Annotated in this window: 138 protein-coding genes and 3 tRNA genes; 68 read left to right on the top strand and 73 right to left on the bottom strand. The window is 67.4% G+C overall.

Annotation, left to right across the window (positions count from 1 at the left end; all coding sequences use genetic code 11):
• The first annotated feature begins 343 nt into the window (after window positions 1–343).
• The 13 genes from VGK32_21325 (at window position 344) to VGK32_21385 (ending at window position 11,229) form a co-directional block, all read left to right on the top strand.
• Window positions 344–1,174, top strand: a complete 831-nt coding sequence (locus tag VGK32_21325) for a PhzF family phenazine biosynthesis protein (protein ID HEY3384309.1) — start codon at window positions 344–346, stop codon at window positions 1,172–1,174.
• A 138-nt stretch (window positions 1,175–1,312) separates the two neighbouring features.
• On the top strand, window positions 1,313–2,338 hold the full coding sequence (citC, locus tag VGK32_21330; GenBank protein HEY3384310.1) for a [citrate (pro-3S)-lyase] ligase: 1,026 nt from the start codon (window positions 1,313–1,315) through the stop codon (window positions 2,336–2,338).
• A 75-nt stretch (window positions 2,339–2,413) separates the two neighbouring features.
• Window positions 2,414–2,677 (top strand): citrate lyase acyl carrier protein, encoded by a 264-nt coding sequence (gene citD, locus VGK32_21335; protein HEY3384311.1) that lies wholly within the window; start codon window positions 2,414–2,416, stop codon window positions 2,675–2,677.
• 1 nt (window position 2,678) lies between these two features.
• The gene (locus VGK32_21340; protein ID HEY3384312.1) at window positions 2,679–3,149 is read left to right on the top strand and encodes a PPC domain-containing DNA-binding protein; all 471 of its coding nucleotides are present in this window, start codon (window positions 2,679–2,681) and stop codon (window positions 3,147–3,149) included.
• Between the two features lies 1 nt (window position 3,150).
• Window positions 3,151–4,074, top strand: coding sequence for an aldolase/citrate lyase family protein (locus VGK32_21345; GenBank protein HEY3384313.1), 924 nt, complete (start codon window positions 3,151–3,153; stop codon window positions 4,072–4,074).
• Entirely contained in the window at window positions 4,061–5,599 is a 1,539-nt protein-coding gene (gene citF, locus VGK32_21350; GenBank protein HEY3384314.1) for a citrate lyase subunit alpha, read from the top strand. The genes VGK32_21345 and citF overlap by 14 nt, the downstream gene beginning before the upstream one ends.
• A 41-nt stretch (window positions 5,600–5,640) precedes the next feature.
• Window positions 5,641–6,141, top strand: coding sequence for a citrate lyase holo-[acyl-carrier protein] synthase (locus VGK32_21355; GenBank protein HEY3384315.1), 501 nt, complete (start codon window positions 5,641–5,643; stop codon window positions 6,139–6,141).
• Window positions 6,138–7,001 carry a triphosphoribosyl-dephospho-CoA synthase gene (locus VGK32_21360; GenBank protein HEY3384316.1) on the top strand — a complete coding sequence of 288 codons (864 nt, stop codon included), beginning with the start codon at window positions 6,138–6,140 and terminating at the stop codon, window positions 6,999–7,001. The genes VGK32_21355 and VGK32_21360 overlap by 4 nt, the downstream gene beginning before the upstream one ends.
• A gap of 150 nt (window positions 7,002–7,151) precedes the next feature.
• Complete coding sequence (locus VGK32_21365) at window positions 7,152–8,771, top strand: N-acetylmuramoyl-L-alanine amidase (protein ID HEY3384317.1); 1,620 nt, start codon at window positions 7,152–7,154, stop codon at window positions 8,769–8,771.
• A complete protein-coding gene (locus VGK32_21370) occupies window positions 8,768–9,451 on the top strand; it encodes a GerMN domain-containing protein (protein HEY3384318.1) in 684 nt (227 codons plus the stop codon). The genes VGK32_21365 and VGK32_21370 overlap by 4 nt, the downstream gene beginning before the upstream one ends.
• Before the next feature lie 10 nt (window positions 9,452–9,461).
• On the top strand, window positions 9,462–10,190 hold the full coding sequence (gene rph, locus VGK32_21375; GenBank protein ID HEY3384319.1) for a ribonuclease PH: 729 nt from the start codon (window positions 9,462–9,464) through the stop codon (window positions 10,188–10,190).
• A complete protein-coding gene (gene rdgB / locus VGK32_21380) occupies window positions 10,187–10,789 on the top strand; it encodes an RdgB/HAM1 family non-canonical purine NTP pyrophosphatase (protein HEY3384320.1) in 603 nt (200 codons plus the stop codon). Before rph ends, rdgB begins: the two co-directional genes overlap by 4 nt.
• Window positions 10,790–10,821: 32 nt before the next feature.
• Window positions 10,822–11,229: a S4 domain-containing protein gene (locus tag VGK32_21385; GenBank protein HEY3384321.1), complete on the top strand. Its 408-nt coding sequence runs from the start codon at window positions 10,822–10,824 to the stop codon at window positions 11,227–11,229.
• 179 nt (window positions 11,230–11,408) lie between these two features.
• Here the strand turns inward: VGK32_21385 and VGK32_21390 are convergent, their stop codons facing one another.
• Together VGK32_21390 and VGK32_21395 are read right to left on the bottom strand one after the other, a co-directional pair.
• Complete coding sequence (locus VGK32_21390) at window positions 11,409–11,615, bottom strand: cold shock domain-containing protein (GenBank protein HEY3384322.1); 207 nt, start codon at window positions 11,613–11,615, stop codon at window positions 11,409–11,411.
• A 165-nt stretch (window positions 11,616–11,780) separates the two neighbouring features.
• Window positions 11,781–13,088, bottom strand: coding sequence for a metallophosphoesterase (locus VGK32_21395; GenBank protein HEY3384323.1), 1,308 nt, complete (start codon window positions 13,086–13,088; stop codon window positions 11,781–11,783).
• 260 nt (window positions 13,089–13,348) lie between these two features.
• Here VGK32_21395 and VGK32_21400 point away from each other — a divergent pair.
• Window positions 13,349–13,425: transfer RNA gene (locus VGK32_21400), tRNA-Pro, on the top strand.
• 95 nt (window positions 13,426–13,520) lie between these two features.
• On the opposite strand, the gene VGK32_21405 is transcribed toward VGK32_21400, so the two are convergent.
• Window positions 13,521–13,943, bottom strand: coding sequence for a DUF3788 family protein (locus tag VGK32_21405; protein HEY3384324.1), 423 nt, complete (start codon window positions 13,941–13,943; stop codon window positions 13,521–13,523).
• Window positions 13,925–14,128, bottom strand: coding sequence for a hypothetical protein (locus tag VGK32_21410; GenBank protein ID HEY3384325.1), 204 nt, complete (start codon window positions 14,126–14,128; stop codon window positions 13,925–13,927). The genes VGK32_21405 and VGK32_21410 overlap by 19 nt, the downstream gene beginning before the upstream one ends.
• A 237-nt stretch (window positions 14,129–14,365) precedes the next feature.
• On the opposite strand from VGK32_21410, the gene VGK32_21415 reads away from it, so the two are divergent.
• The 3 genes from VGK32_21415 (at window position 14,366) to VGK32_21425 (ending at window position 17,770) form a co-directional block, all read left to right on the top strand.
• On the top strand, window positions 14,366–14,839 hold the full coding sequence (locus tag VGK32_21415; protein ID HEY3384326.1) for an SRPBCC family protein: 474 nt from the start codon (window positions 14,366–14,368) through the stop codon (window positions 14,837–14,839).
• Window positions 14,820–15,173, top strand: a complete 354-nt coding sequence (locus tag VGK32_21420; protein HEY3384327.1) for a metalloregulator ArsR/SmtB family transcription factor — start codon at window positions 14,820–14,822, stop codon at window positions 15,171–15,173. Before VGK32_21415 ends, VGK32_21420 begins: the two co-directional genes overlap by 20 nt.
• Before the next feature lie 317 nt (window positions 15,174–15,490).
• Window positions 15,491–17,770 (top strand): 6-phosphofructokinase, encoded by a 2,280-nt coding sequence (locus VGK32_21425; protein HEY3384328.1) that lies wholly within the window; start codon window positions 15,491–15,493, stop codon window positions 17,768–17,770.
• 12 nt (window positions 17,771–17,782) lie between these two features.
• Here VGK32_21425 and VGK32_21430 read toward each other — a convergent pair whose 3' ends face one another.
• Both VGK32_21430 and VGK32_21435 read right to left on the bottom strand, forming a co-directional pair.
• Window positions 17,783–18,631 carry a sugar phosphate isomerase/epimerase gene (locus VGK32_21430; GenBank protein ID HEY3384329.1) on the bottom strand — a complete coding sequence of 283 codons (849 nt, stop codon included), beginning with the start codon at window positions 18,629–18,631 and terminating at the stop codon, window positions 17,783–17,785.
• A gap of 154 nt (window positions 18,632–18,785) precedes the next feature.
• A complete protein-coding gene (locus VGK32_21435; GenBank protein HEY3384330.1) occupies window positions 18,786–22,331 on the bottom strand; it encodes an ATP-binding protein in 3,546 nt (1,181 codons plus the stop codon).
• A 175-nt stretch (window positions 22,332–22,506) separates the two neighbouring features.
• Here VGK32_21435 and VGK32_21440 point away from each other — a divergent pair, with 175 nt between their 5' ends.
• Together VGK32_21440 and aroH are read left to right on the top strand one after the other, a co-directional pair.
• Window positions 22,507–23,028 (top strand): nuclear transport factor 2 family protein, encoded by a 522-nt coding sequence (locus VGK32_21440; protein ID HEY3384331.1) that lies wholly within the window; start codon window positions 22,507–22,509, stop codon window positions 23,026–23,028.
• Window positions 23,029–23,094: 66 nt separating this feature from the next.
• On the top strand, window positions 23,095–23,475 hold the full coding sequence (gene aroH, locus VGK32_21445) for a chorismate mutase (protein ID HEY3384332.1): 381 nt from the start codon (window positions 23,095–23,097) through the stop codon (window positions 23,473–23,475).
• Here the strand turns inward: aroH and VGK32_21450 are convergent.
• Window positions 23,472–25,772 (bottom strand): Tex family protein, encoded by a 2,301-nt coding sequence (locus tag VGK32_21450; protein ID HEY3384333.1) that lies wholly within the window; start codon window positions 25,770–25,772, stop codon window positions 23,472–23,474. The two genes, aroH and VGK32_21450, sit on opposite strands and share 4 nt — an antisense overlap.
• A gap of 62 nt (window positions 25,773–25,834) precedes the next feature.
• Here VGK32_21450 and VGK32_21455 point away from each other — a divergent pair, with 62 nt between their 5' ends.
• The 3 genes from VGK32_21455 to ptsP are packed head-to-tail and all read left to right on the top strand — an operon-like array spanning window position 25,835 to window position 29,713.
• The gene (locus VGK32_21455) at window positions 25,835–26,899 is read left to right on the top strand and encodes a fructose-specific PTS transporter subunit EIIC (protein ID HEY3384334.1); all 1,065 of its coding nucleotides are present in this window, start codon (window positions 25,835–25,837) and stop codon (window positions 26,897–26,899) included.
• Window positions 26,896–27,189 (top strand): fructose PTS transporter subunit IIB, encoded by a 294-nt coding sequence (locus tag VGK32_21460; GenBank protein HEY3384335.1) that lies wholly within the window; start codon window positions 26,896–26,898, stop codon window positions 27,187–27,189. The genes VGK32_21455 and VGK32_21460 overlap by 4 nt, the downstream gene beginning before the upstream one ends.
• A 10-nt stretch (window positions 27,190–27,199) precedes the next feature.
• Window positions 27,200–29,713, top strand: a complete 2,514-nt coding sequence (gene ptsP / locus VGK32_21465) for a phosphoenolpyruvate--protein phosphotransferase (protein ID HEY3384336.1) — start codon at window positions 27,200–27,202, stop codon at window positions 29,711–29,713.
• Here ptsP and VGK32_21470 read toward each other — a convergent pair.
• The 3 genes from VGK32_21470 to VGK32_21480 all read right to left on the bottom strand — a co-directional run bounded on the left by VGK32_21470 (window position 29,703) and on the right by VGK32_21480 (window position 33,093).
• Window positions 29,703–31,073: a hypothetical protein gene (locus VGK32_21470; GenBank protein HEY3384337.1), complete on the bottom strand. Its 1,371-nt coding sequence runs from the start codon at window positions 31,071–31,073 to the stop codon at window positions 29,703–29,705. The genes ptsP and VGK32_21470 overlap by 11 nt on opposite strands.
• A 36-nt stretch (window positions 31,074–31,109) precedes the next feature.
• Window positions 31,110–32,057, bottom strand: coding sequence for an agmatinase (speB, locus tag VGK32_21475; GenBank protein ID HEY3384338.1), 948 nt, complete (start codon window positions 32,055–32,057; stop codon window positions 31,110–31,112).
• Between the two features lie 112 nt (window positions 32,058–32,169).
• Window positions 32,170–33,093, bottom strand: coding sequence for a DUF1338 domain-containing protein (locus VGK32_21480; protein HEY3384339.1), 924 nt, complete (start codon window positions 33,091–33,093; stop codon window positions 32,170–32,172).
• Between the two features lie 184 nt (window positions 33,094–33,277).
• Between VGK32_21480 and VGK32_21485 the strand changes: the two genes are divergently transcribed.
• On the top strand, window positions 33,278–33,529 hold the full coding sequence (locus VGK32_21485) for a hypothetical protein (GenBank protein ID HEY3384340.1): 252 nt from the start codon (window positions 33,278–33,280) through the stop codon (window positions 33,527–33,529).
• A gap of 10 nt (window positions 33,530–33,539) precedes the next feature.
• Here the strand turns inward: VGK32_21485 and VGK32_21490 are convergent, their stop codons facing one another.
• The 6 genes from VGK32_21490 to VGK32_21515 all read right to left on the bottom strand — a co-directional run bounded on the left by VGK32_21490 (window position 33,540) and on the right by VGK32_21515 (window position 38,974).
• Window positions 33,540–33,929, bottom strand: coding sequence for a PilZ domain-containing protein (locus VGK32_21490; GenBank protein HEY3384341.1), 390 nt, complete (start codon window positions 33,927–33,929; stop codon window positions 33,540–33,542).
• 342 nt (window positions 33,930–34,271) lie between these two features.
• The gene (locus VGK32_21495) at window positions 34,272–34,682 is read right to left on the bottom strand and encodes a hypothetical protein (protein HEY3384342.1); all 411 of its coding nucleotides are present in this window, start codon (window positions 34,680–34,682) and stop codon (window positions 34,272–34,274) included.
• 28 nt (window positions 34,683–34,710) lie between these two features.
• Window positions 34,711–35,184, bottom strand: coding sequence for a hypothetical protein (locus VGK32_21500; protein HEY3384343.1), 474 nt, complete (start codon window positions 35,182–35,184; stop codon window positions 34,711–34,713).
• 121 nt (window positions 35,185–35,305) lie between these two features.
• The gene (locus VGK32_21505) at window positions 35,306–35,791 is read right to left on the bottom strand and encodes a ferritin (protein HEY3384344.1); all 486 of its coding nucleotides are present in this window, start codon (window positions 35,789–35,791) and stop codon (window positions 35,306–35,308) included.
• A 222-nt stretch (window positions 35,792–36,013) separates the two neighbouring features.
• Window positions 36,014–37,954: an ATP-binding protein gene (locus tag VGK32_21510; GenBank protein HEY3384345.1), complete on the bottom strand. Its 1,941-nt coding sequence runs from the start codon at window positions 37,952–37,954 to the stop codon at window positions 36,014–36,016.
• Window positions 37,955–38,155: 201 nt separating this feature from the next.
• On the bottom strand, window positions 38,156–38,974 hold the full coding sequence (locus tag VGK32_21515) for an RNA methyltransferase (protein HEY3384346.1): 819 nt from the start codon (window positions 38,972–38,974) through the stop codon (window positions 38,156–38,158).
• 220 nt (window positions 38,975–39,194) lie between these two features.
• Between VGK32_21515 and VGK32_21520 the strand changes: the two genes are divergently transcribed.
• From VGK32_21520 to VGK32_21540, 5 genes are all read left to right on the top strand, one after another.
• Window positions 39,195–39,386 (top strand): hypothetical protein, encoded by a 192-nt coding sequence (locus tag VGK32_21520; GenBank protein HEY3384347.1) that lies wholly within the window; start codon window positions 39,195–39,197, stop codon window positions 39,384–39,386.
• A gap of 2 nt (window positions 39,387–39,388) precedes the next feature.
• The gene (locus VGK32_21525; GenBank protein HEY3384348.1) at window positions 39,389–41,314 is read left to right on the top strand and encodes a response regulator; all 1,926 of its coding nucleotides are present in this window, start codon (window positions 39,389–39,391) and stop codon (window positions 41,312–41,314) included.
• A 5-nt stretch (window positions 41,315–41,319) separates the two neighbouring features.
• The gene (locus tag VGK32_21530) at window positions 41,320–41,994 is read left to right on the top strand and encodes a response regulator transcription factor (GenBank protein ID HEY3384349.1); all 675 of its coding nucleotides are present in this window, start codon (window positions 41,320–41,322) and stop codon (window positions 41,992–41,994) included.
• On the top strand, window positions 41,975–43,414 hold the full coding sequence (locus VGK32_21535; GenBank protein HEY3384350.1) for a HAMP domain-containing sensor histidine kinase: 1,440 nt from the start codon (window positions 41,975–41,977) through the stop codon (window positions 43,412–43,414). Before VGK32_21530 ends, VGK32_21535 begins: the two co-directional genes overlap by 20 nt.
• Window positions 43,415–43,505: 91 nt before the next feature.
• Window positions 43,506–45,044: a DegQ family serine endoprotease gene (locus VGK32_21540; protein HEY3384351.1), complete on the top strand. Its 1,539-nt coding sequence runs from the start codon at window positions 43,506–43,508 to the stop codon at window positions 45,042–45,044.
• Between the two features lie 48 nt (window positions 45,045–45,092).
• On the opposite strand, the gene VGK32_21545 is transcribed toward VGK32_21540, so the two are convergent.
• From VGK32_21545 to VGK32_21565, 5 genes are all read right to left on the bottom strand, one after another.
• Window positions 45,093–46,364, bottom strand: coding sequence for an MFS transporter (locus VGK32_21545; GenBank protein HEY3384352.1), 1,272 nt, complete (start codon window positions 46,362–46,364; stop codon window positions 45,093–45,095).
• A gap of 118 nt (window positions 46,365–46,482) precedes the next feature.
• The gene (locus VGK32_21550) at window positions 46,483–48,369 is read right to left on the bottom strand and encodes a M14 family metallopeptidase (GenBank protein HEY3384353.1); all 1,887 of its coding nucleotides are present in this window, start codon (window positions 48,367–48,369) and stop codon (window positions 46,483–46,485) included.
• Window positions 48,366–50,432 carry a M14 family metallopeptidase gene (locus VGK32_21555; protein ID HEY3384354.1) on the bottom strand — a complete coding sequence of 689 codons (2,067 nt, stop codon included), beginning with the start codon at window positions 50,430–50,432 and terminating at the stop codon, window positions 48,366–48,368. The genes VGK32_21550 and VGK32_21555 overlap by 4 nt, the downstream gene beginning before the upstream one ends.
• Before the next feature lie 75 nt (window positions 50,433–50,507).
• Window positions 50,508–52,313: a TRAM domain-containing protein gene (locus VGK32_21560; protein ID HEY3384355.1), complete on the bottom strand. Its 1,806-nt coding sequence runs from the start codon at window positions 52,311–52,313 to the stop codon at window positions 50,508–50,510.
• Complete coding sequence (locus VGK32_21565; GenBank protein HEY3384356.1) at window positions 52,310–53,785, bottom strand: RNB domain-containing ribonuclease; 1,476 nt, start codon at window positions 53,783–53,785, stop codon at window positions 52,310–52,312. The genes VGK32_21560 and VGK32_21565 overlap by 4 nt, the downstream gene beginning before the upstream one ends.
• A gap of 94 nt (window positions 53,786–53,879) precedes the next feature.
• On the opposite strand from VGK32_21565, the gene VGK32_21570 reads away from it, so the two are divergent.
• The 5 genes from VGK32_21570 to VGK32_21590 all read left to right on the top strand — a co-directional run bounded on the left by VGK32_21570 (window position 53,880) and on the right by VGK32_21590 (window position 61,643).
• Window positions 53,880–56,618: a molybdopterin-dependent oxidoreductase gene (locus VGK32_21570; GenBank protein HEY3384357.1), complete on the top strand. Its 2,739-nt coding sequence runs from the start codon at window positions 53,880–53,882 to the stop codon at window positions 56,616–56,618.
• An 82-nt stretch (window positions 56,619–56,700) separates the two neighbouring features.
• Entirely contained in the window at window positions 56,701–57,534 is an 834-nt protein-coding gene (locus tag VGK32_21575) for a DmsC/YnfH family molybdoenzyme membrane anchor subunit (protein HEY3384358.1), read from the top strand.
• A gap of 288 nt (window positions 57,535–57,822) precedes the next feature.
• Window positions 57,823–58,635, top strand: a complete 813-nt coding sequence (locus VGK32_21580) for a hypothetical protein (protein HEY3384359.1) — start codon at window positions 57,823–57,825, stop codon at window positions 58,633–58,635.
• Window positions 58,636–59,011: 376 nt separating this feature from the next.
• A complete protein-coding gene (locus tag VGK32_21585) occupies window positions 59,012–60,316 on the top strand; it encodes an NRAMP family divalent metal transporter (protein ID HEY3384360.1) in 1,305 nt (434 codons plus the stop codon).
• A 10-nt stretch (window positions 60,317–60,326) separates the two neighbouring features.
• Window positions 60,327–61,643: a CBS domain-containing protein gene (locus VGK32_21590; protein ID HEY3384361.1), complete on the top strand. Its 1,317-nt coding sequence runs from the start codon at window positions 60,327–60,329 to the stop codon at window positions 61,641–61,643.
• Window positions 61,644–61,836: 193 nt separating this feature from the next.
• Here the strand turns inward: VGK32_21590 and VGK32_21595 are convergent, their stop codons facing one another.
• On the bottom strand, window positions 61,837–64,506 hold the full coding sequence (locus VGK32_21595; protein HEY3384362.1) for a cation-translocating P-type ATPase: 2,670 nt from the start codon (window positions 64,504–64,506) through the stop codon (window positions 61,837–61,839).
• Window positions 64,507–64,945: 439 nt separating this feature from the next.
• Here VGK32_21595 and VGK32_21600 point away from each other — a divergent pair, with 439 nt between their 5' ends.
• Window positions 64,946–65,161, top strand: a complete 216-nt coding sequence (locus VGK32_21600; protein HEY3384363.1) for a hypothetical protein — start codon at window positions 64,946–64,948, stop codon at window positions 65,159–65,161.
• 169 nt (window positions 65,162–65,330) lie between these two features.
• A tRNA-Arg gene (locus tag VGK32_21605) sits at window positions 65,331–65,407 on the top strand.
• A gap of 472 nt (window positions 65,408–65,879) precedes the next feature.
• Here VGK32_21605 and VGK32_21610 read toward each other — a convergent pair.
• The 7 genes from VGK32_21610 to VGK32_21640 all read right to left on the bottom strand — a co-directional run bounded on the left by VGK32_21610 (window position 65,880) and on the right by VGK32_21640 (window position 69,461).
• Window positions 65,880–66,245 carry a hypothetical protein gene (locus VGK32_21610; protein HEY3384364.1) on the bottom strand — a complete coding sequence of 122 codons (366 nt, stop codon included), beginning with the start codon at window positions 66,243–66,245 and terminating at the stop codon, window positions 65,880–65,882.
• A 251-nt stretch (window positions 66,246–66,496) separates the two neighbouring features.
• Entirely contained in the window at window positions 66,497–66,721 is a 225-nt protein-coding gene (locus VGK32_21615; protein ID HEY3384365.1) for a type II toxin-antitoxin system HicB family antitoxin, read from the bottom strand.
• A 151-nt stretch (window positions 66,722–66,872) separates the two neighbouring features.
• The gene (locus VGK32_21620) at window positions 66,873–67,106 is read right to left on the bottom strand and encodes a DUF433 domain-containing protein (protein ID HEY3384366.1); all 234 of its coding nucleotides are present in this window, start codon (window positions 67,104–67,106) and stop codon (window positions 66,873–66,875) included.
• A complete protein-coding gene (nadS, locus tag VGK32_21625; GenBank protein ID HEY3384367.1) occupies window positions 67,103–67,405 on the bottom strand; it encodes a NadS family protein in 303 nt (100 codons plus the stop codon). Before nadS ends, VGK32_21620 begins: the two co-directional genes overlap by 4 nt.
• The gene (locus tag VGK32_21630) at window positions 67,402–67,737 is read right to left on the bottom strand and encodes a hypothetical protein (protein ID HEY3384368.1); all 336 of its coding nucleotides are present in this window, start codon (window positions 67,735–67,737) and stop codon (window positions 67,402–67,404) included. The genes nadS and VGK32_21630 overlap by 4 nt, the downstream gene beginning before the upstream one ends.
• Before the next feature lie 161 nt (window positions 67,738–67,898).
• The gene (locus VGK32_21635) at window positions 67,899–68,144 is read right to left on the bottom strand and encodes a hypothetical protein (protein HEY3384369.1); all 246 of its coding nucleotides are present in this window, start codon (window positions 68,142–68,144) and stop codon (window positions 67,899–67,901) included.
• Window positions 68,145–68,210: 66 nt separating this feature from the next.
• Window positions 68,211–69,461 carry an alpha/beta hydrolase-fold protein gene (locus VGK32_21640; protein HEY3384370.1) on the bottom strand — a complete coding sequence of 417 codons (1,251 nt, stop codon included), beginning with the start codon at window positions 69,459–69,461 and terminating at the stop codon, window positions 68,211–68,213.
• 147 nt (window positions 69,462–69,608) lie between these two features.
• On the opposite strand from VGK32_21640, the gene VGK32_21645 reads away from it, so the two are divergent.
• Complete coding sequence (locus VGK32_21645; protein ID HEY3384371.1) at window positions 69,609–71,705, top strand: molybdopterin cofactor-binding domain-containing protein; 2,097 nt, start codon at window positions 69,609–69,611, stop codon at window positions 71,703–71,705.
• Here the strand turns inward: VGK32_21645 and VGK32_21650 are convergent.
• Window positions 71,683–72,039 carry a LysR substrate-binding domain-containing protein gene (locus VGK32_21650; GenBank protein HEY3384372.1) on the bottom strand — a complete coding sequence of 119 codons (357 nt, stop codon included), beginning with the start codon at window positions 72,037–72,039 and terminating at the stop codon, window positions 71,683–71,685. The two genes, VGK32_21645 and VGK32_21650, sit on opposite strands and share 23 nt — an antisense overlap.
• Between VGK32_21650 and VGK32_21655 the strand changes: the two genes are divergently transcribed.
• Entirely contained in the window at window positions 71,920–72,894 is a 975-nt protein-coding gene (locus tag VGK32_21655) for a TonB-dependent receptor (GenBank protein ID HEY3384373.1), read from the top strand. The two genes, VGK32_21650 and VGK32_21655, sit on opposite strands and share 120 nt — an antisense overlap.
• 202 nt (window positions 72,895–73,096) lie before the next feature.
• On the opposite strand, the gene VGK32_21660 is transcribed toward VGK32_21655, so the two are convergent.
• The 3 genes from VGK32_21660 to VGK32_21670 form a co-directional block, all read right to left on the bottom strand.
• Window positions 73,097–75,460 carry a TonB-dependent receptor gene (locus VGK32_21660; protein HEY3384374.1) on the bottom strand — a complete coding sequence of 788 codons (2,364 nt, stop codon included), beginning with the start codon at window positions 75,458–75,460 and terminating at the stop codon, window positions 73,097–73,099.
• 148 nt (window positions 75,461–75,608) lie between these two features.
• Window positions 75,609–76,163: a response regulator gene (locus VGK32_21665; protein HEY3384375.1), complete on the bottom strand. Its 555-nt coding sequence runs from the start codon at window positions 76,161–76,163 to the stop codon at window positions 75,609–75,611.
• Window positions 76,147–77,559, bottom strand: coding sequence for an ATP-binding protein (locus VGK32_21670; GenBank protein ID HEY3384376.1), 1,413 nt, complete (start codon window positions 77,557–77,559; stop codon window positions 76,147–76,149). Before VGK32_21670 ends, VGK32_21665 begins: the two co-directional genes overlap by 17 nt.
• A gap of 82 nt (window positions 77,560–77,641) precedes the next feature.
• On the opposite strand from VGK32_21670, the gene VGK32_21675 reads away from it, so the two are divergent.
• Both VGK32_21675 and VGK32_21680 read left to right on the top strand, forming a co-directional pair.
• Window positions 77,642–78,106, top strand: a complete 465-nt coding sequence (locus VGK32_21675) for a MarR family transcriptional regulator (protein HEY3384377.1) — start codon at window positions 77,642–77,644, stop codon at window positions 78,104–78,106.
• 97 nt (window positions 78,107–78,203) lie between these two features.
• Window positions 78,204–78,743 carry a YceI family protein gene (locus tag VGK32_21680; protein HEY3384378.1) on the top strand — a complete coding sequence of 180 codons (540 nt, stop codon included), beginning with the start codon at window positions 78,204–78,206 and terminating at the stop codon, window positions 78,741–78,743.
• 75 nt (window positions 78,744–78,818) lie between these two features.
• Here VGK32_21680 and VGK32_21685 read toward each other — a convergent pair whose 3' ends face one another.
• Entirely contained in the window at window positions 78,819–80,114 is a 1,296-nt protein-coding gene (locus VGK32_21685; GenBank protein HEY3384379.1) for an amidohydrolase family protein, read from the bottom strand.
• A gap of 185 nt (window positions 80,115–80,299) precedes the next feature.
• Here VGK32_21685 and VGK32_21690 point away from each other — a divergent pair, with 185 nt between their 5' ends.
• Window positions 80,300–83,023, top strand: coding sequence for a hypothetical protein (locus VGK32_21690; GenBank protein HEY3384380.1), 2,724 nt, complete (start codon window positions 80,300–80,302; stop codon window positions 83,021–83,023).
• A gap of 25 nt (window positions 83,024–83,048) precedes the next feature.
• On the opposite strand, the gene VGK32_21695 is transcribed toward VGK32_21690, so the two are convergent.
• On the bottom strand, window positions 83,049–85,229 hold the full coding sequence (locus tag VGK32_21695) for a M28 family peptidase (protein HEY3384381.1): 2,181 nt from the start codon (window positions 85,227–85,229) through the stop codon (window positions 83,049–83,051).
• Between the two features lie 170 nt (window positions 85,230–85,399).
• Here VGK32_21695 and VGK32_21700 point away from each other — a divergent pair, with 170 nt between their 5' ends.
• Genes VGK32_21700 through VGK32_21725 form a run of 6 tightly spaced genes read left to right on the top strand, consistent with a single transcriptional unit; the run spans window position 85,400 to window position 92,642 of the window.
• The gene (locus tag VGK32_21700; GenBank protein ID HEY3384382.1) at window positions 85,400–85,945 is read left to right on the top strand and encodes a hypothetical protein; all 546 of its coding nucleotides are present in this window, start codon (window positions 85,400–85,402) and stop codon (window positions 85,943–85,945) included.
• The gene (locus tag VGK32_21705) at window positions 85,939–87,939 is read left to right on the top strand and encodes a proton-conducting transporter membrane subunit (GenBank protein HEY3384383.1); all 2,001 of its coding nucleotides are present in this window, start codon (window positions 85,939–85,941) and stop codon (window positions 87,937–87,939) included. Before VGK32_21700 ends, VGK32_21705 begins: the two co-directional genes overlap by 7 nt.
• The gene (locus VGK32_21710) at window positions 87,936–88,877 is read left to right on the top strand and encodes an NADH-quinone oxidoreductase subunit H (GenBank protein ID HEY3384384.1); all 942 of its coding nucleotides are present in this window, start codon (window positions 87,936–87,938) and stop codon (window positions 88,875–88,877) included. Before VGK32_21705 ends, VGK32_21710 begins: the two co-directional genes overlap by 4 nt.
• Complete coding sequence (locus VGK32_21715; GenBank protein ID HEY3384385.1) at window positions 88,874–89,584, top strand: hypothetical protein; 711 nt, start codon at window positions 88,874–88,876, stop codon at window positions 89,582–89,584. Before VGK32_21710 ends, VGK32_21715 begins: the two co-directional genes overlap by 4 nt.
• A gap of 2 nt (window positions 89,585–89,586) precedes the next feature.
• Complete coding sequence (locus VGK32_21720; GenBank protein HEY3384386.1) at window positions 89,587–91,065, top strand: proton-conducting transporter membrane subunit; 1,479 nt, start codon at window positions 89,587–89,589, stop codon at window positions 91,063–91,065.
• A complete protein-coding gene (locus VGK32_21725) occupies window positions 91,062–92,642 on the top strand; it encodes an NADH-quinone oxidoreductase subunit C (protein ID HEY3384387.1) in 1,581 nt (526 codons plus the stop codon). The genes VGK32_21720 and VGK32_21725 overlap by 4 nt, the downstream gene beginning before the upstream one ends.
• A gap of 128 nt (window positions 92,643–92,770) precedes the next feature.
• Here VGK32_21725 and VGK32_21730 read toward each other — a convergent pair whose 3' ends face one another.
• Window positions 92,771–95,041, bottom strand: coding sequence for a prolyl oligopeptidase family serine peptidase (locus VGK32_21730; protein ID HEY3384388.1), 2,271 nt, complete (start codon window positions 95,039–95,041; stop codon window positions 92,771–92,773).
• Between the two features lie 217 nt (window positions 95,042–95,258).
• On the opposite strand from VGK32_21730, the gene bshB1 reads away from it, so the two are divergent.
• From bshB1 to VGK32_21755, 5 genes are all read left to right on the top strand, one after another.
• A complete protein-coding gene (bshB1, locus tag VGK32_21735) occupies window positions 95,259–95,984 on the top strand; it encodes a bacillithiol biosynthesis deacetylase BshB1 (protein ID HEY3384389.1) in 726 nt (241 codons plus the stop codon).
• On the top strand, window positions 95,981–97,126 hold the full coding sequence (gene bshA, locus VGK32_21740) for an N-acetyl-alpha-D-glucosaminyl L-malate synthase BshA (protein ID HEY3384390.1): 1,146 nt from the start codon (window positions 95,981–95,983) through the stop codon (window positions 97,124–97,126). Before bshB1 ends, bshA begins: the two co-directional genes overlap by 4 nt.
• 197 nt (window positions 97,127–97,323) lie before the next feature.
• The gene (gene cbiM / locus VGK32_21745; GenBank protein HEY3384391.1) at window positions 97,324–98,415 is read left to right on the top strand and encodes a cobalt transporter CbiM; all 1,092 of its coding nucleotides are present in this window, start codon (window positions 97,324–97,326) and stop codon (window positions 98,413–98,415) included.
• Entirely contained in the window at window positions 98,412–99,248 is an 837-nt protein-coding gene (cbiQ, locus tag VGK32_21750) for a cobalt ECF transporter T component CbiQ (protein HEY3384392.1), read from the top strand. The genes cbiM and cbiQ overlap by 4 nt, the downstream gene beginning before the upstream one ends.
• The gene (locus VGK32_21755) at window positions 99,245–100,036 is read left to right on the top strand and encodes an ABC transporter ATP-binding protein (protein ID HEY3384393.1); all 792 of its coding nucleotides are present in this window, start codon (window positions 99,245–99,247) and stop codon (window positions 100,034–100,036) included. Before cbiQ ends, VGK32_21755 begins: the two co-directional genes overlap by 4 nt.
• 115 nt (window positions 100,037–100,151) lie before the next feature.
• On the opposite strand, the gene VGK32_21760 is transcribed toward VGK32_21755, so the two are convergent.
• Genes VGK32_21760 through VGK32_21770 form a run of 3 tightly spaced genes read right to left on the bottom strand, consistent with a single transcriptional unit; the run spans window position 100,152 to window position 103,127 of the window.
• A complete protein-coding gene (locus tag VGK32_21760; GenBank protein HEY3384394.1) occupies window positions 100,152–100,877 on the bottom strand; it encodes a phosphate ABC transporter ATP-binding protein in 726 nt (241 codons plus the stop codon).
• Window positions 100,877–101,545, bottom strand: coding sequence for an ABC transporter permease (locus tag VGK32_21765; GenBank protein ID HEY3384395.1), 669 nt, complete (start codon window positions 101,543–101,545; stop codon window positions 100,877–100,879). The genes VGK32_21760 and VGK32_21765 overlap by 1 nt, the downstream gene beginning before the upstream one ends.
• 1 nt (window position 101,546) lies before the next feature.
• Window positions 101,547–103,127 carry a substrate-binding domain-containing protein gene (locus VGK32_21770; protein ID HEY3384396.1) on the bottom strand — a complete coding sequence of 527 codons (1,581 nt, stop codon included), beginning with the start codon at window positions 103,125–103,127 and terminating at the stop codon, window positions 101,547–101,549.
• 375 nt (window positions 103,128–103,502) lie between these two features.
• Here VGK32_21770 and VGK32_21775 point away from each other — a divergent pair, with 375 nt between their 5' ends.
• From VGK32_21775 to VGK32_21795, 5 genes are all read left to right on the top strand, one after another.
• Complete coding sequence (locus VGK32_21775; GenBank protein HEY3384397.1) at window positions 103,503–104,822, top strand: amidohydrolase family protein; 1,320 nt, start codon at window positions 103,503–103,505, stop codon at window positions 104,820–104,822.
• Window positions 104,822–105,568 carry a response regulator gene (locus tag VGK32_21780; GenBank protein ID HEY3384398.1) on the top strand — a complete coding sequence of 249 codons (747 nt, stop codon included), beginning with the start codon at window positions 104,822–104,824 and terminating at the stop codon, window positions 105,566–105,568. The genes VGK32_21775 and VGK32_21780 overlap by 1 nt, the downstream gene beginning before the upstream one ends.
• Window positions 105,569–105,676: 108 nt before the next feature.
• Window positions 105,677–106,819, top strand: coding sequence for a dipeptide epimerase (locus VGK32_21785; protein HEY3384399.1), 1,143 nt, complete (start codon window positions 105,677–105,679; stop codon window positions 106,817–106,819).
• A gap of 138 nt (window positions 106,820–106,957) precedes the next feature.
• Window positions 106,958–107,032, top strand: a tRNA-His gene (locus tag VGK32_21790).
• A 478-nt stretch (window positions 107,033–107,510) separates the two neighbouring features.
• Complete coding sequence (locus tag VGK32_21795; GenBank protein HEY3384400.1) at window positions 107,511–108,386, top strand: hypothetical protein; 876 nt, start codon at window positions 107,511–107,513, stop codon at window positions 108,384–108,386.
• Window positions 108,387–108,510: 124 nt separating this feature from the next.
• Here the strand turns inward: VGK32_21795 and VGK32_21800 are convergent, their stop codons facing one another.
• Both VGK32_21800 and VGK32_21805 read right to left on the bottom strand, forming a co-directional pair.
• Window positions 108,511–109,149 (bottom strand): hypothetical protein, encoded by a 639-nt coding sequence (locus VGK32_21800; protein HEY3384401.1) that lies wholly within the window; start codon window positions 109,147–109,149, stop codon window positions 108,511–108,513.
• 31 nt (window positions 109,150–109,180) lie between these two features.
• Entirely contained in the window at window positions 109,181–109,498 is a 318-nt protein-coding gene (locus VGK32_21805) for a hypothetical protein (GenBank protein HEY3384402.1), read from the bottom strand.
• A 247-nt stretch (window positions 109,499–109,745) separates the two neighbouring features.
• On the opposite strand from VGK32_21805, the gene VGK32_21810 reads away from it, so the two are divergent.
• Entirely contained in the window at window positions 109,746–110,387 is a 642-nt protein-coding gene (locus tag VGK32_21810) for a ParB N-terminal domain-containing protein (protein HEY3384403.1), read from the top strand.
• Window positions 110,388–110,727: 340 nt separating this feature from the next.
• On the opposite strand, the gene VGK32_21815 is transcribed toward VGK32_21810, so the two are convergent.
• The 14 genes from VGK32_21815 to VGK32_21880 all read right to left on the bottom strand — a co-directional run bounded on the left by VGK32_21815 (window position 110,728) and on the right by VGK32_21880 (window position 128,285).
• Window positions 110,728–111,177: a c-type cytochrome gene (locus VGK32_21815; protein HEY3384404.1), complete on the bottom strand. Its 450-nt coding sequence runs from the start codon at window positions 111,175–111,177 to the stop codon at window positions 110,728–110,730.
• A 95-nt stretch (window positions 111,178–111,272) separates the two neighbouring features.
• On the bottom strand, window positions 111,273–112,259 hold the full coding sequence (locus VGK32_21820; GenBank protein ID HEY3384405.1) for a DUF5777 family beta-barrel protein: 987 nt from the start codon (window positions 112,257–112,259) through the stop codon (window positions 111,273–111,275).
• A gap of 34 nt (window positions 112,260–112,293) precedes the next feature.
• Window positions 112,294–112,707, bottom strand: coding sequence for a cupredoxin domain-containing protein (locus tag VGK32_21825; protein ID HEY3384406.1), 414 nt, complete (start codon window positions 112,705–112,707; stop codon window positions 112,294–112,296).
• 156 nt (window positions 112,708–112,863) lie between these two features.
• Window positions 112,864–114,228 (bottom strand): sigma-54 dependent transcriptional regulator, encoded by a 1,365-nt coding sequence (locus VGK32_21830; GenBank protein ID HEY3384407.1) that lies wholly within the window; start codon window positions 114,226–114,228, stop codon window positions 112,864–112,866.
• 4 nt (window positions 114,229–114,232) lie between these two features.
• Window positions 114,233–116,050: an ATP-binding protein gene (locus VGK32_21835; protein ID HEY3384408.1), complete on the bottom strand. Its 1,818-nt coding sequence runs from the start codon at window positions 116,048–116,050 to the stop codon at window positions 114,233–114,235.
• Window positions 116,051–116,069: 19 nt separating this feature from the next.
• Window positions 116,070–116,750: a carboxypeptidase regulatory-like domain-containing protein gene (locus tag VGK32_21840; protein HEY3384409.1), complete on the bottom strand. Its 681-nt coding sequence runs from the start codon at window positions 116,748–116,750 to the stop codon at window positions 116,070–116,072.
• Complete coding sequence (locus VGK32_21845) at window positions 116,750–118,078, bottom strand: hypothetical protein (GenBank protein HEY3384410.1); 1,329 nt, start codon at window positions 118,076–118,078, stop codon at window positions 116,750–116,752. The genes VGK32_21840 and VGK32_21845 overlap by 1 nt, the downstream gene beginning before the upstream one ends.
• Window positions 118,075–118,644: a c-type cytochrome gene (locus VGK32_21850; GenBank protein HEY3384411.1), complete on the bottom strand. Its 570-nt coding sequence runs from the start codon at window positions 118,642–118,644 to the stop codon at window positions 118,075–118,077. The genes VGK32_21845 and VGK32_21850 overlap by 4 nt, the downstream gene beginning before the upstream one ends.
• A gap of 209 nt (window positions 118,645–118,853) precedes the next feature.
• Window positions 118,854–120,272: an alginate export family protein gene (locus tag VGK32_21855; GenBank protein HEY3384412.1), complete on the bottom strand. Its 1,419-nt coding sequence runs from the start codon at window positions 120,270–120,272 to the stop codon at window positions 118,854–118,856.
• A 24-nt stretch (window positions 120,273–120,296) separates the two neighbouring features.
• Entirely contained in the window at window positions 120,297–121,100 is an 804-nt protein-coding gene (locus tag VGK32_21860) for an AcvB/VirJ family lysyl-phosphatidylglycerol hydrolase (GenBank protein HEY3384413.1), read from the bottom strand.
• A 28-nt stretch (window positions 121,101–121,128) separates the two neighbouring features.
• Entirely contained in the window at window positions 121,129–121,968 is an 840-nt protein-coding gene (locus VGK32_21865) for an AcvB/VirJ family lysyl-phosphatidylglycerol hydrolase (GenBank protein HEY3384414.1), read from the bottom strand.
• Window positions 121,969–121,971: 3 nt separating this feature from the next.
• The gene (locus tag VGK32_21870) at window positions 121,972–123,111 is read right to left on the bottom strand and encodes a peptidylprolyl isomerase (GenBank protein HEY3384415.1); all 1,140 of its coding nucleotides are present in this window, start codon (window positions 123,109–123,111) and stop codon (window positions 121,972–121,974) included.
• Window positions 123,112–123,198: 87 nt separating this feature from the next.
• Window positions 123,199–126,600, bottom strand: a complete 3,402-nt coding sequence (locus tag VGK32_21875; GenBank protein HEY3384416.1) for a glycosyltransferase — start codon at window positions 126,598–126,600, stop codon at window positions 123,199–123,201.
• A gap of 44 nt (window positions 126,601–126,644) precedes the next feature.
• Window positions 126,645–128,285 (bottom strand): carboxylesterase/lipase family protein, encoded by a 1,641-nt coding sequence (locus tag VGK32_21880; GenBank protein ID HEY3384417.1) that lies wholly within the window; start codon window positions 128,283–128,285, stop codon window positions 126,645–126,647.
• Between the two features lie 83 nt (window positions 128,286–128,368).
• On the opposite strand from VGK32_21880, the gene VGK32_21885 reads away from it, so the two are divergent.
• Window positions 128,369–130,237: a hypothetical protein gene (locus tag VGK32_21885; GenBank protein ID HEY3384418.1), complete on the top strand. Its 1,869-nt coding sequence runs from the start codon at window positions 128,369–128,371 to the stop codon at window positions 130,235–130,237.
• Here the strand turns inward: VGK32_21885 and VGK32_21890 are convergent.
• From VGK32_21890 to VGK32_21920, 7 genes are all read right to left on the bottom strand, one after another.
• Entirely contained in the window at window positions 130,200–132,260 is a 2,061-nt protein-coding gene (locus tag VGK32_21890) for a protein kinase (protein HEY3384419.1), read from the bottom strand. The two genes, VGK32_21885 and VGK32_21890, sit on opposite strands and share 38 nt — an antisense overlap.
• Window positions 132,257–133,078 (bottom strand): Stp1/IreP family PP2C-type Ser/Thr phosphatase, encoded by an 822-nt coding sequence (locus VGK32_21895; protein ID HEY3384420.1) that lies wholly within the window; start codon window positions 133,076–133,078, stop codon window positions 132,257–132,259. Before VGK32_21895 ends, VGK32_21890 begins: the two co-directional genes overlap by 4 nt.
• 22 nt (window positions 133,079–133,100) lie before the next feature.
• Complete coding sequence (locus tag VGK32_21900) at window positions 133,101–134,759, bottom strand: trypsin-like peptidase domain-containing protein (protein ID HEY3384421.1); 1,659 nt, start codon at window positions 134,757–134,759, stop codon at window positions 133,101–133,103.
• Between the two features lie 94 nt (window positions 134,760–134,853).
• Window positions 134,854–136,092, bottom strand: coding sequence for a hypothetical protein (locus VGK32_21905; protein HEY3384422.1), 1,239 nt, complete (start codon window positions 136,090–136,092; stop codon window positions 134,854–134,856).
• Window positions 136,093–136,491: 399 nt separating this feature from the next.
• Window positions 136,492–137,388 (bottom strand): homocysteine S-methyltransferase family protein, encoded by an 897-nt coding sequence (locus tag VGK32_21910; protein ID HEY3384423.1) that lies wholly within the window; start codon window positions 137,386–137,388, stop codon window positions 136,492–136,494.
• Between the two features lies 1 nt (window position 137,389).
• On the bottom strand, window positions 137,390–138,583 hold the full coding sequence (locus VGK32_21915; GenBank protein ID HEY3384424.1) for a uroporphyrinogen decarboxylase family protein: 1,194 nt from the start codon (window positions 138,581–138,583) through the stop codon (window positions 137,390–137,392).
• The gene (locus VGK32_21920) at window positions 138,580–140,484 is read right to left on the bottom strand and encodes an ASKHA domain-containing protein (GenBank protein ID HEY3384425.1); all 1,905 of its coding nucleotides are present in this window, start codon (window positions 140,482–140,484) and stop codon (window positions 138,580–138,582) included. The genes VGK32_21915 and VGK32_21920 overlap by 4 nt, the downstream gene beginning before the upstream one ends.
• Before the next feature lie 67 nt (window positions 140,485–140,551).
• On the opposite strand from VGK32_21920, the gene VGK32_21925 reads away from it, so the two are divergent.
• The 3 genes from VGK32_21925 to hypB are packed head-to-tail and all read left to right on the top strand — an operon-like array spanning window position 140,552 to window position 142,661.
• Window positions 140,552–141,577, top strand: a complete 1,026-nt coding sequence (locus tag VGK32_21925; GenBank protein ID HEY3384426.1) for an aldo/keto reductase — start codon at window positions 140,552–140,554, stop codon at window positions 141,575–141,577.
• A gap of 50 nt (window positions 141,578–141,627) precedes the next feature.
• Window positions 141,628–141,969 (top strand): hydrogenase maturation nickel metallochaperone HypA, encoded by a 342-nt coding sequence (hypA, locus tag VGK32_21930; protein ID HEY3384427.1) that lies wholly within the window; start codon window positions 141,628–141,630, stop codon window positions 141,967–141,969.
• A 5-nt stretch (window positions 141,970–141,974) separates the two neighbouring features.
• A complete protein-coding gene (hypB, locus tag VGK32_21935; protein ID HEY3384428.1) occupies window positions 141,975–142,661 on the top strand; it encodes a hydrogenase nickel incorporation protein HypB in 687 nt (228 codons plus the stop codon).
• Between the two features lie 308 nt (window positions 142,662–142,969).
• On the opposite strand, the gene VGK32_21940 is transcribed toward hypB, so the two are convergent.
• The 4 genes from VGK32_21940 to VGK32_21955 all read right to left on the bottom strand — a co-directional run bounded on the left by VGK32_21940 (window position 142,970) and on the right by VGK32_21955 (window position 149,088).
• On the bottom strand, window positions 142,970–144,688 hold the full coding sequence (locus tag VGK32_21940; protein HEY3384429.1) for a hypothetical protein: 1,719 nt from the start codon (window positions 144,686–144,688) through the stop codon (window positions 142,970–142,972).
• Window positions 144,689–144,736: 48 nt separating this feature from the next.
• Window positions 144,737–145,792 (bottom strand): tRNA epoxyqueuosine(34) reductase QueG, encoded by a 1,056-nt coding sequence (queG, locus tag VGK32_21945; protein ID HEY3384430.1) that lies wholly within the window; start codon window positions 145,790–145,792, stop codon window positions 144,737–144,739.
• A 23-nt stretch (window positions 145,793–145,815) separates the two neighbouring features.
• Window positions 145,816–148,518: an aconitate hydratase AcnA gene (gene acnA, locus VGK32_21950; GenBank protein ID HEY3384431.1), complete on the bottom strand. Its 2,703-nt coding sequence runs from the start codon at window positions 148,516–148,518 to the stop codon at window positions 145,816–145,818.
• A 75-nt stretch (window positions 148,519–148,593) separates the two neighbouring features.
• Window positions 148,594–149,088 carry a hypothetical protein gene (locus VGK32_21955; GenBank protein HEY3384432.1) on the bottom strand — a complete coding sequence of 165 codons (495 nt, stop codon included), beginning with the start codon at window positions 149,086–149,088 and terminating at the stop codon, window positions 148,594–148,596.
• A gap of 198 nt (window positions 149,089–149,286) precedes the next feature.
• Here VGK32_21955 and VGK32_21960 point away from each other — a divergent pair, with 198 nt between their 5' ends.
• Together VGK32_21960 and VGK32_21965 are read left to right on the top strand one after the other, a co-directional pair.
• On the top strand, window positions 149,287–149,904 hold the full coding sequence (locus tag VGK32_21960; GenBank protein HEY3384433.1) for a YetF domain-containing protein: 618 nt from the start codon (window positions 149,287–149,289) through the stop codon (window positions 149,902–149,904).
• A gap of 13 nt (window positions 149,905–149,917) precedes the next feature.
• Window positions 149,918–151,099: a P1 family peptidase gene (locus VGK32_21965; protein HEY3384434.1), complete on the top strand. Its 1,182-nt coding sequence runs from the start codon at window positions 149,918–149,920 to the stop codon at window positions 151,097–151,099.
• On the opposite strand, the gene VGK32_21970 is transcribed toward VGK32_21965, so the two are convergent.
• The 3 genes from VGK32_21970 to VGK32_21980 are packed head-to-tail and all read right to left on the bottom strand — an operon-like array spanning window position 151,089 to window position 154,501.
• Window positions 151,089–152,498 (bottom strand): DUF2079 domain-containing protein, encoded by a 1,410-nt coding sequence (locus VGK32_21970; protein HEY3384435.1) that lies wholly within the window; start codon window positions 152,496–152,498, stop codon window positions 151,089–151,091. The two genes, VGK32_21965 and VGK32_21970, sit on opposite strands and share 11 nt — an antisense overlap.
• Window positions 152,499–152,539: 41 nt before the next feature.
• Window positions 152,540–153,655, bottom strand: coding sequence for a N(4)-(beta-N-acetylglucosaminyl)-L-asparaginase (locus VGK32_21975; protein HEY3384436.1), 1,116 nt, complete (start codon window positions 153,653–153,655; stop codon window positions 152,540–152,542).
• Between the two features lie 21 nt (window positions 153,656–153,676).
• A complete protein-coding gene (locus tag VGK32_21980) occupies window positions 153,677–154,501 on the bottom strand; it encodes a creatininase family protein (GenBank protein ID HEY3384437.1) in 825 nt (274 codons plus the stop codon).
• Between the two features lie 125 nt (window positions 154,502–154,626).
• On the opposite strand from VGK32_21980, the gene glgP reads away from it, so the two are divergent.
• From glgP to VGK32_21995, 3 genes are all read left to right on the top strand, one after another.
• A complete protein-coding gene (gene glgP, locus VGK32_21985; protein ID HEY3384438.1) occupies window positions 154,627–156,771 on the top strand; it encodes an alpha-glucan family phosphorylase in 2,145 nt (714 codons plus the stop codon).
• 13 nt (window positions 156,772–156,784) lie between these two features.
• Window positions 156,785–157,243, top strand: a complete 459-nt coding sequence (locus tag VGK32_21990; GenBank protein ID HEY3384439.1) for a hypothetical protein — start codon at window positions 156,785–156,787, stop codon at window positions 157,241–157,243.
• Between the two features lie 71 nt (window positions 157,244–157,314).
• Window positions 157,315–157,764, top strand: coding sequence for a hypothetical protein (locus tag VGK32_21995; GenBank protein ID HEY3384440.1), 450 nt, complete (start codon window positions 157,315–157,317; stop codon window positions 157,762–157,764).
• A gap of 411 nt (window positions 157,765–158,175) precedes the next feature.
• On the opposite strand, the gene VGK32_22000 is transcribed toward VGK32_21995, so the two are convergent.
• The 4 genes from VGK32_22000 to VGK32_22015 all read right to left on the bottom strand — a co-directional run bounded on the left by VGK32_22000 (window position 158,176) and on the right by VGK32_22015 (window position 164,275).
• Window positions 158,176–160,302 carry a VWA domain-containing protein gene (locus VGK32_22000; protein HEY3384441.1) on the bottom strand — a complete coding sequence of 709 codons (2,127 nt, stop codon included), beginning with the start codon at window positions 160,300–160,302 and terminating at the stop codon, window positions 158,176–158,178.
• A gap of 75 nt (window positions 160,303–160,377) precedes the next feature.
• A complete protein-coding gene (locus tag VGK32_22005) occupies window positions 160,378–161,814 on the bottom strand; it encodes an RtcB family protein (protein ID HEY3384442.1) in 1,437 nt (478 codons plus the stop codon).
• Window positions 161,815–161,880: 66 nt separating this feature from the next.
• Complete coding sequence (locus VGK32_22010) at window positions 161,881–162,300, bottom strand: archease (protein HEY3384443.1); 420 nt, start codon at window positions 162,298–162,300, stop codon at window positions 161,881–161,883.
• Between the two features lie 67 nt (window positions 162,301–162,367).
• The gene (locus tag VGK32_22015) at window positions 162,368–164,275 is read right to left on the bottom strand and encodes a M14 family metallopeptidase (protein HEY3384444.1); all 1,908 of its coding nucleotides are present in this window, start codon (window positions 164,273–164,275) and stop codon (window positions 162,368–162,370) included.
• 168 nt (window positions 164,276–164,443) lie between these two features.
• On the opposite strand from VGK32_22015, the gene VGK32_22020 reads away from it, so the two are divergent.
• Window positions 164,444–165,979 carry a Do family serine endopeptidase gene (locus VGK32_22020; GenBank protein ID HEY3384445.1) on the top strand — a complete coding sequence of 512 codons (1,536 nt, stop codon included), beginning with the start codon at window positions 164,444–164,446 and terminating at the stop codon, window positions 165,977–165,979.
• Window positions 165,980–166,087: 108 nt separating this feature from the next.
• Window positions 166,088–166,352: hypothetical protein (locus tag VGK32_22025; protein ID HEY3384446.1), on the top strand; the 265-nt coding region annotated here is incomplete at its 3' end.

The raw sequence follows: 166,352 nt of genomic DNA on the forward strand, positions 1-166,352 counted from the left end.
CTTCCGAACCGGAGCCCAGTGCGACGGACCGGGCCGCGGCGGCCGATCCCCGGATCTCGCGCCGCGCCGCGCTGTCCGGGCGAAGCCTCCCGGCGGCGGCCTTCCGTCCGATGACAGGCCGCGGGGGGAGAGGACGGGTCCGCGCCCCCATACCCCCACGGCCAGATCACCACGCCGCCACCGTCCGGCTCGATGCCCTGACGCAGGTGGGCGGTCTACGCCGCGCTTGGCGAGACCCGTGGCTCGGCCCCGCTCACCGCGCCCTGAGCCGCGTCGATGGGCGCCCCGCCGCGCCGGCCGTGCGGTTCACGGCGGGCCGCCGGTGGCCTGCTATGATCTCGCCATGCCCACGCGCTTGTATCAAGTCGACGCGTTCACCGATCGGCCGTTCGCCGGCAATCCCGCAGCCGTGTGCCTGCTCGACCGGCCTGCCGACGCCGTCTGGATGCAGAGCGTCGCGCGCGAGATGAACCTGTCGGAGACCGCCTTCGTCGTCCCGGGCATCGATGCCGCCCCGCCGAACTGCCCGCTCTTCGGCCTCCGATGGTTCACGGCTGCCGGCGTCGAAGTCGACATCTGCGGCCATGCGACGCTCGCCACCGCACACGTGCTGTGGGAATCCGGGCTGCTGGCTCATGGCGAACGCGCGTGTTTCGACACGCGGAGCGGGCGGTTGACGGCGGCGCGCGATGCGGCCTGGATCACGCTCGACTTCCCCGCGATGCCGGTCGTGCCCGGTCCTATTCCGGGCACCATCCTGACTGCGCTGCGCGTCGATCCGCTCTTCACCGGCACGTGCGGTCCGCGCTGCCTGGTGGAAGTCGCGAACGAGTCCATCGTCCGCGGCCTCGCGCCTGATTTCACCCTGATGCGCAGCGCGCCGGGCCGCGCCGTCATCGTCACCAGCCGCGCCGACGCCGGCCGCGCGTACGACATCGTCTCGCGGTACTTCGCGCCGTGGGTGGGTGTGGACGAGGATCCGGTGACCGGCGTCGCGCACTGCGCGCTCGGTCCCTTCTGGGCCGCGCGCCTGGGCAGGCAGACGGTCACGGCGTATCAAGCATCGGCTCGCGGCGGCCATCTCCGCCTCGCGCTGACCGATGGGCTGCCCCCGCGGGTGCAGATCAGCGGCCAGGCGGTCACCGTGCTGGTCGGCACACTGCGCGGCGCCTGACATTCAACCCGGGGATCGCAGAGACCGCCGAGCACGACGCCACTGAGGCACGGAGGCCCGCCCCCAATTTGCTATACTTCTCACTGCGCCGCCGGTTACGACCCCGCACGCCGTCGCCAGGATCACCAGCGAGCCAGCATGGTTGCCGTTGCCGTTCCGCTCCTCACCGCTGGAGAACGCGCCGAGTCTCGACGTCTCGTCGAGTCGCATGACCTGACGTTCGAAGACGGCTGCGACGAGGTCGTGGGCGTCTACGACGCCGGGCGCCTGGTGGCCACGGGTGCGCGAGGCGGCTACGTGCTGAAGATGTTCGCGATCGAAGCGTCATACCAGGGCGGCGACGTCCTCGGGGAACTGGCGACCTCGCTCATCGCCGGCGGCCGCCGCGCGGGCCACGACACGCTGTTCGTGTTCACGCGGCCTGAGCACGCGGCCAGCTTCGCGTCGTGTCACTTTCGCCTGCTGGCCACGAGCGGCGCGGTCACGCTGCTCGAGTACGGACCGGGCCTCGAGGAATACTTGCGGACCCGTCGTCACCTTCGACGCGAGGGGCGGAACGGCGCGGTCGTGGTCAACGGCAACCCGTTCACTCGCGGGCACCTGCACCTGGTCGAAACCGCAGCGCGCCTGGTCAGCACGCTCTACCTCTTCGTCGTCCGCGAGGATCGGTCGGTCTTCCCGTTCGACGTCCGCCTCGGCCTCGCACAGGACGCGACGCGCCACCTGTCGAACGTCGTGGTGCTGGACACGTCGCGGTACGCCGTCAGCGCCGGCACCTTCCCGTCGTATTTCCTTCGGAAGAACGACGACAAGGCGCGGCTGCAGATGCGGCTCGACGTCCGGCTGTTCGGCGAGCGCCTCGCGCCGGCGTTCGGCATCACCGAACGGTTCGTTGGCCACGAGCCCTACTGCGAGACGACCGCGGAGTACAACCGTGCGATGGCCGAGGTACTCCCACAGTGCGGGATCGGGCTGACCGAGATCCCTCGGCTCGAAGCAGACGGCCGACCGATCAGCGCGACCACGGTGCGCGCGGCCCTGGCGGCCGGCAACCTCGCGGCTGTGACGGGGCTCGTGCCGCCCGCGACGATGGTGTTTCTCGAATCGGAGGCTGGCCGGGGAATCGCGAGTCGGCTCCAGTCGGAGTCGATGGCGGCCCCGTGATCCCCGGCTCCCGTGTTCTCGATCCTCAGTGCTCGATTTCGAATTCTGACTCCTGGCTCCTGACTCTTTCTTGATATGAACATCACCACCAAAGCCAGCGCGGGGACGATGCAGTCCAGCGATCTGATGGTCCACGTCGAACCGGCGGACGGACTCGAGATCGAGATCGAGTCCACCGTCAAGAAACAGTTCGAACACCTGATTCGTGCGCGGATCGAGGCGACGCTCCAGCGAAACTCGGTGACACGGGCCCGGGTGAAGGTGACCGATCGCGGCGCGCTCGATTACGCCATCGAGGCACGGGTGGAGGCGGCCCTGCGCCGGGCCGCGGAGGTATAGTGTGGACAAGCTTTCGTATCGCGAGGTCCGACAGGGCCGACGCTTCATGATCCGGGTGCTGCCCGGAACACGACTGGTCGACGAACTCCTGCAGTTCGCTCGCCTGGTCGAACTCCGACATGCGGCCATCGTCTCGGCCGTCGGATCGGTGCGCGACGTCGAGTTCAGCGACATCCAGGCAGGCGCCCGCCTGCCAATCACCGAACCGCGCATGCCCGTGCACCGCGTGGAAGGCCCGCTCGATCTGCTCGGCCTCGAGGGCAACCTCGTGCCGAACGAAACGGGCAGGGTGGATGCCCACCTGCACATCTTCGCGGCCAAGTCCTCGGGCGAGGCCATCGGCGGTCACCTGCGCGACGCGGAGGTCTTCGCCACCTGCGAGGTCATCCTGAGCGAGTACATCGTCGAGGGCGTCGAGCGCCAGCACTCGACTCGCGGCGGCGTGGACACGCTCTTCTTCGAGGACAAGTAGCATGGACAGGCGACAACGGCTCCGACGCTCGCTGCTCTACGTCCCCGGCAACATGCCGGGCATGCTGCAGAACATCCCGGTCTTCAACTCCGACGGCGTGCTGATCGATCTCGAGGACGCGGTACCGCTCAGCGAGAAGGACGCGGCGCGGCTGCTCGCCCGCCACTTCCTCCAGACGTTCCCCGACCGGAGCAAGGAGATCTTCGTCCGCATCAACGGCCTCGACACGAAGTACGCGCTGGACGACCTGCGCGCGGTGCTGCCGGCCAAGCCCGATGGGATCCGCCTGCCGAAGGCCGACGATCCGGAAGTGGTCGAGCGCCTCGACACGCTGTTGACCGAGTACGAGGAGAAACTCGGCCTCGAAATCGGCTACTTCTCGATCATGCCGTCGATCGAGAGCGCGGTTGGCGTCCTCAACTGCGTGAAGACGGCACATGCCTCGAAGCGCATGGTCGCCCTGGCGTTCGGTGCCGAGGACTACACCGCATCGCTCGAAATCCAGCGAACGCGAGGCGGCGAGGAACTGCTCGGCGCGCGCATGCAGATCGTGTGGGCCGCGAAAGCCGCCGGCCTCCAGGCGATCGACAGCGTCTTCGCCGACGCCAACGACGTGGACGGCCTGCGCGCGGACACCGAGCTGGTGAAGCGCCTCGGCTTCACGGGGAAGTCACTCGTGAACCCGCGGCAGATCGACGTCGTCCACGAGGTGTTCCGGCCGAAGCCCGACGAGGTCGAGCACGCCCTCGACGTGATGGAAGCCATCAAGAAGGCCCGCGAAATGGGAACCGGCGTCATTTCGCTGCGCGGCAAGATGGTGGACGCCCCGGTGGTCAAGCGCGCGGCGCGCACCATCCGGACGGCGGTGGCCTTCGGCATGATCGACTACGAGTTGTCCGACGAGGTGATTTATGGCCAGGAATAGCCTGGGACGGGACATTCCCGACACCTGGCACGGCAAGCGGTACGACCCCTACAAGGACCCGTTCTCCCGGATGCCGACGATGGACCGCGCGACCAGGCCGCTGGTCCGCCGGAATCCGGGCGAGAGCAAGGTTCTCCCGTCGCTCCGGGACGCCATCGAGAAGTCCGGCCTCCGCGATGGGATGACGATCGCCACGCACCATCACCTGCGCAACGGCGACGTGCTGCTCAACCTCGTCGTGAAGGAACTCGACGCGATGGGGTTCAAGGACATCTGCATCGCCTCGAGTTCGGTGCACCCGGTGCACGCGGAGATGATCCCGTCGATCCGGAAGGGCGTGGTGACGCGCTGCGAGACCGGCGTCAACGGCCTCATCGGCGAGCTGGCCACCAGGGGCGAGATCGATTTCCCCATCGTGGTCCGGTCGCACGGCGGGCGTGCGCGCATGCTCGTCACCGACGAGGTACCGGTGGACGTCGCGTTCATCGCCGCGCCATGCTGCGATGAGACCGGCAACCTGAACGGCGTGAGCGGGCCGTCGGCGTGCGGGAGCCTCGGCTACGCCTTCACGGACGCACGCTACGCGCGCAAGGTCGTGGCCGTCACCGACAACCTGGTGCCCTACCCGGCGTCTCCGGTCAGCATCTCGCAGAGCGACGTGGACTACGTCGTCGTGCTCGATTCGCTCGGCGATTCGAAGAAGATCGTCTCCACCACGACGCGCGTCACGCGCGACCCGGCCGGCTTGCTGATCGCACACTACGCGGCCGAGGTGGTCGAGGCGTCCGGCCTGCTGAAGGACGGCTTCTCGTTCCAGACCGGCGCTGGCGGCACGTCGCTGGCGGTGGCGGACGCGATCAAGCGGAAGATGCTGGCCCAGAAGATTCGCGGCAGCTTCGGGTGCGGCGGCATCACCGGGTACTTCGTGGACATGCTGGAGGAGGGCTACTTCCGGACCCTCTTCGACGTCCAGTGCTTCGACCTGCGGGCGGTGGAGTCGATCGGCAAGAACCTCATGCACCGGGAGATCAGCGCCGACCTCTACGCCAACCCGTTCAACCGCGGGTCGGTGGTCAACATGCTCGACTGCGTGATCCTCGGCGCGACCGAAGTGGACGTGAACTTCAACGTGAACGTCAACACGGAGTCGAACGGTCTGCTGCTCCACAACACCGGCGGGCACTCGGACACGGCCGCCGGGGCCAAGCTCGCCGTCGTCGTCGCGCCGTCGATCCGCGGGCGCCTGCCAATCGTCCGCGACGAGGTCACGACGATCACGACCCCGGGCGAGACGATCGACGTGGTGGTGACCGAGCGCGGCATCGCCGTGTCGGACAAGCACGTCCACCTGAAGAAGGAACTGCTCCGTCGGCGCCTGCCGCTCAAGGACATCCGCCAGCTGCAGGCCGAGATCAACACGCTGACCGGCAAGCCGCGACCGCTCGAGTTCGAGGACAAGATCGTCGCCCTCATCGAGTATCGCGACGGCTCCATCATCGACGTCGTCAGGCAGGTGAAGGCATAGCGGGCATGTCGGCTCCGTGTCGGACGACAGGCGCACGGACCATGGCACTCGACCTCCCGGCGCTTCGGCGACAGTTGCTCGACGCGCGGGAGGTGCGCGACGCGCGGATCCGTCGCCACTTCGGCACGGGGTCGACGCTCGTCTTCCTCGGCACCAACATCCCCGGCCCGGACAAACATCTGGTCGAACTCGACCGCCTGATGACGGTCTGGCTCGACGGCGTCGTGGCGGAGTTCGCCGACGCCATCGTGGTCGACCGGGGTGACGATGCACTCGGCCCCTGGGAACTCATCGGAACCCGCATGGAGCCAGAGGTTGCCAAGCGCCGCGCGGTCGCGCTCGAAGAGGCCCTGCGGGCCGGACGCCTCCTCGATCTCGACGTCTACGCGCCAGACGGCAGCCAGGTGGATCGGCGACGAATCGGACTCCCGCCCAGGTGTTGTCTCGTGTGCGACGAACCGGCCGGCGAGTGCATCAGGGCCGGCAGGCATACGACCGCCGAACTCCACGCCGCCGTCTGCACCCTGCTCGTGACCCCATGACGCGTTTCTCCGATCGCCTGGCGCTCGCACTCGTCGACGGCGCTCGCGCCGAGCTCGAACTCACGCCCAAACCAGGCCTCGTCGATCGCCTCGACAACGGCTCGCACCCCGACCTGTCGTTCGAGGCCATGGGCCGGTCCATCGCGTTGCTCCCGCTCTACTTCGACGCACTCCTCGACATCGCTCGCCGTGCGCCCGCACTGGACCTGGCCGCCTGCGTCCAGGCGGGCGTGGATGCCGAAGCGCGAATGGCCGCCACGATCGGCAGCAACGCGCATCGCGGCTACATCTTTCTGGGCGGGCTCGTCCTGCTCGGTGCCACAGAGTTCGAGCGTCGCGGACAGTTGGCCACCGTCGCTGCACTGCGCGCGGCCATTCGCGGCGTCGCATCGCGCGTGCTTGGCTCTCCGGTCCCTCGACCCAGCGCTGGTCCCACGTCCAACGGCGCTGCGGTTCGGCAGCGACACGCACTTGGCGGCATCCACCGGGAGGCGCTCGAGGGACTACCGTCGGTGTTCGATGTTGGCCTGCCCGTCTGCGCGGATCGACTGAAAACGGCGCACCCCTCGCCACGGGCCGCGGCAACCGGCGCTGCGACCCAAGCGCGGCACTACCTCATGGCCGTGCTCATGCAGTCGGTCGAGGACACGACGGCGGTCCATCGCTGCGGTCCGGCCGGCCTGGCCCGACTGCGGACGGATGGCGCCAGGCTGCAGCACATCATCGAACAGCAGGCCGACTATCAGCCGTATCTGCGAGCCCTCAACGACGAGTACCGGGCCATGAGGCTCACGATGGGCGGCGTCGCCGACTGCCTGGCGATCTGCCTGGCGCTCCACGAGGTCGAGTTGGCGCGCTGAGCACGGGCGGGACGCCCGTGCCACTCGGTCTCGCCGAGCGGGACAGGCGTCTGCCGAGTGGGACAGGCGTCTCGCCGAGTGGGACAGCCGTCTGCCGAGTGGGACAGGCGTCTCGCCTGTCCGGGCGAGGCGCGCTATGATGAGTACGCTTTGGCCTCACCCCAATCCCGTCTGCTCATCGCGTGCGTCGTCGTGCTCCTGGCCGTTGCGTCAATCGCAGCCCGCCAGGCGACGCCTATCCGCGCGGCGCTTCCCTTGACGGTGATCTCCCAGGAGGGACGTCGGCCGCTGGCCGCTGTGCTGGTCGGCGACCAGGTGATGGTGGCGCTCGACGACCTGGCGGCCTTGTTTCAACTGGCGATTCGTGACGACACGCTTGGTGGCGCGGTCACCGTCGGCTACAAGGGCAAGGCGGTCATCCTCACGCCCGGGCAGGCGCTGGCGTCGGCCGGCGGCCGGCTCGTGTCGCTGCCCGCCCCGGTCACCCGGGACGGACGCCGCTGGCTCGTGCCAGTCGAGTTCATCAGCCGCGCACTCGGCCCGATCTTCGACGCGCGGCTCGACGTCCGCAAGAACTCGCGGTTGGTGCTCGTCGGCGACGTGCGTGTGCCGCGGATCAGCGTGCGCGAGGACGTCCTCGGGCCGCAGACGCGCGTGACTTTCGAGATGACGCCTCGCACGCCTCACACGATCACCCAGGAGGCGGGTCATCTGCTGGTGCGGTTCGATTCCGACGCGCTCGACGTGTCACTCCCGGCCACGGGGCCGCAAGGACTCGTGCAGGCCGTTCGCATCGCGGACCCGAACACGACCATCGCGATCGACGTCGGCCCGCGCTTCGGCGCCTACCGTGCGTCGCTGACGCCACAGGAAGGCAACGCCAGCCAACTCATCGTCGACATCATGCCGGCCGGATCGGAGCCGGTTTCGCAGCCTCCCGGGCGCCCGCCCGCGCCCGCGCCGACAGTGCCGTCCTCCGGGCCGGATCAGCAGGCTGCTCCCGCGGCGTCCCCCGTGTCGGGCGGCCTCCGGACGGTCGTGCTCGACCCTGGCCATGGAGGGGATGAGACCGGCGCCAAGGGTGCGGGCGGCGTCCTCGAAAAGGACGTCGCGCTCGGCGTGGCGCGCCGCCTGAAAGCGGCGCTCGAAGGGCGCCTGGGCGTGCGCGTCCTGCTGACGCGCGACGGCGACCAGGCTGTGCCGCTCGACGACCGCGCGGCGCTCGCCAACAACAACAAGGCCGACCTCTTCCTCAGCATCCACGCGAACGCGTCGGTGCGAAAGGAAGTCAGCGGCGCGCAGATCTACTACCTGGCAGCGGACCAATCCGGCGAGGACGCACGGACATCGGCGGCCACGCATCAAGCCTTGCCGACGCTCGGCGGCGGCACTCGCGAGATCGAGATGATCCTCTGGGAGATGGCGCAACTGCGGCACCTGACCGAGTCGGCCTTGCTCGCAGGCGCGGTCGAGGAGCAGTGCCGTGGCCGCGTCCGTCTCAACGTGCGGCCGGTGCAGCAGGCGCCCTTCCGCGTGCTCGCCGGCGCCAACATGCCGGCGGTGCTCGTCGAGGTCGGTTTCGTCACCAACCCGGACGAAGAGCAACAACTCGGATCGGACGCGTATCAGAACACCCTCGCGCAGGCGCTGTTCGACGGCGTCGTCCGCTTCCGCGATCGGGCCGATCGGGCTCAGGCGCCGCCAGTGCCGCCGCTGCCGATCCCGGCACCAGCGTCGGTCGTCAAGGACCCGAGTCGGGATCACCGATGACCAGGCGACGCCTCGTGGTCTGGATCGTCGTCGTCATCTGCGGCCTCGCGGCCATCGGCGCCGCCTTCATCCTCCTGCCGCGCTGGTATGCCGAATCGAACGAGCCGGCCGTCCGGTCGGAACCGTCCGCCCCGCCGGCAGCCAGACGAATCAAGGCCCGGTTGCTGTACATCGCACCCGACGGCCTCCGGCTCCTCGCGATCGAACGCGACGTCCTCTTCGGCGAGGGCACGCTCGAGCAGGCGCGTCGCATTGTCGAGGCGCAGCTCGAGGCCGCTCCTTCCCCGCTGGCGTCTCCGGTCCCGGCGGGCACGAAGCTGCGCGCTCTATATCTCGGCCCGAGCGGCGAGGCGTACGTGGACTTGAGCCGCGACGTGTCGAGCGCCCACTCGGGCGGCGCCCTCGACGAGATCCTCACGGTCTACGCGCTCGTCGACGCGCTCACCATGAATCTCCCCGCGGTCACCGCCGTGCAGATCCTGGTGGACGGCCGCGAGGTGGACACGCTCGCCGGCCACGTGGATCTGCGCCGGCCGCTGCTCAAGAACACGACCTGGATCGAGGAACTCCAGACGGCCCCCGCCCCGCCTGCGGGCGCGTTGCCTCCGGCGGGCACCCTCGACACGCCACCACCGGCCGGGCCGCCCGGGGGACCAGCCACGAAATCACCGATCGAATGAGACCGTTGCCATGACCCGATCAGACAGTCGTCCCGTCAACGTGCTGCGCACCACCCGCCTGACGCCGCACTATGTGAAGCATCCCGAGGGATCGGTCCTCATCGAGGCCGGAGACACCCGCGTGATCTGTACGGCCAGTGTCGAGGACCGCGTGCCGCCGTTCCGCCGCAACAGCGGCAAGGGCTGGGTGACGGCCGAATACGGGATGTTGCCCCGCGCCACGACGACGAGGAACCAGCGCGAGGCGTCGGCCGGAAAGGTGGGCGGCCGGACGCAGGAGATCCAGCGATTGATCGGCCGGTCCTTGCGCGCCGTCACGCGGCTCGAGGAGCTTGGTGAGCGCACGATATGGATCGACTGCGACGTCATCCAGGCCGATGGCGGGACGCGCACCGCGTCCATCACCGGCGGCTTCGTGGCGCTCGCGCTCGCGCTGCAGAAACTGCGCGACCAGGGCACCATCGCCACCATGCCCGTCCGGGACTACGTCGCCGCCACCAGCGTCGGCATCGTCGACGGCGAGCCGCTGCTCGACCTCGCGTACGAGGAGGACTCGCGCGCCGAGGTGGACATGAACATCGTCCAGACCGGCGACGGACGATTCATCGAGGTGCAGGGCACCGCCGAGGCCGCGCCCTTCGGCCGCGACGCCCTCGTGGCCATGCTCGATCTCGCCGCGGAGGGGATCCGGCAATTGAACGCGCTGCAGCGCGACATCATCGGTGTCCTCCCGCGATGAGCAGCGTGCTGCTCCTCGCGACGACGAACGCGGGCAAGTTGCGCGAGATTCGTGACGTGCTCGCCGGACTCGACGTCGACGTGCGTGCGCTCGGCGACTACCCGGCCGTCGCCGAACCCGAGGAGACGGGCCGCACGTTCGCCGAGAACGCGCGGCAGAAGGCGCTCTACTACGCGGCCGCCACGGGCGCGCGGGTGGTTGCCGAGGATTCGGGCCTGGAGATCGACGCGCTCGATGGCGCGCCCGGGATCTACTCGGCGCGTTTTGGCGGCGCGGAGGCGCCGACGTATCCCGAGAAGTTCGCGATGATCGACCGGATGCTGCGCGGGCGCGGGCAGCCTGAGAGCCCGGCGCGGTTCGTCTGCTCGCTCGCACTGGCCGAGGCCGGCCGCATCCTGTTCGAGGCGCGCGGCACCGTGGAAGGGCGGATCACCGAACCGCCGCGCGGCAGTGGGGGGTTCGGGTACGACCCGATCTTCTTCTACCCGCCGCTCGGCTGCACGCTCGCTGAACTCGCGCAGGAGCAGAAGTCCGCCGTGAGCCACCGCGGCTCCGCGTTCCGGCAGTTGCGCGAGTTCCTCCTGGCTCACGGGTCCTGACTCCTGGCTCCTGATTACTGGCTCCTGAGGATATGTCCCCCGAACCACCGACCGCCAGCGATGTTCGCCTGGACGTGTGGCTGGATGTTGCCTGCCTCTTCAAGACGCGGGCGGAGGCGCAGAAGGCGTGTACCGGCGGGAAGGTCGATGTGAACGGCGTGGCCGGCAAGCCGCATCGGCTGCTCCACGTGGGCGATGAGATCCGGATCAATCGCCCGCTCGGCCGAAAGCAAGTGGTCGTCGTGCGGACGCTGGCGGATCGACACGTGCCGAAGGCCGAGGCCCGCGAACTCTACGAGGATCGCACGCCGCCGCCGACGCCGGAAGAACTGGAGCAGCGCGAACTCGAGCGCGTGTTCCGACGCACGTTCGGCACGCGTCCGGCGCACGCGCCGGACAAGCGCGAACGGCGGGCGTTGCGAAAGCTGAAGGGCCATTGAGCCCGCAGCGGCATGGACGCCCGGCGCAGAGGTTCGCCGGACACGCGTTCGGCTTGAATCTGGAACTGCTCGTCTCTCGCGGCAGCGTGTCTGTCGAGGAGGTGTGCGGAGGATGCGAGGTGGGAGGGTGGAGGGACCAGGGGCGACTGCCAGCCACCCGGTCCTCTCGTCTAGTGCACTTACGCGGGCTTGACGTTCTCGCCGCGCGGCCCCTTCGGACCCTGCCCCTTGTCGAACGTCACCGACTGCCCTTCGTGCATCGAGTCGAAGGGAATGCCGGAGCACGCCGACTGGTGGAAGAAGTACTCGTTGCCGTCGCTGCCCAGGATGAACCCAAAGCCCTTGTCGCGCACGAGTCTCTTGATCGTGCCTGCCATCGAAGCCATCTCGCGTCTCCTTCGTGTGGCGAATCCCACACCGTGTAGAGATCAGCATACACGGATATGGGAATTCGTGCAGTGAAGATCGTGACGGCGGGCGTTTCTCGCGCAAGGCGCCGGCGGGGGGGCCGGGCGCGTGGCGGCCGCGTGTCCCCGTGAAGAAGTCGGGTGTCAGCGCGAAAAACCCAATGATTTCGGCCCGCGATGAGCGCCAGCGGGCGCGCGGCCGGTGGCCCAGCTCATCACGGGAACGTTCACGAGGGGCGGGCGCGCCAGCGCCGGCGGATCGACCGCCTGCGGGGCGCCGTCGCCGTAGAACGCCGTGAAGCGCCCGTCCCGAATCTCCAGCGCCGACGCACGGCCCTTGGAATCCTGCGTGAGCATCCCGGTGTCAATCGCGAAGACGTGGCTGGCGAAGCGGGGTGTGATCGTCGCGTTGGGCGTGATGGTGTGGCCCACCACCACGTAGCGCGCCGCGAGCCTCGCGAGCATCGCATTCAGGCCGGCGGTCAGCTTCTCCTCGGGATCCTGGGCCAGGCCGCGGTACCACAGCGGACCGTTCGACGAGGCCGCCAGCCACTGCCGGTACCCGAGCAACGCTTCCATGTCCCGAACGACGGCCGGATCGGCGGGCCGGGCCTGGGCCTGCTTCCGCTTCAGTTCGTCGCCGACGTGCTTGACCGCCTCGACCAGCGTCATGTGGCGCCAGACCACCTTCTTGCGTGCGAGCGCCTTCCAGATTCGGTCGAAGTCCTGCAGTTCCACGCCGACACGCGCATCGAGTTCCGCCACGCTTCGGAATTCGAGCGCGGGATTCAGGCCGCCGTGCACGAACAACCCGCCGCCGATCTGGACGATGGCGTGATGGCCGCGGATCCATCGCCCATACTTGCCGTCGGGGCCGAACGCGTCCCGATACTCGAAGAAGCCCAGGGGGTGTTCGTCCATCCACTTCTTGCGGGTTGTCCCGTCGGCGTCCGGCGCAACGGCGTGGCCGTGAGCGGCATGCGCGGCAAGGAACCTGGTGTAATCGCGGTAGGCTTTCTCGCGCACCTTGTGGGACTGCGCCGTCGCGAACGTGCGGAAGATCTCCGGGGTGACGTATCGCAGGTCGCCCATCACCATCATGGCTTCGTGGTTGCCGAGCAACGGGACGAGCCTCCCGCCGGCCTTTGCGGCCTGCCGCTCGAGGTCCATCACGAGGTCGAGGCATTCGCGCGAGCGCGGGCCACGGTCCAGGAGGTCACCGGTCTGGACCAGTGTGGCCGGGCCGCCCACCCAGTGGCGGTTGCCATCGACCAGGGCCGTGCGTTGCAGGAGCGTCACCAGTTCGGCGAACGCCCCGTGCACGTCGGCGATGGCCACGACGCGCGCCGGCGCCGGGGCCTGCGCGGCGACAGTGACGGCGACCGCGGCGACAAGCGCGACGGCCACGGCAACGACCAGCGCGGCACGCGAGATCCTCGAGGTCGAATGCATCTGTCCTCCATCAGTCTGGGAGGCTGCCCCTCACGCCCCCGGGTGAGACCGTCTGCCGGCACGCGCGATCTCGCAGGCTGGCGCTGCTCACGAGCGGCGCGGCCACGACGCGGCGCGGTCACGACGCGGCGCGGTCACGACGCGGAGAAGTCTACCGCGAAGTATCGACCCGCGCAGGGAGATGGAGTCCGCGCGGCTCTGCACTTCGCAGTTCTCGTCCGGGATATCGGTCGAGTATGATGAGAGCATGGTGTTCGTGTCGGGGCGTAGCGCAGCCTGGTAGCGCGCCTGCCTTGGGCGCAGGAGGTCCCGGGTCCGAATCCCGGCGCCCCGACCAATAACCACCGCACACCTGGCTGATGAGGTCGATCAGAGCGCCCGGCGGCCTCTGCGGGCGTGCGATTGTCGCCGGGCACAACGTCGACGGCGCCCTTACTTCAAGCCGCTCTTGTACGTCACGAGCACGGAGACGGGCTCGAGTGCCTTCCTGGTTCTCACCTCAACGGCGAGTGGCTTCAACTTGCCAATCGGCTGGTGCGCCCGGTACCGGTCTTTCAGGTCCGACGGAATCGGCAGTGCCTCGATGTCTTTGTCGCTCTTTGCGGTGAAGTAGAAGGCCGTCTTGAAGAACCTGTCCCAGACCGAGACCCAGCACACGGTCTTCTTCTTGTGGGACACCTTGCAGAGCCACGCCTTGCCGTCGCTGTAGTACCGCCATTGGAGGGCGCCGTCCCCGAACTCCGCCGCGATGCCGGCGGCAAACGCGTCCCAGGCGGGCTTGGCCTTGCCGAGGCACTTCGCCAGCACGTCATCGTCCGGGTACTGGTTCTTGTCGTTCAGCAGCGGTCGTTCCATGTCGTCTCAGCCTCCAATGCCGCGATGCCAACGAGGACTACGGGCTGCTGGTCCGGAGACCCGGCACCGCGCGACAGCCGCCCGCCCAGAGCCTCAACGTAGCCCCACAGCGTCGAGATGAGCAAGTCGCTGCGGCGTTCGAGCCGGGACAGGGCGTCCTGGCCCACGCCGAGCACCTGCGCCATCCGATTCGTGGAATTCCGCGTCCCACGCCGTCGCGCTTGCCGGACACAGTATGGTTCCTGCTGCACATGGTGTCATGCCCATAATCGCCTGGACGCGGCCAGGATACGGCCTGAGGCGCCTGACGTGCGCAACGGCCCCGGTTGCCGTCTGGACGCCGAAATGGCCACCTGGTCACAGGCAACCATGAGGTTGCATATTCATGATCGGCCTGCTAATATGCAACCTGGAGGTTGCACATGGACGGCGATGTCGTCGGTACGGATCGGATCGAGAAGCGCATCGTGCTGCGCGCCCCGCGTTCCCGCGTCTGGCGCGCCCTGTCGAATGCCGCGGAGTTCGGCTCGTGGTTCGGCGTCGACTTCGGCGGCCTGTCCTTCGCTCCCGGTGCGTCGGTGCGGGGACGGATCACCTATCCCGGCTACGAGCACCTGACGCTGGAGGTCTGGATCGAGGAGATGGAGCCCGAACGGGTGTTCTCCTTTCGCTGGCATCCCCACGCCGTCGATCCGGGCGTGGACTACTCCAAGGAGCCGACGACCCTCGTGACGTTCGAGTTGCAGGAGGTGGCGCACGGGACCCAGCTCACCGTCGTCGAGTCTGGATTCGATGCGATCCCGATTCACCGCCGTGCCCAGACCCTGCGCATGAACGAGAATGGCTGGACCGAGCAGGTCAGGAACATCGACGCGTATGTCACGCACCGGGAATAGCAGCGGCCGAGGGCGCGCGGATACCGACGCTTCCGCGGACGTGTTCGCCGCGCTCGGCGATCGGACGCGCCTCCGCGTGGTGACGCGGTTGTGCCGGGACGGGCCGATGTCGCTCGTCCGGCTCACCGCCGGCTCGGAGGTGACGCGCCAGGCCGTCAGGAAACACCTGCAGGTCCTGGCCCGTGCCGGCCTCGTGCGCGGGTCCCGCCACGGCCGCGAGAGCGTCTGGGAACTCGATCCGCGGAGGCTCGAGATCGCGCGACGCTACCTGGACCTCGTGTCCAGGCGCTGGGACAGCACGCTCGACCGCCTGAGGGCCGCGGTGGAGCATTGAGGCGGAGGATGCGCGGCGCTCGGTGCCAAGAGGCAAACCAGCAACCTGTGTTGCCTCGTCGTTGACAGTTCACGTGTCGACGCTCGATTCCATTTCCAACCGTCGGGCCGGAAAGATCGCCAGGACGACCGGGTCGAAGGGTAGAATCTCCCCATCCATGAAGATGGCCACTTCGCGTGCCTCGGACTGATTGGCGCACCGTGGCTGACGGCCGATGGCCCGACGTGCCTGGCGGGGGTCATCCAGGGCGCGGCAGGGTCGGATCGCATGGGGCGACTGTGGCGGGAGTCCGGAACCACCCAACGAGGAGCGCAGGCGTGGACATCAGACGTGTCGGTGTCTTGACGAGCGGCGGAGACGCCTCGGGCATGAATGCGGCCGTGCGGGCCGTTGTCCGGACCGCGCTGGATCGAGGCGTCGAGATCTACGGGATCTACGAGGGCTTCTCGGGCCTGATCGAGGGCGGCGATCGCATCCGTCCAATGGGATGGAACTCCGTCGGGGGCATCATTCACCGCGGCGGGACGATCATCGGCACCGCCCGGTCGGATCCGTTTGCGACGCGCGAAGGACAGTTGGCCGCGGCGCAGAATCTGCTGGCGGCGGGCATCGACAACCTCATCGTGATCGGCGGCGACGGCAGCCTGACCGGCGCCGATGAGTTCAGGCGCGAGTGGACCAGCCTGCAGGAGGAACTGATCGCCAAGGGCCGCGTCGACCCCGAAGTGGTGAGGCGTCACCCGCGCCTCACCGTGATCGGAATGGTCGGCTCGATCGACAACGACGCCTTCGGCACGGACATGACCATCGGTGCCGACACGGCACTCCATCGAATCACCGAGGCCATCGACGCGATCAGCAGCACCGCGTCCAGCCACCGGCGGACGTTCGTCGTCGAGGTGATGGGGCGGCACTGTGGGTACCTGGCGCTGATGGGCGGCATCGCCACCGGGGCGGACTGGGTGTTCATCCCCGAGCAGCCGCCCGAGTCGGACGACTGGGAGGCGGAGATGGTCGCCGCGCTCAAGGCTGGCCGCGAGGCCGGTCGGCGCGACGCGATGGTCATCGTCGCCGAAGGCGCCACCGACCGGAAGGGACAGCCGATCACCAGCGAGCGACTGCGACACGTGCTCGAAGTTGAACTCGCCGAATCGGTCCGTGTGACCGTCCTCGGACACGTGCAGCGCGGCGGCGCCCCGAGCGCGTTCGATCGCAATCTCGGCACCATCATGGGCCACGCCGCGGTGGAGACGTTGGTCGCGGGCGAGGCCGACGAGGCATCGCAGGTCATCGGCACGCGCGGCAACCGGGTGGTCCGGACTCCAATCACCGAGTGCGTCTCGAAATCGCGGGAGATCAACAGGCTGCTCGAGGCGCGAGAGTATGCGCGCGCGCTCGAATTGCGCGGACACAGCTTCAACATGTCGGTCCGCACGCTCCAGACGCTGCTGCGAGCGCTCCCCCACCCTCCGAAACCTGGACAGCGCCGGCTCCGGCTCGCCATCCTGAATGTCGGCGCCCCGGCTCCCGGCATGAACACCGCGGTGCGGGCCGCGGTTCGCATCGCGATCGACCAGGGCCACATCGTGTTCGGGGTTCGGCGCGGCTTCCAGGGCCTCATCGACGACGACATGCAGGAGATGGCGTGGATGAGCGTGAACGGATGGGCGCCCCAGGGCGGATCCGAACTGGGCACCAATCGCGTCGTCCCCAACGGCCGCGATTTCTACGCCATCGCCAGGACGATCGAGAAGCGCGAGATCGAAGGGCTGATGATCGTGGGCGGGTGGGAGGGCTACCAGGGCGCGTACCGCCTCTTCGAGGAGCGCCCGAATTTCCCGGCATTCGAGCTGCCGGTCATCTGCCTGCCGGCGACGATCGACAACAACCTGCCCGGCACCGAACTGAGCATCGGCGCCGACACGGCGCTCAACAGCATCGTGACGGTCGTGGACAAGATCAAGCAGTCGGCCGTCGCCGAGCGGCGGTGCTACATCGTGGAGGTGATGGGCCGGCGGTGCGGCTACCTCGCCCTGATGAGCGGGCTGGCCACCGGGGCGGAGCGCGTCTACCTGCACGAGGAGGGCGTCACGCTGAAGTCGATGAAGGAAGACCTGGACATACTGGTTCAGGGCTTCCGCGAAGGCAAGCGGCTCGGCCTCATCATCCGCAACGAGGACGCCAACCCGACCTACGACACGATCTTCATGTCCGCCCTGTTCGAGGAGGAGAGCGGCGGCGCGTTCGCCGTCCGCGAGAGCATCCTCGGCCACCTGCAGCAGGGTGGCGACCCCTCACCGTTCGACCGGATCCAGGCGACCAAGCTCGCGCGCCGTTCCGTCGGTTTCCTGATCGAACAGGCCGAGGAGGAACATCCGTCCAGCGCGTTCATCGGCACGGTCGGGGGGAAGGTCCAGTTCCATCCGCTCGAGGATTTGCCACGGATGATGGACGAACCGAACCGACGTCCGAAGACCCAGTGGTGGCTGGGTCTTCGGGCGATCAACGACGCGCTGGCCCGGTCGGGGCCGGCCACGCCAGCGGCCGGGCCCGAGGGCCTGGACGACGGTCTCAGCGACTCCGAGGCCGAGGAGTAGCGGTGCCCGCGATCACAGCGCCGCCAGCACGCCGCGCACGTATCCGACCGACTCGGCCACACCCGGGAACGGGTCTTTCGCGTCCTTCTCGTGCTCGAAGTGGATGGTCTTCGAGTACCCGAGCCGGACGAGGGTCTTCAGCAGCTTCGGGATGTCGATGACGCCGCTCCCGATCTCGACGGTCGTGCCCTTCGCGTCGGCGGAACTCACGTCCTTGATGTGCACGTCGAGCAGGCGATCGAAGTAGCGCTCGATCTCGACCGACGGATCGAGGCCGAGTCGCTGCGTGTGGCCCACGTCGATGCAGAGCCCCATGCGCCGATCCCGCTTCTCGACCGCGCGATAGGCGTCCTGCGGGCTCGGGAACCGCTGGTCGTTGGGACCGTGGTTGTGAATCGCCATGGCGATCCCGGTGTCCTTCACCTGCTGCTCGGCCAGGCCCATCAACGGCGCATCCGGCACGCCGACCATCATCGTGATGCCCGCCTGCTTGGCGTACGCGAACGCCTTGCGAACCTCCTCCTCGGTCTTCATGTAGACGACGCCGCACGAGGACAGTTCGACGCCGGCGGCCTTCATCTTCTCGCGCACAACCGCCATCTCCTGGGCGGTGACGGCCATCGGCAGGTGCATGTCCTTCAAGGTGATCTTCCGCACGCGCAGCCGCGCAGTCATGGCGATCGCCTGATCCAGCGGGAACGAGCGGAAGGTGTAGGAAGCGATGCCGAGATCGAACGGCACGCGGGACGCCGCGCTGCTCGCGGTGGCAGCGAGCGCACGTTCGCCGCCGGCCGGCACAGCGCCGAGAGCCGCCGTGACGGCAGCGAGCCTGACAAAGTCGCGTCGGGAATGTTCGTTCATGGTGTCTCCACTCCAACCGGTTGGTGGTGGCGGCTCGCATCCTCGGATCCTCGCCGAGGCCGCCGCCTCCTCGTGTCCGATGTAGGCTAGCACAACCGCTGCCGCGGCACGGGCCCCGACCCCCGAGGCTCCGACCCCGAGGAACGGTCGTTCGTCAGCGGTCGAGCGTCTCGCGCACCTTGCGCGCGAGCGACTCGGGCGTGAACGGTTTCTGGATGAACGCCACCTCGCCGTCGCGCAGACCCTCCCCGAGGACCTCGCGGCCGGCATAGCCGGACATGAACACCACGCGCAAGGCGGGCCACCGGGCGCGCATCCGCTTGGCCACGTCCGGCCCACTGCGGCCGGGCATCACGATGTCGGTCAGGACGAGCGAGACCTGCCCGCCCGACGCGTCGGCGCACGCCTCGGCCTCTTCGGCGCTTGCGGCTTCGAGCACGCGATAGCCGTACCGCCGCAGGCTCGCCACCGTCAGCGACCGCACCGCCGGATCGTCCTCCACGACGAGCACGGTTTCGGTCCCGCGGTGCGCCGCCGTTGGCGTCGGCTTCTCTCCCCCGGCCGCGACCACGTCGCCCGACTCACCGCGCGGCAAATAGACCTCGAATGTCGTGCCGTGCCCGGGTTCACTCCTCACCACGATCGACCCGCCGGCCCCGGACACGATGCCGTACACCACCGAAAGGCCGAGCCCCGTCCCCTTGGCCGGCTCCTTCGTGCTGAAGAAGGGTTCGAAGACACGGTTCACCGTGTCCGCGTCCATCCCGATGCCCGAGTCCGAGACGCTGAGAAGAACGTGCGGCCCAGGACGGGCGCCGTGATGCTGGCGGCAGAACTCCTCGTCGGCCGTCGTGTTCTCCAATGCGATCACCAGGCGGCCGCCGTCGGGCATGGCGTCGCGCGCGTTCACGGCCAGGTTGACGAGGACCTGCTCGAGCTGGCCGCGGTCGGCGTGCACCGGCCAAAGGTCCGGAGTGGGTTCGAAGACGAGCGACACGTCCTCTCCGATGAGGCGGCCGAGCATCCGAAAGATGTCGTGCACGACGGCGTTGAGGTCCAGCGACTCCGGGTGCGTGACCTGGTGACGCCCGAACGCCAGCAACTGACGCGTCAGTCCCGCCGCACGCGTGGCGGCCCTGGCGATCTCGTCAACCGGCATCGTGCGAGGATCGGTGGCGGCGAGGTCGGCCCGCAGCAGATCGGCGTAACCGCTGATGACCGTCAGCAGGTTGTTGAAGTCGTGGGCGACGCCGCCGGCCAGCCGCCCCACGGCCTCCAGTTTCTGCGCCTGGTGGAATTGGGCCTCGGCTCGCCGACGGTCCTCGGCCTCGCGCCGAAGCTGCAGGTTCGCCTCCTGCAGCGCGCGCGTCCGCTCGTCCACCAGCCGTTCGAGCCGAAGATAGCGCGTCACGAGCAGCCCCATGCCGCCGCCAGCGAGCAGCAGCGCCGGTATGCCGAACAGCAGGAATCCCGAAGCCAGGTACCACGGCCGGAGCACATCGAACTTGAACAGCGCGGGCGTGGCGTCGACATTGCCGTTCCGGTCCATCGCCCGTGCCTCGAACCGGTGCCAGCCGGCCGCGAGTCCGCCGACGTTGGCCGACGTCAGCTCGGAGAAACTGGACCACGGTCCGGCGTCGACGCGCCACGCGTAGAGCAGGCGGCCAGACGGGGAGAACGCCCACCGGTCGGCACCGTGGAACACCAGGTGCGCGCTCCCGAGCGGCGACACCTCGCGCAGGTTCACGGCGGGATCGATCCACGTCTCCGGCGCGTCCGTGTCCGCCTCGGGGTGGTAGCGGGCGATGCCCGCAGTCGTGGTGACCCAGAGCCGGCCGGTACGATCCTCGAACACGCTGACGAGGGCGCCGTCCGGCAGGCCGTCGGCCGCGGCCATCGTGAGCCACGAACCATACCGATAGCGGTGAAGCCCGGTGCCGGACGCCACCCACACGGTGCGATCCCGGCCGACGCGGATCGTGCGCACGCTCTGGAGGCCCGTGCGCACGGTCCGCCATCGCGAGCCGTCGAATTCGATCACCGAGTCGCGATCGCCAAACCACAGGCGGCCCGGAGCGACCTCGGCACCACAGAACGGGCCGTCGCCGGGATATCCCCGGGTGGCGTCGAGGTGTTCGAGCACGCCGTTCCGGACGCGCCCGACACCCGTGCCGTCTGGCACGACGAACAGGTCGCCGCTCGCGGTTTCCACGATCTCGCGAGGCGCCCTGTCGTGCCAGTGTGAACCGCCGTCGATTCGCGATCCCGATCGCGGGGTGCCGTACGGCTCCATCCAGGACGGGTCGCCGTTCGGATTGGCGACCAGCCACGGACGGCCGGTCGGCGCCGCGCCGACCACCACCACCGCACTCGCGCCGGGAGGCGGCGGGGCGAGGCCGAAACGTCCGCTCGACGGATCGAACGTACGAAGGCCGGGGGATTGCCCGATGGCGATGCGGCCATCGGGAAGCTCCGCGAGAGCGCTGTGAAGGTACAGCCGTGCGTCGGTGCCTGCGGGCAACGGGTCGGATCGCCACGTGACTCCATCGGCGCTGTGCAGAAGCGTGTCCTGCTGGAGCACGAAGAGCGACCCGTCGCGAGCCTGCAGGATCGCGCCCGTCGCGCGCGAGGGGTCGGGGATGCCGACCGGCTCCCGCCACGCCGCCGGCATGTGACGCACGAGGCCCAGGGCGGTCGCGATCCACATGCCACCCGCCTCGTCCGGCGTCACCGCCGACCACTGGCCGGACAACATGCCTGTTCGAGGAAGGGTCCGCGACCGCTGCCCCGCGTGCACGGTCAGCTCGAAGGTTGCGCCGCGAATGGTCGCCAGCCACCATCGGCCGTCGATCCCCGGCCAGGCGGCCAGCGACGCGCCGTCGGCCGCCGTGCTCTCGGCGAGCATTGTGAAGGTCGAGTCCTTCATGCGGACCACACGCTGCGGGAACCCGGCGGCGGGCAGCCTGCCGCCGAGCGTCAGGATCAGCGCCCCATCGGAGGCCTCGGTAACCGAGACGCCGCGCGCGGTGCCGATGGCCGGCGGGAAGGGCCAGGTTCCTCCGACGGCGCCTGTCGGCGACAGGCGCACGATGCCGCGCGCCGCCGCGACCCACGCGCCGCCCGATCTCGCGGCCTCACACGCGAGGAATGGCCCGAGGCTCAGCCCCGTCGCCGTCGCGAGGTCACGCGTCCGCGCGGTGGCCGCATCGAACTCGACCAGCCGCTCGGGCGTCACGATCAGCACGCGGTCGGTGGCCCACGGCAGGAAGTCCCGGCGCATCTGCGCGAACGGCTGAACGTCGGAGATGGGCCACGACGTCCATCGGCCGCCATCCAAACTCTGGAGGCCGCGAAAGCCCAGGTTCTCGCCGCCCGCCTGCAACAGGGCCCACAGGCGGCCGCCCGGCGCCTCGCGCACGGTCAGGTTGGGACCGGGACTGGGCAACCGCGTGAAACGGAAGCCGTCATAGACGGACATCGTGGCCACATCGCCGTGCGTGATGTAGACACGCCCGGACGGTCCGCGGCTGACGTCGGCAACCCATGACTCCTGCAGGCCATCGAGGGAGGAGAAGACACGCCAGTGGGGCGGTCCCTGCGCGAGAACGTCGGCGGCGGCGCAACAGAACACCGCGCCAACGACCAGGGTGCGGACGGCAGCGGCAAACAGCCGACGATGGATCGTCAGAATTTCCGCCATCTCCAGGAACCCGTATTGTAGCCGGAAACCAACCTGGCACCGCGTGCTGACCGACGCCGCAGACCGCAGACCCACCGCAGACCCGTCGCTTGACCAACCCGAACGAACGCGCATACGCTGCGACTCGACTGTGTCGGGAACGACCAGGCACCGTGACGAACAGGAGGACCGTGTGGTGAAGAAGTCGAGCGCCGGCGCGCGCTGGCCGATTGTCGCCTTGATCGCGGTGGTGGCAGCAGCGGCCGTGTACTTCTTCTGGCCGGGCGAGGAGCGCCGCGTGCGGGCGCAACTCGGGTCGCTGGCCGATTCGCTCGGCATCCCGGCGCACGAGGCCGATCTCGCCCGGCTGGCCCGCGCGTCGCGCGCCCGCCACTACTTCAGCGAGGATGTCGCGGTGGACTTCGAGGGCGGGTTCCCACCGTCGGTCCGCGGCCGGGAATCCATCGCCGGGCTCGTGGCACGGCCCTGGGCCGAGCCGTCTGGCGTCAGGATCGAGCTGGAGGACGTGCGGATTTCTCTGGACGAGTCACGAACCACGGCCGACGCTCGATTCAAGGCACGAGTCGTGTCGCTCGATCCCGCGAAAGACCCACCGACGATCGACGGGCGCACGGTGTCGCTCACGCTGCGGCGCGTCGAGGGCACGTGGCTCGTGTCGAGCGCTCGGATCATGCAGAGCGACGACGCGTTGCGATAGGCTCGTCCGCAGGCGCACCCCACAACGGGATATGATGATGTCGTGCTGGTCCTGTGAGGTGATGCCGTGTCCGTTCGTGCAATTCGGGGTGCCATCGACGTCGAAGCCAATACCGCGGCGGCCATCGCCACCGCCACGCGGCGACTGCTCGTCACGATGTGCGAGGTCAATGGCATCGATCAGGCGGATATCATCTCGGCGTTCTTCACGGTGACCGTGGATCTCAATGCGGCGTTCCCCGCGGCGGCCGCGCGTGCGCTCGGCTGGGTGGATGTGCCGCTGCTCGACGCCCAGGAAATAGAGGTTCCGGGCGCGATGCCGCGGGTGATCCGCGTGCTGCTGCACGTGGTCACCGGGCGGCCCAGGATGGAAATCCAGCACGTGTACCTGGACCGGGCGATCGCGCTCCGTCCGGATCTCCGGCCATCGACCACGGACAGAACCTAGGATTTCCTCCTGAAGGCGTCGGCGAGCGCGTTGCCGAACGCGCCGCCGCTCGATGGCCGCGGGCGGGAGGGAGGCGGGGCGGAAACCGGCGGCCCGCTCTGCCGCCGCGGCGCCGCGGGTCCGGTCCTCTGGTCCCGAGGTTCGCCGGTCTGCGGGTTCTGGCGCATCGAGAGCGCGATGCGCTTGCGCGCCACGTCCACCTCGACGACGGTCACCGTCACCTTCTGCTGCACCTTGACGACCTCGGCCGGGTCCTTCACGAACCGGTCCGCCAGCTGACTCACGTGTACCAGGCCGTCCTGGTGCACGCCGATGTCCACGAACGCACCGAACGCGGTCACGTTGGTGACGATGCCAGGGAGTTTCATGCCGGGTTCCAGGTCCTCGAGCTTCTCGACGCCTTCCTTGAAGCTGAATGCCTCGAACTCGCGCCGCGGGTCGCGTCCGGGCTTCGCCAGTTCCGCGAGAATATCCCGTAGCGTCGGCAGGCCGACGGTGTCCGTCGTGTACTTGTCCGGCACGATCCGCCCGCGTAGCGTCGCATCGCGGATCAGATCACCCACCTTGCAGCCCAGGTCGTGCGCCATGCGGTCCACGACGGCGTAGCTCTCGGGATGCACGGCGCTCGCGTCGAGCGGATGAGCCCCCTCGCGAATCCGCAGGAACCCGGCGCACTGTTCGAACGCCTTCGGCCCGAGCCTCGGCACGCGCAGCAGATCCTGTCTCGACCGGTACGGACCGTTCTCATCGCGATACGCGACGATCTTGGCCGCGAGCGACGGCCCGAGGCCGGACACGTACGAGAGAATCTGCTTGCTCGCGGTGTTGAGTTCCACGCCCACGCCGTTCACGCACGATACGACCACGTCGTCCAGGCTGCGCTTGAGCGCGGGCTGATCGACATCGTGCTGGTACTGGCCGACGCCAATCGACTTCGGATCGATCTTCACCAGCTCGGACAGCGGGTCCATCAGCCTCCGGCCGATGCTCACCGCACCGCGCACGGTGACGTCGTGCGCCGGGAACTCCTCGCGGGCCACCTCGCTGGCCGAGTAGATCGACGCGCCGCTCTCGTTCACCTGCGCGACGACGAGGCCGCTCGGAAGCGGGAGGCTCCGGACGAACTGCTCCGTCTCGCGGCCGGCCGTCCCGTTGCCGATGGCGATCGCCTCGATCCCGAAGCGCGTGACGAGGGCCATGACCGTCTCGCCGGCCTGGTGCACCTGCGCCGGTGAGGCTGCGGTCGGGTAGATGACGTCGTTGTGCAGGAGCTTCGCCTGCCGATCGAGGCAGACGATCTTGCACCCGGTGCGGAAGCCAGGGTCGATCGCGAGCACATTCCTCTGACCGAGCGGCGGCGCGAGCATGAGCTGACGCAGGTTGTCGGCGAAGACGCGGATCGCCTCCTCGTCGGCCTTCTTCTTCGACTCGAACCGAATCTCGCCCTCGATGGCCGACCCGAGCAGGCGCTTGTAGCTGTCGTGCGCGGCCAGGCGCACCTGCTCTCCGCCGGACGTGTTCGGCGCCACGACGAACAGCCGTTCGAGGACAGCGATGGCGTCTTCATCCGCGGGCGCCATCCGCACGCGCAGCACGCCCTCCGCCTCGCCGCGGCGGATGGCCAGCAGGCGATGGCTGGGAATCGAGGCGATGGGCTCGGTCCAGTCGAAGTAGTCCTTGAACTTCGCGCCCTCGGCTTCCTTGCCCGGAACCACGGCCGATCGCACGCCCGCACGGTCCCAGAACAGCTGCCGTAGCGTCGCCCGTGCCGTCGCATCGTCGCTGAAACGTTCTGCCAGGATGTCGCGCGCCCCGGCGAGCGCGGCCTCGATGTCGGCCACGCCCTTCTCGGCGTTCACGAACGCCGCCGCCTGAACGTCCGGTCTGACGCCCGCCTGGTCGCCGACGATGAGATCCGCCAACGGCTCGAGACCGGCCTCGCGAGCGATGGTCGCGCGCGTGCGCCGCTTGGGTCGATAGGGCGCGTAGACATCCTCGAGGGCGGTCATGGTCGCGGCCGCCGCCACGGCCTGCGACAGCTCGTCGGTGAGGAGTTCGCGCTCCTCGAGCGATTTGAGAATCGCCGCGCGCCGATCGTCCAGTTCCGCCAGCTGCGCCAGCCGGTCGCGAATGTGCGTGATGGCCACTTCATCGAGGCTGTCAGTGGCTTCCTTGCGGTACCGGGCGATGAACGGAACGGTCGCGCCCTCGGCGAGCAGGGCGACGGTGGCCGCCACCTGTCGCGGCGTGGCTTTCAGTTCCTGCGCAATCTTCCCGACGTATGATTCGGTCACCATTCAATAGTACCCCACTTTTTTTGTTGAATTCCGGCACCGCACGACGCAAGCTCTTGAGCCTGATGAGAGCCATCCTCCGGCAGCACAAGCAGTACTTGTTGACAGGCGTGTCCTACGTCATCCCGATGATCGCGTGCGGCGGCATCCTGATCGCCACCGCGATCGCGCTGCTGACCATGCTGCATCCGATGTCGATGACGCCGTCGGGCGGCCCGGACTTTTCGGCGTCGCCGGCCCTCAAGGTCGTGCTCGACATCGGAGATGCGGCCTTCAAGATGGCGCTGCCGGTCCTTGCTGGGTTCATCGCCTACGGAATGGCCGGCAGGCCCGGCCTCGTCCCCGGTCTGATTGGCGGCTATCTCGCGGGAACGACCAACGCCGGGTTCCTCGGCGCGCTGCTCGCCGGTCTGCTCGCCGGTCACGTCGTGAACCTGCTGAAGAAGATGCCGGTGCACAGGTTCGTGCGCCCGATCATGCCGATTCTCATCATCCCGATCGTGTCCGGCCTGGCCGTCGGCATCGTCATGATCCAGGTGGTCGGCGGGCCGATTGCGCAGTTCATGGCGTTCCTGGGCGCCTGGCTGCAGTCGATGGGTGAGGGGAACGCGATCGTGCTGGCGACGATCCTCGGCGGCATGATCGCGTTCGACATGGGCGGCCCGGTGAACAAGGCCGCGTTCTTCTTCGGTGCGGCGATGATCAAGGAAGGCAACTACTCGGTCATGGGGGCGTGCGCCGCGGCAATCTGCACCCCGCCGCTCGGGCTCGCGCTCGCGACGCTGATCGGACGGCGACGGTGGACCGAGGAGCAGCGGGAGTCCGGGCTGGCGGCGCTCGGCATGGGCATGGTAGGTATCACCGAGGGGGCGATCCCGTTCGCGGCAGGCGATCCGGTGCGCGTGATTCCGTCGATCATGCTCGGTTCGATGGTCGCCGCCGTCGTCGCGATGCTCGGAGGCGTCGGCGATCACGCGCCGCACGGCGGGCCCATCGTCCTGCCGGTCGTGGACCATCGTCTCACGTACGTGCTGGCCATCGTGCTCGGCACCCTGGTGACCGCGGTGACAATCAACCTCGTCAAGCGGCTGACCGAGGATCCGCCTGCCGTCGAAGGAGCTGGTCGATGAAACTCGTTGCCGTGACCGCCTGCCCGACAGGCGTCGCGCACACCTACATGGCCGCGGAACAGCTGGAGAAGACCGCGAAGAAGCTGGGCCATACGATCAAGGTCGAGACACAGGGAGCCATGGGTCTCGAGAACGAGTTGAGCCAGGCCGATGTGGACGCCGCGGACGCGGCCATCATCGCGGCCGACATCGCGCTGGAGCGCCCCGAGCGGTTCGACCGGATTCGCCGGGTCGACGTGCCGGTCCAGCTCGCGATCAGGGATCCAGAAGGCGTGTTCGCCAGGCTCTGAAGGACGAAACGTGTCGTTCGACTATCGCTTCACGTGCCCGCTGCCGTGCGGCATGCACGCCCGCCCCGCAACCGCCTTCGAGGAGGTCGCGCGCCGATTCGTGTCGGACATCTCGCTGGTCAACCAGCGAACCGGCCAGGCGGCGAACGCGAAGAGCGTGCTCGGCATCGTGAGCCTCGACATCCGTCAGGGTGATGCCTGTCGCGTCTTCACGATTGGCGCGGACGAGCGCTGGGCGATCGAGGCGGTCAAGGCGTTCGTGGACACGGAGCTGGGGCATGTGGACGATGCCCTGCCCGCGCCACCATCGGCGCCGGGCTCGGTCGTGTTGCCCCGCATGCTCCAGCAGGCGAATGTACGCGTCCTGCCAGGCATCCCGGTCGCGCCTGGCATCGGCCGGGGCCGGGCCGTGTCGGTGACGGGCTTCACGCTGCCCGATTCGGTGCCCAGGACGGACGTGGCGGACCCGGAAGCCGAGATGCAGCGTCTCGGCGAGGCGCTGCGCGAGCTGGCGCGGGGCTATGACACGCGGTTGGAGAACCAGCGGCGTGGCGTGGAAGCCGACGTGCTCCGCGCGCACAGGGCCGTCGCGCGCGATCCCGAGTTCCAGCAGCACCTGTTCCAGGAAGTGCGCGACCACCGGCTGACCGCCGCCGGCGCCATCACCGCGACAGAAAGCCACTTCTCCGAGATGCTGGTGGCCACCGGCAGCGCGCTCCTCCGCGAGCGGGCACTCGACATCCGCGACGTGTGCCACCAACTGCTCCGCGTCGTGTACGGCGACGTGGTGCAGGAGCATCGGGTCGAGTTGTCCGTCCCCAGCGTGTGCCTGGCCGACGCCCTCACGCCGGGCGAGTTCCTCGCGCTCGACCGCGGCTGGCTGAAGGGCCTCGTGCTGGCCCACGGCGGCACAACCTCGCACACCGTCATTCTGGCGCGGACCTTCGGCGTCCCGACCCTGGTCGGTGTCAGGGGCCTCGACGCGTCACTGGACGGGCGGGAAGTCGTGGTCGACGCCGACCTGGGCGTTCTCGTCACAACGATCACTGAAGACGGCAGGCTCTACTACGACATGGAGCATCGGCGTCTCGACGCTCGCCGGGCGCGGGTCCGGCGCTTCGCCGATGCGCCGGCCGCCACGACGGATGGCCGACGGATCGAAATCGGGGCCAACGTCGGGTCGGCTGATGAAGTGTCTGACGCCGTGGCCGCTGGTGCGGACGGAATCGGGCTGTTCCGTACCGAGATGCTGTTCCTCGATCGTACGCAACCGCCGACCGAAGACGAACAGTTCGAAGAGTACCGGCGCGCCCTCGCCGACGCCGACGGCCGCCCGGTCATCGTGCGCACGTTCGATGTCGGCGGTGACAAGCCGCTCCCCTACCTGTCGCTGCCGCGCGAGGACAATCCGTTCCTCGGCTACCGCGCCGTCCGTATCTACCCCGAGTTCTCGGCGCTGTTCCGCACGCAGGTTCGTGCGCTGGTGCGGGCGTCCGCGTTCGGCCGTCTGCGAGTGATGGTTCCGATGGTGGCGCGGCTGGAAGAAGCCGTGTGGGTCAAGGACGTGGTGGCGGAGGAGCAGGCACGGATGGCCGCCGACGGTCTTGCGATCGACCGCAGCATGGAGCTGGGCGCCATGATCGAGGTGCCCTCGGCGGCGTTCCTCGTCGGGCCTCTGAGCCGGCACCTCGACTTCTTCAGCATCGGCACGAACGACCTGCTCCAGTACTTCGTCGCCGCGGACCGCGCCAACGGCAAGCTGGCCGACCTGTCGAATCCGCTCGCGCCGGCCTTCCTCCGGCTGCTGGACCTGGTCGTGCGCGAGGCCCGGGCACGAGGACGCTGGATCGGGTTGTGCGGCGAGATGGGAGGCCAGGCGAACTGCCTCCCCGTGCTCGTGGGACTCGGCCTCGACGAAATCAGCATGGCGACGCCGCTGATTGCGGCCACGAAGGCGACGCTGGCAGAGCTGTCACAGGCGGGCTGCCGCGCGCTGCTCGAACAGGCGGCGGCGTGTGGGACGCCGCACGAGGTGGAGCCACTGCTCGACGCCCCCGGGCACCGGCGCGATGTCCCGCTGATCGATCCCGCGCTCGTCGTGGTGCGCGGGACCTGCCGGACGAAGGAAGAAGCCGTCAAGACCGGCGTCGATCTGCTCTTCGCCTCGGGCCGGACCGACCGGCCCCGCGAGGTCGAGGAGGCGGTGTGGCAGCGTGAGGCCACCTACTCCACCGGCTTCGGCCACGGCTTCGCCATTCCCCACTGCAGGACCGACGCGGTGACCGCGAACTCGCTGGCGGTGGTCACGCTCGATGAGGGCGTCGAATGGGGATCGCTCGACGGCAAGCCCGTCCGGGTGATGATCCTGCTCGCCATCCGCCAGTCGGCCACGGCGACCGCCCACATGCGCGTCCTGGCCACGCTCGCCCGCCGCGCGATGCACGAGGAGTTCCGCGACGGTCTCTCGTCAGCGCCCGACGCCGAGTCACTCTGCCGATTCCTGTCCGAGAGCCTCAACGAATAGACCGGGCGCAGCCGCTGCGGCCGGTCGCGAGGCCGAGTTCGAGATCGGGAAGCGGCCCGGACCCGAACACGTACTCGTCGAACTCGGCGTCCAGCAGGCCGCCGTAGGTCGTCGAGAAGACGCTGCGCAACTCGTTCGCCGTCAGGCCCTGGCGGGGGCTCGTCACGACGCGACGCACCGCTTCTTCGAGATAGCGGCCCGACGCGTGGAGCCGCCGATCCACCAGCAGCCAGAACAGCGCACCCTTGCTGTAGACGAAGCGGCTGGCGGCGGGATCGAGTGACGCGTCGATCAGGCTGCGCGCACCTCCGCGTTCGAGCACACGCATCTCGGCGTTCAGATCGGCCAGGCAGGCCGCTTCATCGTCCACGCTCCATGCGTCGGCCTCGCGCGCGACCTTGATCCCGTAGTACTCCGTCAGGCCCTCGCGGAACCACCCCGCGTCGGGCGCCGTGAGCGTCGCATCGTTCCACCAGTGGAAGACCTCGTGCGCCAGGACCTCCGGCGCCCGTGACTGGACGATCGTATGCGGTCCTGCCGCCCCGCCGTGCATGAAGTCGTCGGGCACCAGGATCGCGACGAACGGCCCATCCCGCTTGATCGGTGCGGCCACCAACTCGAGCTCCCGCCGCAGGATGTGCTCGATCGGAAATGCGGTGCCCGTGAGCAGCCCGGGGGTGACGACGTGAATCACGGCGGTGCCGGACGACAGATCGCGCGTGTCGAACGGGCCGAGCGCGAGATACTCCGCGCCGCCGGTACCGTCGGCTGGGACCAGGATGCGGTCGTCATCCTCGCGCCACGGCGTCACGGCGACCCACCCGACCGGCAACACGAACCGGACACCGATCACGGCGCCGGGAATGCCGATGATCGGCAGAAGACTCGCTGACCGGACGACGGCGAGATCGCCGGTGATTCGGCTCCTCGCATCGGCCGGCTGATTGAGGTCGCTCCCCGGCGGGAAGAACGTGGGATCGATGGAGTACTGCACGATGACCGACGCGCCGCGGTCGGGCAGCGGCACCCGCCGCACGAGCATGCCGTGGTAGGTGTCCGATGCCGCGTCGATGGTGCGCCCGGCAGCCGTCACGCTGAACGATCGCACCTGCGGTCTCGTCACGCGGGCGTCGGCAAAGGCCAGGAGCAGTTCCCGTCTGCCGCCGAGCGCCAGGGGGTCGAACTCCAGCTGGACGCTTGCCAGTCCCCCGGCCGGCTCCGCGATGGTCACCGTGCAGGGCACCACCGGCGGCGGCGCCGACGGCATCACGTTCGCGTTTCGACGCGCAGCGAAGATGGCCACCACCACCGCGACGACGACGAGGGCCACCAACAGGAGCGGGCGTCGCAACTCGATCACGGTGTCCTCCAGAGCGACAGCAGCCGGAGCCGTCTCTCAGTCCCGCTTGCCGCGCGCGATCACACACAGCAACTCGAAGAGGAGGTTGGCGGCCAGCAGCGACGTGATCTGCCCGGGACCATCGAATGGCGGCGCGACTTCGACAACGTCGCAGCCGGCGATCGAGAGGCCCGCCAGGCCCCGGACCAGGTGCTGCGCCTGGAAGCTGCTGAGCCCGCCGACTTCCGGCGTGCCCGTGCCCGGCGCGAACGCCGGATCCACGACGTCGATGTCAAATGTCACGTACGCCGGCCTGGTGCCGAGGATCGCCCGGACCCGCGCGGTGGTCGAATCCTCGCCCTGCCCCATCACCTCGTCGATCGTCAACACGGTGATGCCGTTGGCGTCCTGGAACGCGAAGTCCTCCGGGCCATACATCGGCCCGCGGATGCCTACCTGGATGAAGCGGCGGGGATCGACGAGCCCCTCGGTCACCGCGTAGTAGAACGGCGACCCGTGAAACAGCTTCGACCCGAAGTCCTCATCCCAGGTGTCGATGTGGGAATCGAACTGGACGAGGCCCAACGGCCCGTGTCGCTCGGCGAGCGCGCGAAGAACGGGCAGCGAGATGCTGTGGTCTCCCCCTGCCACCAGCGGAACCGCGCCGTCGGCCGCTATCGACGCGATGCGCGCGTGGATCGCCTGATGGGCGTGGTCGAGATTCACCGGTGAGGCGTCCACATCGCCCACATCGGCGACGCGGAGCCGATCGAACGGCGCCACCTGCTGGAAGTAACTGAACGGCCGGATCAGCGATGACTGCGCGCGGATTTCGCGGGGGCCCAACCGCGCGCCCGGGCGGTAGGACGTGCCGCTGTCGAACGGCGCGCCAACAATGGCGACGTCGAGATCGGCGGAGTCCGCCTGATGGGGCAGGCGCATGAACGTGGGCGGTTGCGAGAATCGGGGTGAACGGAACGCATCCCTGGGCTGTGGGTTCGGCACGAGCGCCTCCTGAGGCGCCCATTGTGCACCAAGTCGCGGCCAATCGCCTTCCCGCTTCGCCGCCTCGCCGCCTGGCCGCCTTCCTGTCTGGCCGTTCTCCCGTCCAGCTGCCTCAACCCCGGCGTCGAACCTGGGCGGTATCCGTGCTCTCGAAGATTCGATCGGCGCTTGCCGCTTCGAACCCCTCGCGTCTGTGTTCCCGTCGAATCTGGTCGGCAGGGAGATGCGCGAAGTCGTCGAGCAGGCGTCGATCGGCGAACTCGACGTACGAGCCGGGGATCTCGTGCGGCGCAAGGCCACCGCGGCCGTCGGCGAAGGCGGCCTGCACCATCGCGGCCACCGTCGAACTCTGCAGCAGCTTTCCGTCGGCGCTCACTTTGACTCTTCCGCCCGAGTCGTTCAGCGTGAACCCGTGCGATTCGAGGAAGCGGTCGAACCGATCGATGGTGTTCCAACCCGCCGGCAGATTGTGAATCGAGATGGTGAAGTGGTTGAGGTAGTACCGGTTGTAGATGACCCACGCCGCGAACTCACTCTCCTGCCGGAGGCGCGAATAGTCGGCCCAGGTCGGCGTCTGCCAGAGCGGCGCGTGAAGAAAGCCCACCACCGCTTCGGCGGAATCGAGGTCGAGGACCTCGACCGGATCGCGTGTCACGGCGCCGACGTACGAGCGGATGATGCGCTGGGCGTCGGCCGAGAGCTCGCCCACGCGAAGTTCGCTGATGAAGATGCGCGGGAGATCGTCCTGAGGCGGCGCGTACCAGTGCGCCGACACCTTCTTCGCCGGGAAGTCGTAGCGGTCGCGGCGCTCGTACCCGTAGTGCAGGAACACCTTCTCGAGCGAGGCGAGGCCCAGCGGGGCCAGCCCCATCGTCCGGAACGCGATGTGATCGTTCTCGATATCGGCCGCAGTGGCAATCATCCCCTCGGCAAGCATCGCCGAGAGGATGGCGCCGACATCGGGCACGTGCAGACGGTAACGTGCCATCAGGCCGTCGAGCACGGCCCGCAGCGTCTCCAGTCGGTCGATCGGCATTGGTGGACTCCCTCGTCGAGGGTAACCGACGACCGGCGCTGGACGCCAATCGAGTCCGGCGGCGTGCGCGACAATCGGGGGCCCAAGCGGAAACACTGGAAGACTGGGAAGCGGGACGCCACATCGTCATGGATTGCCAGACGGAACGACTCAAGATCAGCGCGGCCGTGCCGATTACCCCGACGTGCCAGCTTCTATCTTCACACGCGGCCCGGAACGTCTGTGCTGCGAGTACGGGGACGACTGCGCCGGCTTCGCCCTCGTACTCAGAACCGACAGCGGCGGATCCATCACCCAGCGGTTTCCCGACGCCACCAGTCTCGCCAGACGCCGACTGGCGCTCGAGCAGATGCTGATGGCGGCCGGGTGGGTTCTGGAACAGGTCTCGCAGTCGGGCCGGCCGGCACCGGCCCACCGAGTCGCATCCAGACGCTGAGGCCAGCGGGCTACCGCGCCTGGCGAGCGAGGCGACCCTCGTGCCGCGGGGCACTTGCCTTCGTCAGCACCGCCGCTGAGGAAGGCGAGAGATGATACTCGTCAATCGTGGCAGCCACCACCCGCCGGTGCCCGGACCCTGCATCGCCAACGCGCACGATCCGTCCCGAGCACAGCGCGGTGCTCCCTTCAGTCGGGCCAAAGCTCGTCAGCGCCACCGAGAAGTCAATCCGCGTCGCCACGCCCGGTCGCGGGCCGTCAGCCACGAACCGTACGCCGCTGTGACTCATCTCGATCGTCGTGCCGTCGTACCAGACATCGTCGCCGGCACAGCAGTAGCGCACTGAAAGCGACAGCGGGTACCGTGCGGCCCGTCGGCAGTCTTCTCGCCAGTCAGCCATGATGCCCTCCGTTGGCTCAGCTGGCTGACGCGCCAAGCTGAGCACACGTCGCCCTGGGTGGGGGTGCTCCGCTGAATCTTGCCAGCCACTATCGTGCCAAGTGCCGTGGGTGCAGAGTGGTCGGTTCGCGAGGACCGACGCTGGCGGGCGCGCCGATGGGTGCAGTGGAACCGGACACAACCGCTGCACGACCGCGCATCAGCCGGCCGTTCCTCGCGTTCGGCCAAGTCCTTCGATGCGCAACACGGCTACGTATTCGTGCCCTCAGGACTTGGTGCTGAACGAGCGACACCGGCCGCGTGCGCCGGGTGCGGATTGTGGCCGCAGTTGCGAGTCGAAGTGCTAACCCTTGGCCTTCATCGAGCGGCGGTACAACAGGGAGTAGTGGCGGAGGCGCCCCGACATGTGCGAGCCGACGCCGGCGATCGCGACGACGGCGAACAGGAGCGGCACGCGGGTATTCCATGCGAATGGAACGGCGCACAGGACGGCCAGCTTCATGACGACCGACAGGCCACCGAGCTGGAAGGCCCAGTCGAGCGAACCGTAGAGTTCGATGGCCAGCAGCGCGGCGCCGGTCGCGATCGCCAGCCACAGCCAGGGCACCAGCAGATCGGCCGAGACCCCGAAGACGTGCCCCCCAAGCAGGGTGCCGGTCGCGGCCAGATGGATCGTCCGGCACAGCACGTTGAAGAGGCGCGCATGTGGCAACCGGCGGGGCGGGTCGGGCAGCAGGATTTCGCGAAGGCTCATCGGTTCAAGTGTCGCGTCTGATCGGGCGTTAGATCCGCACCCAGGGCCTCGCCTGCGGCATGAACGGCCAGGGCGTTGCGGCGAGAATGGCGAGCAGGGCGAGACCATACCAGATGAACACCCGTCTGCCCGGTGACGGGGTTCGCCCCAGCGTGCGTCCGAGGTGGGCGAACACGACGGCGAGGATCATCGCCGCCGGATGCTCCACGGCCCAGAAGCGCATGGGGCTGCTGCTCATGGCGGCTCCGATGTCGGCGATCGCGGCACGGGTGATCGGACTGGCGGCGAGATAGAGTGCCAGCCCGAGCAGCAGTTGGATGTCGATCGCCAGCACGAAGAGCAATCCCGGCCGTGCGTCGCCAGCTGTCCACGGCGACCGGCCAGCCGCGCGTCGGGCGGCCACGACGGCCCACACGCCGGACAGAACGACGACCCAGCGCAGGATGGAGTGCAAGGTCAGAATGGGCACGTACATGATGTCGAACCGGGCTCGGGCGGGCACAAAGGCCCGCCCCCACTGAATTCTACTGGCTGCTGGCCGGTCGTGGCTGCCCGCTGAGGATCGTTGCGGACTGCCAGCCGGTTGTTACTGTCCGCTGGTGGCCAGGTACCGTCTGCTGGCGCTATCCGTTGTGGACGAGGTACGCCTCGATCATGATCAACGACCGCTCGCCAGCGGCCTTCACGATCTTCAGCAGGTTGTCCATCGTCGCCACTTCTTCGACCTGCTCGGTGACGAACCAGCGCAGGAAGTCCTGGGCCGCGTAGTCCTTCTGTCCGACGGCGGTGGTCATCATCGCGTTGATGCGCCGCGTGACTTCGAGCTCCCACTCGAGCGAGGTCTGGATGACCGCCTCGACCGACTTGAAGGTCGCCTGCGGCGCACTGATCGCAGGAATTTCGACGGCGCCACCCACGCCGTTGAGATACTTCACGAACTTGATCGCGTGCTCGCGCTCTTCCTCGGCCTGCTTGAAGAACATGGCCGCCAGCTTCTTCATCGGCAGGCCGTCGAGGAAGGCCGCCATGTTCAGATACTGGTTCGATGCGAACAACTCGAGACCGATCTCCTCGTTGAACGCGGCGTTCAGGTCCTTGCTGATCAGCATGGTGCTCTCCGTTGCGGTTATCGTTGGGACGGTCTCTGTATGATAACTCAACCGCGAGCGGGAGGCAGCTGAACGCCTGGCCGCCTGGCCATGATCGACAGCGTCCGGCACTGGCCATCCCACGTACCGTTCTTCGGGTAGAGGATACAAGACGCGCCTGGCTTCAATCGGGATTCCCGTGATCTGGATCGCAGATGACGCGCCGGCGGAGAGACCGCCGGTTCAGTGCGGACCGGGTGGGACGATCACTGCAGGCGGCCGTGGTTCGTCTACCGGCGCCCGCGCCGTCTCGGCGCGAAGCCCGGTATCGACCCTCGCGGCGGACGTGCGGCGCCGGGCGAGCGTTTCTATCGCGGCGTACAGCTCGTAGGCGCGGACCGGCTTGGAGATGTAGGCGTCCATCCCGGCCTCGATGCAGCGTTCCCTGTCGCCGGAGATGGCATGGGCGGTGATGGCGACAATCGGCGTGCGCCGGCCGGTGCCCTGCTCGAGCACGCGAATGGCCGCCGTGGCGTCGTACCCGTTGATGCCCGGCATCTGCACATCCATCAGCACGAGGTCGAATCGCTCACGATCGACGGCCGCGATCGCCTGCTCTCCGTCACCCACCACGATCACCTTGTGGCCACGCTTCTCCAGGAGACGTTCGGTGAGGCGCTGGTTGACCGCGTTGTCCTCCGCCAGCAGGATCCGCAGCGGCATCGAGTTGGGCGGGGCTGGCGCGTCGGGCGCGTGCTCGTCCGGCCCCGTCTCGCCGGCCGCCTGCGCGGTTGCGGCGCTTGGGCCGAAGCCCGCAGTGAAGGAGAAACGGCTGCCCTTGCCCGGTTCGCTCTCCACCTCGAGCTGGCCACCCATCATGGTGACGAGCCGCGACGAAATCGACAGGCCGAGGCCCGTCCCTCCAAATCGCACGTTCGTCGATGGGTCGGCCTGGGAGAACGGATCGAAGACGGCCACCTGCTTGTCGACGGGGATCCCGATGCCGGTGTCCAGCACCGAGAACCGCACCTGCGCACCCTTGTCGCCAGCCGAGACCAGCGTGACCTCGAGCTGCACCCTCCCCTGCGGCGTGAACTTCACGGCGTTGCCCAGCAGGTTGACGAGCACTTGCCGGAGCCGTGCCGGATCACCGACCAGCCGCTCTGGAACCTCCGGAGCCACCGTGCACTCGAACCGCAGACCGCTCCTGGCCGCCCGGGGCTCGAACACGCGCAGGATCGGCTGGAGTGCGTCCCGCAGGCCGAAATCCACTGGCTGGAGTTCGAGCTTGCCCGCCTCGATCCTCGACAGATCGAGCACGTCGTCCAGCAGGCGAAGCAACGACTCGGCGCAGGACTTGACGGTCACCAGATACTCGCGCTGCTCGGGGGTGACCCGCGTGTCGAGCGTCAACTCCGTCATGCCGACGATCCCGTTCATCGGCGTGCGGATCTCGTGGCTCATATTCGCGAGGAACTCGCTCTTCGAGCGGTTCGCCGCCTCCGCCGCTTCACGGGCCCGGCGCAACTCGTCTTCCACGCGTCGCCGCGCGGTCACGTCGCGTGCGATGCCCTGCACACCCACCGGCCGGCCGTCGCGATGGATCAGCCGCTCGGTCACTTCGACGATGGCTCGCGTCCCGCGGCGCGCACGCAACTCCAGTTCGCCCTTCACCGGCACGCCACCGTGGACGACGTGGAGCAGCATCCGCCCCGCCGACTCGAGTGACGCCGGTGCGACCAGGTCGACCATCGACAAACCGCCGTGCTCTGAGATGGAGCGGCCGATCAGATCTTCCCCGGCCTTGTTGAGCGAGGTCAGCCGCCCGTCCAGGTCCAGCGTATAGACCATGTCGCTGGCGTTGGCGAACAGTTCGTGGAACTGGTCGGCGAGGGCTTTCTCGGACTCGAGCTGGTGACGGATCGTCGCGGTCTGCCTGCGCAAGCGTCGAAGGAGGACGAGGGCCACGACGAAGGCCGCGACGGCCGCCAGTCTGGTGGCCATCAGCGCCCACGTGAGGCGACCGAGGGTGTCGGCGGCGGACTCGCCGGCCACCGGTCGTTCGGCCGCGGCGTCGGTCGGTCCCGCCGCGGGCGCGCCCGATCGGCGAACGGCGGCCTCGGACGAGCGGACCCCGAGCGTCGAACCAGCGACGAGGGTGCTCGCCGCCAGGAGCGAACACACGACGAATCTGGTCGCGCGCCCGTGTGAAACACCCCTCCAAAACATCGGGAACTGGCTCGTTTCTACCTTCTCCGTTTCACGTTCGTCGTTCAGGCCGGCGCTTCGTTCGGCGGCCCCACGATGACAGTCCACCACCCTACTACTACTTCTCGGTTGACCGCCCTCGGCCCCGCACCGTTCGAGGAGAATAAATCACGCGGGTCACCCGAGCGCGGTCAGGCGGTGGAGCGCAATCCCGGTGGCCGTCGCCGCGTTGAGCGAATCGATGCCCGGGGCCATCGGTATCCGCACGGCCGCGCCTGCCGCCGACAGGGCCTCGATGCTGAGACCTTCCGCTTCCGAGCCCACCAGCACGGCCACCTTCGCGTCAGGGTGCAGCGTGTCCGCGAAGTGTCCGATGTCGATCGCATCCGGGCTCGGCGTCAGCGCCACGACCGTGAAACCCCGGTCGCGGATCTCGCGAAGGGCTCCGGGCCAGTCATCGGCTTGTGCGTGCGGCACCCAGAGCGCCGTCCCCATCGACACCCGGATCGACTTCCGGTAGAGCGGATCGCAACAGTGCGGACCGAGGACGACGGCGTCGATGCCGAATCCGGCCGCGTTCCGGAAGATCCCGCCCATATTGTCCATGTTGGCGATCTGCTCGAGCACCACCAGCCGGCGAGTGTCGGGATGATTCGCGAGCCAGGTGTGGGCGGAGACGGCAGCGGGGCGTTCGCCAATGGCCAGGCAGCCACGATGGACGTTGAATCCGGCCAGGCGTTCGATCGTGCCCGGCGTCGCCACGTAGACCGGCAGGTCCGGACTCGCGGCCTCGGCGATATGGCCCAGGGCGGTCAGCGCGGCGTCGGTCAGCAGGATCGAACGCGCCCGGCACATCGACCGGGCGATCAGCGTGCTGACGACGAGGCGTCCTTCGGCAACGAAGATCCCCGCCCGGCGCAGGAGATCCGGGTGAGTCGTCAGGCGGTAATCCGCCAGCCGCGGGTCGTCGAGACCGTCGACACGTTCGACCGACATGCGTCCCCCTGTATCATTTTAGCTTTGCGGACATCCAAGCTCCGCATTATGCTAGCCGCGATCTGGCCTGACGCGGGCGCAGGACAACCCGGCTCGTGACATGTCCGGGCCATCTGGCTGCATACCGCCTGCGTCCGTCGTTCTCGGCCGAGTCGCGCCCCGGGATCCGTCTGTGCGTCTGGGCGCTTGCCGCCCAGCCACCGCACGGTGTGACCACACGGTGCGTGCGTTCTTCGACACGAATTCGCTGTTCGAACACGCCGTCTTGAGGGCACCGCGGATCGCGGCCATCATCCAGGACTGGCACGGCTTCGTCCGGTTCGACACCGACGTGGGCGTCCTCCGGCGCGATCCGAACATCGGGAGTCTCACGCAGGTCACGAACCGCCCTGGCCGATACGCGAGGGAGTGAACGTGGAGAAACGGACGTCGCTGCGTCTGTTGATGCTCGAGGACGATCCACTCGATGCCGAGCTCGAGATCACTGCGCTCGAAGAGGCCGGCTTCGACTGCCAGTGGACGCGGGTGGAGACGCGGGCCGCGTTCCTCGCCGAGCTCGATGCGCCGCAGTACGATGTCATTCTCGCCGATTTCAACCTGCCGAGTTTCGATGGGCTGACGGCCCTGCGCCTGTTCCTCGATCGGCGGCTCGACTTTCCCTTCATCCTGGTGTCTGGCAACCTCGGCGAGGAAACGGCGATCGAGAGCCTGAAGGCCGGAGCGACCGACTATGTCCTGAAGAGCCGGTTGTCGCGTCTGGGCCTGGCCGTGCAGCGTGCGCTACGGGAGAAGGCCGGAGAGCGCCAGCAGCGCGAGGCGGAGGAGGACCGCCGTCGGCTGAGCAGCGCGGTGAACCAGGTGGCCGAGGCGGTGGTCATCACCGACCTCGACGGACGCATCCTGTACCTGAATCCGGCCTTCGAGAAGATGACCGGGTACACGCGCGCCGAGGCGGTCGGCACGGTGGCGCCAGTGCTGGAGAGACAGGACCAGACTGCGGCGGCCGGTGCCGACGGCGTGCGGTCGGCGGTGTCGATGGGCCGAACCTGGCACGGCCGGCTGGTGAACCTGCGCAAGGACGGCATGTCCTACACGGCCGATACCACCGTCGGACCGGTTCGCGACGAGCACGGCACCATCGTCAACTACGTGGCGGTGCAGCGCGACGTCACGAACGAACTGCGCATGGAAGCGCAGTACCGTCAGGCGCAAAAGATGGAAGCCATGGGGCGTCTGGCCGGAGGCGTGGCTCACGATTTCAACAACCTGCTCACCGCCATCGTCGGGTATACACAATTGCTGCTCGACCGCATCCCGCCCGACTCCGACCTCAGGCGCGACCTGGTCCAGATCGACGGTGCCTGCGAGCGGGCCACGACCCTCGTGCGCAGCCTGCTGACCTTCAGCCGCCGCGACCCGTCACGGCCGGAGGTGCTCGACCTCAATGCCGTGGTGAACAATGTCGCCGGCCTCCTCCGGCGCGTGATTGGCGAGGACGTGGAGTTGATTTCGCAGATCGGATCTGACGTCGCGGCCGTTCGCGCCGATCCTGGGCAGATAGAACAGTTGTTGATGAATCTGTCGGTGAACGCGCGCGACGCGATGCCGGGCGGCGGGCGGCTTGTCATCCAGACGGAGGCGGTCACGCTCGACGCCGATCAGGTGCCGAAAGGCATGGACCTCGTCCCGGGATGCTATGCACGGCTGAGCGTGAGCGACACCGGCGTCGGCATGGAGGAGCAGGTGTTGGGCCACCTGTTCGAGCCGTTCTTCACGACCAAGCCGGCGGGGGAAGGCACGGGTCTCGGCCTGTCGATCGTCTACGGCATCGTCAAACGACACAACGGGTACATTACCGTCGAGAGCCGGCCGCGGAAGGGCACCACGTTTCGCATCTACCTGCCCGTGGTGGCCGGACACGACGCGCCGACGGCGACGCCGATCACGCCCGCGTTGGGAGGGGCGTCGAGGGGCGGCCAGGAGATGATCCTCCTCGTTGAAGACGAAGCACCCGTCCGCATGCTGGTGCAGCGGGCGCTCGAGGGCGCCGGCTACCGCGTCCTGCCCGCGGCCGACGCGTCTGCCGCGATCGACGCGTTCAGGGCGCACGCCCAGGAAATCGTGCTTCTCGTCACCGACGTGGTGATGCCGGACACGAACGGGCCTGCGCTGTTCGAGGCGCTCACCAAGGACTGCCCGTCGTTGAAGGTCTTGTTCCTGTCGGGGTACGCGGGCGAAATCGTGCGGGGCCGCGGCGTCATGCAGGACGCGCCGTTCCTGCAGAAGCCGTTCAAGCTCGCCGACCTGTCGCGCCGTGTGCGTGAGATACTGGACAAGTAGACCCGATGCGCATCCTCGTCGTTGAAGACGACCCGACGATTGCGTCGTTCCTCGTCAATGGGCTGCAGGAGGCCGGCTTCGCGGTCGACGCGGCAGGCGATGGCGCGCGGGGGCTCCACCTCGCGCTGACCGAGCCGTACGACGCTGCCGTGCTCGACCTGATGCTGCCGGAGCGCGACGGCCTCAGCGTGCTCGAGGAGATCCGGAAGCATCGAATCGCCACGCCGGTCCTGATCCTCAGCGCCAGGAGATCGGTGGACGACCGCGTGAAAGGCCTCCAGGCCGGCGGGGACGACTACCTCACCAAACCGTTTGCCTTCTCCGAACTCCTCGCGCGCATCCAGGCGCTGATCCGCCGGTCGCAGGGCACGGTGGAACCGACTCGACTCGTGGCGGGCGAACTCACGCTCGATCTGATCACCCGCAGGGTCGAACGCGGCGGGCGGTCGATCGACCTGCGGCCGCGCGAATTCGCCCTGCTCGAATATCTCATGCGCAACGCCGGCCGCGTGATCTCGAAGACGATGATCATGGAGCACGTCTGGGACTACAGCTTCGACCCGCGCACCAACGTGGTGGACGTGCTGGTGTTCCGGCTCCGCGAGAAGGTCGACCGCGGGTTCGACGTGAAGATGATCCACACCGTCCGCGGGGTCGGATATGTCATCCAGGTGGGGTGAGAGCCCGGCTTACACCCTGGGCGTGCGCCTCGCCGCCTGGTATGCGGCCCTCTTCGTCGGCAGTTCACTGATCATCACCGGCCTCACGTACTTCCTGTTGTCGTCGTCGCTCCAGGAGCGCGATCGCCAGATCATCCGCTCGACCCTGGTCAGCTATGCCAGTCAGTATCAGCAGGGTGGACTGCGGGCGCTCGACCGCGCGATCCGCGCCGATCAGACGGCGGGCCGGCGCGAGCGGCTGTTCGTCCGCGTCATCGCCGGTGGCGAAGAGGCCATCTTCTCCAACCTGCCCGGTGACTGGAGCGAGTTCGATCTGTCGCAACTGCAGCGGCCGCGCGGACAGGACGGCGAGTGGTGGGTCCGCGTCCCGAGCCGCGGCGGATCGGCGGCACTCGAGGTCGCGACGGGGGTGCTGCCCGACGGCACGCTGGTCCAGGTCGGCAAGAGCACCGAGACGCGCAACGAATTGCTGTCGCGCTTTCGCACGGTGCTCCTGATCGTGCTGGCCGGCATTGTCATCGTCGGCGCGGCGGGCGGCGCCCTGCTCACGCGGTCCACGATGCAGCCGCTCCGGCAGTTGGCCGGCGTCGTCCAGACCATTCTCGGGACCGGCCGGTTCGAGGCCCGGGTGCCCGTGCGCGGCGGCCGCGACCCGCTGGATCAGTTGAGTGCGCTGTTCAACGCGATGCTCGACCGGATCGAAGCGCTCATCGCGGGAATGCGCGGTTCGCTCGACAACGTGGCGCACGATCTGCGGACGCCGATGACGCGGCTGCGGGCGGTCGCCGAACGAGCGCTCGAGATGGGACCTGAATCGACGGAGCGATACCGGGAGGCACTGGCCGATTGTCTGGAGGAATCGGAACGGGTGTCGGAGATGCTGAACGCGCTCATGGACATCTCGGAAGCCGAGACCGGCGTGATGAGACTCGCCCTCGAGCCACTCGACGTGGACGCGCTGTTGACCGACGCGGTGGAGCTGTACGCGGACGTGGCCGAGGACAAGGGGGTGACACTGCACGCCGAGCCTTGCGACGGGTTATCCATCCTCGCGGATCGGAACCGCATGCGCCAGGTCGTCGGGAACCTGGTGGACAACGCGGTGAAGTACACGCCCGTCGGCGGACGCATCGACCTCCTGGCGCGCGTCGAGGGTGATCTGGTGGCGGTCGACGTTCGCGACACGGGCGAGGGCATCGCAGAGCACGACCTGCCCTATATCTGGGACCGTCTCTACCGCGCCGACCGCAGCCGTTCGGCACGTGGCCTCGGCCTCGGCCTGAGCCTCGTCCGCGCCATCGTCCACGCCCACAAGGGCCGCGTCGAGGTCCACTCGACGCTCGGCCAGGGCTCGACGTTCACCGTCAACCTGCCTGCGAGCACCACGCACCAAACACCGTCCAGCGCACGAGGCACATAGCACTCAGCACTTCCTCCCTTTCACAGATGTAATCTCCCGGTAACGACCGTGTAATGCGGTTTGTCGTCCTACTGATCAGAGGACGAACACCATGAAGACTGACCGCTATCACCTGAGAGTCTCGCCGCGCCTCCGGCTCGGCATCCTGGCGACGTTGATTCTGGCCGTTGGCGTGCTGGCTGGCTGGACGGCATCTGGCTCGGCCGTTGACGCAGCCTCTGCTCGGGCCGTCGCCACGGTCGCCACCGACACGCAAGCGCCAAACCCTGCTATCGGGCCAAGGGCCGCGATCACCGGCCCACAGGCCTCGTACGCCGACCTGGTGAGCCAGGTCGGACCCGCCGTCGTGACGATCCGGTCGGAGCGGCTCGTCCGGGCGACGAGTTCGCCGTTCGGCGGCGACGAATCACTGCTCGAACAGCTTCTCGGACGCCAGGGGCGGAGGACGCCCCGGCAACGGCCGCATGAAGAAGGTGCCCTCGGATCCGGCGTCATCGTCGCTCCGGACGGGTATATCCTGACCAACCATCACGTCGTGGACGGTGCCAGCCAGATTCGCGTCGAACTCACCGACCGCCGGTCGTTCAGCGCGAAGGTCGTTGGCTCCGATCCGCCGAGCGACCTGGCACTGCTGAAGATCGATGCCGCCGGCCTTCGCACCCTGCCGCTCGGCGACTCCGACCGCGTGCGCGTCGGCGACGTCGTGCTCGCCATCGGCAACCCGCTCGGCCTGGGCCAGACAGTGACGATGGGCATCATCAGCGCGAAGGGCCGCGCGACCGGACTGAGCGACGGGAGCTTCGAGGACTTCCTCCAAACGGACGCGCCGATCAACCAGGGCAACTCCGGAGGCGCCCTCGTGGACACCCGCGGCGAGTTGGTCGGCATCAACTCGCAGATCCTGTCGCCCTCGGGCGGCAGCATCGGGATCGGGTTCGCGATTCCGGCACGGATGGCGCAGAACGTGATGCAGCAGTTGATCAAGAACGGCACCGTGCATCGCGCGAAGCTGGGCGTGACCGTGCAGGCCGTCAACTCGGAACTCGCGAAGAGCTTGGGACTCCAGGATGTGCAGGGCGCGCTCGTGAGCACCGTCGAGCCGGGCAGCCCGGCTCAAAAGGCCGGGATCGCGCGCGGTGACGTCATCCTGACCTTCAATGGCGAGACGGTCAGCGACAGCAACGCGCTCCGTAATCGCGTGGCGGGCAGCCAGCCTGGGACCGATGCGACACTACAGGTCGTGCGCAACGGCCGGCAGGAGACGATCCACGCACGACTGGCCGAGCTGGAGCGGGAGCGCGCCAGGTCGAACGACGACCGTGACGACGGGCCGAACCGTGGACGCTATGGCCTCTCGGTCGCACCGCTGACACCCGACATCGCGGACGAACTGGGCGTCAAGGCGAAGCAGGGTCTCGTCGTGCAGGATGTGGCCCCGGCCAGTCCCGGCTCGAACGCAGGCATCCGATCGGGCGACGTGATTGTCGAAGTGAACCACAAGCCGGTGGGCAACGTGAGCCAGTTCCAGGAAGCAATGAGCACCTCATCGAACCGCCCGGCGCTGGTGCTCGTCAACCGGCAGGGCAGCGAGGTGTTCCTGGCGCTGTCGGCGAAATCGTCGTCGTCATAATCGTCGTCGTAGGGGCGGCCCGCCAGACCGCCCCTACACCCTTGTCCCCTACACCCCTGTCCTTCGCGCCGCATCCCAGGCGGCGAACACCCACACCAGGCCCGAGACTCCGATGGCGACGGGCATGATCAACACGGCCTTCGACAGGCCGGCGCTCTCTGAGATCCGGCCCAGAATGTAGGGCGAGACCGCATCGCCGAAGAGGTGGATCACGAAGATGCTCACGGCCATCGCCATGGCCCGCATCCCCACTGGGACCACGCTCACGAGCACGACGTTGATGGGGCCGGTGCTGAGGAACAGCAGGAACTCGCCGGCCAGCAGCGCAGAGATATAGACGACGGGCTCGGCCGCCGACAGCCCGATCCAGGCGAGCGGGATGGCGAGCAGCATCGACCAGCCGGACACGTAGAGATACGGTTGCCGGATGCGCGAGCGGAGCGCATCGCACAGGTATCCGCCGGTGAACGTCCCGCCGATCCCGGCGATCACCGCGATGCCCCCGATGAGCAGATCGGCGTTGCCGAGCGTCAGGCCACGCTCGCGGTTGAAGTAGGTCGGCGCCCAGATGGTCATGCCGCCAAGGGCAAATGTGTAGGCCGTGTAGCCGATGACCGTCAGCACGTAGCCGCGGTTCCTCGCCAGCACCGCCAGGGTGCGCCCGAGCGGCTCGTCGTGTACCAACTCGCCGGGGTCGTCGTTGATGCCGCGGGGCGGGTCCGGTGCCGTCAGCGTCAGCGCGGCCAGAAGCAGGCCCGGCAGGCCGACCGCGCAGAAGGCCGCGCGCCAGCCAAAGTGCGCTTCGAGAAACCCGCCCAGCAGATAGCCAACCGCCGAACCAACCGGGATGGCCAGGTAGAAGATGGCGAAGATGCGCCCCCGCCTGCTCTTCGGGTAGTAGTCCGAGAGAAGGGCGGGCGAGATGGAGGCATACGAGGCCTCGCCCACGCCGACCGTGGCGCGGGCCGCGAACATTTGCGCGAAACTCCTCGCGAAGCCCGCCCCGGCAGTCGCCAGGCTCCAGATGGCCACGCCGGCAGCCATCAACCGGGTCCGTGACAGCCGGTCGCCGAGTTGGCCGAAGATGGGTGAGGTCAGCAGATACGAGAAGAGAAACGCGCCGGCGAGCAGGCCCAATTGGTCATCCGTCAGCCCGAGTTCCGTCTTCACACGAGGGAGCACCGCGGCGAGGATCGTCCGGTCGATGTAGTTCACGAAGTTGAGGAGCGTCATCAGGCCGAGGCCGTACGCGGCGGCCCTTCGTGGGAGACCCGACGCCCCGGTCACCGGTTCTGCAGCCGCCGACGTGGGTTCCGCCATCTGGTCTCCCCTGCTCGTCGAACCGCTCTGACACATCAGGCTCACGAGGTTACACCCGGGAGGGTGTGGTAAGAAGGCAGCGGGGTCGGGACCAAGATCTCCGACCCCGATTTCCCGGCTACCCGATCGTCATCGTCTTGGTCACCTTCCCGGCCTTCAGCGACTGATAGGTCACGGTCAGTGCGCCCTTGCCGCTGACCAGGAACTGATACTCGACCTTGCCGTCACCCGGCACCTGGAGGAACTGCACGTCGGGGCGGTACTCCTTGTAGGCGACGGTTTCGATCGGCGCCCCTGTGACACGGCCGCCCGCAATCACCTTGGTGGTGCCGCCCGATACCTTCAGCGTATCCTGCGGATGGATCTTCCGCTGCACCGCGGTGTAGGTCATCGAGGGAATCGATCCGGCGTTCACGACGCGCACGCGGATCTTGTAGAGGTCCGCGCTCACTTTCTCGGGTGCCAGCACATCGAGGCTGACGTTCGGCGTCTGACCGGCTGCGAACAGCACCGCGGACGCGTTGCGGTACGCGAGGTCGGCCAGCATGAACGGGTGCGGCAGGCGCGAGCTCATCTTCACCCAACCCCCGATCTCGATGTCGCCGAACTGCGGATGCTTGAACGGCTTCCACGGCTTGTACAGGTCCCCCTGCGTCACGTGATCGTTGAACGCCAGGCGTTCCCGTTCCTGCGCGATGTTACCGCCCATCATGTCCATTTCGTCGGGCGGCGGCGGAACCGGCGCTCCCGGCTTCGGCGGCTGCCGATACGTCTCGGTCTCGCTCATGAACAGCTCGCCCACGAAGCTGTACGAGCCGACGATGTTGTCCGTGAAGTCGGTGAAATCGCCGTAGGTGGGATAGAGATCCTTCCACGCCACGAGATACCGGTAGCCCGGCACGATCTTCTCGGCGTTCTTGCCGAGGATGTCGTACACCGCGATGTCGGCCGGGTTCAGCGGCTCCTCGGCCTTCGTGCTCGGCCCTCGAAGATACATCCCGGCGGCGTTGTGGAACGCGTAGACGACGAGGATGTTGGGCCGGTCGCTGAGATACTTGGCGATGGCCCGCATCGGCGCCGCCTCGAAGGGATAGTCACCCGAGCCGGCTTGCACGTACGGCGGCGCCCAGTTCACGCCCCAGTTCCGGTTGCCGTCCAGGTACCCCTCGCCGTCCTCGTTCACCTTCCCGTCGCCATCGTTGTCGATGCCTTCTTCACCGAGAATCGTCCACTCGCCCTTCTCACCCGGCTTGACGCGGACCATGAGGCGCGGATCCTCCGGGTCGGTCTTCCACATGCCGAACGGGTCTTTCCGCCGCATCGTGCAGATGTTCCCGTCACCGTCGAGATCGTCCGGACCATCCTCGTCCACGAGCCCGTCATGGTCGTCGTCTTTCGGGACGCGTATGCTGCGGTTCGAGCTCGGATCGTTGGCGTCGTTCAAGAAATGGAAGCGCCCGTCCACGTTCACCGAGGGAACGACATAGAACGCGTTGTGGTCGACCAGCTTGGTGAGCTGGTCGTTCGTTCCGTAGCCGGTGAGCAACCGGTTGAGGACCGCCAGGCAGACCTCGCCCGCCTGGATTTCATTGCCGTGGATGTTGCCGTCCACGTAGACGCCGGGCTTGTCGAGCGCGGCGCCGGTCTTCGGATTGTTCACGGTCATCGACCAGATGTCGCGGCCTTCCTCGCTCTTGCCGATGCTCTCGACGGTGGTGAACTGCGGGTACGCGTCGTGTAGCGCCTTGAGCGCCTCGCCGATCTGCTCGTAGGTGTAGTAGTGGTCGAAGCGCAGTGGGACGGTGATCTTCTCCGTTGTGATCCCGAGCTGGACCGGCGGCTTCTGGACGGCCGCGCCCTGTGCCTTGCCCGCCGGCGCAGCCTGACTCGAGCCCGCAGCCGGTTTCTGAGTCGCCGGCCTGGCGCCCTGGCCGATCATCGGCGCGGTCGAGAACGCGATGAGCGCCACCAGCGTGGTCGTGCCAATCGAATGCAGGCCTCTCATCGCACACCTCCCGTCGGAACGCCGAGGTTGATTCTCGACGTGTCACCCCACGCGCTGGACGAGTCCAACGTCACATCGAGGCCCGTCACCGTGGCGGGCACCTGGATGAGCCACTCGAGCTTCACGCTCCGGCCCCCATCGATTTCGGCGATTGGGGTGCGCGTGCGCCCGGAGAGGAACGTGACGTCCTTCGGCGACAGCGTCACCACCGCGGGCGGCGTGTGCAGGTTCTTCCTGCCCATCGCCGTCGGGAACGGCAGATACCCGCTGTTCTCGATCCACAACTTGACCGCATATACGCCCGCGCCTTTCGCCTGGACGTCGGACTTGAGGATCTTCAACCTCGGGAGCTTCTTCGCCAGTTCCAGGACCCACGGCACCTGCCCATCGAGCAAGGTCTTCACCATCGGTGCGGGCGGCGTCGTGTCGGTGAACGGCGCCATGCCGCCGATTTCGACCTCCCCGAGTTGCGGGTGCTTGAACGCCGTCCACTTGATGAAGCCCTTGCCCTGGAGTTCCTTGTCGCTGAACGCCAGGACGGCTTTCTGCGTTGGGTCGGCGCCCGTTGCATCCTTCGGCTTCGGCATCTGTTTGAGCATCCCCGCCATCTGCTTCGGCGTCATCTTGCCGGCCTTCACCCCCTCGAGCAGCATGGTCGCCTTGATGTTGTCCGGCGCGCCAACCTCTTTCAGGAACGCCGCGATCTTCGCCTCGCCGAGCGCGACGAAGGCGTCCGGTGCCATCGCCTCGAGTGTGTCGGCCGTGATACCCGTCTTCTCCTTCTCGTCCGCCTTCACCTCGGGCACCGTCCAGAGGTCCATGCTGAACGTCGGCACGCCAAGGTGGTAGTACGACCACAGCTCGAACGACCCATCCTTGGGTTGCGGTGGCTCGAGCCGCTTGGCATCGAGCTTGTTGGTCTTCAGGAACTCCTTGTATTTCTCCGACAGTTCCTTGTAGACCTTGAGGTCGTCCTCGAGCGGGTTGACGACCGCACCGAGGCCGAGGAAGCTCCCAATCATGCTCTCGGTGATCTCGAAACCTGGGGGGGCGAGCGGCCGCACCATCTCGATGATCTCCTTCATCGAGTACGTACGGTTCGGGTCGGCGCCGAAGCGCGCGGCGATCCGCTCGGGCACTTTGATCGAGTTGGCGTCGAAGCTGCCCTGCCGCCCGCCAGCCGGCGGCTGCAGACACATGTTGGTGGCGCCGAAGGCGAACGTCATGGCGATCTCTCGGTGATCGGTGACGAACTTCATCAGGCCGAACGTCTCCGGCTCGCTGCCCGGCCAGCGGCCGCCGGTCGTCGTCCACGAATGGAAGAGGTGCGGGAAGGTGATGCCGATGTTCGTGCCGCCCGGCCCATCTTCGTTGAACACGCCGTCGCCGTCGTTGTCGATCCCCTCCGAGTAGAGCTTGTAGATGCCCTTCTCACCCTTGGCGGTGTCAGCCTTCCGCATCAGGCGCGGCTCGCCATCCACGGGCATCCACTCACCCGCCGGGTCCTTCACGCGCATCTCTGTGATGAGGCCGTTGCCGTCCAGGTCGTCCGGACCGTCCTCGTCGGTCTGGTCGTCCATGTCGTCATTGATCTTCGAGGCGTTCCGTTCGTCCGCGACGAGCGGCTTGCGGAAGTAGTGCGCCGCGGCGTCGGGGCTGCCGTTCGGCACGATGAACCAGGTGAGTGTCTTCGTGGCCCCGGGGTCCTGCAACAGCCGTTCAGCAAGCGAGAGGGCAGCTTCCGTGGAAATCGGGTAGATGCCTTCGAGATTGGCCACTACGAGGACGGCGGGCAGTTTGCGCACCTTCGCGCCGGTCTCGGGGCCGATCTCCAGCAGGTTGACGTCCGTGCCGCCGGGGCTGACGGCGAGCCTGTGGAGCGCCGTGCTGCCCGGGTTCGCCTTCGCGATGGCGGTGAGCGCCGCATTCACCTCGAGCGGCGCATGATAGCGATCGAACGTGACGCCAATGCCCGTCTTCTGGGCGTGCGTCGCCGTGCCTGCCATGACAAGGGCCGTCGCAAGGGCCAGCGCCAGCAGGCAGCGTTGCGAAGTAGTGGACATGGAACCTCGCTTTAGAATGCCGGGATGGAGCAGTGGGAGCACGGATCTGTCGGGGCTGAAACAGATCTGCATATACTACGTGCGAACTCGGGCGTTCGTTCCCGCAATCCGCGACAGCACCGCCACCGACTCGATGTGGGCGGTGTGGGGAAACATGTCGACCGGTTGGACGCGGTCGATCGTGTAGCTCCGGGGCGGGATCGCCGCAAGGTCCCGGGCGAGCGCCTCCGGATTGCAGGACACGTAAACGATCCGGCCCGGGCGGATGTCGTGAACGATCCAGTCGATCACCTGGCGCGGGCAGCCCTGCCGCGGCGGGTCGAGGACGACCGCATCCCACGGTGCACGTGCGTCCACCGACCGAGTGGCGCGGGCGTCCACCGACCGAGTGGCGCGGGCGTCCCCCGACCGAGTGGCGCGGGCGTCCCCCGACCGAGTGGCACGGGCGTCCCCCGACCGAGTGGCACGTGCGTCCCTCGTCCGAGTGGCACGGGCGTCCCCCGACCGAGTGGCACGGGCGTCCCCCGACCGAGTGGCACGGGCGTCCCCCGACCGAGTGGCACGGGCGTCCCCCGACCGAGTGGCACGGGCGTCTCGCCCGTGGAGTGTGCGCATCGCCTCTTCCACGCGCGCGGCGACGAGCCGGAGGCGTCCGACCGGAATGCGGTTCAACCGGGCCGCCGCCGCCGCGCTCTCGATCGCCTCGCGGTTTTCCTCGGCTGCGGTCACCGTTCGACCGTCGAGCGCGAGCGGCAGCGCAAACAGCCCCACGCCGGCGTAGAGATCGAGGATCCGCTCGTAGCGCGGATCGGACAGCGCCCCGAGGACCTCGCGCACGAGAAGCTCGGCCGCGCGGACGTTCGTCTGGAAGAACGACGTCGGTGAGACGAGATACGACACGTCCCCCACGCGTTCGCGCAACTGCGACAGACCGAACAACCGTCGCGTGTCGCGCCCGAACAGGAATGGCCCCGGCCGATCGTTCACGTTCAGGTGGAAGCCGAACCTCCCGGTCTCGGCCGTCTGGACGTCGGCGGTGACTCGACGGAGCACCTTCACGTTCTCGGTGACGACGAGTGTGGCCAGCATCTCGTCGGAATGCTCCGCCACGCGGACCACGACGTGGCGGGCGACGCCGTCCCCACCGCTTGGCGCGCTGCCCGACACGTGCGCACGTTCCAGTGCGTCGCGCAGTCGGAACGCGAGACGATTGCCGGGTTCGGCGTGAACCGGGCATTCCTCGATGGGGAGAACCGCCCGGGACCCTCGGCGGTAGTGCCCCATGACGATCGCCTGCAAGGGCCCGCCTGGCCCGAACACGAAGTGCACCTTGTCGCGATACGCCCACGGGGCACCCGGGGAACCCGGAGCAACACTGGGCTCTCCGGACCGAGTGCCTCGGGCGTCCTCGGAGGGAGTGGTTCGAGGGTCGTCGGAAGGAGTGGTTCGAGGGTCCTCGGACCGAGTGGCACGGGCGTCCTCGGACCGAGTGGCACGGGCGTCCCGCCCGTGCGGGGCGCCATTCGGTGTCGCCAGCGTCAACTCGACCCGCGGCGCCCGCCGTCCCATGGCCTCGTCCAGCAATTCCTGGAGCAACCGCTGCTTCAGCCGCAGTTGTTCAGGGTAGGCGATGTGCTGCCAGGCGCAGCCACCGCATGATCCGAAGTGACGGCAGGCGGGCGTGACGCGGTGGAGCGATGGCGAGACGATGCGTACGAGCTCGGCAGCGGGCCGGTCCAGCCTGTCGCGACCGAGGCGCACCTCGACGCGTTCCCCCGGGATGGTGAAGGGAACGGACACGGATCGTCCATCGACGTCCGCGACCCCGTCCCCCTCGAGATCGACGCGAAGGATCTCGACGATCCTCGTGTCGCCGCTCATACCCGCGCGAAGTCGATGAACCCGCGTGGCGCATCCGTGTGAATCAGCTTCACGCGGATGCGATCCCCCACATCGACGCCCTCGAACCCGCGCTCGACGCGGCCCTCGACCGGCGGATGGAAGATGCGCACCCACGTGCCCTTCGGGGACGCACCGGTGACGACGCCATCGAACACCTCGCCGATGCGCGACTCGAGCAGCAGGGCGGCGGCCGCCTTTCGAACGCGCCGCTCGACCTTGTGCGCTTCGTCTTCCATCTCGGTGCAGTGCGTCGCGAGCTGGGTCAGTTCGTCGTCCGGATAGGGTACGGCCGCCCCTGACATGGCGGCCTTCAGCAGCCGCTGCGTGAGCACGTCGGGATAGCGCCGGTTGGGGGCGGTCGAATGCGTGTAGTCCTTCACGGCCAGGCCGAAGTGGCCGGGCCCCTCCTCGCCGGCGTGCTCGACGACGTACTCGCCGGCGCCAAGCAGCTTGATCACCGACAGCGAGAGGTCGGGGAAGCGGAGCGGATCGGCCGCACGGCGCGCCGCGAGGAACGCCGCCAGGGCGCCCGAGTCGGGGTCGGGAGGCAGGTGCGTGCCGTACTGTGCGGCCAGCGCCTCGATCCGATCCCAGCGTTCGGGCGATCGCACGACGCGGCGTATCGACGGATACTTCTTCCGCTCCAGGAACTGCGCCGTCGCGCCGTTCGCCGCAATCATGAAGTCCTCGATCAGGTTGCGCGCGCGGTTGTCGTGGTCCACGGCCAACTCCCGGACCGTGTCGCCGTCGAAGACGGCCCGCGTCTCGAGTGTCTGGAACTCGAGCGCACCCCGCTCCAGCCTCGACTTCCGCAGAAGCTGGGCGACCAGATCCTGCGTCTTCAACTGGTCAACCAGGCCGGGAACGGCCGCCAGCGGAGGGGGCGGAGAGGCCTGCCCCTCGAGCCACGCGGCCACGCTGTCGTAGGCCAGCTTCGCGTGGTTCCGAACGACGGCTGCGTATACATCCGACGTCTCGATGGTCCCGTCGGCTGCGACGGCCATGTCCACGACGATGGCGCGCCGATCCTGGTCGAAGCCGAGCGAGGTCAGGTCAGTGGACAGCCGCTCGGGCAGCATCGGGAAGATCGTCGCCGGCGTGTAGACCGTGGTCGTGTTCTGCCGCGCGTGTCCGTCAATCGCACTGCCCGCCGCGACCAGGGCATCCACATCCGCAATCGCCACCAGGATGCGGGTCGGTCCTGGCTCTGCCGGGTTCGCCACGGACAACTGGTCGAGATCGAGCGAGTCGTCGTTATCGATGGAGCACCAGAGCAGTCCGCGCAGATCGCGGACACCGTCAGCCTGCCGGGCCGCGGGACGCGCGCCCGCCAGTTCGGCGAGTGCAGCCGGCGAGAAGTCGGGCTGCAGGTGATAGTCGAGCATCGCCTGCCGGGCAATCTGCCGCAGCAGATCACGGTGGGCTCGAGCGCGAATGGTGGGATCGTGCATGGGGTCACTTTACACGAGGAAGGAGGAAGGTTGAAGGAGGAAGGATGAAGGATGAAGGAGGAAGGAGGAAGGATGAAAGGTAAACTGTCACCCGATGGTCGAAGTCCACCGCACCGTTTGCCCGCGGAACTGCTACTGCACCTGCGGCATGCTCGTCACCGTCGACGACGGTCGAATGACGCGCATCGAGGGGGATCCGCTGAATCCGGCCACCGGCGGACACGTCTGCCTCAAAGGTCTCAGCTACGCGCGGCGTCTGACGACAGCACAGCGGTTGCTGCATCCGCTCCGGCGGACGAGCGGCGGCGACTTCGAACGCGTCACGTGGACCGAGGCACTCGACGACATCGCCGCTCGACTCGGCCGGTTGCGCGATCGACGCGGACCGGAGTCGGTGCTCTACTACGACGGCTCTGGAAGCCACGGTGCGCTCAGCCGTTTATCGATGGCGTTCTGGCATCAGTTCGGAGGGTGCACGCTCGCCTACGGAGACCTCTGCTGGCCGGCGGGGCTCGAAGCCACACGGCTCACCTACGGCGCGAACCTCCACAACCACCCAAGGTCCACAATCGAGAGCCGCTTCATCCTGCTCTGGGGACACAACCCGGCCGAGACCAACGTCCACCAGATGCGACTCATTCACGAGGCCCAGGAACGGGGTGCGACAATCGCGCTCGTCGACCCGCGGAGCACCGATACCTCGGACGCCGTGGACATCCACCTCCAACCACGACCGGGCACCGATGCTGCGCTCGCGCTTGGCGTCGCCAGGGTCATCGTGGATGCCGGGCTGCACGACCAGCGGTTTCTCGACGCGCATGCGGCAGGGGTGGACCGCTACCTCGCGCGCCTGGCGGAGTATCCGCTCGACCGCGTGGCCAGCATCACGGGCGTGCCAGCCGCTGCCATCGAGGAGCTTGCGCTCGCCCTTGCCCAAACAAAGCCTGCGCTGCTCATCGCGGGTTTCGGCCTTCAGCGGCATCACCGGGCGGGCCAGACGATGCGTGCGGTTGCGCTGCTGCCGGCGCTCACCGGAAACATCGGCGTACCGGGCGGAGGATGGCAGTACGCGAATCTCAACAGCCACTGCCTGGTCGATCCGCCCTTGCCACCCGAGCCCGAGGCAATCCGGCGCGCGTTTCCCATGTCGCGGCTCGGTCCCGGCCTGATGGCACTCGAAGCACCTCGTGTGGCGGCGGCCTGGATTGAGAAGGCGAACCCGGCCAGTCAGAACCCGCGCGCAAACCTCGTGAGGGACGCGCTCGCGAGCCTCGATCTCCTGGTTGTCGTCGATCAGTTCATGACCGACACTGCCCGTTTGGCGCACTACGTCCTGCCTGCCAAGACGATGTTCGAGGAAGAGGATCTCGTGACGGCGTACTGGCATCCGTACCTCCAACTTCGTACGAAGATCTTCGACCCGCCGGGTGATGTGAAGACGGAAACCGAGATCTGGCGGCTGTTGTGCGAACGGTTTGGCCTCGACACCAGCTACTTCCCGCGGGACGCCAGGGAGATCCGACGCCTGCTGGAGGGGATGCTGCCGGACACTCAGGACCGGCCGGGCACGTTGGACGCCGCTCGCAGTCCGATCGACGAACTCCAGCACGGCCCATGGGACCCGACGGGCCGAGGCGACGTCGCGTTTGCGGACCTGAGCTTCGCCACCCCGTCCGGCAAGATCGAGTTCGCCTCGGAAGAGGCCGAGCGCCGGTGGGGCGTCGCGCCGGTGCCCGACTACGAGCCGCTGGACGAGGGGCACGAAGCCGCGAGCCTCACCCGATTTCCGCTTCAGTTGCTGTCGTGCAAGACACGCGACCGGATCCACTCGCAATTCGGCAACCTGGACTGGCTGCGCGAGGTCGAGCGACCACACCGGCTCGACATGCATCCGGACGATGCGCGGGGGCGTGGTCTGAATGACGGCGACCGCGCGGTGGTGTGGAACAGCCGCGGGCGCGTCGAACTCGTCGTGCGGCTCGATGAGGGCTTGCGGCCAGGCGTGGTGCACGTGCTCGAGGGCCGCTGCCACGACGGTGACCCGGACATCAACGTCCTGACCGATGCCGGCGTCACCGACATGAACCACGGGGCCACGTTCTACGAGTGCCTGGTCCAAGTCAGTCGGGGTGACGGGCATTCAGTCCCTTCGAACGCACCTGGCACCTCGCACTCAGTGTCTATCAGCGCACCTGGCACCTCGCACTCAGCACTTTCCAGCGCACCTGGCACTCAGCACGTAGCACCCAGCACTTTTCTCCTCGATCTCCACCGCTGCCTCGGCTGCGGCGCATGCGTGCTCGCGTGCCGGCTGGAGAATGGCTGGCCCTCGTCCGCACCCTGGCGGCGCGTGCTGCCGCTCAACCTGCGCCGCCGTCCCGGAGGTCCGACATACTTCTTCTCCGTCGCCTGCCATCACTGCGATCGGCCGGCGTGCGTGACTGCGTGTCCGTCGGGTGCCTACGAGAAGCGTGCGGATGGCGTGGTCGTGCACCACGACAAGAAGTGTCTTGGCTGCCGCTACTGTGAGATGGCCTGTCCGTTCGGTGCGCCGCGTTACGATGCGGAACGAGGCGTGATGGCGAAGTGCGATCTGTGCCATCACCGTCTGGATGCCGGCGTGAAGCCTGCGTGTGTCGTTGCCTGTCCGACCGAGGCGCTGCGACTCGTGCAGCCGGGCCAGCCAGGGGAATCGATGGCGCCGGCAGGGGCGCCGGTGCCCGGTTTCGCCGATCCAGCCGGATGCAGGCCGAATCTCAGGTTCCTGATGCCGCGGGGCCGGCGCGCGTCGCTGCTGAAGGCGCTACGGTCTCGACTGTCGACTCTCGACTGACTTTGGACCCTGGGCCCTCGACTGACTTTCGACCCTTGACTCTCGACTTTCGACTGCTAAGATGCCGTCGAGAGCAGTCATCATGAACGACACTCGGTCGGCGCGCAGGACGGCGGCAACTCCTTTCCACGAGTGGCCGCTCGTGGTGTTCACGACGCTCGCCATCGTCGGCGCGGGACTGCTGGCCACGCCGCTTCTGGCTGCACTGGCTGCAGGTACGCCCGCACCGGCGTTTGCGGCGCTACCGTGGGGTGCACTGCTTCTCGGCGCCGGCCTCGTGGTGTCGCTGGCGCATCTCGGAAGGCCGCTTCGCGCACCGCTCGCAGCGCGACGTCTCGGCCGCAGCCGCCTCAGTGCGGAAATCGTCCTGGCCAGCCTCACGCTCATCGTCGGCATCGTCGCGGCGAGCCTGCCGTACGTCTCGCCGTTGCTCGACCTCTCGGCCGCCGTGCTGGCGCTGGCGTTCCTCGCCTCGCTCGGCCTGGTTTACAACCTGCCCGGCCAGCAGACGTGGCGGGGCGCAGTGGTGTGGATGCCGCTCAGCGCCGGAATCGGATTCGGCGCTGTGACGCTGTGCGGCATGTGGGACGGTGCGATCGTCACCGTCGGTGGCATTGCGGCGATCGTGCTGGCGGCTGACACGGTCCTCTTCATCCTGAGGCGGTTCGCGCTCGTGTGGTCTTCCACTCCCATCGTGCCAGTGGATGCCGCACTGTTCGCCAACCGACAGTGGTTGCTCGCCGCGCGGTTCACCCTGGTGGACATCCTGCCGGGCCTGCTGCTGTTCGCCGACCTGCCCAGAGGCGCTGCCGGCCTGCTGGCCGTCGGCATCCTCCTCGACCGCCTGATGTTCTACGGCTTTGCCTCGCAGCAGACGACCGAGAGGGAGATTGCACAGGCGGAGGCGATGATCTGAGACGGCATTCACCTCACCAAACCAAGCACGTCACCGCGCCGGGCGTCGTCCTGCCTGCGATGAACCGCGACCAGTAGCCACAGTGGACCTGTCGCCGCGTTGCACGCTTTCCACCCGACCTGCACACTAATCGCTCGGCGCTCGACTCTGTCGGGCGCAGCGTGCGCGACAATTCCCTTCGGCAGCCGGCGACCGCCGCCTTGCCGCGGCACACCGAGGTTGCCGGCGCGACGGCGGAGGCGAGGAATCAGCCTTGCCCGACCGCGGCCGCCAGCGGCGAGGGTCACCATGTGCTGCACCGATCCCCTCATCTCCTGCCTCAAGGCGTTCGGCTACTCGATCGTCCGGATGCCCACGAGCGATCTCGAGCCGCTGCAGTTGATGCTGCGGTCCGGCCGCGCGCTCGAGCGTCTCGGCGGCCTCGATGCCGTCCTCCTGACGGGCCGGCACGCCCGCGTTCCGCGGATCACCCGAAACCGTCCAGCTGCCGCCGTCACGGGTCGTCGGACGGGACAGCTCGACGCCGGCGTCGGCCTGACATTGCTCGGCTCTGTCCTCGCGGCGATGGGCGGTTCCACCGTGGGTGTCGAGGCGGCGTACCGGTCGGCGCGGTCGGTGACGTTCGAATTCCAGGACGTCTCCGAGGATGCCATCGCGGTCGTGGACCTCGACCAGTACCTGGCCGACGCCCGCGTCAACCCGCGCGCGCACCACGTCGCCACGCTGCTCGACCGCGACGATCTCTATGTCACCACCGCCGTCGTGAAGAGCCCGGCGATCACCGTCAGGGCGCAGGATGACACCGGGATCGACCTGTCGGTGACGGTACCGGCTCTTCAGCAACTCATCGGGGGCCGCGTGACCATCAGTCCGGCGGACGCCCGGACATCCGCACTCACGTATGCGGGAGTCGTCCCGCTCGCGTTCGGCTTCCGGGCGGTCCGCCTCTTCTACGACCACGGCCGCTACGGCGCCTTCAAGCCGCTCGCGGCTGGCGAGGCGGCGCTTGGACGTGGCGACGCGGCGCCGGAGTGGTTGGTGGACGAGCGCCCGTTTGTGACCCTCGAAAATCGTCGCGACGAGGCACAAAAGCAGTTGTGATCCGGTCGCGCGTTCGCTAGACTGCAAAAGATCTGGCTGTCCAGACGCTCGTGCAGCGGGCGGCCGGTGGGGATGGTACCCGTGAAAGGTGACATGGAACCCCCAAGTTGCGGTGATTCACTAGTTGACTCGGCCCGGGTCCAGCGCGCCGTTGCGCCGGGCCACCGCTCGGAATCTGCCCTGAGACGTCGACCCTAGGTCCCCGCCCCAGGCACATTCCGACGCCGGGCCCCAAACCTGGCAGAAGGGAATGTGCCGATGATCGTCTCGATCTTCCAGCACAAGACCGTCCTCATTCGACTCGCGACCGATCCGCCGTCTAGACGCTCGCGTCTGACCCGAGGAGTCCGCTCATGAACCTTCGGAGGCGACGGCCGTGTTCTGGATCAGCAAAGCGTTTCACTACCTGAATCGATTCCGGCGAAGACTGCTCGTCTTCTTTGCCGTGCTCGGCCCGGGTATCGTCGTCATGGTGGCCGACAACGACGCCGGCGGCATCTCCACGTATGCCGTCACGGGGTCGAAGTTCGGCTTCTCGCTCCTGTTCATGTTCATCCTCCTGGTGCCGATGGCGTACTTCGTCCAGGAGATGACGGTGCGCCTGGGCGCTGTGACAAAGCGTGGCCACGCCGAGGCGATCTTCGAGGGCTTCGGCCCGTTCTGGGGCTGGTTCTCGCTCGCGGACCTCTTTGTCATCAACTGGCTGACGCTCGTCACCGAGTACATCGGCATGACCGCGGCGATGAGCCTGTTCGGCGTGCCGGCCTGGCTGACGGTCATCGTCGTCACGGGCATCCTGTTCGCGGTCGTGCTCTCGGGCGAGTATTGGACGTTCGAGAAGATCACGCTCTTCTTCTGTCTGTTCAACCTGGTGTACATCCCGGCGGCGATCTGGACGATGGAAACGCCCACCGCGCCAGCCTGGAGCAAGGTGCTCGAGGGATTCTACCGGCCGAATCTCACGTTCTCGACGGAGTTGCTGTTCATCCTGATGGCGAACATCGGGACCACGATTGCGCCGTGGCAGATCTTCTTCCAGCAGAGCGCCGTCGTGGACAAGGGGATCGAAGTCAAGGACATCGGGTTCGGGAAGTGGGACACGCTGGTCGGCGCGATTCTCACGTGCGCCGTCGCGGTCTTCATCATCATCGCGACCGGAGCGGCCTTCTACTACCACCACCCGGCGATCGTCATCGAGGACGCGCGGCAGACGGCCGAGGCGCTGGCGCCGCTCCTGCCGGCGGGCGAAGGCAGATGGGCCCGGACGCTGTTTGCGATCGGCCTGTTCGACGCCGGATTCCTCGGCGCACTGTGCATTTCGCTCTCGACGTCGTGGGCCGTCGGCGAGGTGTTCGGCTGGGCGCACTCGCTGAACAACAGCGTGCGCGACGCGCCCTGGTTCTACATGCTCTACCTGCTGATCCTGCTGACGTCCGGAGCCGTCGTGCTCATCCCGAAGGCACCGCTCGTCACGATCACGATGTTCGTCCAGGTGGTGGCGGTCACGCTGCTGCCGTCCGCCCTCGTGTTCCTGCTGCTGCTGTTGAACGACAAGGATCACATGGGGGAGCAGGTCAACACCCGTTGGCAGAATTTCGCCAACGGCACCATCGTCGTCATCGTCGTCCTGATGTCCACCGTGTTGGGCATCACGACGTTGTTCCCGACGCTGTTCGGATAGGGGGGGACACATGGTCACTCTGCCGAAGAACATCCAGCGAACACCCGAACCGAACCCCGGCAACGGGCACGGCAGCGTGCCTCCGCACGGCGGTGGCAGCGTCCATTTCCTCAATTTCTCCGAATTGCTGAAGCGGTCCGTGGTCGCCGGCTCCATCCGCGACCGGATCGGCAAGCTCACCGACCTCGTCTTCGCGCAGGCGGAGCCGTTCCCGGAAGCGGCGGGCGTCTTCATCGACCACGGTTGGGGCAAGCCGAGCGAGTTCGTACCCTGGGACAAGGTCATCAAGATCGAGGACGATGCGATCTTCGTGCAGTCCGCCGGAGGGCCGTATCCACCGTTCGTGGACCAGCCGGGCTGGATCCTGGTGGACAAGCACCTGATGGGCCGGACGATCCTCGACATCGACGGACGGCGGATCGAGGTGGTGAACGACGTGCGGTTCCTCGAATCGCACGGCCGCCTGCTGCTGGTGGACGTGGACCTCTCGTTCAACGGATTCCTGCGGCGCTGGGGCCTGGGCCGGGTGCGTGTGACGGGCGACAAGCTCGTGTCGTGGAAGTACGTCCAGCCGCTGTCGCTCGAGGACGCGATTCCAACCGACCGCCTCAAGCTCTCGGTGACACGCGGCCAACTGCAGGACCTCCCCGGCGAGGACCTCGCGGACGCGCTCGAGGAACTGTCGGGCAAGGAGCAGCAGGCGCTGTTCTCGGCCCTCGATCCCGAGAAGGCCGCCGAGACGCTGACCGAGGCCGAACCGCGCGCCCAGCGGCAGATCATCGAGGACCTGACGAGCGACCAGGGACGCGCCATCTTCGACAAGATGACCGTGCTGCAACTCGCCAACCTGTTCGCATCGCTGCCGCAGGAGAAGACGCGCGAGGTCAGCGCGTGGCTGGGCCCGGTCCGCGCGAAGGCGGTGCACAACCTGCTGTCGGAACGGGAGGCGACGGCCAAGGACATGGTGTCGACCGGCTACGTCGCCAAGCCGAGCAGCGCGAAGGTGGCGGATGTCCTGCGCGACATCCGGGCGGCGAAGCACGAGCCGCGCAGCTTGTCGTATCTCTATGTCGTCGCCGACGAGGCCCCGGTGCTGCAGGGGATCGTGGACCTGCGCGACCTGGTCCTCGCGGCCGACGATGTGCCGCTGTCGGAGATCATGATCTCACCCGTGGTCGCCGCCCAGGAAACCGATCAGCGCGACGACCTCGAGAAGATGTTCGAGAAGTACGGCTTCAGCATGATTCCGGTCGTTGACGAGCAGGACCGCCTGTTCGGCGTGATCCGCTACAACGACATCATGAAGGGACCGGAGCTCAATACGTAGACGTCGAAGCGAGGGAGTCAGAAACCAGAAGGCAGAAATGAGATCGAAGAAGTGAGAACGCGGAGGACCAGATGCCCCGGGTGAAGCTCTCGAGAACCGCGCGGATACTGATGTACATCTTGCAGGCGTACGTCGTCGCGCTGTTCGTGTTGATTCTCGTGCGGTTCCTGAAGGTCCTGTGACGCGCCCCTCATCATTTCGAAGATGATGCCCGGCGGCGATGGATCACCTTCAGGAGTTCGAACCAGATGATGCTCGCGGTACCGACGGCCAGACAGAGCAGGACGTCCTGCAGCGTGAGGTACGAGAACCGGAAGACCGCGCGGATTGCCGGGACGTAGAGGGCCACGACGAGAAATACGGCCGCACCACCAACCACCCACCAGAGCGCACGGTTCGGCGATCCAATCCTCGAGACAATCGTCTCCGACCACGATCGGTTCGCCAGGATCAAGCCGATGTTCGCCGCGATCAGTGTCGTGAATGACAGCGCCCGCGCCTCTTCCTCTCCCAGGCCTCTCGACTCCGCCACGGCGAACATGCCCGCGACGAGGACGAGCACCACCAGGCCCTGCAGCAGGCTGACGCCCAGCGTCCGGAGCCCGAACAGGCGCTCGCGCGGGTCGCGCGGCGGGCGGCGCATCACGTTGGCCTCCTCACCCTCTGCCTCGAACACCACCGAGCACGCCGGATCGATAATCAGCTCGAGGAAGACGATGTGCACGGGCAGCAGCGCGAGGGGCCAGCGGAACAGCACCGGAAGGAGCGACATCCCGGCGATCGGAATGTGGATCGCCAGAATGTAGGCCATTGCCTTCTTCAGGTTGTCGAAGATGCGGCGGCCCAGGCGCACGGCCTGCACGATCGACGTGAAGTCGTCGTCCAGCAGGACGAGTGACGCCGCCTCGCGCGCGACGTCCGTGCCGCGCCCGCCCATCGCGATGCCAATGTGGGCGGCCTTGAGCGCGGGGGCGTCGTTCACGCCGTCGCCGGTCATCGCGACGACGTCACCGTTGGCCTTGAGTGCCTGGACGAGGCGCAGTTTCTGCTCCGGCACCACGCGCGCGAAGATGTTCGTCGTCTTCACGCACGCCCGGAGCGCCTCGTCGCTCATGCCGTCGAGTTCCGCGCCGGTGACCACCGCATGCGTGGCCAGCCCCACCTGCCGGCCGATGTTCACCGCCGTCCCGGGGTAGTCGCCGGTGATCATCACCACCCGGATGCCGGCGGTTCCGCACTCCCGGACGGCGTCGACCGCAGTCGGCCGGACCGGGTCTTCGAGGCCCACCAGGCCCAACAGCTCGAACGTGAAGTCGTGCTGTTCTCCGGGCAGCGCCTCGGGCCGGATCGTCGCGCGCGCCACGCCAAGCACTCGAAGGCCATCGGCCGCCATTGCCACGACTTCCCCGGACAGCGTGGCCAGCTCGGCCTCGCTCAGGTGGCACAGGTCGGCGATCGCCTCAGGCGCTCCCTTGGAGGCAATCACGTAGTCCTCGGTCTCACGTGACTTCCACACGTGCGACATCGCCAGCAGGTGCTCCGACAACGGATACTCGCGAACGAGCGTCCAGTCGTCGTGCAGATGCTCTGTCTGCGCCAGGTAGCGCAATCCGAGCTGCTTGAACGCCTTCTCCATCGGATCGAACGGATCGCGATGGCTGGCAAGGATGGCGAACTCGACCACCTCGTGGAATGCTTCGGGCAGGCCCGCGCCGTCCGCCAGGATGTCGAGTGTGTGCCAGGGAGGCTCGCCAGGGACAGAGTGGGCACGGGCGTCCCGCCCGGTCGGCAGGACAGACGAGCCGCCTGTCTCACTCAGCAGTTCCTGAGTGGCACGGGCGTCCCGCCCGTGGGAAGGGCCCGCGCACCCCAGTCGCCGCACCGCCATCTGGTTCAGCGTCAGCGTCCCCGTCTTGTCCACGCACAGCACGGTGGCCGCCCCGAGCGTCTCGATGACCGGCACCCGGCGCGTCAACACCTGCCGCTGCGACAACCTCCAGGCTCCCAGCGCCAGGAAGATCGTCAGGACAACGGGGAATTCTTCGGGCAGCGTGGCCATGGCCAGCGTGAGGCCGACCAGCAACCCCTGCAGCCAGTTCCCGCGCGTCAGGCCGTAGACGACCACGACGATGACGCAGAGCGACGCACCAAGGATCGCGAGGCGCCGCACGAGCTGTCCGGTCTCCCGCTCGACCGCCGTGGCTTCGGTCTCCACCGTCTGCAGCGCCCGGCCGATCTTCCCGAGTTCGGTCCGAGGCCCGGTGTGGCGAACCTGTGCGATGCCCTGTCCTTGCACCACGAGCGAGCCGGAGAAGACGAACGGCAGATCGTCCCCGCCAGGGCGTGCGGGCTCCTGCACGGTGGCCGTCGCTCGCTTCCTCACCGGGATCGATTCCCCGGTCAGCAGTGATTCGTCGATCGACAAGCCGGTCGACTCGAGCAGGATCGCATCGGCCGGGACGCGGTCGCCCTCCGCGAGCATCAGCACGTCCCCACGAACCACGTCGCGACCGGGGATGCGGGTGCGCTCCCCATTGCGGATCACCAGCGCGCGCGGGCTCGACAGGTCGCGGAGGGCTTCGAGCGCCCGCTCGGTCTTGCGCTGCTGATACAGGGTGATGGCCATCACCACCAACACGAACGCCAGCAGAAGCAGGCCTTCGGTCAGATCACCGAGAACCAGGTAGAGGGAGCCGCTGGCCACCAGCAGCAGGAACATCGGTTCGCGAACGACCTCGAGGGCAATCGTGAGGATGCTGCGCGGCTTCGAGGCGGGAAGCTCGTTGTAGCCGTCGGTCGCGAAGCGCGCCGCGACATCAGCGTCCGACAGGCCGACGACGGTGTTGATGTCGAAAGGTGTCACAGGGTTGCGTTCAACGTCTCGCTCAGTCGTCTCCGCCACACGTAGCTCGACGGGGTCGGGCGGGCGGCCCGATTGGGCCAGGGAGCAGAATCCCGCGATTCTATGGGGCCATGAGGCGACAGTCAACACGTTGGCGACCTGGGACGCATCTGCCAGCCGATCAGGTGGGTCTGACCGACGCGCGGCGGGAATTGGCACCCTGTGTTCGCGGAGCGACTTGGGATCGATGAGCTGGTCGATGTCGCAAGATCTTCGCCTGACGGTCGTCGGGTTGGGAGTCTCGGCGCCGGAGTGGACCGACACCTGGGGGACGGTCGGGGATGGTCACGGTGGCATTTCGCCATTGTCGGTTCGCCGATTGTGCCCCCCTGGACAATGGCGGATCGGGGACCTACATTAGGGGTGGATTGGTGTCGGACCCCGGAAAGGAGCGTCGGATATGGCTCCTGTGCTAGCGGTCGAGGAACACATCGTGAGGCGGGCTCGCGCCGAGTACCTCGAGATGCCCGGGCTGCGGTTGACGTGCGCACAGGCCCAGCGATTGTGGGGGCTGGATCGTCACACATGCGACGAACTCCTCACAACGCTGACGCAGACCCACTTTCTGGCGCGGACCAAGGACGGAGCGTTTGTCCTATCGGCGTCCCGGATCTAAATCCCAGGCGATTGTCGGTCGTTCCCTCCCTGACGTGTCCCGCAGAGTGATTGCGTGGCTGGCGTGCGTCCGAGGTGTAGCCTTCGGGCGACTCCGTGTACAATTCCCGATGGGTTGGTGGGGTTGCCGTCTTCCCGGCGGCTCTCACGCGCTACTTCACTGTCCGTTCGCGCCCGTAGCTCAGGTGGATAGAGCACCGGCCTTCTAAGCCGGGGGTCGCAGGTTCGAGTCCTGCCGGGCGCGCCAACCTTCGCCGCGCTTGTAACTCTGTGCGCGGCTTCGGCTGGGCAAGCCAGCAACTTCTCTTCCTGCTCTTCTCAAGACGACCTTTCGCACTGGGCCCGACCTTCTTCCGGCGCTCGAGGATCGGCGCCAGCCTCCCTCGCGGGTCGAACGGGACCCGCCGGTTCTCGGAGTCCTTCGCGTTGGCTCCGGGAATGGCGATCTGGAACCGCTCCCAGTCGACGTGCCGGTTCTGAATGCGGAGCATCTCGCCTTGCCGGCAACACGTCTCCAGGGCGCCGATGATGCGGTCGTGCATCGAGGCGCCCGCCCACTTGTGTTCTTCCGAATCGACGGTCAGCGCCGCGTCGAGCAGCGCCTTCTCTTCGTCCGGCCCGATGCGCCGATCGCGCTTGGTTTCCTCCTTGGCCCGGATGCAATACCGAACCGGTGGAAGGGCGACGGCGCGCCCTTCGCGGTACGCCGCCTTGAACCGCTAAATCGGCTTCACTTTCTCGAGCGCCTTCGCCGGTTCGTTGCCGATGACGGCCTTCACCGCTTTCAGACGGCCTCTGATGGTGACCGGATCCTGCAAGCCCTCGGCCTCGACGTAGGTCGTGACGTAGCGGTCACCCTCGTCATCATCCTGGAGGGCAACCCCGTCCTGTCGGCCGGGCTCGGTCGCCACCGTGCCGCGCGGCGCAAGCATCCCGACGAGGTATCGCGCCGACACGCGCTCCCTTGCGTCGGCCAGCACCTCGTTCTCGCCGCCGGCGGGGCCGAGGAGGTCGTTGATGATGAGGTCTTGGAGTTCGGCGCGCAGTCGAACCGGTGCAGGCGGTGTCGAGACAGGCTCAGCCATGACGGCCGGACTGTAGCACTGACGGATCGCTACCGACCCGCTGTCCCCTGTCTCCGCGCGTCACGACTGTTCAGTGACGCCGATGACTTGCTTGACGATCTTCGGGTGCAGAATCTCGCCGGCATAAAAGGGGCAGGACGATCGGCGTGACGCCCCGCAAGTAGATGCGGTGGCTGCCGCGGGACCGGATCAGGACGAAACCTGCCGCCAGGAGGGGCGTCTCGGCCTCCTCGGCAGTGAGGCGCGGCAGCCTAGGCAACGCGGACCTCGATCGTGGTGGTCAGGATCTCCTGGCTCACCAAAACGCGCTTCTCCTCCTCGGAGAGCGTCTCCCAGTACAACTCGATCGCCTCGCGCATCCGATCGACGGCCTGGTCCACGCTACCTGCCTGAGTCTGACACCCTGGCAGTTCCGGGCAGTAGGCGTAGTACCCGTGTGCGTCCTTCTCGATGACGATACTGGCTCTTCCTGACATCGCTGGCGCTCCTTCTTGGTCCCGCCCGAATCGACGCGACGCCCGTTGGTCGCTGGCGACGATCGCATGATCCACCAGATCGCCCCCCGGTTGCCAGTCCGTGCTCACGTCGTCGTCAACAGCAGCCGGACCGACCGATGCCGCACTCGACTCAATCGTTGAACAGCCTCGCCGTGTCGGCCCCGGTCGCCAGGACGCGGCTCTGGCTTCCATTGATGTGGTAGTCGCGGCCTCGAACGCGGACCGGTGATGGAAACTGCCGCAGGAACTCGTCGAGGCTCTCGCCCGCTTCCAGGTAATCGAAGAGCGACTTGATCGGAACCCGCGTACCGGCGAACACCGGCGTACGTCCGAGAATACTCGAGTCACTCTGGACGAGGCTCACGCTGCACTCCGGCCGTGAAGCGCTTCGGCGACGGCCCTTGGGTTCTTGACCGCCACCCTCAGCAGGGCCAGCGCTGGCCCTTCGGGGGTCCGCCGCCCCTGTTCCCAATTGCGCAGCGTGGCCACGCTCACGCCAATCATCAGCGCGAACTCCGACTGCGACACGCCGAGCTTCGCCCGCACGGCGCGCACGTCCGCCGGCTGGAACACCTTGGTCCGTGACGGCTTCACGGTGCCGCGCCGGATGCGGCCGGCCTGGCGGACACTCGTGAGCAACTCCTGAAACGCCCTATCCTTCACTTGAACTCCTCCCGAACGAGGCGCCCGAGGATCTTCACCTGGGCCGCCGTGAGGTCTCCTTGTTCGGTCTTGCTGTAGACGAACAGCATGTAGAACACCGACTCGCCAGGAGCCCAGTAGTAGACGACTCGAAGGCCACCGCGCTTTCCGGTGTCCAGCGCCGCCCACCGAAGCTTGCGGAGCCCGCTCGACCCGCGAATGAGCGCGCCCTGCTCCGGCCGCAACATCAGGGCGACTTGAAGCCGCCGGTACGCTTCGTCGTCGATTAGCCGCTTCAAGGCGCGCGTGAACACCGGCGTCTCGACGAACCGCATGCTGGTACTATACGCCAATGGCGTATCTCCTTCAACGTCCAGCGGCCGGTTGCCGCCCGGATCCCTGCGACGTTCTTTCGGCTTGCCAGAGGCTCGCAGGTGCCTCATTTCGACTGACAAATGACTGACAATCCGCGGCGGCTCGAGGCGTTTTCGGGTTGCCTCCCTTCTCCCAACTTCTAAGCCGGGGGTCGCTGGTTCGAGTCCAGGCGCGCCGGATCCACGTCCGGCCGCGCGAGCAGCAGGTCCGCGCCCCGCCGCACGTCGAGGATGGTCTGGACGCGGTCGTCGAGCTGCTTCTCGCTGAGCGGCGCGCGGGTGTCGTAGTCGAATCTCGCGGCCAGCTCTCGAGAGGACGACTGGGCGCCCAGCAAGGACACAGCAACGAACGGGAGGGCCGAGGCGGCCAGGATCGGGCGCTTCATGGAAGGACCTCCACGTCTCCGCGGTCGTGTAGCAGGTGCTGGTCGGCGTGGTGACTCGAGCCAGTTTCAGAACCGTCTCTGCCGCTCTTCGGACGACCGCGTTCGCCCGGGAGAGGTTCCCGCCGATGCGGGGCCGAACAGGCTGACGAGCAGACCCCCCAGGTGGTGGGTCCACGTCACGGCGCTGTGGCCCTCGGGCACCTCGGTGTAGTCCACGACATGGCCGGCAGCGGCCAGCGCCTGCCGCAGGCTGCGGGCGGTCGGGACGTTCGCGTAGTCGTACCGGCCCGCGAGGATGGCCACTCGCAGGCGACGGTTCCGCCGCTCGGCGATCGCATCGATGTCGGCGCGGTCGATCCTGCGGCCGGGAACCAACAGGCCCAGGCGGTTGAATACGTCGGTGGACGCGAGAGCGGCGCCGAGCGCGTCCTTCGCGCCGAAAGAAATCCCGATCACCGCCCGCCTGCCCGCGCTCCTGGTCAAGGCGAATCGGGACGCCAGCCACGCCGGCAGTTCATCGGTGAGGAACGTGCGCAGCGGCGCGCCGGTGAAATGGTCTCCGCCGCGTGAGGTCGGGCCGACGAACACGGCCACGATCGGCTCGATCGCCCGGCGGGCAATCAGCCAGTCGAGCACGCGCGACACCTGGCCCGAGCGCAGGTCGAGAAACACCGCCACCGGGTAGTCCCCTTCGTCCCGATAGCCCGCTGGCGTGTAGACGATGAGGCGGCAGGCTCCGCCGAGATTCTGACTCTCGACGCTGGCTTCGGTGATCAGGCCCGCGGGCGAGGCCGAAGGGTCCGCGAGCTCCGGCGGTGGCACGTAGCCGGGCATCACGAACTCGGAGGCCCGAAGGCCCCCGAGTTCCGGCCCGGCGGACTGGCGCGGGTTGTATGGGTCGACCCGGAAATCGGTCAGGCCGTAGGCGATGAGGTACTCGATGCGCGCGCGGGGCGCCACGGTCGCCTGGAGCGAGTACCAATCCGTACGCCCCACCCGCGTCATCCTGCCAGCCGTGAAGTCGAAGGTGCCGTCGGTGTGCTCGCCCCATCCGGTGACGTCCGACACGATGCGCGGCACGCGGCCCCCTGCGCGCCTGGCCAGGAACGTGACCGTCGCGTCGCCGCCGGCCGTCGGTTCGCCGATGATCGGAGTCGTCGCGTGTCCCGCCTCGATCGCGGCAACCGCCGCCTCGAGCGCAGCAACCTTGGAGGCCGGCTTGCCGCGCGACTGCGCCGCTAGCGGGCGCCACACGCACACACCAAGCGCGAGAATACCTGCCCCGGCAAGAGTGAAGAGGAAATGGCGATGCGACATGTGCGACCTCGAGGATTAGACACCGCAACCCTCGGACCGGCTGAGGCTCAGTTTCGCCCACGACGGCGTGACCCCACATACAAGCGCGGCCGGTAAGGCCGGCACTTCCGAGCTATACTGCCCGGCAAATGCGGGAGGAGGCCTCGGATGGAAGAACTGGATCGCCGTGGGTTCCTGAAGGCGGCCGGCTGCGGTGTGTTCATTCTCTTTTCGGTCGACGACCTCGCCGCGGCGGCACAGGAAGCAGGAGGCCAGCGCTCGTACCCGGACGATTTCAACGCCTATCTGAGAATCGGAGAAGATGGCCGTGTCGCGTGCTACTCGGGGAAGGTCGAGATGGGACAGGCCAACACGACGGCCCTGGCCCAGATGCTCGCCGACGAACTGGAGGTCCCGTTCGATCGCGTGGACATGGTCATGGGTGACACACGGCTGTGCCCGTGGGATGGAGGCACGAACGGCTCGCGCAGCATCAAGTACTTCGGACCTGCCCTGAGGGCCGCCGGCGCAGAGGCTCGTGAAGTCCTCATCCAGCTCGCGGCGGAACAACTTCAGCGACCGCCGGCGCAATTGACGGCCAAGGATGGGTTCGTCGTCGACCGCAACGGCGCGGGCATCCGCCTGGCCTACGGCGCGCTGACCGGAGGCAAGCGTATCGAGAGGCATCTCGCGCAGAAGCCGGCATTGAAGAGCCCCGCGAAATGCGTGGTGATCGGCAAGTCGCTGCGGCAGCGAGACGGTGTGGACAAGGTGACCGGAAAGGCGAAGTTCGCGGGGGACGTCCGCCTGCCGGGCATGCTCTACGGCAAGATCCTCCGGCCGCCGGCGCACGGAGCCCAGCTGAAGAGCGTCGATGTCGAGGGCGCCGGAACGTTCCCTGGCGCGCGAGTGTTCCGGGACGGCAACTTCATCGCGGTCGTCCATCCCACGCCTGACGGCGCGGCATCGGCCCTCCAGCGGATCAAGGCGGACTTCAGCCTCCCTGACAGCAAGGTGGACGACGGCAACATCCTCGAGCATCTGATGGCGCAGCCGGGCGAGGGCCGCGCCGTCGAGGGGAAAGGAGACCTCGCGAAGGGACGCGAGATGGCGGCTGTCACGTTCGATGGGACATACTTCACCCCCTACATCGCGCACGCGGCGATCGAAACGCATTCGGCGCTGGCGCACGTCGCGAGCGACGAGACGACCGTGTGGGTCTCGACACAGCGGCCCTTCGGCGTTCAGCAGGAAGTGGCGAAAGCAATCGGGATCCCGGGAGACAAGGTGCGGGTGATCACCCCGCTCGTCGGCGGCGGGTTCGGCGGAAAGAGCGCAGGCCCGCAGGCGGTCGAAGCCGCACGATTGTCGAAGCTGGCCGGAGCGCCCGTGCAGGTGGTCTGGAGCCGGGACGAGGAGTTCTTCTACGATACGTTTCGACCTGCGGCGTTCGTCAGGATCAGCTCCGGACTCGACTCCACCAACCGGATCACGTTCTGGGATTTCCAGGTCTTCTTCGCCGGCGACCGCAGCTCGCAGATGATCTACGACGTTCCTCACCTGAGGACAACCTCCACCGGCAGTTTCGGCGGCGGGGGGCCGCATCCCTTCGGCACCGGGGCGTGGCGTGGCCCGGGCAGCAACACGAACAGCTTCGCCCGCGAGTCCCATATCGACATCATGGCGGCCAGTGTGGGCATGGACCCGGTGGCGTTCCGGCTGAAGAACCTCGCCAACCCGCGAATGGCGCGCGTGCTCAAGGCCGCCGCCGACGCATTCAAGTGGACGCCGGCCAGGTCCCCGAGCAAACGCGGGTACGGCGTGGCGCTCCTGGACTACCTGAACACGTATGTCGCGGCCATGGCGGAAGTCGCCGTGGACAAGGTGACCGGGCAGATTCGCGTCAAGCGCGTCACGGTGGCACAGGATCTCGGGCAGGTGGTGAACCCCGAGGGAGCCCGGGTACAGATGGAGGGCAGCATCGTCATGGGGCTGTCGTCGGTCCTGACCGAGGAGATTCACTTTGGCGGCGGCAACATCAAGGAGCGAAACTTCGACCGCTACGACATCACCCGATTCTCGTGGGTGCCCGACATCGAGACGGTGCTCGTCGACAACCCCAATCTGGCGCCGCAAGGCTGCGGAGAGCCGACCATGACCTGCGTGGCGCCGATGATCGCCAACGCGCTATTCGACGCAACCGGCGTGAGGCTCTTCCGGCTTCCGCTGACGCCCGACAGGGTCAAGGCCGGGATGGCCCACTGATCGCGTCGCCGAATTCCGCCACGTCCAGTCGCAGCAGGAAGTCGGTGACGATGCGGTTCTTCTCTCGCACGGCGCTCGTGCGCTTCTGATAGACACAGAACCAGTCCTCGAGCAGGCGAAGCCTCGGAAACAGCGCCACGAGGTCGCCACGCGCGACCTTCCCGAGCACGGTGTACTTCGGCAGCACCGCGGCCCCGTATCCCTCCAGGGCGGCGTGGACCATCCCCCGAACCTGGTTCACCTCGATGATTCGCCCGGGCACCGGCCGCCGCCGCCCCGGAATCGACCGGAGCGCATTGGCCCACCAGACCCCGGCTTTGTCGAGCGACAGCACCGGCACCCGCTCGAGATCGATCGGGCGGCGGGCCATATCAAGCAGGACCTGCACGAGGACCACAACGTCGGGGAACCGATCAAGAACTTCAACGGCCGCATCGTGTCGGTGGGAGTCGAGGACAGCCTGGCGCTGTCGCCCGCGCTGTCGCTGGTGGGCGGCGTCAGCGGAGATTGGCAGGCCACCACGAAAGCCCAGGACTATCAGAAGGGACAGGCTTTCGACCTGCTGGTGTCGTGCCGGACCAGCGGCACGTCATGCGGCGACGCCAATGGCCTCAACCCGCAGGTGGGGGTGTTCTACTCGGTCCCCACGGGCCAGGTCCGGATGACCCTGGCGCGCAAGACGCGCATGCCGTCGTTGAAGGATCGCTATTCGTACAAGTTCGGGACGGCCGTGCCCAACCCCGACCTGAAGGCCGAACACAACATCACCGTCGAGGGCGGATACCAGGGCACGCTCGGGCCGAAGACCTCGTTCCAGGCAACGGTGTTCTACAGCCGGATCGACGACCTCATCCAGCGCTTTTACCTGCGGCCGAATCTCGCGCAGCTCCGCAACATCGGGCGGGCCTACCACGCGGGATTCGAGCTGGATGCGCGCACAGAGATCGTTCGACGGCTGGATGTCGGCGCGAACTACACGTTCCTGAAGAGAGAGAATCTCAGCGACCCTCTCACGCCGCTCGTGGACACGCCGCGCCACAAGGGGCGGGTGTCGGTCACCGGCACCATCGCGTCGTTCCTGCACGCATCCGGCAACCTCGAATTCGAGGCGGACCGCCGGACGCAGAACGAGGCGGGTGCTTATCTGGACGTCCCGTCCTTCGTGACGGCGAGCGTGAAAGGCGTCTAGACGATTGGCGGGCGGCTGGACGCCGAACTGGCGCTCCTCAACGCCTTCGACAAGTACTACTGGGTGTCGGACGGGTACCCCGAGTCCGGCCGAACCATTGGAGTGACCGTTCGTTGCCGATTCTAATCAGGCGATCCGCCTTCCGCTCGGGCGGTCGTGTTGCTGCCTGCCTTGAAAGCGGGAGCGTCGAAGCAGGGACGCTTCAGAATCTGTACGCGACGTTGACGTAGTAGTTCCGGCCGGGTTCGCGCACCCGCGTCCCCAGACGGAACGGATCGCGCTGATACGACATGTGGTCCACGTACAGCGCGTCGAGCACGTTGTCCACTGCGAACGTCACGCGCACGTTGCGCTTCTGGCCGCCCACCTTGAGATTGAGTACGCCGTACGCCGGCATCGGCTCTTCCTGGAGGTCGGTGTCCACGTGGACGTGCTTCCCCGAGAACACCGCCTGGATCTCACCGAAGTAGGCCGACCGGTCGTACCGGATCGACGCGGTTCCGAGGAACGGGTGGATCTCCGCCACGTTCGGGCTCGTGATTCCGAGCGCAGGATTCGGATCCTTCGTGGCCCGGGTGTAGGACGCGTTGAACGACGTGAACAGGCTGTCGGTGACCGGACAGGTCGCGGTCAGCTCGCCGGTCCACATCCTCGCGTCGACGTTCGCATAGGAGCGGGCGGCGCTGTTCATGATTCCCGGCACGGCGTTGATCTTCTTCTGCGAGTGAACGGTGATGTAGTCGGTGAGGCGGTCGTGGTACACGGACGCGGAGACGACCGCTCGTCGGTGGGTGTAGCTCAGGCCGCCGGTCACGCCCGTGTTGCCGGTCGTGCGGAGGTTCGGACTTCCCACCCAGTCGCTCCCCGTCCGCTTGAGCGAGTAGTAGCGTTCCTGCGGGTCGGGCACCCGTTCGGTGTGGCCAACGCCCGCCGTCAGCTCGAACAGGTTGCCGACGCGGTGCGTCACGCGGGCCTTGGCCGATACGCCAGCGTCGGTCGTGGACGTGCTCCGCGTGCCGTTGTAGGCGTAGTAGAGGCCGGTGTTCGCCTTGCTCGCGTCCGCGGCGCTGCGGGACCAATCCACACGCCCTCCAACCTCCACCTTCGTCCCGGCGCCGAGCGTCCGCCGGTGTTCGACAAAAGCGCCCAGGTGATCGATGCTGACGTCGGGCACCGAGTACTGGGGCGCGTACTTCATGCCGGCCATGAGTGTTGAGATGTCCCAGTTCCGCCGGTAGGCTTCGACACCTGTGGAGATCGACCCCAATACCGCCTCGACGCTCCCCCCCGCGGTGTTCGTGTTCGCCTGCGAGGCCATGCTGTACTCTCGCGCCATCCCGATCGACGTGGTGCGAAACTGGTCGGTCATCCAGTGATTGACGCGGGTGTAGTAGGCTCGAGCGGCGACGGTATGGAACCAGCCGGAATGGCGCGCCCACTCGTAGCTCACGCTCGCGCGATCCGCGGTGTCCCAGATTCCGTCCATCTGCAGGTAGGCGTATTTTACGTCGGTCGCCTTCTGCCGCGTGTACGCCACCTGGACCGAATGCCCCGCCCCGGGCGACACGAACCCGCGCACCCACCCGGTATTCGCGGTGAACGCCTTCCCGGCCACCTGGTCGGGACGGTAGTTGGCGTACTGCGTGTAGAGGGTCCCGGACCCGTCCTCGTAGGCATCAGACGTTCTGAACGAGAATCCGCCGAGAACAGACATCGCGGCGGTGCCGGCCGACGCCGTCACCGACGGGTTGATGTACCCGCTCGACCCGAAGGCCAGGTTCGGGCTCGCGTGGAGCCCCTGTGCCGGCGCCCGCGTCACCACGTTGACCACGCCGCCGAGACTCCCTTCGTGACGGACATCGTACGGTCCCTTCCCCACGTCCAGGTGGTCGACCTCGGCGAAGTCGGCGTGGAACGCCGCGGGGTCCATGCCATTGGGACAAGCTCCGTACACCCGGTCGCCATCGATCAGCACGGTGAGATTGCGGCTCTGGAAGCCGTGGACGATGATGTCATTGGCGATTGCACCCTTGCGAATCTTGTAGACGCCGTTCAGCTCGGCCAGCGCCTCGCCGACGTCCCGCGCGGTGCTCTCCCGAATCTCGGACACGGCGATCGTCTCCTTCACGAGCGAGCCGATGACATTGACGGATTCGGAGACCGTGGCGAGCGCCAGCTTGAAATTCTGGGCGCGGCTCTCTCCCGCTCCGAGCGTGAGCCGAGCGCTGCCTTGCAGGAAGCCGTCCAGGGTGGCTGTGAGGTCGTATTCTCCGGGCGCCAGGTTGGATCCGCTGAATCGCCCGTGGTCAGCCGTCACGATTGTCAGCACCTGCCTGGTTGCCGTGTTGGTGATCGTCACGGTCACACCCGGCAGCCGCGCATCGTCGGGGCCAACGACGATGCCGTCGACTTCAGCCGTGTCCGGTCGGACCTCGGCCCGCGATGGCACAGACGCTGCCGAACGCGCCTGTCGCGCGGAGTCCGAGACGATCTGGGCGTGCAGATCACCAGCAAGTCCAGCCGAGAGTCCGACAGCGCAGAGCACCATCAGGAGTGGTCGAGACATGAGAGCCTCCAGAGCCGCATTCACAGGCTTTGCCCGGCAGTGTAATGGGGAAGATCGCTCGTGTGAATGAGGCAAGATGTCGCGGTACCAAGGTCGTGGTACCTAAGTACTCGACCGGCTCTGGGCTCTGGGCTCCAGGCGGTGGGCGTCAGCGCGGTGAGGGGAATCGATCGAGCTTGCGCTGAAGGGAGCGACGGTGGATGCCCAGCAGCCGTGCCGCTCTGGAGATGTTGCCGCCACAATCGGCGAGCACGCGGTTGATGTGTTCCCACTCGACGCGCGCCAGCGACGGCACCTGGCCTGGCTGACCCGTGGCCGCGAGCGGGCTCGTCTGGCGCGAGAGTGCCGCGATGATCTGATCGACATCCGCGGGCTTGGTCAGGTACTCGGCGGCACCCAGTCTCACGGCCTCGACCGCGGTTGCGATCGACCCGTACCCGGTCAGCACCACCGCCACGGTTGCCGCGTCGATCGCCTTGATGTCGCGGATGACGTCGAGGCCCGACTTGCCGCCGGGCATGCGAAGGTCGACGAGCACGAACTCAGGGCTGTCGTCGCGAGCCGCCTGCAGCGCGGTCTCGTGGTCGCAGGCCTCGCGCACCTCGAAGCCCCGATCGCGCAGGGCGCGTGCAAGGCGTTCTCGCAGGCGGTCGTCGTCTTCGACGATGAGCACGGACCGAGGAGCGTCAGTTGGAGCCGGCATGTTCTTTCACCCGCACGGGGAGTTCGAGGCGGGCCGTCGTGCCCCGCCCCGGGGCCGAGTCGAGGTCGAAACGTCCCCCCAATTGTTCCGCCAGGCTCCTGGCGAGCGTGAGACCCAGGCCGAGTCCATGTCCCGGAGCCTTGGTCGTGAAGAACGGCTCCTCCGCGCGCGCCAGGATCTCGGCGCTCATGCCAATGCCCTCGTCGCGAACGACGATGTCGAGTGCGCGGCCGGCGTCGGCGCGGAGGGCGATCGGCTGGCCCGCGGCAGACGCCCGCAGGGCGTTGTCGATCAAACTGGAGACGACGCGTACGAGCGCACGCCGCGGCAGGAAGAGACGCGCATCGTCGCCCGACACGTGCGTGGTGACGCGCGAGGCGTGCTCCGGCGCCACGCCGCCGAGCACGTCTCGCACGAACTCACCGAGCGTGAACGTGGTCGGCATCTCCCCGGCGGCGCTGCCGATGCCATTCAGAATCTCGCGACAGCGGTTCACCTCGCCGCGAATCAGCCGGATGTCGTCGGCCACCCGGCCGCCCGCCGACGAAGGCAGGGAGGTGAGATTCCGCTCCAGTTCGCCAGCCACCACCGCCACGGTCATGAGGGGTGTCGCCAGTTCGTGCGCCGCTCCTGCCGCCAGCGTGGTCAGGGCGGAGAGGCGCTCCGCCTTGGCGGCTGCCTCCCGCATCCGCTGTATTTCGCGGTCCTGCCTGGCGAGACCCGTCGTGAGCCGCGTGACGAAGAATGCGGTGAGCGCCGCGGCGAGCGTGAGAGCCACCCACATGACCTGGAGGTGGCGCGTGAACTCATGTCCGTGTCCGAACGCCATCCCGCCGGCGCCGGCCGACATGTCCGTCGGCGACAAGGCGAAGAGCGTCGCGTAGCACGACACGCCAAATGCGGTGAGGCACCACGTCCAGCGCGATCCGAGGGTCACGGCGGCGGCCGTGATGTGCACCAGGTAGAACACGCTGAACGGGTTCGCGGCTCCGCCCGTTGCCGAGAGCAGCGCCGTCAACTGCAGCATGTCGAACGCCAGGATCGCCGCCGACCACGCCTCCGACAGAGGCCGATGGCGCATCCAGTACGCGAGGCCGGCGTTGGTGACGCCCATCGCTCCGACCAGCGCGAGCAGCAATCCGATCGGGAAGTCGACGCCCGCGGAGCCCCAGATGGCGCCGATGAGGATGACCTGGCCAACGACCCAGCCCCACCGCAGACGGACCAGCCACCACGCCCGAACGTTGCCACGGGGCGTGCCGGCGCCGGCCTGCGTGTCCGAGAAGACGACTGGATCTGCGCTCGTGGTGGCGGCTCCTCGCGCCGTATTATGCCTCAACCCTCCATCGAGCGACGGCTGGCACACGCGCCCGGTCCGGGCGACGGGGTGGCGCATCGAGGGTCATCGGCGACTCGACTTCCGGAGACGTCGGAACTTTCTTCTTGACAATGCGTGTTGTAACACCTACTATGGCGATGTGGCCAGAGACCTTCGCACCGAACTCAAGCAGACCAAGCCGTTCCGCAGCCTTCAGCACGAGGCGTTGCTGAGCATTCAGAGGACCGCGGCCGTCGTCGAGCACGAGTTCGAAGCCGACATCAAGCCCTACGGCATCACCGCCACGCAGTACAACGTGCTGCGGATCCTGCGCGGCGCGGGCGTCGATGGGCTCTGCCGAAACGAGATTCGCGACCGCATGCTGCGGCGCGTCCCCGACGTCACCCGGCTGCTCGACCGACTCGAGGAGATGGCGCTCGTCACCCGCGCCCGAACCGGCGACGACCGCCGCTTCGTGACGACGCGGATCACGCAGTCCGGCCTGGCGATCCTGGCGACACTCGATCCCCTCGTGGACGAGGTGAACGCGCGTCAGGTCGCACGGCTGGACAAGGCTCAGCTGCGCACGTTGATCGATTTGCTGGCGGAAGTTCGAGACAGATAGGAAGGCGTGGAAGAACTCGGACGGGCGAGTGCCGCCCGGATCCCGGCGAACCCGCCTCGACAGGTGTTATCACACAGAGCAGGACAGGAGCACAATCATGGCAGCGACAACAGCGGTTCGGACGTTTGCAATCGACAAGGCCCACTCGGAGGCGGTGTTCCAGGTCCGGCACCTGGTCACCCGCGTTCGCGGACGCTTCAGTGACTTCGCAGGCACGATCCAGTTCAACGAGGCGAGCCCCGAGAACTCGACGGCCGACGTGACGATCCAGGCGGCGACCATCGACACCAATCAGGCCGATCGCGACACGCATCTCCGGTCCGCCGATTTCTTCTCGGTCGAGCAGTACCCGACGCTCACCTTCAAGAGCACGAAGGTGACGAAGACCGGCAGCGAAACGCTCGACGTGACGGGCGACCTGACGATCCGCGGCGTGACGAAACCGGTCACCTTGAAGACGACGTTCCTCGGGCTGGCGAAAGACCCGTGGGGCAACCTGCGGGCCGGGTTCGAGGCGGAGGTGACGATCAACCGGAAGGATTTCGGCCTGATGTGGAACGCCACGCTCGAAACGGGCGGGTTCCTGGTGGGCGACGAGGTGAAGATCAGCCTCTCGGTTCAGGCCGTGGCGCAGTAACGATTCGAGGACAGTGGTCGGGACGTCCTTTCAGACCGTCCCGACCTTTGCTGCCGGCGAGGCAGCCGCACAGCCTCAGCGGTTGACGATCACGACACCGTCCTTCATCACGAAGGACACCTTCTCGAGCAACGAGATGTCCTTCAGCGGGTCGCCGTCCACCGCGACGATGTCGGCGTGGTGACCGGGCGCGACGACGCCCACCTTGTCGCTCCAGCCCAGCAAGTCCGCCGCGCTCACCGTGGCGCTCTGGATGGCCTGCATCGGCGTCAGGCCATACTTCACCATGTGGGCGAACTGCCTCGCGTTCAAGCCGTGCGGAAAGACGCCCGCATCGGTGCCGTACGCGATCTTCACGCCCGCCTTGGCCGCCGCCTGGAAGCTCTCGCGCTGCAGCCGCCCCACCTTCTTCTCTTTCTCGATCGTCGATGGCGGATAGCCGAGGCGCGCGTATTCCGCGAGGATGTAGTCGTCGTTGTAGATGTCCGCCACGAGGTACGTGCCCCGGTCCTTCATCATCCTGATGGCCTCGGCGTCGAGCAGGCTGCCGTGCTCGATTGACGTCACGCCCGCCTGGATCGCACGCTTGATCCCTTCGGTGCCGTGCGCGTGCGCCGCCACCTTCCTGCCCCACATCGCCGCTTCATCGACCGCCGCCTTCATTTCCTCGAGCGAGTACTGGGGCGCGCCGACCGATTCCTCCTCCGACAGCACACCGGCCGTCGCCATGATCTTGATGACGTCGGCGCCGTACTTGATCTCGGTGCGAACCAGCTTTCGGATCGCGTCCACGCCGTCGGCGATACCCGACGTCTGCTCGAACCGCAGATACGGCGAAAAGCCGCTCACGTCGCCGTGGCCGCCCGTCGCCCCGACGGCCATCGCCGCCACCTGGAGCCGCGGCCCGACAACCTTGCCGCTGTTGATCGCGTTGCGCAGGGCGACGTCCACGTATTCCGGCGACCCGAGCACGCGCACGCTGGTGAAGCCCGCTTCCAACGTTCGCCGTGCGTAGATGTGGGCCGACACGGCGTCGTCGATCGGCGATCGGCGGAACAGGTCGGCGTAGTAGTTCTCAGGTTGACCGGTGATGTGGGTGTGGGCGTCGATCAGGCCGGGCAGGACGGTCTTCCCCCGGAGGTCGATGACCTTGGCGCCGGCAGGCACCTTGAGGTTCGCGCCGACCTCCTTGATTTCGGTCCCTTCAATCAGAATGTCCTGGCCCGCTTTCACTGTTCCCGACGCGACGTCGACGAGACTGCCGGCACGAATCAGGACGGGAACCGGCTTGTCCTCGGCGCGTGCGACACCGATGAGGGCGAAAGCGATCAGAATGACGCAGGCTGCACGAACACGAACGGTGGATGCCATGGTTGCTCCCAGGTGAGACATGAGAATCGAATTGTAGCCCCAATAGCCGGGTGTATGCTGAATGTCACCCTTCGACTCAGTTGTGTTGACCAAGGTCTCGCGCAGGGAACGCCCGTTTCATAGGGTGCGCAGGGCGCGAAGCATGTTCAACACAAGTGAGCTCAGGGTTGAGGGAGAATTCCGACATGTCAGACGTCACACGACAGCGGCGCCGGCCCGCGCTCGCACTGCTGGTGGCCCTCGCGGCGCTGTTCGCGCCCACGTGGCTCGCGGCGCGCGCGCCACGAGCGCCGGCTGCTCCACCTGTCGATCCGGCCCTCTATGCCGGTCTGCGGTGGCGGATGCTCGGCCCATTCCGAGGCGGACGCGTGAATGCCGTGACCGGAGTGCCCGGCCGGCCCGACACGTTCTACTTCGGTTCGGTGGGTGGCGGCGTGTGGAAGACAACCAACGCGGGACGGACCTGGCTCCCCGTCTTCGACTCCCAGCCGATTGCCTCGATTGGCGCCATCGCCGTGGCGCCGTCGAATGTCTCCGTCGTCTACGTCGGCACCGGAGAGGCCGACATGCGGTCGCAGATCTCGCACGGCAACGGCGTGTACAAGTCCACCGATGCCGGAAGGACCTGGAATCACCTCGGTCTCGACGATACGCGACAGATAGGCCGCATCCTCGTCGATCCACGAAGTCCGGACATCGTCTTCGTGGCCGCGCTCGGCCATGCGTACGGGCCGAATGCGGCTCGCGGCGTCTATCGGTCGCGCGACGGGGGCAGCACGTGGCAGCAGGTGCTGTTCAAGGGCGAGAACGTTGGCGCGATCGACCTCGCGATGGATCCACGCGACTCGAAGGTGATCTACGCCACGCTGTGGAACACGAGGCGGCCGCCGTGGAGCATCTACCCGCCCTCGTACGGGCCCGGCGGTGGCGTCTTCAAGTCCACGGATGGCGGCACCACGTGGAAGCCGCTCACGATCGGTCTGCCGACCGAGGGCCTCGGCCGCATCGGCTTGGCGGTCTCGCCGGTGAACCCGAAGCGTGTCTACGCCATCGTCGACGCCAGACAGGGCGGACTCTATCGGTCCGACGACGCGGGCGTGAGTTGGACGCTGGTCTCCGGTGACCAACGGATCTGGGGGCGCGGCTGGTATTTCGGCAAGGTCAGCGCCGACCCGAAGGATCCGGAGGTTGTCTACGTCTCGAACACCTCGCTCTACCGGTCGTCTGACGGCGGCCGCGCCTGGACGGCCATCAAGGGTGCGCCGGGCGGTGATGACTATCACCAACTCTGGATCGCGCCCGACGATTCGAATCGGATGGTGCTCGGGAGCGACCAGGGTGCCATCGTGACGGTGGACGGCGCCAGGACGTGGAGTTCCTGGTACAACCAGCCGACCGCGCAGGTCTACCACGTCGCCGGCGACTACCGGTATCCGTATTGGGTGACCGGCTCGCAGCAGGACAGCGGCCCGGTCAGCGTGGCGACGCAGTCGATGTTCGCGGAGCTCGGCACCCGTACCTGGCTGCCGGCATGCGCCGGGGGCGAATCCGGCTACACCGCGCCCGACCCGCTTCATCCCGACCTGCTCTTCGGAGGCACCGTCGCGCGCTGCGACGTCCGCACCGGGGAGACGACCAACGTGTCGCCGGAGCGGATGATGAAGGAGCCCCCGCGGCACACGTGGACGTTGCCGCTCGTGTTCTCGAAGGCCGACCCGCGGACCCTCTACTTCTCGAATCAGTTCCTGTTCAAGACGACCGACGGGGGCAACAGCTGGACGCAGATCAGTGGCGACCTGACGCGCGAGGACCCCGGCGTCCCCCCCAACCTCGATGCAGCCACGGCGGCCGACGCGCCACCGGCGAAGCGCCGCGGTGTCATCTACACCATCGCGCCGTCACCGTTGACGACAGCGACGATCTGGGCCGGCACGGACGATGGCCTCGTGCACGTGACGTGGGACGAGGGAAAGACCTGGCAGGAGGTCACCCCGCCTGCGCTGACACCGTGGAGCAAGGTGGTGATGATGGAAGCGTCGTACGCCGACATCAACACGGCGTACGCCGCCGTGGACCGCCATCGGCTCGAGGACTACGAGCCGTACCTCTACCGCACGCGCGACGGAGGCAGGAGTTGGCAGCGGATCACCGCTGGGCTGCCGGCGGGTGTCTACGTGCAGACGGTGAAGGAGGACCCCCGGCGGCCGGGCCTGCTGTTTGCCGGAACGGAACTCGGCGTGTTCGTCTCGTTCGACGCGGGCGACCGCTGGCAGTCACTGCAGTTGAACCTGCCGGCAGTGTCTGTGCGCGATCTCGAGGTGCATGGCGACGACCTGATCGTTGCCACACACGGTCGGGGATTCTGGATGATCGACGCCGTCACGGCGTTGCGGCAAGCGACCGACGAAGTGGCGCGCGGCGAGGCGTTTCTGTTCCGTCCGGCGGACGCGGTGCTGACGCCGCCGCCCAACGAGAACGGCACGCCGCAACCGCGCGATGAACCGCTCGCCGAGAACCGGCCGTACGGCGCGCTCATCGACTTCTACATCAGCCGCGCCTCCGGACCGGTGACGCTCGAGGTGCTCAACCCGGCTGGCGTCGTTCTGCGTCGGTACTCGAGCGACACGAGCGTCCAGCCGGTCGATCCCAATTCGCTGAGCATCCCGGCATTCTGGCGGCCTGCGCCCGAAGCGTTCCCGGCGACGCCGGGACAGCATCGCTGGGTGTGGGACCTGCGCACCGAGGCGAAACCAGCGCCGCGATCCGCCGGCGCCGCAGCATCGACGGGAGGAGAGGAAGGCCCCTCCCGCCGCGGGCCGCTCGTCGTTCCGGGAACCTACACCGTGAAACTGACCGTCGGTGGCCGCAACTGGACGCAGCCCCTGCACGTCGTGCGAGACCCGAGGTGAGAAATGGGGTCGGGACCAGTGTCTCCTACCACGTGATCCAACCGACGTTTCTCAACACATCGAAGTAGCCGACGACCGCGGTGAGCGGAAGATCGCGGCCCGTCTCGCCGACGACCGCGTTCCGGATTTGGACGATCGACCGCCTGCCGTTCACATAGTTGAGAATCATCGCGCCCTGCTGCGGCGTGAGGCCGAGCGACTTCAGCGCATCCGGGTGTTCTTTCAGATGCGTCGTGTACTTCGGCCAGGTCTGCAGCGAGAACTCGCGGCCCTTCACGGCTGGATCGAGTCGCGGAACGATGGCGGCGGCCTTTGCCTCGGCGGGCCTGAGCGTTTGCCCGGCCGGAGCCGGACGCGAGGCTGCTCCGGTCGCCGGAACGACCTGCGCCCGTCGTATCCGTGCAACGCCGACGATCTGCTGCTTCAGGCCCGCGCGGTACAGCTCCCACTGCTGCACCTTGCTGTCGACCACGGCGGTCGCCGCCGCGGAACGCGTCGAGATCTCGTCGATGGACCGCAGGGCCCCGATCTCTCGGTCAACGGCGAAGTCCGCCACGAGCAACGCACGCGCCGTCGTGGCGTCGAGGCCGGCGCCGTCGGCCTGCTCGACGAGCGCCAGCGCGCGCGGCAGGTCGCGCTCGGCGACGCGAGCGTACCCGAAGTCCGACACCGCATCCGCCAGGGCCGGCAACACGTCATCCGTCGCATTCGCTCCCGCCCAGGCGGCCGCCGCTCCAATGAACGCGATGCGTTTCATCTGCGTCGGATCGGACTTGTCCGGGGTGTCGACGTCGGCGTGATACCACTGGTCTGGCCACGTGAAGAACTCGACGCCCGGCACCCCGACCGACGGATTGTTGAAGCAGATGTGGTCGCTGCCCCCCGTCGCGCGGTGAATGTAGAACCGGAACGCGTCGGTGGACCCGTTCTTCTCGACCATCGGCCGCGGGAAATTCTGCCCGCCCGCCCGGCCGCGCGGGGCGTCGGGCAGGTAGACGATGTCGTTGGTGCGCCAGACGTAGTTCATCAGCGACTTCGCGAGGCCGTCGATGTAACACGGCAGGTGGTCCGGGCACTCGCTCATCGTCATCACACCGTTGTTCTTGCGGAGCGCCTCCCCGACCATGTCCATGTTCAGGTTCGCCGAGAGCGTGTCGGAGAATCCGGGGTGCCGCTTGATGAAGTCGAAGGTGCCGGAGATCTCCTGCGGCCAGAGGAAGTAGATCGTGCGGCGAGGCCGCGGCAGGTCGCCCGACGCAATCAGCTTGTGCAGCGCGCGGAGGATCTCGAGTTGCACCGCGCACCCGCTCATGTCGTCGTTCGCGCCGCGCTTGACGAGGCCCTCGAACAGATGCGCCGTGAAGATCACGCCCTTGCCGTCGGGCTCGCTGCCCGGAATCCAGCTGTAGACCGCTTCGAACTTGTCCTGGATCGACTCGACGTGCGTCTTCATCCGCACCACGATCGTCTGGCCGCGCTGCAGGTCCTCGAGCAACTCGGACCACTGCCGCCACGACACCGTCATACCCACCTTCAGCGTCCCGTTCTTGTAGGAGCCGCCGGAGTAGAGGACCTGCGCTGGATCGAGGTAGCGATCCTGGGCGCTGAATGCGATGACGCCCTGGATCCCCGCACCGTCCAGCACCTTCGCCAGGGCCTCGCGCGCGTGGCCCCACATCAGCACAACCTTGCCACGGTACTTGTCGCCAGCCGCCGCCAGCGCCGCCTTCACTTGGTCCTCGCTCGATGAGGGCGGCAGATAGGCGAGTTCGGCGGTGATGTCGGCGGTGGACGACCCGGCGGCGACCAGCGCGGAATCGGCGCCAAGACGGGCGATCAGACGTTTCTCGGGTGCGGTCACCCACAGCTCGCCCTCGACCGGATAGTCCACCTTCCGATCGCTCGGCGCCCGGTCGATGCGCGTGGTGTCGATGCCGTAGCCCCGGACGATGTCGTAGATCGCCTGGGACTCGAACAACGTGCCGCTGAACTCGGAGAGGTCGCGCGCCCAGGGCGCACCGGCCAGGCGCACCTCATTGTTGAACGCCATCTGGCCCGACACTTCGTTCGCCAACAGATCGAGCACCTCCTGCCGAAGCGGAGTCTTCGGCAACGGCGGCGGGGTCGGGGTCGGTGACTGCGCGACCGCGGCACAGGTGAACAACGCAATCAGGCTGACGGCGGAGACGACTCGGCGGGTTGGCACGGTGTACCCCTCCCGGGGCAAAACTCGCCGGGAGGATAGCACAGGAGTGTCCGACGCAGACCTGAGTGGCGTGATATAGTTGTCGTCTTGCGCGTGGGCACCGCCCCACGAATCTCAATCCCAGCTCGCGACACACACGAGCGCCGCCCCCGCGGCTTGCCAGCAGCGCCATGTCCTTCGTCCGACTGTTCTCGACGCTCGTTGCCGGTCCCCGCGTGACTGAAGCGGTGAGCGATCTCCTCGCGCCACCGTCTGCCGCCAGTGACGAGTTCGCGATTGCCGGCGAGGAACTGCGGACCATCCTGCGCGATCTGTACGGTGGCCGCTCGCTCCACATCCGTGCCGTCGACGCCGGGTCGACCAATGCCGAGGAACTCGAACTCACCGCGCTCGGAAACGCCTACTACGACATCGAGCGGTTCGGACTGTCGTTCGTCGCGTCGCCGCGGCACGCCGATATCCTCGTGGTGACAGGCCCGGTGGTCCGCAACCTGGAGCGCGCACTTCGCCTGACGTACGACGCGGCCCCACACCCCTGCATCGTCGTCGCGCTCGGGGACGGCGCGTGCACGGGCGGGATCTGGGCCGGGTCGTACGCGGTCGTCGGCCCCGTGGATCGCGTGATACCCGTTCACATCAGGATCCCGGGCGATCCGCCGTCGCCCCCCGAGATCATTCGAGGTCTCGCCGCCGGCCTGCGGAGCGTCCGATGTTGATCGAGTGGGGCGTTCGCATCGGGCTCCTCGGCGCCCTGGCGGCCTCGCTGGCTGCTGCGGCGATTGGCCTGGCGGCCCGCGGACCTCGCGCACGCCGTGCGGCGCACGCGTTGATGGCTGCAGGCTCGGTGGCAGGTGGCGCAGCGTCGATCCTCTTTCTGATCTGGAACCTGCATCCCCTCGCGATCGGCCAATCCCCACTGCTGTTCGGCGCGCCGCTGGTCGTCGATCGCCTCTCGGCGTTCTTCCTGCTGTTGCTGCACCTCGTGTCGGCGATGACGGCGTGGTTCGCGTCGACGTACGGCGAGGATGAAGCGGCCAAGTACCCGCCGCGCGCCGTCGTCCCGTTGACAGCCGTGTTCGGCCTCGGCATGCAGGGCGTCCTGCTGTCGAGCGGCGTAGCCAGCTTCCTGCTGTTCTGGGAAGCGATGTCGCTCTCGTCGTTCTTCCTCGTCATGGCCGACGGCGAAGAAGAGTCGCGCCATGCTGCGCTCCTCTACCTGGCTGTCGCGCAGTTCGGGGCGGGCGCCTTGATCGTCGGCGCCGGACTCCTGTCTGGCGGCGACCTCGCCGCCACCTTCGGCTCCCTGCCGTCGAACGTCTCGACGATGACGGCTGGCACCAGCCTGCTCGCGCTGGCACTGGTGATGTTCGCGTTCACGTCGAAGGCGGGGCTGGCGCCCTTCCATGCCTGGCTGCCCGAGGCGCACCCCCGTGCGCCGAGCCACATTTCGGCGCTGATGTCGGGCGTGATGCTGAAGGTCGCCATCTACGGGCTGCTGCGGTTCACGTCCGTCTGCTGGCCCGAACTGCCGTCGGGCTGGGGCATCGGCCTGCTGGTCCTGGGCCTCGGCGGGGCGGGAGTCGCCGTCATCTATGCCAACCTCGCACGGGAGATCAAACGGGTCCTCGCGTGGAGCAGCGTCGAGAACATCGGCCTCATCTTCACGATGTTCGGTTTCCAACTCGTGCTGCGGCGCACCGGCCACATCGGCCTGGCCGACGCGGTGCAGGCCGCAATGTTCCTGCACATCGCCGCCCACGCGCTGTTCAAGTCGGGGCTGTTCCTCGGCGCGGGCGCGATCATCCATGCGACCCACACCGCGAAGATCGAGGCACTCGGGGGACTCGCCAACCGGATGCCGTGGTTGTCCGCCGCGATGCTCGCGCTGTCGCTTGCTGCCGCCGCGCTGCCGCCGTTCGGTGCGTTCGTGGCCGAGTGGCTGCTGCTGCAGTCGGCGGTCGTGTCGCTGTCGGTGAAGAACACCCTCGTCGCGGTCCTCGGCCTGACGGTCCTGGTTGGCGTCGCGTTCGTCGCTGGCCTCGCCGTGTTCGCGATGGTCCGTCTCTTCGCGTTCATCTTCCTGGCGGAACCCCGGTCGGCCGCCGCACGGGCGGCGCACGAACCGGCGGTTGCGCTACGGGGCCCGGTCATCGCCCTGTCGGTCGCCGTGCTCGCGCTCGGCGTGCTGGCGCCCCTTGCGCGGCCGCTCCTGCCAGTCGTCGTCGCGGTCGTTGGCCCCGCCGTCCCTCCGGCCCCGATCGCAGCCGTGCCGATCGACCTCTCGCTGCCCGTGGCGCTGGGCGCGGCGCTCGCGGTGGGGTTGTGCGGCGCATGGCTGATTCGGCGCGCCCTCGGGGGACCGTCCCGGGTCAGGCGCTACCACACGTGGGATTGCGGACAGCCGATCGACGCGAGCATGGAATACACGGCCACTGGGTTCTCCGCACCGGTCCGCTTCTTCCTCCGCGACATCGTCAGGGCTGAGAAACATCTCGTCTTCACGCCCGTCGCGGCGGCGAATCCCTGGATCCGCGACGGCCAGATGGAGTTCCGCAAGGCCGCTGGCGTCCTCGAGCGGCTCTACTTTCCGATCGCACGGCTCATCGAGGGCGTTGGCGCCTGGCTGAAGCAGTTGCAGAACGGCGTCATCCAGTTCTACATCGCGCTGATTCTGGCCACGCTGCTGCTGACGTTGTGGGTGGCGCTATGACGATCGCGCTGACGCTCGTCCAGATCGTGGTGGTCGTGCTGTTCGCGCCGCTCGCCGCCGGGGTCGTTCGCAAGGTGAAGGCGCTCCTCCAGGGCCGGCGCGGTGCGCCCGTCCTCCTTCCCTACTGGACCATCCTGACGCTGATGCGGAAGGAAGTCGTGCTCTCGTCGAGCACCTCCTGGGTCTTCCGCGGTGCGCCGTTCGTTGTGCTGGCGACGTCGCTCGTGTCGGCGGCCGTACTCCCGCTCGTCACACGAGGCGGCGCGGCGGCGCCGCTGTCCCACTTCGTCGTGGTCGGCAGCCTCTGGATGCTCGGGGCCGTGTTCCTCGTCTTCGGAGGTCTCGACTCGGCCGGCGCGTTCGGCGGCATGGGCGCGAGCCGGGAGATGACGATCTCCGCCTTCCTCGAGCCGGCGGTGCTCACCAGCCTCGCGGCGTTCGCCGTGGCCTCCGGGTCGGTCACGGTGGACGGCATGCTGGTGGCGGGTGGGCGCGGCCTGGTGTCGCACCCGTGGCTGCTGCCGGCCGTCGGCGCGCTGGGCCTCGTCGCGCTCGGCGAGAACGCCCGCTACCCGGTCGACAACCCGGCGACGCACCTCGAGCTGACGATGGTGCACGAGGCGATGGTGCTGGAGTATTCGGGCCCGTACCTGGCGATGATGGAGTTGGCGAGCATGTTGAAGCTGACCATCTTCGCGCTGCTCCTCGCCAACATCCTCGTTCCTGCCGGCCTGATGACCGTCTCGAGCTCGGCGGTCGGGTTGGCGATCGCTCCGTTCGCGGCGGCGGCCAAACTGGCGGCCGGCATGATCGTGCTCGCCTTCCTGGAGTCGAGCATGGCGAAACTCCGGTTCTACGGGCTGCCCGAGTACTTCTTCGGCTGCCTGTTCCTCGGGCTGACCAGCCTCGGACTCGGTCTGTTCGCGGGGTTGCTGTGAACATCGATCTGTTTGCGTTCGCTCCGGCGCCGCCCGACCTCTTGTCGGTCGAGGGCGTGCTCGCGGGCGGCATGCTGCTCGCCGCATTCTTCTCGATGGGCCGCAAGCGGCTGCCGACGTTCCTGCGCCACTACACCCTGTCGTCTGCCTGCCTGGCCGGCGTCATCGCCTCGCACGCGGTGCGGACGGCGCATCCGGCGGAGTGGGCCGGCGCCGCTGCCACGTTGATCGTGAAGGTGGTGATCATCCCGCTGGCGATTCTGGCCACGGCGCGCCGATGCGGCGAATCGATGCGGCTTCGGCCGATTACGCGTCCGGTCGTGTCGTACGCGCTGTCGGTGGCCGCCGTCGTCGTCGCGTACGTGATGTCGCGCCGGCTGCCGATCGACGTCGGCGGGGGGCCGGGAGGCGGCATCGTCGTGCCGCTGTGGGGTCTCCTCTTCGTCGCGCTCGCCCTGATTCTCATCGGTTTCCTGATGCTGATCGTGCGGCGCGATCTCTATTCGCAGATCGTCGGCTTTCTCACCGTGGAGAACGGCATTGCCGCATTCACGGTGGTCGCCCTCGGCGGCGTGCCGTTCCTGATGGAGATGGGGATCTTCGCCGTCATCGGCAGCGGCGTGCTGCTGATGGCCGTGCTCAGCCAGCAGGTGCACAGCCTCTACCAGTCGCACGACACCGCGACTCTCCGAAATCTGATCGACTGATCATGCTGCTCTTCGGTGTATTGCTCGTTCCGCTCGTTGCCGCCGTCCAGGCCCTCCTCGCACGGGACGGCCGCTCTGCGTCGCGTGGCGCGGTCATCGCCGCGGTCGTCGCGACGCTTGGCGCCGGAGCGCTGGCCGGTCTCGTATTCCTCAGCGGCGAGCTGTGGTTCGGCGGGTATGGGATGCTCGATCGTTTCAGCGCGCTGATGGTGGTGCTGATCCAGATCGTCTGGCTCGGCGCCGCGCTCAGCAGCGTTCGGTACATCGGAATCGAGGAGGCATCGGGCATCCTCTCGGTGCGCAAGGTACGCCTCTACTACGCGCTGCTTCCGGTCTTCGTGCTCGCGATGCTCGTGACGGTCACGACCGACCACCTGGGAGTGCTGTGGCTCGGCCTCGAAGCGACGACGCTCGCGACGACGCCGCTCGTGGCGCTCTACCGGAAGGATGGCGCGATCGAGGCCGCGTGGAAGTACCTGCTGCTCTGCTCGCTCGGGATCAGCGTGAGCCTGCTCGGTCTGGTCCTGCTCGCGTACGCCGGCGTCGGGGCGGGACTGCCCGTCGATCAGGCCTTCTCACTCGGCGCGCTTCGAGGCCGGGCGGCGGCGCTGGACCCCCAGGTGGTGCGCTGGGCCTTCGTCTTCCTCTTCGTCGGCATCGGCACGAAGGTCGGCTTCGTGCCGATGCATCCGTGGCTCCCCGATGCCCACAGCCGCACGCCGTCGCCGATCTCCGCGTCGCTCTCCGGGGTCCTGTTGAACGTCGCGCTGTACGCCTTGCTGCGGGCCAAGGCCGTCACCGACCTCGCGCTCGGACAGGGCGAGTGGACGTCGCGGTTCTTCTGGGCGTTCGGTCTGCTGTCGGTGCTCTTCGCCGCCTTCGTCCTGCTGCACCAGCAGAACTACAAGCGGATGCTGGCGTACCACAGCGTCGAGCACATGGGCCTGATCTCCTTCGGGCTGGGCATGGGCCCGCTCGGGTCGGCCGGCGCGGTGATGCACATGATCGGGCACACGCTCGCGAAGAGCGCGCTCTTCTTCTCGGCGGGTGAAATCCTGCTGCGCACGCACACGACGAAGATCGCCAACATCCGCGGGCTGTGGCGCCAGGCGCCCCGCACCTCGCTGGCCTTTCTGCTCGGGTTCCTCGGGCTGATCGGCGCACCGACGTCAATCATCTTCGCGAGCGAACTCACGTTCCTCGTGGCCGCCGCACGGCGCAGCCCCGCCTCGGCGGTCGCGATCATCGTCGCGCTGGCGATTGTCGCGGTCGGCGTCCTGCACCACATCTTCTCCATGCTGTTCGGCGGCGACGCGCACGCGCGGCCGGAGGAGGCACCGCCACCTGAGCGGTTCACGGTGACGCACGCCGTCCTCGCCGTGGAACTGGCGCTGCTGTTCGGCGGCGGGGTGTTCTTCCTCACGAGACCCGGCTTCGAACTGGCAGCCAGCATCGCCCGTGTCTTCACGGTGAAGCCATGAACGCCCAGCAGGCCCTGTTGAACACTCCCGGCGTGATCGTCCGCGACGACCTCTATGCGTCGAGCGAGGGACGGGTCGTCGCCTACGTCCACCACTCCGTGTTCCAAACCGTCGTCGAGGCGCTTCACCAACAGTCGGGCCTGCCGCTCGATCTGCTGTTCGCGACGGACAACCGCGCGGCGAATGGCACGTTTGGACTCCATGCCGTGCTCGCGGTCGATGCCAGCCATGAGTGGATTGAGGTCGTCACCACTCTGCCGGAAACCGATCCTGTCTACGATTCGCTGACACCGACCGTCATGGCGGCCCACTGGTACGAGCGCTACGCGCAGGACATGTTCGGCATCGTCGCGCAGGGACATCCGGATCCACGCCGGCTCGTTCACCACGAGAACATCCCGGCGGGGACGCATCCGCTGCGCAAGGACTTCGGTTGGGACACGCCGTTGCCTCACGCCGACGAGCCCTACCCGTTGGGGCGGGTGGCTGGCGAGGGCATCTTCCAGATTCCCGTGGGACCGATCCACGCCGGCATCATCGAGCCCGGGCACTTCAGGTTCAATGTCGCGGGCGAACGGATCATCACGCTCGAGGGCAAGCTGTTCTTCACCCACAAGGGTGTCGAGAAGCTGCTCGAAGGGAAGACACCCCCTGAGGCCATGCCGTTCGTCGAGCGCGTGTCTGGCGATTCGGCGGCCTCGCATGCGCTCGCCTTCTGCCAGGCCATCGAATCGGTCGCCGGCTGCGCGGTGGCCGAACGCGCCCGCCTGATCCGCCTCGCACTCGTCGAAGTCGAACGGTTCACGATGCACTTGCACGACGTGTCCAACATCTGCGGCATGGGCACCGGGTACACCGTGATGGCGGCCAACGGGTTCCGGATCAAGGAGCGCCTCCAGCGGCTGTCGGCGCGCCTGCTCGGCAACCGGTTCTTCCGTGGCCTCATCGTGCCAGGTGGTGTCGCACGAGACTTCTCGGACGCCGAGATGGACGACGTCCGCGAGACGCTTGGGGCGGCCTGGAGCGACGCGTCATCACTGATCCGGCTCGGTCTCGACTCCGACACGCTCCGCGACCGCCTCGAGACCACGGGGGTGCTGACCCGGGACGCAGCCTGGGCCTACGGCGCCAAGGGGCTTGCGGCTCGCGCCTCCGGCCTCGATCGCGATGCGCGCCGCGATCATCCGCACGCCGGATACGACCTGTGTTCGCCGACCGTAAGGACGCGCACCGAGGGCGACGTGTTCGCGCGTGTGATGGTGCGCGTCAGCGAGATGGAGGACTCGGTCGAACTCGTTCGCGCGGCGCTGGGGCGTTGCCGCGGCGGCGCACTCGGACCGCGCATCGAAGCCTGCGTCGCGTCCCACGGCGAGGCGCTCGGCTGGGCGGAAGGCTGGCGCGGTCAGATCCTCGACTGGATCCGGCTGCGCGACGGCGTCATCGACCGGGCCGTGATCCGCGACCCGTCGTTCTGCAACTGGCCGCTGTTCGGCGAGATGGGGCCAGGCAACATCGTCCCCGACTTCCCGCTCTGCAACAAGTCGCTCAACCTGAGCTACTCGGGCACCGACCTGTAGGGCCGCGACACCCACCACCAAGCCACCGAGGACACCCAGGCTTCAGTCTCTGCGCGTTTGTGGCTCCGTGGCCGTCCGTCGCGGCCGCGGTTGGATCTCGTGGTGTTCTTGGAGTCCTCGGGCACCTCCTACTTTGCGGCCGGGAACTCGCTCCATCTGGGCGGCGTGACACCGAGCAGGTGCGTTACGAAGAAATCGTTTCGCTTGTGATCGCCGTACGGGCCGCCCGACGTGTGGCCGGCGCCCGGGATCACGAGCAGGTCGAAATCCTTGTTGTGCTTGATGAGCTGGTTGACCACCTGCATCGTGGATGAGGGGTCCACGTTCGTGTCCATCTCGCCGACCACGAGCATCAACGCGCCCTGCAGGCGAGACGCGTGGTCGACATTGGATGACGCCGCGTACTCGGGACCGACCGGCCAGCCCATCCACTGCTCGTTCCACCAGATTTTGTCCATCCGGTTGTCGTGGCACCCGGCGGCCGAGAACGCCGCCTTGTAGAACTCGGGATGGAACAGCAGTCCCCCGAGCGCGCTCTGCCCTCCCGCCGACGTGCCGTAGATCCCCACGCGCGAGATGTCATAGGACGGGTACTTCGCGGCGACCGCCTTGTGCCAGAGGATGCGGTCCTCGAACCCGGCGTCCTTCAGGTTCTTCCAGGCGACATCGTGGAACGCCTTCGATCGATTGGACGTTCCCATCCCGTCGATCTGCACCACGATGAAACCCAGTTCGGCCAGGGCCTGCATCGCGCTGAAGGCGGCAAACGACTTCGGCACGAACGAACTGTGAGGACCGGCGTAGATATTCTCGATGACCGGGTACTTGCGGGCCGGGTCGAATGTCGTTGGACGGTAGATGACGCCCCAGATGTCCGTCTTGCCGTCGCGGCCCGTGGCCGTGAAGACCTCCGGGGGCTTCCAGCCTGCCTTCTCGAGACCGGTGATGTCCCCGCGGTCGAGCACCGCGACGAGCGAGGCATCGGCCGCGCGCCTCAACTCCGACGCCGGCGGCAGGTCCACGCGCGAGAACGTGTCCGCGAAGTACTTCATGTCCGACGAGAAGGCCACGACGTGGTTCGCCTCCGATCCGGTGAGGCGCACGAGTCCCGTCCCGTCGAAGTTGATCCGGTAGTAGTTGACGAAATAGGGATCCTGGCCCGGATACATGCCGCTCGCACTGAACCAGATCTGCCGCTTCTCCTCCTCCACCTTCGACACACCGCGCACCACCCATGGCCCCTTCGTGATCTGGTGTTTCACGCGGCCGGTCGCGCCATCGTACAGGTAGAGATGGTTCCAGCCGTCGCGCTCGGACATCCAGACCACTTCGCGACCATCGGCCACGTCGAAGCGGTACTTCTTGCTCGAGTAGGTGAAGAACGTCTGGCACTCCTCGCTCACGACCGCCCGCGCCCTGCCGCTCGTGGCGTTGACCTCGATGACGCGGTAGACCTGATGCCCGCGCTGGTTGTACTCGAACGTGACGGCCGACCCGTCCTTCCGCCACTCGGCGCGGGTCAGGTCGTATGGATTCGGGAAGAGGGAGCGATCCACATCGATCTGCTTGTTGGCGGCGATGTCGAAGAGCACCGGATGGTCGAGGTCGAGCACGTCACCCGGCTTCGCATAGAATCGCGACGACGATTTCGGCTGCGACTGATCCTCCGGCGACGACTCGACGTAGTGCACCATCCGCCGGAACCCGGGCGTGACACGATACGCGGCCAGGCGCGTCGAGTCGGGCGACCAGACGATTGAATCGAGCGTGTAGCAGTTGCCCTCGGCCCCGTCGCTGCTGAGCAGTTTGACGTCGGCCCGCGCGCCGACCGGCCGAATCGCAACGTTGAAGTTGCGCACGATGGCCTCCCACTTCTTGTCGGGAGAGACCTTCGGCTTGTCGTCCGCCTGAGGCGCGCCGCATGGCGGCAGCGGCTGCCGTCGTTCGAACTGGCCGACGGCGTCGGCCCCCTTGCAGGAGTAGTCCTCCAGGCTGCACTTCCACGCAGTGCCCTCCACGCGCGCCTCGAGGCTCTTCTCGTCGTCCGCGAAGGTGAAGGTCGAGAACGGCAGGGTCACCGCGGAGTACTTGCGGGTGGCGGCCGCCGACAACGACGCGGCCAGTTTCTCGTGGTCGAAGGCGGGCCGTCTCTGCTGCGTGTCGGCGTCCACCAGCACGAACTGGTGGCCGCCCTTCACCGTTCGGCGGTACCAGAACCGGTTCGTCTTGCCAACCCAGGTCGCTGGCTCGGGAACGTCGAGCGCCTGGCTCTGGTATTTCTCGCGCAGCTCGCCTGCGCGACGATACTCAGCCAGCGTGCCCTGCGCGGCCGCGAACGCGGCCCATCCAACGACGAAACAGAGAACGACGACCGCTCCAACCACGTGCCGGCCACGCATGGTCAACCTCCTCGACGACTGGTTGTTCGAGCTGAACTCGAAGGGGGGCGCAGCAGCATTCTGCCACAAGCGGGAGGAAAGCCCGAGGGGCACCGCGTCCGATGAGGGACACCGCGTCCGATGAGGGGCACGGGCGTCCCGCCCGTGCCCCTGCTCCGCCCCGCAGAAGTTGCGACATCCGATCTGCGCCCGTGTGCGATACTGGTCGAGCCGCAGGATGACGACCATCGCACTCGATCTGCTCGTGTTCGGGCCGCACGCCGACGACCTCGAGATCGGCCTCGGCGGAACCATCGCGCGCCACACGGCTGCGGGCTGGCACGTGGGACTGTGTGATCTGACCCGCGGCGAGATGGGCAGCAACGGTACGCCGGAAGAACGTCTGGCCGAAGCCGAAGCGGCTCGCGCGGTCCTCGGCGCCGACTGGCGAGTCAACCTCGGGTGGCCCGACCGCGGGATCACAGGCACAGCGGACCAGGTGGGCGACATCGTCGCCCTCGTTCGGCGGTGGCGTCCGCGAGCGATTGCCATCCCGTTCTGGCAGGACCGTCATCCGGATCACGGCGCCGCGAGCCGCGTGCTGACCGAGGCGATCTTCAACGCGCGCCTGCGCCGCTACCCGGCCGAGGGCGATCCCTGGGCACCCGACTGGGTCTGTTACTACTTCATCAACGACAGCGGCCCGATCTCGTTTGCGATCGACGTCTCGGCTCAGTACGGGTCGAAGCGCACGGCGCTCGCGTGCTACCGCAGCCAGTTCCGGCCCGACGCGGACGGGGCCGTCGCCACGCGGCTGAACACGCCCACGTTCTCGCAGTTGATCGAGAGCCGCGACGCCCAGTTCGGGGCGCTGGCGGGCGTCGCCTTCGCTGAGGGCCTGGTCGTGAAAGAACCGGTCCTGCGCCCGCACCTGTTCAAGAACTGGGCACTGGAGCGACCGTGAAGATTGCGATGATCTGTTACGCGTCAGTGGGCGGCAGCGGCATCGTCGCCACCGAACTGGCGAAGTGCCTCGCGAAGCGCGGCCACGAGATCCACGTGGTGAGCCGCGAGCAGCCGTTCCGTCTCGGCGACGACCAGCCGGGTGTCATCTTCCACCGCGTCGTGACGCCGTCCTATCCGCTGTTCCGCGAGCCGCAGTACGTGCTCTCGCTCTCGACGAAGATCGTGGAACTGTCGCGCGCCGTCGACCTCGACATCATCCACGCACACTACGCGATTCCGCACGCGGCCGCCGCGTTTCTCGCGCGCCAGGTGCTCGCGGGAACGGGCGACGGACACGCGCCGCGCGTCGTCACCACGCTCCACGGCACCGATATCACGCTCGTCGGCAGCGATCCCTCGTATGCGGAGACGATCGGTTTCTGCATCGACCGATCGGATGGCGTCACCGCCGTGTCGGAGAGTCTGAAGGCCGACACGTATCGCGGCCTGCCGGTGAAGACCGACATCCGCGTCATCCCGAACTTCCTCGACTGCTCGATCCACCGCAGGGTCGATGATCCGGACGTTCGCAAACGAATCGGCGCTCCCGACCACGCCATCATCATGCACGTGTCGAACTTCAGGCCGGTCAAGCGCATCGCTGCCGTAGTCGAGGTCTTCGCGCGGATCCGCCGGTCGGTACCGGCCACGCTCGTGCTCGTCGGCGACGGTCCCGACCTGCCGCACGGCCTCGCGCTCGCACGGGAACTCGGCGTCGCGCAGGATGTGCGGGCAGTTGGAGAGCAGGGCGACGTGCGCGGCTATCTGTCTGCCGCGGATCTGTTCCTGCTGCCGTCCGCCACCGAGAGTTTCGGCCTCGCCGCGCTCGAGGCGATGGCGTGCGACGTGCCGGTCATCGCGTCACGCGTGGGCGGTCTGCCGGAGGTCATCGAGGACGGCGTGAGCGGCTACCTGCGGGATCCGGATGACCTCGACGGGATGGCGTCCTGTGCCGTCGTATTGCTGACAGATCGGAAGGTGCACGACCGAATCGGCCTGGCCGGCCGGAAGGTCGTCCGCGATCGGTACTGCTCGGACCGAATCGTTCCTCACTATGAGGCCTTCTACAGGGAGATCCTGGCTGCGCCGCCGCGCGCGTGACTATTTTGCGAGAGGGGCAAGCCAGATGGCGGAAGGCGGCGTCTAAGGGAATAAGAGCCAAGAAACGCTTCAACCCTCCTCCACAGTTTGGGCCGCCGATGGGAACCGGCGGCCTTTTTTTTGGCCGGCAGATTCGCCGTGTGTTCGCCATTCTCGACACGTAGCACCTCTCTTCACTTCGTGCTACGCTACGATGCGTGCATATTCCGGATGGCTATCTCAGCCCGGCCACGTGCGCCGCGCTCTACGCCGGCGCCGCACCGTTCTGGTACGTAGCGCTCCGCCGCATCAGGTCCGCGCTCCACACACGCCTCGTACCGCTCCTCTCGCTCTTCGCCGCGTTCTCGTTCGTCGTGATGATGTTCAACATCCCGCTGCCCGGGGGATCGACCGGCCACGCGGTCGGTGTGGCGCTTGCCGCCATCGTGCTCGGCCCGTCCGGCTCGATCCTCGCGGTGTCGATCGCGCTGGCCATCCAGGCCTTCTTCTTTGGCGACGGCGGCATCACGGCGCTCGGCGCGAACTCCCTGAACATGGGCGTCGTTGGATCGCTCGTGGCGTTCGGCGTCTACCGGCTGATCGCCGGCCGTTCGGCGCTGACCTCGCGGCGCAGGTTCGTCGCCGCGGGACTGGCCGGGTACGCGGCAGTGAATGCAGCCGCCTTTTTCACGGCGGTTGAGTTCGGCATTCAGCCGATGCTCTACCAGGACGCCAGTGGCGCTCCCCTCTACTGCCCGTACCCGCTCAGCATCGCCGTTCCTGCGATGATGATCGGCCACATGACGGTGGCAGGTCTCGCGGAAATGGTGCTCACGGCCGGCGTCGTGGCCTACCTGCAACGCTCCGACGTCGGGCTGCTGCGACGAACGGCCGGCCCCGCTGGCGATGACGACTCCGCGCCGTTGCCGGAACGCGCCACGCTACGGCCGTTGTGGATTGCGCTGGGCGTGCTCCTCGTGCTGACGCCGCTTGGCGTACTGGCGGCCGGTTCCGCCTGGGGTGAATGGGCGCCGTCCGCTTTTGGAGATCCTGCGTCGCGACAGGCCATCGCCGCCGCCTCACTCGATCGGCAGCCGCCCGCACGAGCCCCGCGCGGGCTCGACCGGCTGTCGACGGTCTGGACGGCACCGTTCCCCGACTACGCGCCGCGCTTCCTTCGCAGCGCGACGATTGGCTACCTGCTCTCGGCCATGTTTGGCGTCGGCCTCGTCATCCTGGCGGTCACGGCTGTCGCGTGGATGGCCGGCGGGCGAAAGCCTCCCGACGCGGTCGAGACGGCAGGAACATGAGCCGCCTGACGAAGCGTCGCCCCCGCGGGTATCTCGAGCGGACGCTCGATGTCCTGCACGGCGCGATCGATCGCACGCTGGCCGCCGAACTCACCGTGTCCCGACGCGGCCTGCTGCAGCGCCTCGATCCTCGCGTCAAGGTCGTCGGCCTCCTCTCGCTCATCGCCGCAGTCGCCCTCGCCCGGAATGCGCCGACGATGGCCGCCATGCTCGGGCTGGCGACCATCCTCGCGGCGCTGTCGCGGCTGACCCCGGCGCTGCTGCTCTCGACGGTCTGGATCGGCACCTTCGTTTTCACGGCGGCGCTCGCCGGGCCCGCCATCTTCCTGACGCCGGGGCGCGTCACCCTGCGCCTGCCGCTCCTCGGGTGGCCCGTCACCGCACAGGGACTGACGACCGCGCTCTACCTGATCCTCCGAGTCGAGGCCGCCGCCACGTTCGGCTTCCTGCTGGTGTTCACGACACCGTGGGCGCACGTCCTGAAGGCTCTCCGCGCGCTGCGCGTGCCTGTCGTGGTCGTCGTCGTGCTCGGGATGACGTATCGCTACGTGCTGCTGCTGCTCGAATCGGCGAGCGAGATGTTCGAGGCGCGTCGCAGTCGAACGGTGGGATCGCTGGCCGGCACAGACCGCCGCCGTCTGGCTGCGGCCAGCGTGGGCGTCCTGCTGTCGAAGGCGCTGCACCTGAGCGGCGAAGTCTTCCTGGCGATGCAGGCGCGCGGGTTTCGTGGTGAGGTCTACCTGCTGGACGAGTTTCGGATGACGGCCCTCGACTGGACGGCCCTCGGGTCGTTGGTTGTCACCGCAGCCGTTGCGATCTGGGTGGGACGATGAACGTGTTCGACGTGGCGGATGTGACGTACCGCTATCAGCGGCAGGTCGCGCTCGACGCGCTCTCGATGTCGGTGGTCGAAGGCACCCGCGTCGGCCTCGTCGGGTCGAACGGATCCGGGAAGTCCACGCTGCTTCGGCTGTTGGACGGCCTCTATTTCCCGGAGACGGGGGAGGTCCGCTTCTGTGGTGAGCCGCTCACAGAGGCGCGCTTCGGCGATGACGACCTCGCGTTTGCGTTCCGCAGGCGCGTCGGCCTGGTCTTTCAGAACCCGGACGCACAGCTGTTCAATCCAACGGTGTTCGACGAGGTCGCGTTCGGTCCGCTGCAACTGCGCTGGCCGCCGGGCGAGGTGCGGACCCGCGTGGCCGAGGCGATGGAGCGGATGCGGATCGCCGACCTCAAGAACCGCACTCCACAGCGTCTGTCGGGAGGCGAGAAGAAGCGGGTCGCCATCGCCAGCGTGCTGGCGATGGACCCTGACGTCCTGCTGCTGGACGAGCCGACGGCGGCGCTCGACCCCCGGAGCCAGAGCCAGATCATCGACCTGCTCGTCGGTTGGGCAGGCACGGGGAAGACCGTCATCACGGCGACGCACGACCTCGGCATTCTCGAGGACATTGCGGATCGCTGCTGCGTGCTCGACAGGGGCCGACTGGTGGCGGACCGCTCGCCGGCCGCCCTGCTCGCGGACGAAGACCTGCTCGGCCGGACGAACCTGATTCATGCCCATCGACACCATCACGGCGCCGCGCACGAGCATTCGCACCCGCACGTGCACAGGCGGTAAGGTGCCAAGCGCAAAGTGCTATGTGCTGAGGGCCCCCTTCTCACTTGTCGCTGCTCGTTGTACGCCCCTGGCTCCTGCCCCTGACCTCTGATCCCTGACCCCTAATCCTCAATCCCTAATAGATCATGTCCCCCGTCAGGAACGCCTTCGTGCGCGGATCGGCGGGATGGTCGATCAAGTCGGCTGTGGGCCCGGATTCCACGATCTGGCCGTCGAGCAGAAGTGCGGCGCGGGTCGTCAGCCGGCGCGCCTGGAAGATCTGGTGCGTGGCCAGGACGATCGTCACGCCCCTTGCCTGCTGTTCGCGGACGAGGTCCTCTACGAGACGGACGTTCCGCGGGTCGAGATTCGCTGTGGGCTCGTCGAGGAGGAGGATCTCGGGGCTGAAGGCCAGCGCCCGGCCAAGCGCGACGCGCTGGACCTCCCCGCCAGAGAGGGTGCGCGCCGGTTCGTCGGCGAGCGGCGTGAGACCGAGCGCGTCGAGCAACTGCGCCACGCGCGCTTGGTGATCGTCCCGTCCACGCAGGCGGATGCCGTAGGCGATGTTCGCGCGAACCGAACGGTCGAGCACGATGGGACGCTGGAACACCGTGGTCACGCGCCGGCGCAGCTCGAGCGGCGCTGACGGCGCCACGGCCTCGCCATGGAAGCGCAGCGCGCCGTCTGTCGGGCATTCCAGGAACTGGAGCAGACGCAGCAACGTGCTCTTCCCCGCTCCGCTCGGGCCGATGATCGCCAGCGTCTCCCCGCGGCGGATCTCGAACTCGCCAATGTCGAGTACCACGCGGTCACCATAGCGGTGGCGGATCGAATCGAGGCGATAGACGATGTTGGGGGACATCACGAGTCGCGGAACCGGCCCTGGAGCCGGAGAAGGAGGATATTGGCCGCGAAGGCCACGGCAATCAGGGTGATGCCGAGCGCCATCGCCATCGCGAAGTCGCCCTGCCGTGTGTAGAGCACGATGGCGGTCGTCAGCACGCGCGTCTGTCCGTCGATGTTTCCGCCGACGAGCATCACCGCCCCGACCTCGGAGATGATCCCGCCGAACGCCGCCACGATCGCCGCCGTCACGCCCACGCGAGCCTCGCGCACGACCGTCCACGCGGTCTGGCTGCGCGACGCGCCGAGGGCCGTGACCTGCACGCGCACGGCCCGGTCCACCCCGGCGACGGCGCTCATCGTGAGTCCGGCCACCAGCGGAAACGCGATGACCGTCTGCGCCACGATCATGGCCGCCGGCGTGAACAGCCATCCAAGCGCACCGAACGGTCCGCTGCGGGACAGCGCGATGTAGACGAACAGGCCGACGACGACGGGCGGCAAGCCCATACCCGTGTAGAGCGCCAGCGTCACGACCCGCTGCCCGCGGAACCGGACGAGGCCGAGCAGCGCACCAATCGGGACGCCGGTGAGCGTCGCAACGAGCAGCGCCGCGCCGGTCACGCGGAGCGTGAGCGCTATGATCTGCAGCAGTTCGGGACGCTGGAATTCGGTGAGCACGCTCATGCTACCGTCCCGGCGGGACGACTTCGATCGTCCTCACCCAGTGCGAGTAGCGTCCGGCGAACTGGTCGGGACCGACGACGAGTTGCAGCAACCCCTCACGTCCACCCATGAGCCGGCCGTCCCGCTCATAGGCGAGCAGCACGACTTCCCGACCGACGGGTGCCTTGTAGCCGTCCCCCTTCGCCGACCGTGACGGCTTCGACAGCCAGCCGACCAGCGCCTCGACGTCGACGCGACTCAGTTGCGCGTCCGTGTACCCGTTGAGCCCGCCGTGCGCCTCGCGACCGGTCCTGAGGATGGTGACCATCCGTTCGACGGGCCACGTCCGACCCGCCAGAGAAGGCGCCGGCCTCTTGCCGGCGGGCGCCGACCCTTCGCCTTCCACGCCATGGCATTCGTTGCAGCCCTTCACGTTGTAGAGCGCGGCACCGCGCGGCACCGACGCAAACAGTTCCGCCCACCAGATCGTCGCCGTCCATCCATCGCTGCTCGTCACGACGATGCGGTCGTTGGCGTGCCTGGTGTCCGCCACGCCGGAGTCGGCGGCCAGGAGGAGGTCCTTCAGCGCCACACCCGTCCAGGTGCGCGGCGCAATCGGGCCGATCTTCACACCGGTCACGTCGTAGTTCGCGAGCGTCGCCTTCGGCATCGTGCGCAGTTCGGCTAGCGGAAACGTACGGGACCTCGCACCCACCTTGACCGTCACGTCTCGGGTGGTCTTCGTCTCGTCCGAGTCCGGGTAGAAGAGCGGCTGGCCGAAGCGCTTCACTCCGAACTCACCGATCGCGCGCTGCGTCTCGGCGGACAACAGCCAATCGACGAACTGTGTCGCAAGGGCGAACTGCACGCCAGGGTGCGTGTCCGGGCTGACGGCCATCACGCCGTACGGGTTGCGGAGGCTGGCGTCGCGATTCTCGGCCAGTGTCCTGCCGCCCACGAGCACGCGCAGGCCCTGCAGTTTGTCGCGCATCGACAGCCAGGTGCCGCGATCGGTGAGCGTGTACGCCTTCTGCTCGCGCGCGACCATCAGCGTCTCGCCCATGCCTTGTCCCAGCGACCGGTACCACGGGCCCGACGGTGAAATCTTCGCGCCGGCCCAGACGCCGAGTTCAGCCGTGTGCGTGCCCGACTTGTCGCCGCGGCTGACAAATGGCGCCTGCGCACGAGCGATTGCCGTCAACGCCTCGCGCGCCTGCGCCAGCGTCCCGATCTTCGCCGGATCGTCGACGGGTCCGACGATGACGAAGTCGTTGTACATCACGTCGTGGCGGTCCCTGGCGTGACGCTCGGCCACGAACTGCTCCTCGGCCTTCCGGCCGTGTACGAGCACGACGTCGGCATCGCCTCTGCGGCCAATCTCGAGCGCCTGGCCTGTGCCGACAGCGATGACGTCCACGCGGCAGCCGCAGATCTTCTCGAACGTGGGGAGAATCGCCTGCAGCAAGCCCGAGTCGGCGGTGCTGGTTGTCGTCGCGAGGCGCAGCACATCTGGAGCCGGTGCGGCGTGGCCGGCGACTGCGCCACCGACGAGCGCCGCGACGAGCGATGTGAGGACGAGGCACGAGAGCCGGATGCGAGTCATGAGCGTTGGCCAGAATCAGGATGCTGAGTGCGCGCCGAGCCGGACCGGCGGGCCGAGAGTGCAACAGGGCTTTGTACCGAGCGGCGGGCAGTTCTGTCAAAGTGGATACGTCAGAACGATCGATTCTCAGCGGTTTTTGTCGATTCTCTCTTCCCCTTCCTCCTTCATCCTTCCTCCTTCATCCTTCCTCCTTCCTCCTTCCTCCTTCCTCCTTCATCCTTCATCCTTCATCCTTTCTTCTTCCCTCTTCCTCCTTCCTCCTTCATCCTTCCTCCTTCATCCTTCATCCTTTCTTCTTCCCCCCTTCCTCCTTCATCCTCCGCTGGTTTTGGAGTAGGATCCCGGCTGTTCCACACTGCCAACATGGAGTGTCCCATGCGCCTTCGCTCGGTTCTCGTTGCAGCGTCGCTCGTTGGCGTCAGCGGTCTGGCACTTGGTGTTGTCGAGGGGCAGGCGCCGGCCAGCGTCTTGCTGAGGCCAGCGCGCGTTTTCGATGGGAGCGGCGGGCCCGCGCACGACGGATGGGTCGTGTTGGTGACTGGCAGGAAGATCGCTGTTGCAGGGCCCGCGGCCAACGTCCAGATGCCGGCCGGCTCGACGGTCATCGATCTGCCCGGCGCCACGCTGCTGCCGGGCCTCATCGATGCGCACTCGCACATCTTCCTGCACCCCTACAGCGAAACGCTCTGGAACGACCAGGTGCTCAAGGAACCGATCGCGTACCGGACGATCGCGGCGGCTATCCATTGCGAGCGAACGCTGAAAGCCGGGTTCACGACCTTGCGCGATCTCGGCACCGAGGGCGCGGGGTACGCGGACATCTCGGTCCAACGCGCGATAGACGAGGGCCGCATCCCGGGGCCCCGCCTCTTCGTCGCGACGCTCGCCATCGTGGCCACGTCCAGCTACGGGCCGGGGCCGCGCGGCTTTGCGCCCGACCTGATCCTGCCGAAGGGCGCGCAGGAAGCGAGCGGCACCGCGGAGATTCTGCGGGCGGTTCGCGATCAGGTCGGGCACGGCGCCAACTGGGTGAAGGTCTACGCGGACTACGGTCGCGGTCCCAATGGCACGCCAGCGCCCACGTTCTCGCTCGACGAGTTGAAGGTGCTGGTGGACGAGGCACACAGCGCCGGCCGCCCGGTTGCCGCGCACGCGACGACCGCCGAAGGGATGCGGCGGGCGGTCCTGGCCGGCGTGCAGACGATCGAGCACGGCTACGGCGGCACCGAGGAGGTGTTCCGGCTGATGCAGGAGCGAGGCGTCGCCTGGTTCCCCACGCTCGCCACGGAAGAGGCCTACTCTCAGTATTTCCAGGGCTACAAGCCGGGCGTGACGCCGCCGACGGCCGACATGGAGCGTGTCAGCCAGGCCTTCCGCATCGCGTTGAAGCTGGGCGTCATCATCGGCCTGGGCAGCGATGTCGGTGTGTTCGCCCACGGCGAGAACTACCGCGAACTGGAGTGGATGGTCCGGGACGGCATGACGCCGGCACAGGCGCTTCGCGCGGCCACGGCCGTGAACGCCAAGGTCCTCGGAAAGGGCGAGGAGTTCGGCCGGATCGCGCCGGGCCTGCTCGCCGACCTCGTCGCCGTGGCAGGCGATCCCACGCGAGACATCTCGGCCACGCGAAATGTGCGCATGGTGATGAAGGACGGGGCAGTGGTGCATAATGTCGGGCAGCCTGGAGCGCGATGATGACTTCCCAAGAAGAAACCGTTGTGCTGTGGTCGCTTCGCGGGCACGGCCGCGACGTGCGCTGCCTCCGCCAGCGGACACGCGTCGGACTCGAACTGCGCGTGCTCTGGGGCGATGAACTGTTCCTGACGGAGACCTTCAAGGATTCCGAGCGCCTCATGACCCGCGCGGACGAGTTCCGATCGACGCTGGAAGCGCGGGGGTGGCGGCGGATGGTGGGAGAGGAATCGGCCCCGCCATCACCCGGCGCCTGGTTGTCCGATGGCCCGCTCGGCGTCGAGCCTGAAGAAGACGCGGAACTTCCCCCAGTCTCCGACCACTACTATTCCTCGCCGGACGCGGGCCGGCGGCCGACTGTGCTCATCGTGGACGACGAGACGACCGTGCGGTCGTTCCTGCGGAGCTATCTGGAAGAGGCGGACTACGCCGTCTGCGAGGCGGGCGACGTGGACAGCGCGTTGAGCGCGCTCGACGACACGCCGGTGGACGCGGTCGTCCTCGATGTGCGGATGCCGGATCCCATGGGGTGGGGCCGCACGGGCCTGGAGGTCCTGGCGTTCATCCGCCTGCACGCCGCGTTTGCCGCGTTGCCCGTGCTCGTGCTGACGGGACACGCTCTCGAGATCGAGGAGCAGGACTTGATCCGGCGTCACCGCGCGCACCTCTTCCTCAAACCCGACGGCTATCGAACGCTGCTGCTCAGGCTGGATCAGCTGACGGGCCGGCGCGAAATCAATCGGCACTGACCGCGGGCCGGGGCTTCGCGGCTGGCGGCTCCGGGCTGCAGATCCCTGGCTCCTGGCTCCTGGCTCCTGACTCCTGACTCTTGACTCTTGATTTCATTGGAGACGACGATGACCGATCGACGGGACTTCTTCAAGACTTCCGCACTCGTGGCGGCGTCGGTGATGGCACCTGGCGGTGCCCGCTGGGCGGAGGCCCAGGCCGCGGCACCAGCGGGCGGGCGGGCGTCCGGCAGGATGACGCTCACGTACAAGCCCTTCACCGCGCAGCTTCGTCACGTCTTCACGATTGCCTTGTCCTCGCGCAGCACCACGCCGGGCATGCTCACCGAGATTGCCTACAACGGTGTCGTCGGGTACGGCGAATCGTCCATGCCACCGTATCTCGGGGAAACACAGGAGAGCTGCGCGGCATTCCTGGCAAAGGTCAATCTCTCGAAGTACCCGAATCCCTTCGAACTCGAGACGATCCTCGCAGACATCGACGCGATTGCGCCCGGCAATTCGGCCGCCAAGGCGGCGGTCGACATCGCCCTGCACGATCTCGTCGGTCGGCTGATGAACCAGCCCTGGTACAACATCTGGGGATTCAATCAGGCGCAGACTCCGTTTACGAGCTTCACCATCGGCATCGACACGCCCGACGTCGTGCGCAAGAAGGTGCAGGAGGCCGCCGAGTTCAAGGTGCTCAAGGTGAAGCTCGGGCGGGACAACGACCACGAGATGATCGAGACCATCCGATCGGTCACGAACAAACCGTTGACCGCGGATGCGAACCAAGGCTGGAAGGACCGCCAGAAGGCGCTCGACGAGGTCGCCTGGTTGAAGGAGCGGAATACCCTGTTTGTCGAGCAGCCCTTCCCCAAGGAGGCTCCGCTCGAGGACTTCGCGTGGCTGACCGAGCGAAGTCCGCTGCCGATCATCGCCGATGAGTCGTGCCAGCGGCTCGCGGATGTCAAGAAGCTGCATGGAGCCGTCTCGGGCATCAACATCAAGCTGATGAAGTCGACCGGCATGCGGGAAGCGCACAAGATGATCGTCCTGGCGCGCGCCCTCAAGATGAAGGTGATGTTGGGGTGCATGACGGAAACCTCGTGCGCCATCTCCGCGGCGTCGCATCTCTCGCCGATGGTCGATTGGGCCGACCTCGACGGCGCGCTGCTCATCAGCAACGATCCGTTCAAGGGCACGACGGTCGTGGATGGGAAGGTCACCCTGGGCCCGGTTCCTGGCGTTGGGGTGACCAAGCTGTAGACCCTGGTGGCCGCGGGCACGGAGGCCCGCGACCATTGGATCTTGCACGGTGGTGGCGGGCTTTCCGCCCGCCGACCACGTCTCGTGCGTTGCCGGCCAGGCGAGCCGGTGCTAAAATCAGAGGTTCCAGTCGTTACGGTGGGTATAGCTCAGTGGCAGAGCGCCGGACTGTGGCTCCGGAAGTCGCGGGTTCGAACCCCGTTACCCACCCCAACTTCCTCGCAACAAAATGAAGCGTTTGGCAAGTTTGCCAAAGTTATGGACTTTGGTCATGGACTTGACGCGCTTCAGTTTTCTAGGAAAACCGCCCGTTGCGTTCTCGGTCGCTGGCCGTCACAGGCACGCTCCCGACGCCCGCCTTGGCCTACTTCGGCGTCGAGTTCGATGCCGAGAGGTGTCTGCTTTCCGCGCCAGACTCTTGTTCGATGACGCGGAAAGACGATACGACGTGGTTCACCGACCATCCCAAGTGGCTGGCCCACTGGACAGGCGCAATCTTGCGATGAATGTTGATTGCGAAACGTCCGGCCAACTATGGGAGAGTAGAATACGGCCGATGGCAGGTACGAACAGCATACGTACGGTCGCTTCGGCTTGGTCTCGATTCACAATCAACGGGCTCGCGGTCGCTCCGAATGTTGTCGGGGCGTGTCACCGCCTGACGGTTCGGAACACGGCCGTGGAGATTCGGTTGCCGAACCTTCCACCGGATAAGCCTCGTCAAGTCGAGGTGTGGGAAAACGAACGAATCGTCTGTACGGCATGGCAACGTGGGACGCCTCTCTATATTCAGGTCTGTGCCGTCGATGTGGTCGTCCATGCGGCGCAGAGCGTTCAGATTCCGCCGCTGGCGCTCCAGTCCGTCAATACGACTCTGTTTGACCAGAAGGCGCGTCACCGATTAGACAACATCGTCGCTGGTGCGCAGCAGGTGGCGACGGATGCAGTTGACTGGTGGTTGCGGACGCTTCGCTGGAAGACTCTCAACGGGAGCATTGGCCAGAGAGAAGTTGCGGGGGCGGACAGCGGATGGGGAACGTACCTCATGGATGCTCACACCGAGGCACGGTTCTACACGCCCGCTTGCGTAATCAACTTACCCGCTGACAATCCGGTGACCAAGCGCCAGTGGAACCGGGCCGGACGGTCACTGGCGAAAGCAGAAGTCGCACCCGTATGGTTCGACTTCATGTTCGACGGCGAACATAGGATCAAGTCCGGAGACCTGCACGGTGGCATTCTCTGCCTGGCGATAGCCTCGGAAACGGTCATCAGGGCCCTGATGACAAGGCATCTAAGACTCCCGACTAACCAGCACTTCCGGTCGATGACGGATTTTCTGAACATCCGGCAGATTTTGGACAAATGGCATCATCTCGGGTATTGGGACGCACAGTGGCAAGCGGCTATAGACCTGCCCACACTGAAGAGCCTGTTTGAACTCCGGAACGCGGTAGCGCATCGCGGGACGACGCGCTTGGACGCTGCCGCGTGCCGCGACATCGCGAAAGTAGTCCGGACGTTTGTTGCTAAAGCCGCGCCAGCAGCGGACAAACTGTCCGGCTGAGTTCCGGCCATTGGAAACGGTGGTCAGAGACTACCGCCAGTCGAACTGATTCAGAAGCGCATCACGTTCGGCCGCGATTTCCGCCAGTCGTGCCTTCGCCCCGAGCCGCGCCAGAGCCTTGATGTCAACCTCGGTCATCGTCATCTCCCTGTTCGCCAGCGACCCGAACGTCCACGATGTCACCGGGCAGTTGCTGGTGGTTGTCCTTGCCGCATTTCGGACAGTCGAACCGGTAGAAGTTCATCTGCGCGAACCCCGGTGTGTGGGCGCAATCCACCTCAAGCGGTTCGCGGCAATGCCCGCACGCGAACGGAACGACGACAGCCCGGCCCGTCTTCGACGGCGGCTCGGCCACCGGCCCGTCGAGAACCGACGCGACGTGAAGCAAGAGCGTGTCGGACGTGCCCGCTGGCGCTTCGGGTCGTACCGCGTACCAGTGGTCACCCTCAAGTTGCACCCGCAACCGCCACTGCTTGGGCGGCGCGGGCAGGTCGGACAGCTTGAGCCGGATGCGCTCGATAACCTGCTTGTCGTCAATCTGAACGGTCCTCAATCCTGAGATGGCGCCATCCGCCAGTTCGCGAGCATCGATGTAGGTGTCCTCGTCCTTGTTCCGTGTGCGGAGGTTCTTCGTCAGGTCAAGGCTGATGTCGAACGGGTCACCGGGACGAGCCATGAAGTCCTCAGCGAACAGCGTGGTCGCGTCGGTGAAGTCGTAGGACGCATAGACGATGGTCGAAGTCTTCTTGAGGTTTCGCCACATGGTACCCTCTCGCTGTCAGCGGTCTGCTGCCCTAACCCGCTGCCTCGTGGTCCGGTGGAGCACCGTGCATCCGTTCCACGATGCGCAACGTCAGGCACCGATAGGCTTGCTGCGACCGGTACTCGGGTTCGACCACGAACCAGTGCGGCTCTACGAGTTCAACGAGCAACCGCCACGACGTGGGGTCTTCTTCCATGTTCGCCATCACGTCGTTCAGCCGTTCCAAGACCTGCTTGTCGTCAATCTCGACGCTCGACAACCGCTGAATCGCGCCATCGGCCAGACGTTTGGCATCGATGTAGCTGCCGCCCGATTTGCTGCGGGTTCGAAGATTCCTGCTCAGGTCCAAGGCGATGTCCAAAGTCGCGTTGGTGCGGACGCGGACATCTTCCGCAGAGAGTTTGCGGCTGAAATCGTGGCCATAGGTGACGCGTGGCAGGTGGACTGCCGTCTTTCTCAGGGTCTCCTACATGGTGCCGTTCCCTCCTGCTCGGCCCGGCGTTCGGTTCTGCGTCACCGTTACCGCCGAACGCATCGGGCAGAGCTTACCCGAAAACTGGTACACTGCGCGACCGATGCAGGTCACCTCAATCCGAGTGGGCAAACGCTTCCGTGACGTTGGCGACGTGTCGAGTCTCGCGGAATCGATTTTCCGGTGCGGTTTGCTGCACCCGATTATCTGCGATGCGAATTTGCGGTTGGTGGCCGGCGCGAGAAGATTGGCGGCGGTCAAGGCGCTCGGCTGGACTGAGGTTCCAGTCCGTGTGGTGAACGGTTTGACGGATGCCGCCGCCGCCATCCGCGCAGAACGCGCCATCGCCCGTGCCCTTGAACCGCTTGAAGCCGCTGAAGCCAAGGCGCGCCAGAAGCACGGTGGACGGCCGAAGAACGGCAGCACGAAAAGGTCTGGAAGATTGCCAGACCATTCCATCGGCACCACTCGTGACCGAGTTGGGAGAGCGGTCGGAGTCTCGGGCAAGACCTTGGCGATGGCAACAGCGGTTGTCGAAGCGGCCGAACGCGAGCCGTTGAAATACGCCGGTCTGCTGCGTCAGATGGATTCCACGGGCAACATGTCAGGCTCATTCCTGAGATTGCGCAAACGCCAAGCGGCCGAGCGTCTTGCCGCGCAGCCACCTCCGCCACCCACCGGCCCGTTCGATGTCATCGTCGTTGACCCCGGATGGCCGTACCCCATCCGTGACGGCGACGTGACCCAACGGGGCAACACGCATTAGCCACCATGCTGCCGTGCTCGTGAACCACACCGGTACTGTGCTGTCAGCCGACGCGTTCTCGGAATTGAAACGAACTTGAAACCTTGCACCACAAACGACCTCGGGCCGCCCCAGGTCACCCCAGCAAGCGGCCCGACATCACCAGTGGATCCGAGACCACCACTCACCGCTTCGACGTCTTCCCGCGGCTGTGGCTCCGGAAGTCGCGGGTTCGAACCCCGTTACCCACCCCAATTTCCTCGCAACTCTCGGCGCTCGCATTCGCACCTGGCACTGCGCACCTTGCACCTGCCCCCGGCACTTGGCACGTGGCACTCAGCACCCGGCACTTTTCACTCTGTTAGTTGTTCCCCGCCCCAGCCGCGATCCACTGCCGGATCAGGGCAACCTGGGCGTCGCTCAGGTACGGCGGACCATTTCGCGGCATCCGTAGACCGACGATGCCGGCCGCACCCTCGAGCTTCTGAACCAGGTAGCTGTTGTTCGGGTCTCCAGGTATCACCCGGATCGCCCCGGGCTTGCCGCTGCTGGCGACGTTCACGAGGCCCGCATACGCAACGCTCGACTTCAGGTTCAGGCCACCGGCCGGCGTCCGCCCGTCGTCGGTGTGGCAGCCCACGCACGCCGGTGTGAAGACCTGACTCGAGACTTGGCTGAACGTCGCGGTCGGCGTCGATGGGGACGGGTTGGTCGGCGTCGTGGGAGACGACGTCCCGCCGCCGGAATTGCTGCTGCACCCGATCGCCACGAGCGCCACGCACACGCCGACACCCGCTGTCACTGCACGCATCACCATCTGAATCCGCATTGCTGCCTCCGCTGTTGATCCGATTCAAGGGTGAGCCGCCTTGGGTTCGCCAGGGCGGCCTGAAGTCAACCACCGTGTCAGTAGAACTTGCGCGAGATATTGAACCCGAGGTACCAGTTGGTGCGGCCGCTGGCCGCTCCGCGTGCGATGTTCGCCGGCGTCGAGGCGAACCCGTTGGACACGTTCAACTGGAAAACGTGGCCACCCACCTGCTTCTCCAGGCCGAACGACGCCAGTGTCTTGCCGGGCGCGTAGACGAAGACGCCCTGGGCCGGCGTCGCGACGCCGCCTTTGAAGCCCGACAGACGCGGCGATACCTCGGCGAGGACGAATGTGCCGCGACGCAACCGCACCCGGGCACCGATGCCGAGGAACAGAGTCTGGTCGGTGTCGCCCAGGCCCGGCGACCCGGGATTGGTGTTGCCGACCCACGTCGGCTGAACGTAGACGGCCGCCACGTTCCGAATCGTGGTGCCGAGGACAACGCCAATCGACGGCGACTTCTCGTTCTTGAAGTTGTTGGTGCCCTCGACAGCGCCGATGACCGACAGCGATAGCGGCAGGGTGTCGCCGGCCTGCAGCACGCTGTAGGAACCGAAGAAGTCGATCGTCTTGTCACTCGTGCGATAGATTCCGATCTGCGCCCCGCGGGCCGGTGCAAACCTGAACTCGAGGCCGATCTGCGCCCCCGCGTCGAGTCCGAACAGATCCCCCGCGGAGCCGCCGAAATCGCCCTGGTTGAGGGACCGAGTGAAGCGGTGCGTCACGCGAAACGCGCTCTTGAACCGCGGCAGCCTGAGCGTCGTCGCCAGGTTCACGGTCGTGAAATCTGGCTCGAGGGGCGACGGCGACATGTCGTCGTCGCCGGTGACCCGAGAACCTGTCGATGTCGACGGCGACTGCGAGGACGTGGCCGGCGGTTCGAGGGCCGACACTGCGGTCGTGGCTGGCGACGCTGGCAACGGAGGGTCGGCCTGCACGCTCGACGCGCCCAGGAACAGGCCGAGCACGGCGAACATCGCGACCGGCCATCCACGGAATCGAGTGAGTCGTTTCTGTCGCACGGAGTACTCCTCGTGAATCTGGATTGGACCGCGCCTACCGCGAGCCGGCCCCGGCGGCCGACGCCGGGTTGACGACCAGCAGGGCGGTCATTTGCTTGTGGCCGCGCCCGCAGTACTCCGAGCACGTGATGGGGAAGGTGCCGGCCAGGTCGGCCACGAACTCGATCGTCACGGGCTTGCCTCCCTTTGGCACCTCGACATCCTGTTTCAGCTTCTTGATGGCGAGACCGTGGGTGCCGTCCGCGGAGTGCACGACGAGGCGCACGACATCGCCCTGATTGACTTCGATCCGGTCTGGCGTGAACTTGAACCGCTCCGCGACGACGGTGATCTCCTTGACGGAACGACCGGCTTGAACGGCCGAGAGATTGACGGCCGCGCCGTCGGCGAGCGACCACGTCATGAGCAAGATGCCCGTCAGTCCGGCCACGATCTCGAGGTATCGCATGGAGCTTCTCCCGGTAACAGGTGCCACACGGCATGGAATCGCAAGCGCGATGCCAGGAGGCAATCGGTCTTATGTTGAGGAAAACAGGCCGCGGCGAGCGTGCTACAGGTGGGGTTTACGCGAGCGGTCGCGTCAATTTACGGTCCGCGTAAATCGTCAGTCGATGCGGTACTTTGCGAGGTAGTAGCTCAGGGCGCGCTGGCTGATCCCCATCAACTCCGCGGCGTCCTTCTTGATGCCGAGGGCGGCATCGAGCGCACGCCGGACGCTCTCGCGCTCGGCCCATTCGACGTTGGAGCGGAGTTCGAGCGACGGCAAGGGCGACGAATGCGTCCGCGGCGCCCCGATTGCGGAGATCGCGTGCGCGGTGATCACGGGCCCGGTGGAGAGGACGACGGCCCGTTCGATCGTGTTCTCCAGCTCGCGGACATTGCCCGGCCAGTCGTAGTCCTGCAGCGTCTTCATCACGCCGTCCTCGATCCGGTCCACGCGCTTGCCGGTCAGCTTCTGGTGCTTGCGCACGAAGTGCTCGACGAGCAGCGGGATGTCCTCGCGGCGCTCGCGCAGCGGGGGAATCTCGAGCGGAATCACGTGGAGGCGGTAGTACAGGTCTTCCAGGAACTTGCCGTCGCTCACCATCTGCCGAAGATCGCGGTTCGTCGCCGCGATGACGCGCACGTCGACGTGCTGCGTCCGCTCGGCCCCCAGGGGCTCGAACTCCCGCTCCTGCAGGACGCGCAGCAGCTTCGACTGCAGCGCAGGGCTCATCGTCCCGATCTCGTCGAGGAAGATCGAACCGCCGTCAGCCAAAGCGAACTTGCCCCGCTTGTTGTTCGTGGCGCCCGTGAACGCCCCGCGCACGTGGCCGAACAGCTCCGACTCGAGCAGCGACTCCGGGATCGCCGCGCAGTTCACCTTGATGAGCGGCTTGTCGCGCTGGGCGCTCCGGAAGTGGATGGCCCGCGCCACCATCTCCTTGCCCGTGCCGGTCTCGCCGGTGATCAGGACGGTGCTCTTCGTCTCGGCCACCAGTTCGAGCGTCCGCAACACCTCCTGCACGGCCCGGCTGCGACCCACGATGCCATAGTTGTTGAACTCCTCGTCGCGTTCGCTCATCAGGTAGCGGTTTTGGACGCGAAGTTGCTGGAGTTCCAGCGCTCGGCCGACCGTGACGAGCAGTTCATCGATCTCGAAGGGTTTCTGCAGGTAGTCGAGCGCGCCGAGTTTCATCGCCTCGATGGCGCTCTCGATCGTCGCGTGAGCGGTCATCAACAGGATCTGCGGACGGTCGGCCTCCTGGGTGGACGATACCAGCGACCGAATGACCTCGAGGCCGGTCATCCCGGGCATGACGTTGTCGATGACGAGGAGGTCGAAGGAGCGCTCGGACAGGAGGCGCTGCGCGCGGCGAGGGTCGGAGATCTCGGTCACCTCGTGCCCTTCGTCGCGCAAGGCGCGGGCGAGCGCCTTGAGGATCTTCTCTTCGTCGTCGACGAGCAGGATCGAACCACGTGTGGGCATAGTGTCAGATCTGGGTGGGCGCCGGCGGCGCGCACGGAAGCTCGATGCGAACAACGGTGCCGGCCTGGGGCTGGCTCGAGATGTCGATCGTGCCCCCCAGGCCCTCGATCACGTGCCTGGCGATGGCCAGGCCAAGGCCAGTGCCGTCCCGCCGCGTGCTGAAGTACGGTTCGAACACGCGCGACAGCACATCCGGCGCGATTCCCACGCCCGAGTCGCGCACCTCGATGGCCGCCCGGCCGTCGGGCACGCCATCCACGTGAATCTCGACGCCGGCCGCACGCTCGCGTCTTCCGCTCTCATCGGGCGAGGCGGCCGCCTCGCGGGCGAGCACCGCCTGCCGGGCGTTGGTCACGAGGTTCACGAGCACGCCGCGCACCCGCTCGGCATCGGTGACGACGGGGAGATGCCCCTCGGCGGGCACGACGGCGACGGTCGGATGGTCCGTCCCCGCCGTCGCGGCCGCGGCCGACTGGACGCACAGTGCGTGGAGGTCGGCCTCGGCGCAGACGAACCGGATGGGCCGCGCGAAGTCGAGGACCTCCGTCACCAGGCGGTTCAGGCGGTCCACTTCCTCACCGATGTCGGACGCGGCCTGCCTGACTTCCTCTTCGTTGCCCGTCTGCCGCCGCAGCGTGCGGACGGCGGCCTTGATGATCATGAGCGGGTTGCGGATCTCATGGGCGATGACGGTGGACAGGCGGCCGAGCGAGGACAACCGCTCCTTCTGCGCCGCGTCGCGCTGGAACGCCGCGATTGAGTCGGTCAGCCTGTTGAACGTGGTCGCGAGCAGGCGTGCGTCCTCGTCGCCCCAGTTGCCGGGCGGCAGATCGATCTTTCGCGTCAGGTCGCCCGTGGCGGCAATCTCACGCATCCCGCTCGTGATCGTCGCCAGCGGTCGGGTGATTGTCCGGGCCACGAGGTAGCTCAGCAAGACGGCGGCGAGCACGGCAAGCACCGCCGTGGCCGCCAGCGCACGATGGATGTCGGCGAGGAAGCGGAGGCGGCGCGTGCGGGATTGCAGTACCAGCATTCGGGGCGACAGCGCCTCGTTCTCGAGGCGCACCCGCTCGGGCGGGTTGGCCTCTGCCCGCATGCGCCGGACCTCGAGAGGCCGTACGAGGCCCGCGTATTCGTCGCCACCGATCGTGACGCGAGATCCGACCGGCGTCCGCAGGAGACCGGACAACGCGAGAAAGGCGGCGGGGGCGAACGTGCCGGCCACCACTCGCCCACCGATGGCGAAGGCGACCTCGGTTTCCGTCGCCCGCTTGAACTGCTCGGCGCGGCGCCGATCGAAGAGAAACCCGAGGCTGACTGTGCCGATGACCTGCGGTTTCACCATCATCGGCACGGTCGCCACTTCGACGACCCCACCCTCATCGGGCCAGTAGGTCACCGTCTCGTGTCCTGCCGCCGCTCGAACCACCGCGGCGTGCTGCGGATCGACGAGCGCCGGCTTCGCGCGCGAGGCGGCCAGTACGCGGCCGGCCGCGTCGGTGACGATGAAGATGTCGGCGTTGACGAGGCGGCGATAATCCTCCGCGAGCGGCTGCACCGTGACCGCGTCGCCGGTGTCGACCGCCGCCTTCAGCTTCGGATCGTCCGCAATCAGTCGAGCCGCCAGGAGAAAACTGTCCGACAGCGTCGCCCGCCACTCCGACACGAGACCGGCCGCATCTTCCAGTTCGCGCTGGAGCCCGGCCTCCGCATCGCGGGTCACGCGATCACTGACGACATAGACGCCGACACCAATCGAGATCACCGCGAGCAGCGCCGTCGCGAGGAAGATCCGATTGGTGAGCGAGGATAGGAATCTCATCGTTCCAGCGCGCCGGGGCTCATCGCAACGTGAAGTCGAGGTCGGCGGTCCCTCCCGCGAGAATTGTCACCTGCTCGGTCCGCTCGGCGATTCCCTCGTACCATGCCGTCACCCGATAGGTCCCGGGCGGAATGCGGTCGATCCGGTACCGGCCATCCTGGTCGGTGACTGCGAAGAAGCGGTGACCGAAGACCAGGATGAACGCATTCATGTGTGAGTGAATCTCGCAGAACACACGGACGAACCCGGCCCGGTCGAACGTGACGGATTTCGACTGGCCGGCCGCATAGCGCCCCAGGTCGAAGCGCCGCGCCTTCGAGAGCGAGAAGACGTTGTGGTACGTGCGATCGTCGTTGGGAAACTCCACCGTGCTGCCGGTCGTGATCGCCAGCAGATGCGGGACGAACGTCTCGCTCGTCTGGTGCATGCGCACGCGCGTCGGCGTCGGGGCCTCGTCGCCGGCCGGCGCCTCCTCGAAGAAGACCACCGCCTGCCGCCTCGTGTCACCGGTCAGCCCGCGCTGGCGTCCGTCGGTGCCGGATCCGGGTGCGGGCATGGACCGGACCGCGGATAACGGGCGCGCGACGGTCACCCGGCCTCGCAGGATTCCCGACGGCACGGACGATGAGCCGGTCGGACCGGCAGCCCTGCCGGCCGGCATCGCCACACCGAGCGCGAGGACGACCCAGAGGTATCGCATCAGAACGTGAGCACCAGTTGCGCCGCAGCCAGGCCGAGCTTCGCCGCCTGCGTCGTATCCCGCCGGTTGTACTGATACACGGCCTTGGCCGTGAGGTTCCGCGTCAGCGCGTATCCCAGGCCCGCCTCGACGCGCCCGACGTTGGCGTCCCATCCGAGCGGCCCGCTGGCCGTCGAGACGTCGCCGAACGCGATGTAGCCCAACCGCACCGCAGCGTAGAGACCCGGCAGGATCTTGTACCGCGCCTCGACGTCGGCCGACGTTGCGACGAGCGGGTCGTCCAGGAACGGCGCCTTGAACGCCGGGAAGCGGCGACGAACCACGAGCACCTCGGCCCTCACGATCCAGTAGCCGAACGAGTACTCCGCGTCCAGGCCGAACGCGGATTCCCGCGGATCGCGGTTGGACGCAGCCGTCGCGACGACGGCACTCAGCCGACGGTCCACGAAGCTTCCGTACGCTCCAGAGGCGCCAACCACCAGGCCGACGATCGGACGCGCTTCGAATCGTCCGGTCAACTCCCAGCCGCCGTGTGCGTCGGAACTGCCTGGGTTGGCGAGGCTGCCGCGCATCACGGTGACCGTCGTGCGGGTGCGAGCGGTGTCGGCGGTCACCTCGACACCCGGACTCCAGCCGGTCGTATTCACCAAGGGCATGCCGGACACGCCGCGCCCCCCGCCGATCGGGTAGTGGGGCGCCCACCCTCGCCCCCGGTTCGCGACGAGATCGGCCGTGGAACTGGGCAAGGCATCGGCTCGCACTCCCGTCGTGTACTGATACCCAAGCGGATAGCCGATGAGCGGGTTGGACGTGCCGTAGCGGCGCTGAAGAAACGCCCCGAATGCCGGCTGCACGAGCCCTGCCGAAACTCCCACCCGGCCCGACGCGAATGGCTCGACGTGCAGGGTGGCGACAACCGGATAAGCGGTCCAGCCGGCCTCGACCACGTCGCCCTCAGCGCGAAACTCGCCGTGGAGCGAAATGCGCGACGAGACGACGAACGTCCCGGCGGCGCCGAGCCGAATGAGGCGCATCATGTCGTGGTCGTAGTCGCCGTAGTTGAAGAACGCCACCTCGTCGTAGGGCCCGAACGCGACCGCCACGTCGCCGCCGACCGTGAGCCGCCCGCCGAGGAACGTCACGGGAGTCGCGGGCAGCACCTGTGCGTTCGACACGGCGGAGGCGGCCAGGCACCACACCGTAGCGAGCGGGACCACGAGAGACAGGCCCCCACGCCCCAGCGATCGCGCCAGCGGTGCCAGCCCGCGCCGGCGCGCGTCGAGCGGGAATTGGTGACGTATGGTGATAGGACCAGTATAGCTGGTCATTCGGATTTCCCGGGATCTCGTCGCGAGTCGCCACCACCGGCCGACGCACCCCCGGTCCGATCACTCCCCATCACCTGCTCGAGTTCGTCTGGCGTCAGCCGCGGCAGCCGGCGAATGAACGACACCATCTTCCACGTGTCGGACGCGCTCAGTTCGCGCTCCCATGCGGGCATGCCGGTATAGCGGATGCCGTTCTGGATCACGAAGAACAACTCGCCGTCGGTCAACTCCTGCGTCTGGGCCTTTCGCATGTCCGGCACCTTCGGATACAGGTTCTGCCCGACCTCGCTTCGGCCGCTCCCGCCCTCGTCGTGGCAGACCGCGCAGTGCTCCTGGAACGCGCGTCCGCCTTCGGTCCACGCCGAGGGATCGCGAGCGACGGGGCTCATCGCACGACTGGCGTTCGACGGCATCGACAGTCGACGGACGTGGCGCGCCATGAAGGCCTCGATGGCGGGAGGGTCGGTTCGCGCGGACAGACCGTTCCGCGTTAAGAGATACCCAACGCCAGCCATCAGGATCGCGAGAATGGCCAGCGTGATGCCGACGTCTCTGAGAAATCGCATGAACCCTCCGTCTCGACGGGGTTCAATTCGCGTTCCACCCAGGCGCCAGCCGTCCAGCAGGGTTTCCGAATGAATCGGAGGCAGGGCCGGGAAGGTCCAGCCGTGAACGTCACGATTGGCGAAGCGGTTTACGTTTTACGTAAGAGGAGGATCGGTCCCGGCCGGGCCCTTCCTCCTTCCTCCTTCATCCTTCCTCCTTCATCCTTTTCTCAGAACGTGTAGCTCCACATCACGTACGGCGTCCAGATGCGCTGAACGTCAACGGACTGCGTGATGAAGCCCCCGCCGAACAGGACCGCGAGCCCCGCGCCAACCGTCAGATCCTTCGTGACAGCGTAGGCACCGAACAGGTCCGGCTCCCAGCCCAGGTCGCGGCTGGTCGCCTTCCGGTTGAGGACGATCCTCGAACCCGACGAGCCGTACCACCCGTCGTTCACCGTCGCCAACAGCATCCGGTTCAGGGCAGCGTTCACCTTCAGTTTCGGTGCCGGCGAGATCTCGAACTTGACGGCGACGTGGTGCAGGTTGCGCCAGCCAACGTTGTCGCCCAACCCCCACTTGCCATGGGTGCTCGCGTAGAGCTGGTCGAAGGTCGTCTTGATCCCATCCTTCGGATCGTGGTCGCCCGATGCGAAGTTGTACTCGAACCCGATTCGCGGCTTCAGCTTCGGAACCCAGCCGGCGACGGCCCACGTCACGCCCTCGTGCGATGCCCACGCGGAGGTGTCGTCCGCCGCGGAATGGCCCCGCTGGATGACGTTCTCAGCCTCCCAGGTCACGGTCTTCGTGGCCGGTCCGCCCAGTCGAACGCCGGCGGTGTACAGCGTCGCATCTCCCTTTCCGCCGAGTTCACCGGTCGCGGTGCTGTTGAACTTCACGACCAGATACGGCTCGACGTACGCGAGCGGCTTCACCCTGTCGAATCTCACCCACGTCCCATAGAAGCGCTCGCCGACTTTCGCGCGCGAGAAGGCATCCGGCGTCACGTCCACAGGCGCCGCTCCGAACAGGTCGATCCTGAACCCCGGGGCCGCCGCCGTCAGACGAACGGCGTCGTAGGTCCGGCCGACGTTGCCCCAGTCGGGACTCGCAATGAGGCGACCATCGCCGAACAGCAGTTCCTGACGGCCGACGCTGGCGCCGAGACGGCGCGCGCCCTTCCTGCCAATCTCGACGTACGCGAGCCTGAGGTCGAAGGTGTTCTCCATGCTCTTGGGCGGAACCGGCGCGAGGTCGTAGCCGCTGACCCGCGAGTCCTGCGCCTGCACGGTTGCCTGCAGCCACGGCGTCGCACGAACGGCGGCGGTCAGGCGAAAGCGGTTGATGAGGTAGCCGTCGTACTCCGCGCCGCGCGTCGCCGGCGGGCGGGTCGCCTCCACGCGGACCCGCTCCTGGATGGACACGGTCAGCCACGACGGCCAGTTGTCGCTGAGGCGCGCAAGACCGACCTTCTCGCCCTTCGTCGGCGGCTTCGCCTGCCCTCCGGCGCGGGCCGGCGCGGGTGCGGCCGCCGGCTCCCCAACCGGTGGGCGTGGCGGCGCCACGGCCTGCTGCGCCGCTGCGGAGGCCGCGAGAGCTGCTGCGAGTAAGACCCCGACCGCGCCAGCCGGTCCCAGTCGTCCCACCATCAGAACCTCCACGCGCCTCTGGTGTTATCTCTGGAGACGCTGCTGATCAATCCAGGTGAGGCACCCGACGATCTGTTCCTGCAGCTGCTTCCGACGATCGGTGAACCGATGGTTGCCCGCGTCGATGAGCACGAGCTTCTTGGGCTCGCGCGCCACCCGTTCGAACGTCCGGTAGTCGGCCTCCGTCACGTATTCGTCCCTGGTCGACTGGATCATGCAGAGCGGCAGCGGAGAGACGGACGGCACGAACTCCTTCGGCGCGAACATCGGCTCGTCGGAGTCCTTCTTCGTGATCCAACTCGTGAAATCGGTCCACCGCCAGCCCAGTTCCGCCGTCGGCGGCAGCCCCATCGTCAGCACGCCGTGGGCCCAGGTGTGGTTGGCCGGGGCCGAACCGGCGAGCACCGCCAGGGCGGCGCCTTCGGACACGCCCGAGAGGATGACGGGCTGGACGAGCAGGTTGCGCGCCCTGAGAAACTGCGCGAGCTGGTTGTAGTCGCCGGGCGGCTCGGCGACGGTCAGCGTCTTGTTGCCCGAGGTGAATGAACCGAGATACTGCCGCATGTTCACGCCGATGACGTGGTACCCGCGCTGCGACAGGTACTCCGACATGTCCACGGCGAGCCCCACCCACCCCACGTCGCCGCTGCCCATGATGATCGTGCCGCGCGGGGTCGCGCCCACAGCCCGGTACACCTCGATCGTGAGCGTCTTGCCGCGCACGACGAAACCGAGATGCTGCTCGGCGGCCGCCAGCGACGACGTCGGGCAGCCGGTCAGGATCACGACCACCAGGAACCAGCCGGACAAAGTCGATCGCAACGTCATAAGAGGTTTCAATGAAGGAAGCCGCCCGCTACTGCCCTGGCGCCGGCTGCGTCTTGCAGATCCACGCCAGCGAACCGGCCATTTGATCGTACATCGCCTCGCGCGCCCCGGCGAAGGCGTGATTACGCGCGTCGATCGCGTAGAACTTGCGCCACTCGGTGTCGGGCCCGAACAGCTGCCGTGCCGCGTCTGCCGCCAGATAGTCGTCGTGCGTCGACTGAATCACGGCGAGGGGCAGCATCCGGAGGCGATCGAGGTACTCGTACGTCTGGAACACCACCAGTTCGCGCGTCGGCATGTCGCTCGGTGACTTGCCCCGCCTCACGCGGTAGTGGCGGACGTATTCCTCTTCCTTCGTCAGCGCCACCACCAGGACCCCGGCGAGCTCCGCATGGAGTTCCTCACGGCCCGCCGCGACCACCGCGAGGCCGGCACCGCGCGACACGCCCACGAGAATCGTTCGGGTCGATTCGGGAAGGCTGAGCGCCTCCTTCGCGAACTCGACGAGCTTCTGGTAGTCCCGGGCCAGCCTGGCCGGCGTCGTCGATCCCGACACGAACCCGAGGTGGCTGAGGTAGCTGGGCGTACCGAAGCCGGCGACCGGGTATCCCCAGCGGATCATCCGGTGGAAGGTGTCGAGGTCATTGCCCCGCCACCCACCGTCGCCGGTTGCGTAGAGCAGCAACGGCGTGTCGGGCTGCATCTGCGCCGGCCTCGCCAGGTGCACCTCGAGCGGGTGATCGTAGAGCACGATGTCCCGCGTGTATTCCACGGGCCGATACGGCGAGCGAAGCCCCGGGGGATGGGCGCAGCCGAACAGGCTGGCGATCACGAGACCACCGATGACCCGAAGCCAGGAAGAAGGCATGGCCTAGGGACGTTCGGGCAGCCCGCCCGGCTTCGAGCGTTCGACTCGGGCCTTCAGCAGTTCGATCCGCTGCCGCGGCGCCTCGCCATCGACCGGTGCGGCCTCGATCGCCTCGACGACCTGGAGGCCATCGACCACGCGGCCGAACACCGAGTAGACGCCGTCGAGGCGGCTGTTGGGAGCCGTGCAGATGAAGAACGACGTGGACGCGCTGGCCGGGTCGTCGCCGCGCGCCATCGACAGCGTCCCCTTCACGTGTGGAAGATCGTTGAACTCCGGCTGGAGCGTGCGCACGAAGCGCTGCTGGCGCTCGCCGAGCGGTTCGCGCCTGCCATTCATTGCCCCGGTCTGGATCACGAAACCCTTCACGACGCGATGGAACGCCGTGCCGTCGTAGACCCCGGCCGACGCCAGCCGCAGGAAGTTCCGCACGTGCTCGGGCGCCTTGTCCGGACGTAGCGCAAGCGTGATCGCGCCGGCGCTCGTCTCGAGCACGACCTGGTAGCCGGACAATTCCTCGATGCTTTCGCGTGAGAACGGCTCGGGGCCTTCGACGGGCTTGTCGCGCACGGTCACCGACGTGATTTCGATCCGGTCGAGAGCCTTGCCCTTGTCATCCACCGGCGCTTCGGAGATCTTCTGGACAATGCGCAGCCCTTCGACGACGCGGCCGAACACGGTGTACTGGCCATCGAGCACCGGCTGGTCAACCACGCAGATGAAGAACTGCGAACCGCCGGTGTCGGGCTTGCCGGGCAAGATCACACTCGAAACAGCCCCCTTGGTGTGCTTCTCGGCGCTCGGCTCGGCCTTGAGCACGCCGAGTCCACCCGTGCCGTACAGATCCCGCTTGGCCGGGTCCCTGGAGAGGGGGTCGCCGCCTTGAATGATCCCGTACTTGATGAGCCGGTGGAAGGTCGTGCCGGCGTACGCGCCTTCCGACGCCAGTTTGATGAAGTACCCGACGTGGGTGGGTGCGGCCTCGGGCAGCAGGTCGATCACGATCGTGCCCGCCGTCGTCTCGACCACCGCCTGCTTGCCCTTCATCTGCTCGGGCGTGAGCGGCGTGGCAAACGGCACCGGTTTCTGGGACGGGGCGGCCTGAGCCGCGACGAGCGTCATCAACAGGAGCAGGCTGTTCATGTGCGTGAGAATATGCGGCTTGTCGGCGCCGCGCAACTGGCACTTCGCACCCAGCACTTGGCACCTGGCACCGCGCACCTTCTGCTATCACCCCGTGATCGTCCCCCTCCTCTCCACCTTTCCCCACCCCACCTCGCCGCCGCGCACGGACGCAAGCAGCGCGCGAATCGCCACGTAGTACATGAGCTGGCGATAGAAGAAACGCTGCCAGACGAGCAGCACGAGCAGACGGACGCTCTCCTTTCGTTCGAGAGCGAACGCAATGAGCGCGGCACCGAGATCGACCGCGAGGAAGAGCGCGTAGTAGAAGAGCACGCTGCGCAACGTGTCGCTGTTGAAGCCGGTCGGGTGCTGCCACCTGTCGAGCGCCGTCGCCACCAGTGAAGCGGCCATCACGAGGTCCATGACCGGCGAGACGATCGGGAAGACGATTTGGAAGACGAAGAGATTCGGCAGGGCGACCAGTCCGAGCGCCCCGTCGCGCCAGCGGAACAGCGCCCCGCGGTGCTTCCAGGCTGCCTGGAACGTCCCGTACATCCAGCGATAGCGCTGCTTCACGAAGCCTTTCACGGTGTCCGGCGCTTCGGTCAGCGCCATCGCGTCCTCTTCGTACGCCACCCGATAGCCCATCCGCAGTATCGCCATCGTCAGGTCGGCATCCTCAGCCAGCGTCAGCGGCGAGAAGCCCCCGACCCGCCGAATCAACTCGCGCCGCCACGCGCCGACCGCTCCCGGCACGACGGTGATGCAGTTGAGCAGGTCGAACGCTCGTCGATCCAGGTTCTGGCTGGTGATGTACTCGAGGGCCTGCCATCGCGTGAGCAGATTCACCCGGTTGCCAACCCGCGCGTTGCCGGCCACGGCACCGATGGCCGGGTCGCAGAAGTGACGGACGAGTTTGCTGATCGTGTCGCGTGCGAACACCGTATCCGCATCCAGCGCGACGACAATGTCGGCCGTCGTGTGGGCGACCCCGTAATTGAGCGCCACCGCCTTGCCGCCGTTGCCCTTCGTGAGCAACTGCACGCGGGGCTCCGCGGCGAACGCCTCGCGCACCCGCTCCACCGTCCGGTCGGTCGAACCGTCGTCTACCACGACGATCTCGAAGTGGGTCGGGTGATCAGAGGCGAGCAGCGACGTCACCGTCTGGACGATGACCTTCTCCTCGTTGAAGGCAGGGACGACCACGGCGACGGACGGCTGGAAATCGGCCGAGTACGTCCGGCGCCGCCCGAACCACCGCTCGGCGATGGCCAGGCTGCCGACGAACAGCAGCCGGAACACGCCGAGCACGATGCCGGTGAGGAACAGCCACCTCAACGTGACGATGCCGATGTTCAGGGCGCCAAACGCCAGCGCATCGCCCCACGACTGCCAGCGCTCGCGGGACGAGAGCGGGGGCATCAGGTCGGCGCGGGATCGCCCGAGCAGCTCCGACAACGAGACGAACCGGAAGCCTCGAGCGCGGAGTTGACCGATGATGGCGGGCAGGGCCGAGACGGTCTCGTTGCGATCTCCTCCCCCATCGTGCAGCAGGATCACGTTGCCTTCGCCCGACGCGGCCTGTTCGACCGTGCGGCGAACGATCGCCTCCACGCCAGGCCGCTGCCAGTCGCCGGGATCGATCCGCATCCCGACGGTGACATAGCCTCGCTCGTTGACGAATTCGAGCGGCGCCACCTGGTCTGGTGTCTCGGGCTCTGCGTCCTCGGCGTACGGCGGCCGGAACAGGTGGGACTGGAGGCCCAGGACGCCCTCGAGCAGGCGCTGCGTCGCGGACAACTCGAACCGCAACTGGGTCACGGGAATGTTGGCGATGTTGGGATGCGTGAAGGTGTGGTTGCCGATCTCGTGGCCCTCGCCGACGATCCGCTTGAGCAGACCGGGGTACGTCTCCCCGTTCACGCCGATGATGAAGAACAGGCCCGGGACGCGCTCAGCGCGCAGGATGTCGAGGATCGCCGGCGTGTAGTCCGGATCTGGCCCGTCGTCGAACGTGAGGACGAGTTGATGGTCTCGCTTCCCGTATCGCGTGAGCACGTAGGGCGTGGGCAGCACATCGAACCGCTCCCCGACGATGGCTTGGCGGACCTGATCGAAGCTCAGCGTCCGTCGGCCCGGTGAGGGCTGCGAGGTGATGCCGATGATCTCCCCCTCGCCCTCGTAGTCGAGATCGTAGCCGTAGCGGATCGTGCCGAGTTGCTGCGCGGTGGCGGCATCGAGTGGCGTCCCTCGGCCGAAGAAGGTCCAGATCGACGGATCCTCGCTGCCGAGACGCCAGAGCGCGACGCCTCCCGCGCCATGCGTCGTGGCAATCCGCACCTGGTTGAAGGCCGAGGCGGCGTCCAGCATCCATACCTGGTGGGTGATCCCGTTCTCGCCCTCGTACCGGAAGCCCGGCTCGAGGGCGGTCGGATCGAAGCCAATCGTCGCGTCCGACTCCTTCGCGGTCAGCACCGCTTCCTCGAACGTGCGCTCCTCGGCCGGCCGGCCCTTCGCCCCCCAATCGTAGCCGTAGTTGCCGACGGCCACGATGGTTCGGTTCGCGGGTACGTCCGCCTGGCGGCGCGCCAACACGGCCGTGAACCAGTCGATCGCCGCAATCGGACCCGGGCTGCCGCCGGCCCAGTGCTGGTCGTATGCCATGAGGATGACGTAGTCCGCAGCGCGCGACAGCCGCGCATAGTCGAGCCGGTCATCGTCGGGCGCAACATTGACCGACACAGCCAGCCCCGCCGCGTGGAAACTCAAGGCGGTCTCTTCGACCAACCGGAGGAACGCCTCGTGAGCGCCCGCGGGCAGGTTCTCGAAATCGAGGCTGATGCCGAAGAAGTGATTGCGTTGGACGTACGCCAGACATTGCGACACGGTGCGCGCACGGGCGGATGGGTCGCGCAGCATCGATGCGAGCTTCTCCCCCTCCCAATCCCGGCCGTTGAAGTTGTTCACGAGCGGCATGACGTGCAGGTCGGGACGCCGCTGGCGGATGTACTCGGTCGCCTGCGCCTGGCGACGCGGCGAATCCTCCGACAGGGTGCCATCGGCTGACTGCAGGTGGAGCCACTCGGCGATCACCATGTCGAGGCTCCCGAGGTTCTCCTTGAGCGAGTTGAGGCTGGAATCGTCCCAGTTGACGAAGAAGGCGGCGGCCAGCGGTGGACCACCGGGCGTCGGCACCGCACGTGGCGGCTGCGGGCGTGGGCGAGCGCGCCGCCGTTCCATCTCGAGGCGCAACCTCGCGTGGCGCAGCGTGCGCGGCGAAGCGGGTACGATGGGCTGGGCCTGTGGCGGGGCCAGGTGGACGGCGTGCGGCAGCAGCGCGGCAGACGGCAGGGACAGCGCCGGCAGCACCGGGTTGATGAGGACGCTGATCAGCAGGACGCCGAGCAAGACCGAGAACAGAAATCCGGCGGCAAACAGACCACGCCTGAATCGTGGCCACCTCTTCCGCCCGGGGTCGAAGAAGACGGGGACCTCTGGGGTTGTCACGGGCGTGCCACCCTGAACCTCGAGTCAACGGGAAAGGGGAGGTGTCACCTCTTCGGAGTCGGTCGGACCACCCGATCGGCCGCGACGCGGTCGAAGAAGTCGCAGACATCCCGCGACGCACCCAGGTGCGCGGTGATGTCGTCGCCGAACTCCAGCGAAGGATCGCCCTTGGGATTGTAGCGCGGCCAGACCGGGGCCCCGTCGCCATTCGGATCGCCCGTCGTCGCGAACCGAAGCCAGTAGCCCATCATCGCCGCCGACAGCACGCGGTCCCCATCATCCACCTCGCTGGCGAGCCGCGGCAGCCGCGCCAGTGTGCCGAAGACGAACGGGATCTCCGCCCCGTGCGAGGCACCGGAGCGACCGAACCGCCCGTGGGTGAACGAGTAGAGGTACGCGGGATCACCCGAATTGGCGGCGTATCGGGCCAGCCGCCGCGCGGGCGCGACAAAAGCGCCGTAACCCAGCAGACGCGACAAGGCCGACTTCGCGTCCCCGTCCTTTGGCGCGGGAAATCGGGCGAGCACGTCGTCCGCCCGATCTCGGAACGTGGAACGGACGAACCGGCGGTAGGTGTCCGCATCCACGGACTGCAGCGGCGCGACGAAGAGGGCTCCTTCGTCGGAGTTCGCCCCGACGAGCAGCGGCACCCGAAGCTGCTTCTGGGCGGCAAACAGCACGGCCGGCCGATCGGGAATCAGCCAGCGATCGATGATCGGGCCGAACCTGATGCCGTCGCCGAAGAACGCAGCGGCAGGCCGCGACGCCGACAGAATGTCGTCGGTGCTTCGAGCGCGAAGCGCTGCCAGCACGTCGTCTTCACGGTCGCACCCGAGGCGGCGGGCAATCAGCTCACCGGCCTCCTCCATCGATTCCTCGCCGGCCGGCGCATCGCGCAGATAGCGGGTCACGTTGAACGGCGTCCCGCTCTCCATGACGGCCGAATGGAAGAGGCCGTGCGCCTGGGGGGAGACGAGCAGGCACCCGATGCTCACCGCTCCCGCCGACTCACCGAGAACCGTCACGCGGTCGACGCTTCCGCGAAAGGAGCGAATGTTGGCCTTGACCCACCGCAGCGCCGCGATCTGATCCAGCAAGCCGTAGTTTCCCGAGGCTTCGTGCCCCGATTCCTTCGTCAGCAGCGGATGAGCGAGAAACCCGAATGGACCGAGCCGGTAGTTGATCGTTACCACGACGGCCCCGTGACGAGCGAGCGATTCGCCGTCATAGATGGGCAGCGACGCCGCCCCGTGGGTGAACGCGCCACCGTGGATCCACACCATCACGGGCACATGGCGCCCGCTCGGTCTCGCCGGCGCCCAGACATTCAGGTAGAGACAGTCTTCGCTGGTCTTCTCGGTGCGGCTGACGGCAAACGGCATGCGGTCCGGGGCCTGGGGACAGGCGGGCGCGAATTCCGTCACCTGGCGGATGCCGTGCCACGGGGCCACGGGCTGCGGCGCTCGCCACCGCAGATTTCCCACCGGGGGCGCCGCATAGGGAATCCCCTTGAAGACGCGGACCTGCCCGTCGGCCGTGACTGCGCCAGCGATCGCACCGGACTCGACACGGATCGGCTCGGACGGACGGGTGCGTGGCGCGGCGGCGGCGGCCGGCCCGGCATCGAACGCCAGCCACCCGAGGGTGGCCAGCACGAGCGAGCGGCAAAGGAAGCCCGAAAACACGCTGGCTATTATATCTTCGGCGACGCCGGCGGTCGCGTGCGACGGTTTGCGCGCGGTCCGTCGCAGAAGGTATGGTAGGCCCGATGATCAGTGACGACGTACAGCGCGTCGACGCGTACCGGGAGGCCTCGGCACGATACGCGTCGGCCCGCGATGTGGAGAGCCGCCGCTCCCGCTGGGTCTCCTACATGCGGCTGGCCGCATTCCTCGGTGGCGCTGCGGCAGTCGTCTCCGCGCTGTCGGCGCCGGCCGGCGGCGTCTTGCCCCGCCTGGCTCTCGGCGCGGGCGGCTTCATGGCCTTCGTCGTCCTCGTCTCCTGGCACGGCCGGATCGAGGCACGCGAGCGGTGGCTCGGGATGCTCGCCCAGGTCAACGCGGAGTCGGCGGCGCGCGTGGACCGCGACTGGGAACATCTGCCCCCGGCTCATGTCGCAGGACCCGGACCAGACCACGCCTTCGCGGGTGACCTCGATCTCTTCGGCCGGGCATCGCTGTTCGAGCTGCTCGGCTCGGTGGGCACCGAAGCCGGCCGGCTCACGCTGGCCGACTGGCTGATCGCGCCGGCACCACCCGACGTCGTTCGCGCCCGGCAACAGGCGGTCGCCGAACTGGCCGCCCTGACGACTTTGCGCGAGGAATTCGCGGCGCTCGGACGCCTCGTCGAGCCGTCACGGCACGACCTGGAGGTCTTTTTCCGATGGGCGGAAGGCGGACCGTGGCTGCGGCGGAGGACTGGGCTGCTGTGGTCGATTCGGTTCATCTCGGCGTCAACACTGGTGCTGATCGGGCTGCACGCGTCCGGCCTCACGGAGCGCCCGTTGTGGCTCTACCCTCTGGCTGTCGCGCTGGCCTTCGTGGCGGTCCTCTCGAAGCGCGCCCGTGAGACGTTCCAACGTGCCTTCTCCCGCGATCGCCTGTTCCAGCAACACTCGACGCTGTTCGCCCGCATGGCCGATGCGCCGCTCTCCTCGGCGAAGCTCCAGCAATTGCAGTCTGAACTCGGTCGGTCCAGCTTTACCGCGGCACGCGAGATGAAGCGGCTCGCGTCGATCCGGCAGTACGCCGACGCCCGGTTCGTTCCGCTGTTCCACTTCGTGCTCGCGATCGGCCTGCTCTGGGATTTCCACGTGCTCGACGCGCTCGAACGGTGGCAGGCGCGGACAGCCGGCCATCTCCGGCGATGGTTCGATGCACTCGGCGAATTCGATGCCCTGTGTGCCCTCGCCGCGCTGACGCACGACAACCCCGGATGGGCGATGCCCGAAATCCTCGAGCAGGGCGATCGACTCACGGCCCACGACATCGGCCACCCGCTCATTTCGTCCGCGCGCCGCGTGTCGAATGACGTGACCGTCGGCCCGCGCGGGTCGGCCCTGCTCGTCACCGGTTCGAACATGTCCGGCAAGAGCACGCTGCTTCGCGCCATCGGCCTCAACGTCGTCCTCGCCCAGGCGGGCGGCCCCGTGTGCGCGACCCGCATGACACTGCCCCCGCTTGCCGTCTGCACGAGCATGCGGGTCCAGGACTCGCTCGAGGCGGGCGTGTCGTATTTCATGGCGGCGCTCGGGCGGCTGAAGCTCGTGGTGTCCGCTGCTGACGGCGTAGAGCCCGGCGACCCGGCGCTGCTGTACTTGCTCGACGAGATCCTGCAGGGCACGAACACCGCGGAGCGGCAGGTGGCGGTGCGGCGGGTGCTGGCCCACCTGCTGCAGTGTCGCGCCATCGGCGCGGTGACGACGCACGACCTGGAACTGGCCGCCTGCGAGGAACTCGCGTCGGCATGTGAGGCGGTGCACTTCACGGAAGGCGTCGAACGTCACGACGAGGGCGTGCGCCTGTCGTTCGACTACAAGCTCCGGCCCGGGGTGGCTACCTCGCGCAACGCGCTCAAGCTGCTGGAACTCGTCGGGCTGGCTACCGGGTCGCGACCTTCTTCACCTTCAATCCGCTGAGGCGCTCGAATTCGGGCAGGATGTCCTTGAAGGCGCGCCCGAGCCTGACCACGACGACGTCGCCTTCGAGGTCGATCCACAGGAAGTGCTTGCCGGCGCCGAGAATCTGGGTGCCCTTCGACAGCGCCCCCTTCAACGCGCCGAATCCCCCCTTCGACTGCGATTTGGTCTGCCGCGTCTCCGAGTACGTTGCGCCGGTGATGGCCTTGTACATGACCGTCCTCACGACCGCGCCGGAGTCCTCGGCCGCGACCGTCAGGCGGTCAGCATACAGGTGAAGAATCACAGGGCTCGCGCCATTGTCGCGAATGAGTCCGAGGCCCTCGAAGTCCACGGGCTTCCCTGCCGGTGCCTTGGCACCGTTCCCGGCCACTGCCGCATCCGGATGTGCCGGTACGACGGGTGCGGGCTCCGCAGACTTCGGAGGTTGCGCCGCCGGCGCGGGCTGGACCGGACGGGCGGACGCGTCTGGAGCAGCGGTCGGCGGCGCCTGCTGCGCCAAGGGGGGCAGCGGAGTCCTGACATCCGCCGGCTGAGTGCGGCTCCCGGTATCGACGCGAGGCGCCGGAGTGATTGGCGTCACCGCGGTCGATGCCTGAGCGGACCGGATCGGCGGAGACGGGGCCTGGCCCGCTGGCGTCCGGGACGGTGGCACCTGTGCAGCCTGAGCGGGCGGTGAAGCCGGCGCCGTCGGCACCTGCGCCGCCGGAACGGCGGCCGCGGAGGAGGCGGCAGGTGTGGTGGCAGCCGCGGGTGGAACCGTGGCTGACGCGGGCGACGCCGACGGGGTTGTGGTCGCGACAGCCGTCAGGCTGCGCCAGATGAACGGAGTGGCGACCAGTGCGATCAGCAAGGCGCCCACACCCGCGTAGTACCACCACGCCAGGCCGGCCGGCCGCGGCGTCGGCACGGCCGGCTTCGCGGGGCCGGCGGCCCTGGGTGTGGGCGGAGGCACCGTAGGTGCCGGCCGCGCCTCGACAACCCGCGCCGTGGTCGGCTGCGAGGTGACCCGCGATTCGGCCGGCGCGTCGGATACAGCCACGGGGGCCGGCGTCACGGGCGTGACCTGGGCGTCGGAACGAGCGGGCCGGCGCTCGGTCGGCGCCTCGTGGACCCTCTCGGCCGAGCCGGTGCCCGCCCACCCGGCCGCCGGCGTCGTCCCGGCCGGGGTCACCGGGCCCGTGCCCAGATCCTCGTCCGGCACGAGTTTCCTGAGCCCGGTCTCGAGCGCCCGGCGGAAGTCAGTGGCCGACGCGAAGCGCTCGTCAGGCGACTTCGAGAGGGCGCGCAGCACCGCAGCCTCCAACCAGTCCGGCACCGTGTCCACCAGTTCCGACGGCGGAGTGGGTGGCTGCGTGACCTGGGCGGTCATGATGGCGAACTCGTCGCTCCCGGTGAACGGCGGATGGCCGGTGACGAACTGATAGAGCACGATCCCCAGCGAGTAGAGGTCGGAGCGGCCGTCGACTTCCTTTCCGCGGATCTGCTCGGGCGCCATGTAGCTCGCCGTACCGATGACGTGGCCGAGTTGCGTCTGATGCGCGCTGCCGAGCACCCGCGCAATGCCGAAGTCCATCACCTTGATGGACCCTTCCTCTGCGGTGACCATGAGGTTCGCGGGCTTGATGTCGCGGTGGATGACGCCGCGCCGGTGCGCGTATTCCATCGCGCGGAGAACCTGGCAGGTCCAGCGCGTGGCCGCCTCGGCCTGCAGCGGCCCGTGTTGCGAAACCAGGTGCTCGAGGGTCTCCCCGTGGACGAATTCCATCACCATGAAGAACCGCTCGTCGTCCCGCGTGAGGCCGTAGAGCGTCGCGATGTGCGGATGGTTCAGCCGCGCCAGCGTGACGGCCTCCGTGCGGAAGCGTTCAACCAGGTCGGGTTGCCCGGCGTACTCCGAACGCAGCATCTTCAGAGCCACCTCACGTTCGAGCAACGTGTCGACGGCCTTGTAGACGGCGCCCATGCCGCCTTCCCCGAGCTTCTGCACCACGCGGTAGTTGCCGATGACGGTCCCGATCATGTTCTGGCCCCGTCCGCGTCCGCGAGCGACGCGGTGTCTGCCGCCGGCGGCGGTTCGTCGAGACGCGCCACGGCGACGGTGATGTTGTCGTATCCGCCGCGCGCCCGCGCGAGGCCGACCAGGTGTCGACACGCCTCCTCGGCGGACCGGTGCTCACACGCCTCCAACAGCTCGCCCGACTCCACCAGGTCGTGGAGGCCGTCGGTGCAGAGCAGGAAGCAGTCACGGGCACGCACGGGGAGAGGCTCGCTCCACGAGGCGATGTCGACGTGCGGGTGCGTCCCGAGCGCACGGAGGATGATGTTGCGCTCCGCGTGATGCTTCGCCTCTTCGCGGGTGATGACACCCTGGTTGAGCAGGTCGCGAACCGCCGAGTGATCCTCGGTCATCGCGTAGATGTCGCCGCCCCGGACCAGATAGAGACGGCTGTCGCCGACATGCGCGCAACTGGCCTGGCCGCCATGCAGCACCAGCGCCGTGCACGTCGTGCCCATGCCATGCAGGCTCGGATCGGCCGCCGCGGTGTCGTGGATCGCCCGGTTGGCCGTGGACACGGCAGCCACGAGCGCGGCAGACGGATCGCCGGCCGCGTCGAAGTATTCGCGAACGAGCGTCGTCACCGCGAGCCGGCTCGCCACCTCGCCTGCCGCGTGCCCGCCCATCCCGTCGGCGACGACCACGAGCACACCGCGAGCCTCGAGAACGGCCGCGTCCTCGGGCGCCACGAAGGCGACCGAATCCTCATTCACCTCGCGCCGACATCCGACGTCGCTCAGCACGCTGACCACGACGCGGTGCCGGAATGATGCTGCTGTCATGCCAGCGCCCCATCGTCGGCGATCACTGCCTGACCGCCGGACCAACCCGCATCAACTCCAGCCCGTATTTGATCGGCACGGCAAACGTAATGCGCGCATCCGTCGTTCGCGATGCGTAGAAGATGCCGATGACCCGCCCACGATCGTCGAAGACAGGTCCCCCGCTGTTGCCCCCGCCCGTGGCATTCGCCGTCAGCTGGTACGAGTCGCCGAACTCGCTGAGATAGTCGTACTCACCGCCGCCTGCCGGAGAGACCGCCCCCTTCAGCACCCGCCCCACCGTGGCAGGTGTGACCGTCGGGTCCGGCACGCTCCGCGTCTGGGACTCGCGGTTGAACGGATCCTGCGACCGTGTCACCACCGCGACCGACGGGGAGATTGCCGGATAGCCCATGATCGTCAGCGACGCGCCGGTGGCGATGTCCGGATTCTCGAAGACCACCACCTTCTTCACCGCCTGCGGCACATCCACCTTGATCATCGACGCATCGTGGCGGTCCGAGACGCGCACGAGTTTCGCGGGAATCCGAAGCCTCGTCCTTGCAAACGTCACGTCGAGGTAATCGTGCCGCCCTTCGACGTTCTTGCCGGTCAGCGCGCGGCGTCCAAGGACACGAGCCGCCGCAGGCACCCAGTCGCGCGGAGCCTCTGCCAGCTTCGCCGTCTTCTTGGTCTCGAGATCCACGACCACGCCGCCGCCGTCAGGGAACTCGGTGTAGGCGGTTTCCCACGTTGCCGCGACGTGCCTGTTCGTGAGGATATACCCGTCGGCGGCGACGACGAACCCCGAACCGGTGTGGCGCCCTCCAATCGGCTGGTTCTGCTGGAAGCTGCCGTGTTCGATCGACAGCGACGGCTCGATCTTCCCGTCGGGCAGACGGATGTAGATCGGGATCGCGACGACGTCGCCGTCCTTGTCCTTCACCGGACGACCGCGGCTGTCGGTGTCGACGTGGTACTCGTGGTACACCTGCCCACCGGTCTCCGTGTGAATGAGCTTCCAGCCCACCTCGATGAACACGGTCGCATCCGTGTAGAGGCGGGCGATGTCCACGGGCGACATCGGGGCGGTCTTCTGCACTTCTTCGAGCGCAGTCTTCGCCTGACCGAGCTGGTCGACGAGTTGCGTCCGGCCGATCACGGACCGATACGCGAAGAACGACCCGATGATGACGAGGAGGACGAGGAGGACGCCGACCACCACCAGCGTGCTGGCGCGTGCGCGACGGTTCGCGTCCTTGATCATCCGTTCCACCGTCGCTCGTCCCACCGCACCCGCGTCGCGAGGTCCGGCCTGGGCCGTGTCGGGTACGCCCGGCACGCGAGTCACCGGCGGGACGTGCGCGGGCGGCGGTTCGATCTCGAACACCAACTCGGGCCCGCCCGGGCCGAACTGCACCAAGTCCCCTGAGACGAGGTTGACGCGGCCGGATATCCGCTGCTTGTTGAGGTAGGTTCCATTGCGGCTGTCGAGATCCACCAGGGTGAACCGGTGAGGGTCCGAGAGATCGCGCTCAATCTTCGCGTGGTGCCGCCCGACGAGGTCATCCCGATCTGGGTCGTACCGAACGCTGGACGTCGGATCGCGGCCGACCGCCAACTCACGTACGCCGTCGAGGGGAAACTCCTCCACCTGACCGGCCCTGGAACCACTCAGGTGCCTGAGGATCACTCGCTCCATTGCTCCTCCTCGAGAACGGACCCGAAGCCCGGCGCGGGCGGGCCACGCCGCCGGACCGGCCTGCTGGCCGGCCGCCTGCCATTCGACGTGGCGGTCAGCGCGCGGTCGGCGACGCCGGCGTGGCAGCCGCCTGACGACGGCGTTCGATGTCGAGGACGGCCAGGACGCTGTTCATCTGTCCCTGCTTGGTCTCGTACGACAGAACGATGACCGCATGGTCGCCGTCCGGCATGAACGCGCAATCCGCCACGGTCACGCGCCGCGTGGCCGCGACGCTGTCCCGGAACCAGGCATAGTCCCGCCAGCCACGCTCGTTGAAGTACGTCAGGCGACGGGCGCCCGATCCGTCCTTGTTCATCACCCACAACTCGGTCGCCAGGTCGCGTCGCCAGTTCAGGCCGTCAACCGACCGGAACCGGACATTGAGCCCACGAGAGGACGTCCAGATCACGTGCCGTCCGTCCGGAGAGTAGTGCGCGGCCTGGTCCCAGTCGGTATCGCTCCTCGTGAGACGCCGCAGCGTTCCCGTCTCGATCTCGAATTCGTAGATGTCCTGGCCACTGACCGTCTGCCCGACCCGGGGGTTCGCGCTCAACAAGAGCCGGCGCCCGTCCTTCGACCAGTCATCCGCCTGGTAGAACGCGTGCTGAACACCGGGCTGCAGCGTCCGGGTGTTGCGGATGCCCGGCACTCCGTTCTGCACGTCGAAGTCCGCCATCGAGATCGCCCACTCACCCCACTCGTAGCCCTTGCGGTTGTTCGACCGGCCGACCGGCCCCGACCAGCACAGCCGCTTGCCGTCCCGTGAGAAGAGCGGGTGGAGCACACCGCGGGGGTTCACATAGTCGGTCTCATAGTCGGTCAACTTCCAGGCCTTGCCGCCGCTCGCGGTCATCGCCCAGAGGTTGGTGTTCAGCGCGCTGCCAGGCTCGGCCAACCGATCGCCCTTCCGCGTCCGCACATCGTCGTTCTCGGCCGAGAAGGCCAGATACTGCCCCGACGGGTGCCAGCTGACGCTGCCGCGATGCTTGCTGGGCTCGGGCAGCTCGCACGTGAGACAGTGGCGGTCCTGACCGGTCGGCCGCACGGCCCAGATGTCGAGGTACCAGTCGCGCGGATCACGACGGGGATACCCAATCCACTTGCCGTCCACCGACAGGTCCAGATCGGCCACCCACTCGTCGAGCAGCGTGATTCCGACGTCGGAGAACGTCTTGGGGAACGCGGGGGCGGACGCACGGCCTCCCTGCTCGGCCGCGACGAGCAGGCTCGCCCCGGCAAGCACTCCCGCGACCGTGACCCACGCGCACCCCCACCCGACACGACAACCCATGGACTCTCCTCAAACCGTGTACGGCCAATACGATGCCACAGAACAGCCGGGGGGTGAAGGGCTGAGCGGCCCCTGGCCGAATCGGTACGCGCGGCTCCCGCCGGAAATCCGTCAGGACAACCGGCACTGCGCCGGTCCGCCGGCTCTTTCGGGGGCCGTCGGGATGGGCTGTTCCAGAAATCCAGGTGAAATCAGCGACTCTTGCGCTGGCACTCACCTTGCGATCTGAGAATTGGTGTCACGGTTCGCCGTTCGTAATCTGACTACCTGCGGATGGGGGCCCGCAGGCGTTGGGCTCGGGCGGCGAACGTGACGTAACCTCTCCCCGCCACATCCTGCGCACTTCGCCACGAACAACCGCACTGCGACGCTCAGTCAGCCAAGCCGGCGCGAGCCCCGTCAACGGGCCGCAGCCATCCGCCTGACGTAGCTTCGTAGCGCCGCGATGTGCTCTGGCGTCGTGCCGCAACAGCCGCCGACGATGGCCGCGCCCGCAGCGACGACTTCGCCCATGCCGTCGGCGAAGGCAGCGGGTGTCAGCCGGTACACCGCGTGGCCGTCCTCGAGTTCCGGACTGCCCGCATTAGCCTGGATCATGACCGGCCGATCGGCTTCCTTCCGGAACGCCGTCACCACCTTCGCGAAGTCGGCCGTCGTCATGTGCGTGCCGCAGTTCGCTCCGACGATATCCGCGCGCTCGGCCACCGACGCCCTCGCAGCCTGCTCCGGCGACACGCCCATCATCGTCCGAATGTTCCCGTTGGGGAGGCAATCGAAGGCCATGGACGCGATGATGAAGGGCGCGCCGGCCGCGCGTGCCGCGCGAATCGCCAACACCAACTCCTCCACTGCGCTCATCGTTTCGACGATCACGCCGTCGGCGCCGCCGTCGAGCAGGGCTCGTGCCTGTCGCGTGAACTCACCCTGCAGGTCGGCCGGGTCGACGTCCCCGAGCGGTCGCAGGAAGCCGCCGCACGGACCGATGTCGCCCAGCACCGTTGCCGTCGAGCCGGCCGCGCGCCGGGCAATCGCTGCCGCCGCGCTGTTGACCGCCTCGATCTGGTCCGCCAGGCCGTAGCGACCCAGAACCCAGCGGTTCGCGCCAAACGAATTCGTGATGATCGCCTCGCTGCCGGCGGCGACATACGCCGCGTGAATCGCCTCGATCCGATCCGGGTGCTCCAGGTTCCAGCGATCGCCGCACTCGCCAATCGGCAAACCGGCACGCTGGAGTTCGGTCCCCATCGCGCCGTCACCAACCACCACCCGGGAACGGGACACGTCGAGCAAGCTCATCTCATCCTCTTTCACCGCCAGCCTGCTCGGCCGCGGCGGTCAGCGCCAGAATATTCTCGGGCGGTGCATGCGGCGGCACCGAGCAGGCGGTGCTCAGAATGTAACCGCCCCCCGGCCCTCCGATGGCGAGCCGGGTACACGCGTCACGATAGCAGGCTTCCGGGGTCCCGTGCAGCACCGTGTTCACGGGATCGACGTTACCCTTGATGAACACCCGGCCACCGAGGCGAGCCTTCGCGTCGGCGAGATCGACCGTGCCGAGGGGCGGCGGATCGAGCGTGTCGATACCCGACGTGCCCGACTCCACCATCAACTCGAGCCGGTCCCCAATCGCGCCGCACGTGTGCGTGTAGACCGGGATGCCGGGAGCGCCGCAGCGCACCGCGGCGATGATGCGCTTCTCGAAGGGCAGGACGAACCGTCGATAGTGATCGGGCGACAGGAAGCCCGCTCCGGCGAACGCCGACGAGATCAGCACCGCGTCGGCTCCGGCGGCGATCTGCCCCTTCGCCAGGACGATGGCCCCTTCGGTGAGGCGGTCGAGGCAGGCCAGCACCTTGGCGGGATCGAGCAGGAGCGCGCCGAGCACGCTCATGTGCCCGACCAGTTCCATCAACTGCGAGAGCGGGGAGAACACCTCGCCGTGGACCGACACCTCGGGCGCGGAGGCACGGACGCGCGTGATCGTGTCCCAGTGCCAGGGCGGGAAGAAATCCGGGCCGGGGACCGCGGGTTCGGCGTGGAAACCCCAGGCCGTCGGATGGGTCGGGCCGGCCAGGTCGTGCGGCTCGACGTAGAACAGCCGGTCCGGGTCGATGTCCTCCATCCGAAGCGCGAGGCGGCGGCCTGAGCCGTCCGTCCACACGTGGGGATTGTCGTCGGGCGGTGCGAGCGTGCAGCGCCCGTCGGTCCACCGGATCAGGCGGCCGCGCGAGTCGGCGTCGATCGATCGCACGAAGCGACGCCAGTTGGGATCGCGGCCAGGCAGGTTCACCAGGATGCCGTCGAAGCGGTACCGGCGCCGCAGGGTGAGCAGCGCCTCTGCGAAGGCGTCGGTGTCGTGCCAGATGTCGATTGGATCGCCGGCGTGCAGGAAATAGTGGCCGAGCGCCAGCTGGCACATCACCGGCGCGCGGTCTGGCAGACGGCCCTCGGCGGGCCGCATCGCGGCGTCCATCCTCGTCCGCGAGTTCATCGGTGTACCGGCTCGCGGGGAAACGACAGCGCCGACATGAAGGTCTCCTGGTACGAGGGCACGGCAGCCAGTTCGAGGTACTCGGCGCGGGCGACACACTCGCCGGCGCGCTCGAGCACTCCGCGATCGACCAGAGCCAGGCGGGCGCCGATCCCGGCCGCGTTGCCGACGAACCGAATCCTCTCGGGGTCGATCGCGGGCACCAGACCGATCCGGAGCGCACTGGCCTTGCGGATGAAGTTCCCAAACGCACCGGCGAGAAAGACCTCGTCGAGCGCGCCAGGCTCGAAACCCAGATGGCGACAGGCCAGCGTGATCGCGGCACCAATCGATCCGGTGGCGAGCTGGATTTCTCGAACGTCGCGCGCGGTCAACACGACCGCGCCAAGTCCGGACGACGGCTCGGGATCCGCGACCACGAAGGCTTGCAGTCCGTCCACCTGGGTCAGGGAGTCGCGGACGCCGATTGCCGACGGGGATTCGATCTCCTCTGCCCGCCGCAAACGGCCCGACTCCTCGATGACGCCGAGGCGGAGCAGTGCGGCTACGAGATCGATGAGGCCGGAGCCGCAGAGTCCTCGCGGTGCGGCGCCGCCGAGCGTCGAGTACGCCAGCGGGGCGCCGGGCGCGATCGACGCGGCATCGATCGCCCCGGCCGCGGCCCGCATGCCGCAACGAATCGAGACGCCTTCGAACGCGGGACCGGCGGCCGCAGATGTGGCCACGACGCGGAAGCCGTCGGTCACGATCACTTCCGAGTTCGTGCCGAGGTCCACCAGCAGCCGGCGCCCGCCCGGCCGGTCGAGATCGCAAGCCACCGCGCCGGCGACGGCATCGCCGCCCACGTGGCTCCTGACGAGCGGGAACGGGTGGACGCGGGCGTTCGGATGGATCGGCAGATCCACGTCAGCGGCCGTGCACGTCAGTGCGCTCGACCACACGCCTCCGTAGGGAGCGGTTCCGAGCGACGTGAGGGGCACGCCGGCCCAGGAGTGCATCATCGTGGGATTGCCGGCGCAGGCCGCCACGACCACGGACCCACGATCGCAACCGGCGACATCGAGTACCTGCGCCACGAGCGACGCGAGCCCCTCGCGAACGGCGCGCGTCAAGTCGGCAGCGCCCGTGCCGTGGTCGCCTGCGTGCTTGATCCGCGCGATGACGTCCGCGCCAAACGCCACCTGCGGATTGAGACAGGAGGCCGACGAGACCACGGCGCCGTCCGCCAGGCGCACGAGCGCAGCCGCGAGCGATGTCGTGCCGAGGTCGAGCGCGACCCCATATCGCTCCAGGACAGCGCCAGGCCACGCGGAGATCAACATGCCGCGCTCGAGGGCCACACCCACAAAGCCGCCTGCGGCCGACGAGGCGGCCAGTTCCACAAGCGCCCGTGGCGACCCGCGAAGGCCGCGCGGCGGCAGGCCGGTTGCCTGTTCCAGGCGGTCCACTGTCGAGAGCGGCGCGCGATCGGACATCGCCATGTCGACGAGGAGGAGATCGACCAGCGGATGATCCAGGCGCTCGCTCGGCAGATCGACGCCGAACGACTTGCCGGCGGCCGAACGCGACACGGCCGGCACCTCGACGACAGCCGGACCATTGAACACGACACCACAGGCGAGGCGCCAGCCAGTGGCAAGCTCGTCGTCGGTGAAGTGCTGTCGGTCGGTGTCGATGGGCGCAGGCGCGCCTTCCGGAATCCGAATACGGCACCGCCCGCAGGTGCCCTCGCCGCCGCACGGTTGCTCGACCAGAATGCCGGCGCCAGCCGCCGCCGCGTAGAATTCGACGGAACCAGCGGCCGTGTAGACGCGGTCGTCGGGCGCAAACCGGATCTGGAACGGAATCGTGCTCACCGGGCGCTTGTACCATCCGGTGCGCAGCGTGTCAATCCGCGCCACGGCAGCCACCGGCCCCGGGAGACCGAAGTGATAGAATTCGCTGCGTGCAGATCCAAGGAGACTGGCAATGACTGACATGACTCGGCGTGAGTTCGTGAAGGCGGGAGCGGCTGGTGCGGCCGCGCTGGCACTGGCCGGAGGCCAGGCGACGGCGGCGACGGACATGCCCACTCGGCCGTTGGGCAAGACCGGACACAACGTGAAGCTCTTCAGTCTCGGGGGGCAGGCGACGATCGAGAAGCCCGACACGCGGGATGAGTCGATTGCCATCATCAACCGGGCCATCGACCTGGGCGTCAACTATCTCGACACGGCGGCGGCGTACGGCCGGCCTCGAATCGCCCAAGGCCAGCCTCAGACGCCAGCCTGGGAACGAAACGGCTGGAGCCAGACCCATGTGGGCGAGGTGATGGCGACCCGTCGGAAGGAAGTCTTCCTGGCCAGCAAGACCGATGACCGGACGCGTGATGGATCGCTGCGGCTGCTCGAGCAGAGCCTCAAGCTGCTGCGCACCGACCACCTCGACTTGTGGCAGCTCCACAACATCATGCGCGAGGAGCAACTCGACCAGATCTTCGGCAAGGACGGCGCGATCGAGGCGATGCAGAAGGCGCGCGACCAGAAGATGGTGCGCTTCCTCGGCATCACCGGCCACTTCGACCCGCAGGTCCTGATGAAGGGACTCGAGCGATTCGACTTCGACACGATTCTGATGGCGCTCAACCCGGCCGACAAGCATCACCTGCCATTCATCACGAGCGTCCTGCCGCTGGCGAACAAGAAGGGCATCGGCGTCATCGGCATGAAGATCCCGGCACGCGGCCGCATCTTCAAACCAGACGGGATTACGTCGATCAAGGGGCCGCTGACCTACGTGATGTCGCTTCCCGTGAGCACCGTGATCGTCGGCTGCGACAACGTGAAGCAGCTCGAGGAGAACGTCGAGATCGCGAAGAACTTCACGCCGATGACGCGGGAAGAGATGGCGAAGCTCGAGACGCTCACGAGCACCTACGTGAGCGAGGCCTCGTGGTTCAAGAAGGACGCTGCGGGCGTCGGGCGTCCGAGTCACGACGATCAGAACATGGACTAGGCAGGACGGATCCTGCCCGGCGCCTCGAAAAGGGAAGTGTCACCTTTTCCATGCACGAGCTCTCGATCGCGCAATCGATCGTCGATTCGGTTCGCGAGCACGCCGCCGGCCATGTCGGCCGGCGCGTGCTGCGCGTGGGCGTCCGCGTGGGAGAAATCTCCGGCGTGAACGCCGACGCGCTCGAGTTCTGCTTCGGCATGACGGTCAAGGACACCGATCTCGATGGCGTCGGCCTCGACCTCGAGCGGGTGGCCGTTCGCTACCGATGCCTGGACTGCGCGCACGAGTTCCCACCGGTGGATTTCCGCGCCGTGTGTCCCTCGTGCCGGTCCGAGATGGCGTCGATGATCGCCGGCGAGGAGCTGGCGTTGTCCTATCTGGAACTGGAGTAGGAGCCGTGGCCGAACGCGTGGAAGTCAAACAGAGCGTCCTCAAGGAGAACGACCGCATCGCGGCAGGACTGCGCGAGGAGTTCGCCAGGCGCCGGATCCTCTGTCTGAACCTGATCTCGTCGCCTGGCGCCGGCAAGACGAGCATTCTGGAGGGCACGCTCGAGGCGTTCCGCCAGACCTCGCGACGGGTCGCGGTGCTGACGGGCGACATCCAAACCGAGCGCGACGCGGATCGGTTGGCGCGCTACGGATTCCCCGCGCTGCAGATCACCACCGGCGGTACGTGTCACCTCGACGCCAGCATGGTCCAGCGCGCGCTCGGCGCCCTGCCACTCGATGGCCTGGACGTCCTGTTCATCGAGAACGTCGGCAACCTCGTCTGTCCGGCTTCGTACGATCTCGGTGAAGAGCACAAGGTGGTCGTGCTGAGCGTGACCGAAGGGGACGACAAGCCGTTGAAATACCCGGGCATCTTCCGGCGGGCCCGGCTGATGGTGCTGCACAAGATCGACCTGCTGCCCCACACTCGGTTCAGCCGCGAGGCCGCCATCGCCGACGCGCGGCGCGTCAACCCGGAAATCGAAATCGTGGAAACGAGCTGCCTGGGAGAGCCTGGGCTGGGGGCCTGGCTCAGGTGGATCGAATCGCGACTCGAGGACAAGCGTCAGGCGGACCGACCGGTCCGCACCTAGACCCCTCAACCCCCGCCGCTACCGCAACCGCTCGAGCGGCCCGAACCCCAGGCGCCAACGCCCGCGAAGCCCAAGGCCGAGACCCGCTTCTCCAGGCTTTCGCTCTTGCACTTTGGGCACACCGGCGTACGGGCACCAATCACGAGCGCCTCGAACAGGTGACCGCATTTCTTGCACTCGTACTCGTATAAGGGCACGTTGACCTCCCCGGACCGCAGCCCGGCACCGCATATCACTCAGGAGATTCGCGACAGCCCGAAAAGGTGACACTTCCCCTTTCGGCGGGCGGGCACGGAGGCCCGCCTGTCCTACCTGTTCACGTCGGCCAGGAGCTTGGCCGCGGTCGTGAACCTCGGCTCGATGTCCACCGGGACACCCTGGAGCCGGTCCAGAACCTTCTGCGTCTCCGGACGCACGACGGCCAGGCGGCCCAGCATCTCCTTCGCCCTGGCGTAGTCGCCCTGCGACTGCAGCGTCATGATCTCGCGCGTCAGCCCCGTGACGCCGTCCTTGATCTTCGCCGCGTTGACGCTGAACGTCCCGTCCTTGTCCACGGTGAAGGCACCGAAATCGAGCAGCCAGTTCAGCTGGAGTGCCACGCCCCGGCCGTGCGCCTCGTTGACCCCGAAGCGAATCGAGCGGAACGCCGACGCGAGGAATGTGTCGTAGATCGTCGCCTGCAGCGACGTGTCGAGGGATCCCTTGTCGAGGAGGAACTGGAGCGCGAAGAGGCCGGAGATGTCGGCCTTGGCCTCCTCCATCGCGCTGTAGGTCTCCTTCAGTTGGGCGCGGACGGTCGTGTCCTTCCCACCGACCTTGATCTGGTGCGGCCCGAGCCCGTGCATCAACTCGTGCAAGACCGTGTGCGTGAAGAAGGCGTCGAACGTCACGTTCTTCACCGCGCCGGCCGGCATGACCTTGCTGGCAATCGGCACGAGCACGAGCTTGAACTTCGCCTCCTGGATGTTGCGCAGCATGACGCGCTTGGCGCCCTTTTCGCGCACGACCCGTTCGTCGTTCGGCAGGTTGTACGCGACCGTCTGCACACCGCGGTTGCCGTCGCCTGCCGCGAGGATCGCGTTCACCACCCGGATCGGTGCCAGGCCGCCGAGCTTCGGGTTCCGAAGCTTCGGGTCAATCGGCAGGTTGTCCTCGATACGCTGCAGTTCCGATCCGAACTTGGCCAGCTTGGCCGTCTCCGCATCGTCGCGCACGGCGATGAACGCCTCGAACCCGGCCTTCGCGTTGAACCACTCGTCTTCGTAGACTTCGTACGGGCCGATCGTCGGCTCGATGCTGGCGTCGAGTTCCATCCAGGCGACGTCGCTGGCGTAGTAGTCGTTGCTGATGAACGCATCGGCGCGACGGGTCAGGAAGGCCTTCAGCGTCGGCTGCTCGGTGAGGCTGGCCGCCTGGCGCAGCAGTTCCGCGGCGCGCGCCAGTTCGCCCTGGTATTCGACGCTGTACGGCACGATCTCGAAGCCGCCCTTGACGCCGGTCGCCCGCCGGATGGTCGTGAAGAACGCGTTGGCCCGCGTCCGCTCGGCTTCCGGCAGCGTCTTCACCCACGCCTCGATGTCGGCTTTGGCGGCGCCCGCCGGATAGAAGTTCCCGCCCTCGGGCTTCGCGGGCGCGCCTGCAACGAACGGCTTGTTGCCGTCCAGTCGGTCCCACGGGCCCTTGTTCATCAGGAAGTAGTGGACCCGCGCCTGGCCGAGCGGCGACTTGTCGTCGAGCAGCGTCAGGAGCAGGCCTTCGTTGCCTGCCCACACCTGCCGGAGGAAGAGTCCGTCCATCACCCAACCCGCCTCGACGAGCCTGGCCAGCGCCTGTTGCTCGTTGGCCGGCAGCTTCGACAGGTCCGCGCCAATCTCGACGGGCGCGAACTGCCTGGCAAGCGCTTCGAGCTTTGCCTGTTCGGGCACGGGAGCCTCCTGGACCGGTTTCGGCGGTTCGGCAGGCCGCGAACCGCAGGCCGCCAGCGACAGTACCGCCACGGCAGAAACGATTGAGATGAGTGGTTTCATAGGAAGCCTCGAATTCGGCCGGCAGCCTCATGGCCGGCTCCGGACATCCTAGTCCAGCTTCCTCGTTTTGGCCCACCAGATGTGCGTCGCGACCATGGGATCGCGCAGGGAGGGAGCGGAGTCCGCCGGACGGTCTGTGTCGCCGAGCGCCGAGCGGCTCGCCGCGCTTCGGCTGTTGCCGAGGCCGATCGCCAGGTTGCGCCTGAGTCCGGCGACCTTCGGCCGCGTCAGCGCGGAACCGACGACGAGTTCGGCCAGTTCGCGGTCCGTGCGATGCCAGAGATCCGCGAGCCTCGGCTGGTCGAGTCCGGGCCGAGGCTGCCACTCCGCCTCGTTGCTCGTGGCCGCTGACCCGTTCCACGGACAGACATCCTGGCAGATGTCGCAGCCGTAGATCCGCTGGCCGACGGCCTCTCGCAGCGGTGCCGGGATCTCACCTTTCAGCTCGATCGTCAAGTACGACAGACAGCGCGTGGCGTCGAGGACGCGCGGTTCGACGAGCGCGCCGGTCGGACACGCTTCGAGGCAGAGCGCACATGTGCCGCACTGGTCGAGGGCCGGCGGATCCGGATCCAACGGAAGGCTGCAGATGATCTCGGAGAGGAACACCCAGGAGCCGAGACGCTCGTTGATGAGGCAGGTGTTCTTCCCGACCCAGCCGATCCCGGCGTACTGCGCATAGACGCGCTCCTGCACGGGACCGGTATCCACGTAGGTCCTGGCCTCGAACGGTTCCGCGTGCTCCGATCGCATCCACTGGAGCAGCATCTCGAGGCGGTGCCCGAGCACATCGTGGTAGTCGTCGCCCCAGGCGTATCGCGAGATGATCGCCTGGTCGGGATCCCCGACTCCCACCGAATACGGCCGGTCCGTGTTGTAGATGGTCCCGGTGACGATGACCGATCGGGCCGAGGGGAGCACGCGGCGGACATCCTCGCGTCGCGCCGCGGTGCGCGACAAGTAGCCCATCGTTCCCGCATGGCCGCGCGCCAGCCATTCGCGCAACAGGCGCAATTCCGGGAGAGCATCAGCCGGTGCCACGCCGCACAGATCGAACCCGATGGATCGCGCGTGTGCCTTGATTCCACCTGCCGTCAGTCTCATGGCGTCGACTCGGCGGTCGCCGACTAGCCCTTCACCAACTGCCGGAGCACGTACGGCAGAATTCCGCCCGCCCGGTACGCCGCCAGCTCTTCGGGAGTGTCGATGCGTGCGGTGGCCGTGAACCTGACGGCGTCTCCATCGTCACCGCGGGCCACGACGCGCACGTCGGCCGCGGGCTTCAGTTGGTCGGTCACGCCGGACAGCTCGAATGTCTCGGTGCCCGTCAGGCCCAGGCTGGCCGCGGTTTGGCCCCGCTCGAACTGCAGGGGGAGCACCCCCATGTTCACCAGGTTGCTCCGGTGAATGCGCTCGAAGCTCTCGGCGATGACGGCGCGCACACCGAGGAGAAGCGTGCCTTTCGCGGCCCAGTCACGCGACGAGCCGGAACCGTATTCCTTGCCGGCAATGACAATCAGTGGCACGCCTTCCTGCCGGTACCGCATCGCAGCATCGAAGATGGCCATCTGCTCGCCGTCCGGCCAGTGTCGCGTCCAGCCTCCCTCGGTCCCGGGCGCCAGTTGGTTGCGCAGCCGGATGTTGGCAAACGTGCCGCGCATCATCACCTCGTGGTTGCCTCGTCGCGCCCCGTACGAGTTGAACTCGCGCGGCGAGACACCGTGGGCGATCAGGTACCTTCCCGCCGGGCCGTCCGCCGGAATCGAGCCAGCGGGCGAGATGTGATCCGTTGTCACACTGTCGCCGAGCAGCGCGAGCACGCGCGCGCCGGCAATGGGGGCCGGTGCCCTGGCCTCGAGTGTCAGCCCCTCGAAGAACGGCGGATGCCTGATGTAGGTCGAGTCCTGCGCCCACTCGTAGCGCCTGGTCGTCGGGGTCTGCAGGCCCTGCCACCGCGCATCTCCCGTGAACACGTCCGCGTAGGCGCCCCTGAAGCTCTGCGGGCTCACGCTCGCCAGCAGCGTCTCCTGGATCTCGCGCTCGGTGGGCCAGATGTCCGCCAGGAAGACATCGCGTCCCAGAGCGTCCTGGCCCAGTGATTCGCGGGTCAGATCGATCCGCATCGTGCCAGCCAGCGCGTAGGCGACCACCAGCGGCGGCGACGCGAGATAGTTGGCGCGGACCTGCGACTGGATGCGCCCCTCGAAGTTCCGGTTGCCGCTCAACACGGCCGCGACGACGAGATCGCCGGCCTTGACGGCCGCCGAGACATCCTCGGGCAACGGCCCGCTGTTGCCGATGCACGTCGTGCATCCGTAACCGACCAGGTTGAAGCCCAATCGGTCGAGCGCATCGGTCAGTCCCGCCTTTTCGAGGTACTGCGTCACGGCCTTCGAACCCGGCGCGAGGCTCGTCTTCACCCACCTCTTCACCCGCAGGCCGCGCGCGACGGCCTTCTTCGCGAGCAGCCCAGCAGCAATCATCACGCTCGGGTTCGAGGTGTTCGTGCAACTCGTGATCGCGGCGATAACGACCGAGCCGTGTTCGACGCCCGCCTCTTCGGCAACCGGCACGGCGGCGTCGCCAGCAGGCAGTGGAGCGGTCGCGGCCTTCCGGTCGGCCAGCATCTTGACGAGCGCCTGGTCGAACGAGACGCGCGACTGCGCGAGCGGCACGCGATCCTGCGGACGACGCGGACCGGCGATGCAGGGTTCCACCGTCGAGAGATCCAGCTCGATGCGATCGGCATAGTCGGCCTCCGGCGAGTCGGCGGTGCGGAACAGCCCCTGCGCCTTGGCGTAGGCCTCGACGAGGCGCACGCGCCGGTCGTCGCGGCCCGTGAGCCGGAGGTAGTCGAGCGTCATGTCGTCGATCGGGAAGATCGCGATGGTGGCGCCGTACTCGGGGCACATGTTGCTCAGCGTCGCGCGATCGGCAATCGCAAGGTGCTCCAGGCCCGGACCGAAGAACTCGACGAACTTCCCGACGACCCCGTGCTTCCGCAGCCGCTCGGTCACCGTCAGCACGAGGTCGGTGGCCGTCGCGCCGCCCGGCAGACGGCCCGTCAGCTTGAACCCGAGCACGTCGGGGACCAGCATCGACACTGGCTGGCCGAGCATGCACGCCTCGGCCTCGATGCCGCCCACGCCCCACCCCATCACGCCCAGCCCGTTGACCATCGTGGTGTGCGAGTCGGTGCCCACGAGCGTATCGGGGTAGGCCACCGCCCGGCCATCGACGGTCGTGTCGAACACCACGCGCGCGAGGTACTCGAGGTTCACCTGGTGGACGATGCCGGTGTCTGGCGGGACGACGCGGAAGTTGGCGAAGGCGTGTTGGCCCCAACGCAGGAATTCGTAGCGCTCGCGGTTCCGCGTGAACTCCATTTCAGCGTTCAGGCCGAAGGCATCCGGACGGCCGTGGTAATCCACCTGTACCGAGTGGTCGATGACGAGCTCCACCGGCTGCATCGGATTGATCCGGGCCGGATCGCCGCCCAGGCGCGCCATGGCGTCGCGCATCGCGGCCAGGTCCACGACGGCGGGCACGCCGGTGAAGTCCTGCAGCAGGACCCGGGCGGGCGTGAACGCAATCTCCTTCCGGACGCCGGCGCGTGGATCCCAATCGGCGAGCGCACGCACGTCGTCGCGGTGGACGAACCGACCGTCTTCCAGACGCAGGAGATTCTCGAGGAGGATCTTCAGGGAGTACGGCAGCCGCCCGACGCGCGGGAAGCCGGCCTTCTCGAGGGCCGAGAGGCTGTGGATGCCGAAGGCGGTCCCACCGACGCGGAGGTCCGTCTCGGTCGAGAACGAGTTGTGGGTGGCCATGTCCTTCGATTGTAGCCGGTCCGTCCCGCCCCTGCCTACAGGCTGAACAGGCAGGGGAAACGCGTGTCGGACAGTCTACTTCCACTGCCACGTGTACCCCACCGTGACCCGGACGTTCGGGCTGTCGATGAGACCGGCCTTGACCTCGGTGAATACGCCGCCGTGGTGTGCGATGCCAACGAGCAGGTTGAAGCCGGGCTGAGTGTCGGTCCCTCGATTGCCGTATCGGTCGATGCCGTATCGGTACACGTTCACCGCCGGTCCGCCACCTGCGTACAGGCTCCAGGGCTTCCGGAGGAGCGGGATCCAGTACACGAACTCGAAGTTGCCCGACACGGTCGTCAGGTCGTTGCCCACGCCGACCTCGACGTTCGGTCGGAAGCTCACCCGTTCGAAGAGCGGACCCGTGTCGAAGTGCGCCCCGAAGACGAACTGATCGGGGCTCGCACTGACGCCGGCGCGGACGCCGGCACCGCTCTGCGCGGCCGCTGGCAGCGCCGTCAGGACCAGACCCAACACCACGCCGACGAGGCCGACGAGCGGATACGGACGCGAAGTTCGTGAGTTCATGCCAAGCCGTGTCGCAAACGCCGGGCCAGCCGGCCCTGCCCGCGAATTCCCTATGGATGAGCAACTTCCAGCGACCGCGATATCGGCGGGTTGTACGAAGTTGCGACAGTTGGCGTGCTCGGGTGTCATCGGACCTGGCCGGAATCACGCGACGCCTGAGTATACTTGGCGCAGATCTCAACTGAAAGGACTCCCCCCATGGACGCCAACCTGCTCACGAATCTCCTCCACATCGGCCCGCTCGACAACACCACGGTCGGGATCATCGAGAAGATCCTGCGGCCGCTCCTCGTCTACACATTCCTCGTCGTCGGCCTCCGACTGGCCGGCAAGCGCGAACTCGCGCAACTGAACGCCTTCGACCTCGTCGTGCTGCTCACACTGTCGAACACCGTTCAGAACGCGATCATCGGCAACGACAACTCCGTGCTTGGCGGCGTCATCGGCGCAACGACGCTGCTCGTGTTCAACTTCCTGGTGGTCCGCTTCGTGTTCGCCCATCCGGCCGTGGAGCGGTTGCTCGAGGGTACGCCGGACCTGCTGATTCAGAAGGGCGATGTGCTGCCCGATCGTCTGAAGTCGGAGGGCATCACCCTCGACGAACTCCAGGCCGCCGCGCGGCGCCAGGGGTTCGATTCGCTCAAGGAAGTGGAGAAGGCGACGCTCGAAGCGAACGGCGGCATCACGTTCTTCGCCAAGAAGCCCCGGCGCCACGAAGCGCAGCACCAGGATGTCATCGCGCGCCTCGACGCACTCTCCGGCGAGCTGAAGGCGATCCGGCACCAGCTCGTCACGAACCGTCAGCCGGAACACTGAAGCGAGAAGAAACATGAAGACACGTTCGCGTTCTCGGCGAGAACTGATCGGAACGGTGGCCGTGGTTGCCTGCCTGGCTGTCGCGGTGGTTGGCCAATCGGGTGCCCCGGGACGGCCTCGGGCACGCGACATGGGGATCGAGGCGGGCGTCTTTCCTGCCGGCCCGCTGAACGCCATCACCGACGTGGCGGGTGTCCGCGTCGGTCATGCGACCGTCATCGAGGGACAGGACGTCCGAACCGGCGTGACGGCCATCCTGCCGCACGACGGCAATCTCTTTCAGGACAAGGTGGCCGGCGCGGTCTTCGTCGGCAATGCGTTCGGCAAGCTCGCCGGCTCCACGCAGGTCGTCGAGCTCGGGACGATCGAGACCCCGATCGTGCTCACCAACACGTTGAGCGTCGGCACGGCGATGGAGGCGGTCGTGGCGTGGACGCTCGCGCAGCCGGGCAATGAGCGCGTGCAATCGGTGAACGCCGTCGTCGGCGAGACGAACGACGGCGGCCTGAACGACATTCGCGGCCTGCACGTGACGCGCGAACACGTGCTCGGCGCCATCAGGCAGGCGACCGGCGGCCCTGTGGCCGAAGGCTCTGTCGGTGCCGGCACCGGCACCCAGTGCTATGGCTGGAAGGGCGGCATCGGCACCTCGTCGCGGGTTCTGCCGGCGCGGCACGGCGGCTACACGGTCGGCGTCCTGGTGCAGACCAACTTCGGTGGAGTGCTGACGATGGCCGGCGCACCCGTGGGGAAGGCACTGGGGCGCTACTCGTACTCGCCGCCAAGACCGGGCGGCCGCGGCGCCTCGCCGAGCCCCGATGGATCGTGTGTCATCGTCGTCGCGACAGACGCCCCGGTCGATGCACGCGACCTGAAGCGCATCGCGGCCAGGGCGATCTACGGTCTGGCCAGGACCGGATCGTCGTACAGCAACGGGAGCGGTGATTTCGCCATCGCCTTCACGACGTCGGCGGAACTCCGCTCACGCTTCGGAGAGGCCGCGCCGAAGGCGCACACCATCCTTCCTCCCGACGGCGTCTCGCCGCTCTTCCAGGCCACGCTCGAGGCGACCGAGGAGGCGGTCTACAACTCGCTGCTGCGAGCGACAACCGTCACCTCGACGCGCGGAACCGCGGATGCAATTCCGATCGACGCCGTGCGCGAGGTCCTGAAGAGGGCGGGCGTCACGAAGTAGGGGCGGTTCCGTGGAAAGACGGCTGCAGGGCCTGCGGGTGGCGCAAGACCAGCCACCCGTTTTCCTCGAAGACGACCTCGTAGCCTCGCTGCCGACGCTCGGCCAGCCACACCAGCACCGCGGCCGGATCGGCCGCCGGCCACGGACTCGTGTCGGCCGCCGCGACGACGAACTCCGCGTCAGGCGCCCGTGCATCGAGCATGTAGATTCGGTCGCGATGGCTCAAGTGGGGCACGACCGAGGCCTGCGCGACGACGGACGCCGTCGGCGGAATCATCGCGATCGCGCGCGCGCCGCTCCGCTCGAAGGACGTGAAGCGATAGGGCGCCGGGCTGAGCAGCTTCCAGTGCGGCAGGTGCCCGGGCACGAAGGCCGAGACGACGAGGCACGTGCCGACGAGGGCGCCCACGGTTCGGCCGCTCGGTCTGGCGGCCGCCTCGATCCGCCGGGCGATTCGACCGAGCGTGTCACCCGCACTCATCACCAGGATCGGAGCGAGTGGCGCGGAGTAGTGGAAGCTCGGGCCCCAGTGGTAGGGACTCGCCGAGAGGAACCGTTCGAGGACCAGGGGCACGGCCAGGAGAACGAGCGGCGAGCCGAGCGAGAGGAATGCGAATGGCGCCAGCCAACTCACGATCGTCACCAGCTTGATCGGCGGCTCGACGAGCGCCCTGAAGGCCAGCCAGGGTTCGCGGATCAGGTGCGCGTAGGTGTCCACGTAGCCGTAGCCGACCCCCGATCCGAAGAATGGGATGACCACCCGCAGCACGACGAGGAAGGCGGCCAGGCCGGACAACGCGAGTGCCGCCCCGCGCACGCGCTCTCCGCGCCACATCAGGTAAACACCGAAACAGGCGAGCACCGGCAGGAGATCTTCCTTGACGAGCGCCAGCAGGACGCCAGCGCCCCAGAAGAGACGCCAGCGCCCACGGTCGATCGCCAGAATCATCGTCGCGATCAGCAGCGGCGCGAAGGCGAGTTCGTGCACGTCGAATTCCGCCGTCCGCTGCAGCGCCCAGAACAGAGCGTAGGAAGTTGCCAGCACAACGCTCGGGCCGCGGGGCAGCCGGCCCCGGAGGTAGACGAAGACCGGCACGACCGACAGCGCGAGCAGGCAGGCCTGAGCGACAATCAGGCTCTCGGCTGCGGGAACCAGCCAGAACACCGGCACGAACAGCGCGAGGATCGGGTGGAAGTGGTCGCCGAAGATGTTCGCCACTCCCCTGATCGAGCTGGACGGACGCTCGAAGCGGCTGAGGTGCCACACGACCTGGTCGAAGATGCCGAGATCGAAGGCGCTGCTGCCGAAGTGCCAGTGGCGCAGCAGCCCGACGGCGGCGTACATGGCCGCCGCCAGTACCACCAGGACCGCAATCGCGAGCCGATCGATGCGTGTCATCGGCTCGGTCGTTGCACCGCCAGCCGCACCGGGATGACTACTCAAGCCTCCGGCTCTCCGTTGAACAACGCCTCGATCGGCAGCGTCTGCGCGCCGTTCTCCGTGCAGACCGCGAATTTCGACGGGTACATCCCGACCCCGGCGTACTCGCCCTTGGCGTTGAGGATGTAGAAATCGATGCCGAAATTCGGAAGGCCGCGGCTGTTGAGCAGCCGCTTCTCGACGGTGTTCGCCGTGATTCGCCTGAGCGCGTCGATTCCCGCGTCTTTCGGGTGCATGCCGCGGCGCATGTTCTCCACGATCAGGAACGAACTGAGATTGTAGAGGTTCGCCTCGCCGCGCCCGGTCGAACCGGCGGCCCCCACGGCGTTGTCCACGTAGAGCCCGGCACCGAGGATCGGGGAATCGCCCAGGCGTCCCGATATCTTCCAGGACAGTCCGCTCGTCGTCGTCACGCCGCAGATCTCCCCCTTGGGGCTGAGGCCGTCGCAGTTGATCGTGCCGTAATAGTGATGCGGGTCGATCCCCAGCTCCCGGATGATGGCCATGCCGATCTTCTTCATCTCGATCGCGCGGTCCTCGGGCTTCAGGTAGTGCAGCGGGTCGGTCCTCCGCTTCCAGTCCAGCCACGCCTTGCGCGAGGCGTCGGTGTTGAGGTCGGCCAGGATCTCGAATCCGAGCTTCCGGGCGAATTCCTGCGCCCCCTTGCCGGCGATCAGGTGGTGGTCGGTGAGGTCCGCAACGGCCCGCGCGACGAGCGAGGGCGTCTTCACGCCTTCGAGGGCCGCCACGCCGCCGGCCCGCTTCTTCGGTCCGTGCATGCAGCACGAGTCGAGTTGCAGGACACCGTCCGCGTTCGGGAGCGCGCCATATCCGACCGTCATGTCCTCGGGATCCAGTTCGTTCAGGTTCACGGCCGCGATGACCGCATCGAGCACGTCGCCCCCGGCGGTGATCGTCGCGAACGCCTTCTCGACGCCCGTCTGCCGCCCGCCGTTCTTGTACTTGTTGCCGTTGGCCGAACTCACCACGAGCGGCTTGGCGCTCTTCGGCGTCATCACCATCGGCGCCTGGCCGAACAGCGTCTTCGGACTGGCGGCCGCCACGGCCACGGCCGCCCCGGTCTGTACGAACTGTCGACGATCGATCTTGGTCATGTGAGTTCCCCTCCGCCTTCGTCAGAGCCCCGCCAGGTCCCACCGCTTGATGATATCGAGCACCAGTTGCGCCACCTTCTCGTTCGCCCTCTGGTAGTAGATCTTCGCCTTGATCGGGTCGAATTTCGGGTAGCCCTGCCCGGGCTTGTAGAGCAGGATGCTCGACGGGCTGGGATACGCGGCCCACGCACCGGGCGGCGGGTTCGGGATGGCCATCTCCGGCCCCGAGTACCTCTCCTTGTGAACGAGCGTCGGATCGACCGCCATGATGTAGGCGTTCTCGTTCTCGCCCGCGTGCCCGCCGTCCTCGCCAAACACGTCGAGCGTCACGTCGGAGCAGAATGTCCACCAGTTGATGACGAGCGTACGCACGCCGGCCTCGCGGCCGACCTCGGCTGCGACGGCGTTCAACACGGCGGACTGACCGCCGCCGTGACCGTTGACGAGGATGATGTTCTTGAACTTGTTCTTCGCAAGGCCGAGCACAACGGCCCGGATGTACGGTCGGTACGCCTCTTCCGGAACGGTCAGGCCGCCGGGATACGCGTCGAGCGATCCGGTGAAGCCGTACGGGACGACCGGGGCGACGAGGGCATTGACCTTCGGTGCGATCTCACGCGCCATCGCGAGCGGCGCCAGGATATCGGTCCCGTTGGCCGCCGCGCCGTGCGCCTCGAGCGTGCCGATGGGCAAGATCACGGTCGAGATCTTCGCCGGCACCAGTTCGCGAACCTCCATCCAATTCAGGCGTTCCAGTTCGCGACTCGACGGCGTCTGTCCCGCAGCGATGCACGGCGCCAGCAGCAGCGCAAGAGCAGCGAGGATCGGCAGGGGATGACGATGCATAGGGCAACTCCCGGGTGGCAGATGTTCCGAGGGCGGCCCAGTTTACCACTGCCGCGCCATTGACGGCCCGCGACCCGGGCAGATACGATTCGGGGTGGCTCCCCGCGACTGACGGCCAACGACACATGGAACGATATCCCGGTCTGCCTCCGATTCCCGAACGTATTCACCGGCTCGAAGAGCTTGCGTGCGATCTCTGGTGGAGCTGGCACTACCGCGCCCGTGACGTGTTCCGGCGTCTCGACTACCAGCTCTGGCGCGATGTGGCACACAACCCGGTCCGAATGCTGCGGCTGATCGGCCGCGACCGCCTGGCGCGCGTGGCCACCGACCCGTCCTTCCTCGCGATCTACGACAGCGTGATCCACGACATGGATCTGGCGCGCGCGGCGCGGGACACCTGGTGGGGCCAGCGCTTCGCGTCGACGGTTCCCGAGGCCCACATCGCGTACTTTTCCGCTGAGTTCGCCGTGCACCAGTCGCTGCCGCTCTACGCGGGCGGCCTCGGCGTGCTGGCCGGTGACACCTGCAAGGAAGCCAGCGACCTCGGCGTCCCGCTGGTCGGGATCGGCTTCATGTACCCGCAGGGTTACTTCCACCAGCACCTCTCCGCGGAAGGCTGGCAGGAGGAGGCGTACGAGCGGCTCGACTGGCTCGACGCGCCCATCGAGCCCGCGGTGCGAACCGACGGCACGCCCTGCGTGGTCGCGGTCCCGCTCGGCGACCGCACGGTGCTGGCCGCCGTGTGGATCGTGCGGGCCGGGCGCGTGACGCTGTTGTTGCTCGACACCGACCTCCCCGAAAACGCCCCGTGGGACCGCGAACTGTCGGCCCGTCTGTACGCAGGCAACCAGGAAACGCGCATCCAGCAGGAGATCGTCCTCGGCCTCGGCGGCGTGCGCGCCTTGCACGCGATGGGCATCGAACCGACCGTCTGGCACCTCAACGAGGGCCACGCCGCCTTCGTGGTCCTGCAGCGCGTGCGCGAGGCGCTCGAGCGCGGCATGCCGTTCGACGAGGCGGTGACCGAAGTACGGCGGACGACAATCTTCACGACGCACACCCCGGTGCCCGCCGGCCACGACGCCTTCCCGTTTCACCTCGTCGAAACCTACCTGGCGGGCGCGTGGGGCAGCCTCGGCGGTCTCCGGGACAAGTTCCTCGCCCTCGGCGCCTACGACAACGGCAACGGCAACGGCACGATGTTCAACATGACCGCGCTGGCGATCCGGTCGGCCGGCGCAGTGAACGCCGTCAGCCAGTTGCACCGCGACGTCACGCGCAACATGTGGGCGCCAATCTGGTCGAACACGCCAGCCGGCGAGGGCCCCGTTCAGAACATCACGAACGGCGTCCACGTGCCGACGTGGATCGCGGCGGAATTGTCGAAGCTGTTCGAGAGTTATGTGGCGCCCGACTGGCGTCTGCGTCACGACGATCCGCAACTCTGGGACGCGGTGCATGCCATCCCCGACGAGGAGTTGTGGGCGGTGCGGCAGTCGCTGCGCCACTACCTGTTCGCCTTCATCCGCGAGCGGGCGCGCATCCGCTGGATCGAGGAACACGTCGGTCCCGGGCAGGTGGTCGCGGCCGGCACGCTGCTGAACCCGGATGCGCTGACGATCGGCTTCGCGCGGCGCTTCACCGCCTACAAGCGGCCGGAACTCCTGTTCCACGACCCGGACCGCCTGGCCCGAATCCTGTCCGGGATTCGGCAGCCGGTACAGATCCTGTTCGCCGGCAAGTCGCATCCCGCGGACGACTCGGGCAAGCATCATCTGCAGAGGATCTACAAGCGGGCGATGGGGCAGGACTTCGGCGGCCGTATCGCCTTCATCGACGACTACGACCTGCACGTTGCGCACTTTCTCGTCCAGGGATGCGACGTGTGGCTCAACACCCCCCGCAAGCCGCTCGAGGCCAGCGGCACCAGCGGCATGAAAGCCGCGGTCAACGGCGTGCCCCACCTGAGCATCGGCGATGGCTGGTGGGCCGAGGGCTGCACCGGTTCGAACGGGTGGCTGATCGAGGGCGGGTGCACGAGCAACGACCCCGCGGAAGTGGATGCGGCCGACGCCGAGGCGCTCTACCGGCTCCTCGAGGGGGAAATCGTGCCGACCTTCCACGATCGTGACGCGAGCGGCGTCCCACACGCCTGGCTGCACGTGGTGAAGGAGTCAATCCGGACGGTGATGCCGAACTTCAGTGCCCGCCGCATGATGAAACAGTACGTCGAGACCATGTACGCGCCCGCCCTGAAGCGGGGATGATAGAATCGTCGGGATGCCACGAAAGTCGGTCGCCAAGACACGGTGCGCGCTCTGCGGTGCCAAGGACGTCTCGGAACCTCGCGGTGAGGAACGCTACTGCCGCGACTGCTGGGACAAGAAGATTGCCGTCGAGGAAATCGTCGCGCGAGAGTTCGCGCTGAAGCGGTACATCCGGGCGCACTCCGCCGAGAAGTACCTCGTCTACCACTCCACCATCAAGCGCCCCTGCGGCCAAATCATCGTCATCGACGATGGGTACGACCTGTTCCTGACGATCACCCTGTACCCGAACTTCTCGTGGGACGAACCGGCCTACCACCTCGAGGGCGACCCCGAAGGGCGGACCTTCGCAGAGATCCTCGTGGACGTCGTCGCAACCGAGGTCATCGAGCCGTGGGGCGGCGGCAAGTGGCACCTGGAAATCTTCCGGTCCGCGGCGGCAGAGCCCGAGGACTGGAACGGCGAGATGTAAATCTCTATAATCTTCCCGACTCGGCAGGCAGAGTGCCGCCGGGCCCAGACATGTGCCCCCGGGAGGATTCCATGTTTCGCCTTAATCGCGCTCTTCTGGCGCTCACCCTCGTGGCCGCCCTCTTCGCCGGGGTGTCGGCCGCCTATGCGCAGGCCGCTGCTCCTGCGCAGGCGACGCCGCCCCCGACACAGACCAGATTCGTGGATGTGGTGCGCGGCCCCGCCGACATCCAGTATCTCAAGCCGGTCGTCAAGCTCAACAAGGACATCATCGTGACGACCATCCAGGTGAAGAACGTCTCGCCGAAGGCGATTGCCCGCCTGACGATCGAGGAGTTCTGGTGGGACAAGAACAACAACCCGGTGAGCGGTGACAAGAAGTTCCTCAAGAAGCCGCTGATGGCCGGCGAAGTGGCCACCATCACGTTGGAGACGCCGAAGAGCGCCAACATGAACCGGAACAACTACAAGTTCTCGCACGCTAACGGCGACATCAAGCCGAAGCAGGTGAACAAGTTCTAGCGCGGGCACGGCACGACCAGCACGAGTGGTCTGGCGCGACAGGTGCTGTAAGGTGCTGCGGGTGCTGCAGGTGCTGCGGGTGCTGCAGGTGCAAGTGCTAATGGTGCTAATGGTGCTAATGGTGCCGGAGGTGCAGCACCCACGGCACCTCTGGCGCCCTCAACACGTCGAGCATTCTGCCCGCAGCACCTGCCGCACCCCTGGCACCGCCGGCACTGCACATCCAGCAGCTCCAGCACCGCACGTCCGGCACCGCACCCGCAGCACCACCAGCACCGCCAGCACCCCCAGCACCGCACCCGCAGCACCACCAGCACCCGCAGCACCACCAGCACCGCCAGCACCACCAGCACCGCCAGCACCCCCAGCACCTGCTGCTCGTGCCGGCGCCCGTGCTGCTGCCGCCGCACATCACTGCGTAACCCGTATCTGCACTTCCCTGCTGACCGTCGGTCCCTTGGCGAGGCGCGAGCGCGCTTCCACCTTCACGACGTAGAGCCCCGGTGACAACCCTTTCAAGGGGATTTTCGCGGTGTAGCCGTAGCCGCCCCGTGCCCCGCCGAGTTCGCTGCTCGACCGCTCGTCCTCGTGCTTGTACAGTTCCCGTCCATCGTCCGACCGCAGGGTCGTGGCGATGTCCACCCGGTGTGGCGTCTTGCCCTGATTGTCGTAGATCTCCGAGAGCACCGTCAGTTCCTCGCCGACGCGAAAGTCGCGGACGACAGTCACCGGCCCGGGGAGGAGCTTCCGGAGTTGATCCTCGCCCTCGCCGGACACCGACGGCGTGAGCCCCGACAGCGTCGAGGTGAAGACGAGGCCGCTCATCGACATCGCGCCGGCGGTGAAGTCGGGAACGTCCAACTCGTAATGGACCGCACCGGTGGCCTGCCGGTTCACATCCATGGCCGCGATGCGGAGTTGATAGTGTCCGGGCGGCAGATCGAGGCGCGAGGTGACCCGGATGCCGGTTTGCGCGACGAGCGCGTAGGTCTGCGGCTTGAGCGGCATCCGAACCTTGTTGGTCACGCCGTTCTTGACCTTGCCGTCCTTGTCGAGCGCGATCACCGACAACTCGACCGTGTCCTCGAACCGCCCGTCCTTCTCGGTGAACTTCAGGTCACGCCCATCGGCATGGACGACCAGCGACACCGAGGCGCTCGTCCCGGAACCCCTGAACGGAGCGGCGAAGGCCGTGAGGCGCAGGCCCGGCAACGGCAACGGACTGTTCAACGCCTCCCTGAGGACGGGCGACGTCCCTTCCTTGGCATCCAGTGTCCGCGTGGCCGATGCCCTGCCGCGCGGTGCCACATAACCCTTGCGCGCGCGCACCCGGAACCCCGGCTTGTTGATCCGGACCTCGATCTTCCGGAACCGGCCGTCCCGCTTGTCGTTCGTCGGGTAGTAGCCGAGCACGTAGTACGAACTGTTCTCCTGCCGGATCCGGTCGAACGTGCTCACGAAGTCGTTCGAGTTGAGCGCAGCGAAGCCACCGGTCTCGTCGGCGAGCACGCGGAGGCTGTCCTGCTGCAGCCGGAACTCGTCCTGCATCCCCTGCGCGTTGAGGCGGAGCGACGGATCCGCGTCGATGGGCGGCCCCTGATTCTCGGCGCCCATGCCGGCAAAGCTCGACAGGCCGCGGGGGTCGATGCTGTAGACGACCACGTTCGCCCGGGTGGCGGCGGCGACGGCGTCGAGTGAATCCTGCCGGATATCGTTCGCCGACTGGTTCTCGAACGGGTCGGTGATGTCGTAGTCGATGCCCTCGCTGAACAGGACGAGCGCTTTGCGCCGGCCGTGGATGCTGGCCATGAAATCCGACGCCTGGCGGAGCGTGTCGAGCGTGGCCGTGGCGTTGTGCGCGCGCTCGTAGGTGTCGATGTCGCGAGGCTTGTCGCTCGCCAGACCCGTTCCGGCCGTGGCGTTGTAGTCATCGATCTTGTTGAGCGTTGCGGACCGGAGCGAGCGTCCCATGAAGCGGTCCACCGCCGCGAGCAGCAGACGCTTGTTGTTCGTGAAGTCCTGCGACGCGTCTCCGCCGGTGCTGATGACGGCCGCTCGATCGTTGGCGGCAACCGAGGTCTCGATGAATTTCTTCGCGGCCTTCCGCACCCACGCCGAGTGGAGCGCCTCGGTGTGCAGCGCATCGAGCACGATCAGGTACAGGCGACCGTCCGACTGGTCGGCGTTGGTCGCCACGTCGGGTTCGATCGGCTGCTTCACGAACAGCGGCGAATCGGGCCGCTCCATCGGGATCTCGACGAGGCTGAAGTTCGTGATGGTCTGCGGCTTGCCGTCCTCGAACACCTGAAAGTCGTTCGGCCGCAGATTCCCGGCGAAACTCCCCTTCGCGTCGGTCACGACCGCGTCCACTTCGACGTAGTTGATCTCGACCTTGAAGGTGATCGGCGGCGTCTGTCGGTCCGGCTGCGGCTGCGGAGCCGCGGCCTGGCGTGCGAACAGTCCGACGCCGAGCAGCGCGACGAGAACCAGGGAGAACATCAGGAGCCGCACACGGCTCGAGAGCAGCAACCTTCGCATAGATATGACCCGCTCGTTCGTGAATAGGCAGACTGGCGCCTACGATTATAGACGTTCGGCACGATGTGTTGGCCGCTACCCCTTGATGACGCCGAGTGGACGAAGTTGGGCCACGCGCGTGCTGATGCCGGCGCGGTGGACGATGTCCACGACTTCCGAGACGTCCTTGTAGGCTTCCGGCATTTCTTCGGCCACCGTGGCCATTCCGGCGGCCATGACGACGACACCGCGGTCCTCCATCTCCTGGCGGAGCGACCGGCCGCGGACCGCCTGCCGGGCGGCCGACCGGCTCAGCCGGCGGCCGGCCCCATGGCACGTGGACCCGAAGGTGTGGCCGAAGGCGGTATCGGTGCCGACGAGCACGTACGAGTAGCGACCCATGTCGCCAGGAATCAGGACCGGCTGGCCGACAGCGCGATACAGGGCGGGCGTCTGGAAATGCCCGGCCGGGTACGCGCGAGTGGCCCCCTTGCGGTGCACGCACACCCGGCGCTCCTTCCCGCCGATGGTGAAGGTCTCGAACTTGGCGATGTTGTGGCAGACGTCGTAGACCGAGCAGAGGCCGGTTCGGTCGGGCGCAACGCCGAGGCCCGCGGCGACGCTCTCGCGCACCCAGTGACTCATCACCTGGCGGTTGGCGAACGCGAAGTTGGCCGCGGCCGCCATGGCGGCAAGATACGATCGCGCTTCGGGCGATCCGAGCGGCGCGCAACACAGTTGGCGGTCTGGCAGATCGATCCCGTACTTGCGCGCAGCCGCGATCATCACCCGCAGGTGGTCCTCGCACACCTGGTGCCCGAGACCACGCGATCCGCTGTGGATCATCACGGTGATCTGCTCGGGGAACAACCCGAACGCCTGCGCGACCGCCTCGTCGTAGATCTCGGCGACGTACTGAATCTCGGCGAAGTGATTGCCCGAACCGAGAGTGCCCATCTGTGGCTGGCCGCGCTCGCGCGCCCGCGGCGAGACCTGGTCCGGATCGGCGCCGTCGATGCGGCCCTGCTCTTCGATTCGCTCCAGGTCGGCGGCGTCACCAAATCCCCGGCGCACGGCCCACCCGGCACCGGTCTCCAGCACCCCGCGCAAGTCCTTTGGCGACAACTTCACGTCGCGACGATGGGCGCCGACGCCGGTCGGCACGCTGCGGTACATCTGCGCCACGATCTCACGAAGGTGCGGCAGCACTTCGTCGCGCGTCAGGCTCGACCGCAGCATCCGAACGCCGCAGTTGATGTCGTAGCCAACGCCACCCGGCGACACCACCCCCTCGTCCGCGTCCATGGCGGCGACGCCGCCGATGGGGAACCCGTAACCCCAGTGGATGTCCGGCATCGCGAGCGCCGGCTGGATGATGCCCGGCAGATGGGCGACGTTCACGAGCTGCTGCAGGCTCTGATCGTTCCCGGTGTCGCGCATCATCCGCTCGTCGGCGTAGACGACCGCATCGACACGCATACCGCCAGTTTTCGGAATTCGCCAGCGAACCTCGTCGAGCTGTTCGAGTTCCATGACGGCCCTCATCCGGAAGTGAAGCACCACGAACGCCCGGATCGCCGAGCCGGTCCGACTCTCGACTCAGATGTCGAGAATCACTCGCGCCTCCCAGCCATCGGGGGTTTCCGCGACTCGCAACTGATGGTAGGTGATCCCCTTCACGAGCACCTTCACCGGCAACCGCGCGGCGGCGCCGCGCTCTCCACGCACGGTCGCGCGCAGACGAAGCACCGCGCCCTCCGGTTCGACCGTGATCGAGGCATCCCGCCCGACAAACCCGGCCGTGTCGAAGTGGTAGAGCAGCTCGCTCAGCCAATCGACGAGAAGGAGGTCGGTGTCGGCCGTCACCAACTCGATCGCCAGCGCGTCATCAGCGCGAAGCGCATCCAGTTCGAGGATAGAGTCCCAGAATGCGCGGGCCGCCTCGACGAACAGCTCGTCCAGCGAAGCGGCCCGGAGGTCGATGCCGATGTCGGCCGTGTGAGCGAAGAACGTGTACATCGTGCTGGCGGTGCTGGTGGTGCGCCCGGTACCGAGGGCGCGCCCAGCGGCCGCGCATCCGGCACCTCTACGATCCGACCGCGATCTCCTTCTTGTCGATGCCGCCCCGTGTCGAACTCACCGCCACACTGGCCTTTCCCGCCCCCTTGATCTGCCAGCTCACGGTACGCGTCTCGCCCGGCTTGAGCGACCCGACCTCGATCGCCCGCTGCTGCGCCGCCTTTCCCTGGGCCGGCTTGCTCAACTCCTGCCCCTTGTCGAGCGTGAGCGTCAGCGTGTCCGGCCTGACGATCTTGACCCGCTTGGCAATCTCGAGCGCGGTCGGCATCAGGCCATCATTCGTCACCGTGGCCTGCACCTCGAACAGTTGGTCGGCGGGGGCCGTGCCCTTCACCGGCGCGACCGTGACGGCGGACAGCGTGACGTGGGGAAGTTGCTGCGCCAGATAGAGGTTGAACAGCGCCTCGTTCTTGGCCCACGTCTCGAGCAGATCGGGCGGCGGGTTCTGGCTCCAGAACTTCGGATTCCAGCCGCCGATCTCGACGTCTCCAAGCTGCGGGTGCCTGAACGGCGTCCAGTCCTTGAAGTCCCCCTTGGCCGGGCGGTTCTCGTCATACCACCGCAGGACTTCGAGTTCGTCGATGCGCCCGTCCTTGTTGTAGTCCACGAACCGGCCGCCGTTCCAGATCTCGTCGCCGTACCAAATGGCGCCGAAGTAGAGATATCCGAAATCGGGTCCGTGGCCGAACAGTGGTTCGTCGCGGGACGGCTCGCCGGTGAACGGATTCACTCCGCTGCGGGTGGCGTAGACATGATAGACGTCACCGGCCCATGGATAGCCGGTGATTCGGAGCCCTTCCTTGTCGAACTTGTTGAAGAGCGCCGCGTCCTCGGGGAACATCGCCTCCTCGGTCTTCGCCGTGGACGGCCCACGCAGCAGCATCGGCACGGCGGTGTCGAGCGACTGGACGATGGCCACGTTCGGGTGCGCCATGAGGAACGAGAAGACCGCGCGTGTCTCGGGCTCGGACAGCGGGTACTCCCCGGCGCCGCCCTGCGTCCATCCGCGCCCGGTGTCCTCGCTCATCGGGCGCCAGTTGCCCGGGTAGTTGCGGTGCAGGTCGAGGCCGCCGATGCCATCCTCGTTGTAGCGGCCGTCGCCGTCGTTGTCAATCCCTTCGGAATACTGCAGGTAGTCGCCCTCTCCCTGGGGCACCCGCTTCATCGCGCGCCCGGTCGGATCCTTGGGGTCCTTGGTGGCGTTGCCCTTCCCGGCGCCCACGAACTTCCGCATCTGCCTGATGAACCCGTCGCCATCGAGGTCCTCCGGCGGGTCCTCGTCCATCAACCCATCCCCGTCGTCGTCGTACGGCCGGACCGTGCTGCGGCTCGCTTGTGCCGTATGCTGATAGAGGGCGTTGCCGTCGGGATCGTTGTTGGGCTTGCAGTACAGCGCGCGGCCATCGACGAGCTTCGTGATGGCGGGGTCCTTCCCGTAGTTCGTGAGCACGTGGTTGATGAAGTAGAGCACCGTCTCGATACCGGTGATCTCGCCGGCGTGGCGTCCGCCCTCGAGGAAGAACGCGGGCTTGTCGGTGTCCTTGCCGGTCTTGCGGTTGGTAATCGTGATCTGCCAGATGTCACGCCCTTCGAACGACTTGCCAACCGAGTACAGGTCCACCAGGTCGGGATAGTCGTGCGCCCACCTCTGGAGGAACGCGGTGGCTTCCTCGAGCGAGTGGTAGTGCTGGAAGTCCAGCTTCCCGGGCTCGAGCGGCTTCATCTGCGGGTAGTCCACGACCGGGAAGATCGATACGCCGTCGCGGATGCCCCCGACGTGGTGCATCGCAGGGCCCTTGGACGGCGGTTGCTGACCCTGCCGGCCGCCGCGCCCCTGCGGAACGGCCAGCAGAAGGGCGCTGGCGCAGCCGACCAGGAGACCGAGGGTGAGCCAGAAGCCTGAACGTGTCGTCACGGGATTCCTCCACAAGGGGCAGACCGTTGGGTGGGGTGCGGCGTCAAACTATAGAACCAGTCGTGCTTTGTCAATTCGGCATGGGTATACTTGACCCATGAGCCTTCAGCCCTGAGCCGGCCCGCCGTGCGGCCAAGGGGTTGTATTGTCAGCTCGTCGGAGGAATCGATGCCAAGTCGCAAGATTTCCGTGTTCTACGCCGTGATGATCGCGGTCGCGTGCCTCGCGATCGGGATGGTCCTCGCGTCCCGTCTCGATCTCGCGTCGCAGTCGGCTGCGCAGACGATCGCGGTGCCGGCGATGAACAGTGCGCCGCTCAGCGGACCGGTGGACGCCGCGACGTTTCGCAACATCGCCAAGGCCGCGACGCCGTTTGTCGTGAACATCCGGACGAAGGCCAAGCGAAAGGCGCAGGACATCAGCGACTTCTTCGGCGGCGACGATCCGTTCCACGGATTCTTCGGCACGCCGCAGGGGCCGGGACGCGGCGGCCGCCAGCGCGATCAGGTCGTGGAGGCGGCAGGCACCGGGTTCGTGATCAGCAAGGACGGCCTGATTCTCACCAACAACCACGTCGTGGACGGCGCGACGGACATCTGGGTGGCCTTTGGCGAGAACCAGTACGACCAGGAAGAATACAAGGCGAAGCTCGTCGGCCGCGATCAGCTCACCGATAGCGCGCTGATCCAGCTCGATGAGAAACCCAGCCGCGCGCTCGTCGAGGCGAAGTTCGGCGACTCGAGCCAGATGCAGACCGGCGACTGGGTCATGGCGATCGGTAACCCGTTCGGCCTGGCACACACCGTCACCGTCGGCGTCATCAGCGCCACCAAGCGCCCGTTCCAGACGGCCGAGCAGCGGTCGCAGGACGTCCTGCAGACCGACGCGGCCATCAACCCCGGCAACTCGGGCGGACCGCTGCTGAACATCCGCGGCGAGGTCATCGGCATCAACACGGCGATCCTCTCGAACAGCCGATCGGAGGGGAACATCGGCATCGGCTTCGCGATCCCGATCAATCTCGTGCGCGAACTCCTGCCGCAGTTGCGCACCGGAAAGATCGTGCGCGGCCGGATTGGCGTGCAGGTGCAGGACGTGCCACGAGAACTGGTCGCGGAGCTCGGCCTCAAGCAGCGAACGGGCGCACTGGTGGCGTCGGTGGAAGCTGATCATCCGGCATCTAAGGCGGGCGTCGTCCCAGGCGACGTCATCATCGAGTTCAACGGCAGGCCGGTCATCAACCGGGACGAGCTGATCCGATTGGTCACCACCACCAAACCCGGCACGATCGTTCCGATGAAGATCCTGCACGACAAGGTCGAGAAGACGGTCAACATCACCGTCGAAGAACTGGACCTCGAGGCGGAGACCGGGGCGAGGGTGGGCGCCCAGGGCGGGAACGAAGAGGGCAGCACCGGGTTCGGCGTGACGCTGAGCAACCTGACGCCGGCCATGGCTCGCCAGCTCCGCCTGCCGCCGGGGACGACCGGGGCCGTCATCACCGACGTGGATCCAGGCAGCGCGGCAGAGAGCGGCGGCCTCGCGCAGTACGACGTCATCCTGAAGGTGAACGGCCAGGCGGTCACGAGTTCCGCCGAAGCCAGCCGCCTGCTCCAAAAGGTCCCATCCGGCGGCCGCGCGATGCTGCTCGTCTGGAAGACCCGGCAGAACCAGGAACTGTTCCTGACGATCAAGAAGGAATAGCGCGTCGAGACGTCACGCGTGGAATTCGAACCGTAGGCTGCGACGGCGGAGAATGGAGGGCCGAGGCTCTCCGTTCTCCGTTTTCTTTTTCCGCTCCGTGCGTCCCCCATGCCTTCCCCTCTTCTATCCATCATCGTGGACCGTATCCGCACCAACGGGCCGATGACCGTGGCGGACTACGTCGAGGCGGCGCTGTACCATCCGGAGTTCGGGTACTACGCCAGCTCGGTGCAGCGGTCGGGGCGGGGGGGGGACTTCTTCACGAGCGTCGATCTCGGATCGCTGTTCGGCGAACTGCTCGCCGTGCAGGTGGCGGAGATGGCGCGGATCCTCGCCACCCACGAGCGTCAGACTGAGTGGCACGGGCGTCTCG

The organism is Vicinamibacterales bacterium (assembly GCA_036504215.1).
In the GTDB taxonomy this organism is placed as follows: Bacteria; Acidobacteriota; Vicinamibacteria; order Vicinamibacterales; family Fen-181; genus FEN-299.

Coding starts and splice junctions, on each gene's coding strand:
- VGK32_21325 (HEY3384309.1), top strand. CDS start 344: ATGCCCACGCGCTTGTATCAAGTCGACGCGTTCACCGATCGGCCGTTC.
- citC (HEY3384310.1), top strand. CDS start 1,313: ATGGTTGCCGTTGCCGTTCCGCTCCTCACCGCTGGAGAACGCGCCGAG.
- citD (HEY3384311.1), top strand. CDS start 2,414: ATGAACATCACCACCAAAGCCAGCGCGGGGACGATGCAGTCCAGCGAT.
- VGK32_21345 (HEY3384313.1), top strand. CDS start 3,151: ATGGACAGGCGACAACGGCTCCGACGCTCGCTGCTCTACGTCCCCGGC.
- citF (HEY3384314.1), top strand. CDS start 4,061: ATGGCCAGGAATAGCCTGGGACGGGACATTCCCGACACCTGGCACGGC.
- VGK32_21355 (HEY3384315.1), top strand. CDS start 5,641: ATGGCACTCGACCTCCCGGCGCTTCGGCGACAGTTGCTCGACGCGCGG.
- VGK32_21360 (HEY3384316.1), top strand. CDS start 6,138: ATGACGCGTTTCTCCGATCGCCTGGCGCTCGCACTCGTCGACGGCGCT.
- VGK32_21370 (HEY3384318.1), top strand. CDS start 8,768: ATGACCAGGCGACGCCTCGTGGTCTGGATCGTCGTCGTCATCTGCGGC.
- rph (HEY3384319.1), top strand. CDS start 9,462: ATGACCCGATCAGACAGTCGTCCCGTCAACGTGCTGCGCACCACCCGC.
- rdgB (HEY3384320.1), top strand. CDS start 10,187: ATGAGCAGCGTGCTGCTCCTCGCGACGACGAACGCGGGCAAGTTGCGC.
- VGK32_21385 (HEY3384321.1), top strand. CDS start 10,822: ATGTCCCCCGAACCACCGACCGCCAGCGATGTTCGCCTGGACGTGTGG.
- VGK32_21390 (HEY3384322.1), bottom strand. CDS start 11,615: ATGGCTTCGATGGCAGGCACGATCAAGAGACTCGTGCGCGACAAGGGC.
- VGK32_21395 (HEY3384323.1), bottom strand. CDS start 13,088: ATGCATTCGACCTCGAGGATCTCGCGTGCCGCGCTGGTCGTTGCCGTG.
- VGK32_21405 (HEY3384324.1), bottom strand. CDS start 13,943: ATGGAACGACCGCTGCTGAACGACAAGAACCAGTACCCGGACGATGAC.
- VGK32_21410 (HEY3384325.1), bottom strand. CDS start 14,128: ATGGCGCAGGTGCTCGGCGTGGGCCAGGACGCCCTGTCCCGGCTCGAA.
- VGK32_21415 (HEY3384326.1), top strand. CDS start 14,366: ATGGACGGCGATGTCGTCGGTACGGATCGGATCGAGAAGCGCATCGTG.
- VGK32_21420 (HEY3384327.1), top strand. CDS start 14,820: ATGTCACGCACCGGGAATAGCAGCGGCCGAGGGCGCGCGGATACCGAC.
- VGK32_21430 (HEY3384329.1), bottom strand. CDS start 18,631: ATGAACGAACATTCCCGACGCGACTTTGTCAGGCTCGCTGCCGTCACG.
- VGK32_21435 (HEY3384330.1), bottom strand. CDS start 22,331: ATGGCGGAAATTCTGACGATCCATCGTCGGCTGTTTGCCGCTGCCGTC.
- VGK32_21450 (HEY3384333.1), bottom strand. CDS start 25,772: ATGGTGACCGAATCATACGTCGGGAAGATTGCGCAGGAACTGAAAGCC.
- VGK32_21455 (HEY3384334.1), top strand. CDS start 25,835: ATGAGAGCCATCCTCCGGCAGCACAAGCAGTACTTGTTGACAGGCGTG.
- VGK32_21460 (HEY3384335.1), top strand. CDS start 26,896: ATGAAACTCGTTGCCGTGACCGCCTGCCCGACAGGCGTCGCGCACACC.
- VGK32_21480 (HEY3384339.1), bottom strand. CDS start 33,093: ATGCCGATCGACCGACTGGAGACGCTGCGGGCCGTGCTCGACGGCCTG.
- VGK32_21490 (HEY3384341.1), bottom strand. CDS start 33,929: ATGGCTGACTGGCGAGAAGACTGCCGACGGGCCGCACGGTACCCGCTG.
- VGK32_21495 (HEY3384342.1), bottom strand. CDS start 34,682: ATGAGCCTTCGCGAAATCCTGCTGCCCGACCCGCCCCGCCGGTTGCCA.
- VGK32_21505 (HEY3384344.1), bottom strand. CDS start 35,791: ATGCTGATCAGCAAGGACCTGAACGCCGCGTTCAACGAGGAGATCGGT.
- VGK32_21515 (HEY3384346.1), bottom strand. CDS start 38,974: ATGTCGGTCGAACGTGTCGACGGTCTCGACGACCCGCGGCTGGCGGAT.
- VGK32_21530 (HEY3384349.1), top strand. CDS start 41,320: ATGCGCATCCTCGTCGTTGAAGACGACCCGACGATTGCGTCGTTCCTC.
- VGK32_21535 (HEY3384350.1), top strand. CDS start 41,975: ATGTCATCCAGGTGGGGTGAGAGCCCGGCTTACACCCTGGGCGTGCGC.
- VGK32_21540 (HEY3384351.1), top strand. CDS start 43,506: ATGAAGACTGACCGCTATCACCTGAGAGTCTCGCCGCGCCTCCGGCTC.
- VGK32_21545 (HEY3384352.1), bottom strand. CDS start 46,364: ATGGCGGAACCCACGTCGGCGGCTGCAGAACCGGTGACCGGGGCGTCG.
- VGK32_21550 (HEY3384353.1), bottom strand. CDS start 48,369: ATGAGAGGCCTGCATTCGATTGGCACGACCACGCTGGTGGCGCTCATC.
- VGK32_21555 (HEY3384354.1), bottom strand. CDS start 50,432: ATGTCCACTACTTCGCAACGCTGCCTGCTGGCGCTGGCCCTTGCGACG.
- VGK32_21560 (HEY3384355.1), bottom strand. CDS start 52,313: ATGAGCGGCGACACGAGGATCGTCGAGATCCTTCGCGTCGATCTCGAG.
- VGK32_21565 (HEY3384356.1), bottom strand. CDS start 53,785: ATGCACGATCCCACCATTCGCGCTCGAGCCCACCGTGATCTGCTGCGG.
- VGK32_21570 (HEY3384357.1), top strand. CDS start 53,880: ATGGTCGAAGTCCACCGCACCGTTTGCCCGCGGAACTGCTACTGCACC.
- VGK32_21575 (HEY3384358.1), top strand. CDS start 56,701: ATGAACGACACTCGGTCGGCGCGCAGGACGGCGGCAACTCCTTTCCAC.
- VGK32_21580 (HEY3384359.1), top strand. CDS start 57,823: ATGTGCTGCACCGATCCCCTCATCTCCTGCCTCAAGGCGTTCGGCTAC.
- VGK32_21590 (HEY3384361.1), top strand. CDS start 60,327: ATGGTCACTCTGCCGAAGAACATCCAGCGAACACCCGAACCGAACCCC.
- VGK32_21600 (HEY3384363.1), top strand. CDS start 64,946: ATGGCTCCTGTGCTAGCGGTCGAGGAACACATCGTGAGGCGGGCTCGC.
- VGK32_21610 (HEY3384364.1), bottom strand. CDS start 66,245: ATGGCTGAGCCTGTCTCGACACCGCCTGCACCGGTTCGACTGCGCGCC.
- VGK32_21615 (HEY3384365.1), bottom strand. CDS start 66,721: ATGTCAGGAAGAGCCAGTATCGTCATCGAGAAGGACGCACACGGGTAC.
- VGK32_21635 (HEY3384369.1), bottom strand. CDS start 68,144: ATGAAGCGCCCGATCCTGGCCGCCTCGGCCCTCCCGTTCGTTGCTGTG.
- VGK32_21640 (HEY3384370.1), bottom strand. CDS start 69,461: ATGTCGCATCGCCATTTCCTCTTCACTCTTGCCGGGGCAGGTATTCTC.
- VGK32_21645 (HEY3384371.1), top strand. CDS start 69,609: ATGGAAGAACTGGATCGCCGTGGGTTCCTGAAGGCGGCCGGCTGCGGT.
- VGK32_21660 (HEY3384374.1), bottom strand. CDS start 75,460: ATGTCTCGACCACTCCTGATGGTGCTCTGCGCTGTCGGACTCTCGGCT.
- VGK32_21665 (HEY3384375.1), bottom strand. CDS start 76,163: ATGCCGGCTCCAACTGACGCTCCTCGGTCCGTGCTCATCGTCGAAGAC.
- VGK32_21670 (HEY3384376.1), bottom strand. CDS start 77,559: ATGCGCCACCCCGTCGCCCGGACCGGGCGCGTGTGCCAGCCGTCGCTC.
- VGK32_21680 (HEY3384378.1), top strand. CDS start 78,204: ATGGCAGCGACAACAGCGGTTCGGACGTTTGCAATCGACAAGGCCCAC.
- VGK32_21685 (HEY3384379.1), bottom strand. CDS start 80,114: ATGGCATCCACCGTTCGTGTTCGTGCAGCCTGCGTCATTCTGATCGCT.
- VGK32_21690 (HEY3384380.1), top strand. CDS start 80,300: ATGTCAGACGTCACACGACAGCGGCGCCGGCCCGCGCTCGCACTGCTG.
- VGK32_21700 (HEY3384382.1), top strand. CDS start 85,400: ATGTCCTTCGTCCGACTGTTCTCGACGCTCGTTGCCGGTCCCCGCGTG.
- VGK32_21705 (HEY3384383.1), top strand. CDS start 85,939: ATGTTGATCGAGTGGGGCGTTCGCATCGGGCTCCTCGGCGCCCTGGCG.
- VGK32_21710 (HEY3384384.1), top strand. CDS start 87,936: ATGACGATCGCGCTGACGCTCGTCCAGATCGTGGTGGTCGTGCTGTTC.
- VGK32_21720 (HEY3384386.1), top strand. CDS start 89,587: ATGCTGCTCTTCGGTGTATTGCTCGTTCCGCTCGTTGCCGCCGTCCAG.
- VGK32_21725 (HEY3384387.1), top strand. CDS start 91,062: ATGAACGCCCAGCAGGCCCTGTTGAACACTCCCGGCGTGATCGTCCGC.
- VGK32_21730 (HEY3384388.1), bottom strand. CDS start 95,041: ATGCGTGGCCGGCACGTGGTTGGAGCGGTCGTCGTTCTCTGTTTCGTC.
- bshB1 (HEY3384389.1), top strand. CDS start 95,259: ATGACGACCATCGCACTCGATCTGCTCGTGTTCGGGCCGCACGCCGAC.
- cbiQ (HEY3384392.1), top strand. CDS start 98,412: ATGAGCCGCCTGACGAAGCGTCGCCCCCGCGGGTATCTCGAGCGGACG.
- VGK32_21755 (HEY3384393.1), top strand. CDS start 99,245: ATGAACGTGTTCGACGTGGCGGATGTGACGTACCGCTATCAGCGGCAG.
- VGK32_21760 (HEY3384394.1), bottom strand. CDS start 100,877: ATGTCCCCCAACATCGTCTATCGCCTCGATTCGATCCGCCACCGCTAT.
- VGK32_21765 (HEY3384395.1), bottom strand. CDS start 101,545: ATGAGCGTGCTCACCGAATTCCAGCGTCCCGAACTGCTGCAGATCATA.
- VGK32_21770 (HEY3384396.1), bottom strand. CDS start 103,127: ATGACTCGCATCCGGCTCTCGTGCCTCGTCCTCACATCGCTCGTCGCG.
- VGK32_21775 (HEY3384397.1), top strand. CDS start 103,503: ATGCGCCTTCGCTCGGTTCTCGTTGCAGCGTCGCTCGTTGGCGTCAGC.
- VGK32_21780 (HEY3384398.1), top strand. CDS start 104,822: ATGACTTCCCAAGAAGAAACCGTTGTGCTGTGGTCGCTTCGCGGGCAC.
- VGK32_21785 (HEY3384399.1), top strand. CDS start 105,677: ATGACCGATCGACGGGACTTCTTCAAGACTTCCGCACTCGTGGCGGCG.
- VGK32_21800 (HEY3384401.1), bottom strand. CDS start 109,149: ATGTGGCGAAACCTCAAGAAGACTTCGACCATCGTCTATGCGTCCTAC.
- VGK32_21815 (HEY3384404.1), bottom strand. CDS start 111,177: ATGCGTGCAGTGACAGCGGGTGTCGGCGTGTGCGTGGCGCTCGTGGCG.
- VGK32_21825 (HEY3384406.1), bottom strand. CDS start 112,707: ATGCGATACCTCGAGATCGTGGCCGGACTGACGGGCATCTTGCTCATG.
- VGK32_21830 (HEY3384407.1), bottom strand. CDS start 114,228: ATGCCCACACGTGGTTCGATCCTGCTCGTCGACGACGAAGAGAAGATC.
- VGK32_21835 (HEY3384408.1), bottom strand. CDS start 116,050: ATGAGATTCCTATCCTCGCTCACCAATCGGATCTTCCTCGCGACGGCG.
- VGK32_21840 (HEY3384409.1), bottom strand. CDS start 116,750: ATGCGATACCTCTGGGTCGTCCTCGCGCTCGGTGTGGCGATGCCGGCC.
- VGK32_21845 (HEY3384410.1), bottom strand. CDS start 118,078: ATGACCAGCTATACTGGTCCTATCACCATACGTCACCAATTCCCGCTC.
- VGK32_21850 (HEY3384411.1), bottom strand. CDS start 118,644: ATGCGATTTCTCAGAGACGTCGGCATCACGCTGGCCATTCTCGCGATC.
- VGK32_21855 (HEY3384412.1), bottom strand. CDS start 120,272: ATGGTGGGACGACTGGGACCGGCTGGCGCGGTCGGGGTCTTACTCGCA.
- VGK32_21860 (HEY3384413.1), bottom strand. CDS start 121,100: ATGACGTTGCGATCGACTTTGTCCGGCTGGTTCCTGGTGGTCGTGATC.
- VGK32_21865 (HEY3384414.1), bottom strand. CDS start 121,968: ATGCCTTCTTCCTGGCTTCGGGTCATCGGTGGTCTCGTGATCGCCAGC.
- VGK32_21870 (HEY3384415.1), bottom strand. CDS start 123,111: ATGAACAGCCTGCTCCTGTTGATGACGCTCGTCGCGGCTCAGGCCGCC.
- VGK32_21885 (HEY3384418.1), top strand. CDS start 128,369: ATGATCAGTGACGACGTACAGCGCGTCGACGCGTACCGGGAGGCCTCG.
- VGK32_21890 (HEY3384419.1), bottom strand. CDS start 132,260: ATGATCGGGACCGTCATCGGCAACTACCGCGTGGTGCAGAAGCTCGGG.
- VGK32_21895 (HEY3384420.1), bottom strand. CDS start 133,078: ATGACAGCAGCATCATTCCGGCACCGCGTCGTGGTCAGCGTGCTGAGC.
- VGK32_21900 (HEY3384421.1), bottom strand. CDS start 134,759: ATGGAGCGAGTGATCCTCAGGCACCTGAGTGGTTCCAGGGCCGGTCAG.
- VGK32_21905 (HEY3384422.1), bottom strand. CDS start 136,092: ATGGGTTGTCGTGTCGGGTGGGGGTGCGCGTGGGTCACGGTCGCGGGA.
- VGK32_21910 (HEY3384423.1), bottom strand. CDS start 137,388: ATGAGCTTGCTCGACGTGTCCCGTTCCCGGGTGGTGGTTGGTGACGGC.
- VGK32_21915 (HEY3384424.1), bottom strand. CDS start 138,583: ATGAACTCGCGGACGAGGATGGACGCCGCGATGCGGCCCGCCGAGGGC.
- VGK32_21925 (HEY3384426.1), top strand. CDS start 140,552: ATGACTGACATGACTCGGCGTGAGTTCGTGAAGGCGGGAGCGGCTGGT.
- hypA (HEY3384427.1), top strand. CDS start 141,628: ATGCACGAGCTCTCGATCGCGCAATCGATCGTCGATTCGGTTCGCGAG.
- VGK32_21940 (HEY3384429.1), bottom strand. CDS start 144,688: ATGAAACCACTCATCTCAATCGTTTCTGCCGTGGCGGTACTGTCGCTG.
- queG (HEY3384430.1), bottom strand. CDS start 145,792: ATGAGACTGACGGCAGGTGGAATCAAGGCACACGCGCGATCCATCGGG.
- acnA (HEY3384431.1), bottom strand. CDS start 148,518: ATGGCCACCCACAACTCGTTCTCGACCGAGACGGACCTCCGCGTCGGT.
- VGK32_21955 (HEY3384432.1), bottom strand. CDS start 149,088: ATGAACTCACGAACTTCGCGTCCGTATCCGCTCGTCGGCCTCGTCGGC.
- VGK32_21960 (HEY3384433.1), top strand. CDS start 149,287: ATGGACGCCAACCTGCTCACGAATCTCCTCCACATCGGCCCGCTCGAC.
- VGK32_21965 (HEY3384434.1), top strand. CDS start 149,918: ATGAAGACACGTTCGCGTTCTCGGCGAGAACTGATCGGAACGGTGGCC.
- VGK32_21970 (HEY3384435.1), bottom strand. CDS start 152,498: ATGACACGCATCGATCGGCTCGCGATTGCGGTCCTGGTGGTACTGGCG.
- VGK32_21975 (HEY3384436.1), bottom strand. CDS start 153,655: ATGACCAAGATCGATCGTCGACAGTTCGTACAGACCGGGGCGGCCGTG.
- VGK32_21980 (HEY3384437.1), bottom strand. CDS start 154,501: ATGCATCGTCATCCCCTGCCGATCCTCGCTGCTCTTGCGCTGCTGCTG.
- glgP (HEY3384438.1), top strand. CDS start 154,627: ATGGAACGATATCCCGGTCTGCCTCCGATTCCCGAACGTATTCACCGG.
- VGK32_21990 (HEY3384439.1), top strand. CDS start 156,785: ATGCCACGAAAGTCGGTCGCCAAGACACGGTGCGCGCTCTGCGGTGCC.
- VGK32_21995 (HEY3384440.1), top strand. CDS start 157,315: ATGTTTCGCCTTAATCGCGCTCTTCTGGCGCTCACCCTCGTGGCCGCC.
- VGK32_22000 (HEY3384441.1), bottom strand. CDS start 160,302: ATGCGAAGGTTGCTGCTCTCGAGCCGTGTGCGGCTCCTGATGTTCTCC.
- VGK32_22005 (HEY3384442.1), bottom strand. CDS start 161,814: ATGGAACTCGAACAGCTCGACGAGGTTCGCTGGCGAATTCCGAAAACT.
- VGK32_22010 (HEY3384443.1), bottom strand. CDS start 162,300: ATGTACACGTTCTTCGCTCACACGGCCGACATCGGCATCGACCTCCGG.
- VGK32_22020 (HEY3384445.1), top strand. CDS start 164,444: ATGCCAAGTCGCAAGATTTCCGTGTTCTACGCCGTGATGATCGCGGTC.